This window comes from Thermus thermamylovorans, assembly GCF_004307015.1.
In the GTDB taxonomy this organism is placed as follows: Bacteria; Deinococcota; Deinococci; order Deinococcales; family Thermaceae; genus Thermus; species Thermus thermamylovorans.
Window position 1 is genome coordinate 1 of the sequence record NZ_SIJL01000003.1, and the last position, 188,401, is coordinate 188,401.

At 70.4% G+C, this 188,401-nt stretch carries 191 protein-coding genes and 1 tRNA gene; 113 read left to right on the forward strand and 79 right to left on the reverse strand.

Annotated elements, in window-relative coordinates; all coding sequences use genetic code 11:
• Positions 1-78: 78 nt before the first annotated feature.
• The 4 genes from fusA to ETP66_RS03015 all read right to left on the reverse strand — a co-directional run bounded on the left by fusA (position 79) and on the right by ETP66_RS03015 (position 3,599).
• Complete coding sequence (gene fusA, locus ETP66_RS03000; RefSeq protein ID WP_130840491.1) at positions 79-2,154, reverse strand: elongation factor G; 2,076 nt, start codon at positions 2,152-2,154, stop codon at positions 79-81.
• 3 nt (positions 2,155-2,157) lie between these two features.
• Positions 2,158-2,628 carry a 30S ribosomal protein S7 gene (gene rpsG, locus ETP66_RS03005; RefSeq protein ID WP_130840493.1) on the reverse strand — a complete coding sequence of 157 codons (471 nt, stop codon included), beginning with the start codon at positions 2,626-2,628 and terminating at the stop codon, positions 2,158-2,160.
• 7 nt (positions 2,629-2,635) lie between these two features.
• Entirely contained in the window at positions 2,636-3,049 is a 414-nt protein-coding gene (gene rpsL, locus ETP66_RS03010) for a 30S ribosomal protein S12 (protein ID WP_018110828.1), read from the reverse strand.
• A 163-nt stretch (positions 3,050-3,212) separates the two neighbouring features.
• Complete coding sequence (locus tag ETP66_RS03015; RefSeq protein ID WP_130840495.1) at positions 3,213-3,599, reverse strand: hypothetical protein; 387 nt, start codon at positions 3,597-3,599, stop codon at positions 3,213-3,215.
• Positions 3,600-3,837: 238 nt separating this feature from the next.
• Between ETP66_RS03015 and ETP66_RS03020 the strand changes: the two genes are divergently transcribed.
• The gene (locus ETP66_RS03020) at positions 3,838-5,742 is read left to right on the forward strand and encodes a DNA topoisomerase subunit B (RefSeq protein WP_130840497.1); all 1,905 of its coding nucleotides are present in this window, start codon (positions 3,838-3,840) and stop codon (positions 5,740-5,742) included.
• 16 nt (positions 5,743-5,758) lie between these two features.
• Positions 5,759-8,053: an ATP-dependent helicase HrpB gene (gene hrpB / locus ETP66_RS03025; protein WP_130840499.1), complete on the forward strand. Its 2,295-nt coding sequence runs from the start codon at positions 5,759-5,761 to the stop codon at positions 8,051-8,053.
• Here the strand turns inward: hrpB and ETP66_RS03030 are convergent.
• A complete protein-coding gene (locus ETP66_RS03030; protein ID WP_130840501.1) occupies positions 8,050-8,478 on the reverse strand; it encodes an HAD family hydrolase in 429 nt (142 codons plus the stop codon). The genes hrpB and ETP66_RS03030 overlap by 4 nt on opposite strands.
• Before the next feature lie 49 nt (positions 8,479-8,527).
• On the opposite strand from ETP66_RS03030, the gene ETP66_RS03035 reads away from it, so the two are divergent.
• The 8 genes from ETP66_RS03035 (at position 8,528) to ETP66_RS03070 (ending at position 16,976) form a co-directional block, all read left to right on the forward strand.
• A complete protein-coding gene (locus tag ETP66_RS03035; protein WP_130840503.1) occupies positions 8,528-8,920 on the forward strand; it encodes an SCP2 sterol-binding domain-containing protein in 393 nt (130 codons plus the stop codon).
• Positions 8,917-9,951 carry an alcohol dehydrogenase family protein gene (locus tag ETP66_RS03040; RefSeq protein ID WP_130840505.1) on the forward strand — a complete coding sequence of 345 codons (1,035 nt, stop codon included), beginning with the start codon at positions 8,917-8,919 and terminating at the stop codon, positions 9,949-9,951. Before ETP66_RS03035 ends, ETP66_RS03040 begins: the two co-directional genes overlap by 4 nt.
• A gap of 343 nt (positions 9,952-10,294) precedes the next feature.
• Positions 10,295-10,708, forward strand: coding sequence for a hypothetical protein (locus tag ETP66_RS03045; protein ID WP_130840506.1), 414 nt, complete (start codon positions 10,295-10,297; stop codon positions 10,706-10,708).
• A gap of 78 nt (positions 10,709-10,786) precedes the next feature.
• Positions 10,787-11,797, forward strand: a complete 1,011-nt coding sequence (locus ETP66_RS03050; protein ID WP_130840508.1) for an LptF/LptG family permease — start codon at positions 10,787-10,789, stop codon at positions 11,795-11,797.
• Positions 11,794-12,837, forward strand: coding sequence for an LptF/LptG family permease (locus ETP66_RS03055; RefSeq protein WP_130840510.1), 1,044 nt, complete (start codon positions 11,794-11,796; stop codon positions 12,835-12,837). The genes ETP66_RS03050 and ETP66_RS03055 overlap by 4 nt, the downstream gene beginning before the upstream one ends.
• Positions 12,834-15,305, forward strand: coding sequence for an LPS-assembly protein LptD (locus ETP66_RS03060; protein ID WP_130840512.1), 2,472 nt, complete (start codon positions 12,834-12,836; stop codon positions 15,303-15,305). The genes ETP66_RS03055 and ETP66_RS03060 overlap by 4 nt, the downstream gene beginning before the upstream one ends.
• The gene (locus ETP66_RS11905) at positions 15,302-16,288 is read left to right on the forward strand and encodes a hypothetical protein (protein WP_201738456.1); all 987 of its coding nucleotides are present in this window, start codon (positions 15,302-15,304) and stop codon (positions 16,286-16,288) included. Before ETP66_RS03060 ends, ETP66_RS11905 begins: the two co-directional genes overlap by 4 nt.
• A 4-nt stretch (positions 16,289-16,292) precedes the next feature.
• A complete protein-coding gene (locus ETP66_RS03070; protein ID WP_130840514.1) occupies positions 16,293-16,976 on the forward strand; it encodes an SDR family NAD(P)-dependent oxidoreductase in 684 nt (227 codons plus the stop codon).
• On the opposite strand, the gene ETP66_RS03075 is transcribed toward ETP66_RS03070, so the two are convergent.
• The 13 genes from ETP66_RS03075 to ETP66_RS03135 form a co-directional block, all read right to left on the reverse strand.
• Positions 16,930-17,268: a VanZ family protein gene (locus ETP66_RS03075; RefSeq protein WP_236630080.1), complete on the reverse strand. Its 339-nt coding sequence runs from the start codon at positions 17,266-17,268 to the stop codon at positions 16,930-16,932. The genes ETP66_RS03070 and ETP66_RS03075 overlap by 47 nt on opposite strands.
• Before the next feature lie 7 nt (positions 17,269-17,275).
• Positions 17,276-17,668: a methylmalonyl-CoA epimerase gene (gene mce, locus ETP66_RS03080; protein ID WP_130840516.1), complete on the reverse strand. Its 393-nt coding sequence runs from the start codon at positions 17,666-17,668 to the stop codon at positions 17,276-17,278.
• 4 nt (positions 17,669-17,672) lie between these two features.
• Positions 17,673-19,313: an FAD-binding dehydrogenase gene (locus ETP66_RS03085; RefSeq protein WP_130840518.1), complete on the reverse strand. Its 1,641-nt coding sequence runs from the start codon at positions 19,311-19,313 to the stop codon at positions 17,673-17,675.
• Between the two features lie 93 nt (positions 19,314-19,406).
• Positions 19,407-19,736: a DMT family transporter gene (locus tag ETP66_RS03090; protein ID WP_130840520.1), complete on the reverse strand. Its 330-nt coding sequence runs from the start codon at positions 19,734-19,736 to the stop codon at positions 19,407-19,409.
• On the reverse strand, positions 19,736-20,239 hold the full coding sequence (locus tag ETP66_RS03095) for a TetR/AcrR family transcriptional regulator (protein WP_130840522.1): 504 nt from the start codon (positions 20,237-20,239) through the stop codon (positions 19,736-19,738). Before ETP66_RS03095 ends, ETP66_RS03090 begins: the two co-directional genes overlap by 1 nt.
• Before the next feature lie 50 nt (positions 20,240-20,289).
• A complete protein-coding gene (locus tag ETP66_RS03100) occupies positions 20,290-21,231 on the reverse strand; it encodes a 4Fe-4S dicluster domain-containing protein (RefSeq protein ID WP_130840524.1) in 942 nt (313 codons plus the stop codon).
• Positions 21,232-22,299, reverse strand: coding sequence for a bifunctional 3-deoxy-7-phosphoheptulonate synthase/chorismate mutase (locus tag ETP66_RS03105; RefSeq protein ID WP_130840526.1), 1,068 nt, complete (start codon positions 22,297-22,299; stop codon positions 21,232-21,234). It lies immediately after the preceding gene.
• Between the two features lie 32 nt (positions 22,300-22,331).
• A complete protein-coding gene (gene tatC / locus ETP66_RS03110) occupies positions 22,332-23,081 on the reverse strand; it encodes a twin-arginine translocase subunit TatC (protein WP_130840528.1) in 750 nt (249 codons plus the stop codon).
• Entirely contained in the window at positions 23,078-23,344 is a 267-nt protein-coding gene (locus tag ETP66_RS03115) for a Sec-independent protein translocase subunit TatA/TatB (protein ID WP_130840530.1), read from the reverse strand. The genes tatC and ETP66_RS03115 overlap by 4 nt, the downstream gene beginning before the upstream one ends.
• Positions 23,345-23,591: 247 nt before the next feature.
• Positions 23,592-24,953, reverse strand: coding sequence for a bifunctional UDP-N-acetylglucosamine diphosphorylase/glucosamine-1-phosphate N-acetyltransferase GlmU (gene glmU / locus ETP66_RS03120; RefSeq protein WP_130840532.1), 1,362 nt, complete (start codon positions 24,951-24,953; stop codon positions 23,592-23,594).
• 9 nt (positions 24,954-24,962) lie between these two features.
• Complete coding sequence (gene lgt, locus ETP66_RS03125) at positions 24,963-25,793, reverse strand: prolipoprotein diacylglyceryl transferase (protein ID WP_130840817.1); 831 nt, start codon at positions 25,791-25,793, stop codon at positions 24,963-24,965.
• Positions 25,794-25,801: 8 nt separating this feature from the next.
• On the reverse strand, positions 25,802-26,059 hold the full coding sequence (locus ETP66_RS03130) for a thioredoxin domain-containing protein (protein WP_201738457.1): 258 nt from the start codon (positions 26,057-26,059) through the stop codon (positions 25,802-25,804).
• Positions 26,060-26,070: 11 nt separating this feature from the next.
• Positions 26,071-26,547: a DUF456 domain-containing protein gene (locus tag ETP66_RS03135; protein ID WP_130840534.1), complete on the reverse strand. Its 477-nt coding sequence runs from the start codon at positions 26,545-26,547 to the stop codon at positions 26,071-26,073.
• An 87-nt stretch (positions 26,548-26,634) separates the two neighbouring features.
• Between ETP66_RS03135 and ETP66_RS03140 the strand changes: the two genes are divergently transcribed.
• The 4 genes from ETP66_RS03140 (at position 26,635) to ETP66_RS03155 (ending at position 31,972) form a co-directional block, all read left to right on the forward strand.
• Complete coding sequence (locus tag ETP66_RS03140; protein ID WP_130840536.1) at positions 26,635-27,696, forward strand: alanine dehydrogenase; 1,062 nt, start codon at positions 26,635-26,637, stop codon at positions 27,694-27,696.
• The gene (locus ETP66_RS03145) at positions 27,693-29,021 is read left to right on the forward strand and encodes an acetyl-CoA hydrolase/transferase family protein (protein WP_130840538.1); all 1,329 of its coding nucleotides are present in this window, start codon (positions 27,693-27,695) and stop codon (positions 29,019-29,021) included. Before ETP66_RS03140 ends, ETP66_RS03145 begins: the two co-directional genes overlap by 4 nt.
• Positions 29,022-29,153: 132 nt before the next feature.
• Entirely contained in the window at positions 29,154-31,712 is a 2,559-nt protein-coding gene (topA, locus tag ETP66_RS03150) for a type I DNA topoisomerase (RefSeq protein WP_430731872.1), read from the forward strand.
• Positions 31,712-31,972 carry a hypothetical protein gene (locus tag ETP66_RS03155; protein WP_130840542.1) on the forward strand — a complete coding sequence of 87 codons (261 nt, stop codon included), beginning with the start codon at positions 31,712-31,714 and terminating at the stop codon, positions 31,970-31,972. The genes topA and ETP66_RS03155 overlap by 1 nt, the downstream gene beginning before the upstream one ends.
• Here ETP66_RS03155 and ETP66_RS03160 read toward each other — a convergent pair.
• The 4 genes from ETP66_RS03160 to ETP66_RS03175 form a co-directional block, all read right to left on the reverse strand.
• On the reverse strand, positions 31,914-33,044 hold the full coding sequence (locus ETP66_RS03160) for a VanW family protein (RefSeq protein ID WP_130840544.1): 1,131 nt from the start codon (positions 33,042-33,044) through the stop codon (positions 31,914-31,916). The two genes, ETP66_RS03155 and ETP66_RS03160, sit on opposite strands and share 59 nt — an antisense overlap.
• A gap of 237 nt (positions 33,045-33,281) precedes the next feature.
• Positions 33,282-34,001, reverse strand: coding sequence for a pseudouridine synthase (locus ETP66_RS03165; protein ID WP_130840546.1), 720 nt, complete (start codon positions 33,999-34,001; stop codon positions 33,282-33,284).
• Complete coding sequence (locus ETP66_RS03170; protein ID WP_236630082.1) at positions 33,998-34,327, reverse strand: nucleotidyltransferase domain-containing protein; 330 nt, start codon at positions 34,325-34,327, stop codon at positions 33,998-34,000. The genes ETP66_RS03165 and ETP66_RS03170 overlap by 4 nt, the downstream gene beginning before the upstream one ends.
• A complete protein-coding gene (locus ETP66_RS03175) occupies positions 34,308-34,727 on the reverse strand; it encodes a HEPN domain-containing protein (RefSeq protein WP_201738458.1) in 420 nt (139 codons plus the stop codon). Before ETP66_RS03175 ends, ETP66_RS03170 begins: the two co-directional genes overlap by 20 nt.
• 19 nt (positions 34,728-34,746) lie before the next feature.
• Here ETP66_RS03175 and ETP66_RS03180 point away from each other — a divergent pair, with 19 nt between their 5' ends.
• Positions 34,747-35,874 carry an alanyl-tRNA editing protein gene (locus tag ETP66_RS03180; protein ID WP_130840548.1) on the forward strand — a complete coding sequence of 376 codons (1,128 nt, stop codon included), beginning with the start codon at positions 34,747-34,749 and terminating at the stop codon, positions 35,872-35,874.
• Between the two features lie 4 nt (positions 35,875-35,878).
• Positions 35,879-36,649, forward strand: a complete 771-nt coding sequence (locus tag ETP66_RS03185) for an SDR family NAD(P)-dependent oxidoreductase (protein WP_130840550.1) — start codon at positions 35,879-35,881, stop codon at positions 36,647-36,649.
• A gap of 39 nt (positions 36,650-36,688) precedes the next feature.
• Here ETP66_RS03185 and ETP66_RS03190 read toward each other — a convergent pair whose 3' ends face one another.
• On the reverse strand, positions 36,689-37,231 hold the full coding sequence (locus ETP66_RS03190) for an NAD(P)/FAD-dependent oxidoreductase (protein ID WP_130840552.1): 543 nt from the start codon (positions 37,229-37,231) through the stop codon (positions 36,689-36,691).
• Positions 37,232-37,309: 78 nt separating this feature from the next.
• On the opposite strand from ETP66_RS03190, the gene ETP66_RS03195 reads away from it, so the two are divergent.
• From ETP66_RS03195 to ETP66_RS03205, 3 genes are read left to right on the forward strand one after another with little or no spacing between them, the layout of a single operon-like run.
• Positions 37,310-38,653: a PASTA domain-containing protein gene (locus tag ETP66_RS03195; RefSeq protein WP_130840554.1), complete on the forward strand. Its 1,344-nt coding sequence runs from the start codon at positions 37,310-37,312 to the stop codon at positions 38,651-38,653.
• 4 nt (positions 38,654-38,657) lie between these two features.
• Positions 38,658-38,987 carry a YraN family protein gene (locus ETP66_RS03200; RefSeq protein WP_130840556.1) on the forward strand — a complete coding sequence of 110 codons (330 nt, stop codon included), beginning with the start codon at positions 38,658-38,660 and terminating at the stop codon, positions 38,985-38,987.
• A gap of 43 nt (positions 38,988-39,030) precedes the next feature.
• The gene (locus tag ETP66_RS03205; protein WP_130840558.1) at positions 39,031-40,818 is read left to right on the forward strand and encodes a menaquinone biosynthesis decarboxylase; all 1,788 of its coding nucleotides are present in this window, start codon (positions 39,031-39,033) and stop codon (positions 40,816-40,818) included.
• Between the two features lie 207 nt (positions 40,819-41,025).
• Here the strand turns inward: ETP66_RS03205 and ETP66_RS03210 are convergent, their stop codons facing one another.
• On the reverse strand, positions 41,026-41,979 hold the full coding sequence (locus ETP66_RS03210; RefSeq protein WP_236630083.1) for an HD-GYP domain-containing protein: 954 nt from the start codon (positions 41,977-41,979) through the stop codon (positions 41,026-41,028).
• A 96-nt stretch (positions 41,980-42,075) separates the two neighbouring features.
• Between ETP66_RS03210 and trmB the strand changes: the two genes are divergently transcribed.
• On the forward strand, positions 42,076-43,011 hold the full coding sequence (gene trmB, locus ETP66_RS03215) for a tRNA (guanosine(46)-N7)-methyltransferase TrmB (RefSeq protein WP_130840561.1): 936 nt from the start codon (positions 42,076-42,078) through the stop codon (positions 43,009-43,011).
• Positions 43,012-43,043: 32 nt separating this feature from the next.
• A complete protein-coding gene (locus ETP66_RS03220; RefSeq protein ID WP_130840563.1) occupies positions 43,044-44,114 on the forward strand; it encodes a cystathionine beta-lyase in 1,071 nt (356 codons plus the stop codon).
• 39 nt (positions 44,115-44,153) lie between these two features.
• Here the strand turns inward: ETP66_RS03220 and ETP66_RS03225 are convergent, their stop codons facing one another.
• Positions 44,154-44,618: an Hsp20/alpha crystallin family protein gene (locus tag ETP66_RS03225; protein WP_130840565.1), complete on the reverse strand. Its 465-nt coding sequence runs from the start codon at positions 44,616-44,618 to the stop codon at positions 44,154-44,156.
• 98 nt (positions 44,619-44,716) lie between these two features.
• On the opposite strand from ETP66_RS03225, the gene ETP66_RS03230 reads away from it, so the two are divergent.
• Genes ETP66_RS03230 through ETP66_RS03240 form a run of 3 tightly spaced genes read left to right on the forward strand, consistent with a single transcriptional unit; the run spans position 44,717 to position 46,784 of the window.
• Positions 44,717-45,409 carry a sulfurtransferase gene (locus tag ETP66_RS03230; protein ID WP_130840567.1) on the forward strand — a complete coding sequence of 231 codons (693 nt, stop codon included), beginning with the start codon at positions 44,717-44,719 and terminating at the stop codon, positions 45,407-45,409.
• Positions 45,406-46,035 (forward strand): MBL fold metallo-hydrolase, encoded by a 630-nt coding sequence (locus ETP66_RS03235; RefSeq protein WP_130840569.1) that lies wholly within the window; start codon positions 45,406-45,408, stop codon positions 46,033-46,035. Before ETP66_RS03230 ends, ETP66_RS03235 begins: the two co-directional genes overlap by 4 nt.
• A complete protein-coding gene (locus ETP66_RS03240; protein ID WP_130840571.1) occupies positions 46,032-46,784 on the forward strand; it encodes a zinc ribbon domain-containing protein in 753 nt (250 codons plus the stop codon). Before ETP66_RS03235 ends, ETP66_RS03240 begins: the two co-directional genes overlap by 4 nt.
• Before the next feature lie 166 nt (positions 46,785-46,950).
• Here the strand turns inward: ETP66_RS03240 and ETP66_RS03245 are convergent, their stop codons facing one another.
• Entirely contained in the window at positions 46,951-47,382 is a 432-nt protein-coding gene (locus ETP66_RS03245; RefSeq protein WP_130840573.1) for an OsmC family protein, read from the reverse strand.
• 104 nt (positions 47,383-47,486) lie between these two features.
• On the opposite strand from ETP66_RS03245, the gene ETP66_RS03250 reads away from it, so the two are divergent.
• The 5 genes from ETP66_RS03250 (at position 47,487) to truA (ending at position 52,916) form a co-directional block, all read left to right on the forward strand.
• A complete protein-coding gene (locus ETP66_RS03250) occupies positions 47,487-48,263 on the forward strand; it encodes a metalloenzyme (RefSeq protein WP_130840575.1) in 777 nt (258 codons plus the stop codon).
• A gap of 85 nt (positions 48,264-48,348) precedes the next feature.
• Complete coding sequence (locus tag ETP66_RS03255) at positions 48,349-49,347, forward strand: iron ABC transporter substrate-binding protein (RefSeq protein WP_130840578.1); 999 nt, start codon at positions 48,349-48,351, stop codon at positions 49,345-49,347.
• A gap of 42 nt (positions 49,348-49,389) precedes the next feature.
• Positions 49,390-50,943, forward strand: a complete 1,554-nt coding sequence (locus ETP66_RS03260) for an ABC transporter permease (RefSeq protein ID WP_130840580.1) — start codon at positions 49,390-49,392, stop codon at positions 50,941-50,943.
• Positions 50,922-51,974, forward strand: coding sequence for an ABC transporter ATP-binding protein (locus ETP66_RS03265; protein WP_130840582.1), 1,053 nt, complete (start codon positions 50,922-50,924; stop codon positions 51,972-51,974). Before ETP66_RS03260 ends, ETP66_RS03265 begins: the two co-directional genes overlap by 22 nt.
• A 126-nt stretch (positions 51,975-52,100) precedes the next feature.
• Positions 52,101-52,916, forward strand: coding sequence for a tRNA pseudouridine(38-40) synthase TruA (truA, locus tag ETP66_RS03270; RefSeq protein ID WP_130840584.1), 816 nt, complete (start codon positions 52,101-52,103; stop codon positions 52,914-52,916).
• Here truA and ETP66_RS03275 read toward each other — a convergent pair.
• The 4 genes from ETP66_RS03275 to erpA all read right to left on the reverse strand — a co-directional run bounded on the left by ETP66_RS03275 (position 52,858) and on the right by erpA (position 57,530).
• Positions 52,858-54,048 (reverse strand): ABC transporter permease, encoded by a 1,191-nt coding sequence (locus tag ETP66_RS03275; protein ID WP_130840585.1) that lies wholly within the window; start codon positions 54,046-54,048, stop codon positions 52,858-52,860. The genes truA and ETP66_RS03275 overlap by 59 nt on opposite strands.
• A gap of 10 nt (positions 54,049-54,058) precedes the next feature.
• Positions 54,059-55,069 (reverse strand): ABC transporter permease, encoded by a 1,011-nt coding sequence (locus ETP66_RS03280; protein ID WP_130840587.1) that lies wholly within the window; start codon positions 55,067-55,069, stop codon positions 54,059-54,061.
• Positions 55,070-55,153: 84 nt separating this feature from the next.
• Complete coding sequence (locus ETP66_RS03285) at positions 55,154-57,010, reverse strand: peptide ABC transporter substrate-binding protein (protein WP_130840589.1); 1,857 nt, start codon at positions 57,008-57,010, stop codon at positions 55,154-55,156.
• 139 nt (positions 57,011-57,149) lie between these two features.
• On the reverse strand, positions 57,150-57,530 hold the full coding sequence (gene erpA / locus ETP66_RS03290) for an iron-sulfur cluster insertion protein ErpA (RefSeq protein ID WP_130840591.1): 381 nt from the start codon (positions 57,528-57,530) through the stop codon (positions 57,150-57,152).
• An 89-nt stretch (positions 57,531-57,619) separates the two neighbouring features.
• Here erpA and ETP66_RS03295 point away from each other — a divergent pair, with 89 nt between their 5' ends.
• The 6 genes from ETP66_RS03295 to ETP66_RS03320 all read left to right on the forward strand — a co-directional run bounded on the left by ETP66_RS03295 (position 57,620) and on the right by ETP66_RS03320 (position 64,092).
• A complete protein-coding gene (locus ETP66_RS03295; protein WP_130840593.1) occupies positions 57,620-58,750 on the forward strand; it encodes a M24 family metallopeptidase in 1,131 nt (376 codons plus the stop codon).
• A gap of 35 nt (positions 58,751-58,785) precedes the next feature.
• Complete coding sequence (locus ETP66_RS03300) at positions 58,786-59,718, forward strand: ribose-phosphate diphosphokinase (RefSeq protein ID WP_130840595.1); 933 nt, start codon at positions 58,786-58,788, stop codon at positions 59,716-59,718.
• Between the two features lie 4 nt (positions 59,719-59,722).
• Positions 59,723-60,424, forward strand: a complete 702-nt coding sequence (locus tag ETP66_RS03305) for an alpha/beta hydrolase (RefSeq protein WP_130840597.1) — start codon at positions 59,723-59,725, stop codon at positions 60,422-60,424.
• A gap of 10 nt (positions 60,425-60,434) precedes the next feature.
• Positions 60,435-60,962, forward strand: coding sequence for a DUF72 domain-containing protein (locus ETP66_RS03310; protein WP_130840599.1), 528 nt, complete (start codon positions 60,435-60,437; stop codon positions 60,960-60,962).
• A gap of 76 nt (positions 60,963-61,038) precedes the next feature.
• On the forward strand, positions 61,039-62,931 hold the full coding sequence (speA, locus tag ETP66_RS03315; RefSeq protein WP_130840601.1) for a biosynthetic arginine decarboxylase: 1,893 nt from the start codon (positions 61,039-61,041) through the stop codon (positions 62,929-62,931).
• A 120-nt stretch (positions 62,932-63,051) separates the two neighbouring features.
• Complete coding sequence (locus ETP66_RS03320) at positions 63,052-64,092, forward strand: GGDEF domain-containing protein (protein ID WP_130840603.1); 1,041 nt, start codon at positions 63,052-63,054, stop codon at positions 64,090-64,092.
• Positions 64,093-64,120: 28 nt separating this feature from the next.
• Here ETP66_RS03320 and metK read toward each other — a convergent pair whose 3' ends face one another.
• A complete protein-coding gene (gene metK / locus ETP66_RS03325; RefSeq protein WP_130840604.1) occupies positions 64,121-65,299 on the reverse strand; it encodes a methionine adenosyltransferase in 1,179 nt (392 codons plus the stop codon).
• 84 nt (positions 65,300-65,383) lie between these two features.
• On the opposite strand from metK, the gene murI reads away from it, so the two are divergent.
• From murI to ETP66_RS03365, 8 genes are all read left to right on the forward strand, one after another.
• Positions 65,384-66,157: a glutamate racemase gene (murI, locus tag ETP66_RS03330; protein WP_130840606.1), complete on the forward strand. Its 774-nt coding sequence runs from the start codon at positions 65,384-65,386 to the stop codon at positions 66,155-66,157.
• Positions 66,158-66,228: 71 nt separating this feature from the next.
• Positions 66,229-66,873 (forward strand): LOG family protein, encoded by a 645-nt coding sequence (locus ETP66_RS03335; RefSeq protein WP_130840608.1) that lies wholly within the window; start codon positions 66,229-66,231, stop codon positions 66,871-66,873.
• A gap of 6 nt (positions 66,874-66,879) precedes the next feature.
• Positions 66,880-67,491 carry an RdgB/HAM1 family non-canonical purine NTP pyrophosphatase gene (rdgB, locus tag ETP66_RS03340; RefSeq protein WP_130840610.1) on the forward strand — a complete coding sequence of 204 codons (612 nt, stop codon included), beginning with the start codon at positions 66,880-66,882 and terminating at the stop codon, positions 67,489-67,491.
• Positions 67,492-67,795: 304 nt separating this feature from the next.
• A complete protein-coding gene (locus ETP66_RS03345; RefSeq protein WP_130840612.1) occupies positions 67,796-68,992 on the forward strand; it encodes a sugar ABC transporter substrate-binding protein in 1,197 nt (398 codons plus the stop codon).
• 60 nt (positions 68,993-69,052) lie between these two features.
• Positions 69,053-70,381, forward strand: a complete 1,329-nt coding sequence (locus ETP66_RS03350) for an ABC transporter permease subunit (protein WP_130840614.1) — start codon at positions 69,053-69,055, stop codon at positions 70,379-70,381.
• Positions 70,382-71,704, forward strand: a complete 1,323-nt coding sequence (locus ETP66_RS03355; RefSeq protein ID WP_130840616.1) for a sugar ABC transporter permease — start codon at positions 70,382-70,384, stop codon at positions 71,702-71,704. It begins immediately after the preceding gene.
• Positions 71,701-73,413, forward strand: coding sequence for a glycoside hydrolase family 13 protein (locus ETP66_RS03360; protein WP_201738459.1), 1,713 nt, complete (start codon positions 71,701-71,703; stop codon positions 73,411-73,413). Before ETP66_RS03355 ends, ETP66_RS03360 begins: the two co-directional genes overlap by 4 nt.
• A gap of 81 nt (positions 73,414-73,494) precedes the next feature.
• Positions 73,495-75,729: an endonuclease MutS2 gene (locus tag ETP66_RS03365; protein WP_130840618.1), complete on the forward strand. Its 2,235-nt coding sequence runs from the start codon at positions 73,495-73,497 to the stop codon at positions 75,727-75,729.
• Here ETP66_RS03365 and ETP66_RS03370 read toward each other — a convergent pair.
• A complete protein-coding gene (locus ETP66_RS03370; RefSeq protein WP_130840620.1) occupies positions 75,718-76,125 on the reverse strand; it encodes an acyl-CoA thioesterase in 408 nt (135 codons plus the stop codon). The genes ETP66_RS03365 and ETP66_RS03370 overlap by 12 nt on opposite strands.
• A 50-nt stretch (positions 76,126-76,175) precedes the next feature.
• Here ETP66_RS03370 and ETP66_RS03375 point away from each other — a divergent pair, with 50 nt between their 5' ends.
• On the forward strand, positions 76,176-77,864 hold the full coding sequence (locus ETP66_RS03375) for a M3 family oligoendopeptidase (RefSeq protein WP_130840622.1): 1,689 nt from the start codon (positions 76,176-76,178) through the stop codon (positions 77,862-77,864).
• Positions 77,865-77,941: 77 nt separating this feature from the next.
• A complete protein-coding gene (locus tag ETP66_RS03380) occupies positions 77,942-78,397 on the forward strand; it encodes an arsenate reductase ArsC (RefSeq protein ID WP_130840624.1) in 456 nt (151 codons plus the stop codon).
• Positions 78,398-78,467: 70 nt separating this feature from the next.
• Here ETP66_RS03380 and ubiE read toward each other — a convergent pair whose 3' ends face one another.
• Positions 78,468-79,172 carry a bifunctional demethylmenaquinone methyltransferase/2-methoxy-6-polyprenyl-1,4-benzoquinol methylase UbiE gene (ubiE, locus tag ETP66_RS03385; protein WP_130840625.1) on the reverse strand — a complete coding sequence of 235 codons (705 nt, stop codon included), beginning with the start codon at positions 79,170-79,172 and terminating at the stop codon, positions 78,468-78,470.
• A 60-nt stretch (positions 79,173-79,232) separates the two neighbouring features.
• On the opposite strand from ubiE, the gene ETP66_RS03390 reads away from it, so the two are divergent.
• Both ETP66_RS03390 and ETP66_RS03395 read left to right on the forward strand, forming a co-directional pair.
• On the forward strand, positions 79,233-81,071 hold the full coding sequence (locus ETP66_RS03390) for an ABC transporter permease (protein WP_130840627.1): 1,839 nt from the start codon (positions 79,233-79,235) through the stop codon (positions 81,069-81,071).
• Complete coding sequence (locus tag ETP66_RS03395) at positions 81,068-81,991, forward strand: ABC transporter permease (protein WP_130840629.1); 924 nt, start codon at positions 81,068-81,070, stop codon at positions 81,989-81,991. Before ETP66_RS03390 ends, ETP66_RS03395 begins: the two co-directional genes overlap by 4 nt.
• Here ETP66_RS03395 and ETP66_RS03400 read toward each other — a convergent pair.
• Both ETP66_RS03400 and ETP66_RS03405 read right to left on the reverse strand, forming a co-directional pair.
• Entirely contained in the window at positions 81,979-82,242 is a 264-nt protein-coding gene (locus ETP66_RS03400) for a hypothetical protein (RefSeq protein ID WP_130840631.1), read from the reverse strand. The two genes, ETP66_RS03395 and ETP66_RS03400, sit on opposite strands and share 13 nt — an antisense overlap.
• A complete protein-coding gene (locus ETP66_RS03405) occupies positions 82,239-82,874 on the reverse strand; it encodes a flavin reductase family protein (protein WP_130840633.1) in 636 nt (211 codons plus the stop codon). The genes ETP66_RS03400 and ETP66_RS03405 overlap by 4 nt, the downstream gene beginning before the upstream one ends.
• A gap of 30 nt (positions 82,875-82,904) precedes the next feature.
• On the opposite strand from ETP66_RS03405, the gene ETP66_RS03410 reads away from it, so the two are divergent.
• The 7 genes from ETP66_RS03410 to ETP66_RS03435 all read left to right on the forward strand — a co-directional run bounded on the left by ETP66_RS03410 (position 82,905) and on the right by ETP66_RS03435 (position 92,464).
• The gene (locus ETP66_RS03410; RefSeq protein ID WP_130840635.1) at positions 82,905-84,305 is read left to right on the forward strand and encodes a hypothetical protein; all 1,401 of its coding nucleotides are present in this window, start codon (positions 82,905-82,907) and stop codon (positions 84,303-84,305) included.
• Between the two features lie 668 nt (positions 84,306-84,973).
• Positions 84,974-86,947, forward strand: a complete 1,974-nt coding sequence (locus ETP66_RS03415; RefSeq protein WP_130840637.1) for a dockerin type I domain-containing protein — start codon at positions 84,974-84,976, stop codon at positions 86,945-86,947.
• A gap of 117 nt (positions 86,948-87,064) precedes the next feature.
• On the forward strand, positions 87,065-88,903 hold the full coding sequence (locus ETP66_RS12585; RefSeq protein ID WP_488225832.1) for an Agd3-related carbohydrate-binding protein: 1,839 nt from the start codon (positions 87,065-87,067) through the stop codon (positions 88,901-88,903).
• 44 nt (positions 88,904-88,947) lie between these two features.
• Positions 88,948-89,118: a hypothetical protein gene (locus ETP66_RS11910; protein WP_161569063.1), complete on the forward strand. Its 171-nt coding sequence runs from the start codon at positions 88,948-88,950 to the stop codon at positions 89,116-89,118.
• Positions 89,099-90,520 (forward strand): GT4 family glycosyltransferase PelF, encoded by a 1,422-nt coding sequence (gene pelF, locus ETP66_RS03425; RefSeq protein WP_130840641.1) that lies wholly within the window; start codon positions 89,099-89,101, stop codon positions 90,518-90,520. The genes ETP66_RS11910 and pelF overlap by 20 nt, the downstream gene beginning before the upstream one ends.
• Positions 90,517-91,779, forward strand: coding sequence for a hypothetical protein (locus tag ETP66_RS03430; RefSeq protein ID WP_130840643.1), 1,263 nt, complete (start codon positions 90,517-90,519; stop codon positions 91,777-91,779). The genes pelF and ETP66_RS03430 overlap by 4 nt, the downstream gene beginning before the upstream one ends.
• A gap of 4 nt (positions 91,780-91,783) precedes the next feature.
• Entirely contained in the window at positions 91,784-92,464 is a 681-nt protein-coding gene (locus ETP66_RS03435) for a hypothetical protein (protein WP_145964253.1), read from the forward strand.
• On the opposite strand, the gene ETP66_RS03440 is transcribed toward ETP66_RS03435, so the two are convergent.
• The 4 genes from ETP66_RS03440 to ETP66_RS03455 form a co-directional block, all read right to left on the reverse strand.
• Entirely contained in the window at positions 92,445-93,548 is a 1,104-nt protein-coding gene (locus ETP66_RS03440; RefSeq protein ID WP_236630084.1) for an endo alpha-1,4 polygalactosaminidase, read from the reverse strand. The two genes, ETP66_RS03435 and ETP66_RS03440, sit on opposite strands and share 20 nt — an antisense overlap.
• Positions 93,549-93,671: 123 nt before the next feature.
• Positions 93,672-94,475, reverse strand: coding sequence for a PSP1 domain-containing protein (locus tag ETP66_RS03445; protein ID WP_130840647.1), 804 nt, complete (start codon positions 94,473-94,475; stop codon positions 93,672-93,674).
• Positions 94,472-95,281 carry a DNA polymerase III subunit delta' gene (locus tag ETP66_RS03450; RefSeq protein WP_130840649.1) on the reverse strand — a complete coding sequence of 270 codons (810 nt, stop codon included), beginning with the start codon at positions 95,279-95,281 and terminating at the stop codon, positions 94,472-94,474. Before ETP66_RS03450 ends, ETP66_RS03445 begins: the two co-directional genes overlap by 4 nt.
• Positions 95,248-95,970 carry a metallophosphoesterase family protein gene (locus ETP66_RS03455; protein WP_130840651.1) on the reverse strand — a complete coding sequence of 241 codons (723 nt, stop codon included), beginning with the start codon at positions 95,968-95,970 and terminating at the stop codon, positions 95,248-95,250. Before ETP66_RS03455 ends, ETP66_RS03450 begins: the two co-directional genes overlap by 34 nt.
• 23 nt (positions 95,971-95,993) lie before the next feature.
• On the opposite strand from ETP66_RS03455, the gene ETP66_RS03460 reads away from it, so the two are divergent.
• Both ETP66_RS03460 and ETP66_RS03465 read left to right on the forward strand, forming a co-directional pair.
• The gene (locus tag ETP66_RS03460; RefSeq protein WP_130840653.1) at positions 95,994-96,617 is read left to right on the forward strand and encodes a hypothetical protein; all 624 of its coding nucleotides are present in this window, start codon (positions 95,994-95,996) and stop codon (positions 96,615-96,617) included.
• Positions 96,618-96,628: 11 nt separating this feature from the next.
• Positions 96,629-96,829 (forward strand): hypothetical protein, encoded by a 201-nt coding sequence (locus ETP66_RS03465; RefSeq protein ID WP_130840654.1) that lies wholly within the window; start codon positions 96,629-96,631, stop codon positions 96,827-96,829.
• 36 nt (positions 96,830-96,865) lie between these two features.
• On the opposite strand, the gene ETP66_RS03470 is transcribed toward ETP66_RS03465, so the two are convergent.
• Positions 96,866-97,285: a hypothetical protein gene (locus tag ETP66_RS03470; protein ID WP_130840656.1), complete on the reverse strand. Its 420-nt coding sequence runs from the start codon at positions 97,283-97,285 to the stop codon at positions 96,866-96,868.
• Positions 97,286-97,324: 39 nt separating this feature from the next.
• The gene (locus ETP66_RS03475) at positions 97,325-98,293 is read right to left on the reverse strand and encodes a tetratricopeptide repeat protein (RefSeq protein WP_130840658.1); all 969 of its coding nucleotides are present in this window, start codon (positions 98,291-98,293) and stop codon (positions 97,325-97,327) included.
• Between ETP66_RS03475 and ETP66_RS03480 the strand changes: the two genes are divergently transcribed.
• Positions 98,250-99,473: an MFS transporter gene (locus tag ETP66_RS03480; protein ID WP_130840660.1), complete on the forward strand. Its 1,224-nt coding sequence runs from the start codon at positions 98,250-98,252 to the stop codon at positions 99,471-99,473. The genes ETP66_RS03475 and ETP66_RS03480 overlap by 44 nt on opposite strands.
• 36 nt (positions 99,474-99,509) lie before the next feature.
• Here ETP66_RS03480 and ETP66_RS03485 read toward each other — a convergent pair whose 3' ends face one another.
• On the reverse strand, positions 99,510-99,788 hold the full coding sequence (locus ETP66_RS03485) for an AbrB/MazE/SpoVT family DNA-binding domain-containing protein (RefSeq protein ID WP_038040991.1): 279 nt from the start codon (positions 99,786-99,788) through the stop codon (positions 99,510-99,512).
• Between the two features lie 44 nt (positions 99,789-99,832).
• Here ETP66_RS03485 and ETP66_RS03490 point away from each other — a divergent pair, with 44 nt between their 5' ends.
• From ETP66_RS03490 to tgt, 8 genes are all read left to right on the forward strand, one after another.
• A complete protein-coding gene (locus tag ETP66_RS03490; protein WP_130840662.1) occupies positions 99,833-100,081 on the forward strand; it encodes a glutaredoxin family protein in 249 nt (82 codons plus the stop codon).
• Between the two features lie 120 nt (positions 100,082-100,201).
• The gene (locus ETP66_RS03495) at positions 100,202-100,474 is read left to right on the forward strand and encodes a type II toxin-antitoxin system Phd/YefM family antitoxin (RefSeq protein WP_130840664.1); all 273 of its coding nucleotides are present in this window, start codon (positions 100,202-100,204) and stop codon (positions 100,472-100,474) included.
• Positions 100,471-100,905: a type II toxin-antitoxin system VapC family toxin gene (locus tag ETP66_RS03500; RefSeq protein ID WP_130840666.1), complete on the forward strand. Its 435-nt coding sequence runs from the start codon at positions 100,471-100,473 to the stop codon at positions 100,903-100,905. The genes ETP66_RS03495 and ETP66_RS03500 overlap by 4 nt, the downstream gene beginning before the upstream one ends.
• A gap of 7 nt (positions 100,906-100,912) precedes the next feature.
• Entirely contained in the window at positions 100,913-101,689 is a 777-nt protein-coding gene (locus ETP66_RS03505) for an enoyl-ACP reductase FabI (RefSeq protein ID WP_130840668.1), read from the forward strand.
• 54 nt (positions 101,690-101,743) lie between these two features.
• A complete protein-coding gene (locus ETP66_RS03510; RefSeq protein WP_130840670.1) occupies positions 101,744-102,658 on the forward strand; it encodes a VOC family protein in 915 nt (304 codons plus the stop codon).
• The gene (locus ETP66_RS03515) at positions 102,655-103,230 is read left to right on the forward strand and encodes an alpha/beta hydrolase (RefSeq protein WP_130840672.1); all 576 of its coding nucleotides are present in this window, start codon (positions 102,655-102,657) and stop codon (positions 103,228-103,230) included. Before ETP66_RS03510 ends, ETP66_RS03515 begins: the two co-directional genes overlap by 4 nt.
• 44 nt (positions 103,231-103,274) lie before the next feature.
• Entirely contained in the window at positions 103,275-104,480 is a 1,206-nt protein-coding gene (gene ispG / locus ETP66_RS03520; protein ID WP_201738460.1) for a flavodoxin-dependent (E)-4-hydroxy-3-methylbut-2-enyl-diphosphate synthase, read from the forward strand.
• The gene (gene tgt, locus ETP66_RS03525) at positions 104,480-105,634 is read left to right on the forward strand and encodes a tRNA guanosine(34) transglycosylase Tgt (RefSeq protein ID WP_130840673.1); all 1,155 of its coding nucleotides are present in this window, start codon (positions 104,480-104,482) and stop codon (positions 105,632-105,634) included. The genes ispG and tgt overlap by 1 nt, the downstream gene beginning before the upstream one ends.
• A 29-nt stretch (positions 105,635-105,663) precedes the next feature.
• Here the strand turns inward: tgt and ETP66_RS03530 are convergent, their stop codons facing one another.
• Genes ETP66_RS03530 through rpmB form a run of 3 tightly spaced genes read right to left on the reverse strand, consistent with a single transcriptional unit; the run spans position 105,664 to position 107,816 of the window.
• Entirely contained in the window at positions 105,664-106,761 is a 1,098-nt protein-coding gene (locus ETP66_RS03530) for an AI-2E family transporter (protein WP_130840675.1), read from the reverse strand.
• Between the two features lie 4 nt (positions 106,762-106,765).
• On the reverse strand, positions 106,766-107,461 hold the full coding sequence (locus ETP66_RS03535) for a peptidoglycan DD-metalloendopeptidase family protein (RefSeq protein ID WP_130840677.1): 696 nt from the start codon (positions 107,459-107,461) through the stop codon (positions 106,766-106,768).
• A gap of 58 nt (positions 107,462-107,519) precedes the next feature.
• Positions 107,520-107,816, reverse strand: coding sequence for a 50S ribosomal protein L28 (rpmB, locus tag ETP66_RS03540; protein WP_130840679.1), 297 nt, complete (start codon positions 107,814-107,816; stop codon positions 107,520-107,522).
• Between the two features lie 73 nt (positions 107,817-107,889).
• Here rpmB and lspA point away from each other — a divergent pair, with 73 nt between their 5' ends.
• Entirely contained in the window at positions 107,890-108,339 is a 450-nt protein-coding gene (gene lspA / locus ETP66_RS03545; RefSeq protein ID WP_130840681.1) for a signal peptidase II, read from the forward strand.
• An 80-nt stretch (positions 108,340-108,419) separates the two neighbouring features.
• Here the strand turns inward: lspA and aspC are convergent, their stop codons facing one another.
• Complete coding sequence (gene aspC / locus ETP66_RS03550) at positions 108,420-109,583, reverse strand: aspartate/prephenate aminotransferase (RefSeq protein ID WP_130840683.1); 1,164 nt, start codon at positions 109,581-109,583, stop codon at positions 108,420-108,422.
• A gap of 51 nt (positions 109,584-109,634) precedes the next feature.
• Here aspC and ETP66_RS03555 point away from each other — a divergent pair, with 51 nt between their 5' ends.
• Together ETP66_RS03555 and ETP66_RS03560 are read left to right on the forward strand one after the other, a co-directional pair.
• Entirely contained in the window at positions 109,635-109,952 is a 318-nt protein-coding gene (locus ETP66_RS03555) for a nucleotidyltransferase family protein (protein ID WP_130840685.1), read from the forward strand.
• Positions 109,930-110,322: a nucleotidyltransferase substrate binding protein gene (locus tag ETP66_RS03560; protein WP_236630085.1), complete on the forward strand. Its 393-nt coding sequence runs from the start codon at positions 109,930-109,932 to the stop codon at positions 110,320-110,322. Before ETP66_RS03555 ends, ETP66_RS03560 begins: the two co-directional genes overlap by 23 nt.
• Positions 110,323-110,365: 43 nt before the next feature.
• On the opposite strand, the gene ETP66_RS03565 is transcribed toward ETP66_RS03560, so the two are convergent.
• On the reverse strand, positions 110,366-111,280 hold the full coding sequence (locus ETP66_RS03565) for a diacylglycerol/lipid kinase family protein (protein WP_130840687.1): 915 nt from the start codon (positions 111,278-111,280) through the stop codon (positions 110,366-110,368).
• Between the two features lie 18 nt (positions 111,281-111,298).
• Here ETP66_RS03565 and ETP66_RS03570 point away from each other — a divergent pair, with 18 nt between their 5' ends.
• Both ETP66_RS03570 and ETP66_RS03575 read left to right on the forward strand, forming a co-directional pair.
• Positions 111,299-111,937, forward strand: a complete 639-nt coding sequence (locus ETP66_RS03570; protein WP_130840689.1) for a histidine phosphatase family protein — start codon at positions 111,299-111,301, stop codon at positions 111,935-111,937.
• Between the two features lie 22 nt (positions 111,938-111,959).
• Positions 111,960-112,814 (forward strand): GNAT family N-acetyltransferase, encoded by an 855-nt coding sequence (locus tag ETP66_RS03575; RefSeq protein ID WP_130840691.1) that lies wholly within the window; start codon positions 111,960-111,962, stop codon positions 112,812-112,814.
• Here ETP66_RS03575 and ETP66_RS03580 read toward each other — a convergent pair.
• A complete protein-coding gene (locus ETP66_RS03580; RefSeq protein WP_130840832.1) occupies positions 112,784-113,665 on the reverse strand; it encodes a histone deacetylase family protein in 882 nt (293 codons plus the stop codon). The genes ETP66_RS03575 and ETP66_RS03580 overlap by 31 nt on opposite strands.
• A 28-nt stretch (positions 113,666-113,693) precedes the next feature.
• Here ETP66_RS03580 and ETP66_RS03585 point away from each other — a divergent pair, with 28 nt between their 5' ends.
• Complete coding sequence (locus ETP66_RS03585; RefSeq protein ID WP_201738461.1) at positions 113,694-114,323, forward strand: metallophosphoesterase; 630 nt, start codon at positions 113,694-113,696, stop codon at positions 114,321-114,323.
• Here the strand turns inward: ETP66_RS03585 and ETP66_RS03590 are convergent.
• Together ETP66_RS03590 and ETP66_RS03595 are read right to left on the reverse strand one after the other, a co-directional pair.
• Complete coding sequence (locus ETP66_RS03590; RefSeq protein WP_130840693.1) at positions 114,313-114,759, reverse strand: tRNA (cytidine(34)-2'-O)-methyltransferase; 447 nt, start codon at positions 114,757-114,759, stop codon at positions 114,313-114,315. The genes ETP66_RS03585 and ETP66_RS03590 overlap by 11 nt on opposite strands.
• Before the next feature lie 2 nt (positions 114,760-114,761).
• Positions 114,762-116,300 carry an ATP-binding protein gene (locus tag ETP66_RS03595; protein ID WP_130840695.1) on the reverse strand — a complete coding sequence of 513 codons (1,539 nt, stop codon included), beginning with the start codon at positions 116,298-116,300 and terminating at the stop codon, positions 114,762-114,764.
• A gap of 203 nt (positions 116,301-116,503) precedes the next feature.
• Between ETP66_RS03595 and ETP66_RS03600 the strand changes: the two genes are divergently transcribed.
• The 5 genes from ETP66_RS03600 to ETP66_RS03620 are packed head-to-tail and all read left to right on the forward strand — an operon-like array spanning position 116,504 to position 119,980.
• Complete coding sequence (locus tag ETP66_RS03600; RefSeq protein WP_130840697.1) at positions 116,504-117,841, forward strand: ammonium transporter; 1,338 nt, start codon at positions 116,504-116,506, stop codon at positions 117,839-117,841.
• Positions 117,838-118,188: a P-II family nitrogen regulator gene (locus ETP66_RS03605; protein ID WP_130840699.1), complete on the forward strand. Its 351-nt coding sequence runs from the start codon at positions 117,838-117,840 to the stop codon at positions 118,186-118,188. Before ETP66_RS03600 ends, ETP66_RS03605 begins: the two co-directional genes overlap by 4 nt.
• Before the next feature lie 4 nt (positions 118,189-118,192).
• Complete coding sequence (locus ETP66_RS03610; protein WP_130840701.1) at positions 118,193-119,095, forward strand: HrcA family transcriptional regulator; 903 nt, start codon at positions 118,193-118,195, stop codon at positions 119,093-119,095.
• A complete protein-coding gene (locus ETP66_RS03615) occupies positions 119,085-119,759 on the forward strand; it encodes a molybdenum cofactor biosynthesis protein (RefSeq protein WP_130840703.1) in 675 nt (224 codons plus the stop codon). The genes ETP66_RS03610 and ETP66_RS03615 overlap by 11 nt, the downstream gene beginning before the upstream one ends.
• The gene (locus ETP66_RS03620) at positions 119,756-119,980 is read left to right on the forward strand and encodes a hypothetical protein (protein ID WP_130840705.1); all 225 of its coding nucleotides are present in this window, start codon (positions 119,756-119,758) and stop codon (positions 119,978-119,980) included. Before ETP66_RS03615 ends, ETP66_RS03620 begins: the two co-directional genes overlap by 4 nt.
• Positions 119,981-120,067: 87 nt before the next feature.
• On the opposite strand, the gene ETP66_RS03625 is transcribed toward ETP66_RS03620, so the two are convergent.
• A complete protein-coding gene (locus ETP66_RS03625) occupies positions 120,068-120,475 on the reverse strand; it encodes a HEPN domain-containing protein (RefSeq protein WP_130840706.1) in 408 nt (135 codons plus the stop codon).
• Positions 120,450-120,776 carry a nucleotidyltransferase domain-containing protein gene (locus ETP66_RS03630; RefSeq protein ID WP_130840708.1) on the reverse strand — a complete coding sequence of 109 codons (327 nt, stop codon included), beginning with the start codon at positions 120,774-120,776 and terminating at the stop codon, positions 120,450-120,452. The genes ETP66_RS03625 and ETP66_RS03630 overlap by 26 nt, the downstream gene beginning before the upstream one ends.
• Before the next feature lie 149 nt (positions 120,777-120,925).
• On the opposite strand from ETP66_RS03630, the gene ETP66_RS03635 reads away from it, so the two are divergent.
• A complete protein-coding gene (locus ETP66_RS03635; protein ID WP_130840710.1) occupies positions 120,926-121,465 on the forward strand; it encodes a Uma2 family endonuclease in 540 nt (179 codons plus the stop codon).
• Entirely contained in the window at positions 121,462-122,511 is a 1,050-nt protein-coding gene (rlmN, locus tag ETP66_RS03640; protein ID WP_130840712.1) for a dual-specificity RNA methyltransferase RlmN, read from the forward strand. Before ETP66_RS03635 ends, rlmN begins: the two co-directional genes overlap by 4 nt.
• Here rlmN and ETP66_RS03645 read toward each other — a convergent pair.
• A complete protein-coding gene (locus tag ETP66_RS03645) occupies positions 122,480-123,643 on the reverse strand; it encodes an acyl-CoA dehydrogenase family protein (RefSeq protein WP_130840714.1) in 1,164 nt (387 codons plus the stop codon). The genes rlmN and ETP66_RS03645 overlap by 32 nt on opposite strands.
• Before the next feature lie 76 nt (positions 123,644-123,719).
• On the opposite strand from ETP66_RS03645, the gene ETP66_RS03650 reads away from it, so the two are divergent.
• The gene (locus ETP66_RS03650; RefSeq protein WP_130840716.1) at positions 123,720-124,442 is read left to right on the forward strand and encodes a Clp1/GlmU family protein; all 723 of its coding nucleotides are present in this window, start codon (positions 123,720-123,722) and stop codon (positions 124,440-124,442) included.
• Here ETP66_RS03650 and leuS read toward each other — a convergent pair.
• The 4 genes from leuS to proB form a co-directional block, all read right to left on the reverse strand.
• Positions 124,439-127,072, reverse strand: coding sequence for a leucine--tRNA ligase (gene leuS / locus ETP66_RS03655; protein ID WP_130840836.1), 2,634 nt, complete (start codon positions 127,070-127,072; stop codon positions 124,439-124,441). The genes ETP66_RS03650 and leuS overlap by 4 nt on opposite strands.
• 122 nt (positions 127,073-127,194) lie before the next feature.
• A complete protein-coding gene (locus tag ETP66_RS03660; protein WP_130840718.1) occupies positions 127,195-127,980 on the reverse strand; it encodes a YhjD/YihY/BrkB family envelope integrity protein in 786 nt (261 codons plus the stop codon).
• A 1-nt stretch (position 127,981) separates the two neighbouring features.
• A complete protein-coding gene (locus tag ETP66_RS03665; protein ID WP_130840720.1) occupies positions 127,982-129,235 on the reverse strand; it encodes a glutamate-5-semialdehyde dehydrogenase in 1,254 nt (417 codons plus the stop codon).
• Positions 129,232-130,335 (reverse strand): glutamate 5-kinase, encoded by a 1,104-nt coding sequence (proB, locus tag ETP66_RS03670; RefSeq protein WP_130840722.1) that lies wholly within the window; start codon positions 130,333-130,335, stop codon positions 129,232-129,234. The genes ETP66_RS03665 and proB overlap by 4 nt, the downstream gene beginning before the upstream one ends.
• A 217-nt stretch (positions 130,336-130,552) precedes the next feature.
• Here proB and ETP66_RS03675 point away from each other — a divergent pair, with 217 nt between their 5' ends.
• Positions 130,553-130,774, forward strand: coding sequence for a hypothetical protein (locus ETP66_RS03675; RefSeq protein WP_130840723.1), 222 nt, complete (start codon positions 130,553-130,555; stop codon positions 130,772-130,774).
• On the opposite strand, the gene ETP66_RS03680 is transcribed toward ETP66_RS03675, so the two are convergent.
• Entirely contained in the window at positions 130,742-130,951 is a 210-nt protein-coding gene (locus tag ETP66_RS03680; RefSeq protein ID WP_130840725.1) for a hypothetical protein, read from the reverse strand. The genes ETP66_RS03675 and ETP66_RS03680 overlap by 33 nt on opposite strands.
• 53 nt (positions 130,952-131,004) lie before the next feature.
• On the opposite strand from ETP66_RS03680, the gene ETP66_RS03685 reads away from it, so the two are divergent.
• A tRNA-Arg gene (locus ETP66_RS03685) sits at positions 131,005-131,081 on the forward strand.
• Positions 131,082-131,239: 158 nt separating this feature from the next.
• A complete protein-coding gene (locus ETP66_RS03690; protein WP_130840727.1) occupies positions 131,240-131,803 on the forward strand; it encodes a cob(I)yrinic acid a,c-diamide adenosyltransferase in 564 nt (187 codons plus the stop codon).
• On the opposite strand, the gene ETP66_RS03695 is transcribed toward ETP66_RS03690, so the two are convergent.
• On the reverse strand, positions 131,800-132,084 hold the full coding sequence (locus ETP66_RS03695) for a hypothetical protein (RefSeq protein WP_130840729.1): 285 nt from the start codon (positions 132,082-132,084) through the stop codon (positions 131,800-131,802). The two genes, ETP66_RS03690 and ETP66_RS03695, sit on opposite strands and share 4 nt — an antisense overlap.
• Positions 132,085-132,275: 191 nt before the next feature.
• Here ETP66_RS03695 and ETP66_RS03700 point away from each other — a divergent pair, with 191 nt between their 5' ends.
• The 4 genes from ETP66_RS03700 (at position 132,276) to ETP66_RS03715 (ending at position 135,868) form a co-directional block, all read left to right on the forward strand.
• On the forward strand, positions 132,276-133,097 hold the full coding sequence (locus ETP66_RS03700; RefSeq protein ID WP_130840731.1) for a CPBP family intramembrane glutamic endopeptidase: 822 nt from the start codon (positions 132,276-132,278) through the stop codon (positions 133,095-133,097).
• An 8-nt stretch (positions 133,098-133,105) separates the two neighbouring features.
• Positions 133,106-133,927 (forward strand): RNase adapter RapZ, encoded by an 822-nt coding sequence (gene rapZ, locus ETP66_RS03705; RefSeq protein WP_130840732.1) that lies wholly within the window; start codon positions 133,106-133,108, stop codon positions 133,925-133,927.
• A 73-nt stretch (positions 133,928-134,000) separates the two neighbouring features.
• Positions 134,001-135,161 (forward strand): gluconeogenesis factor YvcK family protein, encoded by a 1,161-nt coding sequence (locus ETP66_RS03710; RefSeq protein ID WP_430731873.1) that lies wholly within the window; start codon positions 134,001-134,003, stop codon positions 135,159-135,161.
• 8 nt (positions 135,162-135,169) lie between these two features.
• Positions 135,170-135,868, forward strand: a complete 699-nt coding sequence (locus ETP66_RS03715) for a glucodextranase DOMON-like domain-containing protein (protein ID WP_130840736.1) — start codon at positions 135,170-135,172, stop codon at positions 135,866-135,868.
• A 5-nt stretch (positions 135,869-135,873) separates the two neighbouring features.
• Here the strand turns inward: ETP66_RS03715 and ETP66_RS03720 are convergent, their stop codons facing one another.
• From ETP66_RS03720 to ETP66_RS03735, 4 genes are all read right to left on the reverse strand, one after another.
• Positions 135,874-136,194, reverse strand: a complete 321-nt coding sequence (locus ETP66_RS03720; RefSeq protein ID WP_130840738.1) for a DUF3208 domain-containing protein — start codon at positions 136,192-136,194, stop codon at positions 135,874-135,876.
• A gap of 26 nt (positions 136,195-136,220) precedes the next feature.
• Positions 136,221-137,756: an IS200/IS605 family element transposase accessory protein TnpB gene (locus ETP66_RS03725; RefSeq protein WP_130840838.1), complete on the reverse strand. Its 1,536-nt coding sequence runs from the start codon at positions 137,754-137,756 to the stop codon at positions 136,221-136,223.
• Between the two features lie 178 nt (positions 137,757-137,934).
• Positions 137,935-139,017: an alanine racemase gene (gene alr / locus ETP66_RS03730; protein ID WP_201738462.1), complete on the reverse strand. Its 1,083-nt coding sequence runs from the start codon at positions 139,015-139,017 to the stop codon at positions 137,935-137,937.
• Positions 139,018-139,155: 138 nt separating this feature from the next.
• Positions 139,156-141,270 (reverse strand): primosomal protein N' family DNA-binding protein, encoded by a 2,115-nt coding sequence (locus tag ETP66_RS03735; RefSeq protein WP_201738463.1) that lies wholly within the window; start codon positions 141,268-141,270, stop codon positions 139,156-139,158.
• Positions 141,271-141,291: 21 nt separating this feature from the next.
• Between ETP66_RS03735 and ETP66_RS03740 the strand changes: the two genes are divergently transcribed.
• The 5 genes from ETP66_RS03740 (at position 141,292) to ETP66_RS03760 (ending at position 147,084) form a co-directional block, all read left to right on the forward strand.
• Positions 141,292-142,341, forward strand: a complete 1,050-nt coding sequence (locus ETP66_RS03740; RefSeq protein ID WP_130840739.1) for an MFS transporter — start codon at positions 141,292-141,294, stop codon at positions 142,339-142,341.
• Between the two features lie 18 nt (positions 142,342-142,359).
• Entirely contained in the window at positions 142,360-143,019 is a 660-nt protein-coding gene (locus tag ETP66_RS03745; RefSeq protein WP_130840741.1) for a DUF5639 domain-containing protein, read from the forward strand.
• Between the two features lie 180 nt (positions 143,020-143,199).
• A complete protein-coding gene (gene pheS / locus ETP66_RS03750) occupies positions 143,200-144,255 on the forward strand; it encodes a phenylalanine--tRNA ligase subunit alpha (RefSeq protein ID WP_130840743.1) in 1,056 nt (351 codons plus the stop codon).
• Positions 144,252-146,600: a phenylalanine--tRNA ligase subunit beta gene (pheT, locus tag ETP66_RS03755; protein ID WP_130840745.1), complete on the forward strand. Its 2,349-nt coding sequence runs from the start codon at positions 144,252-144,254 to the stop codon at positions 146,598-146,600. Before pheS ends, pheT begins: the two co-directional genes overlap by 4 nt.
• 19 nt (positions 146,601-146,619) lie before the next feature.
• The gene (locus tag ETP66_RS03760) at positions 146,620-147,084 is read left to right on the forward strand and encodes a hypothetical protein (RefSeq protein WP_130840747.1); all 465 of its coding nucleotides are present in this window, start codon (positions 146,620-146,622) and stop codon (positions 147,082-147,084) included.
• On the opposite strand, the gene pfkA is transcribed toward ETP66_RS03760, so the two are convergent.
• The 5 genes from pfkA to ETP66_RS03785 all read right to left on the reverse strand — a co-directional run bounded on the left by pfkA (position 147,061) and on the right by ETP66_RS03785 (position 150,617).
• Complete coding sequence (pfkA, locus tag ETP66_RS03765) at positions 147,061-148,029, reverse strand: 6-phosphofructokinase (RefSeq protein ID WP_130840749.1); 969 nt, start codon at positions 148,027-148,029, stop codon at positions 147,061-147,063. The genes ETP66_RS03760 and pfkA overlap by 24 nt on opposite strands.
• Positions 148,026-148,814 (reverse strand): 16S rRNA (cytidine(1402)-2'-O)-methyltransferase, encoded by a 789-nt coding sequence (gene rsmI, locus ETP66_RS03770; RefSeq protein WP_130840751.1) that lies wholly within the window; start codon positions 148,812-148,814, stop codon positions 148,026-148,028. The genes pfkA and rsmI overlap by 4 nt, the downstream gene beginning before the upstream one ends.
• A gap of 1 nt (position 148,815) precedes the next feature.
• Positions 148,816-149,073, reverse strand: coding sequence for a hypothetical protein (locus tag ETP66_RS12125; RefSeq protein ID WP_236630087.1), 258 nt, complete (start codon positions 149,071-149,073; stop codon positions 148,816-148,818).
• Between the two features lie 367 nt (positions 149,074-149,440).
• A complete protein-coding gene (locus ETP66_RS03780) occupies positions 149,441-149,968 on the reverse strand; it encodes an inorganic diphosphatase (protein ID WP_130840753.1) in 528 nt (175 codons plus the stop codon).
• Between the two features lie 10 nt (positions 149,969-149,978).
• Entirely contained in the window at positions 149,979-150,617 is a 639-nt protein-coding gene (locus ETP66_RS03785) for a glycerophosphodiester phosphodiesterase (RefSeq protein ID WP_130840754.1), read from the reverse strand.
• 22 nt (positions 150,618-150,639) lie between these two features.
• On the opposite strand from ETP66_RS03785, the gene ETP66_RS03790 reads away from it, so the two are divergent.
• Genes ETP66_RS03790 through ETP66_RS03800 form a run of 3 tightly spaced genes read left to right on the forward strand, consistent with a single transcriptional unit; the run spans position 150,640 to position 153,642 of the window.
• The gene (locus tag ETP66_RS03790) at positions 150,640-151,302 is read left to right on the forward strand and encodes a YcxB family protein (protein ID WP_130840756.1); all 663 of its coding nucleotides are present in this window, start codon (positions 150,640-150,642) and stop codon (positions 151,300-151,302) included.
• Complete coding sequence (locus ETP66_RS03795) at positions 151,275-151,583, forward strand: ComEA family DNA-binding protein (RefSeq protein WP_201738464.1); 309 nt, start codon at positions 151,275-151,277, stop codon at positions 151,581-151,583. The genes ETP66_RS03790 and ETP66_RS03795 overlap by 28 nt, the downstream gene beginning before the upstream one ends.
• A gap of 1 nt (position 151,584) precedes the next feature.
• Positions 151,585-153,642 (forward strand): DNA internalization-related competence protein ComEC/Rec2, encoded by a 2,058-nt coding sequence (locus ETP66_RS03800; protein ID WP_130840758.1) that lies wholly within the window; start codon positions 151,585-151,587, stop codon positions 153,640-153,642.
• Here ETP66_RS03800 and ETP66_RS03805 read toward each other — a convergent pair.
• Genes ETP66_RS03805 through mnmG form a run of 4 tightly spaced genes read right to left on the reverse strand, consistent with a single transcriptional unit; the run spans position 153,630 to position 157,727 of the window.
• Positions 153,630-154,442 carry a ParB/RepB/Spo0J family partition protein gene (locus ETP66_RS03805; protein WP_130840760.1) on the reverse strand — a complete coding sequence of 271 codons (813 nt, stop codon included), beginning with the start codon at positions 154,440-154,442 and terminating at the stop codon, positions 153,630-153,632. The two genes, ETP66_RS03800 and ETP66_RS03805, sit on opposite strands and share 13 nt — an antisense overlap.
• On the reverse strand, positions 154,426-155,175 hold the full coding sequence (gene soj, locus ETP66_RS03810; protein WP_130840762.1) for a chromosome-partitioning ATPase Soj: 750 nt from the start codon (positions 155,173-155,175) through the stop codon (positions 154,426-154,428). The genes ETP66_RS03805 and soj overlap by 17 nt, the downstream gene beginning before the upstream one ends.
• The gene (gene rsmG, locus ETP66_RS03815; RefSeq protein WP_130840764.1) at positions 155,169-155,903 is read right to left on the reverse strand and encodes a 16S rRNA (guanine(527)-N(7))-methyltransferase RsmG; all 735 of its coding nucleotides are present in this window, start codon (positions 155,901-155,903) and stop codon (positions 155,169-155,171) included. Before rsmG ends, soj begins: the two co-directional genes overlap by 7 nt.
• 21 nt (positions 155,904-155,924) lie before the next feature.
• Positions 155,925-157,727 (reverse strand): tRNA uridine-5-carboxymethylaminomethyl(34) synthesis enzyme MnmG, encoded by a 1,803-nt coding sequence (mnmG, locus tag ETP66_RS03820; protein WP_269089298.1) that lies wholly within the window; start codon positions 157,725-157,727, stop codon positions 155,925-155,927.
• Positions 157,728-157,780: 53 nt separating this feature from the next.
• Between mnmG and dnaA the strand changes: the two genes are divergently transcribed.
• From dnaA to pyk, 4 genes are all read left to right on the forward strand, one after another.
• Positions 157,781-159,094, forward strand: a complete 1,314-nt coding sequence (gene dnaA, locus ETP66_RS03825) for a chromosomal replication initiator protein DnaA (protein WP_130840768.1) — start codon at positions 157,781-157,783, stop codon at positions 159,092-159,094.
• A gap of 298 nt (positions 159,095-159,392) precedes the next feature.
• Positions 159,393-160,514, forward strand: a complete 1,122-nt coding sequence (gene dnaN / locus ETP66_RS03830) for a DNA polymerase III subunit beta (RefSeq protein ID WP_130840770.1) — start codon at positions 159,393-159,395, stop codon at positions 160,512-160,514.
• A 62-nt stretch (positions 160,515-160,576) separates the two neighbouring features.
• Positions 160,577-161,845: a phosphopyruvate hydratase gene (eno, locus tag ETP66_RS03835; RefSeq protein WP_130840771.1), complete on the forward strand. Its 1,269-nt coding sequence runs from the start codon at positions 160,577-160,579 to the stop codon at positions 161,843-161,845.
• The gene (pyk, locus tag ETP66_RS03840) at positions 161,832-163,256 is read left to right on the forward strand and encodes a pyruvate kinase (protein ID WP_130840773.1); all 1,425 of its coding nucleotides are present in this window, start codon (positions 161,832-161,834) and stop codon (positions 163,254-163,256) included. Before eno ends, pyk begins: the two co-directional genes overlap by 14 nt.
• Before the next feature lie 365 nt (positions 163,257-163,621).
• Here the strand turns inward: pyk and ETP66_RS03845 are convergent, their stop codons facing one another.
• The 5 genes from ETP66_RS03845 to ETP66_RS03865 form a co-directional block, all read right to left on the reverse strand.
• Positions 163,622-164,077 carry a c-type cytochrome gene (locus ETP66_RS03845; protein WP_130840775.1) on the reverse strand — a complete coding sequence of 152 codons (456 nt, stop codon included), beginning with the start codon at positions 164,075-164,077 and terminating at the stop codon, positions 163,622-163,624.
• Positions 164,078-164,086: 9 nt separating this feature from the next.
• The gene (locus ETP66_RS03850) at positions 164,087-165,172 is read right to left on the reverse strand and encodes a radical SAM protein (protein WP_130840776.1); all 1,086 of its coding nucleotides are present in this window, start codon (positions 165,170-165,172) and stop codon (positions 164,087-164,089) included.
• Positions 165,173-165,323: 151 nt separating this feature from the next.
• Positions 165,324-165,938, reverse strand: a complete 615-nt coding sequence (locus ETP66_RS03855; RefSeq protein WP_130840778.1) for an MBL fold metallo-hydrolase — start codon at positions 165,936-165,938, stop codon at positions 165,324-165,326.
• Positions 165,925-167,772: a 1-deoxy-D-xylulose-5-phosphate synthase gene (dxs, locus tag ETP66_RS03860; protein ID WP_130840780.1), complete on the reverse strand. Its 1,848-nt coding sequence runs from the start codon at positions 167,770-167,772 to the stop codon at positions 165,925-165,927. The genes ETP66_RS03855 and dxs overlap by 14 nt, the downstream gene beginning before the upstream one ends.
• 7 nt (positions 167,773-167,779) lie before the next feature.
• Complete coding sequence (locus ETP66_RS03865) at positions 167,780-168,424, reverse strand: hypothetical protein (RefSeq protein ID WP_130840782.1); 645 nt, start codon at positions 168,422-168,424, stop codon at positions 167,780-167,782.
• A 264-nt stretch (positions 168,425-168,688) separates the two neighbouring features.
• Between ETP66_RS03865 and ETP66_RS03870 the strand changes: the two genes are divergently transcribed.
• Both ETP66_RS03870 and ETP66_RS03875 read left to right on the forward strand, forming a co-directional pair.
• Entirely contained in the window at positions 168,689-169,444 is a 756-nt protein-coding gene (locus ETP66_RS03870) for a hypothetical protein (protein ID WP_130840784.1), read from the forward strand.
• Positions 169,441-170,079: an outer membrane lipoprotein carrier protein LolA gene (locus tag ETP66_RS03875; RefSeq protein WP_130840785.1), complete on the forward strand. Its 639-nt coding sequence runs from the start codon at positions 169,441-169,443 to the stop codon at positions 170,077-170,079. Before ETP66_RS03870 ends, ETP66_RS03875 begins: the two co-directional genes overlap by 4 nt.
• On the opposite strand, the gene cysK is transcribed toward ETP66_RS03875, so the two are convergent.
• Complete coding sequence (gene cysK, locus ETP66_RS03880; protein ID WP_130840787.1) at positions 170,076-170,990, reverse strand: cysteine synthase A; 915 nt, start codon at positions 170,988-170,990, stop codon at positions 170,076-170,078. The genes ETP66_RS03875 and cysK overlap by 4 nt on opposite strands.
• A gap of 90 nt (positions 170,991-171,080) precedes the next feature.
• On the opposite strand from cysK, the gene ETP66_RS03885 reads away from it, so the two are divergent.
• The 13 genes from ETP66_RS03885 (at position 171,081) to ETP66_RS03945 (ending at position 186,469) form a co-directional block, all read left to right on the forward strand.
• Positions 171,081-171,356 (forward strand): hypothetical protein, encoded by a 276-nt coding sequence (locus tag ETP66_RS03885; protein ID WP_130840789.1) that lies wholly within the window; start codon positions 171,081-171,083, stop codon positions 171,354-171,356.
• Positions 171,357-171,571: 215 nt separating this feature from the next.
• Positions 171,572-172,039: an FKBP-type peptidyl-prolyl cis-trans isomerase gene (locus ETP66_RS03890; RefSeq protein ID WP_130840791.1), complete on the forward strand. Its 468-nt coding sequence runs from the start codon at positions 171,572-171,574 to the stop codon at positions 172,037-172,039.
• Between the two features lie 382 nt (positions 172,040-172,421).
• Positions 172,422-175,121, forward strand: a complete 2,700-nt coding sequence (locus ETP66_RS03895; protein ID WP_130840793.1) for an S-layer homology domain-containing protein — start codon at positions 172,422-172,424, stop codon at positions 175,119-175,121.
• A 79-nt stretch (positions 175,122-175,200) separates the two neighbouring features.
• On the forward strand, positions 175,201-177,195 hold the full coding sequence (uvrB, locus tag ETP66_RS03900; RefSeq protein WP_130840795.1) for an excinuclease ABC subunit UvrB: 1,995 nt from the start codon (positions 175,201-175,203) through the stop codon (positions 177,193-177,195).
• Between the two features lie 30 nt (positions 177,196-177,225).
• Positions 177,226-179,205, forward strand: a complete 1,980-nt coding sequence (gene thrS / locus ETP66_RS03905; protein WP_130840797.1) for a threonine--tRNA ligase — start codon at positions 177,226-177,228, stop codon at positions 179,203-179,205.
• Positions 179,205-179,996, forward strand: a complete 792-nt coding sequence (locus ETP66_RS03910) for a PaaX family transcriptional regulator C-terminal domain-containing protein (protein WP_130840799.1) — start codon at positions 179,205-179,207, stop codon at positions 179,994-179,996. The genes thrS and ETP66_RS03910 overlap by 1 nt, the downstream gene beginning before the upstream one ends.
• Complete coding sequence (locus tag ETP66_RS03915) at positions 179,993-181,210, forward strand: ABC transporter substrate-binding protein (RefSeq protein ID WP_130840801.1); 1,218 nt, start codon at positions 179,993-179,995, stop codon at positions 181,208-181,210. The genes ETP66_RS03910 and ETP66_RS03915 overlap by 4 nt, the downstream gene beginning before the upstream one ends.
• A 35-nt stretch (positions 181,211-181,245) precedes the next feature.
• Positions 181,246-182,442, forward strand: a complete 1,197-nt coding sequence (locus tag ETP66_RS03920) for an ABC transporter substrate-binding protein (protein ID WP_130840803.1) — start codon at positions 181,246-181,248, stop codon at positions 182,440-182,442.
• 32 nt (positions 182,443-182,474) lie between these two features.
• Complete coding sequence (locus tag ETP66_RS03925) at positions 182,475-183,242, forward strand: sugar phosphate isomerase/epimerase family protein (protein WP_130840805.1); 768 nt, start codon at positions 182,475-182,477, stop codon at positions 183,240-183,242.
• An 86-nt stretch (positions 183,243-183,328) separates the two neighbouring features.
• Positions 183,329-184,057 (forward strand): c-type cytochrome, encoded by a 729-nt coding sequence (locus tag ETP66_RS03930; protein WP_130840806.1) that lies wholly within the window; start codon positions 183,329-183,331, stop codon positions 184,055-184,057.
• Between the two features lie 9 nt (positions 184,058-184,066).
• Entirely contained in the window at positions 184,067-184,549 is a 483-nt protein-coding gene (locus ETP66_RS03935; protein ID WP_130840808.1) for a cytochrome C, read from the forward strand.
• An 11-nt stretch (positions 184,550-184,560) separates the two neighbouring features.
• Positions 184,561-185,190, forward strand: a complete 630-nt coding sequence (locus tag ETP66_RS03940) for a QcrA and Rieske domain-containing protein (RefSeq protein WP_130840810.1) — start codon at positions 184,561-184,563, stop codon at positions 185,188-185,190.
• A 10-nt stretch (positions 185,191-185,200) separates the two neighbouring features.
• The gene (locus ETP66_RS03945) at positions 185,201-186,469 is read left to right on the forward strand and encodes a cytochrome b (protein ID WP_130840812.1); all 1,269 of its coding nucleotides are present in this window, start codon (positions 185,201-185,203) and stop codon (positions 186,467-186,469) included.
• A 132-nt stretch (positions 186,470-186,601) separates the two neighbouring features.
• Here ETP66_RS03945 and ETP66_RS03950 read toward each other — a convergent pair whose 3' ends face one another.
• On the reverse strand, positions 186,602-188,215 hold the full coding sequence (locus tag ETP66_RS03950) for a 30S ribosomal protein S1 (RefSeq protein ID WP_130840813.1): 1,614 nt from the start codon (positions 188,213-188,215) through the stop codon (positions 186,602-186,604).
• Positions 188,216-188,401 lie beyond the last annotated feature (186 nt).

The following is a 188,401-nucleotide window of genomic DNA, read 5'->3' on the forward strand; positions in this document are numbered from 1 at the left end:
CGCACAAACTCGCCCTTGGCCATCTCCGTTCTCCTTTCGGCAAACACGGGTGGGCCCGAAGGCCCACCCCAAGACCCCTTACTGACCCTTGATCAGCTTCTCCTGCACCTGCTTGGGGACCTCCTGGTAGTGGTCGAAGAACATGACGAAGGAGCCCCGGCCTTGCGTCTTGGAGCGCAGGTCGGTGGCGTAGCCGAACATCTCCGCCAGGGGCACGTAGGCCCGGATCACCTGGGCGTTCCCCCTGGGCTCCATGCCCAGGATCTGGCCCCGGCGGGCGTTCAGGTCGCCGATGACGTCCCCCATGTACTCCTCGGGGGTGGTGACCTCCACCCGCATGATGGGCTCCAGGATCACCGGCTCCCCCTTCTGCACCGCCTCCTTGATGGCCATGGAGCCCGCGATCTTGAAGGCCATCTCCGAGGAGTCCACCTCGTGGTAGGAGCCGTCGTAGAGGGTGACCTTCACGTCCACCACGGGGAAGCCGATGAGGGGACCGGACTGCATGGCCTCCTCGATGCCCTTCTGCACCGCGGGGATGTACTCCTTGGGGATCACCCCGCCCACGATGGCGTTCACGAACTCGAAGCCCGACCCCCGGGGCAGGGGCTCAGCCTTGATCTTCACGTGGCCGTACTGGCCGCGGCCCCCCGTCTGGCGGATGAACTTGCCCTCCACGTCCACCGGGCGGGTGAGGGTCTCCCGGTAGGCCACCTGGGGCTTGCCCACGTTGGCGTCCACCTTGAACTCCCGCTTCAGGCGGTCCACGATGATCTCCAGGTGGAGCTCCCCCATCCCGGAGATGATGGTCTGGCCGGTCTCGGGGTGGGTGGAGACGCGGAAGGTGGGGTCCTCCTCGGAAAGGCGGGAGAGGGCCTGGGAGAGCTTGTCCTGGTCCGCCTTGGTCTTGGGTTCGATGGCCACGTCGATGACGGGCTCGGGCACCTCGATGGACTCCAGGACCACCCGGGGGGCGTCCTCCCCCACCAGGGTGTCCCCGGTGATGGTCTCCTTGAGGCCCACCACCGCCCCCAGGTCCCCGGCCTTGAGCTCCTCCACCTCCTCCCGGTGGTTGGCGTGCATGCGGAGGAGGCGGGCCACCCGCTCCTTGCGCCCCCGGGTGGTGTTGTACACGTAGGAGCCCGAGGTGAGGGTGCCGGAGTAGACGCGGATGAAGGTGAGGCGGCCCACGTAGGGGTCGGCCATGATCTTGAAGGCCAGGGCCGCCAGAGGGCCCTCGGGGTCGGGGTGGACCTCCACCTCCTCCCCCTCAGGGGTGGTCCCCCGGATGGGGGGGATGTCCAGGGGGGAGGGCAGGTAGTCCACCACCGCGTCCAGGAGGAGCTGGACGCCCTTGTTCTTGAGGGCGGACCCCAAGAAGAGGGGGGTGATCTGGATGCCGATGGTGCCCTTGCGGATGGCCGCCACCAGCTCTTCCTCGGAGGGCTCCTCGCCCTCCAGGTACTTGAGCATCACGTTCTCGTCGAAGTCGGCGGCGGCCTCGATGAGCTTCTCGCGGTACTCCCGGGCCTGGGAGAGGTACTCCTCGGGGATGGGGATCTCGCGGATGTCGGTGCCCAGGTCGTTGCCGTAGGTGTAGGCCTTCATCCTGAGGACGTCGATGATCCCCGAGAAGGTGTCCTCCCGGCCGATGGGAAGCTGCATCACCACCGGCCTCGCCCCCAGGCGCTCCTGCATGGTGCGGACCACCAGCCACAGGTCGGCCCCCGTCTTGTCCATCTTGTTGGCGAAGGCGATGCGGGGTACCCGGTACTTCTCCGCCTGGCGCCAGACGGTCTCCGACTGGGGCTCCACCCCCTGGCTGGAGTCGAAGACCACGATGGCCCCGTCCAGCACCCGCATGGAGCGCTCCACCTCGATGGTGAAGTCCACGTGGCCCGGGGTGTCGATGATGTTGATGCGGTGGTCCTTCCAGAAGCAGGTGGTCACGGCGGCGGTGATGGTGATGCCCCGCTCCCGCTCCTGCTCCATGAAGTCCATGGTGGCCGCGCCCTCGTGGACCTCGCCGATCTTGTGGATCTTGCCGGTGTAGTAAAGGATGCGCTCGGTGGTGGTGGTCTTGCCGGCGTCGATGTGGGCGGCGATGCCGATGTTGCGAAGCCTCTTCAGGTCATAGGCTACCTTGACCGCCATGGCTCACCACCGGTAGTGGGCGTAGGCGCGGTTGGCCTCGGCCATCCGCTCCACGTCCTCCTTCTTCTTCACCGCCCCCCCCTTGCCCTCGGCGGCGTCCATGAGCTCGTGGGCGATGCGCAGGGCCGCCCCCCGCTCGGAGCGCCCGTTCGCCGCTTGCACCAGCCAGCGCAGGGCCAAGGACTGCTGCCTCCTGGGGGAGACCTCCATGGGCACCTGGTAGTTGGCCCCGCCCACGCGGCGGGAACGGACCTCCATTCTGGGCTTCACGTTCTCCACCGCCTGCTTGAAGACCTTCAACGGCTCCTGCCCGGTCTTCTCCTGGATGATGCGGCAGGCCTCGTAGAAGAGGCGGGCGGCCAGGTTCTTCTTGCCCTCCCGCATGATCTTGTTGATGAAGGCCGAAACCACCACGTCCCCGTAGACCAGATCGGGCTCTAGCTGGCGTACCTCTGCTCTCCTTCTCCGCGCCATGGCTCACCTACTTCTTCTTGGCCGGGGCCGCGCCTTTGGTCTCCTTGGGCCGCTTGGTCCCGTACTTGGAGCGGCTCTTCTTGCGGTCCTTCACCCCCTGGGTGTCGTAGACCCCGCGGACGATGTGGTAGCGCACGCCCGGCAGATCCTTCACCCGGCCCCCCCGGATGAGGACCACGGAGTGTTCCTGCAGGTTGTGCCCCTCACCGGGGATGTAGGCGGTGACCTCGTAGCCGGAGGTGAGGCGCACCTTGGCCACCTTGCGCAGGGCGGAGTTGGGCTTCTTGGGGGTGACGGTGCGCACCACGGTGCACACCCCCCGGCGGAAGGGCGAGCCCTTCAAGGCGGGGACCTTGCTCTTCTTCTGGACCTTCTCGCGGCCCCTTCGGACAAGCTGGTTGATCGTCGGCAGTGCCACCACTCCCTTCTTCCTGGACTTGCCCCCGTGTTCTCAAGATCCGCCCGGGGGAAGGGCTTCCCCCGGCTTTGCCCACGCAGGGCAACCCCCTCAGGGCCAGGGGCTGGCCCTGAGGGCCCTCAACTCGCCCAGTGTACAGGGCTAGAGGCCTTTTGGCAAGCGGGCCCTAGCCCCCGGTGAAGTAGACCCGGAAGGCCAGGCCCACGGCGAAGAGGAGGCCCAGGGCCACGAAGACCTCCGGGCGCCTGGGGGGGTTTCTGAGGCCCCGGTGGAACCAGCCCCCGGGCTCGAGGCCCCCCAGGTAGTGGAGGCCCGCCGCCAGGAGGAGGCCGTAGAGGAGGTGGGTGGCGTCCTGGGGCCTCAGGCCCCCCAGGAACAGGACGAAGCCCAGGACCACCTGGAAGATGGCCACCCAGGCGGCACCGCGCAAGGCGGCGTAGAAGCGGGAGGGAAGGGGCCGGAAAAAGCCCAAAAGGCCCACCAGGGCCAAGGCGGGCACGGCCACCAGGAGGAAGAGGCCCAAGAGGGCGTGGAGGAAAACCAGGGCCGCCATGGGGGCATCTTATACCACCCCGCGCGGACGAGGTCCGGAGGGCCCGCCGCGGCTTTCGCGCCCAAGGGGAGGAAGCCTGCGCCCCTGGGGGGAGCCTGGGGCGGGGACGCCCGCCCCGCCGCCCCGGGCGGCAGGGGGTTTTCTGGACCTAGACCGCACTCCCTGCGGGGGCCGAAGGGGACGCCGCCCCTTCCCCAAGGCAAAAACCCCCGGGGAGGGGCCGTGCTATACTGGGGGGGTGAGCTACGACGCATCCGCCATCAAGGTGCTCAAGGGGCTGGAGGGGGTGCGCCACCGCCCGGCCATGTACGTCGGGGGCACGGGGGTGGAGGGCTACCACCACCTCTTCAAGGAGATCCTGGACAACGCCGTGGACGAGGCCCTGGCGGGCTACGCCACGGAGATCGTCACCACCCTGAACGAGGACGGGTCCCTCACCGTGGAGGACAACGGCCGGGGCATCCCCGTGGACCTCATGCCCGAGGAGGGGAAGCCCGCGGTGGAGGTGATCTACACCACCCTGCACTCGGGGGGCAAGTTTGAAAGCGGGGCCTACAAGGTTTCCGGGGGGCTTCACGGGGTGGGGGCCAGCGTGGTGAACGCCCTCTCCGAGTGGACGGTGGTGGAGGTGTTCCGGGAGGGGAAGCACCACCGGATCGCCTTTCGCCGGGGAGAGGTCACGGAGCCCCTCCAGGTGGTGGGCCCCGCCCCCAAGGGCCAAAGGGGCACCCGGGTCACCTTCAAGCCCGACCCCCTGATCTTCGGGAACCTGGGCTTCGACCCCAGCAAGATCAGGGCCCGCCTCCGGGAGGTGGGCTACCTGGTGGCGGGGCTTAGGCTGGTCTTCCGCGACCGCCAGCACGGGCGGGAGGAGGTCTTCTGGGACAAGGGGGGCGTGGCCTCCTTCGCCAAGGCCCTGGCGGAAGGGGAGGAGCTCCTCTACGAGCGGCCCTTCCTCCTCAAGGGGCAGGAGGGGGAGGTGGAGGTGGAGGTGGGCCTCATCCACACCAAGGGCTACACCGCGGAGATCCTCACCTACGCCAACATGATCCCCACCCGGGACGGGGGCACCCACCTCACCGCCTTCAAGAGCGCCTACAGCCGGGCCCTGAACCAGTACGCTAAGAAGGCGGGCCTCAACAAGGAGAAGGGCCCCCAGCCCACGGGGGACGACCTCCTGGAGGGGCTTTATGCGGTGGTGAGCGTGAAGCTCCCCAAGCCCCAGTTCGAGGGGCAGACCAAGGGGAAGCTCCTGAACCCCGAGGCGGGAAGCGCCGTGGCCCAGGTGGTCTACGAGCGGCTCCTGGAAATCCTGGAGGAAAACCCCCGGACCGCCAAGACCCTCTACGAGAAGGCCCTGCGGGCCGCCCAGGCCCGGGAGGCGGCCAGGAAGGCCCGGGAGCTGGTCCGGCGCCAGAACCCCCTGGAGTCCGACGACCTCCCCGGGAAACTGGCCGACTGCCAGACGGAAAACCCGGAGGAGGCGGAGCTTTTCATCGTGGAGGGGGACTCGGCCGGGGGAAGCGCCAAGCAGGGCCGGGACCGCCGCTTCCAAGCCATCCTCCCCCTGAGGGGCAAGATCCTGAACGTGGAGAAGGCCTCCCTGGCCAAGGCCCTGAAAAACGCCGAGGTGCGGGCCATGGTGGCGGCCATCGGGGTGGGCCTCGGGGGGGACGGGGAGGCCCACTTCGACCTGGAAGGCCTCCGCTACGGCAAGATCATCCTCATGACCGACGCCGACGTGGACGGGAGCCACATCCGCACCCTCCTCCTCACCTTCTTCTACCGCTACCTCCGTCCCCTCATCGAAAGGGGCCACGTCTACATCGCCCAGCCCCCCCTCTACCGCCTGCAGGTGGGGAAGCGGGTGGAGTACCTCTACTCCGACGAGGCGCTTGCCGCCCGCCTCCGGGAGCTTGAGGGCAAGGGCTACGAGGTGCAGCGCTTCAAGGGCCTGGGGGAGATGAACCCCGAGCAGCTTTGGGAGACCACCATGAACCCGGAAAAGCGGGTGCTGAAGCAGGTGGAGCTCCAGGACGCCCTCGAGGCCAGCGAACTCTTCGAGAAGCTCATGGGCCAGGACGTGGCCCCCAGGCGGGAGTTCATCGAGGAACACGCCCGCTACGCGGAGCTGGACGTTTAGCCCCAGAAGAGGGGAAATGGCGGGCTGGCTGGACCAAGGGGTGGCCCTCCTGAGGAAGGAGGGCCGCCTCCTCCTGGTGGCCCCCCCGGGGGCGGGGAAGAGCACCCTCTTCCCCCTAAAGGTGCTCCAGGCCCTTCCCGGCCAGGTGTTCCTCTTTGCGCCAAGGCGGGTGGCGGCCCGGGCGGTGGCGGCCAGGCTGGCGGAGAACCTGGGGGAGCCCCTGGGGAAGACCGTGGGCTACCGGGTGCGCCTGGAGGGGAGGGAAAGCGGGGCCACCCGCCTCCTGGTGATGACCGAGGGCCTCCTCACCCGGCGCCTCCTGGAAGACCCCACCTTGGAAGGGGTTTCCGCGGTCCTCCTGGACGAGGCCCACGAGCGCCACCTGGAAACCGACCTGAGCCTGGCCCTCCTCCTCAGGGTGCAGGAAACCCTGCGGCATGACCTCAAAATCGCCCTCCTCACCGCCACCCCGGACGAGGACCTGAGGCGGGCCTTTTCCGGGGCGGTCCTGGAGGTGGCAGGGGAGGCGCACCCGGTGGCGGTCTTCCACCTGCCCAAGCCCCCCGAAGGACCCCTGGAGCCCCTGGCCGCCCGCTACGCCAAGAAGGCCTTTCTGGAGGGGGAAGGGGATGTTTTGGTCTTCCTCCCGGGCAAGGCGGAGATCGAAAGGACAAAAAGGCTCCTGGAAGACCTCCCCGCCTTTCCCCTCCACGGGGGGCTTCCCCTGGCCGAGCAGGCCGCCCTCCTCCGGCCGGGCCCCCGCAGGATCGTCCTGGCCACGGACGTGGCGGAGACGAGCCTTACCCTGCCGGGGGTGCGGGCCGTGGTGGACACCGGGCTCGCCAAGAAGCCCCGCTTCGACCCCAGAACCGGCCTCACCCGCCTGGCCCGGGTGCGCATCCCCGAGGCCTCCGCCCGGCAGCGGGCGGGCCGGGCCGGGCGCACGGGGCCTGGGCGGGTGTACCGCCTCTACCCCGAGGGCCCCTTTCCCCCCCAAAGGCCCGAGGTCCTGGAGGCGGACCTCTCCCGGGCCCTCCTCCTGGCCCTGGGCTTTGGGGAACGGCTGGAGGCCCTCCCCCTCCCCACCCCGCCCCCCCAAGGGGCCCTCGAGGCCGCCTGGGACCTCCTCGGGCTTTTGGGGGCGGTGGCGGGGGAGGGGCTCACCCCCTTGGGGCGGCGGATGCTCCTCCTCCCCACCCACCCCCGCCTGGCCCGCATGGTCCTGGAGGCGGAGGCCCTGGGCCTCCTCCCCCTGGCCGCGGACCTCCTGGCCCTTCTGGAGGAGCGGGACCCCCTGGAGGGGGAGCCCGACCTCCTGGAGAAGCTTTCCGGGCTCCTCGAGGCCCGCCGGGCAGGGCGGGGGGCCTTTTTGGGGGTGGAGCGGGTCGCTGCCCTTTGGCGGGGGAGGCTTGGGGTGAAGCCCCTAGAGCGCCTCCCCGCCCCGGAGGCGGTGGGACGCCTCCTCCTCGCCGCCTACCCCGACCGGGCGGCGGAGCGGGTGGCCCCGGGGCGCTACCGCCTGGCCACAGGGCCCCTCCTCCGCCTCCCCGGGGAAGGCCCGGCCTACCTGGTGGCGGTGGGGGCGGAGGCGGGCCCTAAGGAAGGGCGCCTCCTCCTCTTTGCCCCCCTGGCCCGGGAAGACCTCCTGAAGCGGGCGGAGGTGGCGGCCTGGACGGGGTGGGAGGAGGGAAGGCTAAGGGGCTACCTGGAGCGGCGCCACGGAAGCCTGGTGCTGGAGCGGGTGGCGGTGGACCCCGGCCCCCCCACGGAGGCCCACCTGCGGGAGGCCCTGAAGGAGGGGCTTCCCCTGCCCGAGGAGGCCCGGCAGGTCCTCCTGCGCCTCGCCTTCCTCAAGGCCCACGGGGTGGCGGTGCCGGAGCTTTCCGAGGAAGCCCTCCTGGAAGACCTCTCCTGGCTCCTCCCCTGGACGGAAGGGGTGCGGCAGAAGGAGGAGCTTCGGGGCTTACCCTGGAAGGAGATCCTCCTTGGCCTCCTGGGGGAAGCCCGGAAGACCCTGGAGGCGCTGGCCCCCGAGGCCCTGGCCCTGCCCTCGGGGAAGAGAAGGCGCCTGGAGTACCGCCCGGACGCCCCGCCCCTCCTCGCCCTGCGGGTCCAGGAGGCCTTTGGCCTCTGGGAGACCCCCAGGGTGCTGGGGGGGAAGGTGCCGGTGGCGGTGGCCCTCCTCTCCCCCGCGGGGCGGCCGGTGCAGGTGACCCAGGACCTCGAGGGCTTCTGGGAGCGGCACTACCCCAAGGTGCGCCAGGAGCTCATGCGCCGCTACCCCAAGCACCCTTGGCCGGAGCGCCCCTAGGGGCGGAAGACCTCGGCCCGGAAGCCCCGCTCCCGGGCCCTGACCACCAGGAGGGGGTTGTCGTCCAGGTAGAGGGCCTCCTCCGGGGAAAGCCCCAAGGAGCGCAGGGCCAGGGCCAAGGCCTCCATCTTCTCCGGGTGGAAAAAGGCCCGGTAGCCCTCAGGGGGCGGGAGGTCGGCCACCAGGTGGAAGGGCTCGGGGAAGGGGTGGGTGCGGGGGCGGAAGGCCAGGGGGTAAAGCCGGCTCGCCCCGGGGAAGAGGGCCTCCAAGACCCCTGGCCCCTCCACCCTTAAGCGGGGGAGGAGGTCGTAGAAGGCCTGGGAGAGGTAGAAGAGGGGCTCCCCGCCCGCCTGGGAGAGGAGGCGGAGAAGCCTTGGCTCCACCGGCTCGCAGTAGACCCCGGAGAGGTCCAGGAGGTAGACCACGCCCCAAGCCTAACCCCAAGGCCTTATACTGGGTGCAAAGGAGGAAGCCATGCAGCCCTTCAGCGAAAACTGGGCCCAGGCCTACTGCCAGAAGCTTTCCCAAAGCGAGGCCTACCGGAAGGCGGCCGCCACCTGGGAGGGAAGCCTGGCCCTGAGGGTGCGCCCTGACCCCTCCCAGGGCCTCCCCCAGGGGGTGGCGGTGGTCCTGGACCTCTGGCACGGGGCGTGCCGGGGGGCGAGGGTGGTGGAGGGGGAGGCCGAGGCCGACTTCGTCATCGAGGCCGACCTGGCCACCTGGCAGGAGGTCCTGGAGGGGCGCCTCGAGCCCCTCAGCGCCCTCCTGCGAGGGCTTTTGGAACTGAAGAAGGGCTCCCTCGCCGCCCTGGCCCCCTACGCCCAGGCGGCCCAGGAGCTCGTCAAGGTGGCCCGGGAGGTCCCATGAGGGCCGTGGTGTACCAGGGGCCCTTCCAGGTGGCGGTGGCGGAGGTGCCCGAGCCCAGGCTGGAGGCGGAAGGGGACGCCATCGTGGCGGTGGAACTCGCCGCCATCTGCGGCTCCGACCTGCACATCTACCACGGCAAGATCGCCGGGGTCCTGCCGGGGGCGGTCCTGGGCCACGAGTTCGTGGGGCGCATCGTGGAGAAGGGCCCCCTGGTGCCCTTGGCCCTGGGGGAGAGGGTGGTGGGGAGCTTCCAGGTGGCCTGCGGGGAGTGCCCCGCCTGCCGCAGGGGGCAGTACTTCGCCTGCCTGAAAGGAGGCGTCTACGGCTTCGGCCTGGCCCTGGGGAACCTGCCGGGGGCCCAGGCGGAGCGGGTGCGGGTGCCCTTCGCCCGCCATAGCCTTTTCCCCATCGGGGACCTGCCCGCGGAGGAGGCCCTCCTGGCCGGGGACATCCTCACCACCGCCTACGGGGGGGTGCGGCCCTTCCTCTCCCCAGGGATGGGCGTGGCCGTGGTGGGCTCGGGGCCGGTGGGCCTCATGGCCCAGGCCGTGGCCCACGCCCTGGGGGCGGGAAGGGTCTTCGCCATCGACCCCGAGGAGAGCCGCCTGGAGAAGGCCCGGGCCCTGGGGAGCCTCCCCATCAACCCCAAGGCGGAGGACCCCGCGGCCCGGGTGCGCCGGGAGACGGAGGGCCTGGGGGCGGAGCTGGTGGTGGAGGCGGTGGGGGGGGAGGGGGAGGCCCTGGCCCTGGCCCTGCGCCTGGCGGGGCCCGGGGGGGTGGTCTCCAGCCTGGGGGTGCCCACCGCGGAAAGGCTGGACTACCCCTGGCTTTCCGCCTTCAGCCGGGGCATCACCTTCCGGAGCAGTCTGGCCAACGTCCCCCGCTGGATCGGGGAGGTGCTGGCCTTGCAGAGGGCGGGAAGGCTCAGGGGGAGCTTCGTCTTCAGCCACCGCCTGCCCCTCGAGGAGGCCCCCGAGGGCTACCGCCTCTTCCATGAGCGCCAGGCCACCAAGGTGGCCCTGGTGCCATAAAGGAAAACCGCCGCCCGCAGGCGGCCTGTTCCCTTGACCTCCTTAATATACCACGGCTTGCCGCTATGTAAAGTGGTATGCAGAAAACCCCTCTCCGAGGGGTCTCCAAAGGGGGAGCAACAAGTACGCTAGAGCATATCCGAGTTATTCCTGGTCCGCCGCACCCTTTCCCTCTCTCGGTCCGAAGGGGACGGTCCAGCACCGTTCCTCCCAAGGGAGCCTCTCGGGCTGAGGACCAGGCCCCCCTGGGGTGGGACGATCCGCGGTCGGCAAATGTGGCCTTTTCCTCCCCCATGGCCGGACGACCGGCCTAGCCTGAAGGGGAAGACCAAGGAGGTGGCCCATGGCCCGGTACCTGGTGGTGGCCCATCGCACGGCCAAAAGCCCAGAGTTGGCGGAAAAACTCCGGGAGGTTAGGGCCCAAGACCCAGAGGCCCGCTTCGTCCTCCTGGTGCCTGCCGTGCCTCCGCCCGGCTGGGTGTACGAGGAGAACGAGGTGTGGGAACGGTCCCGAAGGGAGGCGGAGGCGGCCAAGGAAGCCCTCGAGGCCCAGGGCATCCCTGTGGAGGAGGCCAAACCCGGGGATATCTCCCCCCTTCTGGCCCTGGAGGAGGAGCTCCTAGCCCACCCCGGGGCCTACCAGGGAATCGTCCTCGCCACCCTCCCTCCGGGGCTTTCCCGCTGGCTAAGGCTGGACGTGCACACCCAGGCGGAACGCTTCGGCCTGCCGGTGGTCCACGTGATCGCCCACCCCTAGGGCCAGCCCGGGTCCGGTCAAGGGCCAAGGGGTCCGGCCTTTCCCCGCTTCTCATCTGGCCTCCGTATACTCGGCCTGGTGCTGGGGCGCTACGTCCTCAAGGAGGTGCTGGTTCCCTACCTGGTGGGGGTCCTCCTCTTCGTCGCCCTTCTCACCTTTGACCTGCTCTCCAGCCTCTCCGGGGTGCTCCTCGCCCGGGGGGCCGGGGCCGAGGCCGTCTTGGGGCTCGTCCTGCTGCGCCTGCCCTGGACCCTGAGCCTGGCCCTGCCCCTGGGCCTGGTCTTCGCCGTCCTGGTGGGCCTCGCCCGCCTCATCCGGGGATCGGAGCTCAAGGCGGCCTACGCCGCCGGGGTGCCCCCCTGGGCCCTGCTCCGGCCCCTCCTCCTCCTCGCCCTCCTGGTGAGCCTCCTCAACCTCCTCCTCCTGGCCGAGGTACGCCCCCGGGCCCTGGAGGCCTACGACGCCCGCCTGACCCGCCTCCTCTACGGGGAAGGGGTCTTGAGCGGGGCCCTGCGGAACCAGCTCTACGCCCCCCCGGGCCTCGGGGTCTACTACGCGGAGGAGGTACGGCCCGAGGCGGGGCAGAACCGGCTGCAGGGGGTGCGGGTGGTGGACGGGGAGGGCCGGGTCTACAGCGGCGGGGAAGGGGTCTGGGACCGGGAGGGGTGGCACCTCCGGGGGTACGTGCTGGAGGGGGAGGTCCTCAAGCCCTTCCAGGGCACCCTTCCCTTCCCCGTCCACTTCCGCCCCCGGGAGAGCCTGGGCTCCCGCGACCCCTACGACTCCACGCCCTTGAGGGAGCTCTGGCAGCGCAGCCAGGTGGAGCCCGGGGCCCGCTTCGCCCTCTACCGCCGCCTGGCCGACGCCCTGGGCGGGCTCTTCCTGGGGTGGGTGGCCGCCGCCCTCGGGCTCTCCTTCCGCCAGGCCGCCTGGGCCTTCCTGGCCCTGGTCCTCCTCATCTTCGGCTACTACGTGCTCTGGACCCTAAGCGCCCAGCTGGCCCGCTACGACGTGAACCCCCTGCTGGCCTTCCTGCCCAACGCCCTTTACGGCCTCCTGGCCCTTGGGCTCACCTGGAGGATGCGGTGAGGACCCTGGACCGCTACCTGCTTAGGGAGGCCTTGGGCCACTTCGCCCTGGGGCTTGCCGTCCTCCTCCTCCTCTTCTGGGCGGGGGCGGTCTACGAGGTCCTGGCCCCCCTGGTGGCCAAGGGGGGCGACCCCTACACCCTCCTCCTCTACCTCCTCTACCGCACCCCCGAGGCGGTGGTGCGGGGGGCCCCCGTGGCCTACCTCTTCGCCCTCCTCCTCCTCCTCTCCCGCATGGCCGAGGACGCGGAGCTCAAGGCCCTCCTGGCCCTGGGGGTCCGGCGGGAGCGGGTGCTCCTGCCCCTCCTGGCCCTGGGGGGGGGGATCGGCCTCCTGGCCTTCGCCCTGGGGGAAGGGCTGGTACCGCGGAGCCTGGCGGCGGGGCAGGACCTCCTGAGACGGCAGGTCCTGGAGCGGCCCCGGGCCCTCCTCACCCCGGGAACCGCCTTCCAGGACGCCAAGGGAAGGGTGGTGTACGTGGGGGAGGTGGAAGGGGAGAGGATCGGCAGGCTACGGGTCCTCTCCCGGCAGGAGGTGCTCGTGGCCGAGGGAGGGAGGTTCCAGGGAGGGGTCCTGCGGGTGGAGGAGGGCCTGCGGGTCACCTACCAGGGGGACCGCCCCCGCACCCTCACCCGCTTCCAGGGGGGGGAGATCGTCCTCAAGGACCTGACCTTCGATCCCTGGCAGAACCCCGCCAACCGCATGACCCTGGCCGAGCTTAGGCGGGAGGTGGAAAGGCTCAGGGCCCTGGGGCTTAGGGCGGGCCTCGAGGCCACCACCTACCACCGCCGCTTCGCCGAGCCCCTGGCCGCCCCCGTCTTCGCCCTCTTCGCCGCGGGCCTGGCCTTCTACCTCCTCGGGGGTTCGCGGAGCCTGGGGCTCGTGGGGGTGGCGGTCCTCACCTTCTTCTACTACGCTGCGTGGAGCGTGGGGCGGATCATGGGGGAGCAGAACGCCCTAGACCCCCTCCTCGCCGCCTGGGGGCCCAACCTGGTCTACGGGGCCCTGGGCCTCCTCCTGTTCCTGGGAGGGCGGCGGTGAGGTGGCTCGTCCTTCTCCTCCTCCTCGCCCCCGCCTGGGCCCAGGGGGTCTTGAGGGTGGTGGAGGCGGAGCGGCTGGAGCTCCGCCACGAGGGGGAGGAGGAGGTCTACGTCCTCACCGGCCGCCCCGTGCGCCTGGAGCGGGAGGGGGAGGCCATCGAGGCGGAACGGGTGGTCTACCTCCGCTCCCGGGGGCTCCTCCTCCTCTCGGGAAGGGTGCGCTACCGGGACGGGGAGGGGACCCTCATCGAGGCGGAGGAGCTGCAGCTGGACCTGGGGGACGGCAGCTTCGACGCCCTCACGGTGCGCATCGAGGCCAGAGACCTCCTCCTCACCGGGCCCCTCTGCCAGCGGGCGGCGGGGGCCATCCTCCTGGAAAGGGGGTACGCCACCCCCTGCGCCCCTTGCGGCCACGAGGTGCCCGACTACGCCTTCCGCGCCCGGGAGATCCTCCTCTACCCGGGGGACCGGGTGGTGGCGCGGGGGGTGGTCCTCCTGGTGGGGGAGGAGCCCCTTTTGGAGCTTCCCGTCCTCCTCCTCTTCCTCTCGGAACGCCAGCCTCGGCTGGAGGTGGGGCAGGACGAGGGAGGGATTTACCTGAAGGCCGCCCTCCCCTACGTGGCCCCCTTCGGCCTGGGGTTCGCCCTCCTCCACTACTACCAGGGGCGGGGCTACGGTTTGGGCTTCGACCACGTGGGCACCGGGGAGGCCCGGGAGCGCTACTTCTTCCTCCACACCCCCCCCGACCTCTTCCAGTACCGGGGGGAGTACGTCCTGAGGCGGCGGGAGTTCTCGGTGAACGCCCTTTTGGAGCGGGACGACACCCGGCTAAGGCTTTCCCGCTTCCGCCTGGAGGCCTTCCTCCCCGGCACCCCCACCCCAGGGGAGTGGCGCTACGCCCTCCGGGCCGAGGGCTTTTGGGTCCACGACCCCGCCCTCACCCCCCCCAGGCTCCTGCAGCGCCTCCCCGAGGTGGAGGCGCAAAGCCCGGTCTTCCGGGAGGGCCCCTTCAGCCTCCAGGGGGGCCTGGTCCTGGGCTACTACCAGGCGGAGACCAACCCCCTAAACCGCAGCGCCCGGGCCCTCGGGCCCTACGCCGGGGCGGGGCGGGCCCTCCTCAGCCACAGCGAAAGCCTGGCCCTCACCCCCTGGCCCGGGGGCGCCTTTCGGGCGGAGAACCGCTTCCGGGGCTTCTACTACACCACGCAAAACCCGGACGGGGAGTACGAGCGCCAGATCGACTGGGCTACCGCGGCGAGCCTGCGCCAGACCCTGGGAGGCTTCAGCCTGGAGCTGGGCTACGCCCGGCTGGTCCAGGAGGGGGAAAGCCCCTTCCGCTTCGACGCCCTGCCCCAGCGGCGGAGCCACCAGGCCACCCTGGGCCTGGCCTTCCAGGAGCGCCCCCTCCTCCTGGGCCTCCGGGGGGGGCGGGACCTGGAGGCGGGGCGCTACCTGCCCCTGGAGGCCCAGGCCGCCCTCCAGGACCGGGGCTACGCCCTCACCCTCCTCCACCGCCAGGGCCTGGAGGGGGAAGGCCCCCTGGAGACCCGCCTGGAGGGCAGCCTCACCCCCTTCCCCTTCTCCCTCAGGGCCAGCCTCCGCTACGACCACCCCAGGGCCCTCTTCGACCCCCTCCTCCTCCAGGCGGCCTACGCCCTCCCTGGGGGAAGCCTGAACCTGGCCCACCGCCAGGGCCTGAACGGGGAAGGCCCCCTGACCACGGACCTCACCTTCGCCTTCCGGGAAGGCCCAAACGCCTACACCCTCCAGGGGCGGCGGGACTGGCAGCGGGATACCCTGGCCCTCGCGGGCCAGGCCATCTTCGGCCCGCAAAGCCTCTCCCTCCAGGCCACCCTGGACCCCCAGGCCCTGGCCTACGCCCTGGGCTACCGGGCGGGGACGCTCCCGGGGCCCCTGCTGGACCTCCTCCTCTCCGGGCGCTACCAGGAGGGCCTCCGGGGAACCAACCTGCGCCTGGGCCTGGTCCAGGCCCTCCCCGAGGTGGGCTTCCGCCTCACGGCCAACCTGCACCTGCCGGAGGTGGACGACCCTGGGGTCTACCTCCGCGACCTCACCTTCAGCGGGGGGGCGGAGCTCTGGCGGCCGGTGCCCGCGGACGCGGCGGGGGAAGGGGGCATCCCCGGCCTGGCCTTCTCGGGGAACCTCAGCTACGCCCGCCGCCCCGACCGGCCCGAGGGGTACAGCCTCTCCTTGCGGAACTTCGGCCCCACCCTCACCTTCGTGGGGCGGGAGGACACCCGGCTACACCTCTCCGCCCTCCTCACCCAGAACCTGCCGGGGGACCCCTTAAGGCCCCGTTTCGTCCTGGTCCTGGACCGCTGCTGCTGGGCCCTGCGCTTCACCCTGGACGCCCAGCGGGGCGGGATGGGCCTGGCCTTCCTGGCCGGGGGGAGGGCGGCGGAGATCCTCCTGGAGGAGGGAGGGGTGCGCTTGGGAGGTCTGCCGTGAGAAGGTTGGGATTGCTCCTGCCGCTCCTTTTCCCCCTCCTTTGGGGCTGCACGGGAAGCCAGGAACCCCCCCTGCCCGCCCTGGTGGCCGCGGGGGGGGAGGGGGAGGTGCGCTTCTACCGGGCGCGGGACCTCCAGGGGGGCACGGCTCTCCCGGTGACCGCCTGGAGCACCCCGGACCTCCAGGACCTGGCCTACAGCAACGCCTTGGGGACGCTCTTCCTCCTCTTCCCCGACCGGGTGGAGGCCTACCCCACCCAGGGCTTCACGGAAAACGCCGCCCCGCAGGGCACTCCCACCCTCGCCTCCCTCCCCGCGGACTGCGCCGGGGGGTACCTGCGCCTGGGGCAGCGGGCCCTCCTGGCCCACTGCCCCGGGGCGGGACGGGCCTTCCTCCTGGCCCTTCCCGGCCTCGGCACCCCCCAGGAGGCCGACCTCACGGGCCTGCCCCTCGAGGCCCGCCTGGCCCTCCTCCCCCAGGGGGTCCTGGACCTCCTGGGCTACCTCACCCGGGAGGCCCTGGGCTACCGTCCCCCCCTGGACCCCGGGGGCACCCCCCGGTGGGAGCGGCCCCTGGACCCCCTCCCCGCCCAGGACCCCTTCGACCTGCGCACCGACGGAAGCCGCCTCCTGGGCCTGGCCGCCACCTTCCAGGAGGTGCGCCTGTACACCTTGCAGGGGAACGACCTGCAAAGCCGGAGGGTGCTGGGGGACTTCCCCGGGGAGGCCCGGCTGGCCCTGGACCCCGTGGGGGGAGTGGTGGTCTACGGCCGGGGCTTCCAGACCCTGGAGCCCCGGGACTCCGGGCACCGGGAGACTTTCCGCACCTACACCGCTGGGCTGGTGGGCCAGGACGCCTACCTCTACCTGGCCCGGGGCCCGGCCCTGGAGGTCTTCGACCTCTTCCCCTCCCCGCCCCTCCTCCTGCGGGCGGTGGGCCTGGGCTTCAGCCCACGTTCCTTGGCCTTCATCCCGGTAGAATAGGACCATGCTCCAGGGCAAGGCGTTTCTGGTCACGGGGGCGGGGGGGGCATTGGCCCGGGCGGTGATCCCCGCCCTCCACAGGGCGGGAGCCCGGCTCTTCCTCTCCGACCCCCGGGAGGAGCGCATGGCGGAAAGGGCCAAAGCGGTGGGGGCCCGGACCTTCGTGGCCGACCTCACCCGCCTGGAGGAGGCGGAGGCCCTGGCCCGCTTCGCGGAGCGGGAGGCTCCCCTCCATGGGGTGGTGCACACCGTGGGGGGCTTCGCCGCGGGGCGTTTTTTGGACTCCGACCCCGGGCTTTACGACTGGATGCTGGACCTGAACCTACGCACCGCCTTCAACCTGCTGAGGGCGGTCCTCCCCTACATGGAAAGGCGGGGGGAGGGCTTCTTCGCCGCCATCGCCGCCGGGCCCGCCTGGACGGGGGCCGGGCCGGGAAGGGCCCTCTACACCATGGCCAAGACCGCCTTGGCCAGCCTCCTCCGCTCCCTGCAAGGGGAGGTGGAGGGGGTGCGCTTCCTCCTCGTCTACCCCATGGGCACCCTGGACACCGAGGCCAACCGGAAGGCCATGCCCGAGGCCGACCCCAGCCGTTGGATCGCCCCCGGGCTCATCGCCGAGGCCATCCTCCTGGCGGCGGGGTCTAAGGGGGGGCGCTTTTTGGAGCTTCCCATCTACCCCCCAGCCTAGCCCCCACCCAGGCCCCCAGGGCGTCGGCCAGGAGGTCCCAGGGATCCCGCTCCCGCCCGGGGACGAAGCCCTGGCGCCACTCCTCCACCCCTCCGTAGAGGGCGGCGAGGAGGAAGGCGGGGAGGAAGGCCCCGAGGCCCAGGCGCAGGAGGAAGCCGAGGAGCAGGTAGGCCAGGAGGTGGGCCCCCTTGTCCCAGGGGTGGGGGAGGCCCACCCCGGACGCGGGCTGGCCGGAAAGGTACCAAATGAGGCCCATGTGCCCGAGGGCCAGGAAGAGGGGAAGGGGGCGCACCTCCGGGCTACTCCTCCACCAGCTCCCACAGCACCCCGAGGCCGGAGGAGGGGTGGAGGAAGGCCACCCGATGCCCGCCAAAGCCCGGCCTGGGGGTCTCGTCCACGAGCCTGGCCCCCTCCGCCTTGAGCCGGGCAAGCTCGGCCTCGATCCCCGGGGTGGCGAAGGCCAGGTGGTGAAGCCCGGGGCCCCGCCTCTCCAGGAAGCGGCCCACAGGGGTGGTGGGCCCCGTAGGGGCGAGGAGCTCCAGGAGGGTTTCCCCCTCGCCCCGGAGCATGGCCACCCGCACCCCCTGGGCCGCCACCTCCCCTTCCGCCACCGGGGTAAACCCCAGGAGGCGGTAGCGGGCCTTGGCCTCCTCCAGATCCACCACCGCGATGCCCACGTGGTGCAAGCGCATGGGGCTATTCTAGCCCTTCGGCCAACCCCCGGCCTGCCAAGAGGCCGGAGAAGAGGCACCCTCCCAGGAAGGTGCCCTCCAAGGCCTTGTACCCGTGCACGCCCCCGCCGCCAAACCCCGCGGCCTCCCCAGCGGCGAAGAGTCCGGGGAGGGGCTCCCCCTGGGGCGTGAGGGCCCGGCCCTTGAGGTCGGTCTGGATGCCCCCCAGGGTCTTGCGGGTGAGCGTCCAGAGGCGCACCGCCACCAGGGGCCCGCCTCTGCCCCCCAGAAAGGGATGGGGCTTGGCCACCCGGAAGAACCGGTCGCCTGGATAGCGCCGGAAAACCTGCAGGGCTTGGACCTGAGCGTCCTTGCAGAAGGGGTGGAGAAGCTCCCGGTCCCGGGCCTTCACCTCCCGCTCCAGCCGCACCGGGTCCAGCACCCCGGGGGCCAGGGCGTCCATCTTGCGAGCCAGGTCGGAGAGGTCGTCCGCCATCAAAAAGTCCTTCCCCCGCTCCAAAAAGGCCCGCACTGGCCCTGCGGGGCCGAAGAGGCGGTTGCGCACCACGTGGAGCCAGCTTTTCCCGGTGAGGTCCGGGTTCTGCTCCGAGCCCGAGAGGGCGAACTCCTTGGCCAAGGTCTTGAGGTCCAGGAGAAACCAGCTCCAGTCAAACCCCGTGTTTCGGAGATACCGGAGGGTTTCCAGGGCGTCAAACCCCGGGAAGAGGGGTGGGGAAAGCCTTTTCCCCGTGGCGTCCAGCCAGAGGGCGGAGGGCCCGGGGAGGATACGGATCCCGTGGTGGCTCCAGATGGGGGTGTGGTTCTCCACCCCCTCGGGGTAGTGCCACATGCGGTCCAGGTTCACCAGCCTGGCCCCCGCTCGCTCGGCCAGGAACAGTCCTGAGCCGTCCACGTGGTCCGGCACCCCGGAGAGCATCCTCCCTGGGGGCTTGCCCATACGCTCGGGCCAGAAGCGGCGCACCAGGTCCAGGTTGGCCCCGAGGCCCCCGGTGGCCAGGACCACCGCCTGGGCAAGGTAGCGGAACTCCCCCGCGGGCTTGCGGCTGGAAGGGGCCCCTCGGGGCGCGGGGTCCGGCTCCAGGACCACCCCCGCCACCCCCACCGCCTTCCCTCCCTCCACCAGCACCTCCTCGGCCCGGTGGCGGAGGAAGACCTTGAGGAAACCCTTTGCCTCAAGCTCCCTCGCCCGCCGCAAGAAGGGCTGCAAGAGCCCTGGCCCCGTCCCCCAGACGATGTGGAACCGGGGCACGGAGTTCCCGTGCCCGGTGGCCAAGCCCCCGCCCCGCTCGGCCCAGCCCACCACCGGGAAAAAGCGCACCCCTAAGGCGGCGAGCCAGGCCCGCTTCTCCCCGGCGGCGAAGTCCAGGTAGGCCTGGGCAAACAGCCGACCCCAGTAGTCCTCCTCCCGGTCGAACCCCGCAGCCCCAAACCAGTCCTGCCAGGCAAGCTCCAGGGAGTCCCGGATGCCTAAGCGCCGCTGCTCCGGGGAGTTCACCAGGAAAAGCCCCCCGAAGGACCAGTAGGCCTGCCCCCCCAGATGGGGTTCCTGCTCCAGGAGGTAGACCCGCCTGCCCCTAGCGGCGACCTCCGTGGCCGCCACCAGGCCAGCGAGCCCCCCTCCCACCACGATGGCGTCCGCATCCATGGCTTGCTCCCCTTTATACCACGCCCTAAGGCCCCCCTCAGAGGCATCCCCACCCTCCGGGCAACCCCCGGGCAAGCCCGGGCAGAAGGGGCCTCAGGGCCCATGGGCGTTTGCGCTCAGGTTGAGGAGGACCACCCCCGCCACCACCAGGAGGAGGCCCAGGAGCTTGGGCAGGGTGAGGGCCTCGGCGAAGAAGAGGATCCCCACCAGGGCCACCAAGGCGGTGCCGAGGCCAGCCCAGATGGCATAGGCCACGCTCAAGGGGATGGCCTTGAGGCTCAGGCCCAGGAAGTAGAAGGCCAGGGCGTAGCCCACCACCACCGCCAGGCTGGGGAGGAGGCGGGTGAACCCCTGGGCGAGTTTCAGGTTGCTGGTGGCCGCCACCTCGAAGAGGATGGCCAGGAGGAGGTAGAGCCAGGGCATCACCCCGCCACCTCCTGGGCCCGGGCCAGGAGGGCCTCCAGGGCCCGCTCCCGCTCGGGAGGGGAGAGGGTGCCCAGGAGGTCCGCCAGGCGAAGGCCGTCCGTGGCCAGGAGGATCAGGAGGGCCTCGGGGCCGGGGGGAAGCCGCCCCAGCCAGGCGCGAAAGCGGGCGCGGGCCCGCTCCAAAAGCCCGGGGTATAGGGCTGAGGCCGCCAGGAGGACGAGGAACACCCCGGTCTCGTCCCGATGGCCGAGGCGGACGTAGCCCTCCAGGAAGGGCCGGCCCGAGGCCCGCACCGCCTCCTCGAAGCGGTCCAGCTCCCGTTCCAAAAGACCCGTCAGCAGGTCCTCCTTGGTGGGGAAGTGGTGGAGAAGCCCCCCCTTGCTCACCCCCGCCCGCTCCGCCACCCGCTCCAGGGTAAGGGCCAGGAGCCCTTCCTGCCGCAGGACCTCCAGGGCGGCTTGGAGCAACCGCTGGCGCAGACCTCCCCTCACCCCGGGCATCCTACCGTCTGGACGGTTTTTAGGCAACCCCGGCCGGGGCCCTGGGGGGGCTAGAGGTCGTACCAGGGGGGCTTCCCCCGGTAAAGCTCCACCTCCTCCCCCACCTCCGCCTTGGAGGCCTCCCCCAGGCGGATCACCTGGGGGGGGCAGCTTTGCACGCAGGCTCCGCAGCCGGTGCAGACCGCCACCTGGAGGCGCAGCACGTACTCCTCCCCTTCCCGCACCCGGCGCACCGCCTCCGTGGGGCAAACGTTGGTGCAGACCGGGCAGAGGGTGCAGCCCTCCTCCACCTGGATCCGGGGCCAGCGCACCGCCTCCGCGCGGCCCGCCGCCAGGAGGCGCAGGCGGAGCTCCGGGGGTGGGCCCTTGGCCTCGGGCTCCTCCGGCAGGGGAAGCTCGGGGACCAGGTCGGCGGCGGTGCGCCGGGCACCCCCCGCGAGGGCCTGGAAGAGCTCCCGCCGGCCCACCCTCTCCCCGGGCAGGGCCCCCTCGAGGACCTCCACCTCCACGGGGTGGTAGCGCCCCGCCTCCTCGGCCATGCGGGCCAGGTGCTCGGGAACGGTGGGGCCGCCCACCTTGCAGGCCGCGCAGTCCCCCCGGGCGAGGACCACCTTGCCGAAGCGGCTTCCTGCCTCGGCCAAAAGCCCCGGGGTGAGGCGGCCGAGGCAGAGGACCTCCTCCCCCTTGCCCTCCGCCTGGGAGCAGCGGAGCTTGCCCCTCCCCCGGATGAGGGCCTCCTGGATGGCCCCCAGGGGAAACTCCAGGGCCACGCCGGGGCAGACCCCGGTGCAGAGGCCGCACCCCGTGCAGAGCACCTCGTCCAGCTCCACCCGCCACCCTTCAAGGCGCACCGCCCCCCGGGGGCAGGCCCCGTAGCAGCGGTCGCATCCTCCCACGCTGTTCTTGTAAAGGAGGCAGCGGCCCTCCGTGTAGCGGGGCCTGGGGTCCGTGGCCTTGAGAAAGGCGTGGAGGAGGTTGTCCCAAAAGCCCATCTACCCCTCGGGGAGGAGGTCCCGTATGGCCTCCAGGAAGCGGGTGAACTGGGCGAAGTCCATCTGCTGCTGGTTGTCCGAAAGGGCCACCTTGGGGTTGGGGTGGACCTCCACGTGCACCCCGTCCGCCCCCACCGCCAAAGCCGCCCGGGCCAGGGGGGCGAGGAGGTCCGTGCGCCCGGCGGCGTGGGTCACGTCCACGATCACCGGCAGGTGGGTTTCCTGCTTGGCCAGGGCCACAGCGGAGAGGTCCAGGGTGTTCCGGGTCCAGCGCTCAAAGGTGCGGATGCCCCTTTCCGCCAGGATCACCCCCTCGTTCCCCTGGGAGAGGATGTACTCCGCGGCGTAGAACCACTCCTCCATGGTGGCGGAAAGCCCCCGCTTGAGGAGGACGGGCCGCCCCGCCCGGCCCACCTCCTTGAGGAGGGCGAAGTTCTGCATGTTGCGGGCCCCGATCTGCAGGATGTCCGCATACTCTGCCACCACCTCCACGTCCCGGGTGTCCAGCACCTCGGTGACGAAGACCATGCCGAAGGCGTCCGCCGCCCTGCGGCCGAGCTTCAGCCCCTCCACCCCCAGGCCCTGGAAGCCGTAGGGGCTGGTCCTGGGCTTGAAGGCCCCGCCCCGGAGGACCCGCACCCCCCGCTCGGCCAGGAAGCGGGCGGTCTCCATCACCTGTGCCTCGGACTCGATGGCGCAGGGCCCGGCGATGAGGAGGGGCCTTTCCCCGAAGACCACGTCCTTCACCCGCACCCGGGTGGGCTCGGGCTTGTGCTTCTTGGAGTAGAGAAACCGCTTCCGGTCCTGGCGTTCCTCCAGGTCCAGGCTGGCCTGGAAGATCTCCTTGAAGAGCTTCCTTATGGTCTCCTGGGGGAAGGGCCCCGGGTTTTCCGCGGTGAGGTAGGCCAGCATCTCCTCCTCCCGCTTGGGGTCGTAGTGGGGGAGGCCGAGCTCCGTCTGGATGCGGCCGATCTCCTGCACCAGCCTCCCCCGCTCGGAGAGGAGGCGCAGGATCTCCCGGTTTACCCGGTCCACCTCCCGCCTCAGGGCCAGGATGCGCTCGTCCATGGGCTATTTTGGGGGCAAAGCTCCCCGAGGTGTCAAGCGGCTTCCTGACCCTCCAGCCGGGCCCGCTGGCGCTCGGCCACCCCCGCCACCATCACCGAAACCCAGTAGAGGACGAAGAGGGGCAGGGCCACCACCACCATGCTGAAGACGTCCGCGGGGGTGATGAGGGCAGAGACAAAGAGGAGGAGGACGATGGCCACCCGCCAGTTGCGGCGGAGGAAGTCGGCGGTGAGGAGGCCCAGCCGGGCCAGGAGGTAGCTCACCACCGGCATCTCGAAGACCAGGCCCAAAGCGGCCATCATCATCAGCATCTGGCCCATGTAGCGGCCGATGGAGATCTGGGGGGTGACCACGTCCCCCAAGAAGCCCAGGAGGAAGGGGACCACGAAGGGCAGGAGGACGAGGTAGGCGAAAAGGGCCCCCAGGGCGAAGCTGAACCCCGCCCCCAGAAGGAAGGGCACTGCCAGACGCTTCTCGTGCTCGTAAAGCCCGGGGGCGATGAAGGCCCAGACCTGGTAGACGATGAAGGGCAGGGCCAGGACGAGCCCCCCGAAAGCGGCCACCTTCAGGGAAACGAAAAAGGGCTCCACGATGTCCAGGACGATGAGGTTCACCTGGATCCCGTGCCGGGCCGCGGCCGCGTCCAGGGGGCGCCTGAGCCAGTCCAGAAGCTGCACCCGGAAGGCAAAGGCCACCCCCGTCATCACCGCCCAGGCCAAGACGGCCCGGAGGATGCGGGCTCGGAGCTCCTCCAGGTGTTCGACCAGGGGGGCTTCCTTCAAGCCTTACCCTCCGCCTCAGCGGGCTTCTCCTCCTTGGGGGGCACCGAGGCCTCGGCCCCGGCGGGCGCAGGGGCCGGCTTGGGCCTAGGCTCCTCCCGCACGTCCATGCTCCTCTCCAGCTCCTCGCGGATCTCCTGCGCCCCCCGCTTGAACTCGCGGATGCTCTGGCCCAGGGAGCGCCCCAGCTCGGGGAGCTTCTTGGGGCCAAAGAGGAGGAGGGCGATGAGGAGGATGACCAGGATCTCCATGGGTCCCAGGCTCATAGGTTCAGTGTAGCACCCCGGGCGGCGGGAATGGAGCGCCATGCCCCCTCTTCGGGCCCGGGTACCCGCGGGGGAAGGCCGCCACCAGGGAAAAGCGCCCGTGGCCCCTTCGGGCCCCTTCGCAGCCCGGACCGGGACGGTGTGCTTAAGTGCCTGTGCACCAAGGTTGCCCCATAGGTAAAGGCTCAGGTGGCTTTTCCATGGGCTTTCTGGGGCCCCCGTCGTGGCGCAAGCCACGACGGGGTACTTAGCCCCGCTCCCGCCACCTGCGGGCGTAGCCCTCCAGGTTCCGCTGCCTCCCCCGGGCCACCGCCAGGGCGTCCTCCGGCACCTCCTGGGTGATCACGCTCCCCGCCCCCACCATGGCCCCATCCCCCACCTCCACCGGGGCCACCAGGACGGCGTTGGAGCCGATGAAGGCCCCCTTGCCGATCCGGGTCTGGTGCTTGCGCTTGCCGTCGAAGTTGGCGGTGATGACCCCGGCCCCGATGTTGGCCCCCTCCCCCACCTCCGCATCCCCCAGGTAGGCCAGGTGCCCCGCCTTGACCCCGGGGTGGAGGAGGCTGTTTTTCACCTCCACGAAGTTGCCCACGTGGACCTCTTCCCGGAGGACCGCCCCCGGGCGGAGCCGGGCGAAGGGGCCCGCCGAGGCTCCCCGCCCCACCACCGCCCCTTGGGCCACGGTGTGGGCCAGGACCCGGGCCCCGGGTTCCAGCACCGTGTCCTCCAGCACCGCATAAGGCCCCACCTCCGCCCCTTCCCCGATGCGGGTCTTGCCCTTGAGCACCACCCCCGGCCAGAGGGTGGCGTCGGGGGCAAGCTCCACCGAGGGCTCGAGGTAGACGCTCTCCGGGAGGATCATCCGCACCCCCCTCAGCATCCACGCCCGGCGAAGGGCTTGGAGGAGCACCCCCTCCGCCCGGGCCAGCTCCTCCCGGGTGTTCACCCCCAGGGCCTCCTCCGCCCCCCCCCTGACCGCCACCACCCTCCGCCCCTGGGCCCGGTAGATGGCGATGAGGTCGGGGAGGTAGTACTCCCGGGCGGCGTTTTCCGCCCGCACCTCCCTTAGGGCCTGCAGGGGGAAGCCGCCGAAGGCGTAGGCCCCAGCGTTCACCTCGCGGATGGCCCTTACCTCGGGGGAGGCGTCCTTCTCCTCCACGTTGCCCAAGACCTCCTCCCCCTGGCGCAGGATGCGGCCGTAGCCGGTGGGGTCAGGGAGCTCCACCGTGAGGAGGGCCATCCCCGCCCCCTCCCGCACCCCCTCCAGGAGGGCCCTCAGGGTCTCCGGGCGCAGGAGGGGGGTGTCCCCCTGGGTGACCAGCACGGGACCGGAGAAGCCCTGGAGGAAGGGCTCCGCCTGCAGGAGGGCGTGGGCGGTGCCGAGCTGCTCCTCCTGCACCGCCACCTCCACCGGATAGGCCCTTAGGGCTCCCATCACCTGCTCGGCCCCATGGCCCACCACCACCACCAGCCTTTGCGGTCCCAGGGCCAAGGCGGTCTCCACCGCGTAGGCCAGCAGGGGCTTGCCCAGGAGGGGATGGAGCACCTTGGGCAGGTGGGACCGCATCCGGGTCCCCTGCCCCGCGGCCAGGATCACGTGGGCGTGCATAGGGCCATCCTACCGCGAAGCCCGCCCCAGGCGGCGGAGCATGTAGAGGGAGAGGAGGATGAGGGGCAGGCTCACCACCTGGGTGGCGGTGAAGAGGCCGAGGCCCAGCTCGTCGTTGCGGTAGACGGGAAGCCACAGGGGGTTCAGGCGGAAGGGTTCCTCCAACACCGAGCGCAGGAGGCTGTACCAGAGGATGAAGTTCCAGAAGGCGTAGCCGTAGAAGGGCTTCTTCTTTAGCCAGTAATAGGCAAGGGGAAGGAGGATGAGCCCCACCAGGGCCCCGTAGACCTGGGTGAGGTGGACGGGGCCCCGCACCAGCTCTTGGCACCAGTAGACCTGGGAGATGTCGTCGATCCCCGGGCAGACCCCGGGGAAACCCACCGCCCACTCCGGCCAGGTGAAGCCGATGGGCAAGGAGGTGAGGCGGCCTACGGTGTCGGAGCCGTTCATCAGGTTCCCGATCCTGCCGGCGATGATGCCCAAGGCCACCCCCGGGGTGGCCGCGTCCAGGTAGGGCCATAAGGGGTGCCCCCGGAAGCGGTGGAGGTACCAGAAGGCCAGGCCCCCCCCCAAAACGGCCCCGTGGAAGGAGAGCCCCCCGTGCCACACGTAGAGGATCTCCACCGGGTTCTGCAGGAAGGGGCCCGGGGAGGTGAGCACATAGCCCAGCCTGGCCCCCACCACCCCGAAGACCACCGCCCAGAAGGCTGCGGTTTCAAAGCGGTCGGCGTCGAACCCCCAGGCCCTGAGGCGGCGCTTGGCCAGGGCGAAGCCCACGAAGATGGCCAGGGTGAGGAGGAAGCCGTACCACTGGATGCGCAAGGGGCCGATTTCGATCAGGGTGGGGTTCACGCCTCACCTCCCCGGGATGCCTGCCGCCCGCCAAGGGCCAGGGGGTCTTTCTCCCCAAAGGCCCTTTCCCAAAGCACCCCTTCCCCCAGGAGGAGCGCGGGTACCCGAAGGGTGTAAAGGCGGAAAAGCTCGGGGCCTTGGTCCACATCCCGGCGCCCATAGGGTACGCCCAGGGCCCGGGGGGCCCCCTCCGCCCCTTGGCAAAGACCACGCCCCTCGCGGGTGACGAAGACCAGGTTCACGGGGAAAAGCATACCCCAAGCCCCTAAAAAATGGCCTGGATCACCAGAAGCCCCATGGCCACGTGGAGGATGGCCTTGGCCACCACCCCTCCCATGAGGCCTACCAGGGTACCCCAGGCGGCCCTAAGGGCCTCTTTGGGTCCTCTGCCCGAAAAGAGCTCAAAAAGCCAGGCCAGGAGGAAGGGTAGGACCAAGACCCCCCACACCCCCAGGAGGAGGCCCAGAAGGGCCCCCAGGAAGGCCCCCCAGAGCCCCGCCCGGCCCGCCCCGTAACGCCGGGCCCCGAGGAGGGCGGCCAGGTTGTCCACGGCCATGGCCAAAAGGGCCAAGGCCCCCAGGAGGAGCCAAAGCCCCACGCTCAGGTCCTGGAACCCCAGGAGGAGTTCGTGCAGGAAGGCGGCGGCTAGGATCAGGAGGGTGGCGGGGAAAAAGGGCAGAAAGGTGAGGAGGACCGCGAGGCCCCAAAGGGCCACGAAGAGCCAGTGGGCGAAGGCCTCCACGGGTAGAGCCTAGGCCAGAAGGCCATGAGAAGGGCGAGGGACATCCAGCCCCAGCGAGGGGCTTAAGCTTGGGTCTAGGAGGTGGGCATGGACTTCGGTCTACCCAAGGAGCAGGGCGTGCTCAAGACCCTCCCCCCCTTCGGGGAAGAGGTGCGGGAAGGCCGGGTGGCCCTTACCCCCCAAGGGGTGCGGGAGCTGGTGGCCCGGGGGCACCGAGTGTACGTGGAGCGGGGAGCGGGGGAGCGGGCGGGCTTCCCCGACCCCCTTTACGAGGAGGCCGGGGCCCGGCTGGTGAGCCGGGAGGAGGCCTTTGGCCGGGGGGAGGTGGTGCTCAAGGTGGGCCGGCCCACCCTGGAGGAGGTGGTCCTTCTCCGTCCCGGAGCCACGGTCATGGGCTTCCTGCATCTGGCGGTGGCGGAGTCGGGCCTGGTGGAGGCCATGGCGGAAAAGGGGATCACCGCCATCGGCTATGAGCTGGTGGGGACGGAGGGTAGGCGCCCCGTCCTCCGGGCCATGAGCGAGATCGCCGGACGCCTCGCCCCCCAGATCGCGGGGAGGCTCCTCGAGGCCCCCTGGGGGCCCGGGGTCCTCCTCTCCGGCCTTCCCGGCATCCCCCCGGCGGACGTGGTGGTCCTGGGGGCTGGAACCCTGGGGCGGGCCGCCGCCCGGGCTTTTCTGGGGGCGGGAGCCTCGGTCTACGTGCTGGACAGGGAACTTTCCGCCCTGGAGGAGGCAGCCAGGGAGGCGAGGGGCGCCGTGACCGCCCTCACCACCCAAAGCCGCCTGGAGCGGTACGCGGCCTTCGCCGACGTCCTGGTGGGGGCGGTGGCCGTGCCCGGGGAAAGGGCCCCCGTCCTCCTCTCCCGGTACCTGATGGCCCGCATGCGCCCGGGGGCGGTGCTTCTGGACTTCGCCATCGACCAGGGGGGGATCGCGGAGACGAGCCGCCCCGGGATCTACCAGGAGATGGGGATCACCCACTTCTGCCTCCCCAACGTCCCCGCCCTGGTGCCCCGCACCGCCAGCCACGCCCTCACCGCCACCCTTCTCCCCTTCCTCCTTCGGGTGGAGGAAGATCCCCTGGGGGTGCCCGAACTCCGCCAGGGGGCCTACCTCCTCCTGGGCCAGAAAGGAGGCCACCTGGAATGAGCTACCGCAAGAAGCTGACCTCCGCCGAGGACGCCGTGGGCCTCATCCAACCGGGGATGCGGGTCTTTGTCTCCGGCAACGCCGCCACCCCCACGCCCCTCCTCAAGGCCCTCGCCGCCCGCAAGGACGAGCTACAGGGGGTGGAACTCGTCCACCTCCTCCAGCTCGGGGAAGACCCCTTCGCCCCCCCGGAGATGGAAGGGCACTTCCGCCGCCGCTCCCTCTTCGTGGGCCCCGCGGACCGGGAGGCGGTGAACCAGGGCCGGGCGGACTACGTGCCCATCATGCTCCACCAGGTGCCCTGGCTCTTCAAAAGGCGCATCCTCCCCCTGGACGCGGCCATCGTCCAGGTCTCCCCCCCGGACGAGCACGGCTTCTCCTCCTTGGGGGTGGAGGTCATCGCCACCAAGGCGGCCCTCGAAGCCGCCCCCCTAGTGATCGCCATGGTGAACCCCAGGATGCCGAGGACCCTGGGGGACACCTTCGTCCACGTCTCCCGCTTCACCGCCATCGTGGAGGTGGACTGGCCCCTGCCGGGGCTCAAGCGGGAAGGCTTCGGGGAGGTGGAAAGGCGCATCGGGGAGCACGTGGCGGGCCTCATCGAGGACGGGGCCACCCTGCAGATGGGCATCGGGGCCATCCCGGACGCCGTCTTGACCAGCCTGGAGGGCCGCCGCGACCTGGGGGTGCACACGGAGATGATCTCCGACGGGGTCCTCGAGGCTTTTGAGAAGGGCCTCATCACCGGGGCCAAAAAGACCCTCCACCCCGGCAAGGTGATCGGCACCTTCGTCCTGGGCTCGGAGAGGCTCTACCGCTTCGTCCACGACAACCCCCTCTTCGAGCTCCACCCCACGGACTACGTGAACGACCCCTTCGTGGTGGCCCAGAACCGCAAGATGGTGGCCATCAACTCCGCCATCGAGGTGGACCTCACCGGCCAGGTGGTGGCGGACTCCATCGGCACCCGGATCTACTCCGGCTTCGGGGGCCAGCTGGACTTCATCCGGGGGGCGGCGAGGAGCGAGGGGGGGAAACCCATCATCGCCCTCCCCTCCACCGCCAAAGGGCATAGCCGCATCGTCCCCTACCTGCGCCCGGGGGCGGGGGTGGTCACCACCCGGGCGGACGTGCACTACGTGGTCACGGAGTGGGGGGTGGCGGAGCTCTTCGGCCGCTCCCTTAGGGAGCGGGCCCTGGCCCTCATCGAGGTGGCCCACCCCGACTTCCGGGAGGAGCTCCTAAAGGCCGCCTGGGAGCGGAGGCTCCTGCCTAGGGGCTATCCCGGGGCCGGCCTGAAAGCGAAAGAGGAGCCGCAGCCTTGACAAGACCACCTCCACGCCCCTAAATAGGGGGCGATGCCGAGGGGAGAAGCCAAGCGCCCAGGACCGGGGGCCAAAGCCCCGGGGAAAGGGCTCGCAGCAGGCCCTGCCGCAGGTGGGGGCCAGGCGGCCTTGGTGGTGGTGGAGTCCCCCGCCAAGGCCAGGAGCATCCAGAAGATGCTGGGCCCCGGCTACGAGGTGCGGGCCAGCCTGGGGCACGTGGCCGACCTGCCGGAGAGGGAGCTTGGGGTGGATGCGGAGCGGGACTTCGCCCCCACCTACGAGGTGAAAAAGGACAAGAAGCCGGTGGTGGAGGCGTTGAGGCAGGCCGCCAAGGGCAAGCGCCTCCTCATCGCCACCGACCCCGACCGGGAGGGGGAGGCCATCGGCTGGCACGTGGCCAGGCTTCTGGGCCGCGATCCGGGGGAGCCTTTGCGGGTGGAGTTCCACGAGATCACCCCCAAGGTGGTGCGCCAGGCGGTGGAACGCCCCAGGCCCATCGACCAGAACCTGGTGGACGCCCAGCAGGCCCGGAGGGTCTTGGACCGGCTCCTGGGCTACAACCTCTCCCCCCTGCTTTCCCTGGAGTTCCGCAAGCGGGCCCTCTCCGCCGGCAGGGTGCAGAGCGTGGCCTTAAGGCTTTTGGTGGAGCGGGAGGAGGAGATTGAGGCCTTCCAGCGGGAGGAGTACTGGACCCTCGAGGGGGTGTTTGCCCTGGGCCAGGACAAGGCCCTTGCCGCAAGCCTCCACGAGGTGGAGGGCAAGCGGCTTTGGACCGGCCAAGGGGAAAAGGAGGGGAAGCTCCACCTGGCCCACGAGGCCCAGGCCAAGGCTTTGGCCGAGGAGGCCAGGGGGCGGGCCTACCGGGTGGTCCAGGTGGAGACCAAGGAGCGCCGCAAATCTCCCCCGCCTCCCTTCACCACCTCCACCCTGCAGCAAGCCGCTTCTAGCCGCCTGGGCTACACCGCCGCCCGCACCATGCGCATCGCCCAGCGGCTCTACGAGGGGGTGGACCTCCCCGAGGGCACCGTGGGTCTCATCACCTACATGCGCACCGACTCGGTGCGGGTTTCCCCTGAGGCCCTACAGGCCGCCCGGGAGGTGGTCCAGAAGCTCTTTGGCCCCGAGTACCTGCCCGAAGGTCCCCGGGTCTACCGGAACCGCAAGGAGGGGGTGCAGGACGCCCACGAGGCCATCCGGCCCACCGATGTGCGGCGCACCCCTGAGGGCGTGAGGCGGTACCTTTCCGAGGAGGAATACCGCCTTTACGACCTCATCTGGCGGCGCTTCATCGCCAGCCAGATGCGGGATGCCCTCTACGAGCAGACGGTGGTCCTGCTCCAGGACGAGGGTGCCAAACCCCGCTTCACCTTTCGGGCCTCGGGCTCAGTCCTCCGCTTTGAGGGGTACCTGAAGGCCTGGGGGCGGGGGGATGAGGGAGGGGGCCCGCAGGAGGGCCAAGAAGGGGAAGCGGAGCCCCCCTTGCCCCCGGTGGCGGAGGGCGCAAGGGCCGAGCCCGTGGAGGTCAGGGCCCAGCAGCGTTTTACCGAACCCCCGCCCCGCTACACCGACGCCACCCTGGTGAAGACCATGGAGGAGCTTTCCATCGGCCGCCCCTCCACCTACGCCCCTACCCTGGAAACCTTGGAAAAGCGAGGGTACGCGGTGCGCAAGGGGCGCACCCTCCTGCCCACGCCCTTGGGCCGCCAGGTGACCCGCTACCTCAAGGAACGCTTCCCCCAGGTGGTGGCCTACGAGTTCACCGCCCGCATGGAGGACCGCCTGGACCAGGTGGAGGAGGGAAAAGCCCCCTGGCCCCAGGTGGTCTGGGAGTTTTATGAGCCCTTTCTGGGGGAGCTTTCCCAGGTGCCCAAGAAGACCTGCCCTCGGTGCGGGAGGCCCCTGGAGTTAAAGGTGAGCCGTTACGGGCAGTTTTTGGGGTGCACCGGCTACCCGGAGTGCACCTACACCGAGCCCCTGGAGCGCAAGAAGGAGGCCGAGCCCATCGGGGAAGCCTGCCCCAAGTGCGGCAAGCCCTTGGTGCGCAAGGAAGGCCGGTACGGGAGCTTCATCGCCTGCTCCGGCTACCCCGAGTGCGATTACACCCGGGACGACGGCGAGCCCACGGGGCACGCCTGCCCCAAATGCGGAGGCCAGGTCCTAAAGAAGCGAAGCCGCCGGGGGAAGCCCTACTACAAGTGCGAGAACAATGCCTGCGACTTCCTTTCCTTCTACCCCCTTTTGGACCGGACCTGCCCTTCCTGCGGCTGGCCCTTGGTGGGGAAGGGGGAAGGGGCCTGCATGAACCCCGCTTGCCCGGCCCATGATCCCAAGCTGATCCCTTCCCCTAAAGCCTCCACCCGGGCCGCTTCCCGTAGCGAACCTCCCGGGGCCTCGGCTTCCAAAGGAGGAAGGCGTTCCCGCGGCAGGGCCGCTTCGGCCTCGAGCCGGGGGGTACCGGCCCCTACTGGGGCGAAGGCCCGGGGGCAGGGGGCTTCCCCACCCAAGCCGCCCAGGGACTGGGAGGAGCTGAGACCCTTCCTTAACGAGCTTGCCCTGGAGGAGCGCAGGGCGGTGGAGGCCTTGGCCCTCGGGGAGCCCCTGGCCCCGGAGGGGGCCAGGCTGGCCCAGCGGGCCCTCTTCAAGCTGCGCATGCGCAAGGGTCGGGCCAAAAAGGAAGCGGTGGCCCCCTGATGGAGAGCTTCAAGCTTCACCTCCTGCGCCTGGCCCGTCAAGGACCGGTGGAGGTGCCCGGGGTGCCCGTGCGGGCCTACACCCTCTCGGAGCCCGTGGAGCGGGAGGCAGGTGGGTTTTACCTCCTCCTGGAAGGGGAGCTGGTCATCGACCTCCCCGAAGGACGCTACCTGCACCTCAAACGGGGCGAGGCGGCCCGGCTCACGGAGCCCCACCGCCTCCTCCCCGTGGAGCGGGCGGTGCTCCTCGAGGTGGGCTAGGCCCCACCAGGTACACCGCCCCCCAGGGGCGGTAGAGGCTCACCACCCGGTCTTCGCGGACCCTCCCGTCCCGGTAACGCACCGAGCGGCGCACCTCCACCCTGGCCCCCTCGGCGGCGAAGTCCACCTGCCTGCGGGCCCCGGGGGGCAGGGAGGGGTCCGGGATCTCCCTGGGGGGCGGGGGCGGCCTGCGGTCGGAGACGAAAGGCCCCTCCCAGCGCACCTCCCGGTCCCGGGTGCCGAAAAGGTGGAAGCGGAGGGTGGTGCCCTGGGCGGAGGCCTGCACCCAGATAGCCCCTGGGGTGTCGTTCAGGGCCCTCAGGTCCTTGTAGGGCTGGACCACGGCGGCGTCCAGGCCCGTGGGCTTGTAGTAGGCCACCTGGTAGCTGTGGGCGTGGCGCTCCAGGATGGGGAGGCCCGCGAAGAAAAAGGCCCGGAAGAGGGTGGTGGAGACCTGGCAGACCCCACCCCCCACCCCCTGTTCCGTGCGGTCCCCCACGATGACGAAGGCCTCCTGGTAGCCCGCCTCGCGGGTGATGGGCCCCAAGGCCCGGTTGAAGGAAAAGGCCCCCGGAGGAACGAGGAGGCCGTCCAGCCTGCTGGAGGCCAGGAGCAGGTTATGGGTGCGCTCCCGGCTGGAGCCCCGGAAGTCCGTCTCCCCCGTGGCCAGGTGCTCCCTGACCCCCAGGGCGTAGAGGTCTCGGAGGCTCGGGCTAGGGGGGGTGTGGCGCGCGGGCAGGCGGAAGCTCCTCCGCCCCGCCCCCAGGGCCTCCCGGTAGGCGGCGAGGGCCTCGGCTTCCTCAAAGGCGATGCCCTTCTTCTCCACCCCCCACCACCGCCCCTCCTGGAGGATGAACCGGGGGGGCCGGGGGTCGCGGGCGAGCCTCCGGAGGAGGGCCAAAAGCTCCGCCTCCGAGGCCACAGGGTAGCGCTGGACCCCGGTGTAGGTGACCAGGCGGCCTTCCTCGATGACGTCTTCCTCCAGGACCAGAAGGGCCTCGAAGATCGCTCCGGTCCCCTGGCCTACGGCCTGGAGGGTCCAGAGAAGGGCGAGGGCCCAAAAAGGGCGCATGCCCCAAGGGTAGCAGCCGGGACACTAAAGAGGGGTGAAACCCGGACCTACCCTCCCCGAACGCAGCGACCCTGTCCGCCCCTATCCTTGGGCCACGGACCCCCGGGGCAGGAAGGGGCCCAATCTCCCCATGAGTACCGACCCGCGGAAGCTGCCTCAGCCTCAGTAGGTAAGGAGGAAGGGCGATACCCAGGGCCTTTTTGGGGCCCCGTCGTGGCGGAGGCCACAAGAGGGTACTTAGGCCTCCTGGCCCGCCAAACCTACCGCCTGGTAAAGGGCCGCCTCCTCCTCCGGGGCGAGGGGGCGGGCCTTCCCTAGGGGCAAATCCCCCAGCGCCAAGGGGCCCAAGGCGAGGCGCTTCAGGTAGAGGACCCGGTTTCCCCGGGCCTGGAACATGCGCTTCACCTGGTGAAAGCGCCCCTCCCAGAGGACGAGCTCCACCCGGGTGGGGTCCTCCCCGAAGGAGAGCTCCGCGGGCAAAAGCCTTTCCCCATCCAAGAAGAGCCCCTCCGCGAAGGCCCTTTGGTCCTCCTCCGTGGCCGGGCGCTCCAGGTGGACCCGGTAGCGCTTGGCCACCTTGCGCCGGGGGTGGGTGAGGCGGTGGAGGAGTTCCCCGTCGGTGGTGAAGAGGAGGAGCCCCTCCGTGTCCTTGTCCAGGCGGCCCACCGGGGAGAGGTCCCGGGTGGGAAACCCCTCCAAAAGGGCGTAAACGCTGGGCCCCTCGGCCCGGCTCGTCACGTACCCCGCGGGCTTGTGCAGGAGGATGTGGTGGTGGCGGCGAAGCGCCAGGGGCTTCCCGTCCACCTCCACGGAAACCCCTTCCGGCACGTGAAAGCCCGGGTCCCGCACCGCCTCCCCCGCCACCCGCACCCGCCCGGCCCGCACCAGGCGGGCCACCTCCTTGCGGCTCCCCAGGCCCAGGCGGGCCAGGAGCTTGTCGAGCCTTTCCCCCCTCATAGCTCCAAGGCCCCTTCCAGCCACCACAGGGCCCCCTTGGCCATGGCCTTGGCGAACTCCTCCGGGGTTAGGCCCTTGGCCTCCACCCGCCCGGGGTTGAGGCCCTGGAGGAGGAGGAAGCGTTCTATGGGGTCTTTCGGCAGATGGGGGGAGACCACCAGGAGGTCGATGTCGCTTTCCAGGTTGAAGCTACCCCGGGCCACCGAGCCATAAAGGTAAACCCGGGCCTCTCCCAGGGTTTCCCGCACCCTTGTGGCGTAGGCGCGGGCCTCTTCCAGGAGGGCCTCCCAGGCGGCCATTCGCAGCCTAAGGGCTTCCGAGGCCACGCCAAACCTCCTCTGCCCATTTCAGAACGCCCTCGGCGGCCCTTAGGGCCTCCTCAGCCCGGGCCCGCGTGTAGTACTCGTAGGGGCTTCCCTCGGGGTAGGCATCGGGATAGCGGGCGGGAATGTAATGGGCGTCCAGGGTGCGCGCCTTTTCTTCCAAGGCTTCGGGGACCTCATGGCCCGCTTCCTTCAGCGCCTGGAGCAGGCGGATCAGGGCGTGTCCAAAGGCGGGCCGTCCCAGTCCCCGTAGCAGCCCCTTAAGGGCGTATTCCCCTGCCTGGTGGGCCTTAAAGCTGGCCCAGTCGTGGTCCCCTTCCTCCAGGTCCTGCTTTCCGGAGGCCAGGGTATGCCGGGCTTGCGCGTGCCATCTTGCCCATTCCTCCCGGTCCAGGGGTGCCATCCTCCTTATTCTAGAGGGCGTGAGGCTTTACCAACGGGACAGCTACGCCACCCGCTTCCAGGCCCAGGTGGTGCGGGCCTGGAGCGACGAGAAGGGGCACTATGCCGTGCTTTCCGAAACCCTCTTCTACCCGGAGTCCGGCGGCCAGCCCGCGGACACCGGGGTCCTGAAGGGGGCCTTCGGCGAGGTGCGGGTCCTCCACGCCTACGAGGAGGGGAAGGCCTTTGGGGACGTGGTCCACGTGCTCTCCGCCCCCATGCCCGAGGGGGTGGAGGTGGAGGGGGAGATCGATTGGCCAAGGCGCTTCCGCCACATGCAGCGCCACACCGCCCAGCACCTCCTCTCCCAGGCCCTCCTCAGGGCCGGGGGGTACCACACGGTGGCCGTGAGCCTGGACGGGCCCATCTGCACCGTGGACCTCGAGGAGGAGGCGGAGGAGGCCAGGCTGCAAGAGGCCGAAGCCCTGGCCAACTTCGCCGTCTACGCCGACTACCCGGTGGAGGCCTTCTTCGTTTCCCAAGAGGAGCTCGCCCAATACCCCCTGCGCCGCCCTCCCAAGGTGCAGGGGAAGGTGCGCCTGGTGCGGATCGGGGACTTCGACCTGGCGGCCTGCGGGGGCACCCACCTCAAGACCAGCGCCCAGGCGGGGCCCATCAAGGTGCTCCGGTGGGAGCGGTACAAGGGGGGAAGCCGGGTCCACTTCCTGGCGGGGTGGGAGGCCCTGGAGGACTACCACGCCAAGCACGCCCTCCTCATGCGCCTGGCCCTCGGCTTCTCCACCCATCCCCTGGACCTGGAAAAGCCCATCCAGAAGCTCCGGGAGGAGCTTTACGCCCTCAAGGGGGAAAACCTGGCGCTAAGGGAAAGCCTGGTCCAGGCGCTTCTGCCCCGGGCCCTGGAGGAGGGGGTGCTCCTGGTGCCTGGACCCATCCTGGGAGAACTCGCCAAGCGGCTTCTGGAGTGGAGCGGAAGGGACTTTCTCCTCGTCTCCCCCGAGGGGCGCTTTGCCCTTCTTGGCCCCCGGCGCCAGGAGATCCTGGAGAGGCTCAAGGCCCTGGGGGCCAAGGGCGGGGGGAAGGAGGTGGTCCAGGGTAGCCTGCCCAAGGACAAGGTGGCCGCGGCCTTGGACCCGGGCCTCGTAAGCTAGGGCCATGGGGCTCTTTGAGGGAAAGGGGGTCTTGGTGACGGGGGCCGCCCGGGGCATCGGCCGGGCCATCGCCCGGGCCTTCGCCCGGGAGGGGGCCCTGGTGGCCCTTTGCGACCTCCGCCCCGAGGGGCGGGAGGCGGCGGCGGAGGTGGGGGGGTTCTTCGTCCAGGCGGACCTGGGGGAGGAGCGGGACCGGGTGCGCTTCGTGGAGGAGGCGGCCTGGGCCCTGGGCCGGGTGGACGTGTTGGTGAACAACGCCGCCACGGGTGCCCCGGGGTCGGCCCTCACGGTGAAGCTTTCGGAGTGGCGCAGGGTTTTGGAGGTCAACCTCACCGCCCCCATGCACCTCGCCGCCCTCGCCGCCCGGGAGATGGCCAAGGCGGGGGGCGGGGCCATCGTGAACGTGGCCAGCGTCCAGGGGCTTTTCGCCGAGCAGGAAAACGCCGCCTACAACGCCTCCAAGGGGGGGTTGGTGAACCTTACCCGCTCCCTGGCCCTGGACCTGGCCCCCCTGGGCATCCGGGTGAACGCCGTGGCCCCGGGGGCCATCGCCACCGAGGCCGTCTTGGAGGCCATCGCCCTCTCCGAGGACCCGGAGAGGACGCGGCGGGACTGGGAGGACCTCCACGCCCTAAGGCGCCTCGGGCGCCCGGAGGAGGTGGCGGAGGCGGTGCTCTTCCTGGCCTCGGAAAGGGCGGGCTTCATCACCGGGGCCATCCTCCCCGTGGACGGGGGGATGACCGCCAGCTTCATGATGGCGGGGCGCCCCGTCTAACGCCGTCCCGGCAAAAACGCAGGCCCGGCGGGCAAGGACCTACTTGGCGTGGTCCTTGTAGGGCTCGCCCCGGAGGTCGGAGATGAGCTGCACCGCCACGTAGGCCCCGTCCCCCGCGCTCACGATGGCGTGGCCCGGCACCTTGCCCCGGGCCACCCCGGCGGCGTAAACCCGGGGGTAGCTGGTCCGCCCCCCCTCGTCGGTCTCCACGTGCACCCCCTTGCGGGCCAGGCCCAGGAGGGAGGGCAGGGTGGGGTCCTTGTGGGTGGAGAGGAGGAGCCTCTCCGCCTCCACCGGGCCCTCCTCCGTCTCCACCTCGAAGACCCCCCCCAGGTCCCGTACCCCCCGGACCACGCCCCGGCGCACCTCGGCCCCGTAGCGGCGGGCGTGCTCCCGCATCCTCTTCAGAAGCTCCTCCCCCGAGGGCTCGTCCAGAAGCCCCGGGTAGTTGGGCACCCGGCTCACCTGCAGCACCTGGGAGCGCCCCCCGTCCAGGACCAGCACCTTGAGGCCGGCCCGGGCCAGGAAGAGGGCGGCCGAAAGCCCTGCAGGCCCGCCGCCCACCACCAGGACATCCCACATACCACCTAAAGTATACGGGGCCAGGAGGGGGCGCCGGGCAAGGGCAAGGGGAGGAAGCGAGGGTATAATCGGCCTTGCATGCTCTTGGACGACCGCTACCCGGTGCTGGAAACCCTGGAGGCCAGGGAGGGGGTCACCCTCTACCGGGTGGAGGGGGGGTGGGTCTTCCTCTTCCAGGTGCGCACGCCGGAGGAGAAGGAGCGCTTCCACCGCTACCGGACGGCCCTGAAACGCCTCATGGACCTGGGCCTGGTGGAGGCCCAGGTCTCGGCCAAGCCCGGGCGCTACTACGCCTTCTTCCCGGAAAGGCCTCCCGTCCGCAAACCCCCGCCCAAGGAGGCCCTGGAGGCCCTGGCCCCCTTCGGCTTTGGCCAGGAACACCTGGCCATGGCCGAGGGGGGCGTGGCCTATCTGGCCCCCTGGTCCCTGGGAAGGGAGGCCCCCCCGGGGCGGGCCTTCCGGCCACCGGCCCGCTTCCTCCTGGGGGTGGCCCCGGGCCTCCTGCTTGTGGCCTTGGGCCTCTGGCTCCTCTTCCAGGGGCTCTACCGCTACTTCAACCCACCCGAGTACGCGGTGCCGGAGCTGGTGGGCAAGACCGCCCGGGAGGCCTTCCTCCTCCTCAAGGACACCGGGCTCCAGCTGGAGGTGGTGGAGGGCAACGACCCCGCCAAGCCCCGGGAGGTGGTCCTGGAGCAAAGCCCTCCCCCGGGAACCCGGCTGAGGGAAGGGCGGACGGTGCGCCTCGTCCTCAACCAGGCCCGCCTGAACCCCCTTCCCGACCTGGCCGGCCTGCGCCAGGAGGAGGCCGAAGGCCGCCTGGCGGAACTCGGGTACCGCCTGGCAGGGACGGCCCGGGTGGAAAGCCCCGAACCCCTGGGGACGGTCCTGGCCACGGACCCCCCTCCGGGCACCCCCTTGGCCCCAGGGGCCGGGGTCAGGCTCCTCCTCTCCCAGGGTGCCCCCGCCGGGCCCACGGTGCCCCTGCCCCAGCTTACGGGCCTGAGCCGGGAAGAGGCCCTCTTCCTGGTGAACGCCGCCGGGCTCCAGGCCCAGGTGGAGGAGGTGCCCGCGGGGGCCCCCCCGGGCACGGTGCTGGCCCAGGAGCCTCCCCCGGGAACCCCTATGCCCCCAGGAGGGGGGGTGCGCCTGCGGGTGGCCGTCCAGGGGGAGGTGCTCCTCCCCCCTGCCCCTCCCAGGCTTCCCGAGCCGACGGAGCGGGCCCTGCCCTTCGCCCTCCACCTGCCTCCAGAGGCGGAGGGACGGCAGGTGCGGCTCTCCCTCCTGGACGCCCGGGGGGAGCACGTGCTCTACGAGGGGGAGGGCCAGGCCGGCCTCCGGCTGGAGGGCACCTACCGGGTCCAGGGGGAGGCCCGGTTCCGGCTGTACCTGGACGGGGAGCCCTTCCAGGAGTGGACCCCTTGAGGCCATGCGGGGAGCCTGGGCCGAGGAGGCCGCCCTGCGCCACCTGCTGGGCCAGGGCTACCGCCTCCTGGGCCGAAACCGCCGCACCCCCTTCGGGGAAGTGGACCTCCTCCTGGAAAAGGAGGGGGTCTACGTGGTGGTGGAGGTGAAGCAGCGGGCCTCCCGGGCCTTCGGCACCCCCCTCGAGGCCCTCACCTCCAGGAAGGTGGCCCGCCTCCTCCAAAGCGCCCGCTTCCTCCTCGGGCGGGACGACCTCCCGGTGCGCCTGGAGGCCGTCCTGGTCCACGGAACCCCGGGGAGCTACCGGCTTGAGCACCTGGTCCTGGAAGTGTAACCCGGGGGAGGGACCCGGGGGGGAGGCCGGGGTAGGCTGGGGGGTGTTTAGGAACCTCCGCGCCTACCTGGAAGCCCTGGAGAGGCGGGGCGAGCTCAGGCGGGTGAGGGTGCCCGTCAGCAGCGAGCTGGAGATCACCGAGATCGCCGACCGCATGGTGAAGGGGGGCGGCCCCGCCCTCCTCTTCGAGCAGGTGGTGGGGAAAGACTTTCCCGTGGCCATCGGCCTCTTCGGCACCCGGGAGCGCACCGCCTTCGCCCTGGGGGTGAAGGACCTGGACGAGCTCGCCAGGAAGGTGGAGGTCCTCCTGGAGCTGAAGCCCGGCACGGGGGGGCTTTCCGCCCTCCTGGGCCTCCTCCCCAAGCTCCCCCTCCTCAAGGGCTTCTTCCCCCGCCGCGTGGCCAAGGCGCCCGTGCAGGAGGTGGTCCTCCGCGGCGAAGAGGTGGACCTAAGCCGCCTCCCCGTCCTCAAGTGCTGGCCCCAGGACGCCGGGCCCTTCCTCACCCTGCCCCTGGTCATCACCAAGGACCCGGAGACCGGGGAGCTCAACCTGGGCATGTACCGCATGCAGGTCCTGGACCGGAGGAGCACCGCCATGCACTGGCAGCTCCACAAGGTGGGCCGCCGCCACCTGGAGAAGGCCAAAAGACTGGGGAAAAGGCTAGAGGTGGCCGTGGCCCTGGGGGGGGACCCCGTCCTCACCTACGCCGCTACCGCCCCCCTCCCCCCCTTGCCGGGGGTGAGCGAGTTCCACCTGGCGGGGTTCCTGCGGGGGGCGCCCATCGAGCTCGCCCGGGGGGTGACGGTGGACCTCCCCGTGCCCGCGGAGGCGGAGTTCGTCCTCGAGGGCTACGTGGACCCGGAGGAACCCCCGGTGGTGGAGGGGCCCTTCGGGGACCACACGGGCTTCTACACCCTCCCCGACCTCTACCCCCGCTTCCACGTGACCGCCATCACCCACCGCCGGAGGGCGGTCTACCCCGCCACCATCGTGGGCATGCCCCCCATGGAGGACGCCTACCTCATCGAGGCCAGCGAGCGGCTCTTCCTGCCCCCCCTGAGGCTCATCCTCCCCGAGGTGGCCGACTACCACATGCCCCCCGAGGGCATTGCCCACAACTGGGTGAACGTGGCCATGAGGAAGGAGTACCCGGGGCAGGCCTACAAGGCGGCCTACGGGATGCTGGGCCTGGGGCAGATGATGTTCGCCAAGGTGATCGTGGCGGTGGACGCGGATGTCCCCGTGAAGCCCGGCTTCGCCACGCTTCTAAAGGCCCTGGAGCACACCCTGCCCGGGCGGGACACCCTTCTCCTCCGGGGGCCTATAGACGTCCTGGACCACAGCGCCCGGGCCTTCGCCTTCGGGGGGAAGCTCCTCCTCGACGGCACCCGCAAGCTCCCCGAGGAGGGGGGAGAGGTGCCCTTTACCCCCCGGGCCCACGCCGAGCTCCCCGGGGATCCGGAGGCCCTGGCCCAAAGGCAGTGGCCCGGGGTCTGGGGGGTGGCCCTGCGCAAGGAGCGGCCCGGCCAGGCCTTCTGCCTGGCGGAAAGGCTCCTAAGGACTCCCCAGAGCGAGGGCATCCGCCTCCTGCTCCTCGCCGACCACGACACCGCCCTCACCCCCGAGGAGCTCCTTTGGGCGGTGCTCAACAACATCGACCCCGAGCGGGACGCCCGGGTGATGGAGGGGGTGGCAGGGCCCGTCTTGGTCCTGGACGGCACCCGGAAGCTCCCCGAGGAGGGCTTCCAGAGGGGCTGGCCCCAGCGCATCCTTATGGACGAAGAGGTGAAGGCCCGGGTGGCGGCGCGGTGGGAGGCGTACGGCCTCTGAACCCGGCAGGGGGTCCCAAGCGCCCCGGCGCGGCCCAGGCCATACCACCCCACGCGGGCACGGTCCGCCTGGGGGCCTTGGCGAAGGGGCGGGGGAGCCTCCTGCCCGGAAAGGGTTCAGGGGAAAAGGGCATCGCACCGGGGGCCACAAACCCCAGCCCACGCCCCCGCCCCTTTTCCCGGTGGGGCTACCTCCGCACCCGGACACTTAGTGGCCAGGCCTCAGGAGGCGATGGCGCAGGAGACCGCTCCTGAAGGCCCGCACCGCCTCCCGGGAAAGCCTGCCCCCGCGCACCTCAGCCTCTAGGGCCGCCAAGGCTCCCTCCGGCCCCAGGGGGGCGAGGTAGGCGCGTCCGCTGGTAAGGGCGTCGTAGATGTCGGCAACGCTCACCGCCTGGACCAGGAGGGGCACCTCGGTGAGGCCATCGGGGTAGCCGGAGCCGTCCAGCCGCTCGTGGTGCCAGCGCACGTAGGGCCTGAGCCGGGGGTAGGCCCGCAAGGGGCGGAGGATCTCCTCCCCCTTCACCGGGTGCTGGCGGATGAGGCGCCACGCCTCCTCGGTGAGGGGGTGGGCCCCCCGGAGGATGGGGTCGGGGAGGCCGATCTTGCCCACGTCGTGGAGAAGGGCCCCCACCCGCAGGTCCTCGAGCTCCGCCGCCTTGGCCCCCAGCTCCTCCGCCGCCCACAGGGCGTACTGGGCCACCCGCTCCCCGTGGCCTGCGGTGTAGGCGTCCCTGGCCTCCACCGCCCGCACCAGGGCCAAGAGAGCCCGCTCCAGGTCCTCCAAGCGCTCCTGCAAACCCCTCCGCTCCAGGTGACCCTTCACCCGCAGGCGGAGCTCCGCGAGGTCCAGGGGACGGTTCAGAAAGTCGTCGGCCCCAGCCTCGATACCCTTGAGGCGCACCTCCCGCTCCCTGTCGGCGGTGAGCAGGATGACGGGCAGAAGGGGGTCCAGGGCCTTGAGGTGGCGGGTGAGCTCCAATCCCCCCATGACGGGCATGTGCACATCGGTGACCACTACCTGGGGAAGCCCATCCCCAAGGAGGTCTAGGGCCTCTTGGCCGTTCCTGGCCTCCCGCACCTCCAGCCCCAGGGGACCTAGGGCGCGCACAAGGAGGAGGCGCTGCAGGGGATCGTCGTCCACCACCAGAACCCTTGGCATCGCGGAAGCCCCCGGGGATTTCACAGACCCTTCCCCACGCCCCATCCTAAACCCCCCTTGTGAAAAGGGTTTGAAAAGGGCGTATAATGCTTCCCCGTGCTGGTGCGTCCCGCCCTGCTCCCCCACTGGCCGCCGAGGCCCGAGGACCTCTTCGGCCGAAAGGGGTCCCTGGTGGTGGAGGTAGGCTTTGGGGACGGGCGCTTCACGGCGGAGCTGGCCCGGGCCCATCCGGAGCGGCTCATCCTGGGGGCCGAGGTCTCGGCGGCGAGCGTCCTCCGGGCCCTCAGGCGGATGCGCCGGGAGGGCTTGGGGAACGTGCGTCTTTACCACGGGACGGGCCCCTTCGCCCTGCGCAACCTGGTGCCCCCCAGAGGCCTCCTCCAGGTCATCGTCAACTTCCCCGACCCCTGGCCCAAGGAGCGGCACCAAAAGAGGCGCCTCCTCCGGGAGAGCTTTTTCCGCAGGCTTTCCACCCGGCTCGTGGAGGGAGGGGAGCTCCTCCTCACCACGGACCACGAGGCCTACTTCCGCTTCGCCCTGGAGGCAGGGCAGAGGACCGGGCTCTACCGGGTGGAGGTGCGCCCTCCCCCGGAAGCCCACCTGCGCACCAAGTACGCCCAGAAGTGGCGGGAAGCGGGCCGGGCCTTCTTCCACGCCGCCTTCATCAAGGTGGCGGAGGACCCCGAACCCTGGCCCCCCACGAGGAGGTACGCCGTGGCCCATGCGCTTTTGCAAGGGGAGCTCCCCCCGACCCTGGCCCTGGGAAAGGGCCCTGTCCCGGTGCGGGGTGGCGTGGCGGTCTTTCTGGATGTGGCCCAAGGCGAGGGCGGTTTCTACGTCCTCACCCGGGTGGAGGAGGAGGACCTGACCCAGGACCTCCTCCTGGAGGTGCGCCGGAGCGCCCAGGGGGTATACGCGGGGGTGGGCCGCTTTGGGAGCCCCTTGGTCACCGAGGGGGTAAGGGAAGCGGTGCGAGCCCTGGTGAGGAGGCTGGAGGCAACCGGGCTGAGGGTGCTCCAGGACCACACCTGAAGGGAAGGGGAGCCTTGGGTTAAGATGGCCCCATGGTCCTTCCTCCCCGTAAGGAGTCCCTGAAGTGGGGCACCTATCCCGAGGACGTGCTGCCCCTATGGGTGGCGGACATGGACTTCCCCGTGGCCGAGCCTGTGCGCCGGGCCCTGAGGGAGCGGGCGGAGAGCTTTCTGGGCTACCCGCCCCGGGAAGGGGACGCAGGGCTCAAGGCCCTCCTCTTGGAGAAGGCGGGCCTGGAGGGGGAGGTGGCCTTCCTTCCGGGGGTGGTGGCGGGGCTTTACGGGGCGGTGGCCGCCTTCACCGCCCCTGGACAGGGGGTCCTCACCCAGGTACCCATCTACCCCCCCTTCCTGGCCGCCATCCGCGAGCAGAGGCGCACCGTCCTGGCCAACCCCCTGCAGGAGACCGAAGGGGGCTATCGCCTGGACATGGCGGGGCTGGAGCGCCTGGCCTACGCCAGCCGGCTCCTCCTTTTCTGTCACCCCCATAACCCCACGGGCCGGGTCTTCACGGAGGAGGAGCTTGCGGCCCTGGCGGCCATAGCCCGCCGCCACGACCTCATCGTGGTCTCCGACGAACTCCATGCCCCCCTGGCCTACGAAAGGCCCCACCTGCCCCTCGCCCGCTTCCTCCCCGAACGCACCCTCACCCTCCTGGGCCCGGGGAAGGCCTACAACCTGGCGGGCCTGCCCTTGGGGGCGGCGGTGGGGCCTAAGCCCCTGGTGGAGGCCCTGCGGCGCCACCTCGCCCCTACCTTTCCCAACGTCCTGGCCATGGCCGCCTGGAAGGCAGCCCTGGAGGAGGGGGAGGCCTGGCTGCGGGAGGTCCGGGGGCGCCTCAAGGCCAACCGGGACCGGGTGGCCGCCTGGGCCCGGGCGGCGGGCCTGGGCCACTTTCCCCCGGAGGGCACCTATCTGGCCTGGCTCAAGACTCCCGTCCCTAAGGCCGCGGCCTTCTTCCTGAGGGAGGCCCGGGTGGCCCTGAACCCCGGGGAGAACTTCGGCGAGGGGTACGACCGCTACGTGCGCCTCAACTTCGCCACCTACCCCGAGGTGTTGGAGGAGGCTCTCCGGCGCCTGGAGAAAGCCTTGCAGAAGGTTTAGCCCCCCGGGAAGACCCCGGGGGGCCCTTGGAGCCTCGGCCTAGCGGGCCACCTCCACGGGGATCCGCTTGGCCCGGGCCTCGGCCACCTTGGGCATGGTAAGCCGGAGGATGCCGTGGCGGAACTCCGCCCGGGCCTGGGAGGCGTCCACCTCCACCGGCAGGCTGAAAGTGCGCACGAAGGAGCCGTGGGCCATCTCCTGCAGGTAGTAGCGGCGCACCCTGGCCTCCTCCACAGGCTTCACCTGGCCCCGTACCGTGAGCCGGTTGCCCTCGAGGCTCACCTCCAGGTCCTCTGGGGAGAGACCCGGCACCGCCATCTCCAGGATCAGGGCCTCGTCGGTCTCGTAGAGGTCCGCGGGGGCCACATAGGCCGCCGTGGGCCGGGCGAAGTCGCCCAGCACCTCCTCGAAGAGACGGTTGGCCTCCTCTAGCAGGGAGAAAGGACCCCAGGTCCGGAAGGGCGTGATCTCCGTGGGCCGCGCTTCCCTACGCACCAGGGCCATAGCAATCACCCCCAAAGCCACTTATATCACCTGCGCTCTGTAATGTCAAGTATCCTTATCCCCATCTGCCCACCCGCAGGCGGGCTATAATCACCCCCATGGAGCTTCCCCAAGACGCGGTCCTGGTGGACACCCGGCCCAGGGCCACCTACGAGGCCGGGCACCTGCCCAGGGCCCGCCACCTGGACCTCTCCGCCCCCCGGCTGCGCCTGCGGGAAGAGGCGGAGCTCCAGGCCCTGGAAGCCGGACTCACCGAGCTCTTCCAGGAGCTTGGGCTCCGGAGCCCGGTAGTCCTCTACGACGAGGGCCTCACCAGCCGCCTCTGCCGCACCGCCTTCTTCCTGGGCCTGGGGGGGCTGGAGGTGGCCCTCTGGACCGAGGGCTGGGAGCCCCACGCCACGGAAAGGGAGGAGGCCAGCCCTCCCCGCTCCCAAACCGTGGCCCGCCTACGGCGGGACTGGCTCCTCACCGCCGACGAGGCGGCCCGCCATTCCCTTCTCCTGGACGTGCGCAGCCCCGAGGAGTTCCAGGGCAAGGTCCACCCCCCCTGTTGCCCCCGGGGCGGGCGGATCCCCGGGGCGAGGAACGCTCCCTTGGAGCTCTTCTTGGAACCAGGGGAGGTGCTGGGGCGGCTGGGGCTGGAGCCGGGGCAGGAGGTGGGCCTTTACTGCCACTCGGGTTCCCGGAGCGCGGTGGCCTTCTTCGTCCTCCGGAGCCTGGGGGTAAGGGCCCGGAACTACCTGGGCTCCATGCACGAGTGGCTGGGGGAGGGCCTGCCCACCGAACCATGAGGGTCATGCGCGTGCCCGTAGGCCCCCTCCAGGCCAACGCCTACCTGGTGGTGGGCCCCGAAGGGACGGTCCTCATCGATCCGGGGGGCGAGGCCGAGCGCCTACTCTCCCTCTTCGGGACCGCGGGCGCGAGGCCCGAGGCCATCCTCCTCACCCACGCCCACTTCGACCACCTGGGGGCCGTAGCCCCCCTGGTGGAAGCCCTCTCCCTCCCCGTCTACCTCCACCCCTTGGACCTGCCCCTCTATCGCCACGCGGCGGAGGCCGCCCGCATGTGGGGGCTGACCGTCCCAGAGCCGCCCCTGCCCGTGGAGCCCCTGGAGGAGGGGATGCGGCTTTTCGGCCTGGAGGTCCTCCACCTCCCCGGCCACAGCCCGGGGCACGTGGCCTTTTTCCATCCCGGCGGGGAGCCGGAAACCCCTCCCCTTGTCTTCTCCGGGGACCTGCTCTTCCGGGGGGGCATCGGCCGCTACGACCTACCCGGGGCCAGCCAGCAGGCCCTCTTCCGCTCCTTAAGGCGCCTCCTCGCCCTGCCCCCAAAGACCGAGGTCCACCCTGGGCACGGACCCGAAACCACCCTGGACCTGGAGGCTCGCACGAACCCCTTCCTTACAGGGTTAAAATGAGGAGCGTGAACGGGGCAGACGCTCCCCAAAAGGGACAGCTGGAGGCGCTCAGGGCCCTCTATAGCCTCCAGGAGAGGGATCTGGAGATAGATCGACTCCAGAAGGAAACCGAGGACCTGCCCCAGGACCTCCTTGCGGTCAAGGCCCAGGTGGAAGCCCTGGAGGAAGAGCTGGCGGGGCTCTTGGAACGGCAGGCGGAGTTGCGCCGGGAGTACGCCCGCCACAGCTTGGACCTCGAGGACCTTTCGGCCAAGGAAAAGCAGGCCGAGGCCGAGCAGCGCCAGGCCCAAAGCGCCCGGGAGCAGACCCAGTACGAGAACCGCATCCAGCAGATCAAGGACCGGATCCGGGAGCTGCTGGAGCTCTCCACCCCCATCATGGAGGCCATGGAGAACGTGGAGGAGGCCATCGCCCGGGTGGAGGCGGAGCTTTCCGCCCTGAGGCCGCGCCTGGAAGAGCTACTGGAGGCTAACCGGGTGCGGGTGGAGGCCCTGCGGGCCGAGATCGCCCGCCGCCTGGAGGAGCGGGCGCGCATGGCCCAGGGCATCCCCGGCCCCGTGCTCCGGGAGTACGAGGCCATCCGCCGCGCCCGCAAGGGTACGGGGGTGGTGCGCATGGTGCGCCAGGGCCAGGCCTTCCGCTGCGAAGGGTGCAACGTGGTCCTGCCCACCCACGTGGCCCAGAAGGTGGTGCAGGGGCAGCTCACCCGCTGCCCCTCCTGCGGCCGGCTCCTGTGGAAGGGGGAGTGACACCACCCCCCTGAGGTCAGGGAGCCTGGCGACGGCGCCCCGGCGCGGCCTGCCCCAGGGGTTTAAGGCGCCCCGCCGTGGCTTGCGCTGCGACGGGGGCCTTAAGAAGGCCCTGGATGCGCCCCTTCCCCATTTCCCCGGCGAGGCAACCTCCGCCCACCGGCCCTCAGGGAAGCAGGCGGGCCTCGAGGGAGATCTCCCCTACCCCCGCTAGGGCCCGGGACACGGGGCAACCCTCCTTGGCGGCCTGGGCAATCTCCTGGAACTTCTCCGGGGGTATACCCGGCACCTCCGCCTCCGCCAGGAGCTGGATGCGGCGGATAGTGGGCTTGCCCTCCACCATCTCCAGGTGCACCCGGGCCTCGGCGGCCACCCGCCTGGGCGGAAAGCCCTCCCGCTCCAAGGAGGCAGAGAGGGCCATGGCGAAGCACCCTGCGTGAGCGGCGGCGATGAGCTCCTCCGGGTTGGTCCCCACCCCCTCCTCGAAGCGGGAAGGGAAGGAGTAGGGCCCCTCAAAGGCCTGGCTGCCCAGGTGCATGGTGCCCTTGCCGTCCCGCAAACCGCCCTCCCATACTGCGCTTGCCCTTCTTATCGGCATGGCTTGCCCTCCCGCTCCAGGATACCCCCCCGGGCAGCGGCGTCTGGAAGGCGGTGCACCTTTGCCCCTTTGACCCCGGGGGGCGGCTATCCCAAACTGGAGGGGTGCTCTTCCTCTTCGTGGACGGCCTGGGCCTGGGGGAGACCCTGGAGGACCTCTTCCCCCTCCTCCTGGAGCTCGGACCCAGGCCCCTGGAGGCCACCTTAGGGGTGGAGGGCCTGCCCCAGTCGGGGACGGGCCAGACCACCCTCCTCACCGGGGTGAACGCCGCCCGGCTCCTCGGCCACCACCAGGGCCCCTTCCCCAGCCCCCGCCTTCGGCCCCTCCTGCGGCAAAGCCTCTACGCCTGGGCCCGGGAAAGGGGCCTGAAGGTGCTCCACGCCAACGCCTATCGACCGGATTACCTCAGGCGAGCCACGGAGGGTCCAAGGACCCTTCTTTCGGCCTTCGCCCTGGCCGCCCAGCTGGCCGGCCTGCCCCTTTTGGCCTCGGACCACCCCCTGGCCCTCCCCCCCGCCTTCTGGGAGGACCCCTACGGGGCAGGGGCGAAGGCGGCCGCCCTGGCCCGGAGCTTCCACCTGGTGGTCCTGGAGCACTGGGCCCTGGACCTGGCCGCCCACCGCTTCCCCGAGAGCCTGCCCTCGCGTTTTCAAGAGGTTTCGGCCTTCATTCAGGGCTTCTTGGCGGAAGGGGGCACCTTGCTCCTCACCTCCGACCACGGCAACGCCGAGGAGCCCTGGCACCGGAGGCATACCCGGAACCCCGTACCCTTGGTCTACACGGGGGAGGCGCCCTTTTGGCCGCGGGACCTGCCCGGCTTTCTCCCTTGGTTGCAAATGGTTATCACTTCTAAAATAACAAAATCCGACCGGAATACTTGACTTTTACCCCCCCTTGGGGTAGAGTCCCAGCCAGAGGGCGCCCTCTACCCCGGGAGGCCGGGGGTCCTTTGCGGAGGTGAAGCGCATGCAGAGAAGATCCTTCCTCATCGGCGTAACCAGCCTAGCCCTGTCGGGTTTAGGCCTGGCCCAGCAGCAGACCCTGACGGTCTACAGCGGACGCGGGGAGGCCCTGGTGGGGCCCTTGGTGCAGCAGTTCCAGCGGGAAACCGGCATCCGGGTTACGGTGCGCTACGGCACCGACGCCGCCATCCTGGCGGCCCTGCAGGAGGAAGGGGCCCGCTCCCCCGCGGACGTGGTCTGGCTGAACACCTCGGGGGCCCTGGGTCGGGCCGCGGAGCTGGGCCTGCTCCGACCCCTGGGAGAGGCCCTCCTGCGCCAACCCGCAGCCTTCGTTCCTGGGTCAGGACGCTGGGTGCCGGTGACGGTACGGCTAAGGGTACTGGCCTACAACCCGGACAGGTTCCGTCCGGAGGAGCTGCCCTCCTCCATCCTGGACCTCCCTCGCTTCGCCCGGGAGCGGGTCTTAGGCGGGCGCATGGGCTGGATCCCCACCTACTCCAGCTTCCAGGACATGGTGGCGGCCATGATCGCCCTCCACGGGGAGGCCCGCACCCGGCAGTGGCTGGAGGAGATGCGGGGCCTGAACCATCGGGTCTACGCTTCCAACACCGCCATGGTGGACGCCATCCGTGCGGGGGAGATCGACCTGGCCTCCACCAACCACTACTACGTGGTCCGCTTCCAGCGGGCGGGTTTCCGGGTGGGCATGACCCAGTTCCGGGATGGGGACGTGGGTAACCTGGCCCTGGTCACGGGGGCCGGGATCCACCGCAACAGCCGCAATCTGCAAGCGGCCACCCGCTTCCTCACCTACCTCCTCTCCGACCGCGGCCAGCAGTACTTCGTGGGCAACATCGGGGAGTACGCGGTCACCGGCCGGGTGGTGCCCGACCCCAGGCTCCTGCCCCTGGAGGAGACCCGGAGGAAATCCCCCGACCTGGACTTCGAAAGGCTCCCCCTGGAGCAGGCCCTCAGGCTCCTGCGGGAGCTGGGCATCCTCTGAGGCCCTCCCGCCCTGCCTCCGGGCAGGGCGGGAACCTAAGCCATGATCCGCGTTCAGAGGCTCCACCAGCTTCCCGGACTCCTGCCCTTCCTGGTGCCCGCCCTCCTCACCGGGGGCGGGGTGGCCCTGCCCGTCCTCTACCTGGTCCTTAGGGCCCTGGAGGCGGACCTCGAGGTCCTGCGGGAAATCCTCCTCAGGCCGAAGAACCTGGAGCTCCTCCTGAACACCCTGGCCCTCCTCCTGGGGGTCCTCCTCCTCACCACCCTCCTCGCCCTACCCCTGGCCTTCCTCACCACCCGCACGGACCTCAAGGGCAAGCGCCCCTTCACCGTCCTCCTCACCCTGCCCCTGGCCATCCCCGGGTATGTGGGGGCCTACGTCCTCCTGGCCGCCACCGGGGCGGGGGGGCTTTTGCCCCTGCCCCGGCCCGAGGGATACTGGGGGGCCCTCCTGGTCCTCTCCCTCATCACCTACCCTTACCTCTTCCTAGGCCTGCGGGCCGCCTTCCTGGGGCTGGACCCCAGCCAAGAGGAGGCGGCCAGAACCTTGGGGATGGGCCCCTGGCGGGCCTTCTTCCGGGTAACCCTGCCCCAGCTCCTCCCCGCCCTCCTTTCGGGTTACCTCATCGTGGGGCTCCACGTCCTGGGGGACTTCGGCACCGTGAGCCTCCTGCGCTACGAGACCTTCTCCTACGCCATCTACCTGCAGTACTACGCCGCCTTCGACCGGGTATACGCCGCCTGGCTGGCCCTCTTCCTCCTCCTCCTCACCGGGGGCCTCCTCCTCCTGGAGGGCCTCCTTCTCCGCCGCCTGAGCCTGGCCCGCGCGGGCAAGGGCTCCCCCCGGCCGGCCAGACCCCTGGCCCTGGGCCCCCTGGCCCCCCTGGCCTACGCCCTGGTCCTCCTCCCCGTCCTGGCGGCCCTGGTCTTCCCCCTCTACGCCCTCTTCCACCTGGCGAGCCGCTTCCCCCTGGAAAGGCTCTTCGGGGTCTACGAGGCCCTTCTCCACTCCGCCCTGGCGGCAGCCCCGGCCGCCTTCCTAGCGGTGGGCATGGCCCTGCCCATTGCCTACCTGGTGGTCCGTCACCCCTCGCCGGGTTCCCGAGCCCTGGAGCGCCTAGCCTACCTGGGCTACGCCATCCCGCCCCTGGCCTTCGCTCTGGCCTGGATCTTCTTCAGCCTGAGGAGCCTTCCCTTCCTCTACGGCACCCTCCCCCTCCTGGTCCTGGTCCTGGCCCTCCACTTCCTGGCGGAAACCCTGGGACCGGTGCGGGGGGCCCTTTACCAGGTGCCGAGGCGCCTGGAGGAGGCCGCGCGGACCCTGGGGGAAACCCCCACGCGGGCCTTTTTCCGGGTAACCTTCCCCCTCCTGTGGCGGGGAGCGGTGGCCGGGGGGGCCCTGGCCTTCATCGGGGCGGCCAAGGAGCTGCCCCTCACCCTGCTGCTGGCCCCCCTGGGCTACCCCACCCTGGCCACCCGGGTTTTCGGCTACACTCAAGAGGCCATGTTCGCTGAGGCCGCCCCCTTCGCCCTCCTCATCACCCTGCTCTCGGCGGCCTTCGTGGGGGTGTTGCTTTGGAGCGAGCGCCGCTTCTAGAGCTGAGGGGCCTACGGAAGCGCTTCGGGGAGCACGAGGTGCTGAAGGGGATCGACCTCTGGGTCTACCCGGGGGAGATCCTGGCCCTCCTGGGGCCCTCGGGGTGCGGCAAGACCACCCTCCTCCGGGTGGTGGCCGGGCTGGAGACCCCGGAGGCGGGGGAGGTCCTCCTGGAGGGCCGAGACCTCACCCCCTTGCCCCCGGAACGCCGGGGCATCGGCTTCGTCTTCCAGGACTACGCCCTCTTCCCCCACCTCACCGCCTTGGGCAACGTGGCCTTTGGCCTCAGGGGCAAGGACCGGCTGGAAAGGGCCAAAAGGGCCCTGGAACGGGTGGGGATGACCCTCTTCCAAGACCGCAGGCCCGGGGAGCTCTCCGGGGGGCAGCAGCAGCGGGTGGCCCTGGCCCGGGCCCTGGCCCCCGGGCCCAAGCTGGTCCTCTTGGACGAGCCCTTTTCCAGCCTGGACGCCAGCCTCAGGGCCAGCACCCGGGAGGAGGTGCGGAAGATCCTCAAGGAGACGGGCACCACCGCCCTCCTGGTCACCCACGACCAGGAGGAGGCCCTTTCCTTCGCCGACCGCCTGGGGGTCATGCGGGGGGGGAGGCTGGAGCAGGTGGGCACCCCCGAGGAGGTCTACCTCAAGCCCAAGACCCCCTTCGTGGCCCAGTTCCTGGGCCGCACCAACCTCCTCCACGGGGAGGGGCGCGGGGCTTACGCGGAAACCTGCCTGGGGCGGGTTCCCCTGGCCGAGGCCGCCTTTGGACCCGCCTTCCTCTCCCTCCGGCCCGAGGCCCTGCGGCTCCTCCCGGACACCGGGGAACCCGGGGTCCTGGGGGTGGTCTTGGCCCGGGAGTTCAAGGGGCACGACCTCACCTACCGGGTGCGCCTCCTGGCTCCGGAGAAGGAGATCCTGGTCCAGGAGGGGCCGGAAAGCCCCTTCCGCGTGGGGGACCGGGTGCGGGTGGGGGTGGTGGGGGTAGGGGTGGCCCTCGAGGGAGAGGGGCGCCGGGTCCCTGTGGGCACCGACTGATGCCCTTTTCCGCAAAACCCTCCCCTCCCTGCCCCTGACGGGGGGCCTCGGGTAGCCTCCCCCCCGTGCGGGCTCCGTCGGCGTGGGGTGGCATGAGGCCGCCCCCTCCTGGCTTACGCTGAAGGGGTGCGCCGCGTCCTGATCCTGGCTGAGTACGACGGCACCGGCTTCGCCGGGCTGCAGCGGCAGCGCCCGGGCCTGCGCACCGTACAGGGGGAGCTGGAAGGGGCTTTGGGGAGGATCGGGGCCTTGCCCAAGGCGGTGGCCGCCGGGCGCACCGACGCCGGGGTCCACGCCCTGGCCATGCCCTTCCACTTCGACCTCCCGGGGAGGATCCCCACCGCAAGGATCCCCGAGGCCCTGAACCGCTTTCTCCCCCAGGACCTCAAGGTGCTCTCCGCAAGGGAGGTGGCCCCGGACTTCCACGCCCGCAAGGACGCCCTCTGGCGGGCCTACCGCTACCGCCTCCTCCTCCGCCCCCACCCCTCCCCCCTCCTGCGGGGGCGGGCCCTCTGGGTGGGCAGGCCCCTGGACCTCGCCGCCCTCCGGGAAGCCCTCCCCCTCCTCCTCGGACGGCACAACTTCCTGGGCTTCGCCAGGGAAGAGGTGGGGGAAGGGGTCAGGGAGCTTTACGAGGCCCGCCTGGAGGCGGCGGAGGGGGAGCTCGGGCCCGAACTCCACCTCTACTTCCGGGGGAGGAGCTTCCTCCGGGGCCAGGTGCGGGGAATGGTGGGCACCCTTCTGGAGGTAGGCCTAGGCAAGCGCTCCCCGGAAAGCCTGCGGCGGATCCTGGAGGAAGGGGACCGCCGCCTGGCCGGCCCCAGCGCCCCGCCCCAGGGGCTTTACTTCCTCGAGGCCGCCTACCCCGAGGAAAGGCTCTCCCCTAGCGCAACCGGCTCCGGGGATCCAAGGCGTCCCGCAGGCCGTCCCCCACGAAGTTGAAGGCCAAAACGGTGAGGAAGATCATGAACCCCGGGGGCAGGGCCAACCAAGGGGCCATGAAGATGTACTCCTGGGCGTTGGCCAGCATGTTCCCCCAGGTGGCCACCGGGGGCTGGATGCCGAAGCCCAGGAAGGAGAGAGCCGATTCCACCAGGATGGCGTAGCCAATCTGCAGGGTGGCCAGCACCACCAAGGGTGCCAGGGCGTTGGGCACCAGGTGGCGGAAAAGCACGCGGAAGTCCGAGGCCCCCAGGGCCTGGGCCGCGGTGGCGTAGTCCTGCTCCCGCAGGGAGAGGATCTGCCCCCGCACGATGCGGGCCGAGGTGAGCCAGCCGAAGAGGACCAGGATCAGGATGATGAGGAAGACGCTGGCTGCGTCCCCCAAGGCGTTCTGCAGCCAGGCGCCGAAGGGCACCCGGGGGTCGCGCAAGAGGGCGGAGAGCACCAGGAGGAGGGGCAGGGTGGGGATGGCCAGCATGAAGTCGATGAGGCGGCTGATGGCCGTGTCCAGGTCCAGCATGGCCTTGCCCCTAAGGCCCCAAAAGGCGGCCCAGAGAAGCCCCAGACCGATCAGGACCAAGAACCCCAAGGCCAGGGGAGACCCGGCCAGGCGTGCCGTTTCCGTGAGGCCCAAGGCCATCTGCCAGGCCAGGTAGAGCAGGCCGTAGTAGAGGAGCCAGGAGAGAGGCCGCCAGAGGACAAAGGCCAGGGGATACCAGCCCTCCCGCTCCCGCCGCAGGGGACCCAGGTAGAGGCGCAGGGGCCGGCCCGCGTAGTAGCCCGCCAAGGAGCCCATGAGGAGGCCCACGAAGATACTGGAGAAGGAGACGGCGAAGCCCACCAGGAGGGAGACCCGGGCCCCGTAGATGAGCCGGGAGAGGACGTCCCGGCCCAGGTCGTCGGTGCCCAGAGGGTGCTCGGGGCTAGGGGGGGCGAAGATGCGCTCGAAGAGGTCCTCCCCGCGGGGCTGGGCGAAGGGGTCGTGGGGGGCCACCCAGGGGGCCAGGAGGGCCGTGAGAATCAGGAGGACGATTACCGCCAGGCTGGCCATGGCCAGCCGGTGGCGCCGGAAGCGCCGCCAGAAGAGGTAGAAGAAGGTGCGGGGCTTGGTCTGCAGGGTCTGGGTCGCCATGGGCTTACCTCTAGCTGTAACGGATGCGGGGGTCCACCACCGCGTAGGCCAGGTCCGCAAGCAGGTTGAAGAGGGCCACCATTAGGGCCAAGAAGGCCAGGGCGGCCATGGCCACGTTGTAGTCTTTCTCCACTAGGGCGTCGAAGATGGCCCGGCCCATCCCGGGGTAGCTGAAGACGGTCTCGGTGAGCACCGCCCCGCTCATCACCGCGGGGATGGCCAGGCCCACCAGGGTTACGATGGGGATGAGGGCGTTCCTGAGGGCGTGCTTGTAGAGGACCACCCGCTCGGCCAGACCCTTGGCCCGGGCGGTACGGATGTAGTCCTGGGAGAGGACCTCCAGGAGGGAGGCCCGCATGAACCGGGTCCACTCCGCCATGGAGCCGGTGGCCAGCACGATCACGGGCAGGGTCAGGTGCCAGGCCCACTGCCGGAGGTACTCCCCCAGGGGCACGAAACCCTGGCGCACCTCGGCGAAGAGAATGGGAGGTACCCCGCCCGTGGGGAACTGGGGGAAGCCGGGAATGAGCTCGGGCAGGCGCACGGCGAAGAGGTAAAGGAGGAGGATGCCCAGGAAGAAGTTGGGGATGGAAAGGCCCACGAAGGCCAAAAAGGTGATGGTGTAGTCCGCCGGGGTGTACTGCCGCACCGCCGAGAAAACCCCCACGGGGATGGCCACCAGGAGGGCCAAGAAGAGGGCCAGGCCGGAGAGGAGCAGGGTCTTGGGCAGCCGCTGCTCGAAGATGTACTCCACGGCGGATATGCCGTAGGTGCGGCTGTAGCCCAGGTCCCCCTGGACCGCCCGGGTAAGCCACTTGGCGTAGCGCACGTGGATGGGGTCGTCCAGACCGTAGGCCCGCCGGAGGGCCTGGAGCTCCTCGGCGGTGATCCGGGGGTTTTGCATGCGCACCTCGTCCAAAGGGTCCCCCGGCTGCAGGGAAAGGAGAGCGAAGATGACGAAGGAGGCCGCCAGCAGCAGGGGGATCATCTGCAAAAGCCGACGCAGGATGTAAGCCGCCATTTTACCTCCAAAAACGCTCCTCTTAGGACCCGCAAAAGGGCCCGCCGGGTTTTCCCCGGCGGACCCCACTATACCACCCGGGCTTTAGCGCACGGTGAGGGCGTACTTGGCCTGGTCGAACAGCTTCTGCGCCCCCCGCTGCTCCCACCCGATGGCCCAAGGCCACCAGTTGGGGTAGTTGTTCCCGCCCGAGTAGGCCGCGGACACGTAGTTCACGAGACCCCTCCGCACCACCAGGGGGTCGGCCCGGAAGTAAAGGGGCAGGGCGGGAAGCTCCTCCGCCCAGATCTCCTGCATCCGGTCAAAGAGCTGCTTGCGGCGGGTCTGGTCAAACTCCACCACCGCCTGGGCCCGGAGGCGGTCGTACTCGGGGTTGCACCAGCCGCCCACGTTCTGGCCCACGTAGTTGTTCTCCCGGGTGGGCCGGAACTCGCAGGCGAAGAGATCGCCGTTCTCCACCAGGCTGGAGACCCAGGCGAACATGAACATGCCCGTCCAGCGGCCCTCGCTGGCCCGCTGGATGAAGTCGTCGGCGAAGACCACGGCGCTGGGGGCGTTGTTGATGCGGGTGGCGATGCCGATCCGGCGGAAGTCCTCGGCCACGAACTGCTGGAAGCGCTCGCGCACCACGTTGCCCGCCGTGGTCACCCACTCGATCTCAAAGCGCACCGTCCGCCCGTCCACCGTCCGCTGCAGGATCCCGTCCGGCCCAGGCCGCCAGCCCATCTCCGCCAAAAGCGCCCGCGCCCGGTCCAGGTTGTACTCGTACCGCCGCACGTTGGGGTTGTGCAGGGCGTTGGTGGGGGCGATCCAGATGTGGGAAACGGGCTGCAGGCCCTGGAAGAAGGTGCGGACGAAGCCCTCCCGGTTGATGGCGTGCAACAGGGCCTGCCGGGTGCGGCGGTCGTTGAGCCCCAGGTCCCGCACCTGCTGGACGTTGGGGAACTGGTTGATGTCGATGTGCTCCCAGATGGCCCCAGGCACGAACCAGATGTCGAAGTTGCGCCCCACCCGGTTCACGAACTCCCGGGCCCGGGCCTGGTCGAAGGTGAGGCCCACCCGGGAGATGGCGTCCAGGCTCCCGCCCATGAAGGCCACCTGCAAGGAGGCGGTGTTCTGGATGAAGCGGTAGGTCACCCGCTGCACGTAGCGCCCGTGCCCCCCAGGCGGCTCGATGAAGAAGTTGGGGTTGCGCACCAGCTCCACCGTGCTCCCCGGCACCCACCGCTGCACCACGAAGGGCCCGGAGTAGACCATCTGCCGCTGGTTCAGGTAGCCCGGGGTGGAGAACTGGGTGAAGAAGCCCCGGTAGAGCTCGTTGAGCCGCTGGGCGTCCCGGGTGGGGTCCAGGCCCGCCGCCTGCCGCCGCACCTGCTCCCAGGCGGCCCCCATGATGTGCCGGGGGGCGTAGCCGATGGGAAGTCCAGGACCTCCAATCAGGTCGGTGGCGTAGGCGGGCTGGAAGATCACGGTGAAGTTGCGGGCGTCCCGCACCCTGAGGTCCACCCGGCGCCAGTAGTCGGGGTCGAGGACGGGCATCCCCGGGGCCTTGCCCACCTCGAAGTAGAAGCGGACGTCGTCGGTGGTGATGGGGCGGCCGTCGGACCAGCGGGCGTCGGGGCGGATGGTGAGGTCGATCTCCAGCCGCCGCTGCCCGCCGCCGATGTCGGTGAAGCGCACCCGGCCGTTCTGCACCGTGGGCACCTCCGTGGCCAAGACGGCCACGTTGTTGCCGTCCAGGTCGATGGTGATGAAGGGGACGAAGAGGTACTGCTCGATCTCCGCCTTGATGGACTGGTTGGAGATGATGCTGAGGAAGTCCCCCGCCAGCACCCTGGGCTCCTGGGAAGCCCCCACGATGAGGCTGTTGTCCGCGGGGCCCGCCCAGGCCAGGCCCCAAAGGGCTAGACCGAGTACAGTTAGCTTGCCTGCTCGCCGCATGCTGCCTCCTTTCCTTACCACAAGCGCCTCCTATGTGGCCGGGGCTATTATACGGCACCCCGCCTAAAGGTCAATGAGAAGAGGCCAAGGGGGGGGCCAGGTTTCGGGGACGGCCGGGGCCGCGGCCCTGCGCCCGCCCTCAGTGGCCGCAGGTCCTGGCCTCCCCCTCCTGGTCCTTGGTGCGGAAGGAGTGGCCGCAGCCGCAGGTGCTGGCGGCGTTGGGGTTGTGGACGGTGAAGCCCCCGCCCATGAGGTTCTCCACCCAGTCGATCTCCGAGCCCACCAGGTAGGGCAAGGACCTGGGGTCGACCACCAGGCGCACCCCGTGCATCTCCACGAAGGTGTCTCCCGGGAGTTCCCGCTCGTCCACGGCCATGCCGTACTGGAAGCCGGAGCACCCCCCGGACTTGATGTACACCCGGATGGCCGCGTGCTCCTTGCCATAACGGGCCAGGATCTCCTTGGCCCTCTCCGCCGCCAGGGGGGTGATGCGGATGACCGCTTCCTGGGTCTCGACCATGCACCAGACCTCCTTGTCCCCTAAGGTAGCACGGCCGGGGCCAGCAAAGGTGAAGCAGGTTCCAGGGCCTGTGGGGATAGCATGGAGGCATGGATCTCGCCCGCCTGCAGGCCGCCTTGCGGGAGGAAGGGCTGGACGGCTGGCTGCTCTTCTCCTTTGGCCGGAGCAACGCCTTGACCCTGGAGGTCCTCGCCCTCGTCCACCTCCACCTGACCCGGCGCTTCGCCTACTTCCTCCCCCGGGAGGGGGAGCCTGCCCTTCTCTGCCACGCCATCGAGGAAAGCCTCTTTCCCCCCCTGCCCGGGGGGAGACGCACCTACCACAGCTGGCAGGGGTTTGTGGAGGAGCTTGCCCGGATGCTCCGGGGAGCCAGGCGTGTGGCGGTGGAGTACGTGCCCGGGGGCATGATCCCCTACCTCTCCCGGGTGGACGGGGGCACCTTGGACCTGCTCCGGGGCCTGGGCCTCGAGCTCGCCTCCTCCTGGCCCCTCCTCCTCCTCTTCCAGACCTGGGACGAGGAGCGGCTCCGAAGCCACCTCCGGGCGGTCCGGGGCCTGGTGGCCGCCAAGGAGCGGGCCCTGGCCTACCTGCGGGAAAACCCCAGGGCCACGGAAGGGGAGGTCCAAAGGGCCATGGCGGAGGTCCTGGCGGCCTCCGGCCTGGTCTTCGACCACCCCCCCATGGCGGCCTTCGGCCGGAACGCCGCCAACCCCCACCACGCGCCCGGGGAGAAGCGCCTCGAGGAAGGGGAGGTGGTGCTCCTGGACCTCTGGGCCAAGGAGCCGGGCGGGGTCTACGCCGACCTCACCTGGATGGCGGGGCTGCGGGCCCCCGAGGCCGCCCACCGGGCCTTCCGGGCAGTGGTCCGGGCCCGGGACGAGGCCCTCCGCTTCCTGGCCGAGGCCTACCGGGAAGGCCGCCGCCCCAAGGGGTACGAGGTGGACCGCCTGGCCCGGGGGGTGCTGGAGGCGGAGGGGTACGGGGCCTTCGTCCGCCACCGCACCGGCCATCACCTCGGGGAGGAGGTCCACGGCTCGGGTCCCCATCTGGACGATCTGGAAACCCACGACTTCCGCCCCCTGGTCCCGGGCCTGGCCTTCACCGTGGAGCCCGGCCTCTACCTGGAGGCGTTCGGGGTGCGCACGGAGGTGGACGTGTACCTGCGCCCCGAGGGCCCCGAGGTCACCACGCCGCAGCAGCAGGGGATCACCCCCCTCTAGGGATACCCTGGGGGCGTGGTATCTTGGGGGACGGCATGGACCGCCCCCTCCTGATCTTCTCCGGCCAGTCCAACCGCCCCCTGGCCCGGGCCATCGCCGAGGCCCTAGGCCTGCCCCTGGGCAGGAGCACCACCTTGCGCTTCGCCAACGACAACCTCTTCGTGCGCTTTGAGGAAAGCCTCCGGGAGGGCGACGTCTTCATCGTCCAGTCCTTCGTGCCCCCGGTGCAGGACCAGCTCATGGAGCTCCTCATGATGGTGGACGCCGCCAAGGGGGCGAGCGCTGCCCGGGTCACCGCGGTCATCCCCTACTTCTCCTACGCCCGCAGCGACAAGAAGGACGCCCCCCGCATCTCCATCGCCGCCCGGCTCATCGCCGACCTCCTGCAGACCGCCGGGGCCGACCGGGTGCTCACCATGACCCTCCACTCCCCCCAGGTCCACGGCTTCTTCAAGATCCCCGTGGACCACCTCTCCGCCGAGCCCGTGATCGCCAACCACTTCGCCACCCGGGTGGACCTGGAGGACGCCGTGGTGGTGGCCCCGGACGCGGGGGACCTGAAGCGGGCGAGCTCCCTGGCCCGCAGGCTCGGCCTCCCCCTGGCCTTCATCGACAAGGAGCGGGTCTCCGACACCGAGGTGCGGGTCAGGATGCTGGTGGGGGAGGTGCAGGGCAAGATCGCCCTGATCGTGGACGACGAGATCTCCACCGCGGGAAGCCTGGTGGAGGCGGTGGAGGCCCTCCTCCAAGCGGGGGCCAGGGAGGTCTACGCCGCCGCCACCCACGGGGTCTACGTGGGCCCGGCCCTGGAGCGCATCGCCAGGAGCCCGGTCAAGGAGGTGGCCGCCACCGACACCTGCCCCCCCAAGGAAGGGGCCAAGCTCAAGACCCTCCCCGTGGCCCCCCTCTTCGCCGAGGCCATCTGGCGCATCCACCGGGGGGAGTCGGTGTCCAGCCTCTTCACCTAAGGCCATGCGCGAAGAACGCCTCGCACTCGCCGGACTGCCCGTCCTGGCCCGGATCCCCGATAGACCCAAGGCCCTCCTCCTGGCCCTCCACGGCCTCCAGGGCGCCAAGGAACACATCCTCACCCTCCTGCCGGGCTACGCCGAGGCCGGGTTTTTCCTCCTGGCCTTCGACGCCCCCCGGCACGGGGAACGGGGGGGGCCACCCCCCTCCTCCAAAAGCCCCCGCTACGTGGAGGAGGTGTACCAGGTGGCCTTGCGCTTTGCCCAGGAAGCCCAGGCGGTCGCCCAGGAGGCCAGGGCGCGCTTGGGCCTCCCCCTCTTCCTGGCGGGGGGGAGCCTGGGGGCCTTCGCCGTCCACCTCCTCCTCTCCCGGGGCTTCCGGCCCCAGGCGGCCTTGGCCTATATCGGGAGCGGCTTTCCCATGAAGCTCCCCCAGGGGCAAAGGGTGGAAGACCCGGAGGTCCAGGCCCTCTACCGGGAGCCCCCCGCCCTCCGGGGGGAGGCCTACGGGGGGGTGCCCCTCCTCCACCTCCACGGCACGGGGGACCTGATCGTGCCCCTGGCCCGCATGGAAAGGACGGTGGCGGCCCTGAGACCCCACTACCCCGAGGGGCGCCTGGCCCGCTTCGTGGAGGAGGGGGCGGGGCACGCCATCACCCCCCTGATGGCCCGGATGGGCCGGGCCTTCCTCGAGGCCTGGCTCTAGGGGGAAGGGGATGCTCCTCCAGGGGCTCAGGGGGTACCGGGGCTACCCCGGGGGCTTCCGGGCCTACCGCCAGGCCTTCCCCACGGTGGAGCTCTCCTGGTGGCACCGGGTGGGGGACCCCCGGACCATCGGCCGCCTCCGGGCCCTGGCCCCGGAGGGGTTCCGCTTCAGCGTCCACGGCCACCGGCACCTCACCTTCCTCCCCTCCGGGGAGGAGCGGCGCGTCCTGAGGCGCTTCCTCCGGCGCTTCCGCCTCTTCGGCCCCAAGGCGGGGGCGGTGCGCCTTCAGGTGCCGGAGGGGGTGGACCCGGGGGCCTTGGCCCTGTGGCTGGACCTCCTGGAAGGGATCCTGGAGGAGGTGGGCCCCGTGGCCCTGGCCTTCCAGGCGGAAGCGGCCCTCAAGCCCCTCCTCCGGGAGCGGGGGTACGCCCTGGTGAACGAGGCGGGGGGGCCCTTCCTCTACCTGGTGGACCCCGAGGAGGTGCGGGAGGCGGGGGAGGGCTACCTCTACCGCTCCCCCGGAGGAGGGGGAGCCTGAGCCTTCACAAGGGAGCCCTTCCGCCCTACACTCGTAGCGGAGGCCGGCCCCGGCGGGTCGGCGCGGAGGGCTAGCCTTGAAGACCGCCAGGCGCTTTTCCCCCAAGGAAGCAGAGGAGATCTACCTGGTGCCCTACTGGGGGGCGGGGTTCTTCCGGGTGGGGCGGGACGGGGAGCTGGAGGTGACCCCCTTGGGCCCGGAGGGGCCCGCCGCCTCCCTCCTGGAGATCGTGGAGGCCCTGAGGGACGAGGGCAGGCCCCTGCCCCTCGTGCTCCGCTTCCCCCAGATCCTGGAGGCCCGGGTGCGGGAGCTGAACGAGGCCTTCCGGCGGGCCATGGAAAAGTACGGCTACAAGGGGGGGTATCGCGGGGTCTACCCGGTGAAGGTGAACCAGCGCCGCCTGGTGCTGGAGACGGTGGCGCGGGCGGGGAAGCCCTACGGGTACGGCCTCGAGGCGGGGAGCAAGGCGGAGCTGGCCCTCATCCTGGCCCAGGACCTCTCCCCCGAGGCCCTCATCACCACCAACGGCTTCAAGGACGACGACTTCATCCGCCTGGCCCTCACCGGGCGCAAGCTGGGAAGGAACGTGGTCATCACCCTGGAGAAGTTCGCCGAGCTCCCCCGGGTGCTGCGCATCTCCCAGGAGCTCGGGGTGCGCCCCCAACTGGGCCTCCGCTACAAGCTGAAGGCCAAGGGAGCGGGGCAGTGGGAGGCCAGCGGGGGGGAAAGCGCCAAGTTCGGCCTCACCACCCCGGAGATCGTGCGGGCGGTGGAGGTCCTCAAGGAGGCAGGCCTCCTGGAGGCCCTGGTCCTGGTCCACGCCCACATCGGCAGCCAGGTGACGGACATCCGCCGCATCAAGGCCATGGTGCGGGAGGCGGCCCAGACCTACGTGCAGCTCAGGAAGCTGGGGGCGCCCATCCGGTACCTCAACCTGGGCGGGGGGCTGGCGGTGGACTACGACGGGTCCAAGACCAACTTCTACGCCTCCGCCAACTACACCCTTCCCGAGTACGCGGAGGACCTGGTCTACGTGACCAAGGAGGTGGTGGAGGCCCAGGGGGAGCCCCACCCCACCCTGGTCACCGAGTCGGGCCGGGCGGTGACCGCCTACCACCAGGTCCTGGTCCTGGAGGTGATCGACGTCATCACCCCCCCAGGGGAGGGACGGCCCGAACCCCCTCCGGAGGGCGCCCACCCCCTGGTGCAGGAGCTCTGGGAGGGCTTGCAAAGCCTCACCCCCAAGAACTTCCGCGAGGTCTACCACGACGCCTTCGCCGACAAGGAGACCCTGCAGACCCTCTACGACCTGGGCCTGGTGTCCCTCAAGGACCGCGCCCTGGCGGAGGAGATCTTCTACCGCATCGCCCGCAGGGTGGACGCCATCGTCCGGGAGCTGCCCTACGCGCCGGACGAGTTCGAGGACCTGGAGAAGCTCCTGGCCGACAAGCTGGTGTGCAACTTCTCCATCTTCCAAAGCCTCCCCGACGCCTGGGCCATCCACCAGCTCTTCCCCATCGTGCCCTTGAGCCGCCTCCACGAGCCCCCCACCCGCCGGGCCACCCTGGTGGACATCTCCTGCGACTCCGACGGGAAGATCGACCGCTTCATCGACCTGCACGACGTGCGCCAAAGCCTCCCCGTCCACCCCATCCGCCCCGGGGAGGCCTACTACCTGGGGGTTTTCCTGGTGGGAGCCTACCAGGACGTGCTGGGCTCCAGCCACAACCTCTTCGGCCAGGTGGGGGAGGCCCACGTGGCGGTGGACGGGGAGGGGTTCGCCATCGAGCGCTTCGTGCCCGGGGAGACCGCGGAGCGGGTGATCGAGAAGATGGGCTTCACCCCCCGGGAGCTCTTCCTGGGGGTGGAGCGCCTGGTGCGGCAAAGCCGCCTCTCCCCCGCGGAGAAGGGGGCCTTCCTGGAGCGGTACGCCCGGGAGCTGCAGGGGTACACCTACCTGGAGGACTGATACCCTTCTCCGCGCCGACCCCCGGCCCCTTGGGGGTGGCGGGCGTTCAGGCCCCGTCAAGGGCAGGCCGGCCATCGTGGGGATACGGCCTGGTCCCGGCACCGCTATACTGAGGCCAGCTTGCGCCCCACCCTGGAGCTCCCGGACCCCCTGGACCCCTTGCGGCGGCGGATAGCCCTTTGGCTGCTTGCCCTGGGGGCCCTGGCGGCCTCCGTGGCCCTCTGGGCCTCCAGCCGGGTGCGGCTGGACCCTGTGGACCGCCTCTTCCTCCCCCTCATGGCCCCGGGCTTTCTGGGCCTGGCCCTAGCCCTTTGGCGCTCCCCCCGGACCGCCTCCTGGGCCCTGCCCGCCGCCCACGGCCTGGTGGCCCTTTACCTCCTCAGCACCCTGGGGTACCAGCTCCTCCTGGACCCCAACCCCATGGGCCTGTCCCCGGCCGCCTTCTGGGTGCCCTTCGTCTTTTTCAGCGGCTTCCTCTTCTTCCAGGCGCGCCGGGCGGTGCGCCTGGCCCTTCTCTACCTCCTCGCCCTCCTCCTCCTGGCCTTCCTGGGCGGCCTCAAGAACCCCTTCCTTCCCGCCCACCTCAACGCCCTGGTGCAGTTCTTCGGGTCCAACCTGGCCTACCTGGGCCTCCTCTACCTGCTGGTGCGGGTCAGGGAGGGCTACGTGGAGGCCCGGCGGGACGCCCACACCGACTTCCTCACCGGCCTCCGGAACCGGCGCTACCTGGAGCAGGCCCTGGAGCGGGAGCTTTTCCGGGTGCGCCGCTACGGCCGCCCCCTTTCCCTGGTGGTCCTGGACCTGGACGGCTTCAAGGGGGTGAACGACGCCTACGGCCACGAGGCAGGGGACCGGGTGCTCAAGGCCGTGGCGGCTACCCTCGAGGCCCACGTGCGCCAGAGCGACCGGGTGGTCCGCCTGGGGGGGGAGGAGTTCGCCGTCCTCCTGCCGGAAACCTCCCTGGCCCAGGCCCTGGGCCTGGCGCAGAGGCTCCGCCAGGCGGTGGCCACCCTAAGGGTCCCCCCGGTGGAGCGCCTTTCCGCCAGCTTCGGGGTGGCCCAGGCCCGTCCGGAGGACTCCTCCCTCTCCCTCCTCAAGCGGGCGGACGAGGCCATGTACCGGGCCAAGCGCCGGGGGAAGAACCGGGTGGAGGCGGGCTAAGCGCCCGCTTGCGCCGCGAGGGGGGGCCTCAGAGCCCGGCCTCCCGCCTGAGGGCCTCCACCCGGTCCGTCTCCTCCCAGGGGAAGCCCGCGCGGCCGAAGTGGCCGTAGGCGCTCGTCGGGGTGTAGATGGGGCGGAGGAGGTCCAGCTCCTCGATGATGGCCAGGGGCCTGGGGTCAAAGACCCTCCGGGCGATCTCCGCCAGCCGCTCGTCGGGGAGGAGGCCGGTGCTGTAGGTTTCCACCCGCAAGGAGACGGGCCTGGCCTTGCCGATGGCGTAGGCCAGCTCCACCAAAGCCCTCCGGGCCAGCCCCGCCGCCACCAAGTTCTTGGCCATGTAGCGGGCGTAGTAACTGGCGGAGCGGTCCACCTTGGTGGGGTCCTTGCCGCTGAAGGCCCCGCCCCCGTGGGGCACCGCCCCCCCGTAGGTGTCCACGACGATCTTGCGCCCCGTAAGCCCGGTGTCCGCGTGGGGCCCCCCCAGGATGAAGCGGCCCGAGGGGTTGATGAGGTACTCCGTCTCCCCCTCCTTCAGGTACTCCGGGGGGATGGCCTGGCGGACCACCTCGCGGATGAGGTCCTCCCGGAGCTGCTCCTGCTCCACCTCGGGGGAGTGCTGGGCGGAGACCACCACCGTCTTCACGTAGAGGGGCCGGTCCCCCTCGTAGACCACGGTGACCTGGGCCTTGCCGTCGGGGCGAAGGTAGGGCAGAAGCCCGGTCTTGCGCACCTCCGCCAGGCGCATGGTGAGGCGGTGGGCCAGGGTGATGGGCAGGGGCATGAGCTCGGGGGTCTCGTCGGTGGCGTAGCCGAACATGAGGCCCTGGTCCCCGGCGCCCGTGCGGTCCAGGGGGTCGGTGGACTTGAGGACCCGCCACTCGTAGGAGAGGTTGACCCCCCCCGCGATGTCCGGGGACTGCTCGTCGATGGCGGTGAGGACGGCGCAGGTGTCGGCGTCGAAGCCGTACTTGGCCCGGGTGTAGCCCACTTCCCTGACCGTCTTGCGCACCAGGCCGGGGATGTCCACATAGCCTTCGGTGGTGATCTCCCCGGCCACGAAGACGAGCCCGGTGGTGACCAGGGTCTCCGCCGCCACCCGGGCCTTCTTGTCCTGGGCGATGAGGGCGTCCAGGATGGCGTCGGAGATCCGGTCCGCGAGCTTGTCCGGGTGCCCTTCCGTGACCGATTCCGCCGTGACCAGCCGCAACTTCGCACCTCCTTCGCGCCCCCCGCCGGGGCAACCCTGATAGTATAGCACCCCCCCCTTGCCGTCCAGGTATGATGGCGGCTCGTGAAAGACCCCAGGAGGCCCATCGGCGTCTTCGACTCGGGGGTGGGGGGGCTCACCGTCCTGGCCGCCCTAAGGAAGGCCCTTCCCCGGGAGGACTTCCTCTACTTCGGGGACACGGCCCGGGTACCCTACGGGGGCAAGCCCCTTCCCATGGTGCGCCGCTTCGCCTGGGAGATCGCGGGCTTCCTCCTCCGGCAGGGGGTGAAGGCCATCGTGGTGGCCTGCAACACCGCCAGCTCCGCGGCGTTGCCGGATCTGGCGGAAGACCTCTCGGTGCCCGTCTTCGGGGTGCTGGAGCCCGCGGCGGAGGTGGCCCGGGCCTACCGCAAGGTGGGCCTCATCGGCACGGAGGCCACGGTGGCGAGCCGGGCCTACGAGCGCCACCTGGACCTGGCCTGGGCCAGGGCCTGCCCCCTCTTCGTCCCCCTGGTGGAGGAGGGGCTCTGGGACGACCCCGTGGCCCTCCTCGTGGCCCGGCACTACCTGGAGGAGGCGCCAGGGGACCTCGAGGCCCTCCTCCTGGGCTGCACCCACTACCCCTTCCTCAAGGGCACCCTGGAGCAGGTCCTCCCCGGGGTGCGGCTCATCGACTCCGCCGAGGCCACCGCGGCCAAGGTGGCAGGGGTGCTGGCCCGGGAGGGGCTTCTGAACCCCGAGGGCAGGGGCCGGGTGGTGCACTTCGTCACCGGGGACCCCGGGAGCTACCGGAACCTGGCCGGGCGGCTTGGGGTAGAGGTGGGGGAGCTCCGCCGGGTGAGCCTGGAGGAGCTCTGACCCCGCGCGGCAAGGGGAGGGATGCCCCCCTCCCGGGCCGCCCAGGGACGGGGGAGGTGGTAGAAAGGGGCATGGACGCAAAACCCCTCATCGACCAGCTCCACCACGAGGACGCCTGGCGGCTTTTCCGCATCCTGGCGGAGTTCGTGGAGGGCTTTGAGGTCCTCTCCCAGATCCGGGCGCCCCTGGTCTCCGTCTTCGGCTCCGCCCGCTTCGGGGAGGGCCACCCCGCCTACGGGCTGGGCTACCGCCTGGGCCGGGCCCTGGCCCGGGCGGGCTTCGGGGTGGTCACGGGTGGGGGGCCAGGGGTGATGGAGGCGGTGAACCGGGGGGCCTTCGAGGCGGGCGGGGTGAGCGTAGGCCTGAACATCGAACTCCCACACGAGCAAAGGCCCAACCCCTACCAGACCCACGCCCTCTCCCTGCGCTACTTCTTCGTGCGCAAGGTGCTCTTTGTGCGCTACGCCCACGCCTTCGTCTTTCTGCCCGGGGGCCTGGGCACCCTGGACGAGCTCGCCGAGGTCCTGGTCCTCATCCAGACGCAAAAGGTCCACCCCTTTCCCGTCTTCGCCCTGGACCGGGGCTACTGGGAGGGCCTCCTCTCCTGGATGGGCTTCCTGAAGGACCGGGGGGCCATCGACCCCCAGGACCTGACCCTCCTCACCCTCCTGGACAGCCCGGAAGAGGTGGCCCAGGTCCTGAAGGGAGTATCCTAAGAGGGGATGCGCCTGGTCCTGGCCACCGCCAACCCCGGCAAGGTGCGGGAGCTTAAGGCGGGCCTCGCCCCCCTGGGCTGGACCCTCCTTTCCCTGGCCGACTTCCCCTTGCGCCTGCCCAAGGAGGAGGGGGCCACCTTCCTGGAAAACGCCCTCCTCAAGGCGGCCTATGCGGCCAAGGCCACAGGGCTTCCCGCCCTGGCCGACGACTCGGGCCTGGAGGTCTACGCCCTGGGGGGGGAGCCCGGGGTCTACTCCGCCCGCTACGGGGGAAGGGCGACCGACCGGGAGCGGAACGTCTACCTCCTGGAAAGGATGCGCCACCTCGAGGGGGAGGGGCGCCGGGCCCGCTTCGTGGCCGTCCTGGTCCTGGCCTACCCCGACGGGCACGCGGAGGCCTACGAGGGGAGCGTGGAGGGGTATATCCTGGAGGCCCCCCGGGGCGAGGGAGGCTTCGGCTACGACCCCCTCTTCTACGTGCCCGAGGCGGACAAGACCTTTGCCGAGATGAGCCTGGAGGAGAAAGCCCGCCACTCCCACCGGGGCCGGGCCCTCCGGGCCCTCCTCGAGGCCTACGCCCACGGGCCTCCCCCACGGGAGGTCTCCAAGCTGGAATGATTTCCTTTAATCCGCCTTGCCCCTTGGCCAAGCGCCCCAGACTCCCCGTCCGGAAGGTGGGGCGTGTCCCTAGCCCCTCGAGGCTCCCTTCTTGGCTTGCGCCAAAAGGGGGTACTTAAAGCCCAGCGCCGGCGAGGGCCCTTTGCCGACCACACCCCGGCGGAGTGGGCATCCTGGCCCCGACCCGCGGCGAAGGGACCTCGCCTTAGGGACTTGTGTCCTTTCGGGAAGTAGTATGCTTGGAGCGCAGGGCGCGGGTAAAAGCCGTAAAGCGGAAACGCTACCACGCGCCTGGAGGTGGACTATGAGAAGCGCGCTGGTGATGCTCTTCCTAGCGCTTCCCCTGGCCCTCGCCCAGGGGAGGATCACCGTCTGGACCCACTTCGGCGGCCCGGAGCTGGAGTGGCTCAGGGAGCAGGCCCGGACCTTTGAGCGCACCCAGGGGGTGCGGGTGGAGGTGGTGGAGGTCCCCTTCGGGGAGATCAAGCAGAAGTTCATCCTCTCCGCCCCCCAGGGCCAGGGCCCGGACCTCCTGGTCACCATCCCCCACGACTGGGTGGGGGAGATGGCCCAGGCCGGGGTGCTGGAGCCCATGGAGCGCTACGTGACCCAGGACTACCTGGCGGACCTCCAGCGGGTGGCGGTGCAGGCCTTCACCTTCCGGGGGCGCCTCTTCGGCCTCCCCGCCTACGCGGAGAGCGTGGCCCTCATCCACAACCGCCGCTACGTGCGCGAGGCCCCCAGGAACTGGGACGAGTTCCTGGCCCTGGCCCGGCAGCACACCACGGGCCGCTCCTTCGGCTTCCTCTACAACATCGGCGACCCCTACTTCAACTTCGGCTTCTTCCGGGCCTTCGGGGCGGAGAACGTCTTCGCCCGGGACGCCCAGGGGAACCTGGACCCCTCCAGGCTCCTCCTCGGGGGCGAGGTGGGGGAGAGGGCCTTGGCCTTCATCCGCGACCTCCGCTTCCGCCACAACCTGGTGCCCGAAGGGGTGGACTACGGGGTGGCCGACGGGGCCTTCAAGGACGGGGCCCTGGCCATGATCCTCAACGGTCCCTGGGCCCTGGGGGACTACAAGCGGGCGGGGATCGACTTCGGCATCGCCCCCTTCCCCACCCCGCCGGGGGCCCGGGCCCCCTGGGGGCCCTTCCTGGGGGTACAGGGGGTGGCCCTGAACGCCTACTCCCGCAACAAAACCGCCGCCGCCAACTTCGCCAAGACCCTGGTCACGGGGCGCAACCTGGTGGCCTTCAACCAGGCGGGCGGACGCATCCCCGTTTCCCAGAGCGCGGTACGCCAGTTGGCGGGCGACCCGGTGGTGGCGGGCTTCTCCCGGGTCTTCGCCCAAGGCGCCCCCATGCCCAACATCCCCGAGATGGGCAAGGTCTGGGGCCCCTGGAGCAACGCCATCAACCTGGCCATCCAGCGGCCCGACAGCAACCTGCGCCGGATCCTGGAGGACATGACCGCGGAGATCCGGCGGGCCCTGGGGCAGTAGGCCCATGACTCCCCGCCCCCCACGGCACCCCCAATGTCCGTGGGGGGCCCCCTTTGCGCCATGAGACACCCACCCGGCCTGCGCGGCTTCCTCCTGGCCCTGGCCCTCCTCCTGGGCCTCCTCCTCCTGGCCACGGGGGTGGGCCTCTTCGGCTACCTCGCCCTCCAGGCTTACCTGGCCCCCCCGGGGTGGACGGTCCTGGTCCTGGCCCTCCTGGTCCTCCTGCCGGGAGCGGTCCTCCTGGGGCGGCTTTTCCCCTGGCTCGCCGACTGGTACTACTTCTTCCCCGCCCTGGCCTTCCTCCTGGTCTTCACCCTCTACCCCATCGGCCTCACCGTCTACCTGGCCTTCACCGACTACTCGGGGGCCCGCAGCGGGGCCCCTGACCGCACCACCCAGACCGCGGTGGTGGCCCAGGAGGGGGCCCGCCTCCAGCTGGAGGCGGAGGTGGGCCAGGCCTTCCGCTGCCAGGACTGCACCGGGCTCCTCCTGGAGCTCTACGCGGAGGGGCACCGGATGCGGGCCCGCATCCTGGAGGCCGAGGGGCGGGAGGTCCTCCTGGACCGCACGCCCCCCTTCGGGGTGGAGTTCGCCACCCGGATCAACGAGTACCGCTTCATCGGCCTGGGCAACTTCGCCTTCATCCTCTCCCAGGCCAGCCGGGCCCTCCTGCCCGTCTTCGCCTGGAACGTGGCCTTCGCCACCCTGACCGTGGCCCTGAACGCCCTTTTGGGGGTGCTCCTGGCCCTCATCCTCAACAACAAGGCCCTGAAGCTGCGCAACCTCTACCGCACCCTCCTCATCGTCTCCTGGGCCCTCCCCGGGGTGATCACCATCCAGGTCTGGGTGGCCCTCCTCAACTACAACTTCGGGGCCATCAACCGCCTCCTGGGGATCCTGGGGATCTACCCCATCCCCTGGCTCACCGACCCCGACTGGGCCAAGGTGGCCGTCCTCCTGGTGAACCTCTGGCTGGGCTTCCCCTTCATGATGACCGCCGCCCTGGGGGCCCTTTCCACCATCCCCGACGAGCTCTACGAGGCGGCCAGGGTGGACGGGGCGAGCCCCTGGCAGGCCCTCAAGGGGATCACCCTCCCCCTCCTCTACCCCCCCATGCTCCCCATCCTCCTCTCCTCCTTCGCCTTCAACTTCAACAACTTCATGATCATCTTCCTCCTCACCGGCGGGGGCCCCCCCCAGGAGGGGCGGATGGCCACGGTCCAGGCCACGGACATCCTCATCTCCTGGGCCTACAAGACCGCCTTCAGCGCCGAGGGGCAGATGGCCTACGGCCTGGGGGCGGCCATCAGCCTCCTCATCTTCCTGGTGACCGTGGGCATCAGCCTCTTCAACTTCCGGGTCACCGGCGTCCTGCGGGAGGTGCGCTAGATGCTCGGGCGGCTTCTTTCCCTCGGCCTTTTGGGGCTTGGCGGCTACGGGCTTTACTGGTTCGCGGTCCACCGCCTCCTGGACGAGGCCTCCTACCGCCGCCAGCCCGCCTTCGGCAGCGTCTTCGTGCCCTACGGTTGGGCCTACGCCCTGGGGATCCTCCTGGGGCTCGTCCTCCTGGTGCTCCTCTACAGCCTCCTCTACACCGCCTGGAGCAACCGGCGGACGGGGAGGCGGCGGAGCCCCTGGCCCCTCTTCGGGCAGGGGGTGACCCACCTCTTCCTCTGGGTCCTCATCCTCCTGGTCTACTACCCCGTGGTCCAGGTGGTGGCGGCCAGCTTCGACCCCACCAACAACCTCTTCAGCTTCCGCCGCCCCGAGACGGGCTTCCTCCTCCTGGACGCCCGGGTGATCCCCTACCTCCCCGAGCCCTCCCTGGAGAACTACGCCCGCCTGGTGGAGGGGGTGGTCCTCTACCCCTACCAGGTGGCCCTCCTCCTCCTGGCGGGCCTGGCCCTCCTGGGGGTGATGGGCCTGGGCCTCCTCCGCCGCCTCCTGCCCCCGGAGGACTGGGTGGACCTGTGGCAGAACCGCCTCCTCCTCCTCCTGGCCCTGAGCCTCTTCGCCGTGGTCCTCCTCCTCTCCCCCAGCCAGTTCACCGGCACCACCACGGAGAGCCGCTTCTTCCTCTGGGTGCGCAACACCCTCCTCATCTCCGGGGTGACGGGGCTTCTGGCCGTCCTCCTCACCGCCACCGCGGGCTACGCCTTCGCCCGCTTCCGCCACCTGCCCGGGCGCTACCCCATGCTGCTCTTCTTCATCTTCGTGCAGATGTTCCCCGGCTTCCTGGCCCTGGTGGCCATCTTCTACCTCCTCTCCTTCCTGGACCTCCTCAACACCTTCACCGGCCTCATCCTGGCCTACTCCGGGGGGGTGGTGAGCTTCGGCACCTGGGTGTACAAGGGGTACCTGGAGAGCATCAGCCCGAGCCTCGAGGAGGCGGCCATGGTGGACGGGGCCACGAGGTGGCAGGTCTTCACCAAGATCCTCCTCCCCCTTTCCGCCCCCATGTTCGTCTTCATCTTCCTCCTCCAGTTCGTGGGCACCTACTCGGAGTTCATCCTGGCCAACCTGGTCCTCACCGGGGTGGAGAGCTGGAACGTGGGGGTGGGCCTAAGGAGCTTCACCACCGGCCAGTTCCAGACCGTCTGGGGGGTCTTCGCCGCGGCCAGCGTCCTGGGCTCCCTACCCATCCTTCTCCTCTTCTACGGCTTCCAGCGCTACTTCGTCTCCGGTTACACCGCGGGGGCGGTGAAGGAATGAACCGCCACGACCTGGAGCACGTGGACCCCCCCTTTCCCGGGCTGGGGGAGGAGGTGGTCCTCTTCCTGGAAACCGAGGCCAGGGAGGGGCTTCTCCTCTACGAAAAGGACGGGGAAATCCACCAAAAACCCATGGAAAGGGCGGAAGGGGGCCTAAGGGTGCGCGTCTTCGCGCACACGAGCCCCTTTCGCTACGCCTTCCGCCTCCCCGAGGGCTTCCTGGGCAGCCACGGCCTGGAGAAGACCCTTCCCCGGTACGACCGCTTCTTCCACCTCCTGGCGGGGCCGAATCCGCCGGAATGGGCCCTGGGGGCGGTCTACTACCAGATCTTCCCCGACCGCTTCCGGATGGGGCGCCCGGAGCTGGCCCCTAAAGATGGGGAATGGCGCTACGGGGGAAGGCCCATCCGCAAGAAGGCCTGGCACGAGCCCCTGGGCCTCGAGGGGGCCTTTGAGTTCTACGGGGGGGACCTCTTTGGCGTCCTCGAGGCCCTCCCCCATCTGGAGGCCCTGGGGGTGGAGGTCCTCTACCTTACCCCCATCTTCCAAAGCCCCTCCAGCCACCGCTACGACACGGAGGACTACCTGCGGGTGGACCCCCACCTGGGAGGGGAGGAGGCCCTGGAGGCGCTTTACCAGGCCCTTGTGGCCCGGGGGATGAGGCTCGTTTTGGACGGGGTTTTCAACCACGTGGGGGCCACCCACTCCTGGTTCCAAAGGGCCCTGAGGGACCCAAAGAGCCCGGAGAGGGGCATGTTCACCTTCCGCCCCGACGGGAGCTACGAGAGCTTCTGGGGGGTCCGGTCCATGCCCAAGCTGGACTACGCCTCCCCCCTCACCCAGGAGCGCTTCGTCTTCGGCAAGGACGCGCCCATCCGCTACTGGATGCGCCTAGCCCACGGATGGCGGCTGGACGTGGCCCATTCCCTCGGGGAAGGGGGGACCAACCGCAAAAACGCCCGCTGGCTCCGGGCCCTGGCCCGGGCGGCCAAGGAGGCAAGGCCCGACGCTCTGGTGATCGGGGAGCTCTCCTACGACGCCACCCCCACCCTCAGGGCCCACACCCTGGACGGGGCCATGCACTACGCGGGCTTCGCCCACCCGGTGATGGCCTGGCTCTCCGGGCGGGACGTGCACGGGCGGGAAGCGGCCTTGAGCGCGGGGGAAGCCTGGGAGGTGCTCTGGGACCACTACCGGGCCCTGCCCCTGCAGGTGCGCCACGCCATGTACACCTTCGTCTCCTCCCACGACATCCCCCGGGCCCTGTGGCGGCTTCGGGGCGACCTGGAGCTCTACAAGCTCGCCTACGCCCTCCTCTTCGCCTTTCCCGGGAGCCCGGCCCTCTACTACGGGGACGAAGTGGGCCTCTCCCAACCCAACCCCTACACCCTGTGGCAGGGAGACCCCTACTGCCGGGCCCCCTTCCCTTGGGACGAGGCCCTTTGGAACCGGGAGGTGTTGGGGTTTGTGAAGCGCCTGGCGCGCCTCAAGAAGACCCACCCTGCCCTGCGCCGGGGAAGCCTTTTGCCCCTGAAGGCCCCGGAGGGGGTGCTGGCCTTCCGGAGGCGGTACCGGGGGGAGGAAGTCTGGGCCCTCTTCGCCAAGGAGGGGGCCCGCCTAAGGCTCCCCAGGGGGGTGGACCTCCTGCGGGAGGAGGAGGTGGCGGGGGAGGTGGAGGGCCAGTACCTCCTCTTCCGGCCCGCCGGCTGAGGGCCCCACCGGAGGCCTGGGGCGCGGGGCCCCTCCCGGCGGCCTCCTCCCCCAGGCCCTTGCGGGCTATACTCTTCCTTTGTGCGGGACGTCCTCGAGGTCCTGGAGTTCCCCAGGGTCCGCGCCCTCCTGGCAGGGAGGGCCAGGACCCCCTTGGGCCGGGAGCTGGCCCTTTCCCTCGCCCCCCTCTCCCGGGAGGAGGCGGAAAGGCGCCACCAGCTCACCCAGGAAGCCCTGGCCTACCCCTACGCCCTCCCCGAGGCGGGGGCCTTGCGGGAGGCCTACGAAGGGGCCAGGGCCGGGAAGAGGCTCACGGGCCCCGAACTCCTGAAGGCGGCCAGGGCCCTGGAGGAGGCCAAGGCCCTTAAGGCGGAGCTTTTGCCCCTGCAAAACGCCCTGAGCGGGGTGGCGGAAGGGATTGGGGACCACGGCGCCTTCCTGGCGCGGGTCAAGAAGGCCCTGGACGAGGAGGGGGCGGTGCGGGACGAGGCGAGCCCCCGCCTGGCCCAGATCCGCCGGGAATTAAGGCCCCTCCGCCAGGAGATCCTGGACCGCCTCTATGCCCTCATGGACCGGCACCGGGAGGCCTTCCAGGACCGCTTCGTCACCTTAAGGCGCGAGCGCTACTGCGTGCCCGTCAAGGCGGGGATGGCCCACAAGGTGCCGGGCCTCCTCCTGGACGAGTCCGAGTCCGGGGCCACCCTCTTCCTCGAGCCCCTCGCCGTGGTGAAGCTCAACAACCGCCTCCAGGCCCTGCGCCTCCGGGAGGAGGAGGAGGTGAACCGGATCCTCTGGGAGCTCTCGGAGGGGCTGGCCGGGGACCCTGGGGTGCCGGGCACCCTGGAGGCCCTGGCCCTCCTGGACCTCCTCCAGGCCCAGGCGGCCCTGGCCCGGGACCTGGGCCTCACCCGCCCCCGCTTCGGGGAGCGCTACGCCCTGGAGGAGGCCTTCCACCCCCTCATCCCGAACCCGGTCAAGAACTCCTTTGCCCTGGACGAAGCGAGGCGCATCCTCCTCCTCTCCGGCCCCAACATGGGGGGCAAGACCGCCCTCCTCAAGACCCTGGGCCTGGCGGTCCTCATGGCCCAGTCCGGCCTCTTCGTGGGGGCCAAGCGGGCCCTCCTGGCCTGGCCCGACCGGGTCTTTGCCGACATCGGGGACGAGCAGTCCCTGCAAGAAAGCCTCTCCACCTTCGCCGGCCACCTCCGCCGCCTCAAGGAGATGCTGGAGGAGGCCACGCCCCGAAGCCTGGTCCTCGTCGACGAGCTGGGGAGCGGCACCGACCCCGAGGAGGGGGCGGCGCTTTCCCAGGCCATCCTGGAGGCCCTCCTGGAGCGGGGGGTGAAGGGGATGGTCACCACCCACCTCTCCCCCCTGAAGGCCTTCGCCCAGGGGAGGGAAGGCATCGGGAACGCCTCCATGCGCTTTGACCTGGAAGCCCTTCGTCCCACCTATGAGCTCGTCCTGGGGGTGCCGGGGCGGAGCTACGCCCTGGCCATCGCCCGGAGGCTCGCCCTGCCGGAGGGCGTGCTAGGGCGGGCGGAAGGGCTTCTGCCGGAGGGGGGCAGGCTGGAAGCCCTCCTGGAGCGGCTGGAGGCGGAAAGGCTCGCCCTGGAGGAGGAAAGGCGGAAGCTCGGGGCGGAGCTTGAGCGGGCGGAGGCCCTCAGGAAGCGCCTCGAGGCCCGGGAGGCCCGCTACGAGGAGGAGCGGGCGGAAAGGATGCGGGCCCTGGAGGCGGAGGTGCGGCAAAGGCTCCTCCAGGTGGAGGCCGAGCTCAAGGCCCTGAAGGAAAAGGCCAAGGCGGGGGCCAAGAAGGACGCCCTCAGGGAGCTTTTGGCCCTCAAGGAGCGCTACGCCAAGAAGGCCGCCCCGCCCCCTCCCCCCCCGGGCCTGAGCCCGGGGCAGGCGGTGGAGGTGGCCTCCCTGGGCCGCCAGGGGCGGATTTTGGAGCTCCGGGGGGAGGAGGCCTTGGTCCAGGTGGGCCCGGTGCGGATGACGGTGAAGGCCAAGGAGCTCAGGCCCGCCCAGGCCCAGGAGGCGCAAAGGGCCCTCGCCCCCAGGCCCCGGCGGGAGGGGAGGGAGGTGGACCTAAGGGGCCTCACCGTGGAGGAGGCCCTCTTGGAGGTGGACAGCGCCCTGGAGGAGGCCCGGGCCCTGGGCCTCGCCTCCTTGCGCCTCCTCCACGGCAAGGGCACGGGGGCCCTGAGGCAGGCCATCCGGGAGGCCCTCCGGCGGGACCGGCGGGTGGAGGGCTTCGCCGACGCGCCCCCCCACGAGGGGGGGCACGGGGTCACGGTGGTGGCCCTAAAGGGCTAGGGGGCGTCCCTCGAGCTCCTCTATGCGGCGCCTCATGGCCTCCGGCAGAGGGGCGGGGCGCCCTCCTTCCAGCCAGACCTGGACCGTCCTCCCCCGGGCGGCCTCTTCCCCGTTGGCCAGGAGCAGGTACTCCATGTCGAAGCTGCTCCGCCCCAGGCGCACCACCCTGACCCCCACCTCCACCCGGTCTTCCAGGTGGACGGGCCTCCTGAAGTCCACCTCCGCCCGGGCCAGGAGGAAGTGGCCCTGCGCCACCCAGTCCGGCTCCAGCCGGGCGAAGTAGGCGGAGCGGGCCACCTCGAAGTAGGTGAGGTAGACGGCGTTGTTCACGTGGCCTAAGGCGTCCAGGTCGCGGAAGCGCACCTGCACGGGCACGGACACGGGGAAACCCTCCACGGGGTCCGAGTATACCAGGGGCTGACCCAGGGGTCAGGTATAGTGGCCCCATGGAGACCACCTGGGACCTCACCCCCCTCTTCCCCGGCCTGGAAAGCCCCGAGTTTCGCGCCGCCTGGGAGAGCCTCCGGGGGCGCATCGGCGACCTGAGGAGCCTGCTGGAGCAAGAGGCGCCCCTCCCCCAGGTCCTCTCCGCCCTGGACGCCCTTTGGGAGGAGGCCACCCCCCTTTGGGCCTACCTCTACGCCCGCTTCAGCGCCAACACCGCCGACGAGGCCGCCCTGGCCAAGCTCTCCGAGCTGGAGGTGCTCTTCCTGGACTTCCAGCGCCTAAAGCCCCGCCTCACCCGCTACCTGGCCCGGCAGGACCCGGAGGAGGCCGGCCCCTACCGCCTCCTGGTGGAGGAAGCCAAGGAGGAAGCGCTCCACATGATGCCCGAGGGGGAGGAGGTCCTGGCGGCGGAGCTCTCCCTCTCCGGGCGCCGGGCCTGGGACAAGCTCCACGAGAACCTCACCAGCCAGATCACCGCCTCCGTGGACGGGGAGGAGATGCCCATCAGCAAGGTGCGCAACCTCTACTTCCACCCCGAGGAGGGGGTGCGCAAGCGGGCCTACGAGGCGGAGCTCCTGGCCTGGGAGCGGCACGAGGTGCCCCTGGCCTACGCCCTGAACGGGGTGAAGGGGGAGGCCTCGGTCCTGAACCGCAGGCGGGGCTACCGGGACGACCTGGAACCCAGCCTCCACCGGAACCGCATCACCAAGAGGGCCCTCCTCGCCCTGCAGGAGGCGGTGCGGGAAAGCCTTCCCCTCTTCCGCCGCTATTTCCACCTGAAGGCCAAGGCCCTGGGCAAGGAACGCCTGGACTGGTGGGACCTCTTCGCCCCCATCGGCCAGGGGCGGCGGTGGGGCTTGGAGGAGGCCCGGGATTTCATCCGAGGCAAACTCGCCACCCTGGTCCCCAACGCCGCCCAGGTGGCGGAGAAGGCCTTTGGGGAGCGCTGGATGGACCTCCTCCCCAGGAAGGGCAAGGTGGGCGGGGCCTACTGCATGCCCCGGGGCGGGGGCAAGAGCCTGATCCTCGCCAACTACGAGGAGAGCTTCGAGTCGGTCTCCACCCTGGCCCACGAGCTGGGCCACGCCTACCACAACTTCGCCCTGCGGGAGGTCCCCGCCTCCTTGCGGGAGGTGCCCATGACCCTGGCGGAGACCGCCAGCATCATGAACGAGACCCTGGTGGTGGAGGCGGCCCTCCAGGAGGCCTCCCCCGAGGAGGGCCTCCAGATCCTGGACGGCTACCTGCAAGGGGCGGCCCAGGTGGTGGTGGACATCCATAGCCGCTTCCTCTTCGAGTCCTGGGTGTTCCAGCGGCGCAAGGGGCGGGAGCTCTCCCCCAGGGAGTTCCAGGAGCTGATGCTCAAGGCCCAGGAGGAGGCCTACGGGGAGGCCCTCGCCAGCCGCCACCCCTACATGTGGGCGGTGAAGGGGCACTACTACGGGGCGGACTTCTACAACTACCCCTACACCTTCGGCCTCCTCTTCGGCCTGGCGGTTTACGGGGAGGCCAAGGAGGACCCCGCCTTCGCCCGGCGCTACGAGGAGCTTCTGGCCGCTAGCGGCATGCACCCCGCCAGGGCGCTCGCCGCCCGCTTCGGCTTCGACCTGGAAAGCTTGGACTTCTGGCGGAAAGGGCTCAAGGTGCTGGCGGAAAAGGTGGAGGAGCTGGAAAGGCGCCTGGCCTGAGGGCCCCGGTCGGGGCATGGGCCAGCACGGGGTACCCTTGACGCGTTCCTGACCTGTGGGAGCTAGGGTCTGAAAGGATGCGCCTCCTCGTCCTCTGCACCCACAACTCCGCCCGCAGCCAGATGGCGGAGGCCTGGCTCAGGCACTTCGCCCGGGAGCTTGGGGTGGACCTCGAGGTCCACTCCGCGGGCACGGAGAAGGCCTTTGTGAAGGAGGAGGCCAAGCGGGCCATGGCCGAGGTGGGGCTTTCCCTGGAGGGGCACCGCTCCAAGACCCTCCTCGAGGTCCCCGACCCCTGGAACTTCGGCCTGGTCCTCACGGTGTGCGACGCCGCCAAGGAAGCCTGCCCCGCCTATCCTGCCCGGACGGCGAAGCGCCACGTGGCCTTCCCCGACCCCACGGGAAAACCCCTGGAGGAGTGGCGGGCGGTGCGGGACGCCCTGGGGCGGATGTGCCTCCTCCTGGTGCGAAGCCTCAAGGAGGGTCAGCTGCCCTCGGACGAGGCCCTGGCCCAGGCCGCCTGGGGGATTTGAGCACCCCGTCGTGGCCCATGCCCCGGAAAGCCCGCGGGCAAGCCCCCTGAGCCTTTGCCCACGCAGGCCCTTAGGCCTTGTCCCCCACGTGGATGGCCGCCACCCCGAAGGTGAGAAGCTCGTAGCGCACCCCAAACCCCGCCCCCTCCATGAGGGCCTTCAGGGCCTCAGGGGGGGGGAAGGCCTCCACGCTCTCCGGCAGGTAGCGGTAGGCGCGGAAGCTCCCGGAGATGAGCCCCCCGAGGAGGGGGAGCAGCCTCTGGAAGTAGAGGCGGTAGACCAGGCCGAAGGCCCCTTTGGGGGGCGGGGGAAACTCCAGGACCACCAGCCTGCCCCCCGGGGCCAGGACCCGGTGGAGCTCCTGGAGGGCCTTCCCGTAGTCGGCGAAGTTGCGGAAGCCGAAGGCGATGGTGATGGCGTCGAAGGCGGCCTCGGGGAAGGGGAGGGCCAGGGCGTCCGCCTCCAGGAAGCGCACCTCCAAGCCCCGCTCCCACGCCTTCTTGCGGGCAAGCTCCAGCATGGGGGGGGCGAAGTCCGCCCCCACCACCTCCGCCCAGGGGGCGGCCTCCTTCAGGAGGAGGGCCAGGTCCCCCGTGCCCGTGGCCAGGTCCAGGAGGCGCCGGGGATGCCTCTCCAGGGCCAGGCGCACCGCCCGGCGGCGCCAGCCCTGGTCGGCCCCGAAGGAAAGGAGCCGGTTCAGGAGGTCGTACCGGGGGGCGATCTCGGCAAAGAGACGCCGCACCCGCTTGGCCTTCTCCTCCGGCGAAACCGCCACGGGGGCAGTCTAGCACCCCCCCGGCCCTTGCGCCCACGGGGCTGAGGTACAATCTGGGGCGTGCGAACGGACCGCAAGCGCCTGGGCCTCCTGGTCCTCCTGGGGGGCGGGGTGGTCCTCCTCCTCTGGTACCTGGCCCCCTGGGCCGTCCCCCATCGCCTCTTCGGGGGGGAGGGGGTCCTCCTCAACCCCTTCGGCCACCACCTGCCCCGCTCCGGCCTGCCCCGGGGGTACGGGGAGGCCTGGCTCTACCCCCTCTTCTACCTCTCCCTCCTGTGGCTCCTCCTGGCCCTGGCCTACCCCTGGACCCGGCTTCCCCTGCGCGGGCTCTACCTCCTGGGGGGCCTGGGGGTGGGCCTTTTCCTCCTGGCCTACTTCCTCTTCCAGGGGAGCGTGGCCCAGGCCAACGCCCTGGGGGCGGGCCTGAGGAGGCACAGCCTGGGGCTCGCCAGCTACGCCACCTTGGCCTACAGCCTCTACCTCCTCTTCCTGGCCCGCCTCTTCTCCCCCGGGGGCCTGGCCTTCCTGGTCCGGAGGCGGAACGTGGTGGTGCCCCTCTTCTCCCTCCTCCTGGCCATCCTCCTCGGGGGGGTGATCGTGGGCCTCCTCCGGCCGGTCCCGGGTCGGGCCGCGGACCTCCGGGACGCCATCATGCTCAAGCTGGACCTCATCACCTACACCTACCAGCTCCTCTTCAGCCCCCTGGTGACCCCCTCGGGCTTCCTGCAGAGCCTCCTCCTCGCCACCCCCCTGATCTTCACCGGCCTGGCGGTGGCCCTGGGCTTCCGCGGGGGGCTCTTCAACATCGGGGCCCCCGGGCAGCTCATCATGGGGGCCATCGCCGCCATGCTGGTGGGGGTCTACCTGGAAGCCCCCCGCTGGCTGGCCCTGCCCCTGGCCATCCTGGCGGCGGCGGTGGCCGGGGGGCTTTGGGGGGCCCTGCCGGGCTGGCTCAAGGCCCGCTTCGGGGCCCACGAGGTCATCAACACCATCATGCTGAACTACATCGCCGCCAGCCTCCTCCTCTTCCTCATCTCCGCCAACGAGTACCGCTTCTTCGGCCGCACCCTCTACCTGCCCTTCAAGTTCCCCGGCTACGAGGCCCGGAGCTACGAAATCCGCCCCGAGGCCCGCATCCCCCACTGGACGGACCTGGTGGCCCCCGGGGGGGAGCTCTCCTTCGCCCTGCCCCTGGCCCTCCTCCTGGGGCTTCTGGGCTACTTCCTGGCCCGGAGGAGCCTGGGCCACCGGGTGCTCTTCGGCCTCCTCGGGGGAACGGTGGGCTACCTGGTGGGGGGGCTTCTGCCGGGGCCCGAGGTGCGCTTCGACGGGGCCCTCACCTCCGTGCGCCTGAACGGGGCCTTCCTCCTCGCCCTCCTCGCCCTCCTCTTCTTCCACTTCTACGTGTTCCGCAGCGTGGGGGGGTACGAGCTTAGGGCCATGGGCCTCTCCCCCAAGGCGGCGGAGTACGGGGGGGTGGTCTGGGGGCGGAAGGTGGTCCTCACCATGTTCCTGGCGGGGGCCCTGGCGGGCCTGGCCGCCACCCACTACGTGCTGGGCGGGGGCATCGACGAGTACCGCCTGAAGCAGGCCCTCCCCTACCAGGTGGGCTTCGACGGCATCGCCGTGGCCCTCATGGGGCAGAACACGCCCATAGGGGTGGGCCTCGCCGCCTGGCTCTTTGGCATCCTCCTCACGGGGGGCCTGCAGGTGAACCTGCAGCTGGGGATCAGCCGGGAGCTGGTGGCCGTCCTGCAGGCCATGATCGTCCTCTTCATCGCCGCCGGGGGCTTCCTGCCCCGCTACTTCACCGACCCCCTCAGGGCGGCGGAGGTGGAGCTCAAGGACGAGGCACGGGCGCAAGGGGACGGGCCCAGGAAAGAGGAGGTCAGGGGATGAGCCTGGACACCGCCTTCTGGGTGGCCCTCTTCCTCTCCACCCTGCGCCAGACCACCCCCCTCCTCCTCGCCGCCCTGGGGGGGATGTACTCCGAGCGGAGCGGGGTGGTGAACATCGCCCTGGAGGGGATCATCCTCTTCGGGGCCCTGGCGGCGGCGGTGACGGTGGAGAGGGTGGAGGCGGCCCTGGGCCCGGGGTCTTACCCCTGGCTGCCCTGGGTGGGGGTCCTGAGCGCCATGGCCACGGGGGGCCTGGTGGCCCTGGTGCACGCGGTGGTCTCCATCCGCTACCGGGCGGACCAGATCGTGAGCGGGGTGGCCATCAACCTCCTGGCCCTCGGCGCCCCCAGCCTGGTCCTCACCTACTTCTACGCCAACGCCACCAACTCCCGGGAGGTGGCCAACCGCCTCCCCCTCTGGGGCCCGGAGGGCTTCGCCCTCTCCCCCCTGGTCTACCTGGCCTTCCTCCTGGTCCCCGTGAGCTGGTGGGTCCTCTTCAAGACCCCCTTCGGCCTGCGCCTGCGGGCCGTGGGGGAACACCCCGAGGCCGCGGACACCCTGGGGGTGAGGGTGCACCGGATGCGCTACGTGGGGGTGGTCCTCTCCGGGATCCTGGCGGGGCTGGCGGGAGCCTACCTCTCCATCGGCTTCCTCAACCAGTTCGTGCGGGGGATGTCGGCAGGGCTCGGCTTCATCGCCCTGGCGGCCATGATCTTCGGCAAGTGGCACCCCCTGGGGATCCTTTTCGCCACCCTGCTCTTCGGCTTCGCCAGCGCCCTGGCCATCCAGCTCCAGGGGACGGACATCCTGCCCGCCGTCCTGGTGCAGGCCTTCCCCTACGCGGTCACCATCCTGGTGCTGGCGGGGTTCATGGGCAGAAGCCGCCCCCCGGCCTCGGTGGGCAAGCCCTACGAGAAGTAGACCCGCTTGCGAAGCCTCCCCAGGCGGTGGCGGAGGGTCAGGGCGCTCCCGTCCCCGAAGCGGAGGCGCACCCCGCCCCGCTCCAGGGCGAAGCCCGCCAGGGCCTCCGCCCCCTCCCCCTGGGCGAAGCGGGCGAAGCCGTCCTGGCGCAGGTAGAGGAAGCCCGCCTCCAGGAAGACCTGGGCCTCGGTCCCCTGGCGGTTCAGGACCACCCGCCGCACCCTCCTGGCGAAGGCCTGGGCCTGGCTCATGCCCTTTTCCGCCTTACCCTTCCCGCCTCGAGACCGAAGCCCCGCCCACCCGTCTGCCGGGGCCCCCGCGCGGACAGAGTCCGCGTGGGGTGGCGCCACGGGGCGAAGGCCTCCTCCGCGGGGCGGCCGTAGAGCCCCTTGCCGTAGTAGAGGAGGGAAAGCCCGGGCTTGGGCCTACCCTTCTCGTCCAAAAGGCCCTCTTCTTCCCACACCGCCACCACCTTGCCCACGAAGAGGTCGTGGTCGCCGAAGGTGTGGACCTCGAGGAGCTCCAGCTCGTAGGCGGCGTAGGCCCCCTCGAGGACGGGCACCCCGGTGCGGCCGAGGAAGTGGGGGGCCTGCCCCTTGTCCACCTCCCGGCCCGAGACGCTCCCCAACCGCTGCACCAAAGCCGCCTGGGCGTGGGGGTGAAAGCTTGCGGAAAAGCGGCGGGTCTCCAGGAGAAGCCCATGGGTGAAGCGCTTGGGGCTTAAGGCCACCCCGAAGAGGGGCGGGTCGGCGGAAAGCCCGGTGTTCCACACCGCGGGGCAGAAGTTCACCCGCTCCCCCAGGCGCGCCCCCACCACCGCGGGGACCCCGGGGTAGTAGTGGTAGAAGGCGGGGAGGGGGCCCTCAGGTGACAAGAGGCGCATGGCCCTTTCATTCTGACCTATAGTGTGGCTATGCAAAAGGCGCATGGTATTCTTGCCCTATTGTCCTTGTGTTCCATAGCCTGGACCCAGCCAGCACCGGAGGTGGCCCAGGCTCTCCCCCTGTCCTCCCCAGTTTTAAGCCCGGAGGGGTACCCGGGGCTTCCCCGCTACCCCATCCACCTCACCCATACCTATCCTCCCCAACGAGCCTTTTTCCCAGGCTTCTTCCAGGTAGGCTACGACGACGGGGCTCTTTATCTCTTCTCGCACCTGGAACAAGCTATCCCCCCTAAGGCCGAGCGACAAGCGGAGGACCCCGAGTGGTGGCGGGACGACACCCTCGAGGTCTTCCTCCGCACCGACCCCTGGAACCCCGAGGCCCCGGACCTCCACCTGGCGGTGAATGCCAGGGGAACCCGGTTTCGCGCCTACACAGCTTCCTTAAACTACGAGGCTAAGGCAGGTCTCCTGGATGGCGGATGGTGGGTTGCGCTTCGCCTGCCCTTTGGTCAGGATCTACCCCGTCCCAGGCCGGGAACCTTTTGGCAGCTTAAGGTGGGCCGCGGGCATCCGCAGGCGGGAGAGTACACCCTCTGGCCCTTAGGTGGCGACTTCCATTCCCCAGGGAACTACGGCTACCTATTCTTTGCGGAGAAGCCTGAACGTGGGGAAGACCTAGTCCAAGAAGTAATCAGGCGCGAGGCTGCTGCACCCCCCATTGCCAGTCGCCTCGAGGGCATCCGAAGCTGGGCCCTTTACTATGGAGGTGACCCCGGGGTCTTCGCACGCTTACAAGACCACGACCTGGTGGTTTTGGCCCGGGAGGCCCCCTTGGCCCAGGTCCAAGGCTTGCGAGACCGAGGGGTGCGGGTGGTGTCCTACCTGCCCCTGGGCTTCCTTCCCCGTAGGGAGGCGGAGGCCAAAGGGCTTCTCCCCCTGGCTCTAGGTCCAAACCCGTATGCCCCAGACACCCTCTTCATGGACCCAGCAAATCCCAGGTGGCGAGCCTGGGTTCTAGAGGAGGCCGAAAGGCTTCTTCTTCTCGGGTATGCAGGCTTTTTCCTGGATGGGTTGGACATAGCAGACCTGCATCCCGAAACCATCCCCCACCTCGCAAGCCTGATCGGACACCTGCGAAGCCGACTACCCGATGCCCTACTCCTCCAACATCGGGGCTTCCGAGTGCTTCGGAGGACTGCGGAAGCCCTGGATGCGGTCGTCTACTCTCACCTCTCCACCGACCCAGTGGGCCGGCCTTTTCCAGGTGATCCTAGCCCTGTTTGGCCCTTCCGCAGGCGCGGTCTTGTTACCCTCAGCCTTGACATCACCTCAGACCCGAACCAGGCAAGGCTTGCCGCGCAGCGCGCCAGGGAACTTGGCTTCCTTCCCTTCGTAACCCCTAGCCTGGTCCTGCCAAAACCTAGGCCCTAAGACTTTCTATTCACAAGTTGGGGGACCTTAGCCTGAGGCAAAATCCGAACACCCTCTCTAACCTGGAGTTACAGGGCGGGTGCCCCATACCATTTGGATGCAGAACCATGCTATTCCGCAGCACTCATAAATAAGGATCACCTTCCCCGCCCTGGAGGAAGGTTTTGCCCAGCGATTGGCAGAGGGAGGTGTTTCGTGCCCCAAAAGGGTACCCTTTACAGTTTCCTACTCTTGGCCCTAGGCATCTTTGGTGCGGGCTGTCGCACTTCTCCACCCCCACCGCCCCCCGACTTGGTACCCGTCCTCTTGGAGCGTTCGGGCAACATGTATACCGTAGGGGTCAACCTGGAGGGCACTACAGAAGCCTATCGAGGTGTGCAGTTCACCGTAGAGCTGCCCCTTGCCTTCAACCTCTCGGCCTCGGTAGGGAGTCTGACCCCTGGCTGCAACCTTGACTACGCGCAAGTGTCCCTCAACCCCAACCGCTGGAACATTGCCTTAGTCTGCACCGGGGCCTTCAACGGTCCAGGGGAACTGGCGCGCCTCTTTGTGACCGGAACCGGTGGAGGAACCTTGGCGCTGACGAACGCCATGCTGGCAAGACCCGATTACACGGAGGAAACCGTCCCCGGCGGCAGCCTTGTCCTGGCGCCATAGGAGGTGAGGCAATGCAGAGGTTATCCATTGCGATTCTGGCCTTAGGGCTGGCCTTCTTGCCCGCGTGCAACACCCAGACCCAACGCCCCGTGGAGGACATCCCTTTGGAGGGCGACACCCTGACGGTCCAGGGGTTTGGCGTCCGCGGCCTGTTGCTTGAAGTGGCTTACGATCCCGAAGCGCTCCAATACCTGGGCGCCGAAGGACCTCTGGTACGCGAAACGCATTTCGCCTCGGGAAAGCTCCGCCTGGTGGGTGTTGGCTACGAAAAGCTCTCAGGAGAGGTTCTCCGTCTCCGCTTTAGGGTGCTCAAACCCGGATCCCGGCCGCGGTGGGAAGTCCAGGAGCGCATCGCCGAGGAATTGCGCCTTTCCTGGGGGAAGGCTTCCAACCCCACCCCTCAGGGGCAGCTTTCCCCCCTAAGCCTCTCTCCCATCCCCAGCATCACCCAGCAGGAAGCCAGCCCCGACCTGGCGGCAAACCCCCTGGGAGACCTCAACGGAAACGGTTCGGTCAGCCTCACCGACGCCGTCCTCCTCACCGACCTTCTGATGGGAACAGCGTCCCCCACCCCCTACCGGCGCTACCACGGGGACCTGGACTCCAATGGGTATGCGGACGAAAAAGATTTGGTCCGGCTGTTGCGCAAGATCGTGAACCCCAATTTGGGAGCGGGCCTCGAGGTGGCTCCCCTGAGCCTGAGCCTCAACCCGGGGGAAAGCGCCTACCTGCTGGTGGGCAACTCGGGCAACGAGGCCTTACCCCCCTTGAACTTCCAACCCGCCCCCGGGCTGACCCTCGCCGAGGTTACCCCCTCGGGTTACGCGGGCCGGGTCTTCCAGGTTTCGGCCACGCAAAGCGTGAGCCAGGGGGCAGTCCTCTTCACCGCGGGGAACGCGGGCAGCCGGGCGGTGGCGGTGAACAGCACCGAGCCAGACTTCCTGCTCGCCCTGGAGGGTAGCCCCACCGCCCCCGTGGGCGGCCAAGCCCGGGTCTACCTCACCCTAACCCCCTTGAACGGCTTCAGCGGGCCGGTCAGCCTGAGCCTAGAAAGCCCGCCTCCGGGCATCGCCCTAAGCCCCTCGAGCCTCCTGCTAGGCGGCAACGCGGTGGTCGCCCCCATCGCCCTGATCTTGGACCCGAGCCTCCTCCCGGGGGACCACGCCCTCACCTTGCGGGCGCAGGGAGGAAACCGGATCTGGGAAGCGTCCTTCACCCTCAAGGCCACGGATTTCAGGCTTTCCGGGGACAACACCCTTACCACCGTGTGGGGCAGTACGCGAAGCCTAGGGGTAACCGTGGTGCCGCAAAACGGCTTCAACACCCCCCTGGACCTGGCGCTCCGGCGGCAGGACGGCACCCCTCCGCCCCCCGGGGTGAGCCTGGGCACCCAGAGCCTCCCCCCAGAGGGCGGGAGCGTAAGCCTCCAGGTGGCGAACCCCACCCCGGGGGACTACCCCCTGCGCCTCGAGGCCACCCCCCAAGGGGGCGGGGCCACCCGTACCCTGGACTTCACCCTCAGCGTGGGCTACGCCCCCGAATGGCGGGTGGAGCTCTCCTGGACCGCTGCCGCCGACTTAGACCTCCACCTCCTCTACCCCGGCACGCCCGCCACCCAACACGTCTACTGGCACAACCCCGGGGTCTGCCCTCCGGCTGGCGAGGCCTGCCTGGAAGGCGATACCCCCCAGGGCCCAGGCCAGGAAACCCTTCGCTTCACCCATGCAGAAGGCAGCTACCGGGTCTACGTCCACTGGTACTTCGGCGGGGGAAGTTGGAACACCTCAGGGGCCCAGGTCCGGGTCTACAACGCCGGTTACCTGGTGCAAGCCTTCCCGACTCCGAACGCCAGCAGTGGCTACGACACCTGGTGGCACGTCCTCACCGTGGACGGAACCGGGGTTCAGCCGGGAGCGGGCGTGGACGCCACAGCGCCCCAGAGCCTGAGCCTGAGCCCCTTAAGCCTCCGGAAAAAAGGGAGGTGAGCCGTGGTGCGCGCCCTCTTAGGCCTCGCCCTACTCCTAACCCTCGCCGCTTGCAGCCTCCAGCGCCCGGAAAGCCCACCCAAAGCCACCCCGTCCCCCCAGGTTCCACCGGGGCCGGTGGCCCTTCCCGTCCTCCCCTCCCGCCCCCTCCCACCCCTTTCGGGGCCTGTCCCCCTTCGGCTGCCCCTGAAACCCCAGGCCCTGGAAAACCCGCGCTACGAAGCCCGCGTTCTGCTCCTCACCACCTCCACCGATCCGAACCAAGCTCCCCACTTCGCTGCGGCCAAGGCCATCCTGGACACCTTCCTCATCCCCTACGAGGTGGTGGACGTGAGCACCACCCCCTTCGGCTCGGTCAACCTCATCAACCCTGACGGCACCGGGCGCTTTCAGGGGGTAATCCTGGCGGAAGGCCAGCTGGCCACCTGGCCCGGCCCCACCTTCCACATGTCGGCGGAGGACTGGAACCGCCTCTGGGCTTACGAGCGGGACTACGGGGTGCGGGAACTGGTCCTCTACACCTTTCCCGGCACCTACCCCGAGGACCGCTGCCTGGCCTATGTGGATAGATTCCCGACTCCCAGCCCCGCCGCCAACGACCCTGACGGCATCGACTTGAGCCAAAGCTATCCCCTCACCCTCACCCCAGAGGGCGAAGCCCTCTTCCCCGACCTGGTGGGCCCCCTGCCCGTGCGAAACGCCTACGCCTACAAGGCCAGCCTGAGCGGCACTTGTTCCGCCACCCCCATACTGCGCGATGCGGAAGGCAACGTCTTCGGCATCGTGCGCTCCACAACCGACGGCCGCGAGCAGCTGGTCCTCACCTTCGACCACAGCCCCTACCTCTTCCACACCTGGCTCCTGGCCCCCGGTTGGGTGCGCTGGCTGACCCGAGGGGTCTACATGGGGGAGTATAGCCGCCATCTGCGGGTGGACGTGGACGACTGGTTCGAGTCCACGGAGGTCTTCCGCGGCGGGGAAAGCCCCAGCGCCCCTGGCCTCGCCACCTTCCGCCTGAGCGGGGAAGAAGCCCACCGGGTGAAGGCCAGGCAAGACAGCCTCAGGAGCGCCTACGGCCAGGTGGCCGCCGCCTTCACCCTGGACCTGGCCTTCAACGGCTGCGGGGCGGTGGTGGGAACCCCCTGTGAGCCCGCAGAAAACCTCCCCAACGACCCCCTAAACCTGGACGATGGCTTAGTGCAGGCCAGCCAAGCCCTGGCCCAGGACTTCCGCTTCTACAACCACAGCTACACCCACTGGGACATGGACTGGACCACCCTGGCACAGGCCCGGCGGGAAATCCTGGGCAACAACCGGGTGGCCAGCCTCTTGGGCCTCCGGTACGAGCACACCGTGTTCAAAAGCGGGCAGTACTCCGGCTTCGGGTGGAAGGGGCCTAGCGCCTACGACTTCCCCCGGACCGATTACGGGCTGAACGCTTCCAACCCCTTCTTCCTCCAGGCCCTTCAGGAGCACAAGGTGCGCTTCGCCAAAGTGAACTGGTCGGTGGCCAGCCAAAAACCCCCTTGCCCCTCCTGCGCCTTCCCCCACCCCCTGGCCCCCGGGCTCTACCTGGTGGCCGACTGGCCCACCAACGTCTTCTACAACGTCACCACCGACCAGGAGGCCTTGGCGGCCTACAACGGCGTCTATGCCCCTGGGGGCACGGAGCCTTTCTGGCCCCGCCCCCTCACCTACCCCGAATACTTGGGCCAGGAAACCAACCTGGCCCTCTACCACCTCTTCACCGACGGGGGCAGCCACTACTTCCACCAGGCCAACCTCAGGGAGTACGTCTTCGGGAAGCACCTGCTCTTCGACTGGCTGGAGGCCCTCTTGCAGAAGTACACCACGTACTCCAGCCTGCCCCTCCTCAACCCCTCCTGGCTAGGGTACGGAGAGTACGCCCTTAAGCGCTACCGCCATCACCAGGCGGTGGGCGNNNCTCCTGGCTAGGGTACGGAGAGTACGCCCTTAAGCGCTACCGCCATCACCAGGCGGTGGGCGGCCCCCAACCCACCCGGGCGGTCATCGACCCCACCGCCCGCACCGTGGCCGTCTCCGGCAAGCCGGTGTGGGTGAGCGGCATCCAGGCCCCGACCTGCGAGCCCTACGCTGGGCTCAACCGTTGCTTCGTGGGAAGCGGGACCTATGCCTTCCAGGCCCCTTAGGGTTCTCTTCGTCACCGAGGGCACCTATCCCTACGCTGTGGGCGGGGTGAGCCGCTGGTGCGAACAGCTGCTCTTCGGATTGCACGCCGAGTTCACCGTGCTGGCCCTATGGGGACCTAAGGCGGCGGAGCCAGCGCTGCCCCTGCCCCCGGGCGCCCGCCTGAAGACCCTGCACCTGTACCGCCCCCCCCGGCGCTTCCCCTTCGCCGGCGCCCCTCTTCACGCCTTGCTGGGGGCGTTGGAGAGGCTTTTCGCCTTTCTCTCCTTGGACGTGCCCACCTTTCAGGAGGGCCTCTGGGAGCTCTTCCTCCTCCGCAAGCGCCACCTCTACGACCTCTTTCTCCACCCCAAGGCCCAGGCCCTGCTGAGCGAGCGGCTCCGTCTGCTCCTGGGACGGTCCCCGAGCCTGGGGGAAAACCTGGCGGTTCTCCACTGGCTGCGCTCCACCCTGCTTCCCCTCCTGGCCCTGGATCCCATCCCCGAGGCGGACCTGGTCCACGCCACCAGCGGGGGGCTTGCGGTGATCCCCGCCTGGCTGGTGGCCCGGCGGGCAGGGGTCCCCTTTCTCCTCACGGAACACGGGGTTTTCCTGCGGGAGCGCTACCTGGCCTTTTCCGAAACCCAGCCCTCCCCCGCCGAACGCCTGGTCCAAGCCCGCTTTTACCACACCGTGAGCCGTTTGGCCTACCGCGAAGCGCACTTCATCTCCACGGTGAGCCGCTTCAACCAGCGGTGGGAGGTGGAGCTGGGAGCCGACCCCGAGCGCATCCGGGTGGTGCCCAACGGGGTGGACCCCAGGCTCTTCGCGGAAGCCCCGCCCCGCCTGGAACCCCCACCCACCGCCGTCTGGGTGGGGCGGATCGACCCCTTGAAGGACCTGCTCACCCTTGTGGAGGGGTTTCACCTGGTGGTCCAGGAGCTTCCTGAGGCCCAGCTCAAGCTCTTCGGGCCGGTGCCCCGGGGCAACGAGGGCTACGCGGAAAGCGTACGGCAACGGGTGCGGGACCTGAGCCTCGAGGGCCACGTGCACTTTATGGGCCCGGTCAACCCCGTGTACCAGGCCTACCACCAAGGCTGGGTGGGGGTGCTCTCCAGCATCTCCGAGGGCTTCCCCTACACGGTGATCGAGAACATGGCCGTGGGCCGAACCCTGGTGGGAACCCGCGTGGGGAGCGTGGGGGAGGTGTTGGAAGGGGTAGGGGAGGTGGTTCCCGCCATGGACCCCGAGGCCCTGGGCCAGGCCTTGCTTCGCTTCCTGCGGGATCCGGAACGCTGCCTGACCCTGGGACAGAAAGCGCGGGAAAAGGTGCTTGCCCTCTACACCCTGGACAGGATGCTCGCCGAGTTCTGGGAGATCTACCGCACCCTCACCGCCCGCCTTCCCATCGAGGTGCCGGAATGAGCGCCCGGGGAGAGTACCGCAAAAGCACGGGGGTGCCTTCCGGAGCGAAGGACCTGGAGGCCCTCGCCCAGGAACTCGCTGAGCTCCTCCGCCAGGTGAGCGACCCCTTCGAGCTGGCCGCCCACCTGGAGGTACTGGGGTACAACCGCTATCGCGTGGAGCGAACCTTCGGCCTGCCTAACACCTTTGCCTTGGCGCAGGCCCTGTTCGCCCGAGCCCGGAGGGATTTCCGCCCCAAGGCCAAAGCCCCGGCGGTGCCCGGGGTTCTCGGCCTGCGCCACCTGGCCATGGCCCTGAGCCTGGCGGGCAGCTTGGGGGTTTTCCTCCAAACCCAAGAGGTGGGCTGGCTACCGGCACTTTTTCTCCTGACCTGGAGCCAGCTGGCCGCCCGGGCCAGCCTGCGGGCCGCGGTAGAGATGGACCAAACCGGGGCCCGCCGCGTGGTCGCCGCCCTAGCCTGGCTGGGCCTTTTAGGCCTTTCCCTGGCAGCCCCCCTGGACCAAGGGCCCTGGACTTCCTGGAGCGTGGGGGCGGTCTGGGTGGGGGTGGGCATCCTGGGCCTGGCGGGCAGGGAAAGGCAGGCCGCGGTCCTGGCCCTGGCCTTCCTCCTGGGGGTGGGGCTCGCCTGGGTCCTGGCCTTCTCCCCCCTCTGGATCGGCCCGCCCACGGTCTTGGTGGCGCTGGGGCAGCTGCCGCGTCCTCGCCTCGAGGCCTTCTCCTTCCTGGCGAGGGCGTTGCAGGAGGAGTGGCCCTACGGCCTGTACGGCCTAGGGCAAGGGCTCATCCTATGGCAACTGGTCACGCTTCTGGGAAGCGTGGCCCTCCTGGGCTTGGCCCTTTACCTGCTCTCCGCTCTTCTGGTAGAAATGCGTCTAGGAGCCTTTGTCAAGGCCCTGGGGAAGACCCTTTGGAGCAAAGCAAGGCCCAACGCACTTCTCTTGGCCGTTCAGAGGGCCTTTTGGAACTACGCTTTAGCCGCTCTTCTCCCCACCTTCTTGCTCCTGGCAGCCCTCCCCTGGGTAGGCGGCTACGCCGAGGCACTGATGGGGTTCGGCTTCCTGACGCTAACCAGCGCCATGGCCCTCGGGCTGAACGCCCTGGGCGGGGCCCGATCCAGCGCCTATGCCCTCATAGCGGGGGCGCTTTTGCTCCAGCTCACCCAGAACCCCCTGGTCCTCGGGGCCGTGGGGCTCCTTCTCCTTCTGATTTTCCTGGAACACCTGAGGCACCCGGAGCGCTATGGCGTCTACCTGCTGTAAACCCTTGGCCTTCTTCTACGGGCGGGGATGCCTGCCCAAACTGAAGGCCTTCCGCCGGGTGGTGCTGCAACCCTGGGCCTACACCCCGGAGGAGCTCGAGGCCCTCCGGCCCACGGCAGCCCTGGCCTACCTCAGCGTGGGGGAAGAGGCGGGGCCCCCAGGCCCCTGGCGACGGGGCGGGCCCATCCCCGAGTGGGGCACCTACCCGGCCGACCCCGCCCACCCGGGGTGGGTCACCCTAGTGGTGGAGCGGGCCTTAGTGTACCTGGCGCGCGGGTTTCAAGGGCTCTTCCTGGACAACCTGGATCAGGCCGCGGCGGCCTCGCGGGAGGCCACATTGCACTTGCTCTGGGAGGTGCGGCGGGCCACCGAGCCGATGTACCTGCTGGTGAACCGGGGCTTCGATCTGCTGCCGCAACTCGGGCACCTCGCCCACGGAATCGTCTTTGAAAGCTTCACCACCACGTGGCAAGATGGGGGGAAGCTCCTCCCCAGGTCCACCCTTCGGCGGAACGCCCACGTGGCGCAAACCCTGGCGAACTTCCCCTGGGAACGTTATTCCCTGGATTACGCCCCGGAGCCCTGCCTCGCCCACCTGGCCGTCCGAAGGGCGTTCCGATACGGCCTTTACCCCTTGGTGGCCAAGGAGCGCCACCTGCTCCAGCCTACGGACACAGGGGGCTGATCCGGTCCAGCTCCACCACCGTCACGTAAGGGACGAACCCCTCTTCCCGCGCCTTTTGGCAGGCCGTGCGCACGTTCCGGGGGTCCAGCGCATAGTCCACCGTGAGGACCAGCTTCCCCGCTTCGCGTATGGCCCGGGCATGGCGCAAACGGACGGCGCATCCTGGATCGGTGCACGCCCTGTCGGTTGCGTAGAAGAAGAGTTCCTCGAGGCCGACGCCATCCACGGCAGCCAGATAGCCGGGCCATGCCCTCAGCTCAGGGGCATTCTGCGGGAAAACCCAGAAGTCCGGTCGCCTCGCCTTCACGTAGGCGCTGATGCGTTGCAGAAGAGCCACCATCCTTTGGGCCAAGGTGTCCCGGGTTTCCCCGGGAACGAGGCTCAGGCTGATCCCCTCGTAAGCGTCCACCAAGTCCAGGTACACCCCCTGGAAACCAGCGGCCAGGGCTTTGTCCAGCCGCGGGGCCACCACCAGATCCCACCAGCGCTCGTCCCAGTACTTGACGTACCACTCCCCCGGCCACCCAGGAACCGTGTTCAATAGGAGATCGGAGGCCTGCTGCTGAACCAACAGGTACTCCGCCCGGTAGTTCTCCATCCCCCCGACCTCCAGGTAGGCCAGGGCTCGCTTGCCCCTTAAGGCCTGCAGGTCCTGCGGGCTCCAGGGGACCCGGCCATCCTTGGTGAGGTCTATGACCACCAGGTCTGCCGCCGTAGAACCGAGCTGAGCCAGGCCCGAAGGGGGGTAACCCGTGAGCTGGTAAACCCACGTTCGCACTCCTGAAGGGGAAGGCGAAGAGGAAACCACCGACAACCTGAAGCTCGCCGCCTTAGCGATCCCTCCCCCCTGGACCCTTAGGCTCAGGGGGTAGCTGCCTGGATCCACACTGGGGGCCACGCTCACCGCCAAGTTTTGGATCACGGGGTTTGCGCCGGTTACCTGCAAGGAGTCGGGAGAGAGGGAAACCCCGGTGGGAGCACCCACCAGGGAGAGGGTCACCTGGCCATCGAAGCCCCCTTGGGGGGTGAGGGTGAGGGTGAGGGTGCCCTGCTGTCCCTGCTGGACCGTGAGGCTGGTGGGCATGAGGGCGAGGGTAAGGCTAGGCAGAAAAAAAAGGTTACACCCTGTGAGGAAAACCCCAAGGAAGAAGAACCGTCCCCACCCCACGGAGCAATCCTACATCCCTTTTCTGAGCACCAGCGCAGCCTAGCCTAAGAAACCCTCCGCTAGCTCCTCCTTGCCCACCTCCAGGGTCTTCCCCTCCTCCAGGAGGAGCTCCACCGTGCCCTTCAGGGGGTTGAGCTTGTGCACCTTGCCGCAGACCCCCGCCTTGGTGCACACCCGGGCGTTCTTGCGGGGGAGCCCGGCCAGAAGCTCCTGGTAGACGGGGTGCTCGTAGGCCAGACAGCACAAAAGCCTCCCGCAGGGGCCGGAGATCTTCTCGGGGTTCAGGGGGAGCTGCTGGTCCCGGGCCAGCCTGATGGAGACCTGGGCGAAGCCCTGGAGCCAGGTGGCGCAGCAGGACTCCATGCCGCAGGCCCCCAGGGCCCCCAGGTAGCGGGCCTCCTCCCGGGGGCCCTCGGCCAGGAACTCCACCCGAACGCGGAAGCGCTGGGCGAGCTCCCGGGCGAAGGGCCGGAGGTTCACCCGCTCCTCCGCCGCGTAGTGGACGGCGAGGTGATAGGCGTCCAGGGTGAAGTCGCAGCCCAGGACCTTGGCCCTCACCCCCTCCTCCCGGAGCCGGGCCTTGAGGTAGAAGAGGGCCTCCCCCGCCCGGGCCAGAAGCCTCGCCGCCTGGTCCAGGTCCTCCTTGCTGGCCAGGCGCACCACCTCCCCCGCCTCAGGGCCCGTCCGCGGGGGGGTGCGCACCTGGCCCACCTCGAGGCCCCTCCCCGTGCGCACCACCACGTAGGCCCCCACGGGGGGGGGCTCCCCCTGGAAGCGGAAGTACCGCAGCACGGGGGTGCGGGCCAGCCCCAGGGCTGCGTGCAGGCGGACACCCACGGTCACGCTTCTAAGTCTAAGGCCAGCCGGGCCAGGACCAGGTCGGGGCTCACATACCGCTCCAGGGCCTCCCGGGCGGCCTCCAGGGCCAGGAGGGCCCGGGGGCGGCGGCGCAGGAGGGCGTGGAGGAGGGCAAAGCCCTCCTCCTCGGCGAGGAGCTCGCGGAGGAGGGCCAGGCGCTCCAGGAGGGGGGCCGCGAGGGCCCTTTTCCCCTTTTCCAGGCGGGCGCGGAAGAGGGCGGGGTCGGCCAGGGCCCTCAGGAGCCGCCCCGGGGCCCCGGCGGCGTAGGCCAGGAGGTCGGGGTCCTCCGTGAGGGCGCGGAGCCTGGCCTCGGGGACGGGTCCGAAGGGCACCTCCAGGGCCCGGCTGGCCAGGGTGGGGAGGAGGGTGTCCCGGCTGGGGGCGATGAGGACCAGGCGGGCGTAGGAGGGGGGCTCCTCCAGAAGCTTGAGGAGGGCGTTGGCCGCGGCCTCGGTGAGGCGGTGGGCGGCGTCCAGGACCGCCACCTTGGCCCGCTCCCGGGGGTGGACGGCGAGCCAGGCGAAGAGGGGCTCCACCTCCTCCAGGCGCACCTCGGCCCGGCCCCGCAGCCCCCCCTCCCGGGGCCCGAGCTCCAGGAGGTCGGGGTGCTCCCCGCAGGCGGGGGGAGGGAAGCCCCGGTTGAGGCCCCAGGCGTACCAGCGGGCCACGGGGCGCCTGCCCACCCCTTCGGGGCCGGAGAAGAGCAGGGTGGGGGCCGTGAGGCGGGGAAGAAGCTCCAAGACCGCCTCGTGGCCGACTATTCCCCCAGGGTCAGGCGGGTGTAGAGCCAAAGGGGAAACCCCTCCTCCTCGAGGCGGCGGGCCACCCTCCCCAGGTCGTAGGCCACCCGGAAGAACTCCAGCCGCTCCCCCTCCCAAAGGGCGAAGGCCGCCCCCGGTACCCCGTCCCGGGGCTGGCCCACGGAGCCCGGGTTCGCCAGGGCCCGCACCGCCGGGGGCAGGCGGAGCTCCCCCCCCTCGAGGAAGCGCCCGTAGCGCACCCAGGGCCGGGGGCCGGGGAGCTGCAGGAAGGCCCCCGCCAGGTGGGTGTGCCCGTGGAAGGCGAGCCGGGCCTCGGTGCAGGCGAAGGCCCGGCGGGCGGCCTCCAGTTCGTCCAGGTACTCGAAGGGGTCGCAGGGGGAGCCGTGGACCAGAAGGGCCCCCGCCGCCTCCTTCTGCCAGGGCCAGGAGGCCAGGAACTCCAGGTGCCTCCGGGAAAGCCGCGCCCGCTGCCAGGCCAGGATCTCCAGCACCGCCCCCTCCTGGGGCAGGGCCTCCAGGGCCAGCAGCCAGGCGTCGTGGTTGCCCAGGACGCACTCCGCCCCCACCTCCAGGAGCCAGTCCAGCACCCGGTCCCCGTCGGGGTAGTAGCCCACCGCGTCCCCCAGGAAGAGCACCCGGTCGAAGGGGGGGGCGGCCTGGAGGACGGCCTCCAGGGCGGGCCAGTTCCCGTGGATGTCGGCCAGGACCAGGTGCCGCACGGGGCTTAGAATACCATGAGGCCATGGCCCCCACCTTGCTGGCAGAGCTCTCCTCCGACCTCGAGGTCCTCTCCCGCCGCCTGCGGGCGGGCCTGGACGAGTTCGGCACCCTGCTTTGCTACCTGGAGGGGGGAAGGGGCGGGCGGACGGTCCTCCTCCACGCCCCCTACCCCGAGGCCCTCCCCGTCCTCCGGGCCCTCCACGGCTTGGCCTTCCGGGGCCGCCTCCTCCTGGCCCTGGACCCCTCCCCCCTCTCCCCCACCCTGGAGGGCCTCTCCCTCTCCGGCCCCGCCCGGGCCCCCCTGGCCCACCTCCTGGAGCGGCTGCGCCCCGACCGCCTCCTCCTGGCCTTCCCCGGGGAGGGCCTGGGCCTCTGGTACCCCGGGGGCAAGGAGACCCCGGAGGGCTGGCGGCCCCTGGAGGGGGAAGGGGAGCCCCTGGACCTCCGGGTGGAGGCCCCCACGGGCCTCCGCTACCGGGAGGTGCGCGCCTACGGTCCCTGGGAGAGCCCCCCTCTGCCCCTGGACCTGCCCCAGGGCCTGGGCCCCTACCTGGGGGCCGTGGGCCGGGAGAGGGGGGTTTCCACCTACGGGGTGGGGCTGGTAGACTTGAGGCGAAGCCTGGAGGCCCTCCTCGGCCTCGGGTGAAGGGAGGTGGCATGGTCTACATTGCCCTGTTCGCCGTGGGAGTAGCCTTGGTGACCCTGCTCTTCTACCTGATCCTGAACCCCCGGGTCCTCACCACCGAGGGGGAGACCTTCGACCTGCGCTTCATCCTCCTGATGCTGATCCTCATCATCCTCTCCGCGGCCACCGTGGCCCTGATGCTCATCCTGGGCAAGGCCTACCACCTGCTCTGATCCCGGCCCTCCGGGGCAACCGCTTCCCGCGTGGCCTCACGGAGCGAGGGCTTCCTCCGGGTGGGAGGCCTCCCCCCGCAGGTAGCGCAGGTCCCGCTCCAGGTGGGCCCGGGTGGCCTCCAGGAGGGGCCCGAACTCCGGGGGAAACTCCCGCGTGAGGTGCTCCAGGCAGACCAGGAGCCCCTCCACCACCGCCCGCTCCTGTTCCCTCCGCCTTTTGCCCCCGCGGAGGGCGCTCCGGGCCAGGCGCTCCAGCCGCCGCACCACGCACACCCGGGGCTCTCCCCCCACCCCGGCGCAGGGGAGCCCCTCCGCCCCCCCGCAGGCGGCGTAGGCCTCCTGGTAGCGGGGGGCGAGCTCCGGGCGGCCCAGGAGGGCGGGCCCCAGGGGCCCGGCGTGGGCCGCGGCCAGGCGCAGGTAGAGGGCGTGGCGGGCGCGGCGGATCTCCACCTCCATGCCCCCATCCTACGGGCCCCGAGCCGGGACAAATGACCCTTAGGGGGCAAGCCGGAAGGGGGTGCGCAGCCCCGCCCGGGCCAGGGCCCTGGCCTCCTCCGGGGCCCAGGGGAGGGCCAGCACCCCGCGGTAGGCCCTGAGGGCCCGCTCCCGCTCCCCCGCCAGGTCCAGGAGCTGGCCGAAGCGGGCCAGCACGTACCCCGGCAGGTAGGGGGGGTGCTGGAAGTCCATGCGGAAGACCTCTTCCATGAGGAGGAGGGCCTCCCGCCACTCCCCGGCCGCCAGGTAGACCTGGGCCGCCAGGTACAGGGCCTCGGGGGTGCCGATGGCGAAAAGCCCCTCCAGAAGCCCCGCCCAGTCGTCCCCCTCCTCCAGGCGCCAGGCCCGGTCCAGAAGGGCCCGCTGCCGCTCCGCCTCCGTGGGCCGGTGGGCCTTGGGAAGAGCCTCGGGGAAGCGCTCCGCCAGGAGGAGGTAGTCCAGGAGGTCGGCCACCACCGCCCCCTCCCGGGGCAGGGCCGCCGCCACCTTCGCCATCCGCCGGGCGCGGAAGCCCGTGGCCGGCCCCTCCCCGTAGGCCTGGGCGAAGGCCCCGTAAACCTCCCGCAGGCGGCCCAGGAAGCCCGCCGAGCCCAGGGCCTCGGGGGTGAGGGGGCTCTGGAGGAGCCCCAGGAGGGCCTGGTCGAAGGCCCGCATCCCCTCCAGGTGGGCAGCCCCCAGGGGGTGCTGGGCCAGGGCCTGACGGAAGACCTCCGCCTCCCCCTTCAGGTGGGCCTCCCCGTCCAGGGGGACCACGGGCACCCCCCGCCCCTCCGCCCAGGGGAGGAGGTGGAAGAGGAGGGGGTCCTCCTCCCGCCAAAGCCCCTCCCGCAGGGCCTCCTCCGAGTGGGAGGCCAGGTAGAGGACAAGGGGGCGGGCCGCCTCCAGAAGGGCCAGGACCGTGGCGGCGTTGTAGCGTGGATGGAGGATGTGGAAGGGCCCGAGGGAAGGCAGAAGCAGCATCCTCTCCATCCTAGACCTCAGGGAAAGGAACTACCGTCTGGCGGTGCTCAATGGCTGGCTGGTCTGGCTGGGGGACGCCTTCTTGAGCCCCCACATCGTCCTCGCGGGCTTCGCCGCCCGGCTCGGGGCCCCGGGGCCTACCATCGGCCTCCTCCCCGCCCTCCTCTACGCCGGGGGGATGCTCCCCCAGGCCTTCCTGGCCCCCTGGGTGGCCCGCCTGCCCCGGAAGATCGTCCTCTACCGCAAGGTGGCCGCCCTGCGCCTCCTGGGGGTGGTCCTCATGGCCCTCTCCGCCCTCCTCCTCGGGCCCTGGCCTTCCCTCCTCCTCCTGGGCTTCCTCCTGGGCCTCCTCCTGAACGCCCTCTTCACCGGGGTCTCCAGCCTCCCCTTCTGGGAGGTGGTGGCCAAGACCACCCCCAAGGAGCGCCGGGCCGCCCTCTTCTCCGCCCGCAACCTGGTGGGGGGGTTCCTGGCCTTCCTGGCGGGGCTCCTGGTGCGGGAGGTGCTGGCCCTGCCTCTCCCCTTCCCCCTGCCCTACGCCCTTCTCTTCGCCCTGGGGGCCCTGGCCTTCGGGGTGGGCTGGTACCTCTTCGGCCTCACGGAGGAGCCCGAGGAGGCCCCCCGGGAGGAAAGGCTGGACCTGCGCCTGCCCTTGCAAAACCCCGGCTTCCGCCGCTACCTGAGGGTGCGGGTCCTCCTGGCCCTGGGGGGGATGGTCGAGCCTTTCTACGCCGCCTACGCGGTGCGGGCTTTGGGGCAGGAGCGGGAGCTCGGGCTTTACCTCTCCCTCTACGCCCTGGCCTTCACCCTCTCCAACCTGCTCTGGGCCCGGCTGGCGGCGCGGGGCTCCAGGGGGGTGCTCCAGGCGGGGGCAGCCCTGGCCCTCCTGGCCCCCCTCCTCGCCCTCCTCCTGCCCACCGGCCTCTTCGGCCTGGTCTTCCTCCTCCAGGGGGCCTACCTGGCCGCCCTGGGCCTGGCCACCACCACCTACCTCCTCAACCTGGCCCCGGAGGGGGAGCGGAGCAGCCACATCGGCCTGGCCAACACCGTGGCCGGGCTCTTCGCCTTCTCCACGGTGCTGGGGGGGCTGGTGGCGGACGCCTTCGGGTTCGCCGCCCTCTTCCTCCTGGCGGCGGCCCTCTACGCCCTGGCCCTTTGGGGAGGGCGGAAGCTTCCCGAGGAAGGGTAAGGCCCCCGGGGCGGGAGCCAGCGTCCAGGACCACCCTCATTCCAGCTCCTCCCTTCTCGCCTCCTCCCGCCTTTCCCGGATGAGCTCCTCCACCAGGCTCACCCCGGGGGGGACCAGGTCCTTGTAGAGGCCGTAGACCTCCTCCACCACCTTGCGCATGGGCTTGAGGCTCACCGTGCCATCGGATTCCAGGGTGAGGAGGAGGCGCTCCCCCTCCCCCACCCCCAGGGCCGCCCGCACCTCCGCGGGCAGGACCACCCGACCCTTGGAGCCCACCTGTAGAACATAGTGGGTCTTTTCCAGTACCTGCCCCATACCCCCAGGGTACCACGCAGGCCCTTCTGGTACCATGGAGGGGTATGGTGCGGCTCTACGGCATCCCCGGCTGCGGCCCCTGCGAAATCGTGCGGATGTTCCTCTCCCAGAAGGGCATCCCCTTCGAGTTCGTGAACGCCCGCCAGGACCCGGAGGCCGCCCAGAAGATCGCCGAGCTGGTGGGGAGCCCCACCGCCGGGGTGGTCCTGGAGTGGAAGGGCGGGTTGGAGGCCATACGCGGGGTATCCCCGGCCTCTTTGAATGCCTGGCTCGCCCGGTACCAGGCCGGGTAAACCTGGGGGGCTCCTTCCCGGCCCGGGGCCCATGCCGGAACCCAGGCCGCCGGGGGTGCCCGCCGGGCCGGGGCTGGCGCTTGGCCTTCCTGGCCTGGGGCTCATGGCTATAATGGCCTCATGCTGAGCGTCTCCGTGAGCGAGGCCAAAAACCGGCTTTCGGAGCTCCTCCGCCGGGTGCAGGCCGGGGAGGAGGTGCTGATCCTGGACCGGGGGGTGCCCGTGGCCCGGCTAACCCCCCTGCCCAAAGGGCCAGAGGGACCCCTGCTCCACCTGGAGCGCCAGGGCCTCCTCCGGCGGGGAGAGGGGAGGCCGAGGCTGGAAGACCTTCCCCTCCCGGAGGCCCGGGCAAGCGTCCTCCAGGCCCTCCTGGAGGGGCGGGAGGAGGGATGAGGTTCTGGGACGCCTCCGCCCTGGTGCCCCTCCTGGTGCAGGAGGAGGCGAGCGGCTGGGCGGCCTCCCTCCTGGCGGAGGATCCGGAGGTGGTGGTCTTCTGGGCCGCCGAGGTGGAGGCCGCCTCCGCCCTGAACCGCAGGCTCCGGGAAGGCCACCTGGACCCCGAGGGGTACGCCCTGGCCCAGGAGCGCCTGCGGCGCCTCAAGGCCGCCTGGCACGAGGTCCTGCCCGGGGAGAGGGTGAGGCGGCAGGCCCTTAGGCTTCTCCGCCTCCACCCCTTGCGCACCCTGGACGCCCTGCACCTGGCCGCCCTGGTCCTCCTCGCCGGGGAGGACCCAAAGGGCCTTCCCCTGGTCTCCCTGGACGCCCGCCTGGCCCAGGCGGCCCTCCTGGAGGGCTTCCCCGTCCTGCGGCCCCCAGGGGTATAATCCCCCCATGCTCACCCTGGACCTTTCCGGCAAAAAAGCCCTCGTCATGGGGGTTACCAACCAAAGGAGCCTGGGCTACGCCATCGCGGAAAAGCTCCACCAGGCCGGGGCAGAGCTGGCCTTCAGCTACCAGGGGGAAAGGCTCAAGGACGAGGTGGAACGCCTCGCGGCCCCCCTGGGGGCCCTCACCTTCCAGGCGGACGCCACCCGGGACGAGGAGCTGGACCGGCTCTTTGCGGGCATCAAGGAAGCCTGGGGAGGGCTGGACTACCTGGTCCACGCCATCGCCTTCGCCCCAAGGGAGGCCATGGAGGGCCGCTACCTGGACACCAGGCGGGAAGACTGGCTTTTAGCCCTGGAAGTTTCCGCCTACTCCCTGGTGGCCGCGGCCCGAAGGGCGGAAGCCCTCCTGAGGGAGGGCGGGGGCATCGTCACCCTCACCTACCACGCCAGCCGTAAGGTGGTGCCCCGGTACAACGTGATGGCCATCGCCAAGGCGGCCCTCGAGGCCAGCGTCCGCTACCTGGCCTTTGAGCTTGGCCCCAAGGGGGTCAGGGTGAACGCCATCTCGGCAGGCCCGGTGCGCACCGTGGCCGCCAGGAGCATCCCGGGCTTCACCAGGATGTACGACCGGGTGGCCCAGGTGGCCCCCCTGGGGCGGAACATCACCCAGGAGGAGGTGGGGAACCTGGGCCTCTTCCTCCTCTCCCCCCTGGCGGGGGGCATCACCGGGGAGGTGGTCTACGTGGACGCGGGGTACCACATCATGGGGATGGAGCTCTGAAGGCGGGGGTCTAGCGCTACATTTTCTAAAGCGAAGGGGCCTTACCCTGGGGGCATGGATGGGAGCCTTGGCCTGCACCACATCACCGGTATCGCCGGCGACCCCCAGGAGAACCTGGACTTCTACGCCGGGGTGCTGGGCCTACGCCTGGTCAAGCGGAGCGTGAACCAGGACGACCCCACCACCTACCACCTCTTCTACGCAGACCGGGAGGGTACCCCGGGCACCGATCTCACCTTCTTCCCCTGGCCCAAGCTACCCCCCAACCGCCCGGGGGTGGGTCAGGCGGTGGAGGTGGCCCTAGCCGTGCCCGAAGGGAGTCTGGGCTACTGGGAAGGCCGCCTGGACCACCTCCCCAAGGAGAGGGGCGAACGCTACGGGCGCCCGGCCCTCCTCCTCCAGGACCCCCACGGCCTCCCCCTGGCCCTGGTGGAGGCCCCGGGCCCAGGCAGGCCCTGGGAGGGAAGCCCTGTCCCCTTGGCCTACCAGGTGCGAGGGCTTTTGGGAGCGCGCCTCTTGGTGCGCAGCCTTCCCTCCAGCCTGGCCGTCCTGGAGGGAGTCCTGGGGTACCGGAGGGCAGCGGAGGAGGGGAACCGGGTGCTTTTGGAGCAAGAGGGGAGTTTCCTGGAGGTACAAGGCCTCCCCCAAGGCCGATGGGGGGCCTGGGGGGTAGGAGGGGTGCACCACCTGGCCTTCCGAGTGCGCGACGAGACCCACGGCCTGGCCCTGCGCCAGAAGGCCCTGGCCCTGGGCCTCCGACCCACCCCGCTTATAGACCGGTTCTGGTTCCGTTCCATCTACTTCCAGGAGCCGGGGGGCGTCCTCTTTGAGCTGGCCACGGACGGCCCGGGATTTGCCCTGGACGAGCCCCTGGAGAACCTGGGGCAGCACCTAGCCCTCCCCCCCTGGCTGGAGGCCAAGCGGCGGAGCATCGAGGCCGCCCTGCCCCTCCTCCGCCTCCCAGCATGAACCCTCCTCACCTGGTCCTGCCGGGTCTGGAGGACCTCACCCTCCTCCTCCTTCACGGCAGGGGAGAGGAGGAGGGAAGCCTCCTGCCCCTGGCCCGTACCCTGCACCCCATGGCCCACCTCCTGAGCCCCCAGGGACAGAGCCTGGAGGAGGGGGTTCCCCGCTTCTTCCGCCAGCACCGGGAGGGGGTTTTGGATCTGGAGGACCTGAAGGCCAAGGGCCTGGCGACCCTCGGGGTGGAGGCCCCAGGGCACCATGCCTTCCTCCGGCCCCTGGTGGCCCTAGGGTACTCCAACGGGGCCAACATGGCCCTGGGTCTCCTCTTCCATCACCCCCACCTCCTGGACGGGGCCATCCTCCTCCGGCCCATGGAGCCCTTCGGTAAGCCCTACCCACCCCTGGAGGGCAGACCGGTCCCCTTCCTCCTGGGGGCCCAGGACCTCCTGGTCCCTCCGGGAACGGCCGAGGTCCTAGGAGAGCGCCTGGAGTGGGCCAGGGCCCGGGCCGAGGGCCACCTGCTCCCTGCAGGCCACGCCCTCACCCCGGAGGACCTGGCCCTGGCCCGAGGGTAGCTTGCGCGGGTGTTTCCCCCCAGGCCTCCGCTACCATAGGGGAGATGAGACGCCCTACCCCCACGGTCTGGGTGGGCCGGGTGCCCCTAGGCGGGGCCCACCCCATCGCCGTGCAGTCCATGACCAACACCCCCACCGCGGACGTGGAGGCCACGGTGGCCCAGATCCTGGCCCTCCACCGGGCGGGGAGCGAGATCGTCCGGATCACGGTGAACGACGAGAGGGCGGCCAGGGCGGTGCCCGAAATAAGGAGGCGCCTTCTGGAAGAGGGGGCGGCGGTGCCCTTGGTGGGGGACTTCCACTTCAACGGCCACCTCCTCCTCCGGCAACACCCCCGGATGGCCGAGGCCCTGGACAAGTTCCGCCTGAACCCCGGCACCCTGGGCCGGGGGCGGCACAAGGACGAGCACTTCCGGGAGATGGTGGCGATCGCCAAGGACCTGGGCAAGCCGGTGCGCATCGGGGCCAACTGGGGAAGCCTGGACCCCGCCCTCCTCACCGAGCTCATGGACCAAAACGCCAGAAGGCCAGAGCCCAAAAGCGCCCACGAGGTCCTCCTGGAGGCCCTGGTGGAAAGCGCCGTGCGGGGCTACGAGGCCGCCCGGGAGCTGGGCCTTGGGGAGGATAAGATCGTCCTTTCCGCCAAGGTGTCCAAGGCCCCCGACCTGGTGTGGGTCTACCGGGAACTCGCCCGCCGCACCCAAGCCCCCCTGCACCTGGGCCTCACCGAGGCGGGGATGGGGGTGAAGGGCATCGTGGCCAGCGCCGCCGCCCTGGCCCCCTTGCTCCTGGAGGGGATCGGGGACACCATAAGGGTTTCCCTCACCCCCGCCCCCCATGAGCCCCGCACCAAGGAGGTGGAGGTGGCCCAGGAGATCCTCCAGGCCCTGGGCCTCCGGAGCTTCGCCCCCGAGGTGACGAGCTGCCCCGGCTGTGGCCGCACCACCAGCACCTTCTTCCAGGAGCTGGCCGAGGAGGTGAACGCCCACCTCCGGGCCAAGCTCCCCGAGTGGCGGGAAAAGTACCCCGGGGTGGAGGGCCTGAAGGTGGCGGTGATGGGCTGCGTGGTGAACGGCCCCGGGGAAAGCCGCCACGCCCACATCGGCATCTCCCTGCCGGGAAGCGGGGAGGAGCCCAAGGCCCCCGTCTACGCTGACGGCAAGCTCCTCACCATCCTCAAGGGGGAAAGGATCGCCGAGGAGTTCCTGGCCCTGGTGGAAGCCTACGTGGAGCGGCGCTTCGGGGGCTGATGGAGCCCTTTGCCTTCCAGGTCCTCGCCCGCTCGGGGCGGGCCCGGGTGGGCCGCCTCCACACCCCCCACGGCCCCGTGGAGACCCCCCTCTTCATGCCCGTGGGCACCCAGGGGTCGGTGAAGGGCCTCCTGCCCAAGGACCTAAGGGAAATCGGCAGCCAGGTCCTCCTGGCCAACACCTACCACCTCCTCCTGCGGCCCGGGCCCGAGCGGGTACGGGCCTTAGGGGGCCTCCACGGCTTCGCCGGGTGGCGGGGCCCCTGGCTCACGGACTCCGCGGGTTTCCAGGTGATGAGCCTGGGGCACCTGAGGCGCATCGACGAGGAGGGGGTGGTCTTCCAGAGCCACCTGGACGGAAGCCTGATCCGCCTCACCCCGGAAAGAAGCATCGCCATCCAGGAGGCCCTGGGGGCGGACTTCATCATGGCCTTTGACGAGTGCCCGCCTTACCCTTCCTCCCCGGAGTACCTGAAGGCCTCCCTGGAGCGCACCCTGCGCTGGCTGGAGCGGAGCCTGAAGGCCAAGACCCGCTCCGACCAGGCCCTCTTCGGCATCGCCCAAGGGGGGACGGACCCCGGGCTCAGGGCCCTCTCCACCCGGGAAACCCTGCGCTTTGACCTCCCCGGCTACGCCCTCGGGGGCCTGGCGGTGGGGGAAAGCAAGGAGGAGATGTTCCCCATGGTGGCCCTCTCCACGGAGATCCTTCCCGAGGGGAAGCCCCGCTACCTCATGGGGGTGGGCCACCCCGAGGACCTGGTGGCGGCCATGGGCCTGGGGGTGGACCTCTTCGACAGCGTCTACCCCACCCGCACGGGCCGCTTCGGGAGCGCCCTCACCCCGGAGGGGCGGATCAACCTCAAAAACGCCCGCTTCCTGGAAGACCCCAGGCCCTTAGAGGAAGGGTGCGACTGCTACGCCTGCCAGACCTATAGCCGCGCCTACCTCGCCCACCTGGTGCGCGCCGGGGAGATGCTGGGGGGCATCCTCCTCTCCCTCCACAACCTGCGCCACCTCCACCGCCTCACCGAGGGGGCCCGGGCGGCCATACGGCGGGGGGCGTACGGGGCCTTCGCCCGGGCCTTCGCGGAGCGGCGCTTCGGGCGGGCGGTGCCCCCCTGGTTCCGGGAGGCCCTGGCCGCGGGGGGGCACTGACGCCGCCCGGAGGGATCCCCAAGGCCCCCTCACCCTTCCCGGTAGAAGCGGCTTCCCTTGTAGTACTCCTCCAGGAGGACCTTGAGGAAGGCCACCGCGGGCACCCCCAAAAGGGCCCCCCAGAGGCCGAAGAGGGAGGCCCCGAGGAGGATGCCCGCCACCGCGGAGAGGGGGTGGAGGCGGGTGGTGCGGCCCACGATGAGGGGGCCGAAGAGGGCCGCCTCCAGCTGGTTGGCGAGGAGAATGACCGCGAGGGCCAGGAAGGGGTGCCAGGGGCTCACCGTGGCCGCAAGGAGGAGGGCGGGGACGGAGGCCACCACCGGCCCCACGTAGGGGATGAGGTTGAAGATCCCGGCGAGGAAGCCCAGGCTGGCCGCCTGGGGCACCCCCACCAGGGAGAGGCCCACCCCCACGATGAGCCCCACCAGGGAGGCCACCAGGAGCTGCCCCCGGATGAACCCCCCCACCGCCCGGTCCAGCCTCCCGGCGAGGGCGGCGGCGGCGGGCTGGTAGGGCTCGGGGACGAGGCCGAGGAGGGCGCGGCCGATCTTGGGCAGGTCGTAGAGGAAGTAGGCGGCGAGGATGAGAGCCAGGAGGAACTGGGCCACCCCCCCGGCGAGCCCCGCCAGGAAGCCCAGGAAGGCCCCCCCCTGGTTGAGGAGGCCGCGGAACCAGTTGAGGAGGTAGAGGGCCGCCTCCCGCAGGAGCTCCTCCAGGCTGGTGCCGAGGAGGGCCAAGGCCTCCGCCAGCCAGGGGGGGAGCTCCAGGAGGCGCACCCGGTCGGGGGCCTCCCGCAGGAACTCGGTGAAGGGGCGGAGGAGCTCGGGCAGGCGCACCACGAAGGCGGAGAACTGGGCCACGAACTGGAAGGCCAGGTAGGAGAAGAGGGCCAGGAAGAGGAAGAGGCCCAGGTAGACCAGGGCCACGGCCAGGGGCCGGGGGAGGCGCCTCGCCTCCAGGAAGCGGACCACGGGGTGGGCCAGGTAGGCCAGGGCGAAGGCCAGGACCAGGGGCAGAAGGGCCTGGAAGGCGAAGAGGAGGGCCCTCAGGGCCAGGAGGAGGAGGAGGAGGTAGAGGAGGGCCCGCACGTAGGGGTTTTCCAGGACCCGGGCGAAGGCCTCCCGCATGGGGCTAGTCTAAGGCGAAGAAGGCGCTGGCCTGGCGGAGGAGCTCCTCCGGGGGCAGGCCCTGGAAGAGGAAGGGGCTCCGGTCGGGCTCCCCCTCCCAGACCTCCAGGAGGAGCCGGGGGCCGCCCCCCAGGAGGCCGGTGCTCCCCAGGTAGCCGATGGGGTCGCCCCGGTGGACCCTGGCCCCCACGGCGAGGCCAGGATAGGGGGCCTGGAGGTGGGCGTAGACCGTGGTCCGCCCGTCCGGGTGGCGGAGCCAGACCTCCAGGCCCCTGAGGACGTCCATCTGCTCGGGGGAGGCCCCTTCCCGCACGGCCTCGAGGAGGGCCTCCCACCCCTCCCGGGTGGGCTCCCGGTGGTCCCAGTCCACCTTGACCACCACCCCCGAGGCGGCGGCCACCACCCCCATCCCCCGGACCACGGGGACGCAGGCGTCCCCGTCCCGGAAGACGAAGCCTGCGCTCACCCCCTGGCGGTAGGCCCGGGGGGCGTTGGGCAGGTTCTCGGGGCGCCGGGGCAGGCAGGCCCCGGGGAGGGGCAGGCGGTAGCCCTCGGGGACCTCCCCCGCCCGCTTTCGCAGAAGGACCGCTTCCTGGCGGAGCTCGGCCAGCTGCCGCCCCCTCACGGAGAAGCCCAGGCTGACGGCCAAGGCGTAGAGGAGGAGGGCCAGGAGGAGGTAGTGCCCCGGCTTCCAGCCCATGGGCCCATGCTACACAAAAGACCCCCGGCAGGGGGCCTTGGGGAGAGGCCCGGAGCCCTCAGAGGAGCTTGAGGAGCCTCTCCTTGATCTCCTTGGGGGAAAGCCCCTCCAGCCTCAGGCCCTTGGCCTTTTCCAGGAGCTCGTAGACCTTGGGGATGTGGCTCGCCGCCACCCGGAAGGTGACCTCCTGCCCCGCCACCCGCACCCGCACCTTCTGCAGGTTGGGGTACTGGCGGCGCTTGGAGATGCCGGTGGTCTTCCTCCCCACGCCCCCTTCCCGCTTGGCCTTGCCCCGCCTCTGGATGCTGTTGGCCACCACGGGCCGCTTGCCGCTGATCTCGCACACCTTAGCCATGGCACCCTCCCGTGCCCGAAGGCAAACCCCATGGAGTATAGCACGGGGAAGGGGGTGGGGTAAACTCGGGGGGATGCCCACGGTGCTCGTCCCCCTCCTCGTCGCCCTGGACCAGACCCTGAAGCTTTGGGCCCTGGAGAACCTCTCCCCCGTGCCCAGGCCCCTCCTGGGGGACCTCCTCTACCTGACCCTGGTCAAGAACACCGGGGCGGGGTTCGGCCTCCTGGAGGGGCAGGCCTTCCTCCTGGGCTGGCTCAGCTTCCTGGTGGGGGGCCTCCTCCTCTACCTGCTGGCCTCCCGCCGCTACCCCTTCGGGCAGGCCCTGGCCCTCTCCCTCCTGGCCGCAGGGGCCCTGGGGAACGGCATCGACCGCCTGGGCCGGGGGGCGGTGGTGGACTACCTGGACCTGGGAACCCCCATTCCCCTCATCGCCAACTTCCCCGTCTTCAACCTGGCGGACGTGTGCGTGACGGCGGGGGCCGCCCTCCTCCTCCTGGCCCCCAGGAGGCGGCGCCGCTTCTAGGTGCCCCGTCGCGGCCTGCGCCACAAGGGGGGCCCCGGAAGGGCGGTGGGCGGAGCGCCGGGGGAGCCGCCCCCGCGCCCTCAGGGGCTCGGCACCCCCAGCGCCCGGGCGAAGCGCTCCAGGGCCTTCCCCAGGTTTTCCTCGCCCGTGGCGTAGGAGAGGCGCACGTGGCCAAAGGCGGCGAAGTCCGTGCCCGGGACCACCGCCACCCCCGCCTCCAGAAGCCTCTCCGCGGCCTTCACCTCGTCCGGGGCGAAGGGGGCGGTGTCCAGGAGCACGTAGAAGGCCCCGCTGGGGCGCACCGCCTTGAGGCCGAGCCGGGCAAGGCCCTCCAGGAGCAGGTCCCGCCGCCTCCGGTAGGCCTCCCGGGCCATCTCCACGAAGGCCCGGCTGGCCTCCTGGTTGGTGAGGGCCTCGAGGGTCGCCCACTGGGCGATGGTGTCCGGGCTGGTGGTGGACTGGCTCGAGACGTCGGCCATGGCCTTGATGACCGCCTTGGGGCCACAGGCGTAGCCGATGCGCCAGCCGGTCATGGCGAAGGCCTTGGCCGCCCCGTTCACGGTGATGGCGTGCTCAGGAGCCAACTGCCCGGGGGAGAAGTGCTCTCCCTCGTAGATGAGGTGCTCGTAGATCTCGTCGGAAACCAGGTAGAGGTCGTGCGCCACCGCGAGCTCCGCCAGAGCGGCCAGGACCTCCCTGGAGTAGACCGCCCCCGTGGGGTTGTTGGGGGAGTTCACCACCAGGGCCTTGGTGCGAGGGGTGATGGCCCGCCGCACCGCCTCGGGGTCGGGGACGAAGCCCTCTTCGGGAAGGGTCCGCACCTCCACCGGCACCCCCCCGGCGAAGCGCACCATCTCCGGGTAGCTCACCCAGTAGGGGGCCAGCACGATGACCTCATCCCCGGGGTCCAGGATGGCCTGGAAGAGGTTGAAGAGGGCCTGCTTGCCCCCCACGGTGACGAGGGTCTGATCCGGGGACACGGCAAGGCCATTCTCCCTTCGGAACTTCTCCGCCAGGGCCTCCCTGAGCTCGGGGATGCCCGCGGGAGGGGCGTACTTGGTCTTGCCCTGGGCCAGGGCCCGCCTGGCCGCCTCCTTCACGTGCTCGGGGGTGTCGAAGTCGGGCTCCCCGGCGGTGAGGGCCACCAGGTCCACCCCCTTGCGCCTGAGCTCCAGGGCGCGGGCGTTCACCGCCACCGTGGCCGAGGGCTTCAGGGCCTTCACCCTTTGCGAGAGGCCGCGCATGGCATAAGTATACCGGCAGGTGGGAACTCAGGGGACTTTAGGATAAAGGGGATGCGCTCCCTTACCACGCAGGAGGAAGTCTTGCGGGAGGTGGCCGGGCGGGTGGCCCACCGCCTTCGGGGCAGGCACTACCGCCTATGGCTCTTCGGCTCCCGAGCCCGGGGAGAGGCCAGCCCCCGCTCCGACTACGACCTGGCCCTGTGGGCCGACCCACCCCTGGACCTGGCTACCCTGGCCGCCCTGCGGGAGGAGCTGGAGGCCCTGCCTGTACTGCAAAAGGTGGATCTGGTAGAGCTTTCCTGGGCCCCGAGCCTTAGAGAGGTGGTGGAGCGGGAGGGGATACTCCTTGGCGAGGGAAACCCAGCTTAGGGAACGCCTGGCGCTTTTTCGGCGAGCGGTGGAGCGGCTGGGGGAAGCCCTGGCCCGCCCCAAGGACGAGTTCCTCCGCGACTCGCCCATCCAGCGGTTCGAGTTCACCTTTGAGCTGGCCTGGAAGGTGCTCAAGCTGTACCTGGAGCGGGAGGGCCTCGAGGCCCGCTCCCCCAGGGCCGCCATCCGCGGGGTCTTTCAGGTGGGCCTCCTGCCGGAAGACCCTGGCTGGCTGGAGATGTTGGAACTGCGCAACCTCACCAGCCACACCTACGACGAGGCCTTGGCGGAAAGGATCTACAGCGCCTTACCCCAGGCGCTTGCCCGGTTTCAGGAACTCCTTCGGCGCCTGGAGGAAGAGGGCCCCTGAGCGCGCCACCCAGGTTCCAAGCCGCTTCCGGAAGCGAGGGGCTTCAGGCCACCGGGGCCGGGAGGGGCTCCCGGCCCCTGGCCCCCGCCCTCCCCCCCACCACCCGCAGGCCCAAGGGCCGCACCTCGGCCCGGTAGCGGGCGCTTTCCGGCAGGAGCTCCCCGTCGGCGTGGGCGGGCACGGGATGGGGGAACTCCAGCACCACCTCCCGGCCCGCGAAGGCCGCCACCTGGGGGTGGGCAAGGTGGCGGCCCAGGAGGAGCCGGGGGAGGATGAGGACCACCCCGGGCCGGGTGAAGCTCCGGGCCAGGACCACGGAGAGGAGGCCGTCCTGGGGCTCGGCCATGGGGGCGATGGGGATGCCGCCGCCGTACATGGGCCCGTTCATGGCCGCCAGGAGGAGCAAGGGCCCCCGGTAGACCTCCTCCCCGTCCACCCGCACCCGCCCCTCGGGAAGGCGGAGGTCCTTGAGGACCCCGAAGAGGGCGTAGAGGTAGCGGGGCATCCCCCGGAGAAAGGGGGGGGCGGAAAGGGCCCTTTTGGCCACCAGGGCGTCGAAGCCGATGCCCAAGGAGGCCCCGAAGGCCTCCCCGTTCACCAGGCCCAGGTCGATGGCCTCCTCGGGGGCGAAGAGGGCCCGCTCCAGGGCCTCGGGCCAGGGAAGCCCCTTTAGGCCCAGCATGCGGGCGAAGTCGTTGCCGCTGCCAATGGGCACCACCCCCAGGACCTTCCCCGTCCCCGCCAGGCCCTGCAGCACCTCGTGCACCGTGCCGTCCCCCCCCACGGCCACCACCCGGGCCCCCTCGGGGGCCTGGGCCGCAAGCTCCGTGGCGTGGCCCGGCCCCTCGGTGAGGAAGGCCTTGGCCCCCCTTTCCCGGGCCGCCTTGAGGATGGCCCCGGAGAGCCTCCCCACCTTGCCCCGGCCCGCCGCCGGGTTCACGATGACCCACCTCTCCACCCCCGTATTCTATGAACCATGGGCCTCCTCGCCCACTTCCTCCGGGGCCCCCACCCCAAGACCGGCCTCCTCCTCACCCGGGCGGGGCCGGTGGAAAACCCGGAGCACCGCCTCTACAGCCACCCCGGCCTCCCCCTGGCGGAGGAGGGCCGGAGGGCCCTCCGGGCCCTGGCCGGGCTCGCTCGCCGCTACCCCGTGGCCCGGGTCTACGCGGCCGACAGCCTGGCGGAGGCCGAGGCCGCCCGCCTCCTGGCGGAGGCCCTGGGGGTGCCCTTCACCCTCCTGCCGGAGCTCCGGGAGCGGGCCTGGGGAGCGTGGGAGGGGCTTGCCTTCCCCGAGGTCCGGGAGGGCTATCCCCAGGAGGTGGCGGCCTGGCTCCGGGACGAGGCCGGTTTTGCCCCACCCGGGGGGGAAAGCCTAAAGGAGGCCTGGGAGCGGGGCAGGAGGGCGGTAGCGGGCTTGCTGGCCCAGCACCGGGGCCAGACCCTCCTCCTGGTGGGGAACTGCACCCTGAACCGGGCGGCCCTGAGCCTGGCCCTCCCCCTCCCCCCGGAGGAGGGCCTCCGGGTGGAGCAGGACTACGCCCGGCTCTCCGTGGTGGCCTTCTACGGGGAGGAGGGGGTGGTGCAGGCCCTGAACCTGGACCCTTGTCCCTAGGCGGGGGGAGTAAACTGGGGGCATGATCCGGCCCGTGGCCCGCCAGGACCTTCCGGGGCTCCTCGCCCTCCTCCGCTGGATGGACGAGAGCCCCCAAAGGGGGGTGCTCGCCCCCGAGGCCCGGGACCTTTTGGGCCTGGCGGAGGAGCTGGAGGACGGCTTGGTCCTCCTCAGGGACGGCGAGGTGGCGGGGTACGTGGGCCTCTACCCCTTCTGGGACGGGGGGGCTCTGGAGGGGCCCCTGGCCTACCGGGAGGCGGACCTGGGCGCCCTCCTGAAGGCGGCGGAGGAGCGGGCTGAGGAGCTCAGGGTGGAGCGCCTCTACGCCTTCCCCCGGGAGGAGAACCGTTCCCTGCGTCAGGCCCTGGAGGAGGCCGACTACGGCCTTTTGCACCTCACCTACTTCTTCGTCAAGAACCCCGCGGGCCTCGAGTGCCCGCCCCCCGAGGGGGTGGCGATCCGCCGGGGCTTCCCCGGCCCCGGGGCCTACCGGGAGCTTTACCGGGAAAGCGAGGAGGGCTGGGCCCTCCGCCTCCGGTGGACGGACGAGGAGCTTCTGGAGCACTTCCAGGACCCCCACGTCCACCTCCTGGTGGCCTACCAGGGGGAGGTCCCCGTGGGCCTGGCCGAGGTGGAGGTGGAGGCGGGGGAGGCCAGCGTGGCCTACATCGGGGTGGTCCCCGGGGCCCGGGGCCGGGGCATCGGCCGGGCCTTGCTCTCGGAGGCCGCCCGCCTCGCCGGGGAAAAGGGAGCCGGGCTCCTCCGGGTCCGGGCCCACGACCACGAGCGGGGGGCCCTGGAGCTCTACCGGAGCTTGGGCTTCAGCCTCGAGGAGGCGGTGGCCACCTACGCCAAGGAGCTCAGGGCCAGGCGGTAGGTCTCCGCGTGGGCGGCCACCGTGAGGTGGGGGTCGCGGTTGTACCCCCCGCCCATGACCACCACCAGGGGCACCCCGAGGGCCTTCACGAAGCGGAAGACCCGCAGGTCCCTGCGCCTCACCCCCACGAGGCTCAGGGCCAGGCGGCCGAAGCGGTCCCCCTGGAGGACGTCCACCCCGGCGTTGTAGAAGACGAACTCCGGCCGGAAGGCCGCGGCCCATTCCAGAGCCCCCTCCAGGGCCAGGAGGTAAGCCTCGTCCCCGGTGCCGTCCGGCAGGCCCACGTCCAGGTCGCTCCTTTCCTTCTTCAGGGGGTAGTTCCGCGCCCCGTGGAGGGAAAGGGTGTAGACCGAAGGGTCCCCCTGGAAGAAGACCGCGGTGCCGTTCCCCTGGTGGGCGTCCAGGTCCAACACCAGGACCCGGCCCGAAAAACCCTCCCGCCGGAGCCAGGCCACGGCCACGGCCACATCGTTGAAGAGGCTGTACCCCTCGGCCCGGTCGGGGAAGGCGTGGTGGGTGCCCCCGGCAAGGTTGAGGCCCAGGCCCCATTCCAGGGCATCCAGGGCCGCGGCCAAGGTGCCCCCCGCGGCGTGGAGGGCCCGGCGGAGAAGGGCGGGGCTATAGGGCAAGCCCAGTCGCAGGGACTCCTCCCGGGAAAGCCCCTTGGCAAAGAGCTTTTCCACGTACTCCGGACGGTGAGCGAGGAGAAGGGCCTCCTTCGGCACCTCGGGGGCGGGCAGGATGGGAAGGAGGCCCTTTAGGGCCTCCGCCACCCCCCGGTACTTGTAGAGGGGAAAGGGGTGGCCCTCGGGGAGGGGGAAGGCCAGGTGGGCGGTGGCGTAAGCCCGCACGCCTTCCATCCTGCCCCATTGGGGCAGAATGGAGTGGAGCTTGCGCCTCCTTGTCCTCGCCGACCAGGCCCACCCCCACGTCCACTCCCCCCGCTTCCCGGAGAACCTGGGCCCCTTCGACCTGGTCCTGGGGGCGGGGGACCTCCCGGGGGAGTACCTGGAGTACGTGGCCAGCAAGGTGACGGTGCCCGTCCTCTACGTGCCCGGGAACCACGGGGAGGAGTGGGTGGGGGAGGGGCCAAAGAGGCGGCGGCCGGGGGGAGCGGTGAACCTCCACGGCAGGCTCTTCCCCTACCGGGGCCTCCTCCTCTACGGGGTGGGGGGGGTGCCCCGCTACCGGGAGGGGGAGGGGCAGCTCTCCGAGGGGGAGCTGCTGGCCCTGGCCCTGAAGCCCCTCTTCCTCCTGCCCCGCAGGCTCCTCCGGGGGCACGGGGTGGACGTCCTCCTCACCCACGCCCCGCCCCCAGGGCCCACCGCCGGGGAGGGCTTCCCCCACCGGGGAAGCCCCGCCTTCCTCCTCCTCCACCGCCTCCTCCGCCCCCGGCTCCACGTGCACGGCCACACACCCCTCCTCGGGGCCCCCTCCTTCCGCCGCCACCGCACCCCTTTGGGGGTGGAGGTGGTCCACGTCCAGGGTTACGCCCTCCTCAGCCTCTGAGCTGGCGGTAGGCCTCGTAGGCCGCCACCCCCAGGGCCACCGCCAGGTTCAGGGAGCGCACCGGCCCCGGCATGGGGATCCGCACCCCGGGCAGGCGGGCGAGGACCTCCGGGGGAAGCCCCCGGGTCTCGGGGCCGAAGAGGAGGTGGTCCCCCTCCTGGAAGCGGACCTCGTAAAGGCCCCGCTGGGCGCGGGCGCTGAAGGCCCAGACCCTGGCCCCTGGCGGCAGGGCCTGCAGGAAGGCCTCCCAGGCCTCGTGCACCCGCAGGTCCACGTGGGGCCAGTAGTCCAGGCCCGCCCGCCTGAGCCTGGGGTCGTTCAGGCGGAAGCCCAAGGGGCGGATGAGGTGCAGGGGAAAGCCCAAGGCGGCGGCGGTGCGGGCGGCGTTGCCCGTGTTCTGGGGGATTTCCGGCTGGTAAAGGACCAGGTGCACCACGGCTACCCCCTCCTGCGGTAGCGGGTGGCCGCCCCCCGGCCCACCCGCTCCACCCGGCCCTCCCGGATGAGGCGGTTCAGGAGGGCCAGGGCCGCCCTCGAGGAGAGCCCCAGCTGGCCCTCCACCTCCCGCCGGGAAAGGGGTTGGGCCAGGAGGCCCAAGGCCCTTTCCCCCAGGGAATCGCGCCGCACCAGGCGGTACCTCCCCCCCTCCCGGCGCAGGAGGCCCATGCGCTCCATGCGGGCGAGGGCCCGCCTGGCGGCCTCCTCGGGAAGCTGGAGGGCCCGGGCCAGCTCCTCGAGGGTGGCCTCCCCCACCCGGCGCAGGTGGCCTGCGGCGATGAGGTGGTCCAGGCTGAAGCCCCCCAGGCGCTCCTGGGCCTCGGCGATCTCCCGCACGAAGGCCTCGTCCAGCTCGGGGTTGTAGAGGACCAGGGTGAGGGCCTCGGGGTAGAGGCGGTACTCCGGGGGCTCCTTGCCGTGCTTGAGGAGGAGGCGGTACATCTTGTCCACCCCGCTTCCCGCCCGCTCCACGTAGCCCAGGCGGTAGAGGGCCTCGGCCAGGCGGGGGTTGCGCCTTTTGGGGGGGTGGCGGAGGACGTTTTCCGGGGTGATGCCCGGGGGAAAGCCCCCGGGGTTGGAGACCTCCAGGCGGTCCCGGTGGTGGTGCACCTGGATGGCGTCCCGGCTCCCCCAGTCCCGGTGGACCAGGGCGTTCAGAAGGGCCTCCCGGTAGACCTCCCCGTCGAAGTCCCAGACCTCGAGACGGAAAAGCCCCACCGTGAGGTAGCGCACCCGGTTCCGGGCCTGGATGAGGTCCCGGAGGCGTTCCAATAGGGCGGGGATGGGGCGGAGGATGTCCTCCCGAAAGGTGTACCCCTCCTCCCCCTCGTGGAAGTAGTAGCTCACCTCCGCCTGGGGAAGAAGCCGCCTCAAGGCCAAGGGGGTTCCCGCCAGGAGAAGCCCCGCCACCGTGGGCTTCTCCTGGCCCTCCACCCGCTCCAGAAGGCCCAGGGCATAGAGGAGCTCCAGGTCGGGAAGGGCGGCCAGGCCGCTCCCCCGCTCCTCCAGGATGCGCCTCAGGCGCAGGACCTCCACCGGGTCCAAATCGGAAAGGCCCGCCGCGGGCAGCACCTGGGCGGTGAGGTCGGGCTCGGGCAGGACTTGGCCCATCCGCAGCTCCGTGAGCCGCTCGCCGTCCCAAAAGGGTACCCGCCCCGCCCCCACGGCGATGGCCGCGGGGCTTTGGGGCACGTGGAGGGCCAGCACCCTCCCCTCCGGCCCCTCCACCGCCTCCACGTAGGGGAGGAGGAGCCCCCCCGTGAGCTGGAAGAGGGCGTGGGTGATCTGCAGGGGGTGGATCTCGGAAACCCCCAGGACCCTGCCCTCCCGGCTCACCCCCAGGAAGAGGGTGCCCCCTTTGTGGTTGGCCAGGCCCGCGGCGTGGCGGGCCAGCTCCTCGGGGGAGAGGTCTGAGGGCAGGAAGAGGGTGCGCTCGTCCTGGCCGGCCTCGAGGCGGGCCTTCAGCTCTGCCCACGTCACGGCCCCCAGTTTAGGGGAAGGCCCCGGGGGTCCGTCTTTAAGAGCCGTCAGGCTTTTACCTGACAAAAGCCAACTTTATGCCTTACGATCTGCATAAAAAGCCGGGGTTTGTGGCAAATCGTCAAAGTATTATCCGCCAGCTGGCAAGCTAAGCCTTGACATTTTGCCAAGGATAGCCTACCCTTAGCCCCAAGGGGGTGGGTATGGGAACCCGGAAAACCCTTATCGGCGCGGCGGCAGGACTCCTGGGGGTGGCCCTGGCGGAGGGGGCGGAGGTGGACGGGGCGGCCACGGCCTGGCTTTTGGTCTCCACGGCCCTGGTCTTCCTCATGGTGGTGGGGCTCGCCCTCTTCTACGGGGGCATGGTGCGGGGGAAAAACGTCCTCAACACCATGATGATGAGCCTGGCCGCCCTGGGCTTCGTGGGGGTGGGCTGGGCGGTGCTGGGCTACAGCCTGGCCTTCGCCGAGGGGAGCCCCTGGGTCGGGGGGCTGGCCCACGCCTTCCTGCGGGGGGTGGGGATGGAGGGAGTGGACGGCCTTCCCCACCTCCTCTTCATGGCCTTCCAGGCCACCTTCGCCATCCTCACCGCGGCCCTCATCACCGGGGCCCTGGTGGAGAGGATGCGCTTCCCCGCCCTCCTCCTCTTCCTCACCCTCTGGGGGCTTCTGGTCTACGCCCCCATCGCCCACTGGGTCTGGGGCGGAGGGTTTTTGGGGGAGCTCGGGGTCCTGGACTTCGCCGGAGGGAAGGTGGTGCACATCAACGCCGGGGTGGCGGCCCTGGTGGGGGCCCTGGTCCTGGGGGCGCGGAAGGACTACGGCCGCCAGGCCCTCCTGCCCCACAACGTGCCCCTGACCCTCCTGGGGGCAGGCCTCCTCTGGTTCGGCTGGTTCGGCTTCAACGGGGGAAGCGCCCTAGCCGCAGACGGCCTCGCCGCCCTGGCCCTGGCCAACACCCTCCTGGCCCCGGCGGCCACGGTGGTGGTCTGGACCCTCCTGGACCTGGGGCGCACCGGGCGGGCCACGGCGGTGGGCCTGGCCACCGCGGTGATCGTGGGCCTGGTGGCCATCACCCCGGCGGCGGGCTTCGTCTCCCCCCTCTCCGCCCTGGCCATAGGGGCCCTGGCCGCCTTCCCCAGCTACTACTTCCTCCTCTGGCGGGCGCGGAGCTCCCTGGACGACAGCCTGGACGTCTTCGGGGCCCACGGGGCGGCGGGGATCACCGGGGCCCTCCTCACCGGGGTCCTGGCCCAGGAGGCCTGGGGCGGGGCCAACGGCCTCCTCTTCGGCAACCCCGCCCAGTTCGGGGTGCAGGCCCTGGCGGTGGGGGTGGCGGCGGGGTACTCGGCCCTGGGCACCTTCCTCCTCCTCAAGCTCACCGCCCTCCTCACCCCCTTGCGGGTGAGCCCCAAGGAGGAGGGGCTGGGCCTGGACGTGACCCAGCACGGGGAGGAGGCCTACGCCGGGGGCGAGGGGGCCATCCTGGTCCCCTCCGAGGCCACCCCGCCCGCCCTCAGGCCCATGGGAGGTAAGGCATGAAGCTCATCGTGGCCATCGTCCGCCCGGAGAAGGTGAACGAGGTCCTGGAGGCCCTCTTCCGCGCCGAGGTGCGGGGGCTCACCCTGAGCCGGGTCCAGGGGCACGGGGGGGAGACGGAGCAGGTGCAGACCTACCGGGGCACCACGGTGAAGATGGCCCTGCACGAGAAGGTGCGCCTGGAGATCGGGGTCTCCGAGCCCTTCGTGCGGCCCACGGTGGAGGCCATCCTGAAGGCCGCCCGCACCGGGGAGGTGGGGGACGGGAAGGTCTTCGTCCTGCCGGTGGAGAAGGTCTACCGCATCCGCACCGGGGAGGAGGACGAGGCGGCCGTGACCCCGGTACAATAGGGGTGTGACGGGGAGGCAACGGGCCCTCCTCCACCTCCTGGTGGAGGAATACATCCGGACCAAAGCCCCCGTGCCCTCGGCCAGGCTGGCCGAGGGCCTGGGGCTTTCCCCCGCCCTCTGCCGCTACGAGCTCATCGCCCTGGAGGAGATGGGCTACCTGCAAAAGCCCCACGCCTCCGCCGGGCGCGTGCCCACCAGGCAGGGTTTCCGCCAGTACGGCCTCTCCCTCCTGCCCCCACCCCCCCTCCCCGAGGCCACCCGAGAGCGGCTGAGGCGGGCCCTGGAAGGGGCCAGGGAGCCCGAGGCCTTCCTGGTGAAGATGGCCGTGGGGCTTGCGGGCTACCCCGCCCTCCTGCGCCTCAGGCCCCGGAAGGCCCCCCGGGTGCTCCAGGTCCACCTCTCCCCCCTCGAGGGGGGCACCCTGGCGGTCTTCGTCCTGGAGGGGGGGCGGGTGCGGGAGGCCCGGCTTCCCCTAAGCCTTGGCCCGGAAAAGCTGCGGCGGGCGGAGGAGGCCCTCTCCGGCCCCTTCACCGCCCTCCCCCAGGCCCCCAGGGGCCTGGAGGACCTCTTCGCCCACCTCGGGCGGGCCCTTTCCGCCGGGCTCTCCCTCACCTACCGGGAGGGCCTGGCCGAGGCCCTGAAGGAACCCGAGGCCAAGGACCCGGGCTTCCTGGAGCGCCTGGTGGGCCTCTACGAGGAGGAGGGGGGGGAGGTGCTCACCCCTCCCGGGCGGGTGGACGTGCGGGTGGGGGAGGTGGAGGGCCTGGCCCAGGTGCAGGCGGGCTTCGCCCGGGGGGAGTGGCTGGGGGAGATCACCCTCCTGGGCCCCATGCGCATGCGCTACCCCGAGGCCCTCTCCGTGGTCCTGGGCCTTTCCCAAGTCTATACTGGGCAGTATGCGGGTTGAGGTGAGGCTCTTCGCCCTCTACCGGGAGCAGGCGGGGCGGGACCGCCTGGAGCTGGAGCTCCCCGAGGGCGCCCGGGTGCGCCACGCCAAGGAGGCCCTGGAGGGGCGCTTCCCCGGCCTGAGGCTGGAAGGGGGCATGGCCGCGGTGAACCAGGCCCTGGCGGGGGCGGAAACCCCCCTCAAGGAGGGGGACGAGCTCGCCTTCCTGCCCCCGGTTTCCGGGGGGCAGGACTCCTACGGCCTCACGGAAGCGCCCCTGGACCTCAAGGCCCTGGTGGACTGGGCCACCGCCCCCGAGTATGGGGCGGTGGTGAGCTTCCTGGGCACCACCCGGAGCCCCAACCGGGGGGAGGAGGTGGCCTTCTTGGAGTACGAGGCCTACCCCGGCATGGCGGAGGGGGTCATGGCGGAGATCATCGGGGAGATGCGGGCCCGCTGGCCCCTGGGCCGCGTGGCCCTCTGGCACCGCCTGGGCCGGGTGGACCCGGGGGAGGCCTCCATCGCCATCGTGGTCTCCGCCCGGCACCGCCTCGAGGCCTTCGCCGCCTGCCAGTACGCCATCGACCGGGTGAAGCAGATCCTCCCCGTGTGGAAGAAGGAGCACCGGAAGGACGGGAGCTTCTGGGTGGAGGGCTTTGCCCCGGAGGGGCACCGCCTGCCATGAGCGGGGCCCTCCCCGCCTTCGGCCTGGTGCTCCTTCTCCTCTGGACCCTGCCCGTGGCCCTGGGCTTCCTCTCGGGAAGGGCCTTCCGGGAGGGCCGGGGCCGGGTGGGCGGGGGGCTCCTCCTCTTCGGGGGCTTCGTGGGCCTCCTCCTCCCCCCGAGGCCTTTGGGGCTTTTCCTCCTCCTCCTGGGCCTGGGCCTCGGGTACGGGCGCCTGCGTTAACCCCGACCGGACGCGCGCCCCAAGCCCCCTCCCTGCCCCCGACGTTCCCCCCTCCCGGCGCACCCGTCCCTTACAAGGGTCTCCCCTTCAGCCCTCACCCAGGACCTGGCGGATCCTGGCCAGGAGGGCCTGGGCTTGAGCCAGGGCCTCCTTCGCCTCCTCCCGGGTGTAGGCCTCCTTGGGGATCAGGCCCAGGAGGGCGTCGGGGTAGCGGGTGGGGATGTGGAGCTTGTCCAGGGCCAGGGGGAGCAGGGGCCTGAGCCGGTCCCCTTCCTCCCCGGGCAGGTCCTTGACGAGGCGGGCGAGGCTATGCCCCCAAGGGTCCAGCCCCAGGGCCAGCCAGAGGCCCTTTAGCCCCTTTTCCCCCGCCTGCTGGGCCATGAAGGCGGCCTGGGCGTGCTTGCCCGCGGCCAGAAGGGCCCTGCCGGCCTCCAGGTCGTCCTCGGCCTGTAGGAGCCAGCGTTCCCCCTCAAGCCGCCTCTTTTCCGCGCTCATACAGGGGTAGGGCCCCCCTTAGGATTCCCCGCAAGAAGGGGAGTTCCCGCCTTTCATCCAGCTCCTCCGGGGTAAGGACCAGGACGTCCACGGGCACAGGAGCGTCCTGAAGGAGCTCCAACACCAGCCCGATGCGCTTCAGGGGAGGCAGGGGGGTGCGGGCCACCACCAGGAGGTCCAGGTCGGAGCGGGGGTCAGCGGTGCCGCGGGCGTGGGAGCCGAAGAGGTAGAGGGCCTCGAGGTCCATGGCCTCCTGGAGCCTCCTCACCGCCTCCTTAAGGTAGGCCAGGGCCGCCTCCACCCCCACAGTATACGAACCGAAGGGCTTTCCCCACGGCGTAAGGCCCAGATCCCTGGGAGGGGAGGATTCCCTTGCCATGGCGCCGATCCGCCCCGCGGCGGGGCCCGGGGTAGCCCCCACAAAGCCCCTGCGGGGGCTATAATGGGGGGATGACCGAGCGGGCCCTGCGCCCCCTAACGGAGGAGGAGTACCTGGCCCTGGAGGGGGAAAGCCCCCTGCGCCACGAGCTGGTGGGGGGCATTCCCTACGCCATGGCCGGGGCCAGCCTGGACCACAACCTCCTGGTGACCAACCTGGTGGCCCTCCTCAGGCCCCTGGCCCGGGCCAAGGGGTGCCGGGTCTACAGCGAAACCGTGAAGCTCAGGCTCGCGGAGGACACCTTCTACTACCCGGATGTCATGGTGGTCTGCGGCCCCAAGGCCCATCCCCTCTACGAGACCGCCCCCTGTTTGGTGGTGGAGGTGCTCTCCCCGAGCACCGAGGCCCAGGACCGGCGGGAGAAGCTGGCCCGCTACCTGCGCCTGCCGAGCCTCGAGGGCTACCTCCTCCTGGAAAGCGAGGGGCGGGGCGGCACCCTGTACCGCAAGACGGCAGAGGGCTTCGTGGAAGAACCCCTGGAGGAAAGCTTCGCCCTGCCCTGCTTGGGGGGAAGGCTTAGCCTCGCGGACCTCTACGAGGGCGTGGCATGAGGCCCATCTTGGAACTCCTACCCGAAGAACTCCCCGGCGAGGGCTACCGCAAGGCCCAGATCGCCCACTGGCTCTACGCCCGGGGGGCCTTGGACTTTGCGGAGATGACCGACCTGCCCAAGGGCCTGAGGGAGGCCCTGGGCAAGGAGTGGCGCATCTCCGAGTTCACCCTGGTGGAGGCCTACCCCAGCCGCGACGGCAGCGTCAAGTACCTCTTCACCCTCCTGGACGGCCAGAGGACCGAGGCGGTCTACATGCCCTACCCTAACCGCAAGACCGTCTGCCTCTCCAGCATGGTGGGCTGCCCCGCCGGGTGCACCTTCTGCGCCACGGGAGCCTTGGGCTTCGGCCGCAACCTCACCGCGGCGGAGATCCTCGCCCAGATCCTGGCCATCGCCCACCACCAGGGCCTCTCCCCCAGGGAGATCCGCAACGTGGTCCTCATGGGCATGGGGGAGCCCCTTTTGAACCTGGGTAACGTGCTTAAGGCCATCCGCACCATGCTCCATCCCAAGGGCCTGGCCATGAGCCCCAGGCGCATCACCCTCTCCACGGTGGGCATCCCCAAGGGGATCTACCGCCTGGCGGAGGAGGACCTGGGGGTGCGGCTCGCCCTCTCCCTCCACGCCCCCGACGACGAAACCCGCAAAAAGATCATCCCCACCGCAGAGCGCTACCCCGTGGCGGAGATCCTCGAGGCGGTGCGCCACTACTACGCCAGGACCAAAAGGCGGGTCACCTTTGAGTACACCCTCCTCAAGGGCCTGAACGACCACCCCTGGCAGGCCAGGCTTTTGGCCGGGCTCCTCAAGGGCCTAAGCGCCCACGTGAACCTGATTCCCTTTAACCCCTGGGAAGGCGCTCCCGTGGAAGGCACCCCCAAGGCGGGCATCCTGGCCTTCGCCGAGACGCTGAGGCGCCTCGGGGTGCCCACCTCCATCCGCTGGAGCCGGGGGCGGGACGTGGGGGCGGCCTGCGGCCAGCTGGCCCTCAAGACCCCCGCGCCCCTCACCTTCACACCGCTTCTAGAAGACGCCGGGCGATGACCAGCTTCAGGATCTCGCTCGTCCCCTCCCCGATGCGGGTGAGGCGGGCATCCCGCCAGTAGCGCTCCACCGGGTAGTCCTTCACGTAGCCGTACCCCCCCAGGACCTGGATGGCCTCGTCGCAGGCCTTCACCGCCACCTCGCTGGCGAAGAGCTTGGCCTGGGCGGCCTCGAGGGTATAGGGCCTTCCCGCATCCCGAAGCTCCGCCGCCTTCAGGTAAAGAAGCCTCGCCGCCTCCAGCTCCGTGGCCGCCTCCGCCAGCTTGAAAGCGACCCCCTGGTACTCGGCGATGGGCCTGCCAAAGGCCTCCCGCTCCTTGGCGTAGCGCAGGGCGTGGTCCAAGGCCGCCCGTCCCAGGCCCACCGCCATGGCGGCGATGCCGATCCGGCCCCCGTCCAGCACCCTCAAGACGTCGTAAAACCCCTTGCCCCGCTCCCCCAGAAGGCCCTCCTCGGGCACGAAGAGGTCCTCGAGGAGGAGCTGGGCGGTGTCGGAGGCGGCGAGGCCCAGCTTCTCCTCCTTGCGGCCCACCCTAAGGCCCCGCTCGGGGCGGAAGAAGGCGAAGGCGGAGAGGCCCAGGTGCTTCCTCTCCGGGCTTGGGGCGGGGTCGGTGCGGGCCACGATCACATAAACCCCGGCCACGCTCCCCTGGGTGATGAACTGCTTGGTGCCGTTCAGGAGCCACCCCCCTGGCACCGCCTCCGCCTTAGTCTTGAGGGCGGCGGCGTCCGAGCCCGACCCCGGCTCCGTGAGCCCCCAGGCCCCCAAAAGCTCCCCCGAGGCCAGCTTGGGCAGGAAGGCCTCCTTCTGCCTTTCGTTCCCCGCCAGGAGGATGTGCCCCGTGGCCAAGGAGTTGTGGCTGGCCACGGTGAGGGCCAAGGCCCCATCGTAGTAGGCCACCTCCTCCACCATGCGGGCAAAAAGCCGGCTGGTTAGCCCCGCCCCCCCGTAGGCCTCGGGCACCGTGGCCCCGAAGACGCCGAACTGGGCCAGCTTCCGCACCAGGTCCCAGGGGAAGGCCCCGGTGCGGTCCCTCTCCGCCGCCCCTGGGGCCACCTCCGCCTTGAGAAACTCGCGGAAGGGCCCCAAGACCGCCCGCTCCTCGCTGCTTTCCTCAAACCAGAGGCCCATGGTGGGATCAGTATAACACTTTTATGCTTTCTGGCAAAAAGGCGTCAGGCTACAGGGCCGTGGTAGAGTCAGGGGCGTGCTCCTCCTGGTGGGCCCCACGGACGTGGGCAAGTCCACCCTGGCCCAAAGGCTCCTGGAGAAGGCCGGGGAGGCCTACCTCCTGGACCTGGACCCGGGGCAGGGGGCGTTGCCGGGAGCCTTCACCCTCTTCCGCTACCGGGAAGGCACCCTCACCCCCCTACGCCGCTACCTTCTGGGAAGCCTTTCCCCGGCAGGCCTCGAGGCCCGGGCGGTGGTGGGGGCCTTGCGCCTGGCCCGCCTCATCCCCCCGGGAAGCCCTGCGGTGGCCGACACCGACGGCCTCCTCCACCCCGGGTTCCGCCTTCTCCAGGCGGAGGCCCTGGTGCCCGCGGAGGTCCTGGTCCTGGGGGCGGAGGGGCTCTACCGGGCCCTGGCCTGGCGCAAGGACCTGAGGGTTCGCCTGGCCCCGCCCCTCCCCGGGGCCCGGAGGAAAACCCCGGCGGAAAGGAGGCAAAACCGCCTAGCGAGGCTTCTCGCCCACTTCCAGGAGGCCAGGCCCCGGTCCCTGCCCCTGGAGGGCCAGGGGGAGGCCGGGAGGCTCTACGGCCTTTTGGACGGGCAGGGCTTCCTCCTGGGCTACGGGAGGCTTCTCGCCTGGGAAGCGGGGGAGGGCCTCTTCCTCACCCCCGCCTCGGGGGAGGTGGCCAAGGTGGTGCCCACCCGCCTCCTTTCCCCCTTCGCCCCGGCTACCCTCCCCGGCGCCGGGGAGGCTCCTTAGCGCACCACCAGGTTCAGGATCCTGCCGGGCACGTAGATCTCCTTCACGATCTCCTTGCCCTCCAGGTGGGTCTGGACGTTCCGCACCTTCCTGGCCTCCGCCAGGGCCACCTCCAGGGGGGCGTCCTTGGGAATCCGGATGGTTCCCCGCACCCTCCCGTTCACCTGCACCGCCACCTCCACCACGTCCCGCTCCAAAGCCTTCTCGTCCAGCTCGGGCCAGCCCGCTTCGAAGAGGCTATCCGGCCAGAACCAGTGCCATAGCTCCTCGGCCAGGTGGGGGGCGAAGGGGAAGAGCATCTGCAGGTAGTAGCGGATGGCGGTGCGGTACACCGGGGTCACCGGGCGCTCCTTGCGGTAGTCGTAGAGGGCGTTCAGGAACTCCATGAGGGCGGCGATGGCGGTGTTGAAGCGCAAGTGCTCCAGGTCCTCCGTCACCTTCTTCAAGGTGGCGTGGAGCTTCTGGTAAAGCTCCCGGTCCGCCCCCCCCAGGGCCTCCGCCTGGAACTTCCCGCTTACCGAGAGGAGGGCCTCCTTGTCCTCGGCCACCCGGCGCCAAACGCGGTTCAGGAAGCGCCAGGCCCCCTGTACCCCTTCCTCCGTCCAGACCATCTCGTTTTCGGGGGGCGCGGCGAAGAGGATGGTGATGCGGGCGATGTCCGCCCCTTCCTCCTTCACGAAGGGCCCCACCATCACCCCGTTGCCCTTGGACTTGCTCATCACCGCGGGCTTCCAGAGGTGCAGGGTGCCGTCCTCGTGGGGCCTTAGCTCCGCCCCCATCTTCCGCACCTCCTCCAGGGAAAGCTCCTTCTCCTGGATCTCCAGGCGGATGCGGGTGGCCTCGGGCAGGCGCACCACCTCCCCTTCCACCGCCACAGGGCCATAGTCCGTCCAGGCCAGGACCATGCCCTGGGTGAAGAGGCCCGTGAAGGGCTCTTCCACCTCCACCATCCCCAGGTCGTGGAGGAACTTGGTGAAGAAGCGGCTGTAGAGGAGGTGAAGCACCGCGTGCTCCACCCCGCCGATGTACTGGTCCACGGGCATCCAGAAGTTCGCCCTCTCCGGGTCAAAGGGGAGCCCCTCGTTCTTGGGATCGGCGTAGCGCAGGTAGTACCAGCTGGAGTCGAAGAAGGTGTCCATGGTGTCGGTGTCCCGCCGGGCGGGGCCGCCGCACTTGGGGCAGGTGGTCTCGTAGAACTCGGGGTGGGCCTCCAGGGGGCTTTTCCCCTTGGGGCGGATGTCCTCCACGTCCTTGAGGTCGGGGAGGAGGACGGGAAGCTCCTCCTCGGGCACCGGCACCACCCCGCAGGCCTCGCAGTGGACCATGGGGATGGGGGTACCCCAGTAGCGCTGGCGGCTGATGAGCCAGTCCCGGAGGCGGTAGGTGACCCTGGCCCTCCCCAGGCCCCTCTCCTCCAGCCAGGCGATCACCTTCTTCTTGCCTTCCTCGCTTTCCGTGCCGTCAAAGGGCCCGGAGTTCACCATGACCCCAGGCTCCTCGTAGGCGGCCTCGAGGGGCTCGGGCAGGGGCTTTCCCGGGCGCTCGATCACCTTGCGGATGGGCAGGCCAAACTTCTTGGCGAACTCAAAGTCCCTCGCGTCGTGGCCGGGCACCCCCATGATGGCCCCGGTGCCGTAGCCATAGAGCACGTAGTCCGCGGTCCAGATGGGGATCCGCTCCCCGGTGGCGGGGTTTTGGGCGTAGGCCCCCAGGAAGACCCCGGTCTTCTCCCGGCCCTCCGCCTGGCGCTCGATCTCCGTCTTGCGCCGGGCAGCCTCCACGTAGGCCTCCACCTCGGCCCGCCTCTCCGGGGAAGCCAGCTTGAGGGTCAAGGGGTGCTCCGGGGCCAGGACCAGGAAGGTGGCCCCGAAAAGGGTGTCGGGCCGGGTGGTGAAGACGGTGATCCTTTCCTCGGAGCCCTCCACGGGGAAGTGGATCTCCGCCCCCTGGGAGCGGCCGATCCAGGCCCTTTGCATGGCCTTCACCTTCTCGGGCCACCGGAGGCCCTCGAGGTCCTCCAGGAGCCTATCGGCATAAGCGGTGATGCGCAGGTACCATTGCTCCAGCTCCCGCTTCTCCACCGGGGTGTCCTCGTGGCGCCAGCAGCGGCCCTCCACCACCTGCTCGTTGGCCAAAACGGTCTGGCACTTGGGGCACCAGTTCACCAGCCCCCCCGCCCGGTAGGCCAGGCCCTTTTCCCACATTTTTATGAAAATCCACTGGTTCCAGCGGTAGTAGTCGGGCTCGCAGGTGGTCACCTCCCGGTCCCAGTCGTAGAGGATGCCCATGAGCTCGAGGCTCTCCTTGGCCTGGCGGATGTTTTGGTAGGTCCAGTCCCGGGGGTGGAGGCCGAACTTAAGGGCGGCGTTCTCCGCGGGCAGGCCGAAGGCGTCCCAGCCCATGGGGTGGAGGACCTCATAGCCCTGCACCCGGCGGAAGCGGGCCAGGACGTCCCCCATGGTGTAGTTCTTCAGGTGGCCCATGTGCAGGTCCCCAGAGGGGTAGGGGAACATGACCAGCACGTACTGCTTGCCCCGCTTCCCGGGCGCCTCCTTGGCCCGCATGAAGCCCTTTTCCTTCCAGAAGCGCTGCCACTTGGGCTCTATGGCGTGAGGGTTGTACTTCTCCATGCGTCTAGCCTCCCTCAAAAAAGCCCTTCCCCAAGGGGGAAGGGACGGCCAGGCCCCTTCCCGCCCTAGGGGGTTAGCCTGGCCCGGCGCATAGGACCATCATACTCCCCCGCCAAAATCCCTTAGGCCTCTTCCAGCGCCCGGGCGAGGAGGGCCCCCAGGAGGAAGACCCAGAGGACCAGGTAAAGCCCGATGAGGGCCAGGACGAAGCCCGCCAAGGGGCCGTAGAGGAGCTCGTACTGGGAGCGGGGGAGGAGCCGGGGAAGGCCCAGCCGCACCGCCTCGAAGAGGAGGGTGGCGGCCCCTGCCCCCACGCTCAAAGGGAGAAGCTCGCGGAAGCCCCTAAGCCCCCGGAAGAAGGCGTAGGTGAAGAGGAAGAGGGAGAAGGCGGCCACCAGGGGAAAAAGGGCCTGGAAAGGCCCCCAAACCCCCCGCCACTCCGGGGGCAGGAAGCGGAGGAGGAAGCCCACGGCCAGGCCGAAGAGGGCGAGGAGGATGAGGCCCAGGCCCAGCAGAAAGGGCATGACCAGGCCCAAAAGCCGGTGGCGAAGCCCGGGGGGGCTGCCGAAGATAAGCCCCAGGGCGTAGCTCAGGGCGGCAAAGAAGTTGCTCCCCGACCAGAGCAGGAGAAGCCCGCTGGCCAGGGTCAGGGGGAAGGCGCTCCGGGTGAGGAAGCGGAGGAGGTCTTCCGCCAGCTCGGGCCTGGCCGGGAAGAGGCTTTGCGCCAAGGCCGCCACCCCCTCCAGGAACTCCGCCCGCAAGGAGGGGCTTCCCGAGAGGAGGAGGCCGAAGACCCCCACCAGGAGGAAGAGGAGGGGCATGAGGGAAAGGAGGGCGTAGTAGGCCAGGGCGGCGGCGAAGAAGGGAACGTGGGCCTCTTGGTAGAGGGCGAGGAGCCTTCGCAGCACCCTACGCCCGCTCCTGCCCCTCCCCCAGGGCCACCCACTTGCTGGTGGTGAGCTCCAGGGGCCCCATGGGGCCGTAGGCGTGGAGCTTGGAGGTGCTGATGCCGATCTCCGCCCCCAGGCCCAGCTGGAAGCCGTCGTTGAAGCGCGTGGAGGCGTTCCAGAGGACGAGGCTCGCGTCCACCTCCTCCAAAAAGCGCCAGGCCACCCGGGGGTCCTCGGTGCAGACGGCCTCGGTGTGGCGGGAGCCGAAGCGGGCGATGTGGGCCAGGGCCTCCTCCAGCCCCGAGACCACCTTCACCCGGAGGATCAGGTCCAAGTACTCCCGGTCCCACTCCTCCTCGGAGGCGGGGACGGCCTCCTTTAGGAGGGCAAGGGCCTTGGGGCAGGCCCTGAGCTCCACCCCCCGCTCCCGCATGGCCCTTTCCAGCAGGGGAAGGAAGGCTTCGGCCACCCCCTCGTGGACCAGGACGGCCTCGAGGGCGTTGCACACCGCAGGCCGCTGGGTCTTGCCGTTCAGGGCCAGGCGGAGGGCCATGGAAAGATCCGCCCGCTCGTCCACGTAGAGGTGGTTCACCCCCTTGGCGTGGGCCAAAACCGGCACCCGGGCCTCCCGTTGCACCAGGCGGATGAGCTCCTCCCCCCCCCGGGGGATGAGGAGGTCCAATAGCTCCAGGCGGCACAGGGCCAGGATGGCCTCCCGGTCCGTGGTGGGCACCAGGCTCACCGCCTCCACAGGAAGCCCGGCCTCCCTCAAGGCCCGATGCCACAGGGAAACCAGGGCCTGGTTGGAGCGGAAGGCCTCCTTGCCGCCCCTTAAGAGCATGGCGTTCCCCGCCTTCAGGGCCACGGAGACCGCCTCCACCGTGGCCCCGGGGCGGGCCTCGTAGACGAAGCCGATGAGGCCCAAGGGCACCCGCATCCGGCCCACCCGGAGGCCGTTGGGCCTCTTGCTAAGCCCTTCGATCCGCCCCAAGGGGTCCGGCAAGGCGGCGATCTGGCGAAGGCCCTCGGTGAGGGCCTTGAGGTCCTTTTCCCGCAGGGCGAGCCGGTCCAGCTTGGCCTTGGGGAGCCCAGCGGCCTCCGCTTCCTTTAGGTCTTCCCGGTTCGCCTCCAGCACCTCCTGCCAGCGCGCCTGCAAAAGCTGGGCCATGGCCAGGAGGGCCGCATCCCGGTTCCCCTTGGCGAGGGCGGGGAGCCTGGCCCGGGCCGCCTCCGCCATGCCCCTCAGGGTAGCCTCAAGATCCTCAACCCTCATGCTTCCTCCTTCAGGACCAGGTGGTCCCGGTGGACCACCTCCTCGGTGTAGCGGTAGCCCAAAAGGGCCTCGATCTCGGCGCTCCTGTGCCCCCGGATGCGCTCGATCTCCTCGGCGGCGTAGTTGGCAAGGCCCACCCCCACCTCCTCCCCCGCCTCCGAGAGGAGGCGCACCGCCTCTCCCCGGCCGAACCGCCCCCGCACCGCCTTCACCCCCGCGGGCAGGAGGCTTGCCCCCCGCTCCTTCAGGGCCCGCACCGCCCCCGCGTCCAGAACGAGCTCCCCCTTGGGCCGGAGCAGGCCATAGAGCCAGGCCCTCTCCCCCCGGTACCGCCTCCTGGCGTGGAAGTAGGTGCCGAGGGGGGCGCCCTTGAGGGCCTCCAGCACCGCCCCAGGCCGCCTCCCGGGAAGGAGCAGGGTGGGGATGCCCACCCGGCCGGCGATCCGGGCCGCCAGGAGCTTGGAGCGCATCCCCCCGCTCCCCAAGGGGTTCCCCTCCCCCGCGTGGCCCAAGACCGCCTCCACCCGCTCCACCTCGAGGATGGGCCGGGCCGTGGGGTTCCGCTTGGGGTCTTCCTCGTAAAGGGCGTCCACGTCGGAAAGGAGGAGCAAAAGCCCCGCCTCCACCAGGGCCGCCACCCGGGCGGAGAGCTGGTCGTTGTCCCCGAAGCGGATCTCCTGGAAGGCCACGGTGTCGTTCTCGTTGATGATGGGGAGGGCCTCGAGGCGCAAAAGGGCCTGCAGGGTGGCCTTGGCGTTGAGGTAGCGCTCCCGGGAGGCCAGGTCCTCGGCGGTGAGGAGGACCTGGGCCACGGGGGTGGGGGCGAAGACCTCCCGCCAAGCGGCCATGAGGAGGGGCTGGCCCACCGCCGCCAGGGCCTGCTTGGCGGGCATGTCCTGGGGCCGGGGAAGGCCCAAAGCCGCCATCCCCGCCGCCACCGCCCCGGAGGAGACCAGGACCACCTCCCGCCCCTCCTCCCGCAGGGCCAGCACCTGGCGGGCGATCTCCCCCATGGCGGGCAGGTCCAGGCCGGAAGGCCCCGCCAAGACCGCGCTCCCCACCTTCAGGACCAGCCTCCTCGCCGCAAGCCCGGGCCGCATTAAGGCCCAGGATAGCACCTCTCATCCGCACCCCCGAGGGAGCGGGCTGGGGTGGGAGGGATAGCCCGAACAGCCAGCCTTTTCGCATTAACCCTGGTCTTGCCGGCTTCCTGTCAACCAATCTCCCCCAACCGGCCACTCTATAAGTGAGGCTCTACCTGGGCGCCACCTTGCTCTACGAAGCCACCGCCCCCTGCTCCCCCAAGCCGCGTCCCAAGTGAACCTGCGGGAGGATGAGGGCTGGCTCCGCGCGCGCGTCCAGGGCTACCCCTTCTTCTCCCTCTTCCACGTGGCCGAAGACGGCTCCCGCACCACCCTGGGCCTCTGGCACCGGGCGGGGGAGGCGCCCTTTGCCCTCGAGGGCCTTCCTCCTGGCCGCGAGTGGGAAGTCCAGGTTTCCGACGGGCTAGAGGTCCGCGTCCTGCGGTTTGCCCGCTAGGAAGCGCCCCTCCCGGAAGGCCACCTTCCCCTCCCGCCTGAGCCGCACCAGGAGGGCGAAGAGGGTGGCCTTTCTGAGGCCCGGGTAAAGGGGTTGCAGGCGGGCGTGGAGCTCCTCCAGGGAAAGCGCCTCCTGAAGCAGGCTAAGGATATGGCCTTCCAGACGCCGCTCCCGCACCTTGCCCATTATTGACAAGGGGGGCTTTCCCGTGCTACCTTGAGGGTCGGCTTGGGCCCGTAGCTCAGTTGGATAGAGCGGCTGACTACGGATCAGCAGGTCAGGGGTTCGAATCCTCTCGGGCCCGCCAAGTCCAGAAGGCAAAGCTTCCGGGGCCGGTAGCAACCCCGGAAGCGCCCTTTTGCGGCCCCGCTGCTGTCCCGGCGGGCAGGTCCCCTCTCCCCGCACCCGCTTTTCGGGTAATCCCCCTCCCCTTGTGCGGGAAGGCGGCCCCCTAGAATAGGGGCCATGAAGATCTACACCAAGACGGGGGACGCGGGGGAAACCGGCCTCTACGGGGCCGAGCGGGTGGTGAAGGCCCACCCCCGAGTGGAGGCCTACGGCACCGTGGACGAGGCCAACTCCGCCATCGGCCTGGCCCGGAGCCTCCTGCCCAAGGAGCACCTGGATCTCCAGGACCTCTTGGAGCGCATCCAAAACGCCCTCTTTGACCTGGGGGCCGACCTGGCCACCCGCATGGGAAGCCCCTACGAGCGGAACATCGCCCGCATGGACGCCGAGGACGTGGAAGGCCTGGAGCGGGCCATTGACCGCTACATGGAGGAAAGCCCCCCCTTCCGCGGCTTCGTCCTGCCCGGGGGGCACCCGGCGGCGGCGGCCTTGCACCTGGCCCGCACCGTGGTGCGCCGGGCGGAGCGCAAGGTGGTGGCCCTGAGCCGGGAAGAGCCCGTGAACCCCGAGGCCATCCGCTACCTAAACCGCCTTTCCGACCTCCTCTTCGTCCTGGCCCGGGTGGTGAACGCCCGCCAAGGGGTGCGGGAGGAGGAATGGTTGGTGAAGAAACGCCGCTAGGGCCAGGGCTTGCCGTAGACCCGCACCTCGGCCCCGGGGAAGGCGGTTTCCAAGAGGTCCTTTAGAAAGAGCGCCGCCGAGGGCAGAAGCCCGCCGCAGGGGCCTTCCATGTAGAGGAAGAGGTAGCGCGGCCTTCTGGGGGACTGGGAGAAGCCCAGGCACCCCTCGTACTCGGGGAAATACTCATAAAAGAGCTCCAGGAGGTCCTGGACCAGGTCCCTGGCCTCGGGCAGGGCCTCGAGGGAGCTTTGCGGCTTGACCCAGAAGGTCATGGCCTTCATCAGGACCATTATGGGCCCTGACCGGGTCCGGGACTAAGTACCCCGTCGTGGCCTGGGCCACGACGGGGCCCCAAAGGGGCCTTGAGCACGCCGCTTTGGCTTTGGTCGGTGGGGCAGCCTTTGCGTGCGGGTACTTATGATGAGGTGGGGGTGCGGGCCAAGGCGGCGGGAATGGCCCCGGACGGGAGACGATGAGTGCCCTTTACTGGACCTTCGGCCTTTCGTGGGGGGTTTACCTGCTCTTTTACCTCCTGGGCGGGCGCTGGAACCCTGCCCCAGAAGAGGCGAACCCCGAAACCGCCCTCCTCCTCACGGCCTTCGGCTTCCTCTACATGTGGATCCCCGGCCTGGTGGCCCTCTACTTCGCCCGCAAGGAAGGGGTGCGCCTTCCCCTGGCTTTGCGGCCCAACCGCTTCTGGCTCTTTGCCTGGCTCTTCCCCGTGGCCCTCACCCTGCTCTCCCTCCCCTTGAGCCTGCCCTTCGCCCCCTGGCGGGGCTTCGCCGCCCTTTACGAGGGGATTCCCCCGGAGGACCTCGCCCTGCTCCAGGGCTTTTTCCGCCTCCTTCCCCTCATCCTCCTCCTCACGGGCCTCCTGGCGGGGGCCACGGTGAACCTGGTGGCCGCCTTGGGGGAAGAGCTCATGTGGCGGGGGTACCTCTGGGAAAGGCTTCGGGAGCGGGGCTTCTGGCCCGCCAGCCTGGAGATCGGCTTTTACTGGGGGCTTTGGCACGCTCCCTTGGTCCTCTCCGGCCACAACTACCCCCATGAGCCCCTCTTGGGGGTGCCCATGATGGTCCTCTTCACCCTCCTCCTCACCCCCGTCCTCCTCTACGTGCGGGAGAAGGGGGGCTCGCTGCTGGCCGCAGCCCTCCTCCACGGCACCCTGAACGCGGTGGCGGCCCTTTCCCTGCTCCTGGTGGAGCGCACCCACGACCTCCTCATCGGGGTGGTGGGGCTTCCTGGGCTTTTCCTCCTGGCCCTCTTCAACCTGTGGCTAAGGAGGCGGGTATAGTCAAGGGGATGCGCTTTTTGGTGCTTTCCGGGCTCTCCGGGGCGGGCAAGACCACGGCCAAGGGCTTCCTGGAGGACCTGGGCTACTTCATGGTGGACAACCTTCCCCCAGGCCTCTGGAAGCCCCTCCTGCAGGAGCTGGAAGGCCGGGGCGTGAAGCGGGCGGGGGTGGTGCTGGACGCCCGGGCCCTGGCCTTCCTGGGCGATCTGGAATCGGTTCTCGACGAACTCGGGCCCACGGTGGTCTACCTCGAGGCCCGCCCCGAGGTCCTCCTCCGCCGCTACAACCTGACCCGCAGGGTCCACCCCCTGGGGGCGGGGAACCTCCTGCGGGAGATCGGTGAGGAGCGCCGCATCCTGGGGCCCCTAAGGGCCAGGGCCCACCTGGTCCTGGACACCTCGGAGCTCTCCCCGAGGGCGCTAAAGGAGGCCCTCAGCCGCTTTTTGGGGGAGGAAGCGGGGTTTCTCCTCCGCCTCCTCTCCTTCGGCTTCAAGTGGGGCCCGCCCCAGGAGGCCGATCTGGTCCTGGACGTGCGCCCCTTGCCCAACCCCCACTACGACCCCGCCCTCAAGCCCAGGACCGGGCTGGACCCAGAGGTGAAGGCCTACGTCTTCCGGGAGGAGGTGGAGCCCTACTACCGGGCCCTTTTGAGCGTGGTGGGGCTGGCGGCGGAAGGGGCCAGAAAGGAGGGCAGGGCCTTCTACACCGCCGCCATCGGGTGCACCGGGGGAAGGCACCGGAGCGTGGCCGCGGCAGAAAGGCTCGCCGAGGAGCTTGCAGGCCGCTTCCGGGTGGAGGTGAGCCACCGGGATGTGGACAAGGAGGAGTAAGCACCAGGGATTGTACCGGGTAGCCAAAGGGCTTGCCCGGCGCTTCCCCCCCCTTCGCTGGCTCTACCCGGGGATGCGGGTGAAGCGCTACGCCGCCTTGGCGGGCCTGGGGGCAGGCCTCCTGGCCTACGGCCTCGCCCGCTTCCTCCCTCCCCCACCCCCGGAGCCCTGGGCCTGGGGGGCGGCCCTCCTGGGCCTCCTCCTCCTGGTGGGGGGGGTGCGGGCCATGAACCGCAGCATGCTCTCCGCCTTCACCGAGCCCGAGGAGGTGCCGGAAAGGGTCTACGTGCGCAGGCGGCTGGAGCAGGGCCCCAAGGTGGTGGCCTTCGGCGGGGGCACGGGGCTTTCCCGGGTGCTCCGGGGCCTCAAGGAGCACACCGCCAACACCACCGCCATCGTGGCGGTGACCGACGACGGAGGCTCCACGGGCAGGCTCCGGCTCGCCTACGGCCTCCCCGCGGTGGGGGACCTGGTGGACTGCCTGGGGGCGCTTTCCGAGCGCCCCGCCCTCTCCCACCTCCTGGACCACCGCTTCGACCGGGGAGAGATGGCGGGGCACACCTTCGGCAACCTCCTCCTGGTGACCCTCAACCAGGCCGCTGGGGGGTTTGCCGAGGCCATCCTCGAGGCCAACGCCATCCTGAACCTGCGGGGCCAGGTCCTCCCCGCTACCCCGGAGGCGGTGCGGCTTGGGGCCCGCTTCCAAGACGGCTCGGAGGCGGTGGGCGAGGTGGCCATCCGCGCAAGGCGGGGGCGTATCCGGGAGGTTTTCCTGGTCCCCGAACCCGAGGAGGTGATGGCCGAAGCCCTGGCGGCCATCCGCCGGGCCCACCTCCTGGTCCTGGGGCCGGGGAGCCTGTACACCAGCATCCTCCCCAGCTTCCTGCCCGGCCCCCTCAGGGAGGCCCTGGCCCAGGCCCCCGCCCCCCTGGCCTACGTGGTGAACCTGATGACCGAGCCGGGGGAGACGGACGGGTACACAGCCTACGACCACTACAAGGCCATCGCCTACCACCTGGGCCGGAGGCCCGAGGTGGTCCTGGTGCACACCGCCCCCATCCCGGAGGGGGTGCTCCGGCGCTACGCGGAGGAGGAGCGCTTCCCCGTCCCCTTCGACCCCAGGCCCTTCGCCGTGGACGGGGTGCGGGTGATCACCGGGGATTTCCGGGAGGAGGGCCCCTTGGCCCAGCACGACCCGGCCAAGCTGGTGCGGGCCCTCCTCGGGCTGGTATAAAGGTGGCCGTGCTCTTTCTCTTCCAGGACCCCTTGGGCGACGACCAGGGCCTCGCCTACCTCTACCCCCGGGCGGCCCTCTTCCGGGAGGCGGGGGAAGGCTACGCCGACCTCCTGGCCCTGGCGGGGGAGGCCCGGGAGGGGAGACTCCACCTCCGGGTGCGCCTGGCCCGCTACCCCAACCCCCTGGGAGGCCCCCTGGGCTTCAGCCTGGCCACGGTGGTCCTCTGGCTGGACACGGAGGAGGGGGGGGAGGAGGTGCTGGTCCCCGGGCTGCGCACCCCCCCGGGGGAGGGCTGGAACCTGGCCTTCGTCCTCACCGGCTTCGGGGCGGAGGGAAGAACCCCTGAGGGGGAGCGGACCCCCGTGCGGGCCTGGCGGGAGGGGGAGTGGGTGGTCCTGGACACCGGGCTCCCCCCGGAGGCGTACGGCTACTACGGGGGTGTGGGCCTCTTCGACCCCTTTGCCCCCTGGTACCTCCGCCCCACCACCCCCGAGGGGGGGCCCTGGACCCTGGGGGCTCCCCCGGGAAGCCCCCCCCTGGTGGACCTCCTGGCGGAGGACCCCCGGGCGCAGGTGCGGGCCTACGAGAGCGGCCTCCTTCCGCCCCTCCGCCCCCAGGGCTTCGCCTGGAGGCCGGAAAGCCTCCTGGCCTTCGCCCTGGGGGGCGTCTCCCTCCTGCTGGCCTTCCTGCTCCGGAAGCGCTGAGGGGCCTAGAGGGGGCGGAGGTCCTCCAGCAGGAGCCAGCCCACCCCGGGGGGCAGGGCCTCCAGCAGCCCCTGGAGCACCGGGGCCACCGCCTCCGCCACCGGCTTGAGCGCCTCCGGGGACTCCTCGGTGAGGAGGAGGAGGGTGAGCTGGTAGAAGCGTTGGCCCGCGGTGGGGGTGCCGTCCTCGAAGAAGGAGGTAGGGGGCGGCACCCGGTCCAGCAAAAGCCTTGCCCCCCCCACCTCCCCGGGCAGGAGGGCCTTGGGGTCTAGGGGAAGCTCCTCGGGGTGCCAGAGGTAGCCCTGGAAGAGGCGCACCGCCTGCACGGGTCTAGTCTAGGACCTGGTCAACTCTAGCCACCACTACCCACCTCCACATGAGGAGGTCCCGTGATGGCCGACCCCCCACCAGGATGAGGGTCTAAGCCTCCCCTCCACCCCTCCCACGATCCATGCAGGATGGGCTTCAGGACCGAGAGGTCCCTCGGTACCCTACGCCCAAGAAGGGGAAGGAGGGTGCCTACCCGCAGGGCTCGCCAGGGATTGCCGCCCCAGGGGTTCCTTCCCCCGGTGGACCCTTCGGGGCTCCCAGGCTCGCCCTGCGGGCTTTGCAGGGTCGCGAGAGCTTTCCTCGCTTGGTAAAGCTCCCGCCCAAGTCTTCTCTTCAGGTAAGGGTTCCTCTCCTGACGGCGCTTCGTCCTCAGCTCGGCAATCCTCCCCTCGTAGAAGCGCCGGGTGTGTTCGTGGAAGGAAGGGTCCTGGAGGAGGGCCCTGAGGTGTCTGGGGACTTCTTCCCGGTAGCCCAAAGCCCGTCTCCCAATCACGTAGGCCGCAGCGATGTCCTTGGAAAGGGCAAGGAGAGGAGCGTACTTCAGCATGCCAATGGTGGAGGTGTCCTGGGGGTTCACCTCCAGGGACTGGATGTCCCTCCTCCAGGCCAGGGTATGGACCTTCCTCAGCAGGGAGCGGTAGGCGAAGCGGTGGGCGTTGCGGCGGAAGGTTTTGCCCAGACCATCCCCTCTCCTTCCCTTGGGAAGATGCTTCAGCCTCTCCGTGGCCAGGGCTACCCCCTCCTCCCAGGCCAGGGAAACGATCCGGTGGGCTATTTGCCAAAGGAGAAGTTCCTTGGCCCCCTTGTTGGGGGCCTGGTCTACCCCCTCCAGGGAGAGGGTGAGGTAGCGCCTCAGGCTTCCATCCGGGTTCACGATGGCCAGGGCCAGCCCGTAGGGGTCGGCGTTCACGTCCAGGGCCAGGACCCCGCTTTGGGCGTTGACCACCAGGGGAGGAAGCCTCTCCTCCCAGGTGAAGAGGGCATACACCTTCCCTTCCCTCAAGGCGAGTTCCACGTTGTAGGGCTCTTCGGTGTAAACCCGGGAGAGGAGTTCGTGAAGGCGGGGGTGGGAGGTCCGCACCAGGGCCCAGGCAGGGCGGTGCACCAGGTTGATCCGGAGCCACAAAGCTCCATCCCGCACCAGAAGGCGCAGGTTGAGGTTGCCGCCCTTGCTCCGGTCCCCACGGGCGTAGAGGGTCCCCTTGCGCTTTTCCCGCCACTCCCGTTTGCGGCGTTCGTAAAGGGGCAGGTTGCTCTTCTTGAGCCGGGAGAGTTGCCGGAAAAGCTTCCTGCCCCCGAAGACTACCTTGCGGGGGTTTTCTCCGAGCTCCTTCTGGGAGGTGAGGAGGGCCTGGGCCTTCAGGAGGGCGTCGTCCGCGTAGCGGGTGTTGAGGCCGAAGAGGGTGCAGAGGGGGCCGTCTTCCTTTTTCAGATCCTCCCGCTTTTCTCCCTCCAGGAGCCTGTTGTAGGCGAAGCGGAGGGCGGCGGAGAACCTTCGCATGAGGTCCAGGGTGGCCACGTGGTCCCCGTGGTCAGGAAAAACGAGGAGGGCTTCCAGGCCGACGAAGAACTGGGGTCCTTTGCCCTTGCCTTTACGTTTCTTTCCCTTCGCGTCTGGACCTCCTGGGGAACATTCTACGGGTCCAGGCCTTTTGCTCCGTGCGAAGGGAGGTTGTAGGGAATGGCGGGATTTGGGAGCGGGGTTTGGTGTGGGATGGGGAAAGGGGGGCTGAGGGTCAACTGTTCGCAACCTCCCGCACCTCCTCGCCGTAGCGGTAGACCCGGGGGAGCCTCCGGGAGAGGTGCACCACCACCTCGTAGGGGATGGTGCCCCGGGCTTCGGCCCAGGCCAGGAGGCCCGTGGGGCCGAAGTCCGGGGAGAGAACCTCGAAGACCGCCTCCAGGGGAAGCGGCCCCGGGAGGAGGACCGTGGTCTGGTCCATGGAGATGCGGCCCGCCAGGGGGAGGAGTTCCCCCCCTGGCCCCCGCACGTGGCGCACCGCCCCCCGGGGAAGCCCGTCGGCGTAGCCCACGGGCAGGGTGGCGAGCCACTCCCCCCCCCGGGCCACGTACTCCCCCCCGTAGCCCACCCGGTCCCCGGGCCGCAAGCGCTTCACCAGGGTGGGCCGGGCGAGGAGGCGCAGGATGGGCCTCAGCCCAAAGCCAGGGACGAGGCCGTAGAGGGCCAGGCCCACCCGGACGTTTTCCCCCCCGTGGAGGAGGAGGCCGTAGGAGTTCTCCAGGTGGTAAAAGTAGCCCTCCCCTAAAGCCTCCCGCACCCTTTGGAAACGGCGCCTTTGCACCTCCACGAAGGCGGCGTCCTCCCCCGCGGTGGCCAGGTGGGTGTAGACCCCTTCCACCCGCACCCCCAGGGCCTCCACCGCCCGGAGGGCCTCCCCCGCCTCCTCCCAGGGGAAACCCACCCGGCGCATCCCCGTATCTACCTTGAGGTGGGCGCGGGGGGTAAGGCCCAGGGCCCGGGCCCTTGCCGCCAGGGCCCTTGCCGCCTCGAGGGTGGAGAGGCTTGGCACCAGGTTCCAGCGCAGGGCCTCCTCGGCCTCCAGGGGGTGGAGGCTTCCCAGAAGGAGCACCTCCCCCTCCACCCCGCCCCGCCTTAAGGTTCTCCCCTCCCCCACCGCAGCCACCGCCACCCGCCTGGCCCCCCTTTGGCAGAGGAAGCGGGCCAGGGGCAGGGCCCCGTGCCCGTAGGCGTCCGCCTTCAGCACGGGGATCACCTCCCCCCGGGCCCGGGCGCGGAGGAGGGCGAGGTTGGCCTCCAAGGCCAGCAGGTCCACCTCCACCCAGGCGCGGGCCTCCACGGGGGGTATGCTACCCCACCCCCTGGAGGAACGCCGCACCCCCAAGGGGAAGGGCGCCCGCCCGCGGCCCCCATGCCCGCTTCCCAGGGGCCCCCGCCGCGACCCAGCCGGGGGAGGTGCCCCCCGGGCAGGGCGGCGTCAGTCCTCCAGAAGCCCCACGAAGCGGTGGGGGTCGGGGTCCAGCCGGAACCTGCGGCGGTCCAGGCGGGAAAGGAGCTCCGCCAGGCGCTCCGTGCTGCCCTTGAGGAGGAGGTGGAAGACGTGCTGCCCCTTCACCCGGGGGATGGGGGCGGGGGCAGGGCCCAGCACCTCCTCCTCCCCCGCCACCCCCTTCAGGGCCTCCCGCAGGGCGAAGGCGGCCTCGAGGGCCCGCTCCTCCAGGCGGTGGGCCACCTCCAGCTTCACCATGCGCACCCGGGGCGGGTAGGCCAGGGCCTCCCGGAGGGCCTTTTCCGCCCAGGGGAAGGCCTCCACGCTTCCCTCCAAAAGGGCCAGGTGGGCGGGGTGGTCGGGGGTGTAGGTCTGGAGGGCCAGGAGGGGCCTGCGGCCGGGCCGGAGCTCCGTGAGGGCCCAGAGCAGGCGGTGGTAGCGCTCTGCCGCCCGGAAGTCCGCCTCGTAGAGGAAGCCGTCGGCGTAGGGCAGGAGGACCAGGGCCAGCTCGGGCAGGGTGGGCCCGCGAAGCAGGGCGGTGGTGCCCACCACCACCCCGGGCTTCCCGGCGAGCAGGGGGCCCAGGTCGTCCTTCTCCTCCTTGGTGTAGCGGTAGACGGGTAGGGCAAGCCGCCTTTTCAACTCTTCCTGAATCCACTCCAAACCCGGCCCCCTGGGCTCCAGGAGGGTGGAGCCGCACCTTGGGCACAGGGGCGGGGGGGGTTCCCGGTGGCCGCACTGGTGGCAGAGGAGGGCCTTCGCCTCCTTGTGGTAGCGCAAGGGGAGGGCGCAGTCGGGGCAGTTGGGCCGGTAGCCGCAGTCGGCGCAGAGGAGGAGGGCGCTGTACCCCAGGCGGGGGGAGAGGACCACCGCCTGGCGGCCCTTCTCCTCCACCTGCTTCAGGAGGGCCAGGGCCCGCCCGGTGAGGGGGTGGCCCCTTTCCCGCCTGAGGTCGACGAGGAGGAGCCGGGGCCTGGGCACGGGAAAGGTGAGGCCGGGCCGCTCCAATACCTCCACCGCGGGCACCAGGGAGAGGTAGGTGAGGGGCACGCCGAGGAGCCGGGCCCGCATCTCCGCCAGCGGGGGCACGAAGGCCCGGCTTCCCGAGGGAAGCTTGTAGCTCTCGCTCCCCTCCTCCACCACCACCAGGGAGCGCGGGGTGAAGGGGAGGAGGAGCCCCCCGTAGGTGGCGAAGACCAGGCCCCTGGGGGCCCGGAAGAGGGCTTCCCGCTCCTTGGGGGGAAGCCCCCCGTGGTAGGGCCTGGCCCGGGGGAAGTGGCGCAGGAAGCGCTCCAGGAGGCTCACCTCGGGAAAGAGGACCAGGTGGTCCCCCTCCGCCACCAGGCCCGCCAGGAGGCGGACCCTCTCCAGAAACCTTCCCCCGTTCAGGCGCTCCGGGCGCTCGGGGAGGGGGAGGGGTTCCACGGGCTCTCCCGGAGGCGGAGAGGCCAGGGGTTCCCCGTAGCCGACATACCCCTCCTCGAGGAGCCGCCTCACCCGCCCCACCCCCACCCCCGCGGCCCGGGCCAGGGCCGCCTGGCTTTCCGCCTGGCCCATGGACCGCAAGGCCTGCAGGACCCGGTCCAGGGTGGGGTCAGGGTGGGCCTCCTTGAGGGGGAGGAGAACCCGCCGCCCCTCCTTGAAGGCCACCTCCTCCTCCAAGACCCCCGCCTCCCGCAAGGGGTCCAAGAGCCTGGGGTCAAACCCCCTGGCCTCCTGCCAGGCGGTGAGGGCCTCCAGACCCTTGGGGAGCACCTTCGGATCGGCCCCGGGGTAAAGCCGCACCCGGTGGCGGAGCTCGGGAGAGGGCGGGAGGAAGTCCGCCAGCACCTGGCCCAGGGGGGCGAAGAGGTAGCGGCTGGCCTCCTCCAGGAAGAGGACCTCCTCCGGGCGCAGGTAAGGGGCCCCGTCCAGGTAGGCCAAGGCGTGGCGCAGGGCGTGGGAGGGCCTGCCCCCCTCCCCCACCACCACCCCCACCCGCACCTCCCCCCGCCAGGGGACGGCCACCCTGCGGCCCAGGGCCTCCTGCCCCTCCCCTCCCAGGGGGGGCAGGTAGCTCATGGGGGGAAGGGGCAGGGGCAGGGCCACCTGGAGCACCCGCATGGTAGCCCTAGGATAAGGGGGATGCGCCTGGCGGTGGTCCTCTCTGGGGTGGCCCTCTACAGCGCCCTCTACGCCGTGGTCCCCCTGCTGCCCCTCCTGGAAGCCCTCTTCCTGGCGCCCCCCGGGGCGGCGGGGCCGGGGATGGGGCTTCCCCTCCTCCTCCTGGTCCTCCTCTCCCCCCTGGTGCCCAAGCTTTCCCTCCCCGCCGGGCTCCTTCTGGGCGGGGGGCTTGTGCTGGTGGGCCTTGGGGGGGTCCTGGGGGCCTCGAGCCCGAGCCTTTTCCTCTGGACCCTGGCCCGGCTCCTCCAGGGGGTGGGGGCCGCCCTGGTGCCCGCCCTGGCCATCGCCCTCATCCCCGCCCTCTACCCCGGCAGGGCCCTGGAGATGGCCGGGGTCTACATGGCGGGAAACGTCCTGGGTGGGGGCCTGGGCCGGGTGCTGGCGGGGCTTCTGGCGGAGGGGGTGGGGGTCCGGGGGGCGCTTTGCCTCCTCTCCCTCCCCGCCCTCCTCCTGGGCCTTTTCCTCTTCCGGGCCCCCAGGGGGCTTCCCCCTCTGGGCCCGCCCCGGTACGACCTCACCGCCCTCCCCCTCTACGGGGTGGGGGCCATCCTCCTTTTCCTGAACCTCTTCCTGGCCAACCTCCTCCCCTACCGCCTCCTGGAGCTGGGCTTCCGCCCGGGGGAGGTGGGCCTGGTCTACCTGGCCTACCTCTTCGGCATCCCGGGAAGCGCCCTCTCCGGGGCCCTGGCCCGCCGCCTTGGGGCGGTGGCCACCTTCCGCCTGGCCTTCGCCCTCGTCCTCCTGGGCCTTGGGCTCCTCCTCCTCCCGCCCCCCTTTCTGGTCCTGGGCTTCGCCCTGATGATGGCCGCCCTCTTCACCGCCCAGAGCCTGGCCTCGGGGGCAGCGGGAAGGCGGGGCAGCGGGGTGAGCGGGGCCTATGTGGCGGCCTTCTACCTGGGGGGCACCCTGGCGGGGCTCCTCTACCCCTTCTTCCTCCAAGGCTTCCCCCTGGCGGTGGGGGTGGGGATGGGGCTGGCCCTCTTGGCCCTGCTCCTGGCCCCGGTGCGGTGAGGGGTTTAGGATAACCCCGTGGAGCTCCACGCCGCCGACCAGTACCTGGTGGCCCCCGGAAGGGCCGGGCTTCTGGAGGTGCACGAGAGGCTTCAGGGCACCGGGCTTTACCCTCCCTTTCCCCCGGTGGAGCTCCCGGGCGGCGTGGGGGGGCTCGTGGCCCGGGGGGGCTTTGCCCAGACCTTTTTCTTCCCCGCGGAGGTCCTGGGCCTCACCTTCCGGACCCCCAGGGGCCGGGTGGTGCGGGCCGGGGGCGTGGTGGTGAAAAACGTCCAGGGGTACGACCTGGTGCGGCCCTTCGTGGGCAGCTTCGGGCTTCTGGGAGAAGCTCTGGAGGTGGTGTTCCGCCTGCGGCCCGGCCGGGCCTCCGCCTTCCTCAGAAGGCCTTTTTCCGGCGAGTTCCCCGCCCTCTCCCCCGCCCCCCGTTTCCTCTTCGCCCTGGAAGAGGGGGGCACCTGGTGGCTTTACGCCTTTCACCTCGGCCCCGAGCGGGAGGTGGCCCGCTTCCGGGAGGCCTTCGGCGGCATGGAGGCGCAGCCTCTGGACCTCCGTCCCCGCTTCCCCCGGGGGATGGGGGTGGGGGAAGGCCCCTTGCGGGACCTGCGCTTCCCCTGGCAGGACGGGGGGAAGGCGCCGGAGGCCCCGGGGCTTTTCCGCAGGCTGGCCGAGGTCCTCTGAGCACCCCGTCGCAGCCTGTGCGGGCCTGGAAGCCCCCAGGAAGCCTCCCTGGCGGAGGGTGAAGGCCAAAGGTCCGGCGAAGAGGGGATGAACGCCCCGCAGCAGGCCGCAAGGTGGACCCCGTCAGCCCCACGGGCGGACCCCTTGGCCCTGAGGGGCTTCCGGGATATCCTCTAGGGGATGCGGGAGCTGGAAGAAGCCTTGGCCGCCATCCGGGAAGCCCCGGACCTCGAGGCCCTGCGTAGCCTCAAGGCCCGCTACCTGGGCAAGAGGGGCCTCCTCACCGAGGCCATGAAGGCCCTGGCCCGCCTCCCCCTGGAGGAGAGGCGAACGCGGGGCCAGGCCCTGAACGCCCTCAAGGAGGCCCTGGAAGAGGCCCTGGAGAGGCGGGAGCAGGAGCTTGCGGAAGAAGCCCTGAAGAAGGCCCTGGAAGGGGAGCGCCGGGACGTGTCCCTGCCGGGGGTGCGCCTCTTCCCCGGGGGGCTCCACCCCATCACCCTCATGGAGCGGGAACTGGTGGGGATCTTCCGCGCCCTGGGCTACCAGGCGGTGGAGGGCCCCGAGGTGGAGGGCGAGTTCTTCAACTTCGACGCCCTGAACATCCCCGAGCACCACCCGGCCCGGGACATGTGGGACACCTTCTGGCTGGAAGGGGAACACCTCCTGGAGGGCCCCCTGGGGGAGGAGGTCCGGGGTCGGCTACTCCTCCGCACCCACACCTCCCCCATGCAGGTACGCTACATGGTGGCCCACACCCCCCCCTTCCGCATCGTGGTGCCGGGGCGGGTCTTCCGCTTCGAGCAGACGGACGCCACCCACGAGGCGGTCTTCCACCAGCTGGAGGGCCTGGTGGTGGGGGAGGGGATCACCATGGCCCACCTGAAGGGGGCCATCTACGAGCTGGCCCAGGCCCTTTACGGCCCCCACTCCCGGGTGCGCTTCCAGCCCGTCTACTTCCCCTTCGTGGAGCCGGGGGCCCAGTTCGCCATCTTTTGGCCCGAGGGAGGGAAGTGGCTGGAGCTCGGGGGGGCGGGGATGGTCCACCCCCAGGTCTTCCAGGCGGTGGACGAATACCGAAAAGCCCTGGGCCTTCCCCCCGCATACCAGGGGGTCACGGGCTTCGCCTTTGGGCTTGGAATCGAACGCCTGGCCATGCTCCGCTACAACATCCCCGACATCCGCTACTTCTTCGGGGGAAGGCTTAAGTTCCTGGAGCAGTTCCGGGGGATTCTATGAGGGTACCTTTTACTTGGCTAAAAAGCTATGTGCCCGAGTTGGAAAGCCCCGAGGTTTTGGAGGAGCGGCTCGCCAGCCTCGGCTTTGAAACCGACCGCATGGAAAGGGTCTTCCAGATACCCGGCGGCGTGGTCTTCGCCCGGGTCCTCGAGGCCCACCCCATCCCCGGCACCGGCCTCAAGCGCCTGGTCCTGGATGCGGGGAAGGTGGTGGAGGTGGTCTCGGGGGCCCCGAACGCCCGCCCCGGGGTGGGGGTGGCCTTAGCCCTTCCCGGCACCGAGGTCAACGGCCTTCGGATCGGGGAAAGGACCATCCAGGGGGTGGTCTCCCACGGCATGGCCCTATCGCCCAAGGAACTCGGGGTGGGGGAATACGGCGGTGGGCTTCTGGAGCTCCCCCCTGATGCCCTTCCTCCCGGCACCCCTCTGGCCGAGGCTTGGCCGGAAGAGGAGGTGCTGGACATAGAGGTCACCCCCAACCGCCCGGATGCCCTGGGGATCCTGGGTTTGGCCTTTGACCTCCACGCTTTGGGCTACAGCCTGGTCCTGCCCGAGGTACGGCTGGAAACGGAGAAGGTACCCCTACCCTTTGGCCTCAGGGTGGAGGACCCTCACGGGGCCCCTCACTTCACCCTTTCCTACGCCTTTGGCCTCCAGGTGGGGCCGAGCCCCCTTTGGCTCCAACGCATCCTTTTCGCCTGCGGGATGAGGCCCATAAGCAACGTGGTGGACATCACCAACTACGTGATGCTGGAACGGGCCCAGCCCATGCACGCCTTTGACCTCCGCTTTGTGGGGGAGGGCATCCGGGTGCGGAGGGCCAGGCCCGGGGAAAGGCTCCGCACCCTGGACGGGGTGGAGCGGGAACTCCATCCCGAGGACCTCCTCATCGCCGGCTACCGGGGGGAGGCGAGCTTCCCTTTGGGCCTCGCCGGGGTCATGGGCGGGGCGGAGAGCGAGGTGCGGGAGGACACCCGGGCCATCGCTCTGGAGGTGGCCCGGTTCGACCCCGTGGCCATCCGCAAGACCGCAAGGCGGCACGCCTTGCGCACCGAGGCCAGCTACCGCTTCGAACGGGGAGTGGACCCCCTGGGCCAGGTGCCCGCGGCCCAGCGGGCCCTGGCCCTCCTCCAGGAGCTCGCCGGGGCGAAGGTGGCGGAGGGCCTCCTGGAGGCGGGGAGCCCCGAGGCCCCAGACCCCATCCCCTTCCGCCCGGACCACGCCAACCGCCTCCTGGGGACCCAGTACCCGGAAGGGGAGCAGCTCGCCATCCTGGAACGCCTCGGCTGCCGGGTGGAGGGAAGGGGCCCCTACCGGGTCACCCCCCCGAGCCGCCGCCTGGACCTCAGGCTGGAGGAGGACCTGGTGGAGGAAATCGCACGGGTCCAGGGCTACGACACCATCCCCCTGGCCCTGCCCGCCTTCTTCCCCGCCCCCGACAACCGGGGGGTGGAAGGGCCCTACCAGAAGGAGCGCCGCCTGCGGGAGGTTCTGGCGGGCCTGGGCTTCCAGGAGGTCTACACCTACAGCTTCATGGACCCCAAGGAGGCCCCCCTCTTCCGCCTCCCCCTGCCCCCCCTGCGCCTGCAAAACCCCCTGAGCCCGGACCGGACCGCCCTCAGGACCCACCTCTTCCCAGGCCTCCTTAAGGTCCTGAGGGAGAACCTGGCCCTGGACCGCCCCGAGCGGGCCCTCCTCTTCGAGGTGGGCCGGGTCTACGGGGTAGCGGAGGGGAGGGTGGTGGAGAAAAGCCACCTGGCGGGCCTCCTCCACGGGGAGGGGGTGGGGCTTCCCCACGGGGAAAAGCTCTCCGGCTTCCCCCTACTCAAAGGCCTCCTGGAAACCCTCATGGAGCGGCTCGGCCTGGAGCTAAGGGTGGAGGCCCACCCTTTCCCCTTCCTCCACCCCGGGGTCTCGGGGCGGGTGCGGGTAGAGGAAGAGGAGCGGGGCTTTTTGGGCCAGCTCCACCCCGAGGTGCAGCGGGCCCTGGAGCTTCCCCCGGTGTGGCTCTTTGAGCTTACGCTTCCTCTCCCAGAACCGGCCTTCCGCTTCCAAGACCCCTCCCGCTACCCCCTGGCCCTCCGGGACCTGGCGGTGGTGGTCCCCGAGGGGGTACCCTACGGGGAGGTGGCGGCGGTGCTCCGCCAGGCGGCGGGGCCCTACCTGGAGGGTATGGCCCTCTTTGACCTTTACCAGGGCCCTCCCCTGAAGGAGGGGCAGAAGAGCCTGGCCTTCCACCTGCGCTTCCGCCACCCCGAACGCACCCTCAAGGACGAAGAGGTGGAGGAGGCAGTGACGGCCATCCTGCGGGCCCTCAGGGCGCGGGGCTGGGACATCCGGGCCTAGGAGCCCGTAAACTGAGCCCATGCTGACCTGGGTGGACCTCCTGGCCCTCTTCAGCCTGGCCCTGGGGCTCGCCCTGGGGTACCGCGGGGGGCTCCTCTGGGCCTTCGCCGGGGGCGGGGTGCTGGTCTACGTGGCCCTGGCCCAGCTGGGCCTCGGGGGGCCCGGTTGGGCTTTGGGGCTCGGCCTCCTCCTGGGGATCCTGGCCAAGAGCCTGCCCCTGCCTCCTCTGCCCCGGGGCCTCGAGGGCCTCCTGGGCAGCCTGGGGGGTCTCCTCCTCGGCCTCTTCCTGGCCCTGGCCCTCTGGACGGGCTACCCCTGGGAGAGGACGGCAGCGGGAAGCCTGCGCTACCCCTCGGTAAACCTCCCTACCCCGGTCTACCAGGGGGTCAGCCAGAGCCCTTTCGCCCGGGAGGCCTTCCGCCTGGCCTGGCAGACCCCCTGGCTCCGGAAAGCCCTCGCCCTAGAGGGCCAGGACCCGCGATAGGCCGAGAAGGACCCGGTTGATGTCCTTTTTGCGTTCCACCGCCTCCTTGAGGGGCGTGAAGGCCACCTCTCCCTCCACCTCCCCCACCATGACCCCGCCCGTGCTCCTGGCCAGGGCCTCCACCGCCGCCGCCCCCAGGCGGCTCGCCAGGATGCGGTCCTTGGCCGTGGGGCTCCCTCCCCGCTGGATGTGCCCCAGGACCGTCACCCGGGCTTCCACCCGGACGTGCTCCTTTATGGCCGCCAAAAGCCCCGCCGCCCCCCCAGGGTAGGCCCCCTCGGCCACCACCACGATGGAGCTGGTCTTGCCCCGCCGCTGAGACTCCAGGAGACCCTCGGCGATGGCTTTGGGGTCCAGGGGCTCCTCGGGGACAGCGATGACCTCGGCCCCCCCGGCCAGGCCCACGTCCAAGGCAATGAAGCCCGAGTCCCGGCCCATGACCTCGATGAAGAAGACCCGCTCGTGGCTGGCAGCGGTGTCGCGGATGCGGTCGATGGCCTCCAGGGCCGTGTTCACCGCGGTGTCAAAGCCGATGGTGTAGTCGGTGCCGTAGAGGTCGTTGTCGATGGTGCCCGGCACCCCCACCACGGGCACCCCCTGCTCCTCCGTAAGGCGCATGGCCCCGCGGAAGGTGCCGTCCCCCCCGATGGCCACCAGCCCTCCGATCCCCGCGGCCTTGAGCCTGGCCGCCGCCTTGGCCCGTCCCTCCTCCGTGAGGAACTCCTGGCTCCGGGCGGTGAGGAGGATGGTCCCCCCCCGCTGCAGGATGTTGGCCACATCCCGCACCCCTAGGGGCACCATCTCCCCCAGGATCATGCCGGCGTAGCCTCGGCGGATGCCGATGACCTCTAGCCCCAAGGCGTGGGCCTGACGCACCACCGCCCTTATGGCCGCGTTCATGCCCGGCGCGTCGCCGCCGCTGGTGAAGACTCCTATGCGCTTCATTCCTCCTCCAAAGCGAGCCGGTAGGCCTCGTTCCGGGGCACCCCTCGCGCCACCAGGGCCCGGAAGAGGGCCTTGCCGGCAAGGCCCTGGGCCCTGAGCCCGGCCAGGAGCCCCTCCACCTCCGGGGGCGGGGCCTCCTTGGGCCCGAGGACCAGCACGAACTCTCCCCGGGGCTCGGCAAAGCGCTCCCAAGCCTCCTTGAGGCTTCCCCGGAAGACCTCCTCGTGCACCTTGCTGATCTCCCGGGCCACGGCCACGGGGTGGGCGGGGCCGTAGACCCCTATGAGGTCCTCCAGGGTCTTGCGCAGGCGGTGGGGGCTTTCGTAGAGCACCGCGGTCCTCCCTTCCCGGGCCAGGGCCAGGAGGCGCCTCTGCCGTTCCCCCCCGGCCTTGGGCAAAAAGCCCTCAAAGGTGAAGCGGTGGGTAGGCAGGCCCGAGGCCACCAGGGCGGGGATGAGGGCGGTGGGACCAGGAAGCGCTTCCACCCGCCAGCCCCATTCTAAGGCCAGGCGCACCAGCTCTGCCCCCGGGTCGGAGATCCCCGGGGTGCCGGCGTCGGTGGCGTAGGCCACGTAGGCGTAAGGGGAGAGGAGCTCCCGGGCCTGCCCCACCGTGTGCCCGTCCAGGCGCAGGGTGGGGGTGGGGATGCCGTAGTGGCGGAGGAGAAAGCCTGTACGCCGCGTGTCCTCGCAGGCCACCACCTCCGCCTCCCTGAGGGTCCGGAGGGCCCTCAGGGTGATGTCCTCCAGGTTGCCGATGGGGGTGGGCACCAGGACCAGGCGCACGTCAGAGGAGGGGCCGGAGAAGCTCCCGCACCTCGCGGAAGGGGAACTCGTAGACCGAGCCCGAGGGCAGGGTAAACTCCAAAAGGTCCCGCGCTCCGGGGAAGAAAATGCGCCTCAGGACCATGGGGCCCTGGTCGGTCTCCACGTGCACGGTCACGTAGTCGGGTTCCTGGTTGGGCTCATCCTCCGCCTCCTTGGGGGGCTCCTCCCCTACCCCCTCCTCCAGGCGGCGCAGGGCCTCCAGCAACTCCACCCGCAAGGCCCGCACCTCTTCCCCCAGGGCGCCCTCGGAAAAGGCTAAGGCNCAACTCCACCCGCAAGGCCCGCACCTCTTCCCCCAGGGCGCCCTCGGAAAAGGCTAAGGCCACCTCTTCCCCCGCCGCGTAGGCGGCAATCCCCCAAAGGGGCTCTTCCTCCCCCTCCTCCGGGCCTTGCAAAAGCTCCCATGTGCCATCGGAAAGGAACCGAAGCGTGGCCCCGCAGGCCTCGCAGTCCAGGAGATCCCCCCCTTTGTGCCCCTCTGGCTCCAAGACTTCCCCGCACACCGGGCAGACCATAGGGCCTCCTTTAGGCCATTGTAAAGCGAAGGAGGGCCTGGCCCAAGGCCAGGCCCTAGGGCAGGGCCTTCAGGCCCCGTAGCGGGCGATGCAGGCCCGAACCTCCTCCAAGGCCGCCTGCCGGTCCCGCCAGCCCGTGACCCTCACCCACTTGCCCTTCCTGGCCTCGAGGGCCTTGTAGGTTTCGAAGAAGTGCTGGATCTCCTGCCTTACCCCCTCGGGCACGTCGGCGATGTCCTGGATGTGGTCCAGGCGCTGGTCCTCGGCCACCACCCCGATGACCTTGGCGTCCCCCCCCTTCTCGTCCTCCATGAGGAGCAGGCCCACCACCCGCACCTCCACCACCACCCCGGGCATGAGGGGGTAGGTGGAGAGGACGATGCCGTCCAGGGGGTCCCCGTCCTCGGCTAGGGTGGAGGGGATGAAGCCGTAGTCCCCGGGGTAGAACTGGGCTCCCGGGAGCACCCGGTCCAGCCTGACGGCCCCGAGCTCCGGGTCGTACTCGTACTTGTTGCCGGAGCCCTTGGGCACCTCGATGACCATGTGGACCACCTCGGGGGCCTTCTTACCCACGGGGAGGCTCTTCAGATTCGCCATAGCCCCCCCATTATAGGGGAGGGGCCAGAACCTCGGGGAGGTCGCCGACGAGGGCGTCCACCCCCCAAGCGGCCAGGGCCTGGGCCTGGGGGCGCTCGTTCACCGTCCAGGCCAGGACCCGGTAGCGCCCCTTCAGGGCGCGGACCCGCTCCTCGGTGAGCAGGGAAGCCTCCGGGTGCATCCAGGCCACCCCCAGGCAGGGGGCCAGGGCCTCGGCCTCGGGCTTCCCGTAGAGAAAGCCCAGGGGTCCCACCCCGAGCTGCGCAAGCCGCAGAAGGGCCAGGGGGTCAAAGGAGCTCACCCACACCCGCCCCGAGGGGAAGCGGGCGAGAAGGCGGGCCAGGGCCTCCTCCCGGCCGTCGGTTTCTGGGGGAAGGCTCTTGAGTTCCACGTTGATCCAGGCCTCGGGGAAGGAGGAGAGCACCTCCTCCAGGGTGGGGACGAAGGCGGGAAGCTCCCGCCGGCGCAAGCCCTGGATGGGCACCCCCTCCAGGAGGAAGTCGTGGTGGACCACCAAAACCCCGTCCCGGGTGAGGTGCACGTCCAGCTCAAACCCGTCCAGGCCAGCCTCGAGGGCCTTCCTGAAGGACTCCAGGGTGTTCTCCCGCGCCAAGCGAGGGGCGCCGCGGTGGCCTAAGCGCAGGGGCACGGGGCAAGTATACAATGGGGCCATGGGCAAGTATGAAGCGGCGTTTTCCCGGCTGGGGGAAAAGGCTTTGGGCCAGTTGGAGGGCCCCGGGGGCTTCCTCGCCGTGACGGAAACCCACCTGGTCTTCGTGGACGAGAACGGGGTCCAGCGTCTGGAGCTGGCCCGCATCCGCCGGGTGGGCCGGGGGGAGGCGGGCACCCTGGCGGTCCAGGGGGACGAGGCCTCCCTAAGCATCCCCTTGCGGGCCTTCCCCCTGGAGGAGCTCAAGACCTTCCTGGAAGGGCTCAAGCCCCACGTGGCCCGGGCCCGCAAGGCCACCGCCGCTCCCCCTCCTGTTCCCAGGCCTAGCCCCGCTCCAGCAGAGCCTCCTCCCCTCCCTGAGCCGCCACCCCCGGCGCAGGAGGCCCGCACCGCCCCCCTCTGGGAGGAGGAACCCCCCCCCAGGCGGGCCTCGGTGGAGCTGGCCCCCGAGCCCGAGGCCTCCCCTCCGCCCGCCCCCAAGGCCCAGGGAGGGCGGCACCCTTTGGCCCTGCTCCTCAAGGCCCTCGCCCTCCTCACCCTGGCCTACACCGTGGCCTTCGTGGCCCTGAACCCCGGGGCCGACCCTTGGGTTCTGGCCGGGGTGGGCCTGGGCGGGCTGGGTTTGGCCTTGACGCAGTGGTCCTTGGCTACCTCCTCGCGGTAGCCCTCTTGGGCCTCCTGGCCCTCTGGCCGAAGGTGGCCCCCGGGCCCCTGCCCGTACGGGTGGAGGTCATGGCAGAAGCCTCCTTCGAACCCCCACCCCCGGAGCCCGTCAGCCTGAACGGGGCGAGCCTGGAGGAGCTGCAAAGCCTTCCGGGGATCGGTCCCGTCCTGGCCCAGAGGATCGTGGAGGGGAGGCCCTACGAACGGGTGGAGGACCTCCTCCGGGTGCAGGGCATCGGCCCCGCCACCCTGGAGCGGCTAAGGCCCTACCTGCGCCCCTAGGATGGACCCCTCCCGGCGCGCCCCCCTGCTGACGGCCCCCGGGGTGGGCCTGGGGCTCGGGGGGCTTCTCGGGGCCTGGGGCCTCCTTTCCCCCTGGATCCTCCTCGCCGCCCTGCCCCTCCTCCCCCTTTTCCGCTGGCCCCTGGGCCTGGGACTGGCCCTGGTCCTCCTGCGGGGCCTCCTTTGGCCCGTTCCCGAACCCCCTTACGGCCTCCGGCTGGAGGGGGTCTTCCAGGTGCGGGGAGGCTTCACGGCCTGGGAGGACCACCGGCTCTGGGTGCGCCACTACCCGCCCCTGGAGGACGGCCTCTACCACCTCCGGGGGTACCTGGCCCCGCCGGAAGGAAGGCGGAACCCCGGGGGGTTTGACCAGAGGGCCTGGCTCCTGGCCCAGGGGGTGGAGGGGGTGTTTCACGTGGAACGGGCCGAGGCCCAGGCCCCCCTCCCCGACCCCCGGGCCCCCTTCCGGGAGCGCCTGGTCCGGGGGCTTTCCCCCCCAAGCCAGGGGGTGGTGCGGGGGCTGACCCTGGGGGAAAAGGACGGCCTGGGAGAGACCTACGCCCAGTTCCAGAGGGCGGGCCTGGCCCACCTCCTGGCCCTCTCCGGCCTCCACGTGGGCTTCCTGGTGGGCAGCCTGGTCCTCCTGCTCTGGCCCCTGGGGCGGTGGCGCTACCTCCTGGCCCTCCTGGTCCTGCCCCTCTACCTCTGGCTGGCCGGCCCCAGCCCCTCCCTGGTGCGGGCCAGCCTGATGGCGGGCCTCTCCCTCCTGGGCCTCTTCCTGGGGCTGGGGGCCGCAGGGGTGCTCCAGGCCTTGGGCCTGGCCCTGTTCCTCCAGCTCCTTCACCGCCCCGAGGCCCTTCTGAGCCTGGCCTTCCAGCTCTCCCACCTGGCGGTCCTGGGAATCGCCCTGGTCCTCTCCCCTCTGCCCCGGCCCCCGGGACCCTGGGGCTACCTCCTAGGGGGCCTCCTGGCCACGGTGGCGGCCCAGGCCTTCCTGGCCCCCCTCCTCCTCCACCGCTTCGGCTTCCTGCCCCTTCTCTCGCCCCTCAGCAACCTCCTGGCTCTGCCCACGGTGGCCCTGATGGTGCCCCTGGGCTTCCTCAAGCTCCTCCTGGGGGGGGTCCTGGCCCCCCTGGTAGAACCCTTGGCCCAGGCCCTCCTCCTCCTGGCCCGGGCCGCGGCCCAAGGCCCCCTCCTCCGCTTTGGGGAGATCACCCCGGTGGGCTTCGCCCTCTACTACCTGGGCCTCCTGCCCCTGCTCCTGGCCCTTCACCGCCTCTGGACCTGGCGGAAGGCCCTGGTCCTCGCCAGCCTCCCCGCCCTAGCGGGCCTCCTCAGCGCCTGGCCCAAACCCCTGGACCTCTGGGCCCTGGACGTGGGCCAGGGGGACGCCCTTCTGGCCCGGATGGGCGGGGGGTCGGTGCTGGTGGACGGGGGGCGGCCCGAGCAGGGAGAAAGGCTCCTCCAGGCCCTGCGGGCCCTGGGGGTGCAGGCGCTAGAGGTGCTGGTGGCCACCCACCCCGATGCCGACCACTACGGGGGCCTCCTGCGGGTGGCGGAGGAGGTGCCCGTGGGCCTTGCCCTCCTCTCCCCGGCCTTTCCCCGGGACCACCCCCTGGTGGGGGCCCTGGAGGAGCGGGGGGTACCCCTCCTCTTCCCGGGGGCGGGCACCCGCCTGGGGGTGGGGAGGGGCAGCCTGGAGGTCCTCTGGCCGCCCTATCTGAGGGGGGACAAGGACGAGGACGGGCTCGTGCTCCTCCTGGACTTCGGCCGGGCCAGGGCCCTCCTCCTGGCGGACGTGCCCCAGGAGGTGGAGCGCCGCCTGGCCGTGGAGGAGGTGGCCGTCCTCAAGGTGAGCCACCACGGCTCGCGCACGGGAACCGCCGAGGTCCTCCTGGAGCGGACCCGGCCGCGGGTGGCCCTCATCGGCGTGGGGCGGGGCAACCCCTACGGCCAACCCCACCCCGAGGTCCTGGAGCGCCTGGCTGCCCGGGGAGCCAAGGTCTACCGCACCGACCGCCACGGGGCGGTGCGGGTCTCCTTCGGCTACGCCTGGTAGCCCAGCCGCCGGAGCAGGGCCTCCAGCTCCTCCAGGGAGCGGAAGTGGATGACCACCTTCCCCCGCCTTCCCCCCACCACCCGCACGGGCAGGCCCAGGTGCCGGGAAAGCTCCAAGGACAAGGGGGAGGGGTCACGGACCCCTCCGACCCGCCCCCGGGCCAGGCGCTCCCGCAGGGCCTCCGCCTGGCGCACGGAAAGCCCCTTGGCCAGGATCTCCCTCAGGCCCCAAACCCGGTCCTCCGGCTCCAGCATCAGGAGGGCCCGGGCGTGGCCGGCGCTAATCCAGCCCCCCTCCAGGGCCTCCAGGACCTCCTCCGGCAACTGCAAAAGCCTCAAAGCGTTGGCCACCGTGGAGCGGGCCTTGCCCACCCGCTTCGCCACCTCCTCCTGGGTGAGGCCCATCCCCAGAAGGGCCTGGTAGCCCCGGGCCTCCTCCACGGGGGAGAGGTCCTCCCGCTGCAGGTTCTCCACCAGGGCCAGCTCCAGAGCCTCCCGGTCCGTGAGGTCGCGAACCAGCACGGGCACCTCCGCGAGGCCCGCCAGCTGGGCCGCCCGGAAGCGCCTTTCCCCCGCCACCAGCTCGTACCCCTCGCCCCTGGGGCGCACCAGGAGGGGTTGAAGGAGGCCCTTCTCGCGGATGGAGGCGGCCAGCTCCTCCAGGCCCTCCTGGGGGAAGCGCCGCCGGGGCTGGAGGGAGCCGGGGCGGATGGCCGCCAGGGGCAGCCGAACCACCCCTCCCGGGGTCTTGGGCAGGAGGGCCTCGAGGCCCCTCCCCAGGCCGCTAGGCCTCTTGGACACGGGCGATCACCTCCTCGGCCAGGCGGCGGTAGGCGTGGGCTCCGGGGGAGGTGGGGGCGTGCTGGGCGATGGTCCGGCCGAAGCTGGGGGCCTCGGCCAGGCGCACGTTGCGGGGCACCACCGTCCAGAAGACCCTCTCCCCGAAATGGGCCCGGAGCTGGGCCTCCACCTGCTGGGAAAGCAGGGTGCGGCCATCGTACATGGTGACCAGGATGCCCAAAAGCCGGAGGCCGGGATTAAGACGCCCCCGCACCTCCTCCAGGGTGACCAGGAGGCCCGCCACCCCCTCCAGGGCGTAGTACTCCGCCTGTACCGGCACCACCACCCCCTGGGCCGCCGCCAGGGCGTTCAGGGTGAGGGGGGAGAGACTTGGGGGAGGGTCCAGGAGGGTGAAGTCGTAGGCCTCGTCCCGGAGGGTCTCCGCCAGGGCCAGGGGCGTTTCCGCCAGCTCCACCGTGGCCCCCACCAGCTCCGGGGTAGAGGGGAGAAGGTGGAAGCCGTCCACCGGGTGCACCAGCCCCTCCAGGGGCTCCCCCTGCAAGAGCTGGTACACCCCCCGCCCCGGGCGCAGGCCCAGGCCGCCCGTGGCGTTTCCCTGGGGGTCCAGGTCCACCAGGAGGACCCGCTTCCCCAGGCGGGCCAGGTAGGCAGCAAGGTTGATGGCGGTGGTGGTCTTTCCCACCCCCCCCTTCTGGTTGACCAGGGCGATCCGCCGCACCCTGGTCTCTAGCATAAGGGATGCTTCTCCGGAACCCCTGGACGCCGGGGATAGCGGGCCGGGCAGGGGCCCACCTTGGCCAGCAGCACCAGGTTGCGCTCCTCGCCGGTGAAGGGGAGGCGGAGGGAGTGCACCCCATCCAGCCGCCCCCCGAGCAGGTCCAGGGCCCGGGGCAAGGGGGCGGTCTCCTGCCAGACCCTGGGCCCCTTCTGGGCCACCAGGTACCCCCCCAGGGCCAGGAAGGGGAGACCCAGCTCGGCCAGCACGCAAAGGGAGGCCACCGCCCGGGCCACCACCCTCCCATACGCCTCGCGGTGTTCTGGGCGGTGGGCCAGCTCCTCCGCCCGGCCCCAAAGGGGATAGGCCCCCTTGAGCCCCAGGGCCGCCACCGCCTGGGCCACGAAGGCCACCTTCTTCCTCGTGGCGTCCAGAAGGACCACCTCCAGCTCGGGACGGACGATCTTCAGGGGCAGGCCCGGGAAGCCCGCCCCCGTACCCAGGTCCAGGATCCGCAAGGGACCCTCGAAGAGGGGCAGGGTGAGGAGGGAAAGGGAGTCCAGGAAGTGCTTGACCACCACCTCCTCTTCCCCCCGCAAGGCGGTGAGGTTCTGCTGGCGGCTGGCCTCCAAGAGGAGGCCGTAGAGGCGGGAGAAGGCGGGCAGGTGGGCCTCGAGGTCCAGGCCCAAGGCCTTCCCCCCCTCCAGGAGGAGCTCCTCCCCCTTAGGGCTCAGGGCCACGTCCATCCCCCTGTTTCACGGGAAACACTAGCCGAGCCTCCGCAGGTGCACCAGAAGGGCGGTGAGGTCGGAGTCGCGGATGCCCGGCACCCGAGCGGCCTCGGCCGCCGTGCGGGGCCTTAGGCGGGAGAGCTTCTCCACCGCCTCCCGGGAGAGGCCCGGGACCCCCGGGTAGTGCAGGTTTTCCGGAAGGCGGAAGGCCTCCAGGTCCCGCATCCTCTCCCGCAGCCGCTCCTGGCGCTCGATGTAGCCCGCGTACTTGGCCCGCACCTCCACCTGCTGGGCCTCCTCGGGCGAGAGGGGCTCCTGAGGGGAGAAGCGCTCCGCCAGGGCGGAGTAGGTGTTCCCGGGGCGCCGAAGCCACTGGAGGCCGCTCACCCCCTCCACCCGCAGGGCCTCCAGGCGCCTGAGCTCCTCCGCCACCCGCCGGTACTTGGCCTCCACCCGGCGGAGGTCCTCCCGGGGCCGCAGGCCCCAGGCCACCGCCAGGGGGGTGAGGCGCTCGTCGGCGTTGTCCGCCCGGCAGAGAAGGCGGAGCTCCACCCGGGAGGTCATCATGCGGTAGGGCTCGTCCGTGCCCCGGCCCACCAGGTCGCCCACCAAAACCCCGATGTAGCCGCTTTCCCGGGGCAGGTGGACCTCGGGAAGCCCCAGGGCGTGGCGGGCCGCGTTGAGCCCCGCCAGAAGCCCCTGGGCCGCCGCCTCCTCGTACCCCGAGGTGCCGTTCACCTGGCCGGCGCTGAAGAGCCCGGGAAGCCGCTTGGACTGCAGGCCCCGGCTGAGCTCCGTGGGGTCCAGACTGTCGTACTCCACCGCGTAGGCGTAGCGCTGGATCACCGCCCGCTCAAAGCCGGGGAGGCTTCGCACCATCTCCTCCTGGAGTTCTGGGGGAAGGCTTGAGGAAAACCCCTGCAGGTAGACCTCGCTGGTGGAAAGCCCATCGGGCTCCACGAAGAGCAGGTGGCTTTCCTTGTCGGCGAAGCGCACCACCTTGTCCTCGATGGAGGGGCAGTAGCGGGGCCCGATCCCCTCGATGTCCCCGGCGTAGAGGGGGGAGAGGTGCAGGTTCTCCCGGATCAACCGGTGGGTGCCCTCCGTGGTGCGGGTCTGCCAGGTGGGAAGCCGGGCGGCGTGGGGCCCGGGGTTTCCCGTGAAGCTCCCCGGGGGCACCTCGGGGGGCACCACCTCCAAGGCCCCGAAGTCCACCGAGTCCGCCCGGATGCGGGGCGGGGTGCCGGTCTTGAAGCGCCGCAGGGTGTGCCCCACCGCCTTTAGGCTTTGGGAGAGGAAGCGGGCCGGGGGCTCCCCCTGCCGGCCCGCGGGCCGGGAACGCCTTCCGTACCAGACCACCCCCCTGAGGAAGGTGCCCCCGGCCACCACCACCGCCCGGGCGCGGATCTCCCGGCCATCCACGGTGCGCACCCCAAGGAGCCTGCCCCCCTCCACCCACAGGGCAGCCACCTCGCCCCGCACCACCTCTATGGGCCTTTCCGCCAGGATCCCCCGGGCCTTCAGGGCGTAGAGGTCCCGGTCCACCTGCACCCTCAGGCTTTGCACCGCCGGGCCCTTGGAGCGGTTCAGGACCCGGGTGTGGATGGCCGCCTGGTCCGCGGCCCGGCCCATCAGCCCCCCCAGGGCCGCGAGCTCGGCCACCAGCTGGCTCTTCCCCGGACCCCCTACCGCGGGGTTACAGGGCATGGTACCCATGCGCTCAGGGTCCGCGGTGACCAGGGCCACCCGCACCCCGAGGGCGGCCGCGGCCCAGGCAGCCTCGAGGCCCGCATGCCCACCCCCCACCACCACCACGTCGCAACGCATCCCACCCCCCACTTTACCCGAGGCCTTGGCGTAGAATGTTCCCTCGGAACGCTAGGGGGGTAGCCTTGACCCACGAGGCCGTTTGGCAGCACATCCTGGAGCACATCCGCCGCAACATCACCGAGGTGGAGTTCCACACCTGGTTCGAGCGGATTCGCCCCCTGGGAGTCCAGGAGGGCGTACTGGAGCTCGCCGTGCCCACCTCCTTCGCCCTGGACTGGATCCGGCGGCACTACGCCGAGCTCATCCAGGAGGCCTTAGGGCTTCTGGGAGCCCAGGCCCCCCGCTTTGAGCTCAAGGTAGTGCCCAGCACCGCCGTCCAGGAGGACATCTTCCACGCCGCGCCGCCCCTCGATGCCCCCCAGCCCCGGCTCAACCCCAAGTACACCTTCGAAAACTTCGTGGTAGGCCCCAACAACTCCATGGCCCACGCGGCCGCCGTGGCCGTGGCCGAGTCCCCAGGACGGGCCTACAACCCCCTCTTCATCTACGGGGGGGTGGGTCTGGGCAAGACCCATCTCATGCACGCGGTGGGCCACTCCGTGGCCAAGCGGTTCCCCCACCTGAAGGTGGAGTACGTGTCCACGGAGACCTTCACCAACGAGCTCATCAACGCCATCCGCGAGGACCGCATGTCCGAGTTCCGGGAGCGCTACCGCTCCGTAGACCTCCTCCTCGTGGACGACATCCAGTTTATCGCGGGAAAGGAGCGCACCCAGGAGGAGTTCTTCCACACCTTCAACGCCCTCTACGAAGCCCACAAGCAGATCATCCTCTCCTCCGACCGCCCCCCCAAGGACATCCTGACCCTCGAGGCCCGCCTCAGGAGCCGTTTCGAGTGGGGCCTCATCACCGACATCCAGCCCCCCGACCTGGAAACCCGTATCGCCATCCTCAAGATGAACGCTGAGCAGCGGGGCCTTCGCATCGGTGAGGAGGTGCTGGAGTACATTGCCCGCCAGGTGACCTCCAACATCCGGGAGCTGGAGGGCGCCCTGATGCGCACCGTGGCCTATGCCTCCCTGAACGGAGTGGAGCTCAACCGGGTGGTGGCCGCCAAGGCCCTCTCCGAGATCTTTTCCCCCCGGGAGGTGGAGGTGGACCCCCAGGAGATCGTGCGCAAGGTGGCGGAGCACTTCGCCCTGCGGCCCGAGGACCTGGTGGGGGGCGGCCGGCGCAAGGAGGTGGTCCTGCCCCGGCAGGTGGCCATGTTCCTGGTGCGGGAGCTTACCCGCTCCTCCCTCCCGGAAATCGGCCAGCTTTTCGGCGGCCGCGACCACACCACGGTGCTCTACGCCATCCAGAAGGTCCAGGAGCTGGCCGAAAGCGATCGGGAGGTGCAAAGCCTCCTCCGGGCCCTCAAGGAGAGGCTGGTATGACCCCTGTGGATAACCTGTGGATAACCCTGTGGATAACTGGGGCCTCCCTGTGGATAACCCTGTGGACAACCTGTGGAAAACCCACCTTCCGGAGGACCCTGTGGATAACCCGCCGGTTGTCCACAGATTATCCACAGGCGGGGGCGGGTTATCCACAGGGGTTTTCCACAACCCCTTTGCCCTCTAGGACAGGATTTTCGCCCCCTTATCCACATATCCACAGGCCCTACTACTACGACGACGGTACTCTTTTAAAGAATTTAAAAGACTTAGTAGTAACCATAGGAGGAGAAGGAAAATGAATGTGTCCTTTCCCAAAAACTTGCTTGCGGAGTCCCTCGGCCTTTTGGAGAGGGTGATCCCTTCCCGCAGCTCCAGTCCCCTCCTGACCTATCTGGGAATGGCCCTTTCCCCAGAAGCCCTCACCCTTTTTGGCAGCAACGGGGAGGTGGACCTCGAGGTCCGCCTCCCCGCGGACACCCAGGGGGAGGGGCGCTTTCTGATACCGGCCCAGCCCTTCTTCCAGCTGGTGCGCAGCCTCCCAGGGGACCTGGTGGAGCTGGCCCTGGGTACGGAGCTGGAGCTGGCCTCGGGGTCTTTTCGTACCCGGCTGAGCCTGGCCTCCACGGAAGGTTACCCCGACCTCCTCTTTCCCGAGGCGGGCACACCCTCCGAGGACTACCCCCTGCAGACGGCTCTTCCCGCCGAGGAGCTTTCCCGGGCCCTGGCCCACGTGCGCTACGCCGCCAGCAACGAAGAGTATCGGGCCATCTTCCGGGGGGTGCAGCTGGAGTTTTCCCCCAGGGCCCTTCGCGCCGTGGCCTCTGACGGCTACCGGCTGGCCCTGTACGAGCTGCCAAGACCCCAGCCCTTTGCCCGGAAGGCGGTGGTTCCCGCCCGCAGCCTGGACGAGGTGGTGCGGGTGCTGCGGGGTACAGGTGAGGGGGAGGTGGTCTTGGCCCTGGGGCCGGGCACCTTGGGCCTGGCCCTGGGGCGGGAGGGTAAGGGACGGCTGCGCCTAGCGGTCAAGCTGATGGAAGGGGAGTTTCCCGACTACGAACGGGTTATTCCCAAGGAGTTCCCCTTGCAGGCCGTCTTGGAGGTGGAGCCTTTCCGCGAGGCCCTGCGCCGGGTGAGCGTTCTCGCCGACCGGCACAACCACCGGGTGGACCTCCTCTTCCAGGAGGGAAGGGCCCTCCTCTCCGCCGAGGGGGACTACGGCAAAGGGCAGGAGGAGGTCCCGGTGCGCCTGGAGGGCACCCCCCTGGCGGTGGCCTACAACGCCCGCTACCTCCTCGAGGCCCTGGGGCCCCTTGCGGGCCAGGCGGCCTTGCTCCTTTCGGGACCCACCAGCCCCAGCCTGGTGCGGCCCCTGGGGGAGGAAGGGTACCGGGCGGTGGTGGTGCCCCTCAGGGTGTAAGCTGGGTAGGGGAGCGTGAAGCGCTTCCACGCCGGGGTGTTCCCGGCCCGAAGGAGGGACCCATGACCGCGATCGTCGGCGTTCGAGCCAGGGAAGTGCTGGATTCCCGGGGCTTTCCCACGGTAGAGGCGGAGGTGGAGCTGGAAGGCGGGGCCAAGGGCAGGGCCATGGTGCCCTCGGGGGCTTCCACCGGCACCCACGAGGCCCTGGAGCTCCGGGACGGAGGCAGGCGCTACCTGGGCAAGGGGGTGCGCCGGGCGGTGGAGAGCGTCAACGAGCGGATCGCCCCCGAACTCGTCGGCCGGGATGCCCTGGACCAGGAGGGGGTGGACCGGGCCATGCGGGAGCTGGACGGCACCTCCAACAAGTCCAACCTGGGGGCCAACGCCATCCTGGCGGTCTCCCTGGCCACGGCCCGGGCGGCGGCGGAGGCCCTGGGGCTTCCCCTCTACCGCTACCTGGGTGGGGTCCAGGGGGTGGTCCTGCCTGTGCCCCTCATGAACGTGATCAACGGGGGAAAGCACGCGGACAACCGGGTGGACTTCCAGGAGTTCATGCTGGTGCCCGCGGGAGCGGAAAGCTTTTCCGAGGCCCTGCGCGTCGGGGCCGAGGTCTTTCACGCCCTCAAGGGGGTGCTGAAGGAGCGGGGCTACAGCACCAACGTGGGGGACGAGGGGGGGTTTGCCCCCGACCTCAGGAGCAACGAGGAAGCGGTGGAGCTCCTCCTCCTGGCCATCGAGCGGGCGGGGTACACCCCGGGGCGGGAGGTCTCCTTGGCCCTCGACCCTGCCGCCAGCGAGCTCTACCGGGAGGGGAGGTACCACCTGGAGGGGGAGGGGAGGGTCCTCTCCCCGGAGGAGATGGTGGAGTTCTGGGCCTCCTGGGTGGAGAAGTACCCCATCCGCTCCCTCGAGGACGGCCTGGCCGAGGACGACTGGGAGGGGTGGCGGCTCCTTACCGAGCGCTTGGGCGGCAGGGTCCAGCTGGTGGGGGATGACCTTTTCGTCACCAATCCGGACAGGCTTCGCCAGGGGATCGGGCAGGGGGTGGCCAACGCCGTCCTGGTCAAGCCCAACCAGATCGGCACCCTTTCGGAGACCCTGGAGGCCATCCGGCTGGCCCAGCGCTCCGGGTACCGGGCGGTGATCAGCCACCGCTCTGGGGAAACCGAGGATCCCTTCATCGCTGACCTGGCGGTGGCGGTGAATGCGGGCCAGATCAAGACCGGCTCCCTCTCCCGCTCGGACCGCCTGGCCAAGTACAACCAGCTCCTGCGCATCGAGGAGGAGCTGGGGCCGGCGGCCCGTTTCCTGGGGTATGCTGCCTTTTAAGCGCACCAAGATCGTGGCCACCTTAGGCCCTGCCTCCAGCAGCAAGGAGGCCATCCGGGCCCTGGCGGAGGCGGGGGCGGAGGTCTTCCGCCTCAACTTCAGCCACGGCACCCCGGAGGACCACCGCGAGCGGGTGGCCCGGGTGCGGGAGGTGGAGGCGGAGCTGGGCGTCACCCTAGGGATCCTGCAGGACCTCCAGGGACCCAAGATCCGCGTAGGCCGTTTCCGCGAGGGGCGGGCGGAGCTCAAGCCGGGCCGTCCCTTCGTCCTCACCCGGGCTGCCGTGGAGGGGGACGAGGCAAGGGTCTCCCTCACCTACCCCAGGCTGCCGGAGGACGTGGTCCCCGGGCAGGCCCTCCTGCTGGACGACGGGCGCATCCGCCTGCGGGTGGAGGGGGTCCGGGGGGACGAGATCCACACCGTGGTGGAGGTGGGGGGCGTCCTTTCCAACGGCAAGGGGATCAACGTGCCCGGGGCCGACCTCTCCATCTCCGCCCTTTCGGAGAAGGACATCCAGGACCTGGCCCTGGGGGTGGAGCTGGGGGTGGACTGGGTGGCGGTCTCCTTCGTGCGCACCCGGGACGACCTGCTCCTGGCCCGGCACTACCTGGCCCGCTACGGTTCCCAGGCTCGGCTCATGGCCAAGATCGAGAAGCCCTCGGCCGTGGCCCGCTTCGAGGAGATCCTGGAGGAGGCCGACGGCATCATGGTGGCCCGGGGGGATCTGGGGGTGGAGATGCCCCTGGAGGAGGTGCCCATCGTGCAAAAGCGCCTCATTCTCCGGTGCATCGCCGCTGGGAAGCCGGTGATCACCGCCACCCAGATGCTGGAGTCCATGGTGCAAAACCCAAGCCCCACCCGGGCCGAGGCCTCCGACGTGGCCAACGCCATCTTCGACGGCACCGACGCGGTGATGCTCTCCGCGGAAACCGCCATCGGGGCCTATCCGGTGGAGGCCGTGGCCATGATGACCAAGATCGCCCGGGCGGTGGAGGCTTCCCCGGAGTTCTCGCAGAGGCTGGGCGTGCTGCGCCCCTCTCCCACCCCCACCACCCAGGACGCCATCGCCCAGGCGGCGGACGACGTCGTGGAGGCGGTGGGGGCCCAGGCTATCGTGGTCTTCACCGCCACCGGGGGCTCGGCCCGGCGCATCGCCCGCACCCGCCCCCGGGTGCCGGTCCTGGCCCTCACCCCTAACCCGGAGGTGCAACGCCAGCTGACCCTGGTCTGGGGGGTTCTGCCCCGCCTGGCCCCCGACCCCCAGGACACCGACGACATGGTGCGCATCGCCCTGCGGGAGGTCAAGGCCTCGGGGCTGGCCCAGGTGGGGGAGAGGGTGGTGATCGCCGCCGGGGTGCCCTTCGGGGTGCGGGGGACCACCAACCTCCTCCGGGTGGAGCGGGTGAGCTGAGGCCACCTGGCCTCGTTGGCGGCCCTTTGGGCCGCCTCGCGCGCGGAGCCTCGGCGGTTCCACGCCACCCTATGCGGGCGGAGTTCACGCGGGGGCCCCGCTGAAGGGGCGGGCGCAGCCCCCGGGGAAAGGAGGGGAAGGGTTTATGGGGAAAAGGGTACCGCCCTCTGCGGACGAGGTCCCGCGCGGGGGGATCCGGCGCGGGCGCGCCCGCGGTCTCCGGTGGGGGAAGGAAGCCGGGGGTTTGGTGGAGAAGGGCACGGCTTCCCTGTAGGTGTCGGGAGAAATTTCCGGGATGCCTTCCCGGGGAAATGGGTTTTCCCAGGGCCCTAGGGCCCTGGGAGGGAGGGAGCATGCCCGGTCCCTCAGGGGACCGGGGGACGGGACCTTAGCACCTCCTGAGGGGAGAGGGCCTCCCCCCTCAGGGCCTGGACCTCCTCGGGGGTGAAGGGGGCGGCCTCAGCCCCCAGCAGGGCGAGGACGTGGTTGAGGGCGGCCGCCAACTCGGCGTCCCTCAGCCGGGAAAACCCCGGCATGGGCACCCGGTAGGCGGTCCCCTCCACCACCAACCCCCCCGGAAGCCCCCGGAGCACGCTCTGCACCAGGTAGGCCCGCCCTTCCGGACTGGCGGCCAGAAACCCTACCTCCGACAAGGGGGGGTAGATCCCGGCCACCCCTTCCCCGGAGGGCCCGTGGCAGGCTTGGCAATGGCGGGCGTAGGCCGCCGCTTCCCCCCCTCCTCTAGGGGGGGAGAGGCGGGCGGCGAGGAGGGCCAGCGCCGCCAGCAGGAGAAGGAGGCCCAGGAGAAAGGGGGGGCGCATACCCTAAGGCTACGCCAGGCCGGGTGCTGGTCCCAGGGACAGGCGTCCCGGGCGCTGGGGCTGGTAAGCGCACCGGGGGTCCTGGGCCAGGTGATCCCCCGTCTCCGCCCAGGCCCGGGCCCGGCTTCCCCCGCAAAGCTCCCGGTACTCGCAGACCCCGCACTTGCCCTTTAGCAGGGCCCTGTTGCGGAGCTCCAAGAACAGGGGGCTATTTCGGTAAATGTCCAGAAGGGGCCTCTCCCGCACGTTCCCCGCGGAAAGGGGCAGGAAGCCCGAGGGGTAGACCTCCCCGGTGGCGGAGACGAAGGCGAAGCCGTAGCCGTCCGAGAGGTGTACCCCCCGGCCTTCCCCCACCAGGGCTCCGTCCTCTCCACCCCCTCGCCGCCTTTCCAGGACCACCCGGCGGAACATGGGGGCCTCCACCGTCCGCACCCGAAAGGGGTAGCGGCGGGATAGATCGTAGAGAAGGTGCATCGCCTCCTCGTACTCCTCCGGGGAGAGCTGCTCCAGGAGGGCTCCCCGGCCCACGGGCACCAGGAAGAAGACCTCCCAGGTGGCCACGCGCTTTTGGCCCAGGACCTCGGCGATGCCGGGGAGCTCCTTGGCCGTGCGCCGGGTGACGGTGGTGTTCACCTGGGTCAGGAGGCCCACCTCCTGGGCCCAGTCCAAAGCCTCTAGGGCCAGGGCGAAGGTGCCCGGCACCCCGCGGAAGCCGTCGTGGGCCTCGGGGGTGGCCCCGTCCAGGGAGAGGGCCATCTGGTGCACGCCGAGCTCCCGGAAGCGGACCACCACCTCCCGGGTGAGCCTGGGGGTCACCGCGGGGGTGAGGCCCACCCTGATCCCCAGGCGCCAGGCCTCTTCCAGGAGGAGGAAGAGGTCGGGCCGGGCCAGGGGGTCGCCCCCGGTGGGGAGGAGGATGGGCTTGGGGGTGTAGGTGGCGAGCTCCCGGAGGAGGGCCAGCCCCTCCTCGGTGGTGAGCTCCCCCGGCAGGGGGTCGGGCACCGCCGAGGCCCGGCAGTGTTGGCAGGCAAGGAGGCAGGCCCGGGTCATCTCCCAGGCCACCAGGAGGGGAAAGCGGTGGAGGTCGGGCTTCATGCCCTCAGGATGCGGCCTCGAGGCAAGGGCAAATGTCCTGGGGCTGAGGAGGGGCAGTCTCCTACCGCCCCCGACGGCCTTCGCCCGCGTGGGGGCCCCGGCGGCCTGCTGGGGCGCGGCCTCGGCTTCGGGGATAGGGGGAGGGGTTCGATCACGTCCCCAACTTGCGCACGAGGGCCTCCACCTCCGCCCGGGAGAGGGGCTTCCCGTGGCCCACGTAGACCCTTTCGGCTCCCAGGTCCAGGATCCTGCGGGCTGTCTTCCGGGCCAGGGCGTGGTCCTCGTTGATCCACCGGGGAGGGAGCCCCCGGCCCCGGAGGGCGTCCCCGGCGATCAGGACCCCTTCCCGGAGGAGGCCCACCTGGCCCAGGGTGTGGCCGGGAAGGGCCACCACCCGCCAGCCCAAGACCGCCTCCCCTTCCTCCACCGGCCTTAAGGCCTCCCGGGGCAGGGGCGGGGCCAGGTTGGCCAGGATGCGCCCCAGGAGGGGGATGGGGAGGGGTGGCCGGGGCCTTTCCCGGGTCAGGTAGGGCCACTCCCGGGGATGGGCCAGGACGGGAAGGCCGAACCTTTCCCAAAGGGCCCGCGCCCCGCCGCTGTGGTCGGTGTGGTGATGGGTGAGGAAAAGGAGCCTAGGGGGTTCCCGGAGGAGCCTCAGGAGCCTTCCCGCCTCCCAGGGAAGCCCGGCGTCCACCAGAAAGTAGCCCTCCCCTGTCGGCACCCGGTAGAGGTTGGCGGCGAAGGGCAGGGCCTCAGGCCCGTTCATAGGCGGGATGGAGGCCCATCTCCCGGAGGGCCTTCCGGATGCCCTCCGCGTCGATTCCCGCCTGGCGGTGGAGACTGGGGATGGTGCCGTGCTCGAAGAAGCGGTCGGGGAGGGCCAAAATCCGCACCTCCGGCCTCGAGCCCATCTCGTTCAGGGCCTCCAGGACCGCGCTCCCAAATCCCCCCATCCCCTGGTGGTCCTCCACGGTAAGGAGCTTGTAGCGGGCGAGGCTCCTTAGCATCTCCTTGTCCAGGGGCTTGAGGAACCGGGCGTTCACCACACCCACCCTGGGGTCATTCCCGGCAGCCTCCAAGGCGTACCTCAGGGTCTTGCCGAAGGCCAGGATGTAGGCCTCCGTCCCCTCCTTCAAGACCTCCCAGCGGCCCCACTCGATCTCGGGCCATACCCCTTCGGGGGCCCGTTCCACGTTGTCCCGGGGGTAGCGGATGGCCACCGGGCCTCCCACCTCCAGGGCCTTCCGCAGCATGGCCCGGAGTTCCAAGGCGTCCTTGGGGGCGGCGATCTGGAAGTTGGGGACCGTGCGCAGATAGGCGATGTCGAAGACCCCGTGGTGGGTGGCCCCGTCTGCCCCCACGATCCCCGCCCGGTCGATGGCGAAGACCACGGGCAGGTTCTCGATGGCCACGTCGTGGATGGCCTGGTCGTAGGCCCGCTGCAGGAAGGTGGAGTAGATGGCCACGATGGGCTTGAGGCCCCTCAGGGCCATCCCTGCTGCCGTGGTCACCGCCACGTCCTCGCAGATGCCCACGTCCAGGTAGCGCTCGGGGTGCTCCAGGGAGTAGCGCACCAGCCCCGAGCCCTCCCGCATGGCCGGCGTGAGGACGAAGAGCCGCGGCTCCAGGTGGGCGAGCTCCGTCACCGCGTCCCCAAAGGCCTGGCTCCAGGAGTAGCCCTTGGCGACCTTCTCCGGCCGCTCGGGGTTGAAGCCGGGAGGCCCGTGCCAGTAGATGGGGTCGGCCTCGGCCACCTTGTAGCCCTTGCCCTTTTGGGTCACCACGTGGAGCAGGGTGGGACCGTCCAACTCCTTGAGGTGCTCCAGGGTGTGGACGAGGCCCTTCAGGTCGTGCCCGTCCACGGGGCCCACGTAGCGGAGGCCCCAGGCGTAGAAGGGGTTCTCCTGGTGCAGGAGGAGCTTGGCCGCCTCCTTGGCCCGGTCCACCAGGCCGAAGAGCTTGGGGGATATGTGCTCCAGGATCTGCCGTCCCAGCTTCTCCGCGTCCTGGACCCACTTCCGGATCTGGAGCTCCTTGAAGTACTTGTTGAGGGCCCCCACGTTTTCCGAGATGCTCATCTCGTTGTCGTTGAGGACGATGAGCATCCTCTTGCCCAGCTCTCCGATCTTGTTGAGGGCGGCCAGGGCCATCCCCCCCGTGAGGGCCCCGTCCCCGATCACCGCCACCACGTGGTAGCTCTCCCCCCGGAGGTCCCGGGCGATGGTCATCCCCAGGGCGTGGGCCAAGGAGGTGCTGGCGTGGCCCACGGTGATGGCGTCGTGCTCCGACTCCGAGACCTTGGTGAAGCCGGAAAGCCCGCCTTCCTGCCGCAGGGTGTGAAAGCGGTCCTTGCGGCCCGTGACCAGCTTGTGGGCGTAGGCCTGGTGGCCCACGTCGAAGAGGAGGCGGTCCCTGGGGGACTCGAAGACCCGGTGGAGGGCCAGGATGAGCTCCACCGCCCCCAGGGAGCTCGCCAGGTGGCCGCCGTTTTGCGCCGTGACCCGGATGATCTCGCTGCGGATCTCCTCCGCCAGCTGGAGGAGCTCCTCCAGGCTCAGGGCCTTCAGGTCCTCGGGGCTGTTTACCCTGTTCAGCACCATAGCCACCTCACCGGAAGTTGCGTTCCACCAGGATGCGCCCCTCCCGGGTGCGCACCTCCCCCACCCGGGGGCTGAACCAGACCTCGTAGGCGGTCTGCCCGGCCTGGTCCTGGTAGGTCTGGCGGATGCGGAAGACCCGGAAGGTTCCGGCGGGCAGGCGCACCTCCCGCTCCTCCAGGACCTCCATGGCGTAGCTCAGCATCCCCCGGGCCAGGGTCTCCCGTCCCCCCGGGGTGAGGAGCTCCACCCGGCCCTCCACCGTCCCGCCCCAGCGGTGCCCTGGGGCGAGGAGGGCCTCCGGGGGGTACTCCAGGATGGGGGGGAGGAAGACCACCCGGGCCGAGGGATCCTGGAAGCCCAGAAGCCGTACGCCGAAGGCCCCCACCTGGCGGTAGTAGATCCGGTCCTCCCCGCGGCCGAAGCTGCGGAAGCGCAGGGCCTCCTGCCCCTCGTAGAGGGCTGGACCCTCCACCCGCACCCGGTAGGGTAGGGCGGTGAGGGCCTCCCCCTCGGGCAGGTAGGTCCACTCCACCCCGGTGGTGGCCGGGTAGAACCCCACCCCCTCCAGGAGGGGCCGGGCCTCCGGGGCCTGGGTCACCTGGGGAGCGCAGGCGGCGAGGACCAGGGAGAGGACCATGAGGTACCGCTTCATGGTACGGAGTTTACCCCCTTGGGTCCCGTAAGCCGGGCAACACTTGCCGGGTTCGGCTCCGCGCGGGCCAGGCCCCAGCCCCTCGCCCGGGAGCCCGGTTGAGGGGAGGGGTTCCTGCGGGTAGCCTGGGGAGCGGGGGGCCTGGGCGCCCCGCCGTGGCCGGCGCTCCGAAGGGTTCCCCAAGGGGGACCGGGCGCGGGCGCCTTTCCCTTGGCTGGGCGAGGGAGCCTTCGGCCCACGGCCTCCCGGAGAGCAGGTGGTGGCGTGAAGCGGACGTGGGCGCTGGCCATCCTCCTAGGCCTGGCCTCCGGCCTGGCCCAAGGCCGGCTGGAGGCGGGGGCCTACGGGGCCCCCGGAACCCTGTTTCCCACCCTCGAGGCGGCCCTAACCCTGGAAGGCGACGAGGCCTTCTTCCGCCTCCAGGGGGGGCGGGGGGCTTTGGGCCTCGCTTCCGGGGTGGCCCTGGGGCCTTTGGGCTACCTGGGCTACGGGTTCCAGGTGGAGCTGGGGGAGGGGGGGATGGGGGGGGTGGTCTTCGCTGAGGGGGGCGCGGGGCCATTCGCCCTCCAGGGAAGGCTCGGCTACCGCCCGAGGAGGGCCCCGCCCCTCTTCCCGGAGGAGGGCCCCTTCGGCCGACTTTCCCTGCGCTACCGCCTGGCGCCCAGGGAAGCGGTGGGCCTCCTTCTGGAAGGGGGAGAGGCCGCCCGGGTCGAGGCCACCTACGCCCGGAGGGCGGGGGCCACCTACACCCTGGGGGCCGGGCTGGCGGGTCCTCCCTACCTGGTCCTGGGCTACCGGGGGGAGGTGGGGGAGGGGATGGACGTTTTGGACCTCGCTTTGCGTCTTGGGGGGTTGAACCGCCTGGAGGCGGGGCTTTACTTAGGGGAGGCTAGCCTCCTCCTCACCCTTTCTTACCCCTTTGCGGGTAGCCTCCTCCTGTGGCTCGGGGACCTGGGCCTGGAGGTGGGCCACCGGGAGGCCCCCTACGCCTGGGTCCGGTACGCCTGGAGGTGGCCGTGAGGAAACCCGCTTTTGGCTTGGCTCTTCTTTTGGCCTTGGCCCTGGCCCAGTCCGCGGGGGAAATCCTGGACCGCGTGGCCAGGAACCTGCAGGACCCTTGGCAGGCCACCCTACAGGGCACCTTCCAGGGGCCCATGGGTCGGGAGGAGCTCCGCGTGCGCGTCCTCGCCATCCCCCGGGAGAACCTCTTCCGCCTGGAGTTCCAGCGCCCGGGCTCCCTGGAGGGGAACTTCACCGTCATCACCGAGCGGGAGGTCTGGAACTACCTCTACCTCACCAACCAGCTCATCGTCACCCCCAAGGAGCGGGCCCAGGTGCAGGGCCTGGGCCTGAGCCCCCAGGCCTTGGTGGACCCGGGGGCCCTCCTGGAAAGGGTGGGCTTCCGCCTCCTGGGGGAGGAGCGCCTGCCCGAAGGGGTGGCCTGGCGGCTTCTGGGCCAGGCCAAGGAGGGGCAGGGGTTCGCCACCCTGGAGCTCTACGTCCTCAAGGCCGACCCTCGCCCCCTGCGCCTGGTCTTCCGGGACGAGGCGGGGGTGGTCCTGGCGGACCTTGGCGTGGCGGAGTTCCGCAGGGCTTCCTTAAGGCCTCAGGACCTCAGGCGCTACCCCCGGGACGCCCAGGTGATCCGGCGCTAATCCTCCGCGTACAGGGCCGTGGAGAGGTACTTCCAACCCCCGTCGGGGCTGATGCAGGCCACCCGCCTTCCGGGGCCAAGCTCCTGCGCCACCCGGAGCGCCGCCCAGATGATCCCTCCCGAGCTCATCCCCAGGAAGAGCCCCTCCTCCCGGGCGAGCCTGCGGGCTAGGGGAAAGGCCTCCTCTTCCCAGACCTGGATCACCCCGTCCAGGAGGCCTAGGTCCAGGTTCTCGGGGATGAAGCCCGGGCCCATCCCCTGGAACCCGTGCTGGCCCATCTTCCCGCCGGAGAGGACGTTGGAGCGGGCGGGCTCCACCGCGTAGACCTTCACCTGGGGGAGGCGCTCTTTCAGGTAGCGGCCCACCCCGGTGATCGTCCCCCCGGTGCCCGAGCCGTAGACGAAGGCGTCCACGCGCCCCTCCAGGGCGGCTAAAAGCTCGGGCCCCGTGGTCTCGTAATGGGCGCGGACGTTGGCGGGGTTGGCGAACTGGTCGGGCATGAAGGCCCCAAGCGCCTCCTTGAGCCTCAGGGCCTCCTCCCGGGCGGCCAGCATCCTGCGGGCGGGGTCGGTGAGGACGAGCTCCGCGCCAAAGGCCCTGAGCACCCGCTTCCGCTCCTCCGACATCTGCGCGGGCATGGTGAGGATGAGGCGGTAGCCCCGGCTGGCGGCGATCATGGCCAGGCCGATGCCGGTGTTGCCGCTGGTGGGTTCCACGATGACCTGGCCCGAGCCGGGGCGCAGGAGGCCCCTTTCCTCGGCGTCCTTGACCATGTACCAGGCGGGGCGGTCCTTGATGGAGCCCCCGGGGTTGAGGCCCTCCAGCTTCACCCAGACCTCGGCCATGCCGGGCTCCACCACCCGCGTGAGGCGCACCACCGGGGTTTGGCCGATGACCTTTTCCACCCCCATAGGCCCACTATAAGGAGGCGGCCTGGGGCCTCAGTGTGCCCTAGGGCCCCTGGGCAACCGGCCCTTTCCTCCCCTGCGGGGGGCGGTCCGTTGCCTGGCCCTTGGGGCTTCCTCCTGGGGTTAGCCCTTCTGGCCTTGGCCTTCTCTCCCGAGCGGGCAAGGGCCGACGTGGAGGCCCTAGCCGGGGTCTGGGGAGCCCCCTGGAGGTGGGGGGCCGTCCGGGCCCTTCTGGGAAGCCCAGAAGCCCGCCTCGAGGGCCCCATGGTGGCGGTGCCGGGCCCAGGCCTGCCGGAAGGCTACAAGGGCCTCACCGTCCAGGGGGTCTTCCTGGAGGTGCGCACCCGGACCGAGGAGATCTGGGGGTAGAACGTCCTCGCCCGCCTCCCCGGTCCCTCCCTGCCCCGGGTCCTCACCTTCCTGGAGCTGGCCCGCGCTTTGGTCCCCCTGCCCGGGGACCGGGAAAAGCCTGCTGGGCTCCTCCTCCGGGCGCCGCCCCGGGTCCCCCTTGGGGGTGGGTGCCACGCCCCCGCCTCCTCTCTGCTAAGCTGGGGAAAGCAAGCCTGGCTTGCGAAAGGACGAACATGAAGGTGCAACAGGACAAGGTGGTGACCATCCGCTACACCCTCCAGGTGGAGGGGGAGGTCTTGGACCAGGGGGAGCTTTCCTACCTGCACGGGCGCGGCAACCTGATCCGGGGCCTCGAGGAGGCGCTGGAAGGCCGCGAGGAAGGGGAGAGCTTCCAGGCCCGGGTGCCCGCGGAGAAGGCCTACGGCCCCCACGACCCCGAAGGGGTGCAGGTGGTGCCCCTCTCCGCCTTCCCCCAGGGGGCCGAGGTGGTCCCCGGGGCCCAGTTCTACGCCCAGGACCTGGAGGGAAACCCCATGCCCCTCACCGTGGTGGAGGTCTTTGGGGAGGAGGTCACCGTGGACTTCAACCACCCTCTGGCGGGCAAGGACCTGGACTTCGCCGTGGAGGTGGTGCGGGTGCGCCAGGCCAGCCCGGAGGAGCTCCTCCACGGCCACGCCCACGAGGGCGGCCATCCCCACTGAGGCTCCCCGGCTCCTGGGCTTGAGGCCCCCAGGGCGGGGTCTCCCTGCCCGCGCCGCCCCCTGGGGAGGTGGAGGGGCCTCTGGCGCTTTCCCTCGGCGGGCGCGGGGTCTTCAGGGTTCCCCATGGGGTGTTGGCGGGGGCAGGGCGTTTGTCCATAGGGACTTCGGAATACAGGAAAGACGCGGGCCTCCGCGCCCATGGGGTCTTGACAAGTTCCAGGTGAGCCTTTTATGATACCCGCGGATGCGGGGAAAGCCTGGCCTCTAAGGCGCTAGGCTATCCGTGCGTCCTGGGGAAGGCGGCTGGGGGAGGAAACGCGGCAACTCACCTTGGGCCCCCTTACCCCAAAAGAAAAGACCCTAGAAGGGGGTGTAAAGGCGTATGAAGAAAAGGCTCGTCATGCTGCTGGCAGGGCTACTGACCGTGCTCTCCATGGGCTTCGGTCTAGCCCAGTTTGCCGACGTGCCCGCCGGCCACTGGGCCCGGGAGGCGGTGGAGGCCCTGGCGGCCCGGGGCATCATCATCGGCTTCCCCGACGGCACCTTCCGGGGCAACGAGAACCTCACCCGCTACCAGGCAGCCCTCATCATCTACCGCCTCCTGCAGCAGATCGAGGAGGAGCTCCAGGCTGCGGGCGTTTCCCCCACCCTCGAGGCCCTCTCCCCCGAGGAGCTGGAGGCGGTGCGGAACGCTGTGCAGGAGCTGGCGGCGGAGCTGGCCGCCCTGGGGGTGCGGGTCTCGGCCCTGGAGGACAGCGTGGCCACCAAGGAGGACATCGCCCGCCTGGAGGCCCTCATCGAGGAGCTCAGGGCCCAGCCCATGCCTGAGCCCGGCATGGACCCCGCCGCCCTGCAGGACCTCGCCGACCGGGTGGAGGCCGCCTCCATCGCTGCGGACACCGCCCTGGCCCAGGCCCAGCAGCTCGCGGAGCAGCTGGAAGCCCTGGCCGAGGAGCTGGAAGGGGTCAGGGGCGATGTGGCCGCCCTCCGCACCCAGGTGGAGGCCAACGCCCAGGCCATCGAGGCCCTGAACGAGCTGGCCGTCCTCCTGAACCAGGATGTCCTCTCCCTGCAGGACCGGGTCACCGCCCTGGAGAAGGCCCTGGCCGAGGCGCCGGAGATCGACTTGGAGGCCTTCGCCACCCGGGAGGACCTGGCCGCGGTGCAGGAGTTCACCGCCGCCCTCCGCTCCGACCTGGTGAACCTCTCCGAGAAGGTGACGGCCCTCGAGGGGCGGGTGGCCGAGCTCGCCCGGGTGCAGTACACCATCTCCGGTAGCCTCACGGCCACCTTTGGCACCGTGGTGCTTACGCCGCCCGCTGCCGCTCCCTTTGACATCGACCGCCTCTTCGCCACCCCCTTCAGCACGGGGGTGTTCGGTGCTAGCCAGGTGGCCTCCAGCGTGCAGCTGGCCGACGTGGCCACCCGCAACCTCACCGGCGGTATCGCTACCCTTACCTTCGGGGTCAGGAACACCGCCCCCGCGGCCACGGGGGTGGCGGTCAGCGAGGCCAGCGCCACTCTCTGGTTTGGCATCTACGGAACCACTTTTGTAGCATCCCCAGACCCTCGTGCCCGTATTGACGCGGTCAGCGTACGGGGAACTGTGGACGGCCAGGCCTTCACCGTGGCCTACAGCCGCGCCGCCAGCTCCTTCCGCTTCAACGACTACCTCTTCGTGAACAACGACCCCGCGGTGGGTGACCCCCGCCAGGGCGTGGTGGCCACCTTCACCGGGAGCAAGCTTCCCCTCACTCCCTCGGTCACCGTGGTGGCCGGGGTGAGCGATGGGGCCAACAGTCTCGTCAACAACTACTTCGGCATCCGCGGGGCCATCAAGCCCTTCGAGGGGTTGGACCTGGCCCTGAGCTACGCTGTCACCAACCCCAACTTTGTAGCCCGCTCCGCCTTGGGGCTGGATGGCGGTCTAAGGGTCGGGGACTTCACCGTGAGGGGTCTCTTCGTCACCTCCAAGACCGCTGTGGGCACCACCTTCCAGGACTACTTTGATCCCGCGGTGGCCGACTGGGCCTACTACGTGCGGGGCGAGGCCAAGGTGGGCCCCCTCAGCCTGAGCGCCAACTACCGGGCCATCGACCCTGACTACGCGAACGGCGTGGCAGGCATGTCGGAGGCCCACCGGGCCTACTACGGGGGTGTGCAGGGCTTCCAGTCCCCTGCTCCTTACCCGGCTGACGAGCGCGGCCTAGGTGTCAACCTCTCCGCCGCCCTGGGTCCGGTGGCCGTGGAGGCCTACGGCGACAGCTACAACACCTACAACGCGCCTCCGGGCAACTTCACCACCGATCTGGGCGTCGCTGGCCGCATCGCCCTCTTCTCCGGCTTCAGCCTGCGGGTGGCCTACGACACCAGCTACGGCAGCGGGGCCAACTACTTTGACCTGACCACCCAGATCCCCTCCAACGTCACCGGAGTCACGGGTGTAACCGCCACGCTCCGCCACGACGGGGCGGCCCGCGATGCTCTGGTGAAGGACCTCAACCTCACCCTCCAGGGCCGGTACGATACCCTGACCCCGGGCAACCCCTTTGGCCTGGCAGTCTTTGGCGACTACAAGCTGGCCCTTGGTCCTCTCAGCCTGGACCGGATCGTCTTCCGTTACAACGACCCCAACCTGAGCGTTTCCAATAACGAGACCCTCAAGGGCGGGGTGCAGGCCTCCGCGGACCTGGGCGCCCTGGGCCTGCCCTTCAAGCCCCGGGTCCTTGGGGAGGTGGTGGGGCGGCGCACCGAGGCTGGCGGCGGTGCCTTGGTTACCGAGCTGAAGTGGGGTCTGGGCCTGGCCCTAGGCGAGTTCCTCTTCCCGGGCTCCAGCCTCGAGGCCCGCTACGCCCAGTACCGGGCGGGCAACGTGGCCAGCGTGACCACGGGCGCCTTTGACCAGGCCTTCTCGCCTGCCCACGATCAGCTTTACTCCGGCTCTGGCGGTACCAGCGGCAGCCTGGCTGGCTTCAACGTCACCTGGCGCTACTACGACTTCCGCGCGGACTACGGCGAGTACCTGAGGGATACCGGCGACCACGCCCGCACCTTCCGCGTGACCTACACCGTGCGCTTCTAGGCCGGAGGGCCGGGAGGGCCCCCGCCCAACAGGGCGGGGGCCCTTTTTTCCGCCCCCCAGGCCCCCTAGACTGGGAGGGATGACCTTCCGCTACCTTGGCCCCGAGCCCAGGGGGGACCAGCCCAAGGCCACCCGCGAACTGGTGGAGGCCCTGAGGGATGGAGAGCGCTTCGTCACCCTCCTGGGGGCCACGGGGACGGGGAAGACGGTGACCATGGCCAAGGCCATCGAGGCCCTGGGGCGGCCCGCCCTGGTCCTGGCCCCCAACAAGATCCTGGCGGCGCAGCTGGCCGCGGAGTTCCGGGAGCTCTTCCCGGAAAACGCCGTGGAGTACTTCATCAGCTACTACGACTACTACCAGCCCGAGGCCTACGTGCCGGGGAAGGACCTCTACATCGAGAAGGACGCCAGCATCAACCCGGAGATCGAGCGCCTCCGCCACTCCACCACCCGTAGCCTCCTCACCCGGCGGGACGTGGTCGTGGTGGCCTCGGTTTCCGCCATCTACGGCCTGGGGGACCCCCGGGAGTACCGGCAGAGGAACCTGGTGGTGGAAAGGGGCATGATCTACCCCCGGGAGGCCCTCCTGGAGCGCCTTTTGGAGCTGGGCTACGAGCGCAACGACATCGACCTCACCCCGGGCCGCTTCCGGGCCAAGGGGGAGGTGCTGGAAATCTTCCCCGCCTACGACACCGAGCCCATCCGGGTGGAGCTCTTCGGGGACGAGGTGGAGCGCATCCTGCAGGTGCACCCCATCACCGGGGAGAGGCTTAGGGAGCTTCCCGGCTTCGTGCTCTTTCCCGCCACCCACTACCTTTCCCCGGAGGGGCTGGAGGAGATCCTGAAGGAGATCGAGAAAGAGCTATGGGAACGGGTCCGTTACTTTGAGGAAAGGGGGGAGGTGCTCTACGCCCAGCGCCTCGAGGAGCGCACCCTCTACGACCTGGAGATGCTCCGGGTTATGGGCACCTGCCCGGGGGTGGAGAACTACGCCCGCTACTTCACGGGCAAGGCCCCGGGGGAGCCTCCCTACACCCTCCTGGACTACTTCCCCGAGGACTTCCTGGTCTTCCTGGACGAGTCCCACGTGACCGTGCCCCAGCTCCAGGGCATGTACCGGGGGGACTACGCGCGCAAGAAGACCCTGGTGGACTATGGCTTCCGCCTGCCCAGCGCCCTGGACAACCGCCCCTTGCGCTTCGAGGAGTTTTTGGAGCGGGTTTCCCAGGTGGTCTTCGTCTCCGCCACCCCGGGGCCCTTTGAGCTTGCGCATTCGGGGCGCATCGTGGAGCAGATCATCCGCCCCACGGGCCTCCTGGACCCCCTGGTGCGGGTGAAGCCCACGGCGAACCAGATTCTGGACCTCATGGAGGGGATAAGGGAGCGGGCGAAACGGGGGGAAAGGACCCTGGTCACGGTGCTCACGGTGCGGATGGCGGAGGAGCTCACCGCCTTCTTGCAGGAGCACGGGGTGCGGGCCCGCTACCTGCACCACGAGCTGGACGCCTTCGAGCGCCAGGCCCTGGTCCGGGACCTGCGCCTGGGGCACTTCGACGCCCTGGTGGGGATCAACCTCCTCCGGGAGGGGCTGGACCTCCCCGAGGTTTCCCTGGTGGCCATCCTGGACGCGGACAAGACGGGCTTCCTCAGGAGCGAGCGGAGCCTCATCCAGACCATCGGCCGGGCGGCGAGGAACGCCAGGGGGGAGGTCTGGCTTTACGCGGATGGGGTTTCCGAGGCCATGGAGCGGGCCATCCGGGAGACGAACCGGAGGAGGGCCCTGCAGGAGGCCTACAACCGGGAGTACGGCATCGTCCCGGAGACGGTGCGGAAGGAGGTCAGGGCCATCATCCGCCCCGAGGGGTACGAGGAAGCCCCCCTGCCCGAGCCCGCCAGCGAGGACCTCAAGGAGCGGATCGCCGAGCTGGAGCTGGCCATGTGGCAGGCGGCGGAGGCCTTGGACTTCGAGCGGGCGGCGCGGCTCAGGGACGAGCTCAGGGCCCTCGAGGCCCGCCTGCAGGGGCTGAAGGCCCCCGAGCCCCTCCCCGGGGCGAGGCGGCGGAGGCGGCGGTAACCCCCTCGTCCACCGGGTATAGTGGAGCCCATGGTGGTCTACCTGCCGGACGGCAAGCCGCTGGAGGTGGGGGAGGGGGCCACCGCCTGGGATGTGGTCCGGGCCCTCGAGCCCGCCCTGGCCCCGCGGGCGGTGGGGGCCCTGGTGGAGGGGGAGCTCTACGACCTCCTGAGGCCCCTCCCCCCGGGGGCCCGGGTGCGCCTCCTCACGGAGGAGGACCCCGAGTACCAGCTCCTCTTCCGCCACACCCTGGCCCACGTCTTGGCCCAGGCGGTGAGGGAACACTTCGCCGAGAAGGGCTACGACCCGGAAAGCGTGAGGCTGGGCGTGGGCCCGGTGATCGAGAAGGGCTTCTACTACGATATCGATCCCCCCGAGCCCCTCTCCGACGAGGACCTGCCCGCCATCGAGGCGAGGATGCGGGCCATCCTGCAAAAGGACCTCCCCTTGCGGCGCTTCGTCCTCCCGCGGGAGGAGGCCCTGGCCCGCTACCAGGGCAAGGACCCCTACAAGACCGAGCTCATCCTGGACCTGCCCGAGGGGGAGGAGGTGAGCTTCTACCAGCAGGGGGACGAGGCCTACGGCTTCACCGACCTCTGCCGCGGGCCCCACGTGCCCTCCACGGGCCGCATCCCCCCCCATTTCCGGCTCACCCACGTGGCCGGGGCCTACTGGCGGGGGGACGAACGGCGGCCCATGCTCCAGCGGGTCTACGGGGTGGCCTTCCGCACCGCCGAGGAGCTTAAGGAATACCTCTGGCAGCTGGAGGAGGCCAAGCGGCGCGACCACCGCCGCCTGGGGCGGGAGCTGGAGCTGTTCCTCATCGACCCCGTGGTGGGCAAGGGCCTGGTGCTCTGGCTCCCCAAGGGGAACGTGATCCGGGAGGAGCTCATCGCCTTCATGCGGGAGGAGCAGGTGAGGCGGGGCTACCAGCTGGTCACCACCCCCCACATCGGCGGCCTGGAGCTCTACCGGACCAGCGGCCACTACCCCTACTACGCGGAAAGCCAGTTCCCCCCCATAAGCTTTAAGGAGCGGGGGGAGGAGGAAGAATACCTCCTCAAGCCCATGAACTGCCCCCACCACGTCCGCATCTACGCCCACAAGCGCCGCTCCTACCGCGAGCTGCCCCTGAGGCTCGCCGAGTTCGGCACCGTCTACCGCTACGAGAAGGCGGGGGAGCTTCTGGGCCTCACCCGGGTGCGGGGCTTCACCCAGGACGACGCCCACCTCTTCTGCACCCCGGAGCAAGTGAAGGCGGAGTTCTTGGGGGTCCTGGACCTGGTGCTGAAGGTCTTCGCCACCTTGGGCCTCAAGGACTTCCGCGCCCGCATCGGCACCCGGGACCCCAAAAGCGACAAGTACGTGGGGGACGAAGCCAAGTGGACCTTGGCGGAAAGGCAGATCGAGGAGGCCGCCCTGGAGGCCGGCCTCCACTACACCCTGGAGGCGGGGGATGCCGCCTTCTACGGCCCCAAGCTGGACTTCGTGGTCAAGGACGCCCTGGGCAGGGAGTGGCAGCTCGGCACCATCCAGGTGGACTACAACCTCCCCGAGCGCTTCGGCCTCACCTACGTGGGGCCGGACGGGGAGGAGCACCGCCCGGTGATGATCCACCGCGCCCCCTTCGGCTCCCTGGAGCGCTTTATCGGCATCCTCATCGAGCACTTCGCCGGGGACTTCCCCCTGTGGCTCGCCCCGGTGCAGGTGGTGGTGGTGCCGGTTTCGGAAAAACAGGAGGACTACGCCCAGGAGGTGGTCTTTAGGCTCAAGGAGGCGGGCCTCAGGGCCGAGGCCGACCTCCGCCCCGAGCGCATGCAGGCCCGGATCCGGGACGCGGAGGTGCAGAAGGTGCCCTACGTCCTGGTGGTGGGGGAGAGGGAAAGGGCCGAGGGCACGGTGAGCGTGCGCAGGCGGCACCGCGGGAACCTGGGGGCCATGCCCCTGGCCAGCTTCCTCGAGGCCGCCCTTAGGGAATACAGGGAGCGCCTTTTGGAACCCTCCTTCTGATGCGCGCCAGGTCCACCATCTTCACCCTGTTTGTGGAATACATCTACCCGGAAAGGCGGGCCCGGGTGCGGGACCTCGTCGCCATGATGGAGGCCCTGGGCTTCTCCGAGGCGGCGGTGCGGGCCGCCCTCTCCCGGAGCGCCCGCCGGGGCTGGGTGCTGCCCCAGAGGGAGGGGCGGGTGGCGTTCTACGCCCTCTCCGACCGGGTCTATTGGCAGGTGCGCCAGGTGCGCAGGCGCCTGTACGAGGCCCCGGCCCCCTGGGACGGCCGCTTCACCCTGGTCCTGCCGGAGGGGCCCAGGGAAAGGGGCGAGCGGGAGCGCTTCCGGCGGGAGATGGCCCTCCTGGGCTACGGCAGCCTGCAAAGCGGGGTCTACCTGGGGGCGGGGGTGGACCTCGAGGCCACCCGGGAGCTGCTCGCCTTCTACGGCCTTCCCGCCCAGCTTTTCCGGGGGGAGCACCTGGGGAGCCGGGAGGAACTCCTCCGGGCCTTCCCCCTGGAGCGGGCCGAGGTGCACTACCGCAGGCTCTTCCCCCACGAGGCGCCGGAGGGGCCCGAGGAGGCCTTCCGCGCCCTCACCCGTCTGGTGCACGAGATGCGCAAGGTGCTCTTTCTGGACCCCCTTCTGCCCCCGGAGCTCCTCCCCCCGGGCTTCCTGAGCCCAGGGATCTGGCGGGGCTTCCTGGAGGCCCGGGCGGCCCTTTACGGGAGGGCCCTGCCCTTCCTTAAGGCCCTTGACCTTTCCCTCCCCGGTTTCTCATCCCCTGTTAAGGTAACCTCAGGGACATGAGGGCCCTCCTCTCCCTGGCGGTGGCCGGGGCCCGCTCCCTGGCCCTCCTGGCCTTCCTCCCCCTGGCCCAGGCCCAGGTGGCCATCCCCTTCTGGCACACCGCCGGCCCCCCGGGGAACGCCGTTTTGGAGGAGGCCATAAGGAGCTTCAACGGGTCCCAGCGGGCTTACCGGATCGAGGCCCGTTACGTGGGGGATTACCGGGAAGCCGGGGTGAAGCTCCTCGCTGCCCTCCGGGCCGGGGGAGCCCCCGTCCTCTTCCACGGGGAGCTCTCCTTCCTGCCCCGCCTGGCCCAGGAGGGGGCGGCCCTCTCCCTGGACCCCTACCTGCAGGGGGTGCCCCCGGACCTCTACCCGGAGATGCTGCGCACGATCCAGGTCCGGGGGCAGACCTTCGGCCTCCCCTTGGGGCTTTCCGTGCCCGCCCTCTACTACAACCGGGACGCCTTCCGGGCTCGAGGCCTCCGCCCCCCCCGCACCTGGCCGGAGCTGGAGGAGGCGGCGGGAAGGCTCACGGGCCGCACCACCAAGGGCCTGGTGCTGGCCACGGACATCTGGACCTTCAACGCCCTCGTGATGAGCCTGGGGGGGAGCCTGGTGAGGGACGGCCTGCCCGCCTTCACCTCCAAGGAGGCGGTGGAGGCCCTGGAGATGCTCCACCGCATGGTGCAAAGGGGGCACGCCCAGGCCCGGAACCTGGCGGAAGCCCCTTTCGCCGTGGCCGACTTCCTGCGCACCAAGGCCCTCATGGGCGTCGGGCCCACCACCGCCCTCCCCGTGGTCCTCGCCCAGACCTCCTTGCCCTTCCAGGTGGGCATGGCCCCCCTGCCCCGGCGGGAAGGGGGGGCGGTGCCCCTCTCGGGGGCGGCCCTCGCCGTCCTGCGGGGGGCAAGCCCGGAGCAGGCCCGGGGGGCGGTGGCCTTCTGGCTCCACTTCCTGGAGCCCAAGAGGCAGGCGGAGTGGGTGCGCGCCACCTGGTACCTGCCCCTCCGCAAGGAGGCGGAGCGGGAGCTCGGGGACTTCCTGCTGGACCCCGAGCGGCGGGGGGTCTTCGCCCAGGCCCAGGCGGGCCGCCCCTGGAGCCAGGACCCGGAGATGGTCCTGTGGTACGGCTTCCTGGAGGAGGCCCTGGAGCGGAGCCTCAAGGGGGGGATGCGCCCCCAGCAGGCCCTGGAGGAGGCCCAGCGCAAGGCCTTGGCGGTGGAGCGGCGCTGACCCCCTTCTGACAGGCCCGGTGGTACAATCCCCTCATGGCCAAGCTGCTAGGCCTTCTCCTCCTCCTGGCCCCCGCCCTGGCCCAGGCGGAGGTGACCTTCTGGCACTCCATGGATGGCCCCGCGGGCAGGCTCCTCTCCGCCTTTGCCCAGGAGTTCAACGCCCGCCAGGGGCTCTACCGGGTGGTGCCCCAGTACGTGGGGAGCTACCGGGACGCGGAGACCCGGCTGGTGGCCGCCCTGCGGGTGGGGGGGCAGCCGGTCCTCTTCCAGGCGGAGATCGCCTTCTTCCCCCGGTTGGTGGCGGAGGGGCGCGCCCTGGCCCTGGACCCCTACCTGAGCCTGGACCGGGCCTTCCTGGAGGACCTCTTCGAGCCCGCCTGGAACTACGGGGTGGTGGACGGGCGGCGCTTTGGCCTGCCCCTGAACACCTCCACCCCGGTCCTCTTCTACAACCTGGACGCCCTGCGGGCCCGGGGCCTCCGCCCGCCCCGGAACTGGCGGGAGTTCGAGGAGGCGGCCCGGGCCTTGGCCTCCAGGCAAGCCCGGGGGTTCATCTTCGTCACCGACCCCCAGGCCTGGCTCTTCGAGGCCATGGTGACCTCCCGTGGGGGCAGCCTGATCCGCGATGGGAGGCCCAACTTCCTCTCCCGGGAGGTGCAGGAGGCCCTGGAGATGCTCCTGCGGCTGGAGCGGGCCGGGGCCCTTTCCGTGCGCAGCATGGCCGAGGCCACCTTCGCCCAGCTGGACTTCGTGCGCACCCGGGGGATGATGGTCATGGCCTCCATCGCCAACTGGCCTGCCGCCGAGAACTTCGCCTTTGCCTTCGCCCTGGGGGTGGCCCCCGTGCCCCGGGAGGAGGGGGGGCGGGTGCCCTTGGGCGGGGCCCAGCTGGTGGTCCTCCAGGGGGCCTCTGAGGCCCAGGTGCGGGGGGCCTTGGAGTTCTGGCGCTACCTGATGGAGCCCGGAAACGTGGCCCGCTGGGTGGAGGCCAGCTACTACGTGCCCGTGCGCCGCTCGGCCCTGCCCCTTCTGGAGGGCTTCTACCGGGAGAACCCCTTCCGCCGGGTGGCCTTTGAGCAGATCGCCGTGGCCCAGGAGCGGCCCCGCCATCCCCAGTTTTTCGCCTGGGCGGGGGTGCTGGCCGAGGCCCTGGAGCGGAGCCTGAAGGGCGGGCTGCCGCCGGGAAGAGCCCTGGAGGAGGCCCAGAAAAAGGCGGAGGCCATCCGCTAGGGCCCACCTGGGTGGGGCCCTAATATGGGAGCATGCGGCTCGCCTTCAGTCCCTTCAACGCGGCCATGGGCTACGAGGAGGCCTTCCGCCTGGCGGCGGAGCTGGGGTTGGACCTGGAGGTGGCCTACGACCTGCACGAGGCCCTGCCCCTCCCCGACCCCAAGGCCCTCCGGGCCACGGGGGAGGCCTTGGGGGTGGGCTTTACCCTGCACCTGCCCTTCGTGGAGATGAACCCGGCGAGCCTCATCCCCAGCGTCCGGGCCCTCTCCGAGGAGCGCCTTAAGCGGGCCCTGGAGTTCGGGGAAGCCCTAGGGGCCAAGGTGGGCGTCCTCCACACCGGCCAGGTACCCCTGCGCCACCCGGTGGCCCTGGAGCTGGCCCGGGAGGCCCTGGAGAGGACCCTGGCCGCTCTCCTCCCCTTGCCCTTTCCCGTTGCCCTGGAGAACCTGGCCCTTGCCGAGGGGGACCTCTTGCGGGGCCCCGAGGAACTCGGGGCCCTCCTCACCCGCTTTCCCCAGTACGGCTTCTGCCTGGACGTGGGCCACGCCCTGGTGGAGCTGGGTTCTCGGGGGCCTCGCCTCTACCAAGAGGCTTTGGGGCCACGCCTCCTCCACCTGCACCTTCACGACAACCACGGGCAGAAGGATGACCACCTGCCCGTGGGGGCCGGGGCGGTTCCCTGGGAAAAGCTGATCGATGGGCTGCGGGGCTTCCCCGGAACCGCTGCCCTGGAAGTGACCGGAGGTCCGGAAGGGGTGCGGCGGAGCCTTTCCCGCTTGCAAAGCCTCCTGGCACCCTAGCCCCTTGGGGGACATCTGTCCTTGCCGGGGTACGCTTATAGTGGTGAAGTGGGGGTTTGCGCCCCTCTTCACAAAAGGGAGGCAGAATGGTGGTAGACCGGATCGAGGTATACCTGGATGGGGCCAGCGAACCCTTGGCGGTGCTCCGGGAGCCCCCTTACCGGCTCAAGCTGGACACCAAGGGCATTCCTGACGGGGAGCACGTCCTGCGGGTGATCGCCCATTTCCGCGGCGGAGGCCGGGAGATACGCGAGATCCCCTTCACGGTCAACAACTACCCGGACGTCTTGGTCTTAGGGGTGGACGAGGGGGGGGAGGTCTCGGGCACCCTCGAGCTGCGCCTGGCGGTGGGCGAGCCCGAACTCCCCGTGGAGCCCGTGCGCTTCAACCCCATCTGGTACGTGGTGGCCTCGGTGGTCCTCCTGGGCGGCATCTGGGCCTACTTCGCCCTCTCCCCAGCCACGGAGGCCATCGTGGCCCAGGTAGCCCCGCCCGCCCAGGAGGGGGCGGCCCACGGGGAGACGGCGGCCCCGGTAGCCGCCGAGGTGGATCCCGAGGTGATGGCCCTAGGGGAGGGCATCTACGCCCAGCTCTGCGCCGCCTGCCACGGGGCGGCCGGCCAGGGCATCCCTCCGGTCATGCCTGCCCTGGCAGGGAACCCTAACCTCCGGGACGCGGGGATGGTCATCGATGTTACCCGAAACGGCCGCGGGGCCATGCCCCCTGTGGGAGCAGGGCTTTCTGAGGAGGAGCTGAAGGCCGTAGCCACCTTTATCCGCAACAGCTGGGGCAACGCCTTCGGCCCCGTGGAGTGAGGAGGGGCCGTGTACCGCAACGACCCGGTCCTTCCCACCTTTGCCCTGATCCTGGCTGCGGGCCTCTTCTACATGGCTTATCTGAATGGGGTTCACATCGCTCGCCTGCAGGGCCATACCCCTGAAGAGCTCTCCGTGGGCCAGATCGGGCTCATGGCTTTTGGGGCGGCTCTCCTCCTCTACGGCCTCATCGGCCTGATCTCTTATTGGTTGGAAGGGATAGAGCTCCGCCCGGGGCGCCATTTTCCCATCCCGGCCACCGCTCCGGTGGCTGCGGGGGTGGTCTTGGTCCTCCTCCTCACGGCCCTTTCCGGTTTCTTCGTGCGCCTTTTGGTCTATTCGGCCGAGACCGGCCACAACCCCACCTGGCTTCAGGGCCTCATCTTCGGGGCCATCAGTCTGGTGGTGGGGGGGCTCTTCGGCCTCTACCGCCGCTTCTTCGGGCGGGAAGAGGTCGTCACCGAGGGGGAGAAGAGCGAGTTTCCCTGGTAGGGAGGTGGGGCATGGACGAGCGCGAGATCCGCTTGCGCACATCCCGGAGGCGGCTTTTCCTCAAGACCGCTATCGGCACCGGCATCGGCCTTTCCCTGGTTTCCGCTTTCTACGTGGGGGCCAGCCTCCGCCCCCGGGTGGAGGCCACCCCCGAGCGGGAGCCCTTGAAACCCGGGGACATCCTGGTCTACGCCCAGGCGGGGGGGGAGCCTCGGCCCATCCCCCTGGAGGAGCTGAAGCCCGGGGACCCCTTCGTCCTGGCCTACCCCATGGACCCCAGGACCCGGGTGGTGAAGAGCGGCGAGGCCAAGAACACCGTCCTGGTGGTACGCTATCCCCCGGAGGAGCTCTCCCCGGAGGTGGCCCAGCACGGGGTGGAGGGGGTCATCGCCTACTCCGCGGTCTGCACCCACCTGGGCTGCATCATCAGCCAGTGGGTGGCGGACCGCCGGGCGGGCCTCTGCCCTTGCCACGGCGGGCTTTACGACCTGGCCCAGGGTGCCCGCGTCCTGGCCGGCCCTGTGCCCCGGCCCGTGCCCCAGCTCCCCCTCCGGGAGGAAGGCGGCCTCCTGGTGGCCGCCGGGGAGTTCTTGGGGGAGGTGGGTGTCCGGGCCCAGAGGGCCTGCTGCCGCCAGGTTTAGGAGGGAGCCCATGTACAAGTGGTTGGACGAGCGCCTAGACCTCTCCGGCTTCTACCAAAAGGTTCTGCGCAAGGCCTTTCCCGTTCACCACTCCTTCTTCCTGGGGGAGATCACCCTTTTCGCCTTCATCGTCCTGGTCCTCACCGGGGTCTTTCTCACCCTGAACTACGAGCCCTCCACCCGCCCCGTGACCCTGGCCGATGGCCGCACCGTGCCCGCGGCCTACGCCAGCATCCTCTACATCGACAGCCTTCCCTTCGGAGCGGTGATCCGCAGCCTGCACCACTGGTCGGCCCACGTAATGATCGCCGCAGCTTTCCTGCACCTCCTGCGCATCCTGCTCACGGGGGCATACAAGAAGCCCCGGGAGCTCAACTACCTGGTGGGCCTGGCCCTTTTGGGCCTGGCGGTGGTCACCGCCTTCACCGGCTACGCCCTGCCCTACGACAACTATGCCGTCACCGCCACCCGCATCGGCTACGGCATCGCCGCCTCCATACCCTGGGTGGGCGGGGCCCTGGCGGAGGTGATGTTCGGCGGGGAGTTTCCCGGTTCGGACCGGGCCATCCCCCGGCTCTACAGCCTCCACGTGCTCTGGCTGCCCCTACTCCTCGCCCTTCTCATCGGGCTTCACCTGGCCATCATGGTCAAGCAGAAGCACACCCAGCCCCGCTACGCCGAGCGGGTGGCCCCGGGGAAGATCCTGGGGGTGCCCATGTACCCCCAGCAGCTGGTGATGATGGGCATCCTCTTCGCCCTCTACGTGGGGATCATGGCCGTCCTTGCCGGGGCCTTCCTGGCCCATCCTGTAGAGGCCTTCGGGCCCCCCACCCCCGAAACCCCTGCGGTAAAGCCCGACTGGTACTTCCTCTGGCTCTTCGGCCTCCTGCAGATCATCCCCGCCACCTGGCAGTTCCAGCTCTTCGGGGCCGTCATCGGGCCGGAGTTCATCGGCGGGGTGCTGATCCCGGGGATCCTGGCGGTGGTGGCCATCCTCCTGCCCTTCGTGGACACCCGCAAGGACAAGATGCGCTACCTGGAGCTGCCCTCGGAGCACCCGGTGCGCACCAGCGCCATCCTGGCCCTCTTGGTCTTCTTCCTCATGGCCACCCTGGCGGGGTACAAGATCGACTTCCAGCAGCAGGGCTCCATCCTGGGGAACAACGCCGTCCTCTGGACCCTGGTCCTGGGCGGGCCTCTCCTCACCTTCTTCCTGTCCTACGCCCTGATGCGGGTGTTCTACGGCAAGGCCGAGGAGAAGGAGCCCGGGGCCGCCTGATCCCTGGCCAAAGGCCGGGGAAAGGGCGAGGGACGCGAAAGCCGTCCCCCCCTGGGCCCTTCCCGCGGGGGGGCGGCCCTCGCAAGGGCAAACCCCCGGGGAGCCCCCGGGGGTGCCGGGCCTACCGGGGGCCTAGCCGGGCTTCTCCTCCTCCAGGCCCAGGCTGGCCAGGAGGTCCCCGTAGAGGTCCCCCAGCTTCACGCTGGCGCTGGCGGCGGGGACGGCGGAGGCGTCGTAGAGGTTGTACTCGGCCACGGCCCCGTACTCGTACTCCCGGCGTTCCTCGCGGCGCGGGGTGGGCCTCTTCTTGGCCCGGGCCTCCTTGCCCTTGGCCCGGCGGGGGCGCTCCTCCTCCCTGGGGGGCGGAGGGGGCAAAAGGCGCTTGCGGGAGAGGGAGATGCGCTGCTCCACGGGGTCGATGTGGAGGACCACCACCTCCACCTCGGCCCCCTTTTTGAAGAGGGCGGCGGGGTTTTCCACCCGGGTGTGGTCCAGCTCGGAGACGTGGACCAGCCCCTCCATGCCCGGCTCCAGCTCCACGAAGATCCCGAAGTCGGTGATCCCGGTGATCCGGCCCTGGACCACGGTCCCCGGGGGGTACTTCTCGGTGAGAAGCTGCCAGGGGTCGGGCTGGGTCTGCTTGAGGCCCAGGGAGAGGCGGCGCTCGGCGGGGTCCAGCCTGAGGACCACCGCCTCCACCTCGTCTCCCTCCTTCACCACCTCGGAGGGGTGCTTGGGGCGCTTGGTCCAGGAGAGCTCGGAGATGTGGATGAGCCCCTCGAGGCCCGGCTCCACCTCCACGAAGGCCCCGAAGGGGGTGAGGCCCACCACCTTGCCCCGGATCCGGCTGCCCACGGGATACTTCTCCGCCACGGTGGTCCAGGGGTCGGGGATGAGGGCCTTGATGGAGAGGTTCACCCGCTCCTTGGCCGGGTCCACCGAGACCACCTGGGCCCGCACCCGCTGCCCCTTGTGCAGGACCTCCCGGGGGTGGCCGAAGCGGCCCCAGGTGATCTCGGAGCGGTGGACGAGGCCGTCCACCGGGCCCAGGTTGACGAAGGCGCCGAAGTCGGTGACCTCCACCACCACGCCCTCCACCACCTGGCCGGGGCTTAGGCTTTGGAAGAAGGCCTCCTTGGCCCGCTTCTGCTCCTCCTCCAAGACCGCCCGGCGGGAGAGGAGAACCCGCCCCTTCTTGCGGTGGAACTCGATGATCTTGGCCAGGATCTCCTGGCCCACGTAGGCCTCGAGGTTGGGGGTGCGCCGGAGGTCCAGCTGGGAGGCAGGGATGAAGGCCTGCACGCCGTCCAGGTCAGCGACCACGCCCCCTTTGACCCTTTCCTTCACGGTGACGGTCACGGGTTCGCCCTTTTCGTAGAGCTCCTGGAGGCGGTCCCAGTGCTCCGTGGCCTCTACCTTTTTGCGGGAGAGGAGGATCTGCCCGGTCTCGGGGTCCACCCGGAGCACCTGGACCCGCACCGGGTCCCCCGGCTTGAGGAGCCCCTTGAGCTCCTCCTCGGTAAGGGGCTTTTCCGTGAGCTGGTTGAAGGGGATGATGCCCTCCGTCTTGGCGCCGACGTCCACCGCCACGCCCTCAGAACCCACCAGAACCACCTTGCCCATCAGGATCTGGCCGGGACGCACCCGCCGCTCCAGGCGGGCCTCGGCCTCCTGCAAGGCCTCCTCCATGCTGAACGTTTCCGGGGTCGGGCTAGCTCCGCTGACCTGGGTCGCCTTTTCTTCCATGCCGCCTCTTTCCTCCTTACGCGCCTCCCCTAGGGAAGGCGGGCGCATCTCGCGCGCGTCCACACGAAAAGGCGGGGGAGGACCCTCACTCCCCGCTTCCGTGGGCACTGGCCCCGAAGGGCATACCCCTCCTTTATACCACGGGGCCCTCCCTTTGCCAAGAGGCTGTAATTGGCCACCACATTT

Bases quoted from the DNA above. Each gene is read 5' to 3' on its own strand.
- ETP66_RS03295 (WP_130840593.1), top strand. From the start codon at position 57,620: ATGGATCTCGCCCGCCTGCAGGCCGCCTTGCGGGAGGAAGGGCTGGAC.
- ETP66_RS03155 (WP_130840542.1), top strand. From the start codon at position 31,712: ATGGAGAGCTTCAAGCTTCACCTCCTGCGCCTGGCCCGTCAAGGACCG.
- rpsG (WP_130840493.1), bottom strand. From the start codon at position 2,628: ATGGCGCGGAGAAGGAGAGCAGAGGTACGCCAGCTAGAGCCCGATCTG.
- ETP66_RS03400 (WP_130840631.1), bottom strand. From the start codon at position 82,242: ATGAGCCAGGCCCAGGCCTTCGCCAGGAGGGTGCGGCGGGTGGTCCTG.
- ETP66_RS03625 (WP_130840706.1), bottom strand. From the start codon at position 120,475: ATGAGCGCGGAAAAGAGGCGGCTTGAGGGGGAACGCTGGCTCCTACAG.
- ETP66_RS03485 (WP_038040991.1), bottom strand. From the start codon at position 99,788: ATGGGGCAGGTACTGGAAAAGACCCACTATGTTCTACAGGTGGGCTCC.
- pyk (WP_130840773.1), top strand. From the start codon at position 161,832: ATGCTGCCTTTTAAGCGCACCAAGATCGTGGCCACCTTAGGCCCTGCC.
- ETP66_RS03855 (WP_130840778.1), bottom strand. From the start codon at position 165,938: ATGAACGGGCCTGAGGCCCTGCCCTTCGCCGCCAACCTCTACCGGGTG.
- ETP66_RS03710 (WP_430731873.1), top strand. From the start codon at position 134,001: ATGCGGGTGAAGCGCTACGCCGCCTTGGCGGGCCTGGGGGCAGGCCTC.
- ETP66_RS03145 (WP_130840538.1), top strand. From the start codon at position 27,693: ATGAGCTACCGCAAGAAGCTGACCTCCGCCGAGGACGCCGTGGGCCTC.
- ETP66_RS03200 (WP_130840556.1), top strand. From the start codon at position 38,658: ATGCGGGGAGCCTGGGCCGAGGAGGCCGCCCTGCGCCACCTGCTGGGC.
- ETP66_RS03195 (WP_130840554.1), top strand. From the start codon at position 37,310: ATGCTCTTGGACGACCGCTACCCGGTGCTGGAAACCCTGGAGGCCAGG.
- ETP66_RS03890 (WP_130840791.1), top strand. From the start codon at position 171,572: ATGAAGGTGCAACAGGACAAGGTGGTGACCATCCGCTACACCCTCCAG.
- ETP66_RS03190 (WP_130840552.1), bottom strand. From the start codon at position 37,231: ATGTGGGATGTCCTGGTGGTGGGCGGCGGGCCTGCAGGGCTTTCGGCC.
- ETP66_RS03285 (WP_130840589.1), bottom strand. From the start codon at position 57,010: ATGCGGCGAGCAGGCAAGCTAACTGTACTCGGTCTAGCCCTTTGGGGC.
- ETP66_RS03015 (WP_130840495.1), bottom strand. From the start codon at position 3,599: ATGGCGGCCCTGGTTTTCCTCCACGCCCTCTTGGGCCTCTTCCTCCTG.
- ETP66_RS03495 (WP_130840664.1), top strand. From the start codon at position 100,202: ATGCTGAGCGTCTCCGTGAGCGAGGCCAAAAACCGGCTTTCGGAGCTC.
- rapZ (WP_130840732.1), top strand. From the start codon at position 133,106: ATGCGCTTTTTGGTGCTTTCCGGGCTCTCCGGGGCGGGCAAGACCACG.
- ETP66_RS03505 (WP_130840668.1), top strand. From the start codon at position 100,913: ATGCTCACCCTGGACCTTTCCGGCAAAAAAGCCCTCGTCATGGGGGTT.
- ETP66_RS03940 (WP_130840810.1), top strand. From the start codon at position 184,561: ATGGACGAGCGCGAGATCCGCTTGCGCACATCCCGGAGGCGGCTTTTC.
- ETP66_RS03245 (WP_130840573.1), bottom strand. From the start codon at position 47,382: ATGCCGATAAGAAGGGCAAGCGCAGTATGGGAGGGCGGTTTGCGGGAC.
- ETP66_RS03865 (WP_130840782.1), bottom strand. From the start codon at position 168,424: ATGAAGCGGTACCTCATGGTCCTCTCCCTGGTCCTCGCCGCCTGCGCT.
- ETP66_RS03375 (WP_130840622.1), top strand. From the start codon at position 76,176: ATGGAGACCACCTGGGACCTCACCCCCCTCTTCCCCGGCCTGGAAAGC.
- ETP66_RS03945 (WP_130840812.1), top strand. From the start codon at position 185,201: ATGTACAAGTGGTTGGACGAGCGCCTAGACCTCTCCGGCTTCTACCAA.
- ETP66_RS03095 (WP_130840522.1), bottom strand. From the start codon at position 20,239: ATGCCCGGGGTGAGGGGAGGTCTGCGCCAGCGGTTGCTCCAAGCCGCC.
- ETP66_RS03585 (WP_201738461.1), top strand. From the start codon at position 113,694: ATGGAGTGGAGCTTGCGCCTCCTTGTCCTCGCCGACCAGGCCCACCCC.
- ETP66_RS03300 (WP_130840595.1), top strand. From the start codon at position 58,786: ATGGACCGCCCCCTCCTGATCTTCTCCGGCCAGTCCAACCGCCCCCTG.
- ETP66_RS03395 (WP_130840629.1), top strand. From the start codon at position 81,068: ATGAGCCTGGACACCGCCTTCTGGGTGGCCCTCTTCCTCTCCACCCTG.
- ETP66_RS03615 (WP_130840703.1), top strand. From the start codon at position 119,085: ATGCGGGTTGAGGTGAGGCTCTTCGCCCTCTACCGGGAGCAGGCGGGG.
- ETP66_RS03090 (WP_130840520.1), bottom strand. From the start codon at position 19,736: ATGCCCTGGCTCTACCTCCTCCTGGCCATCCTCTTCGAGGTGGCGGCC.
- ETP66_RS03475 (WP_130840658.1), bottom strand. From the start codon at position 98,293: ATGGAGAGGATGCTGCTTCTGCCTTCCCTCGGGCCCTTCCACATCCTC.
- ETP66_RS03305 (WP_130840597.1), top strand. From the start codon at position 59,723: ATGCGCGAAGAACGCCTCGCACTCGCCGGACTGCCCGTCCTGGCCCGG.
- ETP66_RS03335 (WP_130840608.1), top strand. From the start codon at position 66,229: ATGGACGCAAAACCCCTCATCGACCAGCTCCACCACGAGGACGCCTGG.
- ETP66_RS03635 (WP_130840710.1), top strand. From the start codon at position 120,926: ATGACCGAGCGGGCCCTGCGCCCCCTAACGGAGGAGGAGTACCTGGCC.
- rpmB (WP_130840679.1), bottom strand. From the start codon at position 107,816: ATGGCTAAGGTGTGCGAGATCAGCGGCAAGCGGCCCGTGGTGGCCAAC.
- cysK (WP_130840787.1), bottom strand. From the start codon at position 170,990: ATGGGGGTGGAAAAGGTCATCGGCCAAACCCCGGTGGTGCGCCTCACG.
- ETP66_RS03480 (WP_130840660.1), top strand. From the start codon at position 98,250: ATGTGGAAGGGCCCGAGGGAAGGCAGAAGCAGCATCCTCTCCATCCTA.
- ETP66_RS03490 (WP_130840662.1), top strand. From the start codon at position 99,833: ATGGTGCGGCTCTACGGCATCCCCGGCTGCGGCCCCTGCGAAATCGTG.
- ETP66_RS03035 (WP_130840503.1), top strand. From the start codon at position 8,528: ATGCAGCCCTTCAGCGAAAACTGGGCCCAGGCCTACTGCCAGAAGCTT.
- ETP66_RS03100 (WP_130840524.1), bottom strand. From the start codon at position 21,231: ATGGGCTTTTGGGACAACCTCCTCCACGCCTTTCTCAAGGCCACGGAC.
- ETP66_RS03790 (WP_130840756.1), top strand. From the start codon at position 150,640: ATGGGCAAGTATGAAGCGGCGTTTTCCCGGCTGGGGGAAAAGGCTTTG.
- ETP66_RS03410 (WP_130840635.1), top strand. From the start codon at position 82,905: ATGCAAAAGGCGCATGGTATTCTTGCCCTATTGTCCTTGTGTTCCATA.
- ETP66_RS03645 (WP_130840714.1), bottom strand. From the start codon at position 123,643: ATGGGCCTCTGGTTTGAGGAAAGCAGCGAGGAGCGGGCGGTCTTGGGG.
- proB (WP_130840722.1), bottom strand. From the start codon at position 130,335: ATGCGGCCCGGGCTTGCGGCGAGGAGGCTGGTCCTGAAGGTGGGGAGC.
- ETP66_RS03665 (WP_130840720.1), bottom strand. From the start codon at position 129,235: ATGAGGGTTGAGGATCTTGAGGCTACCCTGAGGGGCATGGCGGAGGCG.
- ETP66_RS03140 (WP_130840536.1), top strand. From the start codon at position 26,635: ATGGACTTCGGTCTACCCAAGGAGCAGGGCGTGCTCAAGACCCTCCCC.
- ETP66_RS03950 (WP_130840813.1), bottom strand. From the start codon at position 188,215: ATGGAAGAAAAGGCGACCCAGGTCAGCGGAGCTAGCCCGACCCCGGAA.
- pfkA (WP_130840749.1), bottom strand. From the start codon at position 148,029: ATGAAGCGCATAGGAGTCTTCACCAGCGGCGGCGACGCGCCGGGCATG.
- ETP66_RS03460 (WP_130840653.1), top strand. From the start codon at position 95,994: ATGGCCCCCACCTTGCTGGCAGAGCTCTCCTCCGACCTCGAGGTCCTC.
- ETP66_RS03430 (WP_130840643.1), top strand. From the start codon at position 90,517: ATGAGCGCCCGGGGAGAGTACCGCAAAAGCACGGGGGTGCCTTCCGGA.
- ETP66_RS03210 (WP_236630083.1), bottom strand. From the start codon at position 41,979: ATGCCAAGGGTTCTGGTGGTGGACGACGATCCCCTGCAGCGCCTCCTC.
- ETP66_RS03930 (WP_130840806.1), top strand. From the start codon at position 183,329: ATGGTGGTAGACCGGATCGAGGTATACCTGGATGGGGCCAGCGAACCC.
- ETP66_RS03740 (WP_130840739.1), top strand. From the start codon at position 141,292: ATGCGCCTGGCGGTGGTCCTCTCTGGGGTGGCCCTCTACAGCGCCCTC.
- soj (WP_130840762.1), bottom strand. From the start codon at position 155,175: ATGCTAGAGACCAGGGTGCGGCGGATCGCCCTGGTCAACCAGAAGGGG.
- ETP66_RS03600 (WP_130840697.1), top strand. From the start codon at position 116,504: ATGGGAACCCGGAAAACCCTTATCGGCGCGGCGGCAGGACTCCTGGGG.
- ETP66_RS03700 (WP_130840731.1), top strand. From the start codon at position 132,276: ATGAGTGCCCTTTACTGGACCTTCGGCCTTTCGTGGGGGGTTTACCTG.
- ETP66_RS03040 (WP_130840505.1), top strand. From the start codon at position 8,917: ATGAGGGCCGTGGTGTACCAGGGGCCCTTCCAGGTGGCGGTGGCGGAG.
- ETP66_RS03070 (WP_130840514.1), top strand. From the start codon at position 16,293: ATGCTCCAGGGCAAGGCGTTTCTGGTCACGGGGGCGGGGGGGGCATTG.
- ETP66_RS03780 (WP_130840753.1), bottom strand. From the start codon at position 149,968: ATGGCGAATCTGAAGAGCCTCCCCGTGGGTAAGAAGGCCCCCGAGGTG.
- ETP66_RS03735 (WP_201738463.1), bottom strand. From the start codon at position 141,270: ATGCGGGTGCTCCAGGTGGCCCTGCCCCTGCCCCTTCCCCCCATGAGC.
- uvrB (WP_130840795.1), top strand. From the start codon at position 175,201: ATGACCTTCCGCTACCTTGGCCCCGAGCCCAGGGGGGACCAGCCCAAG.
- ETP66_RS03575 (WP_130840691.1), top strand. From the start codon at position 111,960: ATGATCCGGCCCGTGGCCCGCCAGGACCTTCCGGGGCTCCTCGCCCTC.
- lspA (WP_130840681.1), top strand. From the start codon at position 107,890: ATGCCCACGGTGCTCGTCCCCCTCCTCGTCGCCCTGGACCAGACCCTG.
- ETP66_RS03605 (WP_130840699.1), top strand. From the start codon at position 117,838: ATGAAGCTCATCGTGGCCATCGTCCGCCCGGAGAAGGTGAACGAGGTC.
- ETP66_RS03380 (WP_130840624.1), top strand. From the start codon at position 77,942: ATGCGCCTCCTCGTCCTCTGCACCCACAACTCCGCCCGCAGCCAGATG.
- tgt (WP_130840673.1), top strand. From the start codon at position 104,480: ATGGAGCCCTTTGCCTTCCAGGTCCTCGCCCGCTCGGGGCGGGCCCGG.
- ETP66_RS03515 (WP_130840672.1), top strand. From the start codon at position 102,655: ATGAACCCTCCTCACCTGGTCCTGCCGGGTCTGGAGGACCTCACCCTC.
- ETP66_RS03850 (WP_130840776.1), bottom strand. From the start codon at position 165,172: ATGAAGCCCGACCTCCACCGCTTTCCCCTCCTGGTGGCCTGGGAGATG.
- ETP66_RS03530 (WP_130840675.1), bottom strand. From the start codon at position 106,761: ATGCGGGAGGCCTTCGCCCGGGTCCTGGAAAACCCCTACGTGCGGGCC.
- ETP66_RS03255 (WP_130840578.1), top strand. From the start codon at position 48,349: ATGCAGAGAAGATCCTTCCTCATCGGCGTAACCAGCCTAGCCCTGTCG.
- ETP66_RS03555 (WP_130840685.1), top strand. From the start codon at position 109,635: ATGCGCTCCCTTACCACGCAGGAGGAAGTCTTGCGGGAGGTGGCCGGG.
- ETP66_RS03275 (WP_130840585.1), bottom strand. From the start codon at position 54,048: ATGGCGACCCAGACCCTGCAGACCAAGCCCCGCACCTTCTTCTACCTC.
- rdgB (WP_130840610.1), top strand. From the start codon at position 66,880: ATGCGCCTGGTCCTGGCCACCGCCAACCCCGGCAAGGTGCGGGAGCTT.
- ETP66_RS03470 (WP_130840656.1), bottom strand. From the start codon at position 97,285: ATGGAGGTGGAGATCCGCCGCGCCCGCCACGCCCTCTACCTGCGCCTG.
- ETP66_RS03690 (WP_130840727.1), top strand. From the start codon at position 131,240: ATGAAGATCTACACCAAGACGGGGGACGCGGGGGAAACCGGCCTCTAC.
- dnaN (WP_130840770.1), top strand. From the start codon at position 159,393: ATGAATGTGTCCTTTCCCAAAAACTTGCTTGCGGAGTCCCTCGGCCTT.
- dxs (WP_130840780.1), bottom strand. From the start codon at position 167,772: ATGGTGCTGAACAGGGTAAACAGCCCCGAGGACCTGAAGGCCCTGAGC.
- pelF (WP_130840641.1), top strand. From the start codon at position 89,099: ATGCCTTCCAGGCCCCTTAGGGTTCTCTTCGTCACCGAGGGCACCTAT.
- ETP66_RS03350 (WP_130840614.1), top strand. From the start codon at position 69,053: ATGAGACACCCACCCGGCCTGCGCGGCTTCCTCCTGGCCCTGGCCCTC.
- ETP66_RS03165 (WP_130840546.1), bottom strand. From the start codon at position 34,001: ATGAGGGGGGAAAGGCTCGACAAGCTCCTGGCCCGCCTGGGCCTGGGG.
- glmU (WP_130840532.1), bottom strand. From the start codon at position 24,953: ATGCACGCCCACGTGATCCTGGCCGCGGGGCAGGGGACCCGGATGCGG.
- ETP66_RS03160 (WP_130840544.1), bottom strand. From the start codon at position 33,044: ATGCGCCCTTTTTGGGCCCTCGCCCTTCTCTGGACCCTCCAGGCCGTA.
- rsmG (WP_130840764.1), bottom strand. From the start codon at position 155,903: ATGGACGTGGCCCTGAGCCCTAAGGGGGAGGAGCTCCTCCTGGAGGGG.
- ETP66_RS03570 (WP_130840689.1), top strand. From the start codon at position 111,299: ATGGGCCTCCTCGCCCACTTCCTCCGGGGCCCCCACCCCAAGACCGGC.
- ETP66_RS03105 (WP_130840526.1), bottom strand. From the start codon at position 22,299: ATGGACGAGCGCATCCTGGCCCTGAGGCGGGAGGTGGACCGGGTAAAC.
- ETP66_RS03175 (WP_201738458.1), bottom strand. From the start codon at position 34,727: ATGGCACCCCTGGACCGGGAGGAATGGGCAAGATGGCACGCGCAAGCC.
- eno (WP_130840771.1), top strand. From the start codon at position 160,577: ATGACCGCGATCGTCGGCGTTCGAGCCAGGGAAGTGCTGGATTCCCGG.
- ETP66_RS03465 (WP_130840654.1), top strand. From the start codon at position 96,629: ATGGTCTACATTGCCCTGTTCGCCGTGGGAGTAGCCTTGGTGACCCTG.
- ETP66_RS03355 (WP_130840616.1), top strand. From the start codon at position 70,382: ATGCTCGGGCGGCTTCTTTCCCTCGGCCTTTTGGGGCTTGGCGGCTAC.
- erpA (WP_130840591.1), bottom strand. From the start codon at position 57,530: ATGGTCGAGACCCAGGAAGCGGTCATCCGCATCACCCCCCTGGCGGCG.
- aspC (WP_130840683.1), bottom strand. From the start codon at position 109,583: ATGCGCGGCCTCTCGCAAAGGGTGAAGGCCCTGAAGCCCTCGGCCACG.
- ETP66_RS03235 (WP_130840569.1), top strand. From the start codon at position 45,406: ATGAGGGTCATGCGCGTGCCCGTAGGCCCCCTCCAGGCCAACGCCTAC.
- ETP66_RS03535 (WP_130840677.1), bottom strand. From the start codon at position 107,461: ATGGGCTGGAAGCCGGGGCACTACCTCCTCCTGGCCCTCCTCCTCTAC.
- ETP66_RS03405 (WP_130840633.1), bottom strand. From the start codon at position 82,874: ATGCGCCTCTTGTCACCTGAGGGCCCCCTCCCCGCCTTCTACCACTAC.
- ETP66_RS03915 (WP_130840801.1), top strand. From the start codon at position 179,993: ATGAGGGCCCTCCTCTCCCTGGCGGTGGCCGGGGCCCGCTCCCTGGCC.
- ispG (WP_201738460.1), top strand. From the start codon at position 103,275: ATGAGACGCCCTACCCCCACGGTCTGGGTGGGCCGGGTGCCCCTAGGC.
- ETP66_RS03085 (WP_130840518.1), bottom strand. From the start codon at position 19,313: ATGGATGCGGACGCCATCGTGGTGGGAGGGGGGCTCGCTGGCCTGGTG.
- ETP66_RS03310 (WP_130840599.1), top strand. From the start codon at position 60,435: ATGCTCCTCCAGGGGCTCAGGGGGTACCGGGGCTACCCCGGGGGCTTC.
- ETP66_RS03895 (WP_130840793.1), top strand. From the start codon at position 172,422: ATGAAGAAAAGGCTCGTCATGCTGCTGGCAGGGCTACTGACCGTGCTC.
- fusA (WP_130840491.1), bottom strand. From the start codon at position 2,154: ATGGCGGTCAAGGTAGCCTATGACCTGAAGAGGCTTCGCAACATCGGC.
- ETP66_RS03220 (WP_130840563.1), top strand. From the start codon at position 43,044: ATGGTCCTTCCTCCCCGTAAGGAGTCCCTGAAGTGGGGCACCTATCCC.
- ETP66_RS03230 (WP_130840567.1), top strand. From the start codon at position 44,717: ATGGAGCTTCCCCAAGACGCGGTCCTGGTGGACACCCGGCCCAGGGCC.
- ETP66_RS03225 (WP_130840565.1), bottom strand. From the start codon at position 44,618: ATGGCCCTGGTGCGTAGGGAAGCGCGGCCCACGGAGATCACGCCCTTC.
- ETP66_RS03695 (WP_130840729.1), bottom strand. From the start codon at position 132,084: ATGAAGGCCATGACCTTCTGGGTCAAGCCGCAAAGCTCCCTCGAGGCC.
- ETP66_RS03920 (WP_130840803.1), top strand. From the start codon at position 181,246: ATGGCCAAGCTGCTAGGCCTTCTCCTCCTCCTGGCCCCCGCCCTGGCC.
- ETP66_RS03845 (WP_130840775.1), bottom strand. From the start codon at position 164,077: ATGCGCCCCCCCTTTCTCCTGGGCCTCCTTCTCCTGCTGGCGGCGCTG.
- ETP66_RS03360 (WP_201738459.1), top strand. From the start codon at position 71,701: ATGAACCGCCACGACCTGGAGCACGTGGACCCCCCCTTTCCCGGGCTG.
- ETP66_RS03800 (WP_130840758.1), top strand. From the start codon at position 151,585: ATGGACCCCTCCCGGCGCGCCCCCCTGCTGACGGCCCCCGGGGTGGGC.
- ETP66_RS03240 (WP_130840571.1), top strand. From the start codon at position 46,032: ATGAGGAGCGTGAACGGGGCAGACGCTCCCCAAAAGGGACAGCTGGAG.
- ETP66_RS03260 (WP_130840580.1), top strand. From the start codon at position 49,390: ATGATCCGCGTTCAGAGGCTCCACCAGCTTCCCGGACTCCTGCCCTTC.
- ETP66_RS03130 (WP_201738457.1), bottom strand. From the start codon at position 26,059: ATGCTTTTCCCCGTGAACCTGGTCTTCGTCACCCGCGAGGGGCGTGGT.
- pheT (WP_130840745.1), top strand. From the start codon at position 144,252: ATGAGGGTACCTTTTACTTGGCTAAAAAGCTATGTGCCCGAGTTGGAA.
- ETP66_RS03910 (WP_130840799.1), top strand. From the start codon at position 179,205: ATGCGCGCCAGGTCCACCATCTTCACCCTGTTTGTGGAATACATCTAC.
- ETP66_RS03415 (WP_130840637.1), top strand. From the start codon at position 84,974: ATGCAGAGGTTATCCATTGCGATTCTGGCCTTAGGGCTGGCCTTCTTG.
- ETP66_RS03925 (WP_130840805.1), top strand. From the start codon at position 182,475: ATGCGGCTCGCCTTCAGTCCCTTCAACGCGGCCATGGGCTACGAGGAG.
- pheS (WP_130840743.1), top strand. From the start codon at position 143,200: ATGCGGGAGCTGGAAGAAGCCTTGGCCGCCATCCGGGAAGCCCCGGAC.
- mce (WP_130840516.1), bottom strand. From the start codon at position 17,668: ATGCGCTTGCACCACGTGGGCATCGCGGTGGTGGATCTGGAGGAGGCC.
- ETP66_RS03500 (WP_130840666.1), top strand. From the start codon at position 100,471: ATGAGGTTCTGGGACGCCTCCGCCCTGGTGCCCCTCCTGGTGCAGGAG.
- ETP66_RS03115 (WP_130840530.1), bottom strand. From the start codon at position 23,344: ATGAGCCTGGGACCCATGGAGATCCTGGTCATCCTCCTCATCGCCCTC.
- ETP66_RS03620 (WP_130840705.1), top strand. From the start codon at position 119,756: ATGAGCGGGGCCCTCCCCGCCTTCGGCCTGGTGCTCCTTCTCCTCTGG.
- ETP66_RS03760 (WP_130840747.1), top strand. From the start codon at position 146,620: ATGCTGACCTGGGTGGACCTCCTGGCCCTCTTCAGCCTGGCCCTGGGG.
- ETP66_RS03185 (WP_130840550.1), top strand. From the start codon at position 35,879: ATGGGGCTCTTTGAGGGAAAGGGGGTCTTGGTGACGGGGGCCGCCCGG.
- leuS (WP_130840836.1), bottom strand. From the start codon at position 127,072: ATGGAGAAGTACAACCCTCACGCCATAGAGCCCAAGTGGCAGCGCTTC.
- ETP66_RS03345 (WP_130840612.1), top strand. From the start codon at position 67,796: ATGAGAAGCGCGCTGGTGATGCTCTTCCTAGCGCTTCCCCTGGCCCTC.
- ETP66_RS03440 (WP_236630084.1), bottom strand. From the start codon at position 93,548: ATGCCCACCAGCCTCACGGTCCAGCAGGGACAGCAGGGCACCCTCACC.
- rlmN (WP_130840712.1), top strand. From the start codon at position 121,462: ATGAGGCCCATCTTGGAACTCCTACCCGAAGAACTCCCCGGCGAGGGC.
- ETP66_RS03510 (WP_130840670.1), top strand. From the start codon at position 101,744: ATGGATGGGAGCCTTGGCCTGCACCACATCACCGGTATCGCCGGCGAC.
- ETP66_RS03280 (WP_130840587.1), bottom strand. From the start codon at position 55,069: ATGGCGGCTTACATCCTGCGTCGGCTTTTGCAGATGATCCCCCTGCTG.
- hrpB (WP_130840499.1), top strand. From the start codon at position 5,759: ATGGCGGGCTGGCTGGACCAAGGGGTGGCCCTCCTGAGGAAGGAGGGC.
- thrS (WP_130840797.1), top strand. From the start codon at position 177,226: ATGGTGGTCTACCTGCCGGACGGCAAGCCGCTGGAGGTGGGGGAGGGG.
- ETP66_RS03045 (WP_130840506.1), top strand. From the start codon at position 10,295: ATGGCCCGGTACCTGGTGGTGGCCCATCGCACGGCCAAAAGCCCAGAG.